The following is a 230686-nucleotide window of genomic DNA, read 5'->3' as shown; positions in this document are numbered from 1 at the left end:
ACATCCGGCAGGAAGTGCATTTCGACTTTAATTACGCCATCGCCCTGGCAGGCTTCGCAACGTCCGCCGCGCACGTTAAAGCTGAAGCGCCCTGGATTGTAGCCACGGGAACGTGCTTCAGGTACACCGGCAAACAGTTCACGTACCGGGGTGAAAATACCAGTGTAAGTGGCCGGGTTTGAGCGCGGCGTGCGGCCGATGGGACTCTGGTCGATATCGATGACTTTATCGAAATGCTCCAGACCCGCGATCTCGCGATAGGGAGCTACCTCCGTGGTGGTCGCCCCGTTCAACTGCCGCTGTGCAATCGGGAACAGCGTGTCGTTGATTAACGTAGACTTACCGGAACCCGAAACGCCGGTGATACAGGTGAACAGGCCAACCGGAATCGTCAGCGTGACATCCTTCAGGTTGTTACCGCGTGCGCCGGTGAGTTTCAGCACTTTCGCCGGGTCGCCTTTCACGCGCTGTTGCGGAATGGCAATTTCGCGTTTGCCGCTCAGGTATTGCCCGGTCAGCGAAGCTTCGTTAGCCATAATGGCATTCACATCACCCTCAGCCACGACCTGGCCACCGTGCACGCCTGCGCCAGGACCAATATCAATTACATGGTCAGCGGCGCGAATCGCATCTTCATCGTGCTCGACCACAATCACGGTGTTGCCGAGGTCGCGCAGGTGAATCAAGGTGCCCAGCAGACGTTCGTTATCGCGCTGATGCAGACCAATTGAGGGCTCATCAAGCACATACATCACGCCCACCAGACCCGCACCGATCTGGCTTGCCAGACGAATACGCTGCGCTTCGCCGCCAGAGAGCGTTTCTGCGGAACGCGACATCGACAGATAATTCAACCCGACGTTAACCAGGAAGCTCAGACGATCGCCGATCTCTTTCAGGATTTTTTCGGCGATCTGCGCGCGCTGTCCGCTCAGTTTCAGATTGCGGAAAAAGTCGGTGGCATGGCCGATGCTCATCTCAGAGATGGTCGGCAGGTTGGTATTCTCAACAAATACATGGCGTGCTTCACGGCGCAGGCGTGTGCCTTCGCAGCTGGTGCAGGAGCGATTGCTGATGAATTTCGCCAGCTCTTCACGCACCGCATTGGATTCCGTCTCTTTATAACGGCGTTCCATGTTGTGCAGCACACCTTCAAACGGATGGCGACGCACCGAAGTGTCACCGCGATCGTTGATGTATTTGAATTCGATATTCTCTTTGCCGGAACCGTACAGAATCACTTCGCGCGCTTTGTCGCTCAGGCTGTTAAACGGCGCTTCGACATCGAAATCCAGATGCTCTGCCAGCGAACGCAACATCTGGAAGTAATAGAAGTTGCGGCGATCCCAACCACGAATCGCACCGCCAGCCAGTGATAGCTCAGGGTTTTGCACCACGCGATCGGGATCGAAATACTGCTGCACGCCCAGACCATCGCAGGTTGGGCAGGCACCAGCAGGGTTGTTGAACGAGAACAGGCGCGGTTCCAGCTCACTCATGCTGTAGCCACAAATCGGGCAGGCAAAGTTGGCGGAGAACAGCAGCTCCTCGGCCTCGCTGTCATCCATATCGGCGACGATGGCGGTACCACCACTCAGCGCCAACGTGGTTTCAAAGGATTCTGCTAAGCGCGTCGCCAGGTCATCGCGCACGCGGAAGCGGTCCACGACGACTTCAATGGTGTGCTTTTTCTGCAGTTCCAGCTTGGGTGGATCTGACAGATCACAGACTTCGCCATCAATACGGGCTCGGATGTAGCCTTGCGCCGCAAGGTTTTCCAGTGTTTTGGTGTGCTCGCCTTTGCGATCTTTCACCACGGGTGCCAGCAGCATCAGACGACGGCCTTCTTCCTGTGCCATCACCTGATCCACCATCTGGCTCACGGTCTGTGCCGCCAGCGGAACATCGTGATCCGGGCAGCGTGGTTCACCCACACGGGCAAATAGCAGACGCAGATAGTCATGGATTTCAGTAATCGTGCCGACCGTCGAGCGCGGGTTATGCGATGTGGATTTCTGCTCAATAGAAATGGCGGGCGAGAGACCTTCAATATGGTCCACGTCCGGTTTCTCCATTAATGAAAGAAACTGGCGCGCATAGGCCGAGAGCGATTCAACATAGCGACGCTGACCTTCGGCATACAACGTATCAAACGCCAGCGAAGACTTACCGGAACCCGACAGACCGGTGACCACAATCAGCTTATCGCGAGGGATGATCAGGTTGATATTCTTCAAATTATGGGTGCGAGCACCGCGGACTTCGATCTTATCCATTCACCTTTCCCGGATTGAACAACACTCGCCATGCCTTGCCAGCACGACCAGCAGAAACGCGTTAGTATGGCACAAAAAATAAACTGAATAAATATCCAGTGCTTTTGCTATTCTGTGTGCCAAATAAAAATTGCGAGCCTGCTCTGAAGTGGGCACCGTCATTGTGACGTGATACAATTTTTGGCTTAGACTTTTAGCATCAACTCATCGGGAGACAGCAACATGGCCAGTCGTGGCGTAAACAAAGTGATTCTTGTCGGGAATCTGGGTCAGGATCCGGAAGTGCGCTACATGCCAAATGGTGGCGCGGTAGCCAACATTACGCTGGCCACGTCGGAAAGCTGGCGCGACAAGCAAACCGGTGAAAACAAAGAGATTACTGAATGGCACCGTGTTGTGCTGTTCGGCAAACTGGCTGAAGTGGCGGGTGAATACCTGCGTAAAGGCTCTCAGGTTTACATCGAAGGCCAGCTGCGTACCCGTAAATGGCAGGATCAAAGCGGCCAGGAAAAATACACCACCGAAGTGGTTGTTAACGTTGGCGGCACCATGCAGATGCTCGGTGGACGTCAGCAGGGCGCGAACGCAGGTGGCGCACCGATGGGCGGCCAGGGCGGCGGCAATAACAACGGCTGGGGCCAGCCACAGCAACCTCAGCAGCAGCCTCAGGGCGGCAACCAGTTCAGCGGCGGCGCACAACAGCGTCCGCAGCAGCAGAGCGCACCGGCGAACAACGAACCGCCAATGGACTTTGACGACGACATTCCGTTCTAAGACCACGCGCACGCATAATTACACGCTAAGGCCTCGTTTTACGGGGCTTTTTTGTATCTGACTCTCAGGTTTCTCAATCAAAAGAAGGGACGCATTTCCCATCAAGGAGTGATAATGAAACAGCAACAGGCAGAAGCATTATTAAAAGTCGCACTGGCAAATGATCATGCCCAGTTTCGTCGTGGGCAGTGGGAAGCGATAGATGCACTAGTGAATAAACAGCAGAAATTATTGGTGGTGCAGCGGACTGGCTGGGGTAAAAGCTCCGTCTATTTCATCAGCGCCAAAATTTTTCGCGATCGCGGTATGGGCCCAACCATTATCGTTTCACCGCTACTGGCGCTGATGCGTAACCAAATTGAGTCTGCCCGTCGATTAGGCATTGTGGCTGAAACCCTCAATTCTTCGAACAGCAGTGACTGGCAGTCGGTGACACAGCGCGTTCTGGATAATCAGGTCGATTGTTTACTCATCTCTCCAGAACGTCTCGCCAATGATCAATTTATCGAAACCGTACTGCAGCCGATTGCCAACCGCATCGCGCTCATGGTGATTGACGAAGCGCACTGTATCTCTGATTGGGGGCACGATTTCCGTCCCGATTATCGCCGTATCGTCAGCATTCTAAGGCAATTACCCGCAAACACGCCGGTGCTTGGCACCACCGCTACTGCCAATAATCGTGTTGTTGCAGATATACAGCAACAGATGGGCGACATTGTGATTCAACGCGGTGAGCTGATCCGTAAGAGTCTGGCGCTACAAACACTCATTCTACCGAATCAGGCGTCACGTCTTGCCTGGCTGGCGCAAGTCATTCCGACTCTTGAGGGAACCGGGATCGTCTACACACTTACCGTTCGTGATGCCGAACAGGTAGCGGCCTGGTTACGCACGCAGCACATTGATGCGCGCGCCTATCATGGCAGCGTTGAGGACGCGGGTTTCGACAGCAGCAATGACTATCGCCAACATCTTGAGAACTTGCTGCTGACTAACCAATTGAAAGTCCTGGTGGCGACCACCGCACTGGGAATGGGATATGACAAACCTGATTTGAGTTTTGTGCTGCACTATCAGGCGCCTGCTTCGATTGTCGCTTACTACCAACAGGTAGGACGCGCGGGTCGTGGCATCGATCATGCGGTTGGCGTGCTGATGTCTGGGGGGGAAGATCGTGATATTCATCAGTTCTTCCGGCAGTCAGCTTTTCCGGCAGAAGCACAGGTGCATGATATTTTGCAGGTGCTGGAGGAGGGCGATGGTTTGTCGATTCGCGATATCGAGCAGCAAACCAATCTGCGTCAGGGGCAAATTGAAAAAGTACTGAAATTACTGAGCGTTGAAAATCCTGCCCCGGTGATTAAAGTAAAAAGCCAGTGGCGGAGAACGCCGGTTTTCTATCAGTTGGATCGCAAACGTATCGTGCATCTTACGCAGCAGCGCGAACAAGAGTGGCAGGAAGTGCAGGCTTATATCTCACAGCGCGGCTGCCTGATGACGTTTCTGCGATTATCGCTGGATGATGCCGACCCGATATCCTGTGGCAAATGTGCATATTGCCTCGGCCGACCCTTGATTGACCCGAAGGTGGATGCAATGTTGGCTCATCAGGCTGCGACTTTTCTACAGCGCGCCGAAACGGTGCTTTCGCCCAAAATTCAGGTGGCTGCTCAGGCATTTGAAGAATACGGTTTTCGCGGCAATTTACCTGCTACCCTGCGTGCGCAGGAAGGTCGGGTGCTTTCGCGCTGGGGAGATGCCGGGTGGGGATCTCGCGTAGTGGCCGAGAAAGCCGCAGGCCATTTCAGCGATGAACTTGTTTCTGCTCTGGCTGAATTGATTGAACAGCGCTGGCAGCCAGTGCCTGCGCCAAAGTGGGTTTGTTGCGTACCGTCGTTGCGCCAACCTCAACTGGTGGCGGATTTTGCCCGCCGATTGGCACTGCGACTCGACTTACCCTTTATAGATGCACTTCAGAAAGTGAAAGATAACCCTCGACAACGTCTGCAGAATAATCGCTTCCATCAATGTCGTAATCTGGATGGCGCGTTTTCCACCTGCGCTAATCTGCCTGCCACGGCTGTGTTACTGGTAGACGATATTGTCGATTCAGGTTGGACAATGGCAGTGGCTGCCGCCCTGCTTCAGCAGGCGGGTAGCGGCATTGTCTACCCACTGGCGCTGGCAACCTCAACGGTGAAAGAGTCATGAATTTATCTCCTGTTGCACAAGCAACTCTTTTATTAACCAGTGACTTCTCGCGCCAGAGCGAGGATGAGGTGAAGCCGCTAAGTAATGCGGAATGGGGACGATTTGCCCTGTGGTTAAAACAGCAATCCGCTTCACCCGCCGATCTGCTCAGCTCTGGTGCTGATGTCATGTTAGCCGCCTGGGTAGAACCCCATATCACACGCGAGCGAATTGAAACGCTACTCAGTCGTGGGCACAGCCTGGCGTTAGCGATTGAACGTTGGCAGCGCGCGGGGCTTTGGGTGCTAACGCGTTCTGATGCTGATTACCCAAGGCTGCTTAAGCAACAATTGCGCACCAACGCGCCAGCGGTCCTGTTCGGCTGTGGTGATATCGCTCTGTTAAATCAACCCGGTCTTGCGGTAGTAGGATCGAGGAATGCCAGCGAGCTGGATTTAGCGTTCAGTCGTCAGGTTGCGGGAAAAGTGGCCTCTGCGGGGGTAAATCTGATTTCAGGTGGCGCGCGAGGCATCGATGAAGCCGCTATGCTGGGCGCATTGCAACACGACGGAACCGTCGTGGGTGTCCTCAGTGATAGTCTGCTGACCGCTGCGACCAGCGCCAAATGGCGAAAGGGGTTAATGGCGGGTAAATTACTGCTGCTTTCGCCGTTCTATCCTGAAGCGGGCTTTACTGTGGGTAATGCAATGGCGCGCAATCGATACGTTTATTGCCTGGCGAGGAGTGCGCTGGTGGTGCACGCGGGTCACAAGGGCGGGACGCTGGTCGGTGCGGAAGAGAATCTGCGCAAAAAGTGGGTGCCGCTGTGGGTTAAGCCTACCGACGATGTACAGGCCAGCAACGCTGAACTGGTTAAACAGGGGGGGCAATGGTGCGCTGCTCACCCCGATGACATTGATGTTGCGCAATGGATGTCGCCTTCCCGTCATCAGCCCCATCAGCAGGAGGATTTATTGAGCCGTGCAGGGTACAAGATGCCCGACATGACCGCTGTGGTTAATGTGGCTCAGGAACCAGAAGGAATCTGGCATCCATCCGATTTTTATCAAATTTTTCAGGCGCAATTGCCGGCACTGGCCGCCTATCCCGTCACGATCGAGGATCTGGGCTCGCGGACGGGCCTGCATCAGATTCAGCTGACTGAATGGTTGCAGCGCGCGGTGCATGAGGGGCTGATTGAACAGCCGACAGGAACAAACTGTTATCAATGGAAGCGGAAAATATAGCTGCTGTGCGTTTTCCATCATGAAGCCGGACAAATCCGTCCGGCTTCATCACTTCTAATGCGGCCGCCACTCCCGCAAAAGCACCTCAGTATCACGCACTAACACCGGGTTGCCCGGCATAATCAAATCCGCCCAGACTTCATTATGCTGATTGATCTGCTGCTGTGCGGAAACGTAAGTCCGATCGGCCGTGGTATGCGCATCGGCGGCAACGGTGATGTGATAGCCCAGGCTGGCACCCACCTTGATGGTAGTATCGACACAGTAATCGGTCGCACAACCGCAAATTACAAAGCTCTCAATGCCATGTTGATCAAGCTGAGCCGCCAGGTCGGTTTGCCAGAAACTGTCACAGGCGGTCTTGTTAACGTAGATCGCGTTGGCTGGCTGATCCAATTCCGGCACGATTTGCCAGCCTTCGCTGTTCACTTCGAGGCCTGGCTCAACGTGCTGGATAAAAATCACCTGATCGGCCGCTGCCGTCAGTTGATTGATGCGCTGACAACGTCCGTCACGATCAAAACGTGGCGAAGCCAGCACGCCGTTTTGCATATCCACTACCACTACCACCCGATTAGCCATCATCGCCTCCTTTATATAGTGGATGACAGTATCGCGATTGTTACGCATGCAGGTAAAGCAAATCTGTTTTGCATTTCAGCTCGCCGCCGCGCATGCTAATTAGCCTGTTTTTAGGAGGTGTGATGTGAAGGTGGTTCCGGAAATCTTTCCTGATAAGTGCGATCAAGCGCAGTTCCAGCATTTTGCTGAACTGCCGGGTATCGAGCTGTATCAGGCGCACATCTCGCGTTACGCCTTTGAGCCGCATACCCATGAAGCCTTCGGTATCGGCACCATTGAATCGGGTGCACAGCGTTTTCGCTACCGCGGCACGCACTATACGGCACCGCAGCATTCACTGGTGATGATGAACCCTGATGAATTGCACACCGGGGAATCGGCCTGTGATGAGGGCTGGCGTTATCGCATGATCTATATTGATCCGCAGGAGATGGAGCGGCTTACTGGCGATCGTCACTGGTGGTTTAGTGAAGCGCTGCGTACAGACGCCCGTCTGGCACAGCCGTTTTCCCAGCGACTGGCGCAGATGTGGCAGGCCACTAGCGCGCTGGAACGCGAGAGTCTGTTGCTCGAACTGCTGGAGCTATTACGCCCGCTGGCTCATCAGGGAAAATCCCGACCCGAAGAGGGCGCCCATCGCTTTGATGCGGTAAAAACCTATCTGCGTGAAAACCTGGCGGAGCCGATTCGTCTTGATGAGCTGGCCGCCCTGGCGTCGTTGTCGCCGTGGCATTTTCTCCGCAGTTTTAAACACCACTTTCATGTCACGCCACATCAGATGCTGATGGCCTTTCGTCTGTTCGATGCCAAGCAACGTTTGGGGATGGGGGAAAGCGCGGCTTCGGTGGCGGCCGCCGTTGGATTGACCGATCAGGCGCACCTCACGCGCACTTTTGCCCATCGCTATGGCATCACACCAGGACGTTATCAGAAGCAAGTTTTCCCCTCACGTTAACCGCAATCTGCTACAAGCCTTTATTATCCGGTTACGCCACACTGCGACGGAAAAGTGATAAAGGAAAAGAGAATGTTTGCAGGAATCGTGTTTGCACTTGCCGCAGGATTGATGTGGGGGCTCATTTTTGTGGGGCCGCTGCTGATACCTGACTATCCGGGTACCTTACAATCGGCCGGACGCTACGTGGCTTTTGGGCTGGTGGTATTACCGCTGGCATGGCTGGATCGCCGCCGTCTGAAACAGCTGGCACGTAAAGATTGGCTGGAAGCGCTGAAATTGTCGCTGGTCGGTAATCTGCTCTATTACGCCTGCCTTGCCAGTGCTATCCAGCGCACCGGTGCGCCGATCTCGACCATGATCATTGGCACCTTGCCGGTGGTCATCACCGTGACGGCCAACCTCTGCTACGGCCATCTTGAAGGGCGACTTTCCTGGCGTAAACTCTTTCCGGCGCTACTGATTATTGCTGCTGGCCTGGGCTGCGTAAATGCTGCGGAGATGCAGATGCAGGGGCCGGATTTTGACTGGTCGCGCTACCTGACAGGGCTATTACTGGCGATTTTAGCGGTCGCCTGCTGGACCTGGTATCCGCTGCGTAATGGCATTTGGCTGCGCGCGCATCCACAGCATAAAGCCGGTAGCTGGGCGACGGCACAAGGGTTGGTGACCTTACCGCTGGCGTTGGTGTTCTATTTATTAGTCTGCGGTCAGCTTTACTGGCAGCAGCCTGAGTTCGCTCTGCCATTTGGCCCGCAGCCCACGCGTTTTCTCCTCATCATGCTGGCGATTGGGCTGATATGTTCATGGTTAGGCACGCTATGCTGGAATGCGGCCAGCCAGCGTGTGCCAACGGTCATCATGGGGCCGCTGATTGTGTTCGAAACGCTCGCTGGTCTGCTGTGGACCTTCCTCTGGCGACAGAGCTGGCCGCCGCTGCTCACTGGGATCGGGATTGGCTGTCTCATCGTCGGCGTGATCTACGCCATGCGTATTAAACCGCAGCCGGAAGTCAGCGCGCTTTGACATGAATTTCTGGCTGCTGAGTAGAAGGGCTCAGCAGCCCTTTCTTCAGTGTTTTTAGGAATTTGCCGCCTCTCTCTTGCGCTCCTCTTCGCCATTTTTATCTTCAGACACCACCGCGATATAACTTTCTCTCGCTTATCCTTGCCTGTTTTTACCCCACTTTGTCATAACCCATGTTGCATTCAGGGGGAACTCAGGTCACTCAAGCGGGTGGAAGCGGGGTGAAAATCCGCGGTTAAGGGTAAAAAAAACGGCGCCGGGAGGGTTAAAAAGGTGTTCTATCTGCATTTTTATTGCGATTTGGCACTGAAAATCACCGCTTTAAGCCACGATTTTCTCAAGATGCTGCTCCGGTGTTGAGAAACATCCGCTGAATCTGCATGAAAAAATGATTAAACACAGCGATGAATTACCGGGCGATATTTCCCATAAGTCGCCATTTTTTACTGTTATTGTTTAGGCGTGATAACGTTTCTAATCAGGAGTAATCCTGGTGCGGCTATCAGTGTATCGCTCTGGCCAGATGGCAATCTGTGATCGTCACCTAAAGTGATAGGTCCAATATAAACAAGAGCCACTGTGTGAGCGATTACATGTCGTTGTTCATGATTGCTTAACAGATTTATCTGTATTCAGTCCTGATCATTAATATCAATTAAGTAATAAAACGAAGCGCCAATCTCACCGTAATGAGATTGGGCTACGTCTAAATGGCTTGAATAGCGAGACTTTTGCTGATGTGAATCAATTTTACCGCAAAAAAGGAAGCAAATCCGCGATGATATTCATCAGGAAAAAATGGTGCGAATTGTTATGTTACGAACGCCGAATTAAATGATCTTCATCTCTTCTGGTAAGAACAAATCTCAGCATTAAGTCAAATAACAACGGTCTTAATGGTGTTAGCGATTATCGGAGCCTGAAGGATAGTGGTAAACACTGCGGCTAATATCCAGCAAGCGGCAGCTGCGACGCGTTCCAATGTCGAAGGTGGTTTGCAGGAAGTTAACAGCTTGCCGCTTCTCATTTGTGGTGAAGAAGTTTTTCAGCACGCTTTGCAGCATCTCTTTGTCGGAACTCAGTGACTGCAGTTCACGGGTAAGGTTTTGTAGTTTATCCTCCAAGTCTTTGATTTTTCTGCCTTCTTCTGAGGAGAGCCCAGAAAACTTTTTCTTCCAGCTGTAGAAGGTGGCCTCGGAAATGCCAAGCTCTTCACAAATCTCCCTGACTTTCACTCCCGTTTCAGAAGCTTTAATGGCATTTGTGATTTGCTCTTCGCTATATCGTGACTTTCTCATAAATGCTCTTACCTTTCTTATCAATTAGTGGATGAGAATTACTGTATTAATATCTGGTACTGCAAAAAGAGTATTAATGCAGTATTAAAGTGCGCGATTAGAATTGCGAGGTTTAAATTAAGTTATTTGGAATAAATATCATCATGGGATAAATCTTATTTTATTCTGAATGCCATTGAACGCCTTCCTGGCTTTGGGTTTTTGATATAGATTCATTTCATCCCAAATGCAGAAAAATACTACAATCATTGGAAATACGGCATAACCTGTTTGTGAAAATCACAGGGTGTGCCAGTAAACCTTTGCTTCGAATTTAGGCTGAAATCGTTTACATCCGCAGAGTTTCGCACCAGGTTTAATCGGAATTTTCCTGAATTCATTCAAAGTATCCTGACGGGAGTCTCATTTTTCGGACCAGTTTGGTTTGAAGTTATTAATTTCAGTCAGGCCCACTGAGCGCTTGTTAATTCATTTCAAGGACGTTGTACCGAAAGGCAGTTGCTGTAAGTAATACTAAGGATCAGTCGATGAAATTGAGCGTAATGTCTAATGCCGCCTGGATGATGTCTGAGAAGATCGTCTCGGTGTTCGGCGTCATATTTGTGACCTCCTACGTGGCTAAGTCATTTGGCCCGACCATCTTCGGTCAGATGGCGTTTTCAACCTCGTTGTTCTCGATGGTGCAGACCGTAGCGATTTTCGGTACCGAAACCATCCTGTTCAAACGCATCAGCAAGAGCGCGCCGAAAGGCCTGCGGTTGATGGCGGTGGCGCGCACCTTGCGGTTGGTCTTATTGCTGCTGACCTCCATCCCGGTGTTGATTTGGGTGTGGTACAACATGCAGGAAAATTTCCTCGCATTTGCCCTGGCCTCGTTTATCTCTTCCGTATTTGTGACGCAGGATACGTTCAGCGTCTACAACAATGCGCGTCTGGCTTCCCGGCTTAACACGGTGGCTAACTCGGTGGGTCTGCTATTGGGCTTTATCCTGAGTTTCACCATTGCCTGGCTGCATCTCAATCCCTTGTGGCTGACGCTGTCGATTGTGCTGGTCACGCTGGTGCCGTACGTCATTAAACGGTCTAACTTTTACCGCGAAAATCAGGACATGGCGCCACCGCAGGAGAAGCGCAATACCTACCTGCGTTATCTGCTGTACGCCGGTTTACCGTTGGCCATTTCCAGCATCTTCATTTCCGTGCAGGTTAAGGCCGCCCAGATGTTTCTGGCGGGTATTGCCTCCGCTCGCGATCTCGGCCTGTTTGCTGCCGCCAATACCATTTCGGCGTCCTGGATATTCATTCCGGTTGCCATCATCACTTCCTGCTTCTCGGAGATCTTCCGGGAGCGCGGAGCAGCCGCCATCAAGCTCACTGCGCGGCTGAACGGCTATGTCATGGGTGTTTCATTGTTGTTGTTAGCGGTGATCGCGCTGTATGGCGAGCAAATCATCATCGCTTTGTATGGTCACGAGTACACACAGTCAGGGAGTCTCATTACGTTACTGTCGTTAGCAACCTGCTTTTCGGCAATGGGGACCGTAGCGTATCGCTACATGGTGAAAGAGGGCGGATTTAACTATCTGCTGAAGAAGATTATCTGCCTGATGGTGATCAGTCTGCCGCTGTCGTGGTGGCTGATCCAGGGCTACGGCATCATGGGTGCCGCCTGGAGCGTCTTCATCTCTGAACTTCTGTCCCTCACCGTAATGAATTACTTCTTCAATAACGGCGTCATTCAGAAGATTCAAGTTTCCTCACTCAACTACAAAACCTACAAATGAGGTCCGATATGCTCAAGTTGAAAGATGAACTCAGAAGAAGTGTCCAGTACTTCATCAAGAAGATGCCCTGGGCTTACCAGGACCGCATCTATTACTTTCATAAATTCCGCAAACTGCCCAATTTGCGTCAACCGAAAGTGTTTAATGAGAAGGTGCTGTACCGGAAATTCGTTTTTGGCGATTACCAAATCTATGGCCGCCTGTCGGATAAGTATTCGGTGCGCGAATACATCGCCGAGAAAGTGGGCAGCGAATACCTGATCCCACTGGTGTATGAGACCAGCGACCCGCACTCGCTGCATACGCTGCCGAGCTGGAAGAACACGGTGATTAAGCCCAATCACGGCTCTAATATGGTGGAAATCCTGCTGGAAGAGCCGGATGCGCTGAAGAAGCAGAAAATTATCAGTGACTGCCATCGCTGGTTGAAGACCGACTTTGCCAATGAAGCGCGTGAGATTCACTATCGCTACATCAAGCCTCGTATCCTGGTGGAGCAGTACATTGGTGATGGCAAAACCGCGCCGATTGATTACAAGTTCCACATGTTCAACAAGCGTGACGGCAGCTTTGAATATGTGCTGCAGGTGATTTACAACCGATGTAACCCGTTACTGTCGATGAATTTTTATGTGAACAACCTCAATGAGGCGTACCACAAAATTCGCGATACCGGGCTGGATGTGAATCCACAAATGGCGCAGTTACAGCACGCATTAGCGCTGAGTAAAACCCTGGCGAGCGATTTTGATTATGTGCGTGTGGACTGGTACATCGATGGTGATCGGATTTACTTTGGCGAGCTGACGTTTACGCCAGGTGCCGGGTTGGTGACCGGGTTGGACCGTGGATTAAACCAGATGATGGGTGATATGTGGATTCAAGACCGCCGCGGTACGCAGATACCGGGTGTGACGGTGCCGGAAGTCGCTATTCCAGCCGTATTGAAGAAAATTTGAGTATCACACAGCAAAATAAAAAACCCCGCTTAGCGGGGTTTTTTATTGGCTGCGATTAAGGCATCGGCCAATCAGCAGGCGTCTGGCTCATCACTTCAACGAAGGCGTTTTTAGAGATTTCCATGAAGTTGTGCAGATTTTCCATGCTCAGGGTAATGCCGAGCAGGCCGGTGACAAACCAGCATGACATGCCTACACCAATACCGCCGCACATCAGTGCCATCACGTGGTGACTGTTCTGACGCAGTTTAATTTTCATGGTGCTGGCAAAGAACATCATGATGGCGCTGAGCAGCTCCCAACGCATGACGATTAAACTGGTGGTTAACGTAGCCATCTGCAAAAACCTCTTCAAATCAGTAATATCCCTGACATTGATTGGACATCACTGGCGGCAAAGAAGGAGGGTCAGGGAGGCCCTTCTGGCCGTCTTACGCGGGGGTAAATCTGTGACTTGGGTCACATTATATCACTCGATTTGAAAGTTTGAACAAAATTTATACCTGGTATGGTAGAAAGATTTTTATCGAAGCGGGGGAGATGGCAGAGTCAAAGCGGGAAGGTGCGCCCGTGAAGGGCGCGCAGAATGTCACTGAACCGGGCAGCACTCGCCGGTTGTGCGCTGGGCAAAGCTGTTCATGTTTTCACTGCAATCGAAACTCAGCAGACGTGGACGCTGAATCATCGCCTGACGGCGCATGGTGTGACGATAGGCGGTCGGCGTCTGGGAAAACTGACGGCGGAACACGCGCGAAAATGTTTGCTGTGAATCGTAACCGTATTGCATCGCGATATCGAACACTGGACGCTGGGTCTGGCGTAACGCTTCAGCGGCCAGAGTCAGGCGGCGCTCACGAATATAGCCACCCAGCGTTTGTTTCGTCACGGTACGGAACATACGCTGCAGGTGCCATTTTGAGTAGCCGGATTTTGCTGCCACTTCATCGATCGACAGGGCCTTATCCAGATTTTCATCGATCCAGTGTGTCAGTGAATGAATGATTTCCTGTTGCATCATAGCCTCATCCTTCTGAAAGGTTTATCGGGTTTGAAATTCGAAGTTTTGATGGGGTGCGAGTATAATTCCTCAAGTTAACTTGAGGTAAAGGCCCTAAATGAAAAAAGAACGCAATTACCCAAAACCGGTGTTAACGCCGGGTGAAGTGGCGAAACGTAGCGGCGTGGCCGTTTCCGCGCTGCACTTTTATGAAACCAAAGGTTTGATTTTCAGTTCGCGCAATGGCGGCAATCAACGGCGTTACAGCCGCGATGTGCTGCGCCGGGTGGCGATTATCAAGATTGCGCAGCGCATCGGCATTCCGCTGGCGACTGTCAGCGACAGTTTGATGCACGTGCCGGCCAACAAGCGTATGTCGACGCAGGAGTGGGATGCGCTGACGCAGCACTGGCGTGAAGAGCTGGATAAGCGTATCGAGACCCTGACGCGCCTGCGCAACGATTTGGATGGGTGTATTGGCTGTGGCTGCTTATCGATGCGTGATTGTCCACTGCGCAATCCCGGTGACCGTCTGGCACAGCAAGGTTCGGGGGCGGTGTTACTCGATCCTGAGAAAGACGAGCACAAAGGTTAATCCGCTATACTTGCCGGGAGACTTTGACCGGCAAGGAAAACCGCATGATTACCGTTCACCATCTGGAAAATTCCCGTTCGCATCGCGTGTTGTGGCTGCTGGAAGAGCTGTCGGTGCCGTATCAAATTAAACGTTATCAGCGCGAGGACACGCTGCTGGCGCCAGAGTCATTAAAGAAAATCCATCCGCTGGGGAAGTCGCCGGTGATTACCGATGGCAATCGCGTGATCGCCGAGTCAGGGGCGATTTTGGAATATCTGCTGCAAAAATATGACAGCGAGCACCTGTTTGCTATCACGGATGAGGATGAGCAGATTCAGGCACGTTACTGGCTGCATTACGCGGAAGGGTCGCTGATGCCGCTGCTGGTAATGAAGCTGGTGTTTGGGCAGCTGGGGAAAAAGCCGGTGCCATGGATTTTACGCCCGGCAGGCATGGCATTGAGCAAAGGGATTCAGAAGGCATGGCTGAATAAGCAACTGAAGCTGCACGGTGGCGTGATTGAGCAGCATCTTAGTCAGCATCGTTATTTCGCCGGTTCGCGGTTTAGCCTCGCCGATGTGCAGATGAGTTTCCCGCTGCTGGCGTTGCAGATGCGGGGATCGTTGCAAGAGATGCCCGCCACCGCGCGCTGGCTGGAAGCGATGCAGCAGCGTGCTGCGTGGCAACGTGCGATTGAGCAGGGCGGGGCAATCACGTTCAATTAATGCACTAAGGTTAGCGCGGATCGCTGTGGGTTGGGTGCCATGCCCAACAAAGGCCCGCCCGATCGCAAAGGAATAACGCATCCATGCAGATCGGCCGCGCCGTCCATGGCGCGGACGCTTTGCTCTTCGGGCGGGCCTTTGCTGGTCCTCAAGTTGATCATCGCTTCAAAGGGCGGCCACTACTTACCTCTTGTGCGGCTGGATAGAGAGAATTATGCGATAAATGGCACAGGCCGCGATTTTCCATCCATTTATCGCGAGTGCGCTTTGCTCTTCGGACGACTCTTGCTGGTCCTCAAGTTGATCATCGCTTAAAAGGGCGGCCACTACTTACCTCTTGTGCGGCTGGATAGAGACCATTATGCGATAAATGGCACAGGCCACGATTTTCCATCCATTCATCGCGCGGACGCTTTGCTGCGCTTCAACTTGGTCATTGCCTCAAGTCGCAGCAATCTCATACGTTTGGTGCCATTGGTGAGGAAAAATTTGGCGATGAATGAAAAATATCGATATTTTCCAGCCAGTTCCACTCTCTTAAATTTCGCCTAAAGCAGTGTAACCACATTGTCAATCCGCATCAGTCTGCGCTTTATCCTGCCTGATAATCGATTAGTAGTTGAAAACCCCATAGCAAACGCCAGATAATCGTTTGCCTTTTTCCGTGTCCCCTTTTACGACCTGGAATACGCGGCTACGTAAACGTTTGCCTCTTTTCTCACTGAGATACCTTCACCAGGATGATGCGCAAACGCGGGCCGTGGGGCTCATTACATCTTAAAAAACGCAGAGGATTTACTATGTCTGGCGATTCACGCCCGGCCAGTGGAAAACTGGACGCCTGGTTCAACATCTCGGCACGCGGCAGCAGCGTGCGTCAGGAAATTTTGGCGGGGCTAACCACCTTTTTAGCCATGGTTTACTCCGTCATTGTCGTACCGGGTATGCTGGGTAAAGCCGGCTTCTCGCCGACTGCCGTGTTTGTAGCGACCTGCCTGGTCGCCAGCTTTGGTTCGATCATCATGGGATTGTGGGCCAACCTGCCCATGGCGATCGGCTGTGCGATTTCCCTGACCGCCTTCACCGCGTTTAGCCTGGTGCTGGGCCAGCACATTAGCGTCCCGGTTGCCCTTGGCGCGGTATTCCTGATGGGCTTGCTGTTCACGTTGATTTCGGTCACCGGGATTCGCGCCTGGATTTTGCGTAACTTGCCGATGGGCGTGGCGCACGGCACGGGAGTCGGTATTGGCCTGTTCCTGCTGCTGATTGCGGCTGATGGCATTGGTCTGGTTGTGAAGAACCCTGCGCCGGGCTTGCCGGTGGCACTCGGCCACTTCACCTCGTTCCCGGTGATTATGGCGCTGATCGGGCTGGCGGCCATCTTTGGTCTGGAAAAACGTCGTGTGCCAGGCGGGATTTTGCTGACCATCGTAGCGATTTCAGTGGTGGGTCTGATCTTTGATCCGGCTGTGACCTATCAGGGGCTGTTCGCTATGCCGAGCCTGAAGGATGCCAACGGCCAATCGGCTATGTTCAGCCTGGATATCATGGGCGCGTTGCAGCCAGTGGTTTTACCAAGCGTTCTGGCGCTGGTGATGACCGCGGTATTTGATGCCACCGGCACCATCCGTGCCGTGGCGGGCCAGGCGAATCTGCTGGATAAAGACGGTCAGATCATTAACGGCGGTCGCGCGTTGACCACCGACTCCGTCAGCAGCCTGTTCGCCGGTTTGGTCGGCGCTTCGCCTGCGGCGGTGTATATCGAATCGGCTGCTGGCACAGCCGCAGGCGGCAAAACCGGACTGACGGCGATTGTCGTCGGTCTGTTGTTCCTGTTGATTCTGTTTATGTCTCCGCTGGCCTATCTGGTTCCGGCCTACGCGACGGCACCAGCGTTGATGTACGTTGGCCTGCTGATGCTGAGCAACGTGGCGAAGATTGACTTCAATGACTTTGTCGATGCGATGTCGGGTTTGGTCACTGCCGTGTTCATCGTCCTGACTTGCAACATCGTAACCGGCATCATGCTCGGCTTTGGCTCGTTGGTGATTGGCCGCATCTTTGCGGGTGAATGGCGCAAGCTGAATGTCGGGACCGTAGTGATTGCGATTGCGCTGGTGACTTTCTACGCCGGTGGCTGGGCTATTTAACTTTTATAACCACTGATTTCCAGATAAGTCTCTTTCTGGTCCACGCCGCACGCAGGGTTGCCCCTTCGTGCGGCGTTTTGTTTTACACTTTCCTTCGCAACAACATCGCTTGAATAAATACGATTCGCCTAAGGAAAGCATGGAAATCTTCTTTACTATTCTCATCATGACGCTGGTGGTGTCACTCTCCGGCGTGGCGGCGCGCATATTGCCGTTCCAAATTCCCCTGCCGTTGGTGCAAATTGCCGCTGGTGCATTGCTGGCCGTGCCGAGCTTTGGCTTGCATGTCGATTTTGACCCCGAACTGTTCCTCGTGCTGTTCATTCCGCCGCTGCTGTTTGCCGATGGCTGGAAAACGCCGATTAACGAATTCCTGCACCACGGACGCGAGATCATGGGCCTGGCGCTGGTGCTGGTGCTGATTACCGTGGTCGGAATTGGTTATTTGATTTACTGGCTGGTGCCGGGTATTCCACTGATCCCTGCCTTCGCGCTGGCTGCGGTGCTGTCACCTACCGATGCCGTGGCGCTCTCCGGCATCGTCGGGGAAGGGCGTATCCCGAAAAAGATCATGTCGATTGTGCAGGGTGAAGCCCTGATGAACGACGCATCTGGCCTGGTTTCATTGAAGTTTGCGGTCGCGGTGGCGATGGGCACCATGGTGTTTACCTGGGGTGGCGCCAGCGTGGAGTTCCTCAAAGTGGCGGTCGGCGGTCTGGTCGCCGGCGTGGCGGTATGCTGGCTGTATGGTCGCTCGTTGCGTCTGCTGAGCCGCTGGAGCGGTGACGATCCGGCGACGCAAACCGTGCTGTTGCTGCTGCTGCCTTTCGCCTCTTATCTGATTGCTGAGCATCTGGGCGTGTCAGGTATCCTCGCGGCAGTTGCGGCGGGTATGACCATCACGCGCTCTGGCATTATCCGTCAGGCACCGCTGGCGATGCGTTTACGTGCGAATAGCGTGTGGCAGATGCTGGAGTTCGTCTTTAACGGCATGGTGTTCCTGATGCTGGGCCTGCAACTGCCGGACATTCTGGAAACTTCCGTCGCGCAGGCCAATGCCGATCCTAACGTTGAGCTGTGGATGTTGTTCACCGATGTTGCGCTGGTGTACGTCGCCTTGATGATTGTGCGCTTTGGCTGGCTATGGATGATGCAACGTGCCAGCCTGCGCTTTCTGAAAAAGAAACCGCTGGAGTTCTCCAACTACTCTTTCCGTGAGTTGCTCATCGCTTCCTTTGCCGGTGTGCGCGGTGCAATTACGCTGGCCGGTGTGCTGTCGATTCCACTGTTCCTCAGCAATGGCGAACCGTTCCCGGCGCGTTATGAACTGGTGTTTATCGCCACCGGCGTGATTCTGTTCTCGCTGTTTGTCGGGGTGATTCTGTTGCCGATACTGCTGCGCGGTATGGAAAGCCATGACAAGTCCGGGCACCGGCGGGAAGTGCAGCATGCGCGTGCGGCGATGGCCAATGTGGCGATCGAGAGCTTGCACAAGATGGAGCAGCGACTGGAGAACGATACCGAAGAGAATATCGATCCTGAGCTGTTAAAAGAGGTGAGCTTACGCGTGATCGGCAATCTGCGCCGTCGCGTGGTGGGTAAAGACGAGGTTGATCAGGCGTTGTTTGCCGAAAACCTGGAGCGTCGCTTCCGCCTGACTGCGCTGCGTGCTGAACGTGCCGAGGTTTACCATCTGCGTGCTACTCAAGAGATTTCGAATGAGACAATGCAGAAACTGCTGCGCGATCTCGATTTGCTGGAAGCGTTGCTGATTGAGAAAGAGGAATAACGCAGGCGGTGTGCTGGCCTGGGCACCTCTGCTGCTGCCGGGCCTTCCTCGCGCCGCTGACGCGGAGCCTTCGTCTTCCACGTCGTGCCGGGCGGACCGTTCGGGTAAGGCCATCCAGGCCAACCCGAACTGCCAGTCGCATCCCTGCGCCAGGCTCCTGGCCCAACGTAAAAGCCTCAGCGCTGCGGATAGCCCTTGCAGCAGCAGAGGCGCCCTGGCCTCTACTATTGTGCCCTTTTCTAGCAATCCGCACTGAAGTGTTAGAACGGCACGCAGACTGCGATATCATCCGTCAGCTTAGCTGACAATCAGTGTTCCTCTACGGGGAATTTTAATGCGCTCCTCATGGCTACACCGACAACTTGGGTGGCTCGTCCGGCCAATGCTCGCGGCAGCAATCTATCCACGCCTGCGCACTGCGTGACAAATAACTTCCTTCACGCCAAATCAACCCCAGGCTCCATTGCAACTCCGATTCCAGCGGCAGCCATAGCAGCGATTGTTTATCCAGCCGCTGGCAAATCGGCTCCGGCAGAATCGCCAGCCCCATTCCCGCTTGTACCATCGCGGCCAGAAAATCCCATTGCGCGCTGCGTACGGCAATATCCGGTGTTAATCCCAGGCGTTGGAACGCTTTCATTAGCTGGCGGTTGAGTGAGAACTCTTCATTCAAAATCAGCAGTGGATGGTTTGCGAGTTCTGCCAGCCCAAGGCTGCTGCGGTTGAGCCACTGTGCGTTGCGTGGCAACAACACACAGAGTGGATGGCGCATCAGTTCCAGCGTTTTAAGCGGCAAATCGGCATCAACAGGCAGCGCAGTGAGGGCGATATCCAGCCCGCCATTCAGCACGGCCTGCTGCACCGTTAAGCCGCCGGATTCGACAATCTTCAATTGCACACCTGGATAGCGGCGGCGAAACGCGGAGATCGAACCGGCGATCTGCATCCCGACCATCGGCGGAATGCCCAGCCGCAGCTCACCGGTTTTCAACTCATTGATATCGCCAATCTGTGCTTCGAGTTGATGAAACTCTTGCAGAATCGCCAGCCCACGCTGATACACCGCCTGACCGCTATCGGTGAGATGCAGTTTGCGTCCCTCACGCAGCAGCAGCGTACAGCCGAGTTCGTCCTCGAGCTGGCGCAGCATTTTGCTGATGGTGGGTTGTGTGACATAGAGTTTCTCAGCAGCACGCGTGAAACTTTGCTGTCTTACCACCTCGGTGAAATAACGCAGGGCGCGGACGTCCATAAATCATTCCTTTTTGGCATAGTTTTAATGATTTTAATTCATTTCTTTCGCAGTTTGGCGCGGATTTATACTAAGCCCAACGTTTAATTCTGGGGAGAAAGAAAAATGGCGCTTGCATTGAGTCCGCGCAGAACGGACATCCTGCAACGTGTTTTTGTGCCATTGCAGTTGGTGCTGTATATCGGCCTGTTTATGGCCAGCGACAAACTGGTGAGCTGGCTGCATCTGCCGCTGCCCGCCAATGTGGTGGGGATGGTGCTGCTGTTGCTGTTAATCATGACGCGCGTGGTGCCACTGCGTTGGGTGAAAGCCGGTGCCAACTGGTTGCTGGCAGAAATGCTGCTGTTCTTTATTCCGGCGGTGGTGGCGGTGGTCAATTATAGCGATTTACTGCGCAGTGAAGGCTGGCGTATCTGTGTGGTGATTGCGGTCAGTACTTTGTTAGTGCTGGCGGCGACCTCGCTGGTGGTCGATCGCCTGTACCGCTTCGAACTGGCGCGTGCGGCGCGTAAGCAGGCACATCATGGCTGATTTCATCATTAGTCTGCTCTGTCTGGCACTGACGTTGCTGGTTTATTACATCAATAAGCGCCTCTATCGTCGCAAACAAACACTGTTGCTGATGCCGCTGGTGATGACGCCGGTGGTACTGGTTGCGCTGCTGTTGCTGACGCACGTTAGTTGGAAGGATTACATTGCCGAGAGCCACTGGCTGATCTGGCTACTGGGCCCGGCAACGCTGGCGTTTGCCGTGCCCGTGTATGAGAACCTGGAGATTATTAAGCGTCACTGGCTGTCGTTGAGTGTCGGCGTGTTAACTGCCACGCTGGTGGCGGTGTGCAGTTCGGTATGGCTGGCACGGCTGCTGATGCTGCCGGAAACCATCCAGCGCAGCCTTGCTGTGCGTTCGATTACCACGCCGTTTGCCCTCGCAGCCGCGCTGCCGATTGGCGGTCAGCCGGATTTGGTGGCGCTGTTTGTGGTGATCACCGGGGTGTTTGGCATGGCGGTGGGCGATGTGCTGTTTCTGCGGATTGCCATCAAGCAGGGCGTGGCAAAAGGCGCGGGGTTTGGTGCTGCGTCGCACGGTGCTGGCACGGCTCGCGCTTATCAATTAGGTCAGCAAGAGGGCGTGGTATCGAGCCTGGTGATGATGCTGTCAGGCGTGGTGACGGTGATTTTAGCACCCCTATTGAGCCACTTGTTGTGGGCGGCCTGATGGTCGCTTTTTGCGCACTGTCATCGATTTTTACGTAAAGGTTTCCAAATAAAGTTGTCTCCTGCTGCCAGGCTGTTACCCTTTGCGCCGACTTATTTGTCCTTCATGGAGTGGAATCATATGTTTAAGCAACTTGTTACTGGAAGCGTATTGGGTCTGGCACTGCTGAGCAGCGGCGCGCAGGCGATTGAGGGCAGTGTTGACGTGGGTGAGCATAGCACCAACCTGAACCTTGGCCTCGGCACCACCTCTCCTGGCCTGTTCCTGAAAGGCAACTGGCTGCGCAGCGATCATGATGGCAGCACCTACGGCCTGGGCGCGGGCTACAACATCGATTTTGGCGACTTCCGCATTGCCCCTACCGCCAAAGCGCTGTTTACCCACCCAGAAGATGGTCGTGATGGCTTCACTGTGGCCGTTGGTGCTGGTGCGCAATATAACTTCAACAGCATGTGGGGCCTGTACGGCGAATACTACTATGCGCCAGAAGCGTTCTCCGATCGTCTGGACAGCTATAAAGAAGCGTCTGGTGGCCTGAGCTTCACGCCGATCTCACTGCTCAACCTGCGTGTGGGTTATCAGTACATCGAGCTGAACAACAAAGGCGACCGCAAAGACAACGTGCTGGTCGATGGCCCATATGTGGGTGCGTCACTGCGTTTCTGATGATGGCATCCGATGCACCTGATGGCGCAGCGGATTCATTATTACGTATAAGGAATGCCGCCCATTTGGGCGGCATTTTTTGTTTAGTGCGCTTTGCCCTGCGAAATCCCTGCGCCAGTTTGTGAACGAATAAACTGACCGCGGAATTTAGCCCGCTCTTCAGCACCCTGTCGCGAGTGATCGGTAATCGAGAACAGCCAGGTACCGATAAACGCCGCCGCCATTGAGAACAGCGCCGGATACTCATACGGATAAACCGGCGTGGCATGCCCCAACACCTGCACCCAGATGGTCGGCCCGAGGATCATCAACACAACCGCCGTAATCAATCCCAGCCAGCCGCCAATCATCGCGCCGCGCGTGGTCAGCTTCGACCAGTACATCGAGAGCAAAATAATCGGGAAGTTACAGCTGGCCGCAATCGAGAACGCCAGACCGACCATAAAGGCGATGTTCTGTTTCTCAAACGCGATACCCAGCACAATCGCCACCACACCCAGAATCAGTACGGTAATTTTCGAGACGCGCAGCTCATCACGTTCGGTCGCCTGACCTTTACGGATCACGCTGGCATACAGGTCATGTGATACCGCAGAAGCACCAGCCAGCGTCAGCCCGGCAACAACGGCCAGGATCGTGGCGAAGGCCACCGCCGAGATAAAGCCAAGGAACAGACTGCCGCCCACTGCATTCGCCAGATGCACCGCCGCCATATTGGTGCCACCAATCAGAGCGCCAGAAGCATCTTTGAAGGCTGGATTTGCGCCGACCAGCAGAATCGCGCCAAAACCAATGATAAAGGTGAGGAAGTAGAAATAGCCCATAAAGCCGGTGGCCCAGAACACGCTCTTACGCGCTTCACGTGCATCCGCCACGGTAAAGAAGCGCATCAGAATATGCGGTAAGCCAGCGGTGCCGAACATCAATCCAAGACCAAGGGACAGTGCCGATATCGGATCTTTCACCAGACCGCCCGGTTGCATGATCGCGGCACCTTTCGGATGGGCCGCCATCGCTTCGGTAAACAGCGTGTTGAAGCTGAAGCCGGTGGCTTTCATGACCATAATCGCCATAAAGCTGGCCCCAAACAGCAGTAGCACGGCTTTGATGATCTGTACCCATGTGGTGGCCAGCATGCCGCCAAACAGCACATACATCACCATCAAAATCCCCACCAGTACCACCGCGATATGATAATCGAGGCCAAACAGTAGCTGGATGAGTTTGCCCGCACCCACCATTTGCGCAATCAAATACAGCGCCACGACGACAAGCGAGCCACAGGCCGACAGGGTACGAATCGGTTTTTGCTGCAGGCGATATGACGCCACATCGGCAAAGGTATAGCGCCCGAGGTTACGTAAGCGCTCCGCAATGAGGAACAGAATCATCGGCCAGCCCACCAGGAAGCCGAGCGAGTAGATCAACCCATCGTAGCCCGAGGTGTAAACCAGCGCCGAGATACCGAGGAACGAGGCCGCAGACATAAAGTCACCCGCCATCGCCAGACCGTTCTGGAAGCCGGTAATATTGCCGCCCGCCGTGTAGTAGTCGCTGCGTGAACGGGTGCGTTTGGAGGCCCAATAGGTGATGCCGAGCGTCGCCGCTACAAACACCACAAACATAATGATGGCTTCGTAGTTGGTGGCCTGTTTTTGCACCGCGCCGGTAATGGCGTCGGCGGCAAACACGCTGGCAGGCACTACCGCTAACAAGGCTGAGAACAGGCGCTTCATGATTTCACCTCGCTCAGGATCTGTTTGGTCAGGCGATCAAACTCGCCGTTAGCGCGCCAGACATAGACGCCAGTGAGCAGAAACGACACCACAATTAGGCCAACGCCGATGGGTATGCCGCGTGTGACATTGGTGCCTTCATGCAGCGGCGTACCGAGCCAGCCAGGGGCAAAGGCAATCAGCAAAATAAAGCCGACGTACAACACCAGCATGATGATACTGAGCATCAGCGCAAAGGCCTGGCGCTTGTGCACCAGTTCCTGAAAACGCGGGTTACTCTCGATTTGTTGCCAGACTGCTTCCTGTTGATTTAGGGCTTCGTTCATCACAGTTTCTCCAGAGGAAAGGCAGGCAGATATCTCACGATTAAATGATTTAAGCTGCTGAATATTCTAGTTATATAGGTTATGCGATGGTGAAAAGCGTACGGCGTAAGGTGGGGATGACGGAGAGTAGCCTGCCGTGAACAGGCTGACACTCTCCGTCGCGTCGATGCCGATTAAGGCATGGTGATGGACTGCTTCTCCTCCAGCAATTTCTCTACCACGCCCGGATCGGCCAGGGTAGAGGTATCGCCGAGATTACTGGTATCGCCCGCCGCGATTTTGCGCAGAATACGACGCATAATCTTGCCGGAGCGGGTTTTTGGCAGCGAGTCGGTCCAGTGCAGCACATCCGGCGTGGCAATCGGGCCGATCTCTTTACGTACCCAGTTGCGCACTTCGGTATACAACTCTGGCGATGGCTCTTCGCCGTGGTTCAGCGTGATATAAGCATAGATCGCCTGGCCTTTAATGCTGTGAGGAATCCCCACAACCGCCGCTTCCGCAATCTTCGGATGCGACACCAGCGCCGATTCAATCTCTGCGGTGCCGAGGCGATGGCCGGAAACGTTCAATACGTCATCAACGCGGCCGGTAATCCAGTAGTAGCCATCTTCATCACGGCGTGCGCCGTCACCGCTGAAATAGCGGTTTTTGAAGGTGGAGAAATAGGTTTGTTCAAAACGTTCATGATCGCCGAACAACGTACGCGCCTGACCTGGCCATGAATCGTTGATCACCAGGTTGCCTTCGGTCGCCCCTTCCAGCGTGTTACCTTCGTTATCCACCAGAGCGGGCTGCACGCCAAAGAACGGCTTGGTGGCCGATCCGGCTTTCAGCTCAATCGCGCCTGGCAGCGGCGTAATCATGAAACCACCAGTTTCGGTCTGCCACCAGGTATCAACAATCGGGCAGCGGCTGTCGCCAATCTTCTTGTAATACCACTCCCAGGCTTCCGGGTTGATTGGCTCGCCGACAGATCCCATGATGCGCAGGCTGCTGCGGCTGGTACCTTCAATGGCCTTGTCGCCTTCGGCCATCAGGGCGCGGATGGCGGTTGGCGCGGTATACAACAGCGTCACCTTATGCTTATCGACCACTTCTGCCATTCGGCTCGGCTTCGGCCAGTTCGGCACGCCTTCAAACATCAGAGTGGTGGCACCGCAGGCCAGTGGGCCGTAAATCAGATAGCTGTGTCCGGTGATCCAGCCCACATCGGCGGTGCACCAGTAGACATCATCCGGATGGTAATCAAACACATATTTGAAGGTGCTGGCGGCATACACCAGATAACCGCCGGTGGTGTGCAGCACGCCTTTCGGTTTGCCGGTGGAACCGGAGGTATAAAGGATAAACAGTGGATGCTCGGCTTCAACCGCGACCGGTTCGTGCTGATCGCTGGCCTTCGCCACCAACTCGTGCCACCAAAGATCGCGGCCTTCGCGCCAGCCGGTGTCTTTACCGGTGCGCTTGAACACCACCACGTTTTTCACGCTGGTGACGCTCGGGTTATTCAGTGCATCATCGACGTTTTTCTTCAGCGGAATGCTGCGTCCGGCGCGCACCCCTTCATCTGCGGTGATCACCAGTTTAGCGTTGGAATCTACTACGCGACCGGCCACCGCTTCCGGTGAGAAACCGCCGAAAATGACGGAGTGCACTGCGCCAATACGCGCACAGGCCAGCATCGCCACGGCCGCTTCCGGCACCATCGGCATATAGATGGCGACGACATCGCCTTTCTTCACGCCGAGGCTCAGCAGCACGTTGGCAAAACGGCACACGTCACCGTGCAGTTCACGGAACGTAATGGTTTTACTTTCGCTGGCGTCATCGCCTTCCCAGATAATCGCCGGGTGATCGCCACGCGTCTGCAAATGACGGTCAAGGCAGTTGGCGGCGAGATTCAGCGCACCGTCTTCATACCAGCGAATCGAAATATTGCCGGGGGCAAAGGAGGTGTTTTTCACCTTGCTGTAAGGCTTGATCCAGTCGAGGATTTTACCTTGCTCACCCCAAAAGGCGTCGGGATCGTCAACCGATTGTTGATACAGCGCCGCATACTGGTCGGCATTAATCAGGGCATTCGCTGCGACGGCAGCGGGTACAGGATGCTTATGTATTTGGCTCATGGCTGACCTCCTTGAAGATGTTAATCATATGTCAATCAAAGGTTAATTGAAGAGCGTGACTGGGCTTTGTTTCTATTTTGTAGTCTGGATCACGACCTTTTGTATGCCTGAAAAGCGCCCGAATTCATACTGTTCATCACCGAAACCAATGAGACCTAATCTGTGGTTTTTCGCGGAATCAGACGTTGTCGCTGGTTAAATAATCAGCAAACGCGCCAGGCGGTTTTTTGCCCGATATTGAATAGCTATGCGGAAAATTATCGAATTAACACTTTTCATAACAGCGAGTTATGACTAAACGTAAATGTCAGCATTTTATGCTACTAACCTGCGCAGGATTTAAGCTAACCCCCCAGGGCTTGCAATTACCGTAGTGAAAATGGTACTTATCTCGGCCCTGTTCAGCAGGTATCTACTCAGGCTACATCATCGCGCAGGCGCAAAATGCTTACGCAGTCGTGTTTGATGCGGTCCACTATAACCCTCTATTTTATCGGGCTTTTGCTCACTTCCCTGTGTGTCATGTCTCCTGCACCTTCGCAGCGGAGCAAAGGGGTTTTTACTGAGGAAAATAACGCGTTATGAAAGGTTTTAAGCTCACCCTTGCCTGGCAAATTTTGATTGCCCTGATTCTCGGCGTTATCGTCGGGACCGTGCTGCATAATCAGCCAGACGATCGTGAATGGTTAATCACTAACATTCTTACCCCTGCAGGCGACATCTTTATTCATCTGATCAAGATGATTGTGGTGCCGATTGTGATTTCATCTCTGATCGTCGGCATTGCTGGCGTCGGAGATGCGAAAAAGCTGGGACGTATTGGTGTCAAAACCATCGTCTATTTTGAAGTGATCACCACCATTGCCATTGTGGTCGGCATCACGCTGGCCAACGTATTCCAGCCCGGTAGTGGCATTGATATGTCGACGCTGGTAACGGTGGACATCTCTAAATACGAAGCCACTACGGAAGCGGTGCAGGGTGCCCCTCACGGTCTGGTGACCACCATTCTGTCGCTGATCCCGCAGAACATTTTCGCTTCGCTGGTGAAGGGCGATATGCTGCCAATCATCTTCTTCTCGGTGCTGTTTGGTATGGGCTTGTCAGCGCTGCCTTCAGAACATCGTGATCCGCTGGTGACCGTGTTCCGTTCCGTGTCTGAAACCATGTTTAAAGTGACGCACATGATCATGCGTTATGCGCCAGTCGGCGTGTTCGCGCTGATTGCGGTCACTATCGCTAACTTTGGTTTTGCCTCGCTTTATCCGCTGGCCAAGCTGGTGCTGCTGGTGTACGTGGCGATTCTGTTCTTTGCCTTCGTGGTGCTGGGAACGGTCGCGCGCATGTGTAAACTGCGTATTACCACGCTGATGCGCATCCTGAAAGATGAGCTGATTCTGGCCTATTCCACCTCCAGTTCAGAAACCGTGCTGCCACGCATTATGCAGAAGATGGAAGCCTACGGTGCACCGAAAGCCATCACCAGCTTCGTGGTGCCGACCGGTTACTCATTCAATCTCGATGGATCAACGCTGTATCAGAGCATCGCGGCGATCTTTATCGCACAGCTCTATGGAATCGATCTGTCGCTGACCGATGAAATCATTCTGGTGTTGACGCTGATGGTGACCTCGAAAGGGATTGCTGGCGTACCGGGCGTGTCCTTCGTGGTGCTGCTGGCAACGCTGGGCAGCGTGGGTATTCCACTGGAAGGCCTGGCGTTTATCGCCGGTGTGGACCGCATCATGGATATGGCGCGTACCGCATTGAACGTGATCGGTAATGCGCTGGCAGTGCTGGTCATTGCTCGCTGGGAAAACCAGTTCGACACCCAACAAGCCGAAGCCTACGAGCTGGAACTGCGCACGCAGAAAGCCAGTTAAGGCACAACGGTCGCTTTAATGGCGACTTCGGAACCTCAGACATCGTTCTGTTTCTTAAACCCGCCATCCGGCGGGTTTTTTTATATCATTTCAAGACGCGTCCTGGATGTTTCACTGCCATAACTGCGCTTTATTTTATACCCACCATAACCACTATTGATTTTGTTTTTGTGGTTATGGTGGGTATATAATTAGCGCTAAGATGACAGGAGGCTTAATTGAGCAGCAGGGAGCTGATCAGGATGTTGTTGGACCGCGGTTGGGTATTAGACCGCGTGAAAGGCAGCCATCATGTGTTTGTGAGAGCAGATAAGGCTTATCACATTTCACTTCCTCATCCTGAAAAAGACCTGGCAACTGGAACATTACGTAAACTAATGAAGTTAATGGACTGAACGTATACGGGGGCTCAGCCCCGATTTGGAAAAATTAGCAATGCCAGTTGCAGCAGGCATTGCAATGAATTCCTGCCTAAATATTCCTTTAGAGAGGACTGAACATGAGATTCCCCGTTTATCTGCATAGGATAGAGGACAATAGTTGGTCAGGTTTTGTGCCGGATGTAGAGGGATGTTTTTTTGCAGGTAAAAGTGTGGACGATGCGCTGCGCGACGCACTTAACGCGATTGATTCACACGTAGAATCTTTAGCGGATGCAGGTAAAACCATCCCTAAGGCGGCAGCCATTGAGACACATATTCACGATGAAGAGTGTCAGGGAGGATACTGGGCATTCGTAGAGATCGATCTGAGTCGCTATGAAGGTAAAGCGATAAAGCTCAATATCACTCTGCCACAAAATCTACTCAGCAAAATTGACAGCTATGTCGAGTCACATCGCGAATATGGGTCGCGCAGCGGTTTTCTGGCGGAGCTAGCGCGCAGAGAATTAGCGAACGCGTAGAGATCACATCTAACAACTACCCGCCATCCGGCGGGTTTTTTTCGTCTGCTTCAGTAAAAAGTACAAAAACTTGACCACCAGACAGGAATTAACAATTCAAAATGGTATATAGTTTTTTGAATAAATTATTCGTTCACAGGAGTGCATGATGCAGATCGATCTCAGCCAGATGATCACCGAAGGCCGTAACCCGGCGAGCCAAAACATTGACGAGCTATCCACCGAAGCGATGCTGCGCGTCATTAATGATGAAGACAAAAAAGTGGCGCTGGCGGTGGAGGCGATTGTGCCGCAGATCGCACAGGTGGTGGATGCGATTACCGCAGCCTTCAGCAAAGGCGGACGCCTCATTTATTGCGGAGCGGGCACGTCGGGCCGTCTCGGTATTCTCGATGCCAGTGAGTGTCCGCCAACTTTCGGCACGCCGCGCTCGCAGGTCGTCGGTTTAATTGCTGGCGGCCACACCGCGATTTTGCAGGCGGTGGAGAACGCGGAAGATAACGTCGAACAGGGTGCACAGGATTTAAAGGACATCGATTTCAACGCTAATGATGTACTGGTGGGGATTGCTGCCAGTGGCCGTACGCCCTATGTATTGGGCGCGTTAGCCTATGCGAAACAGCAGGGTGCTTTCAGCGCGGCATTAACTTGCAATCCCAACAGCCCCATGTCGCAAGCCGCCGATGTGGCGCTCACCCCGGTGGTGGGGCCAGAAGTCGTCACCGGTTCCTCGCGCATGAAAGCGGGTACAGCGCAAAAGCTGGTGCTCAATATGCTGACTACTGGTGCCATGATCCGCAGTGGCAAGGTGTATGGCAACCTGATGGTCGATGTTGAAGCCACCAACCAAAAGCTGGTGCAGCGCCAAATCAATATCGTGAAACAGGCCACTGACTGCGACGAAGCCACCGCGCAGCAGGCGCTGAACGCGTGTCATGGGCACTGCAAAACCGCCATTGTGATGGTACTGGCAGGATTGGATGCCAACGAAGCCAAAGCGCTGCTGAAGCACAACAGCGGCTTTATCCGTAACGCATTGCGTGACGCAGGAGCGCAATAATGGCCGCCATCACCGAAGGACTGCTGCGCGATATCCTGCAAGCGGTAGGAGGTGCGCATAACATCGTGCAGTGCGGTAACTGCATGACGCGCCTGCGCCTCACGCTCGCGGATGCCGCTCTGGTGGATCACGCCAGGTTGAAAACGCTGCCCGGCGTATTGGGGGTGATCGACAGCGATGCGCAACTGCAAATCGTTCTTGGTCCCGGCAAAGCGCAAACTGCCGCAGAGAAAATGCAGGGATTACTGAATAACGATGAAGCGGAAAAGCCGCAGGATCTCAGCACCCTTGCCGCCGCTCAAAAGCAGCAGATGAAAGCGAAGCAAACCAGCGCGCTGCACCGTTTTCTTTCCTGTTTTGCCACCATCTTCACCCCCCTGATCCCCGGTTTTATTGGTGCCGGTTTGCTGCTGGGATTTGCCACGCTGATTGAGCAGATTTTCCACCTCAACCAGCCCGGCGAACATGCGCAGTGGCTGCTGGATACCGTGGCCTACATGAAAGTGTTCGGCAAGGGGCTGTTTACCTTCCTCAGTATCCTGATTGGCTATAACGCGCAGAAAGCCTTTGGTGGCACTGGGGTGAACGGTGCCATTATCGCCTCGCTGTTTGTGCTGGGTTATATGCCAAAAGCCACGGTGGGTTATTACAGCGGAATGTCAGATTTTTTTGGCATGGCGATTGACCCGCGCGGTAATATTATCGGCGTATTATTGGCGGCGATATTCGGTGCGTGGATTGAGAAACAACTGCGTAAAATTATCCCCGATAATCTCGACATGATTTTGACATCGTTACTCACGTTATTAATTACCGGTGCCATTACCTTTATGGTGATTATGCCGATTGGCGGTGAGTTATTTAAAGGCATGTCGTGGTTGTTTATTCATCTCAATAACAACCCCTTTGGCTGCGCTATTTTGGCCGGTCTGTTTTTGATTGCGGTGATGTTCGGGATTCATCAGGGCTTTATCCCGGTCTATTTCGCGTTGATGGAAACTCAGGGATTCAACTCGCTATTCCCGATTCTGGCGATGGCAGGCGCAGGCCAGGTGGGCGCGTCATTGGCGCTGTGGTGCAAGGCCGATAAGCATTCTCTGCTGCGTACGCAAATCAAAGGCGCAATAGTGCCGGGCCTGTTGGGTGTGGGCGAACCTTTGATTTATGGCGTTACGCTGCCGCGCCTGAAGCCATTTATTACTGCCTGTTGTGGCGGTGCGCTGGGTGGATTCTTCATTGGCTTGGTGGCCTGGCTCGGTCTGCCGGTGGGGATGAATACGGTGTTTGGGCCTTCCGGATTGGTTACGTTGCCGCTGATGACCTCTTCACAGGGGATCTTTGCCGGTATGGCAGTCTATCTCGCGGGGTTAATTGTCGCGTGGGTCGGCGGATTTGCCTTCACCTGGTGGGGCGGGACCAAAGGCGTCGATTTAAGCTGACATCGTCGCTGTTCACCGTAGTGGCACAGCGTATTGTGTCGCTGCGGTGGACCGGAAAGTGAGTCTGATATTGCCCGCAGCAGTGGGGAAAAGCCGGTGTCCCCCTCGATATCGCGCGCTCGGAAATGTGATTTTTGTCACTTTTTTGCACTTCACCGTATCGCTTAGCCTGGTGCTAATGTCGCCAATAATGCCGTGCCATTCGTAAGTAAACTGCTAAGGAAAAATAAAGAAATTATTAATAAGATAGCAGGCTAATGATTGTAAACTTCTGGACTCAATTATCTCCCAAAGTATTTCCCGTCTCACAAATATTTCGCCATGATGACAACGGGTTATCCCGAATTACCTTTTGCGTCCGATGGCAGAAAAGTCTATACCTAAAGCCAATTAATCTATAAAAACAGAATTAACTCTTTATTCGCTGCACCAGACTTTCTTCACACAGTGGTTCTCTGAAATGAATTGCACATCGGGGTTGGTATTATTCCTGCCGCTTTATCCCCTCGCGATGAATTTAACGCTGTTGCAATAACAGCGTGGACGCTGCACGCCCACTGGAGGAAGTATGAAGTTCACATTAAATCCGATTGCGTTCGGAATATTAGCCGCGCAAGCGCTGTTTTATCCGGCAATAAGCGCGCAAGCCATTACGTTGGGAAGCTATTCACCGCAGGTGAATGACAACCTTTTTGGCGAGCAGAATATTAACGTCAACGGCAGCAATGAAACGCTGACCGGCAATCCTGATTTTGCCCCGGGAACGGATGGTTCCGTGAGTTCGAGCCTGGGGCAGGTGAACATTACATCGGGTGCGCAGTTTCTGAATCAGACGCGTCTTGATCCCGGTCCGCAGAACTTCGCCATCACCGTACCCGATCCGACCACGGGCGGTAACACCACCTTCCAGGTCTACAACTCCGCCAGCCTGGTGGCACAAACGCCAGTGACTTCCGATACCGCCGTGCCGGACGTGGTCAACGTTAACGGCGATCAATACATCAACACGCGCATCGCGGATGTTTCCAACGGTGGCCTGCTTAATGTGAATATTGGGCAAGCGAATGCCGCCAGTAGCGCCAGCACCAACAGCTGGAGCATGGCAGCGAAGCAAACCACGCTGTTTCAGGTGGGCAGCAACAGCACGCTGAACTGGAACTCCAACAATCGCATCAGCTTCTTCGGCACTGCTGCGACACCGGATGGTGCAGGCGCCACGCAATCCTTTCAGGTGCAGAACCTTGCGACCTACAACGGCAGCGTGAATGTGCAAACGCTGGATGGCGTCACACACACCTTCACCGTCACCAGCGCCAGCGAATTGCAGACTTACAATAACTGGCTGATTGGTCAGTTGCAGACGGACAATCTGGATAAAGCCAACTACCTGACCGAGTTCAACAAAGCGGTTACCGTCACCAATGGCAATATTGTGTACGACGTCAGCGCCACGCCGCCGGATGAAGTCACGCAGCCGATTGGCAACCGCATCGTGGTCAATGCCGATGGCCCAGACGCTCGCGTCAATCTCGCGGCGGGCAACACACTGGAAGTCGTGGGTTCGACAGGCGGGGCGATTAAAGCCTCCAACGGCGCGCAGGCGGTGATTGATGGCAAGCTCGCCAGCCGCGGCACCCTCGCCAATAACGGCACGGCACTGGTGCTCTCTGACCAGAGCAGTGGCAGCACCAGCACCACTGGCGTCATTAATGGCGGGTTCCTCAATCGTCAGGATGGCACCGGCATCGGCTCCACCGGTTATGGTGCCAACGGTGTGCTGGTGCAGAGCGGCAGCGCGTTTAACAACAACGGCATCGTGAATCTCGCTACCATCGGCAGTAACTCGCAGTATGGCGTGGCGGGGATTCGGCTGGAAGATGAGGCGACATCCAGCAACAGCGGCAATATCAACGTTGGCGTAAATGGTTCCAGTGCACGCGGCACCGCCTCTGGTGTGCTGCTGACAGCACCGACCTCCCTCTTCACCAACAATGCCGATGGGCAAATTTATATTGGCCGTGGCCCGCAAAATAGTCTGACCGACAGCGTAGCGGATACCGCGATGAATCAAAGCGGACTCACTAGCGGGATTGCGCTGGTGGCCAACGGCAGAGCGATCAACAACGGCAATATCGTGATTGGCTCAAAGGTGCAGAACGCGGCAGGCATGTCTGCAACGGGGGCCAGCGGCGTCACCATGGTCAATAACGGCACTATTGATGTGAATGGTGCTGCCGCGAGCGTGCCGCGTGAGAACGTGGGGATGTTGGTGACCAACAGCAGCGGCACCATCGATAACAGTGGCACCATCAACCTCAACGGCGTCAACGGTACGGGTGTGAAGGTGGTTGCCACCAATGGCAATACCGCGTCTGCCAGCTCAACGGGGGCCATCAACGTGGCCGGGGGGGCCGATCCGGCCAGCGGCACGCGTAACTTTGGTGTGTGGGTGGAGGGGCAGGGCTCCGGGCAGGCGAGCGCGGACGTCAACGGCCCGGTGAATCTAAGCGGCACGGGCGCGATTGGCGTGCACGCGCGCGGCAATGCCACAGTGGAAGTTGATGCCAACGCGATACCGACGTTCAGTAGCGGCAGCAATCAAATCGCTTTCTTCGCCTATGGCCCCAATGCGCGAATCAACGTGGCGGGCAATAATCCCTTCAATGTTACGACTTCCAATTCGACACTGTTCCGCGTTGAGCAGGGCGCAGATTTTGATGGCACCGATCTGTCGCTCACGGCATCAGGTGCAGGTTCTGTGGCGGTAAACGGCAGCGGCACCGGCGGTACCGAAGTGAACACCCGCAATGCCACGCTGAACGTCAGTGGTGCGGGGGCGACCGGCGTCAACATCGAAGGCGGCGCAACAGGCACCATCGACAATGACACCACTATCAACCTCACCGGCAATAACGCCATTGGCGCGATTGTCGATGGGCAGAAACATACGCTGGCGGGCAGCAACAGCGGGGCGCCGGTGGCCAGCACCACGTTAAGTTCTGCTGCGGCACTCAATTCGTCGCAAAGCGGGTTGATCGGCTATCTGGCACGCAATCGGGCCCAGCTCAATAACACCGGCGACATTGCTTTCAGCGGCGCGAATGCCACCGGCATACGCGTGGAGAGCGGTGCGACTGGCACCAACAGCGGTAACATCAATATTAATGACGGCGGAACCGGTATTGCGCTCAACAGCAGCGGCAGCACGGCCAATACCACGGCTAACAACAGCGGCAATATCAATGTCAACGGCGGCAGTGCCACCAACCGCAGCAGAGGCGTGAGCGCCAGCGGTAGCCGGGCGATTGCTAACCTCAACAGTGGCAGCTTGAATCTTAACGGTACTGGTGCGATAGGCGCGGAAGCGCTCAACGGTGCATTGGTGAATATTGCGGCTGGTTCGGCGCCTAATTTCAACAGCAGCGATCAGATTGCTTATCACGCGGCGGGCAGTGGTTCACGTATCAACTCTGCCGCCAACGCGCTGGACGTGAATACGCTGAATTCCAGCGGATACCGTATTGATGATGGCGCAGGCCTGAGCTTCAGCAACCCAGCGACGCTCACCGCCAGTGCTGCCAACAGCACCGGCGTGATCGTCTCTGGCCGTGGCAGCACGCTGAACACGGCGAATGTCAATCTTACCGCCAGCGGCCAGGGCAGCACCGCGATTCGTACCGAAGGCGGCGGCGCGACCACACTCGATAGCGGCAGCAGCATTAACCTGAGCGGCAATCGTGCCGTCGGTGTGCTGGTCAATAATCTGCGCACCGATCTGAGCAACGCGTTGGATGGCACGTCAGCAGCCACGATCGTTACCAGCAATGCCAATCTCAGTGGCGCAGGCAGTAATGCCATCGGCTTTGATGTCACCAACGGTGCCACGGTAGTCAACAACGGCACGGTAGACCTCACCGGCAGCAACAATATCGGTATCCGCTCGCGCGCGGGCAGCACACTGACCAATAACGGCACGGTCAATGTGGCGAACGGCACCGGGTTGGATGTGTCTGGCAGTGGCAGCACCCTGGCCAAAGGCGGCGTGATCAATGTCGATAATGGTGTGGCAGGCGTGCGCATCAGTGACGGCGCACAGCTGGCATTAACCGGCAGCGATACCGTGATCACCACGCGTGGCAGTGCGCACGGCATCCTGGTCGATGACGGTGCGAGCGCGCTCAGTGCCAGCGATGCCACAGTGAATGTCTTGGGGAGCGGCAACGGCATCGAAAACCGCGCCGAACTCAGCAATGTTAGCTTGAGCAACCTCACGCTTAATGTGGCGAATGGCAACGGTATCCGCACCGCAGTGCCGTTTGATTCTGACTCAACGGTGACCACCAATGTGTCAGGCAGCGGCACCGGCTTGAACATCGCCAATGCGGATGGATCGACTACCCGTGGCGATTTAACGCTGGGCTCGGGCTATCAATTTAATGTCACCGGCGCGGGTGGCACCGGTATTCGCGCCAACACCACCGGCAATGTCACCACCGCCGCAGATGTCACGATCGATAATCCGGCGGGCGGATCGGCACTGATCTCCAGCACGGCGGGCACTATCGTCAACACCGGGACGTTCACCTCCAACAGTCTGACCGCGCCGGTGGTGGATTTGCGCGGCGGCAAAACCCTCTTCGAAAACTTCGGCAACATCATCACCGTCAATCCACAAACCGTGGCGGTGGCAGGCAGCAATGCTAATGATGAAATCCTGCTGACCGAAGGGGAAGTGCGTGGCGATATCAACCCCGGCGGCGGGTCCGATGTGTTCCGCTGGACGGGCGGATCGCTTAACGGCAGCCTGACCATGGGCAATGACAATAACAATAACGCGGAGGTCAGTAAGGTGGATCTCGGCACCACCTATCACCTCACCAGCGGCAGCGGAACCGGAAACACGCTGACGTTTAATCAGATCGATTCTCGTGGTGGCAGCCTGGGCGCTGACGATCTCAATAAAGGGGTAAACCTGGGCAGCGGTTGGAGCACCATTAACTTTGCCGATACCCAATGGACGCTCACGGATAACCTCAAACTGGCGCACAGCACCATTAATATCGATGAAAATTCAACGCTGTATGCGGGCAACAATGTGCATCCGACGTTAGCGGGGGGCACGGCGGATTCACTCACGGTGAACAACGCCGGTATTCTCGACCTGACTAACGGCGCAGGATCGCCGGGCAACACCTTGAATATCAATGGTTCGCTGGCTTCCAGCGGCGGTCAGCTTAATCTGATCACTGACCTTAACGCAGGTGGCGCGCTGAGCAACCAGTTCACCGACCATCTCAATGTCACGGGTAATGCCACCGGCACCACGCTGGTCAACGTCAAACTGACCAACAGCAGCACCGGCGGATTAACGGACTTGAATCGCAATGGCGGCATTGAGGGTAACGAGGGGATTTCACTGGCACAGGTCGCCGGTAACGCTGGTCCTGATAGCTTTGCCCTGAAAGACGGCTATCTCGCTGCGGGGCCGTGGCAATACCGTCTTTACACTTTCGCACCGGGCAGTACCGATCCCAGCCAGCGTTTGGTCAGCGGCAGCGGCAACAATTACTGGGATTACCGGCTGGCGAATTATTACGTGTGTGAAGATGGCGCCAGTTGCCCATCGACCTTTATCACCGATGCATTTGGTTCTGAGCACTCCTACGATACGCGTCCCGCAGTGGTGCCGCAGGTACCATCCTACATTTCCGCACCGGTTGGGCTGGCGTATTACACCTCCGCAATCGTCGACGATTTGCATAAGCGTCTCGGCGAATTGCGTCATGAGCAGACACGGCCGGAAGGTGAGGGCGGCGAGATGTTCCTGCGCTACATCGGCTCCAACCTGAAGTACAAAAGTGATCAGAGCTTCCGTGATTACGGTTACGACTTCGATCTGGATTACAGCGCGGTGCAGGTGGGTGGCAACGTTCTGCGCCTCGACGGTGACAAAGACAGCCTGCGCGGCGGCTTAGCCTACACGCGCGGTAATACGCGAATTCGACCGGATGCCGCCGACGGCTACAGCAGCACCACCTTCGACAGCGACAGTCTGGCCTTTTACGGCACCTGGCAGCGTCAAAACGGGTTCTATCTTGATGGCGTACTGTCGTTCGACTGGCATCGTGGTGAAACCGATATCGCACGGCAAAAGCAAGAGGCGAAGCTAAAAGGTCATGGCTGGACGGCCTCACTGGAGAGTGGTTATCCATTTGATCTCGGCGATGGCTACAAACTGGAGCCGCAGGCGCAGTTGATGTACATGAAGCTGAACATGAACGACTTTACCGATGAAGACGGTAACAAGGTGCGCTACGGCGACTACAACCAGACCATCGGACGTTTAGGCGCAAGGCTTGATCGCACCTGGACGGATGACAGCAACCGCCAGTACACCCCTTACCTGCGTGCCAATTACTACAAAGGTTGGGGCGGCACGGTGGACACCAACGTCTATTCGTTGGAGAACCCTGCATTGAGCGCCACTTTCACCAGCGGCCACTTTGGTCAGATGTGGGAAGTGGGCGCAGGCGGGACCGCCACGTTGCAGAAAGATGTTTCACTGTATGCGGAGGCGGATTATCGCAAAGAGATCAGCGGCAACGGTGCCAAAGGTTGGCGCTACAACGTGGGCGTAAGGTGGCAGTTTTAAGTGATGACATTTCAAGAGTCGCCTTAAATTTCGTCGTCAATGCACTGCGGTATTTGGACAAGTCGCGATAAATAGCGTCAATAAACGGATGCGGTGTTCGGCCTGGTCGCCATCAATTGCGGGATGGGCTTAGGTACACATTGATGTGCACCTTGCTCATCTTGCGCCCCGGCAAAACCTTGATTTCATATACTCTAAATAAAATTTTATCTATCGATTTCTGCCATAAAAAACAGGGATATTATTCACTGTGGCTTTAATTCAGGATAAAAATTAATTCTCATCGCTAAAGACCGCTCCCTGCGCTGCCGAAAAGGTAAAAAAGTGTAATTGATTTTTTCCTTTAGCCTGCATCTTGCAAGGACAACACACATGCGGAACAACCAGCCCATCACACAGCGTGAGTTCATTTTTGATGATGACGCTACGCTGATGTCGACCACCGACCTCAACAGCTATATCACCTATGCCAACGACGCCTTTATTGAGGTCAGCGGTTTCGAGCCGGAGGAGGTCAATGGGCAACCGCATAACATGGTGCGTCACCCGGATATGCCGCCGGAAGCGTTTGCCGACATGTGGGCCACCCTGAAACAGGGCGAACCCTGGACCGCGCTGGTGAAAAATCGTCGTAAGAACGGTGATCACTATTGGGTGCGGGCCAATGCGATTCCGGTGGTGCGCGAAGGAAAGGTGCAGGGCTTCATGTCGGTGCGCACCAAACCTTCCGCCGGAGAGATCCGTCAGACCGAAGCGCTGTACCGTGATTTCCGTGAAGGGCGTGCTAAAGGCCGTCGTTTCCATAAAGGGCTGCTGATCGGCACCGGCTGGCGTCGTCTCGGCTCATTGCTGAAAACCCTGCCGCTGCGCTGGCGCATTCGATCCACCTTGATCGCCGTGCTGCCGTTGTCCGTGATCGGCGTCTGGCTGCTGGGAGTCGCACCGATGGCGCTGGGCGGTTTTGCCGCTGGCATGGCCGGTTTGTTGCTGTTGGCGAGTCTGTGGCTGGAGCAACAGATTTCCCGTCCAATGGAGCGTATCTGCCGCCAGGCATTGAGCGTCGCGACTGGCGCCAGTCATAAGGTGGATCAGTTAGATCGTGTGGATGAAATCGGGATCACGCTGCGTGCGATCGGACAGCTCGGCCTGATGTTCCGCTGGCTGGTGGATGATGTCAGCGGCCAGGCGATCAATGTACTCAGTGCCAGCGGTGCGATAGCGCGCAGCAACGACGAATTGAGCCGTCGCACTGAGCAGGCAGCGGCCAACGTGCAGCAGACCGCCGCCACCATGAATGAAATGACCGCCACGGTGAAAAGCAACACAGATACGGCTAATGAAGTGAACAAACTGTCAGAAAATACCAGCCATGCCGCGCTGAAAGGTGGTGAAGTGATGCAGGAGATGGTGGGGATGATGGCGGAGATCGCCGACAGCTCGAAACGCATCGCCAATATTACCAGCGTGATTGACGGTATCGCTTTCCAGACCAACATTCTGGCGTTAAACGCCGCGGTGGAAGCGGCGCGTGCCGGTGAGCAGGGCAAAGGGTTTGCGGTGGTCGCGGGTGAGGTGCGCAGCCTGGCGCAGCGTAGCGCCAGAGCCGCCAGTGAAATCAAAACGCTGGTGGAAACCAGCGCGGGTCGCGTGCAGTCGGGCAGTCATCACGCTGATGCGGCCGGGCGCACCATGCAGGATATTGTCGACCAGGTGCAAAACGTCACGGCATTGATTGCCCAGATCAGTTCTGCCACGGCGGAACAGTCCATCGCGTTAAGCGAAGTGAGTACTGCAGTGGAAGATCTCGACGATATCACGCACCAGAATGCCGCTCGCGTGGCGGAAAGTGCCGAAGCGTCCGGGCGCATGACGCGTCAGGCGAATCGCCTGGTGGAAGCGATCAGCGTATTCCGTTAAAGGAACTCGCACGCTGCGCGAAACGCGCCAAAGCGTCAGGAGAATCGCGTGCTGGAAGCGACCGGCGTGTTCCGCTAAAGCGTCTCGCGCGCTGCACGTAATGCGCCGGGTGGTGAGCCGACAATGCGTTTAAACGCCCGGCTAAACGCCGCCAGCGAGCCGTAACCGAGGTGGAAGGCAACGCTTTCTACCGCTTCGCCCTCATTGACGATCCGCTCTACCGCCAACCGCATGCGCAGTTCAGTGAGATAGCGCAGCGGCGTCATGCCAGTGGCTGTTTGAAAGCGGGCAGCAAACACCGAGCGTGAACTGCCCGATTCTCTCGCCAGGCGTTCCACCGTCCAGTTTTCGCCCGGCGCACGATGCATGGCCGCCATCGCCTGGCTTAGACGCGGGTCGCGCAGCGCCTGCACTAATCCGCTGCCCTTACCGCAGCCGTTCTCAACCCAACCGCGCACAATCTGCGCTGCCACCACATCTGCCAGACGGGAAAGAATGCCAGCGAAACCGGCTTTGCGGTCGCGGGTTTCGCGCTCCATCGCATCAAGAATCGGCTGGATTTCAGGGTACTGCGCCAGCAAGGTACTCACCAGCATGACATCCGGCATGGTGTGTACCAGCGGCTGCATACCGCCGAGTTCAAACGCCATGCAGGCGCTAAACAGAATCACATCGCTGTCGTCCGGACAGCCTTCGCTGCTGTCGCCAATGTCACAGACGCTGTCACAGATCGGTTTGCTGTTGAAGGTGTCGATCGGTTCACAGATGGCATCCTCGCTGGAGATCAGCGCGTGCGCTTTGCCATGCGGGATCAGCAGCGCATCACCCGCCTGCAACGGATAGATCACGCCAGACGCTGAGCGGATCATTAACGATCCACGGCCAACAAAGTGCAGCTGTGCCTTGCCCGGTGCGTCATCGTATTGCAAACCAAAAGGGGTATGTAAGGCGATACGCTGATATTTCACGCCATACAGGCGCATGCCCATCAGCAGTTCACTGGTCAGATCTTCATAGCGGCTCATACGAATCCAGACGAATTATCAAAAAACAAAGTTTTTGTATCATAGATCGTCTTGCGTCGTCTCACTATGCTTACAACCTGAATTTTTGTGATGGGGATCGCAAATGAGTCTGGATACTGAAGTAGTCGAAACAAGTATAGCGGTGGATAAACCCGCATGGGGCGCGGTGTTTGCCATGGCTTTTGGCGTGTTCGGTCTGATAACTGCCGAATTTCTGCCGGTGAGCTTGCTGACACCGATTGCCGACTCGCTGCAAGTGAGTGAAGGGCAAGCGGGACAAACGGTGACCGTGACCGCGCTGGTGGCGCTGCTCACCAGTCTGGTGATCGGTAACATTACGCGCCGTCTTGATCGTCGCCTCGTGATGCTGGCCTTCACGCTGCTGCTGATTGCCTCGGCGCTGCTGGTGGCATTTGCAGAGAACCTGCCGATGATCCTGCTGGCGCGGGTGCTGCTCGGCATGGCGATTGGTGGCTTCTGGACGCTCTCGACCGCGATTACCATGCGGCTGGTACCGAGCGATCAGGTGCCGAAAGCGCTCTCGATAGTGTTCAGTGGTATTTCACTGGCGACCATTATTGCCGCCCCGTTGGGAAGCTATCTGGGGGGCCTGATTGGCTGGCGTAACATTTTCCTGCTGACCGGTGTATTGGGTGTGCTGGCGCTGTTCTGGCAGTTCTTCACGCTGCCTGCGATGCCGCCAGAGAATAAAGCGCGCAGCGGCGGCGTGCTGGATCTGCTGCGCAACAGCCTGATGCGCTGGGGCATGCTGGCGGTGATCATGATGTTCACCGGACACTTTGCCTTCTTTACCTATCTGCGTCCGTTCCTGGAAAGTAGCGCACAGCTCAACATCAATCAGCTGTCGCTGGTGCTGCTGGCGTTTGGTGTGGCGAATTTCTTCGGTACTTCGCTGGCGGGCTTCCTGGTGACGCGTAGCGTCTCTCTGACGCTGACCGGCATGGCGCTGGTGATGAGCGTGACGGCGGTGGTGCTGGTGAGTTTTGGCAATCTGCCGTGGCTGGTCGGTGCGGGCGTCGCCATGTGGGGCCTGGCGTTTGGTTCGATGCCAACGGGCTGGTCAACCTGGATCTCCCGTGCGGTGCCGGATGATGCCGAATCCGGCGGTGGTTTGCTGGTGGCAACCATTCAGCTGGCCATCACTGCGGGTGCCGCGGCAGGTGGCTGGATGTTTGATCTTAACGGTGCGGGCGGTGTGTTCCTCGCCAGTGGCGTGCTGATGCTGCTGGCGGCGATCACTATTTTCACGCGCGTCAGGCATCACGGTTAAGGCTTGGGCGGTATCAATGCTGCTCAAGCAAAGATGCACTGGACCGGAAGGTCACCCTTAGGGTGACCTTTTTTTATTCTCTCTATCACAGCCATAAATCCTGCCTTTCAATCAAAACATGGATTTTTAACCCTTTGCACAGATGTTAATCCAAACGTGCTTTTATTGTTCAAATTAATAGAATGAGATTGGCAAATCTCTCCGCTTTTTTGTGATCAATTTCACGCCTATTATTTATCTCAACAAGGCGACTACGCCTTAGCTGATAAAACATTCACTGAGGAATTGACCATGAAATCTATCAAAACTTTTGCTGCTGTTGTTGCCCTGACTGTTCTGCCATTCGCTAGCTTTGCGCAAAGCATCACCGCAACGGATACCACCATCGATGGTGCCGAAGCGCAAATCGCTGCTCAGGCGCATAAAGTTGGTGCTTCCTATAAAGTGACTGAAGCCAACTTCAATAACGGCGTGCACATGACTGCCGAACTGACCAAATAAGTTTGCGTTAACGTTCTGTGCTGACAGGGTGCCTTAGGGCGCCCTGGCGGCGTTGGTCACCTGATAAAAACCTGTCGCTTTCCTCTCTAAATGATTACTATTCTCAAAAAAAATCATCCTTCGTCAGCTCGCCTCGGGCTGTCTTTTTAAAATTGGTTGCACTGTCGAGCTTTCACTTCACTGCCATAAGGCGGTGGATTTGCTATGGAGAAGTTATGAAAGCGATTAAAACAACATGGGCGCTGCGTCCATTGCTGCTGGCAACGGCGCTGTTATCTTCCTCTGCGGTGCTGGCTGCGGAGTCTCAACCGCTGAACCAGGTGATTTCCAAAGGGGCCTACGAACTGGCGTTCAGCAACAGCGATAACGCGCTGTTCCTCGCCACGGCGCAAAACGCCAGCGGCAAAGGTGGCACCGTCTATCGTCTCGATCCGCAGGATCTGTCGGTGAAGCAGACCATCAGCACCGAACTGCCCACCTTTGGCGCTGCCATCAATCAGAAAACCAACACGCTGTTCTTTGGTAACACGCGTGACGCGGCGCTGACCTCGGTGGATGCCAGCAGCGGTAAAGTGCTGAACTCGCTGGTGCTGGATGCGCGTCAACGCAGCGAAACTGTCCGTCCACTGCAGCCGCGTGAAGTGGTCGCCGATGCGGCAACTGACCGCGTGTATGTCACTGGTCTCGGTGAGCAGAGCGTGGTGTGGGTGGTGGATGGCAAAACCCTGAAGCTGGTTAGCACCGTCCCAAACACCGGTAAGATGGGCACCGGTTTGGCTATCGATTCTGCGGCGCAGAAATTGTATGTGACCAACGCCGATGGCGAACTGGTGACCATCAACACGCGCCTCAACGCGATTGAAAAACGCCAGAAAATTGATAGTGATAAAGATCACTTCTTCCTGAATATCGCGCTGGATACCCAGGGCCATCGCATCTTCCTGAGCGACTCGAAACAGCCTCAGGTGCTGGTGCTGGATTCCCGCACTCAGCAGGTGATTCACAAGATTGATGTGCCAGAATCTCTGGCGGTACTGTTCAATGCCGATCGCAACGAACTGTACGTCACGCATCGCAAAGCGGGTGAGATCAGTATCATCGACGCGAGCAGCTATAAAGTGAAACGCACGGTGAAAGCACCTGGCCTGCCGAACAGCCTGGCGCTGTCAGCAGACGGTAAAGCGCTGTTTGTCAGCATCAAGCAGCCGGGCACGCGTAAAGAGCCACCAAAAAACCCGGATAGCGTCCTGCGCATCGCGCTGTAAGCAGCAGTTATCTGAAACTCAAGGGCGACATGTGTCGCCCTTTGCATTTCCCGCCTTTCGTTACCCAACTCCCTTCGCTTTTACGCTACCTTTACCTCGACAACACCAATGGAGAGGAAGCAATGAGCCAGTTTTTTATGCATGAGAAAAACGATCTGGTGAACGAAGCCATCGAAGGGGTTTTGCTGAGCACGCCATGGCATAACCTGAGCCGCCTCGATCTCGGTGATGAGATCCGCGTGGTGGTGCGTACGGATTGGGATAAGAGCAAAGTGGCGCTGATCTCCGGCGGCGGATCGGGGCATGAACCGGCGCATGCCGGTTTTGTCGGCAAAGGCATGCTCACGGCGGCGGTGTGCGGAGACATTTTTGCCTCACCGAGCGTCGATGCGGTGCTCAATGCCATCATCAATGTCACCGGCGATGCCGGTTGCCTGTTGATTGTGAAGAATTACACCGGCGATCGATTGAACTTCGGGCTGGCGGCGGAGAAAGCGAAAAACCTCGGCTACAACGTCGAGTTGGTGATGGTGCAGGACGATATTGCGCTACCGGAAAATCCACAGCCACGCGGCATTGCCGGGACGGTGCTGGTGCATAAGATCGCCGGTTTTGCCGCCGAGCAGGGGCAATCGCTGGATAAGGTCAAAGCGCTGGCACAACGCGCGATTGATGCCACCTCATCGATTGGTCTGGCGTTCGCGACCTGCCATATCCCCGGCGAAAAGCGTGATGAACGCGTGGAAGCAGGCCATAGCGAACTGGGCATGGGCATCCACGGTGAGCCGGGCGTGGTGACGCTGGATACCCAAAACAGCCGAAAAATCAGCAGCATTATGACCGATAAACTGGCGCAGTCCTTGCCAGACGGCAAACAGGCGCTGCTGTTGATCAATAACCTGGGCGGCTTCTCCCAACTGGAGCTGGCGGTGTTGACGCGTGAAGTGTTGCAGTCGCCACTGGCGGCGCGGGTTACCCATCTGATCGGCCCGGCAACCCTGGTCAGCGCGTTGGATATGAAAGGGTTCTCACTGTCATTGCTGGCGCTAGAGGAACCGTTCCTGGAGGCACTGAATGCGCCAGTGCAAGTGCTGGGTTGGGTGCCGGTCTATGACTTCGCCCCGATCAGTTTACAGAGTGCTGAAAAGGTTGGCAGCGTGCTGGATTTCGATCCGTCCGAGAATGCTCAGGTAGCTGAGTTGGTGGATCGCTTGACGCAGACGTTGATTGATCTGGAAAGTGAACTCAACGCGCTGGATGCCAAAGTCGGCGACGGTGATACCGGCTCAACCTTTGCGGCAGGTGCGAAGAAGATTCAGCGCGGTCTGCGTGACAAGCAGCTGCCGCTGGATGAGCTGCCAACCCTGATGGCGCTGATCGGTGAACAACTGGCCACGGTGATGGGCGGCTCAAGTGGCGTGCTGATGTCGATTCTGTTCACCAGCGCCGGTCAACAGCTTGAAGAGGGCAGCGCTTTGCCGCAGGCGTTGATGCACGGTCTGGAGCGTATGAAGCATTACGGTGGCGCGCAGCCGGGACATCGTACGTTAGTGGATGCGCTGCAACCGGCGCTGGAGGCGTTAGTGGCGGGTGAGTCACTGGCCGCTGCGGCGAAAGCCGCTCAGCAAGGTGCGGATGCCACGGCAAAAATGCAGAGTGCCAAAGCGGGACGTTCAGCGTATCTGAATCAGCAGAGTCTGGATGGGGTGAAAGATCCGGGTGCTTACGCCGTTGAGAAGGTGTTTGCGGTGCTGGCTGGTTGATTATTGCTGTTCTAATAGCATGCAACTTTATGGATTTTAGGGGGGAGCCTAAAGGCTCCCCCCTACGCATAATGGTAGCGGCGCGACGTATCGCGCGCACATGAAGCGATGTTACTGCTTACGACTACTCATTGTCGTTCCCCTACTCGTTGGTGTGGTGCCCAGCTTACGGGGTTCACTTCATCAATTACGCCGCTAAAACGCAACCTTACTCAGCCGACTCGCGCATCATCTCTTGATGCGGGATATCCGCCAGAATTTGCTCGAAGCTGCGCAGACGTTTGTAGATCGACATCAGTTCTACCAGCGTTGACCACGACGAGATCAGATACTGGAACGACGATCGTACCTGATCAAACACATTGGTTATCTGGTTGAGCAAACCGAGCGTAATGGTCCCGGCCACAATCGACGGGAACAGCAGGAACAGCCCGAACACGTTATCGACCTGTAGATAGAGAATGCGGGTGATGTTGAAATAGAGATAGTGGAAATAGAGACGGAAATAGTTAAAGCGCACGCGGCTAAACAGCTCATTCACCGTCGGCGGTGACGCGCGATCGACGTTGTCTTCGCCATACACCAACTCTTTACGATAGGCAGCTTCAACTCGCTGATTGCGGAACTCCAGCCCCGGTAATTTAATCCCGACGATCGCCAGCAGTCCGGTACCAAACACCGACCACAGCACCGCCGCAATCACCAGCGCATACGGAATGTTGCCTAGCAGCGGGATATCTTTGACGTGGTGTGACAGGGTGATCAGCACCGGCAGGAACGCCACCAGCGTCATAATCGCCTGAATAAAGCTCACGCCCCAATCTTCCAGCGTGCTGGCAAAGCGCATGGTGTCTTCCTGAACACGCTGTGCGGCACCTTCAACATGGCGCAGGCGCTGCCAGTTATGCATGTAATAGTTGTTCATCGCGGTGCGCCAGCGGAACACCCAGTGGCTGATAAAGAATGAGTTCATCACGCCAATCACTACCGCAATCAATGCGATACCTAAAAAGGCGAGAACCTGCTGGTAAAATTCAGCAATCTGCACCGATCCAGCTTTGGTTAAGGCCTTTTGAATCAAATCATAGAATGGACCATACCAGGCATTGACCGCTACGCCGACCTGCACACCAAACCAGGTGACAAAGATGATTAAGGCTGCGCCCCACACTGACCAGCGCTGCCACGGATGGTTATCAATCACCTTCCAGGCAAGGGCGAAAATCGCCGCAACAATCCAGTAATAGGCATAGAACCATAACTGGCTGGCGTGAATAAAACGGCTGGCATTGGTGGGCAGCGGCTGTTGCATCGCCGCATGCAGCGAAGGCCACAGGGCAGGCAAATCATTGGCAAAGCCGAACCAGGCGAAAATCGCAATCAAACTCCAAATCGCGGCCGAGCTGAAAAACAGCGCTGGCCGCGGAAAATAGGACTTAAACATAGGCACTCCGCTGTTGTGTGTACTCTTTTATACCGCGTCAGACAGTGTTTTGTCTGTTGTGGGTTGTATCTGACGATGACAGCATCGGCGCAGTTATGTAAAGCAGCGCTGTGAGTTGTTAAGTATTTTGTGCGCATTTGTTTCTAGAAACTAAATTAATACTGTTTGTAGTGTTACACTATGCGCACTGTTACCGGTAACAGTGACGCTGTATCCCTTAAGCCACAACTAAAAAAACAATACAACGCAACGAGTTAACTTTCATACCGCATTCATGTGGTAATGAGGCAATGTCATGTCAGAACAAAAAAATGGTCACAGTCGCAGGGATTTTCTGCTGAGAACCATCACCCTGGCGCCAGCCATGGCCGTTGGCGGTTCGGCGATGGGCGCGTTGGTGGTACCAATGGCCGCAGGAGCAGCAGAGCAACCCGTCGCACCTCAACAAGCACGCGCTTATCAGCCTACCTGGTTTACGGCGGAAGAGTTCGCCTTTATCACTGCGGCAGTGGCGCGCCTGATCCCCAATGACGAACGCGGCCCTGGCGCACTGGAAGCTGGCGTGCCGGAGTTTATCGATCGTCAAATGAACACGCCTTACGCCACCGGCAGCAACTGGTACATGCAGGGACCGTTCAATCCCGATTTGCCCAAAGAGCTGGGCTATCAGTCTCCGCTGGTGCCGCAGCAAATTTATCGCCTTGGCCTCGCTGATGCGGATGGCTGGAGCAAAAAACAGCATGGCAAAGTGTTTGCCGAGTTAACCGGTGAACAGCAAGACGCACTGCTCACTGCGTTTGAAAGCGGCCAGGCGGAATTTCCGCAGCTGGCAGCTAAGACCTTCTTCTCCTTCCTGCTGCAGAACACCCGCGAGGGTTACTTCAGCGATCCAATCCATGGTGGAAACCAGGGCATGGTGGGCTGGAAGCTGATTGGCTTCCCAGGCGCACGCGCCGACTTTATGGATTGGGTAGAGCGCGGTGAACGTTATCCGTTCCCATCAGTGGATATTCGCGGGGAGAGGGCGTAACCGTGGCAAATGAATTGAAAAAAGTAGATGCGGTGGTCGTGGGTTTCGGCTGGGCTGGCGCGATCATGGCGAAAGAACTGACCGAAGCAGGCCTGACGGTAGTAGCACTGGAGCGCGGTCCGCATCGTGATACCTATCCTGATGGTTCTTACCCGCAGTCGATTGATGAACTGACTTATAACATCCACAAAAAGCTGTTCCAGGATCTGTCAAAAAGCACCGTCACTATCCGTCACGATGCTTCGCAAACGGCGGTGCCTTATCGTCAGCTGGCGGCATTTTTGCCGGGCACCGGCACCGGCGGTGCAGGTCTGCACTGGTCAGGCGTGCATTTCCGTGTCGATCCGGTGGAGCTGAACCTGCGCAGCCACTACGAGCAACGCTACGGTAAAAACTTCATCCCGGAAGGCATGACGATTCAGGATTTTGGCGTCAGCTATGATGAGCTGGAGCCGTTCTTTGATCAGGCTGAAAAAGTATTTGGTACGTCCGGCAGCGCCTGGTCGATCAAAGGCCAGCTGCAGGGCAAAGAGAAAGGCGGTAACCCTTACGCGCCGGATCGTTCCAGTGCTTTCCCACTGCCTGCACAGAAACGCACTTATTCTGCGCAGCTGTTTGCACAGGCCGCTGAATCAGTGGGTTATCACCCTTACGATATGCCGTCGGCAAACACCTCAGGCCCGTACACCAACACCTACGGCGCACAGATGGGGCCGTGTAACTTCTGTGGTTACTGCAGCGGTTATGCCTGCTACATGTACTCCAAAGCGTCGCCAAACGTAAATATCCTGCCTGCACTGCGTCAGGAGCCGAAGTTCGAACTGCGTAACAACTCCTACGTGTTGCGTGTGAATCTGACGGATGACAAGAAGCGTGCCACTGGCGTGACCTATCTGGATGGCCAGGGCCGTGAAGTGGTGCAGCCTGCAGATCTGGTGATTCTGTCGGCGTTCCAGTTCCATAACGTGCATCTGATGTTGCTGTCAGGCATCGGCAAACCGTATAACCCGATCAGCAACGAAGGTGTAGTAGGCCGTAACTTTGCCTATCAGAACATCTCGACCCTGAAAGCGCTGTTCGACAAGAACACCACCACCAACCCGTTTATCGGGGCAGGCGGTGCGGGCGTGGCGGTGGATGATTTTAACGCGGATAACTTCGACCACGGCCCACACGGCTTTGTCGGCGGTTCACCGTTCTGGGTGAACCAGGCGGGTACCAAACCGATCTCTGGTCTGCCAACGCCGAAAGGCACGCCAAACTGGGGCAGCCAGTGGAAAGCTGCTGTCGCCGATACTTACAACCATCACATTTCGATGGATGCGCACGGTGCGCACCAGTCGTATCGCGCTAACTATCTCGATCTCGATCCGAACTACAAAGATGTCTATGGTCAGCCGCTGCTGCGCATGACTTTTGACTGGCAGGATAACGACATCAAGATGGCGCAGTTTATGGTTGGCAAGATGCGCAAAATCACCGAAGCGATGAACCCAAAAATGATCATCGGCGGCGCCAAAGGACCAGGCACGCACTTCGATACCACCGTGTACCAGACCACGCACATGAGCGGCGGTGCGATCATGGGTGAAGATCCGAAAACCAGTGCGGTAAACCGCTATCTGCAGAGCTGGGATGTGCCGAACGTGTTTGTGCCTGGTGCGTCTGCGTTCCCGCAGGGCCTTGGCTACAACCCAACCGGCATGGTGGCGGCGCTGAGCTATTGGTCAGCCAAAGCTATCCGCGAGCAGTATCTGAAAAACCCCGGCCCACTGGTTCAGGCATAAGGAGCACGGCGATGATCAAAAGCATTTTGGCCCTGTTTCTGGGCACGATGACGTTCGCCGCAGTGGCGGACGAAGCAGGTTCGGACGCACTGGTAAAGCGCGGTGAGTATCTGGCGCGCGCCGGTGACTGCGTGGCCTGTCACAGCACTGAGGGCGGTAAGCCGTTTGCCGGTGGCTTACCGATGGCGACGCCAATTGGCACCATTTACTCCACCAATATCACGCCGGACAAAACCACCGGTATTGGTGACTACAGCTATGACGATTTCCAGAAAGCGGTGCGTCATGGCGTGGCGAAAAATGGCGATACGCTCTATCCGGCGATGCCTTATCCGTCCTACGCGGTGGTCAGCGATGACGACATGCAGGCGTTGTATGCCTACTTTATGCATGGCGTACAGCCGGTGTCGCAGGCTAATAAAGACAGCGATATTCCCTGGCCGCTGTCGATGCGCTGGCCGCTCTCCATCTGGCGTGGCATGTTTGCGCCAGACGTGAAAGCCTTCCAGCCAGCCGCGCAGGAAGACCCGGCGTTGGCGCGTGGTCGTTATCTGGTGGAAGGATTGGGTCACTGCGGTGCCTGCCATACGCCACGCAGCATCACCATGCAGGAAAAAGCGCTGACCAATGGTGAAGGCAATGATTACCTGTCAGGCAGCAGCGCACCGATTGACGGCTGGACCGCCAGCAATCTGCGCGGTGACAACCGTGATGGGTTAGGTCGCTGGAGCGAAGATGACCTGAAACAGTTCCTGCGCTATGGCCGCAACGATCACACCGCTGTGTTTGGTGGCATGACCGACGTGGTACAGCACAGCCTGCAGTATTTGAACGACGAAGATATCAGCGCTATTGCTAAGTATCTGAAATCGCTGGGTGCGAAGGATGCCAGCCAGACAGTGTTTACGCAAGACGATGCCGTTGCCAAAGCATTGTGGAAGGGCGATGACAGTCAGCCAGGCGCATCAGTGTATGTCGATAGCTGTGCGGCCTGTCATAAAACCGACGGCAGCGGCTATCAGCGCTTCTACCCGGCGCTGCGTGGCAATCCGGTGGTGATGGCCGAGGATCCCACCTCGCTGATCCATATCGTGCTGGTGGGCGGCACCTTGCCTGGCGTGCAGGGTGCACCGTCAGCCATCACCATGCCGGCGTTCGGCTGGCGTCTGAACGACAACCAGGTCGCTGATGTGGTGAACTTCATCCGCGGCAGCTGGGGTAACGGCGCGAAGTCGACGGTAACGGCGAAGGATGTGGCGAAGCTGCGCAAGGATGAAGCGGTCGAGTCGAAGCAAGGCAGCGCGGATATTAAGGTGCTGGAAGGGCAGTAAGCCAACACTGTGTTTTAAAGCACGATAAATCGCGCCGCTACAGACTGCACTGATAGCGGCGCAATTTATGAAGTGAACCCTTAACCTGGACAGTTATAACATCGCGTGTTCATGCTGGGTTCGGTATTGTATCGGACTAAGTCCACCTAACCCCGTATTCATCCGTTCGTGGTTGTAATAGTGTATCCAGCTTCCTATCGCTTTCTTTCACTCACCGACCTCACTGACTAAATGAAGCATTCATACTTACCGTTGCAATAATTGTGTTCTTCACCCCCCTCAAAAATTACATCCCTACAAGCCTTGTCTCATTTTTCATCCCTCTCATTGCAAGGCCATCGTTAAGCGCACATAATTCCGGTTTATGAAATTGTAAAAATTACTTTTTTTATAAACCAACGGAGGTCAGTGTGTTTGGAGAACGTTTATTGCGCGCGCGCTCCGCTGCGGGCTTATCCATGAAGCAGCTGGCTGAAAAGGCCGGCGTCAGCGCCAATATGATCAAGAAATACGAGCATAACGAAAGCATGCCGGGGTCTGCGGTGCTGGTGAAAATGTCGCGCGCGTTAGGCGTGCGTAACGAATATTTCTTCCGCCCGACGACGGTTGCACTGAAAAATATTGAGTACCGCAAACGCCAGACGCTATCAGCCAAAATGTTGGCGCAGATCCATGCTGATGTGATTGATCAGGCTGAACGGTGGCTTGAACTTGCCAATCTGTGGCCTAACTTCCCTGTTCCTATATTTGCTCAACCTCAGCTGCCTGCTGGGCAAGTTGAGAACTATGAGCAGATTGAAACGATTACCGATCACGTTCGGCTGCAGTGGGGACTGGGTCAACAGCCCATTACCCACTTGATTGATGTGCTGGAAAGCCATGGGATTCTGGTTATCGTCACGGATATCGATCACTCTGACAAGTTTGATGGCTGCCAGGCGATGATTGATGCCATACCTGTCATCGTTATTTCTGCTAAATGGCCCGGAGATCGCCAGCGGTTTACCCTGGCGCATGAACTGGGGCATTTGATTTTACAGGGGCACCTTGCTTCTCATCTTGATGAGGAGAAAGCCTGTCATCGCTTTGCGGGGGCTTTGCTTTTCCCTGCGAGTGCCGTGTTTCAGCACTTTGGTCACCGGCGTGCTCGTCTTGAGGTGCAAGAGCTTTACCTGCAAAAAATGGATTATGGTCTGAGCATGTTGGCCTGCGTTTACCGCGCTGCCGATCTGACCGTGATAACAGAGGGAAAACGCAAAGATCTGATCATGATGTTCTCTGCGCGCAAATGGCGTAAACAGGAGCCTGGTGATCAGGTCGCCTGTGAGAGCACCACGCTCTTTCCACAGTTAATTTTTCGCGCATTAGGCGAAGGGATAATCAGCGAAGGCAAAGCGGCTGAACTAATGGGCATCTCGTTAGTCACCTTCCACCGCGAGCGACAGATGGGGTGGTCTGATGATCATTCTCATCAGTGATGCCAACATTTTAATTGATATGGAAGAGGGCGATTTATTAGATGCGCTCTTCGAATTGCCCTACCAGTTTACCGTGCCAGATTTACTCTATTTTGATGAGCTTGAAACCCACCATGCCGATTTGCTTGATAAAGGATTGGTCATTGGAGAATTAAGCTCAACCACTATGACTTACGCCATAAAACTCATTCAGCGTGTGCGTGGGCCCAGCCGAAATGATTGTTTTGCGCTAGCCCTGGCTAAACAGGAAATCTGCCCGCTATTAACCGGTGACAGAGCGCTTAATCGAGTTGCCAGAGAAGAGGGTATAGAGGTTCGTGGAACGCTTTGGGTTGTGGAAGAAATGATTGAGCCTCAGATCATTACAGTGGATGGCGCACGCCGGGCTTATTGTCAGATGCGAGACAGTGGCAGGCGTTTGCCATGGGATATCGCCTTCGCGCAGTTAGACAAACTTGCGAAATAGTGGGCGGCATATTCCCGCCCACGGCCGATCGATTACTCAAATATTCTCCAAATCCAGCCCACGCGTCTTCGGACCGTAAATCCCCACTGACAGCATGACCATCAGCATGCTCAGCACGATAAAGGCGATCACGCCCTGACTGCCGGCGTACTGCAAAATAAGGCCAATCAAAATACTGCTGAACACCGTCGACAGGCGGCTGAACGAGTAGCAGAAACCCACCGCGCGAGCGCGAATATGTGTAGGGAAAATCTCGGTCTGGTAAGCGTGATAGCTAAAGGTCAGCCACGCGTTGCTGTAGGTGATCAGGAAGCCACAGATGATCATCAGCACCGGATTGGTTGCCAGCGCAAACAGCGTACCGAACACCACCGTCATCAGGGAGGAGAAAACGATCTGCCATTTGTTCTCGAGTTTATCGGCGTAGCGGCTGCAAATCAGTGAGCCCAGCGGATAGGCGAGAGTAATGAAAAAGGCATACAGCAAGCTGTGCGTCACGGTCGCACCTTTACCGGACAGCAACGCAGGCAGCCAGTTACCGAAGCCGAAGAAGCCAATCGCCTGGAAGAAGTTCATCACCACCAGCATCAGCGTACGCTTGCGGTAAGCCGGTGACCAAATCTCGCTGAAGCGACCTTTTTTCGGCAACGCTGCGGAGGCATCGCTGTCAGAGAAATCTTCGCCCGGCGCAATCCCGCAGCGTTTCTCCATTTCACTCAGCACCTTATGCGCTTCCTGATGACGGCCCTGCTGTGCCAGCCAGCGTGCCGATTCCGGCAGGTTTTTACGAATCAGCCAGATTACCAGTGAACAGACGGCGCCAGCGATCACCACCCAGCGCCAGCCTTCAAGGCTCAGGATGGTTTGTGGCACCAGCCACCATGACATCAGCGCCACCGCGGGTACGGACAGGAACTGGATAAAGAAAGAGTAGGCAAAAGCACGGCTGCGGAGATGAGCAGGCACCCATTCAGACAGATAGGTATCGATAGTCACCAGCTCAACGCCGAGGCCGATACCGACCAGGAAGCGGAACAGGATGATCATTTCAGCGCTCTGCTGAAACGCCATCAACAGCGAGAACACGCCGTACCATGCCAGTGCGCACATAAAGGTCAGACGACGACCAAAGCGGTCGGCATAGGGTGCTAACAGGCTGGCACCGACGAACAGGCCGAGGAAAGTGGCAGAAGCAAAGGCAGCCTGGTCAGCAATGCCGAAGACCCCTTCCGAGCCGGTATGAAACACGCCAGCAGCCAGTAGACCAGAACTGATATAGCCGGTTTCAAACAGGTCGTAGAGCTCAAAAAAACCGCCCAGTGCCAGCAGCGTAATAAAACGCCATAAGCCTGCGGATGAGGGCAGCGCATCGATGCGCCCGGCTAAGGTGCGGCGATCCGCTGCGATGTGATCGTTCGCCATCCCTGTCGAAGTGATTGTTGTCATTATTGGATAAACCTCGGTGTTTGCAGAACTCGCACGGTTTTATGGATTTTAAAAATAATTAACCGTTAGCAAGCGAAGGAATAGCAGGATAATCAATTCATCGCGGGTTGCCGAGAGGGGCAACGGTGACATTTTCGCAATCTACGTTGCAGTTCACAGAAGTGTGATCGCCGTCCATGGCGATGCATTTAGTGCAGGCTCGGGTAGACGCCTGGACCAATCGGTAAACCCAGTGCGTACCATGCCAGCAGCAGCACGATCCAGCTTATAAAGAACACCACAGGATACGGGAAGATCAGCACATAATAGGTACCAAGTTGCGCATCTTTTTGGTATCGCTGCAGGAATCCAAGGAACAGTGGCAGGAACGGCGACATTGGCGCCAGTGGCAATACGGCAGAATCAGCGATGCGGAAAATCATCTGGGCAAATGCCGGATGGAAGCCGAGCAGCATAAACATCGGCACGAATACCGGCGCCAGAATCGACCAGATGGCCGAGCCGCTGGCGATAAACATGCACAGAAATGCCGACAGGAACATCAAACCGAGGAACGCGGGCGCGCCACTGATGCCGGCACTTTCCAGCATATCGGTCAGACCGATCGCCATGAATTTGCCCATGTTGCTCCAGTTAAAGAAGGCGACAAACTGTGACAGCGGGAACACCATCACAATAAAGCCTGCCATGCTCTTCATCGGATCCACCAGCAGCTGTGGGATGTCATCAGCCCGACGAATCTGCTTTGTCACCGCGCCGTAAGCAATCGCCACCACAAAGAAGAACAGGATGATGATCGGCACGATGCCCTGAATAAACGGCGAAGGGATGATACCCCCGGTTTTCGGGTTACGCAGCGGTGCATGTTCCGGCACCACCAGCAGCGCCATCAGCGCGATAAATACCAGTGCGGCAATCCCTGCGGCTTTCAGGCCACGGTTCTCCAGTGCGGTCAGCGGCGGCAGGCGATCGTTGTTGCCGCCATTCCATACAGGCAGGCGTGGCTCGACGAATTTATCAGTAAGGATGGCACCGGCAATCGTTAGCACAATCACCGAGCTGGCCATAAAGAACCAGTTATCGATCACACTCACGTGCACGGTATCGCTCACCGCTTTTGCCGCCTCGGTACTGATGCCGGAGAGCAGCACGTCGGTGGTAACGATCAGCAGGTTGGCGGTAAAGCCGGAAGCCACACCCGCGATAGCCGCCAGTAAACCCGCCACCGGATGACGACCCACGGCGAGGAAGATCAGCGCGCCCAGCGGAGGCATCACCACCAGCGCGGCATCGGATGAGATATGGCTGAAGAAGGCGATAAACAGCACCATATAGCTGGCGTAGCGGCGGCTCACGCGTGAGGCCATCTTCACCATCAGCGATTGCAGCAGGCCGACTTTCTCCGCCAGGCCCGCACCAATCACCAGCGCCAGAATCGAGCCCAGTGGAGTAAAGCCGCTGAAGTTTTTGATGATGTTAGGCAGAATCCATTGAATCCCTGCCACGCTCAGCAGATTGTTGACCCGCACCAATTCGCCATTGGTGGGATTTTTCACTGCCAGATCGAAATAGCTGATAATCGCGGTGGCGACCATCAATACCACGATCAAATAGACAAACAGTAAGAACGGGTTGGGGACTTTATTGCCGACCCGCTCAATCCAGCTAAACAGCTTCCCTGGGCTGCGGTTCTCCGTGGTCACTTCCATCGGTATTTCCTCGTCATGTCTGTTGTATTTGCATGCCCGCGTTGGGGCTGTATTTTTTATAGTGTTTTGGCTATTTCTGGGCGCATAAATGCGCCCACTACAACTGCGGTAAACCTCCAATTGCGGCATGCCCCATAACTGCGGCAAACCTCCAATTGCGCCATGCCCCATAACTGCGCCCAAGCCCCGTAGAGTGCGCATTTATGCGCACTGAATCTGAGCACCGCGTTTATTTCAGGATGACAACTTCGATGGCGTCACATCCGCCGGAATTGGGCAGCTATAAGGCTGTTCGCTGCGTACGCGACGGAACTCTTCTGTGCAGCGTGCCAGTGCTTCTTCATCCTGTAACAAGGTCAGCGCGGTGGCTGCCATGACTTTGGCAGCCAGGCACATGCCTTTGTGGCCTAGTGAGGTGCGACCCTGCGCCACTAGTTGCCAGGTGTGCAGCGGCGTACCAAAGGCGAAGCAGGGCGCAAAGCACTGCGCGGTTGGCGTCACCCAGCTCACATCGCCGACATCGGTTGAGCCATACAGCAACTCACGCGTCACGGCGTAGGGTGCCACTTCGTCCATCAAAATTTTGTCGCCCAGCGCTTCGGTCCAGGCGATACCGGCTTCACCGCCGGTGCGCGCTGCGTTCAAACGCGCATTGCGCAGATCGTCCTTCGTTAGCGTGGCACGAATCTCGGCGGCGAACTGCTGCTCCTCCGCGCTGTACTCGGGCAGGCCAAACTGATGCAAGTTGCGCTCCATCACCGCTTCCAGCGCACGATTCGGCACATAGTTGGAGCAGGCTTTGTCGAAGCGTACCGTCATGGTGGTGTCGGTCATCAGGGCCGCGCCTTTGGCGATGTTGATCACCCGCTGATAGATATCCTGTGCCTGATCGAGTTCTGGCGCGCGAATCAGATACAGCACTTCGGCATCGGCCTGCACCACATTGGGGGAGACGCCGCCGGTATTGGTCACGGCGTAGTGCACTCGCGCTTCCTGCACGATGTGCTCGCGTAGGAAGTTGGCACCGGTGTTCATCAGGGTAACGGCATCCAGCGCACTGCGTCCAAGATGGGGAGAGTTAGCAGCGTGCGCGGCCACTCCTTTGAAGTGAAATGCGGCCTGGATATTGGCGAGCGTGCTGAGATTGAACATGCCGCTGAAACCTTCGGGATGCCAGGTCACCGCCGCGTCGACATCATCAAACAGGCCTTCGCGCACCATAAAGGTTTTGCCGGAACCGCCTTCCTCGCCCGGACAGCCGTAAAAGCGCAGAGTGCCGCGTTGGCCGTTTTCGGCCCACCAGGCTTTGATGGCGAAGGCAGCGGCCAGTCCGGCGGTGCCCAGCAGATTATGGCCGCAGCCGTGCCCATTGCCGTTTTCCACCAGCGGTTGCGGTGTGGCACAGCCCGATTGCTGGCTCAAACCCGCCAGCGCATCAAACTCGCCGAGGATAGCAATCACCGGCTTGCCGCTGCCGATGCTGGCGATAAAAGCAGTGTCGATATTGCCGACGCCACGCTCAACACTGAAACCTTCCTGCTCCAGTGCATCGGCCAAAATCGCCGCGGATTGCGTCTCTTCAAAGCGCGTTTCGGGTACATCCCAGATCGCATCGCTGAGGGCAGTAAAGCGCGCCTGGTTTTCGTTGATGTAATGATCGATAAAGTCGTGATGGCTCATCGCTGGCCTCCAAACTGCGCCTGATTCAGCGCTAAGGTGGCGAGCGTTTGCACTGCGGTGGCCATGATCGCTTCGTCAAAATCGAACTTCGCGTTGTGGTGGCCCGCTGCCAGGTCGCAGCCGAAGATCACATACGATGACTGGCCGCCGCGCTGCTGCACGCGCTCCAGCATGTAAGTGGCATCTTCTGAACCGGCGGCCTGCTTTTTGGTGTCAATTACCGAGCTGAAAATCCCCATAGCATCGGCCTGCTGATGGATAAAGTCGACCCACGGCTGACTTGGGGTGCAGCTGCGCGCGCCGCCCATCAGTTTGATGTCGTACTCAACGCCATACATCGCTGCCGCGCCGGAAATCACGCGCAGGGCTTGCTGATAGATGTCGTCATTGACCTGATTGCTGACGCCACGGGTCTCCACTTTCATCAGGGCATAATCGGGTACCACGTTGCGTCCGGATCCCGCCTGCAACACACCCACGTTGACGCGTGCTACACCGCCGCTGTGTTGTGGCAGGTTGTGTAACGCCAGTGTGGCTTGCGCGGCGGCCAGCAAGGCGTTACGACCCTCTTCTGGTTTACCGCCCGCATGGGCACCTATGCCGGTGAAATTGACATCCAGTTTGGTGGTGGCCAGGAAGCTATCGCTGCCGCAAACGATTTCGCCTGCGGGCACGCCTGTGCCGAGATGGATAGCGGTAAACAGATCCACATCATCCACCACGCCCGCAGCGACCATGGCTTTTGCACCGCGCACACCTTCTTCCGCTGGCTGAAAGATAATTTTAATTGTGCCGCTGAGCTGATCTTTCATCTCCATCAACACGCCCGCCAGCGCCAGGCCGATTGTGGTATGGCCGTCGTGGCCGCAGGCGTGCATCATGCCGGAATTGCAGGAGGCAAAACCTTCGCGAGTGGGGATGTGGTCGGCATCGCGGCTTTCGTTCTGGTCCAGCGCATCCATATCGACACGGAAACCCATCACCGGGCCGGGACGACCGGTCTCCAGCGTAGCGACCACGCCGCAGAAACCGCCCGAGAAGTGTGAAATCCACTGTGGCAGGGCGCCTTGCTCCAGTGCACGAGCTTCCTGCTGCGCCAGCACTTCATCAGAAGGCAGTCCCATGCGGGCATCGGCATCGATCACTTCACGGCCCAGCTTAAGCTGATAACCAAGACGATGCAGCTCTTCTGCCACTATCGTTGCGGTACGGAACTCCAGCCAGCCCGATTCGGCAAAATGGTGCAGATCGCGACGCCAGCTTTGCATCTGTGGAATCCGCGCGTTGACGAGGTCGGAGAGGGTTTTCATCGGCATATCCTTTGTGTTGGTTTTTTATGCATTATCCCGAATCTACACAATGGTATTGGTGCGCATAAGATGCGAATATCTTGTCACTGATAAACAACGGTTATCACAAAAATTATGCCTGCCAACCTTAAACTTCATCAGCTGCGCGCCTTTGTCGATGTGGCCCGCCAGGGCAGTATTCGCGCTGCCAGCCGCTTATCGGGACTTTCACAGCCTGCGCTGACCAAAGCGATTCAGGAACTGGAATTGGCACTCGGTGCGCGCTTGTTCGAACGTCGTCAGCAGGGCGTCACGCTGACGGATATCGGTGATAACTTTTTCCGCCACGCCAGTCTGGTGCTGGAAGAGCTACGTGTGGCGCAGGAAGATATTCAGCAGCGATTGGGATTGGCGGGCGGAAGAGTGAATATCGGCGTGGGCGGCAGCATTGCGCGTACCATCATGCCGCAGGTGATCACTCAATTTCATCGTGAATATCCGCTGGTGAAAGTGCGCATTGTTGAGGGGCAACTGGTGTCGATGGTGCATGAATTGCGGCAGGGCGCGCTGGATTTCACCATTAATACCTACGATCAGCATCACCTGGATCAGGAGCTGATCTTTGAAAGACTGATGCAGCGCGACTATCAGGTGGTGATGCGCAAAGGGCATCCGATGGCGCATGCCCGCTCGTTAGCGGAATTGCAGCACTGCGACTGGACCATGCCGACGCCGCAGGGCAGCTATTACCGCTTGCTGCACGATCTGTTTGGCGAACGCGGTATGGCACCAAAGATCGTAGTGACCTGCGAAACCTTTATGGCCTGCACCAGCCTGGTCGCGAAAAGTGACTTTGTCAGCATTATCTCGCGTGATGTCATCGAAGATCCGACGCACGGTGGCCAGCTCATTGCCCTCGATCTTGACGATCCGCTGCCGAAAGCGACTTTCTATTTGATCCAGCGAAAAGACACCGCGCTGACGCCCATGAGTGCGCACATGGCTCAGCTGTTCCGCCGCTATTGTCAACAAAGGTAAGAGTGCGGCCTGGCTCGCAGCTGATTACTTATTGCCCACTACACTTGCACTGGACGTTCCAATTGTGGAGAACTGACCATGCAAATTACACCTTATGTGTTTTACAACGGCCGCTGTGAAGAGGCGATCGCCTTTTATCTCGCGGCCACTGACGGCGAATTGCTGTTCAAAATGACCTTCGGTGACATGCCGGATGAAACCCCTGTTGAGGATGAAGGCTGCCCCTCTGGCGTGACCTTCTCGCCAGAACAAATCATGCATGCCCATTTGCGTATCGGACAAGGTGAATTGATGATGAGCGATGGTGCACAGCAAACAGACTACGCCGGATTTTCCGTGAGCCTATCCACGCCAGATGAAGCGCAGGGAAAACGCTGGTTTGATGCGTTGTCAGCGGGTGGGGAAGTGACGAAAAAGTGGGAACCGACGTTTTGGGCGCACGGTTTTGGCATGTTTACCGATAAATTCGGGGTGCCCTGGATGGTGAATGCTTATAAACCGCAAATTTGACGGCCCGGTTTTTTACAGCCCGTCAGCACAGGTTGCGGCGCAATTTAATGCACTTCTGAAGCGATATTAAGGCTTCAGAAACACGCGAAAATTGCGCCGCTATAGCATCAGCGTATTAGAAGTTGTAACCCACAACCAGGTAGTAACCCCAGCCCGTCGATTTCACTTCAAACGGACCGTTGCCGAAGTCCAGCTCCTGTCCATCTGCCCACTGGCCGCCATTGTGGAAATAACGTGCCACGGTAGAAACGTGCCAGTGATCGTAGTTCAGCGAAAGAATATGGCTGGATGCGATCGAGTTGCTGGTACGGCCAGAAGCATCACCCAGATCGGAACCCCAGTCGAAGTTGGTGAAGCCGATGTAGCTCAGCTTGCCGCCCCACAGATCGGTAATCGGCACAAAGTATTTCACTTTGAAGCGATATCCATCCCAGCTATTTTCGTTTGCTGCTTCGTAGTTCTGCCATTGATATTTAGCATAAACGTTCAGAGACAGGCCGATATCGCTATGGGTATCGATGTCGGTACCCAGACCCATGTACCAGGTGTTCTGACGCTGTGAAGCGTTGCGGCCCATGTCATAGATATAGTTGTTTGCGAAGTACCACTCTTTAAACGGACCAAATGCCAGGCTGGTGCCGGTCAGTTTATCAATTGAGAAACGTGGCTCAATTTCCATGAACAGCGGCGAACCGTGGTCGAAAATGCCGTTAGCGTTGCTGTTACCCACGCCAAAGAAGTTGGTCAAATCCGCATAGCCGTAGAAATCGAACCAGTCTTTTTTAGCAAAGGCTTCGTATTCGAGATACACGTCATTGTTGAACTGCGGTCCGAAGCGGGTGTGCGTACTGCCCACCACGTTAACGCTCTGGTGCCACCAGTCTGAAAGATACTGCGGATCGCTGTCTGCCGCTTGTGCCGCGCCGGTCCAGCTGCTGGCCAGTAAGGCCCCTGCTATCAATGCTTTAAATTTCATTATTTTATTAACCACATGCTAGTGATTGCTGCGGTTGCGCCGCAATCGAGTGAAATCGATCCCAGGGGATGGGCCGTGTGTTGTTTTTATCCGGTCTGAATCGCCGAATTTTCAAATGTGCGTAATGTGCCTGTAACAGAGCGATAGGAAATAGATTTTGATCACGTTTGTCAAAATGTGTTGCATTTTGATTCACTGAATATGTGATTATGATCACATAAATGCTGTGTGGCGAACGGAACCCCGCAACCGTTTACGTTGTCGCGTACGGTGGCAAAGAGGTCAGATGCGGATAAAGGATAGGGCGGCACGATTCATCGTGCGTCTTTGGAATTTAATAGCGGAAAAATATGTGATTCATCGCGTGCCGAGGGAGTTTAATGATGTGGAAAATGACCCAAAGCCCAAAGCCCAAAGCCCAAAGCCCAAAGCCCAAAGCCCAAAGCCCAAAGCCCAAAGCTCAAAGCTCAAAGCTCAAAGCCCAATAGCCGATACCTCCGCCGCTACCACGCTTGATATTCAAGGCGGTAGCGACACGTTGGTCATGGCAAGGTAACGCGTACCTGCAGGCCGGAAATCTGCCCCTGGGCGTTATGGCAGTTAGACAGCGCGACTTGCATCTGATGCTTCTGCGCCACGCTGCGCACAATCGACAGACCTAAACCGCTGCCTTGCGCCTGCACATCTGGCGAACGGGTGAAGCGATCAAAAGCGCGTTCGATAAAGGATTCCGGCATGCCCGGCCCGTTATCAACGATATCCACCACCGTGTGATTACCAACACGATGCAGCAGTACATCCACCAGGCTGCCTTCCGGGGTGTGCAACATCGCGTTGCCGATCAGGTTATCAAACAGGCTACGCAAATCGGAACGGCTGGCGTGCAGGCGATAGTGCGTGGTGCCATTAAAACCGATATCAATACCGCGTTTATCGGCGACGACCATCAACTGCTCAATGCTCTCTTTCAGCAGATCATCGAGCTGGATGGTTTCCACCGTGGCCACCACCGACTGATCTTCCTGGCGTGAGATATTCAGCAACTGAGTTACCAGATGGCGCGTCCGTGTGACGCCCGCTTCCAGCTGATCAAACTGACGGCTGGCTTCACCCGGCTGAATGTGCTGGCGCAGATTTTCCAGCTGTAAGGTGACCGCGGTGACCGGTGTGCGCAGTTCATGGGCGGCATCTTCAAGGAACTGGCGCTGTGATGACCATGCCGCACGCAGTTTATCCAGCAATGAGTTGTAGGCCGCCACCAGCGGCAGCACTTCATCCGGTAAGCCATCCGGCGACACCGCGTGCGGATGCAGTGTCTCTTGTGCGGCAATTTGCCGCGAGGCGACGCGTAAATCCCGCGTGATGGCGCGCACCACCAGCCAGATCACCAGCAGTGACAGCGGCATCATCAGTATCAATGGAATGATGGCGGACAACACGCGTTTCACCATCAGGCTCTTCATATAGCCGATGTTGTGCAGTACCTGAATGTTTCCGATTTCACTGCCCAGTTCGCCGGGGCGGGTATACACGCGCCAGTCACAGTCATCGCCACAGTCGCCGACTTTTAAGTCGGACCAGCCTTTTTTCGCCTGCAGCGGGGCCTGTAAGGCAGGCCATGAGCTGGCACGCAGATGATTGTTGGTGTCCCACAGCTGAACGATATAAGTGCTTTTCAGCTTCTCTTGCTGCATCACCATAGGCATTAACGCGGGCATACGCTGACTGGAAGACCAGGCATCGGCGATCTTGGCGAGCTGATCGTCCTTCATGGTGCCCATCATGTCGCCATAACAGTGGTAGAAATACCAGGTCACGCCGCCGATCATCGCCAGATGCAGCAGCACCAGCGTGGCGAGCAGTTTGTTACGCAGGGATCGCATAAAGGTGAAAGGTTTCATATTGCCGGTACCCGCCAGCCTAAACCGCGCACGTTGCGAATCACTTCGTTATCGAGCTTGCGGCGCATACCGTGGATCAGCACATCAACAGCGTTACTGGTGACTTCTTCACCCCAGCCATAAATGCGGTTCTCTAATTGTTCGCGTGACAGAATCGCGCCCGGTCGCTCCAGCAGGGCGTAGAGCAGGGCATATTCGCGGGCGGTTAGCTGTTCGCGTTGTCCTTTATACAGCACTTCGCGCGTCATCATATCCAGCTGCACATCGCCACTGCCTAACAGGGAATCCGCCGCTCCGTGACGACGTCGGGTGATTGCACGCATGCGCGCCAGTACCTCTTGCAGATCAAAGGGTTTAAGCAAATAGTCATCGGCGCCGCTGTCGAGACCCTGAATACGTTGTTGCACCGTGTCACGCGCAGTCAGCACCAGCACGGGCGTCATGTCGCCTCGCGTGCGTGCGCGCTTCAGCACGTGAATACCGTCTTCACGCGGTAAGCCGAGATCGAGCAGCACGCAGGTGTAGCCGCCGTCGGCCCAGGCATTGGAGGCATAGACGCCATCACGCACCCAGTCCACTGACCAACCTGCCGCTTCTAACGCCTGCTGCAAGTTGGCGCCAATCATTTCATCATCTTCTACCAGCAGCACACGCATAGTGTTCTCCCAAACTGATGGACGCAGTGTAACGCCAGATAATTAGGCCAGAATTACCCTCCGTCATACTTCCCGCTACAGATGTGTGAGCGGTGAGCGCTTATCCCGAGACTGACTTAGGCAAGCTCCCGAGGATTCCTACTCTTACTGCCTTTCTGCCGCTGGAATGATTTAGACGGAGTACGCGTTTTCCCCCTTGCTAATTCTGCGCTAATTTTCTGCTAATTAAGGGATAAATTTAACGCGCTACAGTGACTGCACTGGACATTTTGTCGAAGCAGGAGGTTCCCATGAATCAGCGCGAATTTATCCGTAGTTTGCTGGACTGGATTGAAGACAACTTAGGTCACGATTTGCATCTGGATGAAGTAGCACGCCGCTCGGGATACTCCCGCTGGCATCTGCAGCGTCTATTCCGTCAGCACACCGGTTTTTCTCTGGCAGAGTACATCCGTCAGCGTCGGTTAACTGAGTCAGCGCTCACGCTGATCAACAGCGACGAAGCGATTTTGCAGGTGGCGATGAGCTACGGGTTTGATACGCAGCAGGCGTATACCCGCACCTTTAAGAACTATTTCAGCGTCACGCCGGGTCAATTGCGTCGTCAGCGCCGCGTTGAACAGGAACGTCTGTTGTTCCCGCTGGCGGTGGCCAGTTGATCGATGACGCTGAGATTGATCTGCACAGAAGACGTAGCGGCGCAATTTATTGCGCAGTAAATCGCGAAGGGATTGCGCGATAAATTACGCCGCTCCACCACGTTCGCTGATTAAATTCGGTGCTTATTGCGGCTTTTACTTTTAAGCTGCTGTTCTCCGTTTGTTACCCACCAGAGAACATGGACAACAGCGATAATCTCACCGCCATGATGCTGTTTGCGCGCGTCGTTGAGCGGCAAAGCTTTAGCGAAGCCGCGCGCACCTTAGGCGTCTCTAAATCGCATGTCAGTCGCGAAATCGCGCGGCTGGAAGTACGGCTCGGCATCAAACTGTTGCAGCGCACCACGCGCAAAGTCGCATTGACCGAGTTGGGTCAGGCTTATTATCCGTTTTGTACCCGCATGCTGGAAGAGATGCACCGCGCCGATGCGTTTGTGCAGCAGGTTCATCAACTGCCCGCGGGTAATGTGCGCTTGCAGGCACCGATTACCTTTGGCTGTCAGTGCGTCGTTCCCACTCTGAATGACTTTATCCGCCGCCACATTCATATCAACGTCGATCTCGAATTGACCACCAGCGACGATCCGCAGCCCAGCGCAGATGTGGCGATAGTGATTCGCGCGCGTGCGCCGGAAGTGGCCAATTATCGCGAACTGAGCACCATCGAGTGGGGACTCTATGCCACACCAGATTATCTGGCGGCGCATCCTGCTATCGACCATCCTGAACGCCTGACGCGGCATGATTTGTTACTGTTTCACGGCCCCGCGCACACGGCCGCACTGCCGTTTCGTCGTGAAAAACAGCGGCTGGCGCTGGATGTGCACAGCCGTTTTCGTGCCAACAACAGCATGGCGCTGCTGAATGCGGCGCTGGCGGGCACCGGCATTGCTTATCTGCCCGCGTATATGACGCAGGACGCCCTGCGGCGGGGTGAAATCCAACAGGTACTGCCCGAATGGCAAATGGACCGCTTACACAGTTATTTGTTGCTTAAAGAGCAGCCGCAACCCTCATCACCCGTGACGCTACTGTGTGATGCATTGATCACGGCACTCAGCGGCAACTGATTGTTGTTTACTGGCAACAATACTGCGCTGGTTGGCAAATATCCCTCCCTCCCTGTTTTAAGTCGTGCTCCCCTGTTAGCCTGCTAAAAAAAGCAATAACAGGGAATCACTATGTCGCAATCATCAACCGTGTTAGCGCCTGAGCAGCAACACTGGAAGCGTAATTTGTTTGTCTGCGTGCTGGGTTCGTTCAGCACAATTGTGGCGATGACGTTGCTGCTGCCATTTCTGCCACTTTATGTGCAGCAACTTGGCGTGCAGGAACCTGCAGCGATTGCACGCTGGTCGGGTGCTGCGTATGGTGCCACTTTCCTCAGCGCCGCGTTAACCGCGCCGTTGTGGGGCAAACTGGCGGATCGCTATGGCCGCAAACTGATGTTGATCCGTGCCAGCCTCGGGATGGCGGTTGCCATGTCGCTGATTGGTATGGCGACGGCGCCGTGGCAACTGGTTGCTTTGCGTTTGCTGGCGGGATTGTTGGGGGGCTACGCATCGGGTTCAACCATCATGGTCGCGGCGCAAACGCCAAAAGAGCAGACGGGTTGGGCGCTGGGTGTGTTGTCCTCCGGCATTATGGCGGGCAACGTGGTGGGGCCACTGCTGGGCGGGGTATTGCCACCACTGATAGGGATTCGCCACACTTTCTGGCTGACTGGTGCCGTGATTTTCCTCGCCTTCCTTGCTACGACTTTTTTATTAAAAGAAGCACCGCGTCAGCCGGGTAAAAAAGTGGCGCAAACCCACAATGAGAGCGAAACACCGGTCAATCTGCCGCTGGTGCGACTGATGTGGCTGTCCGGTATGTTGCTTATTTTCGCCAATATGTCGATTGAACCGATTATCACGTTGTATATCGGTCAATTCGTGCAGGGCGATCATGCGATTACCGTGACGGCGGGCGTGGTGATGGCGGCGGCTGCGCTGGGCAGTATTCTCTCGGCTCCGCGTTTAGGACGCCTGGCGGATCGGGTAGGGCATGGGCGTGTGCTGGTTTACGGCCTGGTTGTTTGTGCCCTGTTGTTGATCCCACAGGCATTTATCACCCAAGCCTGGCAACTGGTGCTGCTGCGTTTTCTGATGGGCATGGCGCTGGGTGGTTTGATGCCGTGCGTGACGGCGCTGATTCGCCATAATGTGCCGCAGGGGCAGGTGGGGAAAATGCTGGGTTATTCGACCTCGGCACAATACGTCGGCCAGGTCTCAGGTCCCTTATTTGGCGGGTTTGTCGGCGGTGCTTTCGGTATGCGCCCGGTATTTCTGGCGACCTGTGTGATCATGGCGCTGTGCGCGCTGTTGAATGCGCGAGTGTTAAAAAAGCGCTAGCGGCGCAAGGCTCTGCGTTTTGAACAGCTTATAAAACGTCTTTCTGGATACACTTTAGGCTGGGTTTCGGCTGGAGATGCAGGCCGTAAGACAATAAAAAAGGCGGGCTTTGCAGCCCGCCTTTATCACATCAAACCAGAAACTTATTTAGCATCTGGCAGTGCGTAGGCAATGACGTAATCGCCCAGCTTGGTGCCAAACGAACCGTGACCACCCGCCGCAATGACAACGTACTGCTTGCCATCCACTTCATAGGTCATTGGTGTTGCCTGGCCGCCGGCTGGCAGACGTGCCTGCCACAGCATTTCCCCGGTGTTGGTGTCGAATGCGCGCAGGTAGTTATCCGCCGTCGCACCAATGAAGAACACGTTACCGGCAGTGGTAATTGGGCCGCCCAGCATTGGCATACCCATTTTGAACGGTACCGGAACTGGCGCGCTGTCGCGAACGGTACCGATACGTTTTTTCCACACGGTTTCGTTGGTTTTCAGGTCAACCGCTGAGACATAGCCCCATGCCGGTTGTTTACATGGCAGACCCAACGGAGACAGGAACGGATTCAGTTCCACGCCGTACGGAACACCGTACTGCGGCTGGATACCGGTTTCAGTACCTGAACCGCCTTTGTCATCGGCTGGTGGCTCGATCGGGTTACCCGGACCGCGTGGCACCAGTTTAGAGACAAACGGCAGCGCCATTGGGTTCGCAATCGCGATCTGACGATGTGGATCTACCGCGATACCGCCCCATTCGAACATACCGAGGTTGCCTGGGAACACCAGCGTACCCTGCTCAGACGGCGGGGTGAACGGACCTTCGTAGCGCAGACGCTTGAAGATCACGCGGCACACCAGCTGGTCGAACATGGTCGCGCCCCACATGTCCTTGTCCGTCAGGTTGTTCTTCGGACGGAAGGTCAGTTCGGAGTACGGCTGAGTTGGGGATACGTGATCACCTTTCGCAGCGCCCTGTGGCACTGGGGTTTCCGGTGCGGGGACAACTGGCTTACCAGTACGGCGATCCAGTACAAAGATGTTACCGGTTTTGGCCGGGGCATAAATCACCGGAACAGTGTTGCCATCTTTGTCAGTGATATCGGCCAGCGTCGGTTGTGACGGCAGGTCCATATCCCACAGATCGTGATGCACGGTCTGATACGACCACACCAGCTTACCGGTGGTGGCGTTCAGGGCCAGTACGCTGCTTGCGAAACGTTCCTGGTCAGGCGTGCGGTTACCGCCCCAGATGTCTGGTGTGGTCACGCCCATTGGCAGGAATACGGTATCCAGTTTTGGATCGTAGACCGCCGGTGCCCAGGAGTTCGGCGAGTTCATGGTGAAAGTGTGTTCATCATCTGGAATCGCGTTAGGATCTTTCGCGCCCGGATCGAACACCCACAGCAGTTTACCGGTGTTGACGTCAAAGCCACGAATGGCGCCAGACGGTTCACGGGTTGAGTAGTTATCGGTGACGGCACCCGCGATCACGATAGTGGTATCCGTGATGATCGGTGGTGAAGTCGGCTCATACTGGCCTGGGGTCAGTACGGGCTGTTTGTGCTGCAGATCCAGCTCACCGTTGTTACCAAACGCGGCACAACGTTCACCCGTTTCCGCATCCAGCGCGAACAGGCGACCATCGTTTACCGGCAGGTAAATACGGCGCGAGCACAGCGCAGGTTGGGTATTAGATGCATCGGCAGCAGCAGGCATTTCATGATACGAAACACCACGGCAGGTCACGTGCTGGAAGGTTGGATTCGGTTTGAGGCCCGGATCAAATTTCCACTTCTGCTTACCGGTTTTCGCATCCAGCGCAAACAGAATCTGGTGCGGCGAGCAGAGATACAGGGTGTCGCGGATTTTAATCGGCGTCACTTCGTCGGTGATTTCACCTGGGTCGTTCGGGGTTTTCAGATCGCCCGTCTGGAACTGCCAGGCAACCTGCAACTCTTTCACATTACCGGTGTTGATTTGCTTCAGTGGAGAGAAGCGCGTGCCTTGCTGATCGCGGGCATAAGCAGGCCAGTCAGCATCCTTGATGTTGCTTAGCGGCTGCGCTTGCGGGGCATTATCTGCCGCAGCAGGAATTTCACCGTTCAGCTCTTGTGGATCGTGGAACACTGCCCACGCCAGCACCAGCACGCTGGCAATCAGCGCAACGGCCATCAGACCCAGCGCGCCTTTACCTGCGTGATTCAGACCGCGATATACAAACGGCAGAATCAACCAGATGCCGAAGATCACCAGCACATCGGTACGTGGTGCCAGCGCCCAGAAGTCGAAACCGACTTCCCAAACACCCCACACCAGCGTTGCCAACAGCAACAGTGCATACAGCATGATCGCTGCGCCGCTACGACGCCACAGCAGGATAGCGGTGATCAACATAATCACACCGCCAATAACGTAGTACCAGGAACCACCAATTGCGGCTAGCCATACACCGCCTACCAGCATAAATGCGCCCGTGAGCAGTGCGAACAGCACCGTCAAAAAGCGAATCACGCCAAAAGATGAGGAAGCTTTCCCCATAATATTAACCTCTTTCTTTGCCATAAACTTAAAAGGAAACAACGCATTAGGTTGTTTCCCGACATAGAGTACGAAGTGACTTAAAATGTTCGATCGCAGCGCTTCCGTTACGCCAGATGATCCCTTTGCGTTAAATTTTATCTTAAAAACGTTAACGGGTTTGATTTTTTTAGTGCTTTGCGCTTGTGGAATGGTAGTAGTGCGACATTTTATGAGGAGATTCTAACGTTATGCCCGAAGAGATCGGGACATAACGGCAAAAGTCGGAATTTCGTGTAAGCGTTTACACTTCAAACAGGGTGCTGCTGGTGCGTTGCTCCTGCCAACCTGAAAGTTGCAGGTCTTCATAGACAGACAACGGCAGAGCTAATTGCGGAGTACGTAATATCACCTCTGCTTCTCTTTCGCGGCAGGAGCCGAGCAAAAAGGGAAAGCTGAACTTGAGATAATTATCATTGAAGAAATCATCGTTCAGAACAATTCCTCTAAAGGGAAAAGAGGCAATATTCTTCCAGCACGTTCCTGGCGGAGCCAAATCATAAAGCCAGAATGCGTGATGCTGAGCGGCCTCTCGCAATGCCGCTTCATCCTTAACTAAACTGGCATAATTGATGGCAAGGGACACATTTTCCAATTGCAGGCTGGGATAATTTTCCGGCGACTGTAAAAAGCGCGCAAGACTATTTCCCACTAAAGGGATAATTATTCGCTCGGGCGTATCGGGCAACTGATTGTGCAGTGAAATTATGTTGCTTCCGTTAAGTAATGCTGTGCTTTCCTGTTCACAATGCATAAAGGGGGCTGAATAACACACGCCCATCAGTGCGCCGTCGAGGCGACGGATACGCTCAGTAACATAAGGATTGTATGAACTGTTTTCCATTTATCTCTATGAATAAATTAATTAACTGGAACGTCTTAATTATTATAAGGACGGCAAGGTTGCTGTGATCTTTACGCTTCCAATATAGATCGAATTGTTTGTTAAGGTCACCTTTTTTAGCTGTCTCTGATAGAGAGATATGGCGGTTAAAAGATGTATTTAATATTGAGTTATTGGAATTTCTGGAATGATTCAGATATTTTCAGGTGAAAACAATCAGCCTGCTAATATTCAGAACTCTATGCTTAGTTAAATTTTAGATAAGCAACTGTTTTTAAAGCGCACGGCTAGCCATTGCTTGCCAGCGTCAGATGTCGCACTCTGTGGCCGGAAAATGATAATGAGAGCCGTTCGACGGCTTTTCACCAGGCTGGTGCAATGACGCTGGCCGGATGCTGATTTAGGATGGGATAAAATATGGCTTCATCGTTATCCGCAGCAGAAGACTCTCTGTTGCGGCACAGGTCGTTTGTCGCCTTCTGGTTGGCACGCACCTGTTCATCGTTTGGTTTCCAGATGTTCTCCGTGGCGGTGAGCTGGCAAATCTACGCCCTTACCCACAGCGCGATGGCGTTAGGGATGATTGGCCTGATGCAGTTCCTGCCTTCGGTGTTACTGGCTCTGCCGGCCGGCCATCTCGCCGACCAGTTTGATCGCCGCCGCATTGTGCTGGTCGGGCAATTGATTGAATGGCTAGCCCTGCTTGGCCTGGTGGCACTGACGCTGATGCACTGGGCGGATAAAATTGAAATTTGGGGACTGGTGTTTCTGATCTCTGTTGCTAAAGCGCTGGAGTGGCCGTCGATCACCTCCATGCTCCCTGCGCTGGTTCCTCCACCGATTCTCGCGCGTGCCATGGCGGCGAGTTCGGTGGGCGGTCAGGCTGCGGTGATTGTCGGCCCAACCTTAGGGGGTCTGCTGTATGTGGCTGGCCCCGAGGTGGTGTACGGCGTTTCAGCCCTGTTTTATCTCTTCTCGCTGGTGTTGGTCAGCCGCCTCCGCTATGAACGTCAACCTCAAACGCGTATGCCGATGAATCTTACGACCATGTTTGCGGGCGTGCGTTTTATTCGTGAGCGCAAAGATGTGCTGGGTGTGATCTCTCTCGATCTGTTCGCCGTGCTACTGGGTGGCGCCACCGCGCTGTTGCCGATCTTCGCGCAGGATATTCTGCATACCGGCCCCTGGGGATTAGGCATGCTGCGCGGAGCGCCTTCTGTGGGGGCGCTCATTGTTGGCGTGTGGCTGAGTCGCCACAAGCTGGAAAAGCACGTCGGCATGATTATGTTTGGTTCTGTCGCGGGCTTTGGTGTGGCTACGCTGGTGTTCGCGCTCTCCACGCAATTATGGCTGTCTCTGCTGGCGCTGGCCGCGCTGGGCGGGTTCGATATGGTGAGCATGGTGATTCGCGGCGCGCTGGTGCAGCTGGATACGCCGGATGACATGCGCGGTCGCGTGAATGCGGTCAACGCCATCTTTATTAATACCTCAAATCAGCTTGGTGAGTTTGAGTCAGGCATGCTGGCAGCGTGGATGGGGGCGGTGCCTGCCGCAGCGCTTGGCGGTATTGGCACGCTGGTGGTGGTGGCGGTCTGGATGACGATTTTCCCGCATCTGCGCAAACGGCAGAAGCTGGAGAACGAAAACGCAGGATAAGCGCCAACAAAAACCGGCTCGCGAGCCGGTTAATGATGTCACCACTCTGCAATGCCATGAAAAGCCCCGCGCAAAGGGGGACCTGCGCGGGGAGGTTGACCTTAAACGGTCGCGGTTTTCCCCAGGCTGGCGTCAAATTGTTTCCAGCTGTCTGTCATATCCACCACGGTTTTCGATTTTCGTGCTTCATCGATTTTAATCGCGGTCAGGCCCGCTTCCAGTGCATCCACCACGGAGACTTTCAGTGGCGTTCCCTGTTTAATGTGTTTGACGATCTCTTCAGCCATCAACGCATCGGCACCATAGTGACCGTCATAGGCATTGCCGCTGTAAGTGGTATCGACCTCGCGCTCGCCAGTGCGGGCGTTGTGCACGCGGAAGTAGTTACGCACAAAGTCACCCTCAGCCATGCCATCGGTGCCCATCACGCAGAAACGCCGAAACTCATCCGGCACGTTAAGGTTGGCGTGGAAGGCGAGCGTTGCGCCATTGGCGTATTCGATCAGCGCTGTCTGGTAGTCGACGATGTCGGCATCGCCATCAAACACCGCATCCGTGCTTGACCAGCCGCTGGGTTTAACGTGATACACCTCAGATTGCGGTGTGACAGCCCCGGTGGGTGCATGTTGCGGCGTGAAGTTTTTACGCCCACCAAAGCTGGCGACGCGCACCGGGCGTTCACCGACTAATCCTTGATAGAGATCGATATCGTGGCAGCATTTTTCCAGAATATAAGGACCGGCGTATTTTTCCAGACGTCGCCAGTCTCGCTGGAAGAAGGCCCCGTGGTAAGGCTTGATGTGTTCCGTGGCTTCGATTGAGGTGATCTCGCCCAGGCGATGTTCGTCACGCGCGTTTAAGAGATCGTGATACAGCGGTGAGTAGCGTAAAACTAAGCCGACCAGAATACGCTCATGCCCATATTGCTGCACCAGCTGTGCCATCGCCATGGTCTGTTCTTCATTGATCACCACCGGTTTCTCAGTGAACACGGTGTAACCGGCGGCCAGCCCCTGGCGAATATGCTCAAGGTGCATAAAGTTGGGTGACCCGACCAGCAGCAGATCGAACCCACCGTGCTGGAGTAGCGCATCCACGTTGTCGAACGCCTTCCCGGCATCAATGCCGAAGGTGTGGAGATTCGGCAAGCCAGCGGGAGCCGGATCGACGTAACCCACCACGGAGAACTCTGCGTCAGCTTTGTTGAACTCTTTCACGACATGAGAAAGACGAAAGCCCAGACCAATAATGCCCACTTTCATGTTGTACCCCTGAAGCCCGTTGCTGGTTAGCTGCCCGACCCATCAGGCTGCTGATAATCTGACCGTTAACTTATTACGGCAGAAAAACTAATGTCAATCCATAACGCCGATCTCAAATTGGTGTTTTTTGTTATCTTTATGTTTTAAATGGACATTAATTAACTATACGGAATGCGTATTTATTTGTGATTGCGATTTAAGTTTTTTTCCCCTATCTTTCGCACATCTATAAGCGTCATGCCTTGGTGGCAGGCAGGAGGAAGCGCGTGCAATCACTTTTGCTGGGTATTGATGGCGGTGGTACGCACTGTCGCGGGCGCCTGACGGACCACGCTGGCCGCGTGCTGGCGGAAGCGACGGGCGGGCCCGCCAATGTCTGGTCGCAGTATGATGCCGCCATCAACGCCATTGAATCGGTCATCGACACGCTATTTCAACAAGCGGGGCTTGCTGCTGATGCGCGTGACCGCACCCTGCTGGTGGCAGGTTTAGCGGGTGCCAATGTGGCATCGGTGCATTCCCGGCTGCAAAGCTGGCAGCCTCGTTGTCAGGCGCGTTATCTGTTTACCGATGTCGAAATCGCCTGTGCGGGGGCGCACGATGGTGCACCCGGCGCGGTGTTGATTGTCGGGACGGGCAGTCAGGGCGCAGCCTGGGACGGCGCGCAGTTTACCCTGCTGGGCGGCTGGGGTTTTGCCCTGTCAGATGCCGGTTCAGGCGCCATCCTTGGGCGCCGGGCACGCCGCTTAGCGCTGCTGGCGCACGAAGCTATCGTGCCTGCTTCGGCGCTGACTGAACGCATCATGGCGCTGCATCAACACAGTCCGGAACAGATGTTACTCTGGTCACAGCAGGCAACACCCGCCGAATGGGGCAGTGTGGTGCCTGAGGTCTTTACCGCCGCGCAGCAGGGCGATCCTCATGGTATTGCGCTGGTGCAGCAGGCCGCTGCCGATATCGTGCAGATGGTGCAGCCCTTGCTGGCGCGCAGTCACGGCAAATTGGCCCTGATGGGGGGACTCGCGGTGCCGATTCAGCCCTGGTTACCCGCCGACATTGCCGCGCAGCTTGTCCCGCCGCAGGGTGATGCCTTAAGCGGTGCATTGCGCCTTGCCAGCCAGTTCAGCCAGCAACCGGCTTAGCCTCTTCCAACTTAAAAAAGAGATCCATGAGCGCTCCCAACGTAACTGCACGCATTTTGCGCCTGATTGTCGAAAATGCGCCAATCAGCCAGTCTGATCTTAAAGTTCGTAGCGGCCTGAGCATGTCTACGGTATCGCAGGCCACTAATCGTTTGCTGTCCGGCGGTATTGTGCAGGAGCTGGGGCTGCGTCGTGTCTCAATGGGACGACCGAAAACACTGCTCGGCCTCAATCCGGATCACGCCAGCGTAGTCGGCATTCAACTTAATGCCGAACGCAACCTGATTGTCTTAACCGACCTGAGCGGCAACATCATCGGCGAGCAGCAGATCCCGTCCGGCGCGATGACTCCTAAACAACTGGGTGACGCGCTGGCGAAGTTTTTGCGTGGCGTGGAAGGAAAGAAAGTCGGTGCCATTGGGCTGGCGCTTTCAGGTCTGGTGGATGCCAGCAACGGCGTTTGCGTGTTGTCACGCGCGCTGGGCTGGAACAACTTGCCGATTGCGCGCCTGCTGGAAGAGCGTTTTTCGCTGCCGGTCTTTATCGAAAATGATGCCAATGCGTTAGCCATGGCCGCACTGGTGTTTGGTCAACTGGGCCATGCGCAATCCGCGGTGATTGCCACTTTTGGCAAAGGTATTGGGGCGGGAATTCTGCTGGACCGCCAGCTCTATCGTGGCCGTCATGGTAAAGCCGGAGAGATTGGCGTGTCATTGCTCGGTGATGGTTCTGAGCGATTGCTGGAAGATGTGGCCTCATCACAAGCGATTTTGCAGCGCGTGGCGGTTTCTCTGAAAGAGGCGCTGCCGCAGACATTACGCGATCTGGATAGCCAGCCCACGCCTGAAGTGCTCAGTGCACTGGCGGAAGCCGGACAGCACCTGGGCATGTCGCTGGCGAATCTGTCGGTGGCTTATGATCCTGACGTGGTGTATCTGGCGATGGAGCCGCAGATGGCATCGCGCATCCTGCTCGACCATATCACGCAGAGTTTCCAGACCTACCGGCTGAAGATCACGCCGCAGATGACGCCGCTGCAGTTCCTCACCGAGTCGAATCGTATGTGGGCACAAGGGGCGGCAGGCTTTGCGGTGAATAAGCTGTTAGATTTGCTGGCGGCGCAGGCCGATGAAGAGACGGTGCCTTAAAACGGCAATCTGAGTCGTGGCGCGCACGGAATCGAAACTTACCGTCTGTTCAGAGAGGGCGCTGTAGCAAAACCACGGCGCTTGCTTCGTTGAGGCGCCTAACGCAGGCGCAATCCTTGCTCATCAAACAACATCCCGCGTTCAGCATTGATCTGATAACTGACGCGGTCGCCAATCTCATGCTCTGCCGCGTTGCGTTCCTCAATCACCAATAACTTCTCCTCACCGATATCCAGATAAAGATAGTTGGTGTGCCCCAGCATCTCACTGAATGACAAATCGGCGCTGAAGCTCAGCGTATCGGTTTCCTGCTGCGCCGGAGAGAAATGCTCGGGTCGAATCCCCAGCGTGACTTTTTGTCCTTCATGGCAGGCTGCATCTATCTTCATGGTCAGCGTGTGAATGCCTAAGGCAGGCACGCGCAGTTGCACGGCACCTGGCGCGACCGTGGCAACTTCCGCCTGCAGGAAGTTCATCTTCGGTGAACCGATAAACCCAGCGACAAACAGATTGTCGGGATCGTGATACAGCGCCATCGGTGCACCCACCTGCTCAATTTTGCCCTGACGAAGTACCACGATGCGGTCGGCCAGCGTCATCGCTTCCAGCTGGTCGTGCGTGACATAAATCATGGTGTTGCCCAGAGAGGCATGCAGGCGAGCGATCTCAATGCGCATCTGTAACCGCAGCTCAGCATCCAGATTGGAGAGCGGTTCATCAAACAGGAAAATGCGTGGATGGCGGATAATGGCGCGGCCGATGGCCACACGCTGACGCTGGCCGCCGGAGAGCGCACGTGGCAGGCGATCCAGCAGTTCTGTCAGATGCAGGCGCGCGGCCGTCTGGTTAATCGCTTTCTCGATTTCTGCTTTGGATTTCTTCATCACTTCCAGCGGGTAAGCCAGATTGCCGCGCACCGTCATATTCGGATAGAGCGCATAAGACTGGAATACCATGGCAATGCCGCGCTCGGTGGCGGGCTGGTGCGTCATGTCTGCGCCCTCAATCAGTAGCTTGCCGTCACTGATCTCCTCCAGCCCGGCAATCATGCGTAGCAGCGTCGATTTACCGCAGCCGGAAGGGCCGACAAACACCACAAATTCGCCGCTGTTAATAGTGAGATCGATACCGTGGATCACATTCACATGGTCGTAGGACTTTTTAACGCTTTGCAGGTGCAGGCTGGTCATGGTGAGGCCTCAATCAGAGTAGTTGACCCATGTAAATGGCGTTGCTGCGCATAATCGGCGTGAAACCGAGACGTTGATAAAAGCCGCACACCTTCTCGTTTTGCAGACTCACGCCCAGATAAACACCCGGCACGCCAGCGGCGCGCAGATCCTGCAACAGCTGCTCAATCAGTTTTCTTCCCCAGCCGCCCTGTTGCGCTGGCGGCAGCAGATTGATATGCAGATGCGCGGGCCATTGCGCCACCAGTTGCTCTGCAGCGGCATCCGGCTGAAGGATGGCATCCAGGACTTTACTGTCGAGTGGCGCGCGCGGCGTGTAATCGCGATATTGCTGTTGCAGTGGCGGCCACCACTGCGCATTCAGTTCTGCTTCGAAGGCGCGTGTATCTGCCACCGCCACCGCATAGCCCATCACTTCCCCATTTATTTCAAGTGCATAGGAAAATTCGGGTGCAAAGCGTGCGTAAGGAATGACAAAGCGCAGGCCCGGCAGCGCCGGGTCAGAATAGAGCGCGGTGGCGTCAGTTCCCGCATTGGCCGTTTCTAAGCAGATACGCGACAGGGCTGGAAAATCGCTCTCGCGGGTTCGGCGAATAACACCTTTAGCCGTCATGGTGGAGCCTCTGTGGTCATGAGATGAACAGATTTTACGGTAAATAAAGCTGACTTAGTTTTCAAGGTGTAATAATTGCGCGACCGCACAACACGGAGGTAAATCCTGGTGGTGAGCTATCACGCAAATGTCCGCCTATAGCGGCGCAGAGCCTATGCCGCCTGCGTTCAGCGCTGATTTAACCGTCGCAGCCTGTCGAACATCACATTAACTATAGAATTTTCATATGGTCTGTCAGTAGGTTAATGCTGTCGATTAGCGTGAGTGAATTATGCTGGCAGCAGGTGTGAGTCATCTTCAGGTGTACGCTTTTGCGTCTGACAGACAGGATTCTCTGCTGTGTAGTCCGCTTTTCTTCTCACAATTTGCACTGTATCACAGAGCAAAAATTCCGCAGTGAGGGTGTTTGACTTTCTTTTGTGCATAAAGTAAGTATGAATTAACGTCGTTATTGCTGCTGAATCAACCTGCCAGGACCTGCAGGTGTCGCAATGAAGGGATGCCAGTCATCTGTTGGAGAAACCGAGCATGATGTGTGATTCAACCAAACGTCCGTCCCGTATGAAAAGCTCACTGCGCGTGGTATCGCGTCTGGTTTCAGCCGGGATCTTGCTCGGTGCAACCCTGGCGACGGCGCAAGCGGTGACGCTGAACGAATGGGATATTTATAACTATCCACAGCAGACCGAGGCGGTGGATGAAGCGGTGAAAGCGTTCCAGCAAAAGAATCCGGGCATCACCATTCAGCGCTCGGTGCACTCTTTTGAAGATACTCGTATTCCACTGAAGCTGGCGCTGACCGCCGGTGATGGCCCGCAAATCGCCCAGGTCAATCAGGGCGGTGGCGATATGGGTTCGCTGGTGAAAGACAAACTGCTGTGGCCGCTGGACGACTACGCCAAAACCTATGGCTGGACCACGCGCTTCCCGGACTCGATCCTCAAGCGTAACCGCTGGTCAGATAAGCAGGACTTTGGCAGTGGTCAGCTTTACGGTGTCGCCAGCCTCGGTGAAATGGTGGGGCTGTATTACAACAAGGCTTTGCTGGACAAGGCGGGTGTTGCCGTACCGAAAACCCTGCCTGAACTCGAAGCGGCAATGGAGAAGCTGAAAGCTGCGGGCACGCCACCGATGATGCTCGGCCTGCTGGACGGTAATATGGGCCAACAGCTGCTGAGTACCGTATGGGAAGCACAGATTGAGAGCAAAGATCGCAAAGCCCTCGATGATCTGATTTACGACGTGGGTGGCACCTTCAAAGACGACAAGCTGGTGAAAGCGGCGAGCATGATGAAGAGCTGGAAAGACAAAGGCTACTTCTTCCCCGGCTTTGAAGGCATTGGCCATGATGATGCGGCCACCCTGTTCCAGAATGGGCAGGCCGCGTTCCTGGTGAGCGGCACCTGGTATCTCGGCCAGTTCAAAGACAATAAAGATGTGCACTTTGCAGCGATGCCGATGGGTGAGGGCGTGCAGCATGCCTTGATGGTGGGTGGCACCGATCTGGCGTTCTCGATCACCAACACGGCAAAAACCAAAGAGCAGCAGGATGCGGCGGCTAAATTTATCGACTACATCGTTTCCGACGAGATGGCTAACCGCTGGTTGAAAGTCGGCTTCCTGCCGGCGGGCACCAGCAAGAATGCACAAATCCCAGCGGATAACCCGTTGCTGGCGGAGGCGTATCAGGTATGGGTAACCCTCAACGAGCATGATGGCCTCGGCCATTATCTGGATTGGGCCACGCCGACCATGAATGCTGAGCTGAATCAGAACGTGCAGTTGTTACTGGCAGGACGACAGACGCCGGAGCAGATGGTCACTAATTTCGACAACAACTATCAACGTTACCTGAAAACCCTGAAGCACTGATGACGTCCGGCCCGGCGACGATGCCGGGCCGTGAATTAGCCTGCAAGCGAGTAAGGTTATGCTGAACAAATCTGCCTGGCGCAACGCGCTCTATCTTCTGCCCGCCGTACTGGTCTATGCGGTGTTTCTACTCCTGCCGCTGCTGGCCTCGCTCGGCATCAGTTTCACCGAGTGGGATGGTACTTCCCTGCCGATTTTCACCGGTATCAGTAACTACGTGCGTATGTTCCAGGACCCGGTGTTCTGGGTGGCGCTCGGCAACAATGCGCTGCTGATGTTGTTTTATACCTTGCTGCCGATTGGTGTCGGTTTACTGCTGTGCAGCTTCCTGTATGAAACGCGTAACGGCAAAGAGCGCAGCGTGCTGCGTATTCTGTTTTTCCTGCCGTATATCATGCCGATGGCGGTTTTGGGCGTGGTGTGGCGTTGGTTATATAACCCGGCGTTTGGTCCTATCGATCAGTTCCTGCGCGCCATCGGTTTACCGCAGTTGGCGTTGTCGTGGCTGGGGGATTTCACCTGGGCGTTACCGGCTGTGGGTTTTGTTGCCACCTGGTATTTCTTCGGATTCTGTCTGGTGCTGTTTATGGCCGGTTTGCAGCGCATGGATCCTTCGCTGCTGGAAGCTGCTGATTTGGATGGTTCTTCGCGTCGCCAGAAGTTTATGCGTATTACGCTGCCTTCGCTGCGTCCGGAATTGCGTATTGCGCTGCTGCTGACGGTGATTGCCAGCCTGAAGGCCTTTGACCTGGTGTATGTGATGACGCAAGGCGGGCCGGGCACTTCGACCATGGTGACCAACATCTTTATGTATAAGCAGGGCTTTGATTTGCACTACTTCGGCTACGCGTCAGCGGTGGCCGTGTTCAGTATGTTGATTGTGCTGATGATCAACGCCTGTATTCACTTTGCTATCCGGGAGCGTCACTGATGCGCGGTACGCCTGTTGTTTCTCGCGCGCTCATCTGGATTGTCGCGTTAATGACTATCCTGCCGTTTTTAATGGCGCTGATGACCTCATTCAAAACCCAGATGGAGCTGTTTCAGGGCGTGTTCACACTGCCTGCGTCGCTGAACTTCAAAAACTACGTGACGGCCTGGCAGCAGGGGCACTTCAACGTCTACTTTATGAACTCGGTACTGGTGGTGATTCCGGTGGTGCTCAGCAGTATTTTGTTAGGGATTCTGGCAGGATTTGGTTTTGCCTGGCTGAAAATCCCCGGTAAGAAGCTGATAGCAGCGATGCTGGGCTTAGGCATGGTGCTGCCGAGCGAGGCTTTTATTATTCCGCTTTACCACGAACTGCGTTGGATGGGGCTGACGAATACTTATCTGGCGCTGATCCTGCCGCAAATTGCCTTATCGCTGCCGTTTACCACGCTGATGATTGCCACTGCACTGCAACAGGTGCCGCGCGAGCTGGTGGAAGCCTCGGTGATGGATGGTGCTTCAAGGCGCAAGATATTGTGGGGCATTCTGGTGCCTGCCATTTGGCCCACGCTCTCGACGCTGGCACTGCTGCTGTTTATCTGGACGTGGAATGAATTCCTGATTCCGCTGATTCTGGTCAACAAGGATGAACTGCGCACTTTGCCAATCGGCATGATGTTCTTCCAGAACAAAAACACGATTGATATTCCGGTGCTGATGGCGGGCGCGATGATCGTGATTCTGCCGCTGGTGGCGGTGTTCCTGGTGTTCCAGCGTAAGTTTATCAGTGGTGTGACGGAAGGGGCGGTGAAGTAGGATACGCTTGACGAAAACTTGCAACGTTCAATATTACAGGGCGCAGCCATTGGGCCGCCCGCGTTGTTAGCGGACGTGCCCGTCAAATCGGTTTACAACGCTGCCGCGATTGCCACACCCAACTCTTCTGTTGAAGCGCTGCCGCCGAGGTCGCGCGTCAGGCTATTGCCGGCAGCCAGCGTGCGTTCAATCGCGTCCAGCACGGCGGCACCCGCTTCAGCGTAACCGAGGTGCTCCAGCATCATCGCACCACACCAGATCTGTCCAATCGGGTTTGCTACGCCTTTGCCCGCGATATCCGGCGCTGAGCCGTGTACCGGTTCAAACAGGCTGGGGAATTTCCCTTCCGGGTTGATGTTGGCGGAAGGCGCAATACCGATGGTGCCGGTACAGGCCGGGCCGAGATCTGACAGGATGTCGCCAAACAGGTTGCTGGCCACCACCACATCAAACCAGTCCGGGTGCAGCACGAAGTTCGCCGTCAAAATATCGATATGATACTTATCGACTTTCACTTCCGGGTAACTCGGCGCCATGGCTTCGACGCGGCTGTCCCAATATGGCATGGTGATAGCAATGCCGTTGGATTTGGTGGCAGAAGTCAGGTGTTTTTTCGGACGCTTCTGCGCTAACTCATAGGCAAACTTCAGGATGCGATCGACGCCCGTACGCGTCATCACCGTCTCCTGAATCACCACCTCGCGGTCGGTTCCAGGGAACATGGTACCGCCCACCGACGAGTACTCGCCCTCGGTATTTTCACGCACCACGTAGAAATCGATATCGCCGGGCTGACGATTGGCCAGCGGCGCTTTGACGCCCGGCATCAGGCGAACCGGACGCAGGTTGACGTACTGATCAAATTCGCGGCGGAACTGCAGCAGCGATCCCCACAGCGACACGTGATCCGGTACCACATCTGGCCAGCCCACCGCGCCAAAATAGATGGCATCAAACTGGCTCAGAGTGGCGAACCAGTCATCCGGCAACATCTTGCCATGCTGCTGCCAGTACTCGGCGCTGGCAAAGTCAAACCATTGCCATTCCAGAGAAATATTGAATTTCTTTGCCGCTGCATCCATCACGCGGATGCCTTCTGGCATCACTTCTTTGCCAATGCCATCGCCAGGGATGACGGCGATTTTGTAGGTTTTGCCGCTCATAGGGTTCTCGCAGGTTGCTGTTGATGTTCTGAACGCAGTATAACCATGCATCACCGGGAAATAATTAGCCTGAGCGGCAAGCCAATGTTGAATAAAAGTAGAGAATCGCGTACCTCCACCGACGATCTGGCCTTCTTTGTGCGCGTCGCAGCGCTGGAGAGTTTAACCGCTGCGGCGCGTGAACTCGGGCTATCTCTGCCCGCCGTCAGCAAACGCCTCAGCCACCTTGAACAGCGTCTGGGGGTGCAACTGCTGAAACGCACCACACGGCGACTGGAGCTCACCGCTGAAGGAAAACGCTATCTGGAAGGGGCTCGCCCGTTGCTGGATCAACTGGCAGAGCTGGAGGAGTCGGTGAGCAGCCAGGCGGCGGTGTTGCGTGGCAGCCTGAACATTAACGCCTCATTTGGATTTGGTCGCCGCCATGTTGCCCCCTGCGTGTCCCGTTTTGCTGCGCTGCATCCTGAAGTCTCGTTGTCATTACAACTCAGCAGCCAGCCATTGAATTTCATCGATTCGCACATCGACATTGATATCCGCATTGGCGAACCGCCCGATGCACGGCTCATCGCGCGTAAGTTACGCACTAATCCGCGCGTGCTATGCTGCGCCCCAATTTATGCGGAGCGTCACGGCCTGCCTGACAGTATTGCGGCGCTGTCGCAGCACAACTGTATTCTGCTACGGCAGTACGAGAGTGATTTCGCACTCTGGCGATTGAGTCATGGCCAGCAGCAGGTGACGCAAAAGGTGCAGGGGAGTTTGATCACCAACGATGGCGAAGTGGCGATGCAGTTAGCGATGGATGGGCACGGCATTTTGTTGCGTTCCTGGTGGGATGCCCAGCACATGATTGAACGCGGCGATCTGCTGCATGTGTTGCCAGCATGGAGCAGCGTGGACGGGGATATTTTTGCCGTGTGGCGGCCGCAGCGTCAGTTACCCGCCCGCATTAGCGCCTTTGTCGATTTTTTGCAGTCCGCCTTGTAACTATTAAGTAATATTTGATTATTTATAATCATCATTGACTGTTTGTGAGCATGATCAAACAAATCATTTGCTGTTTAGCCTATAAATTGCCCTGCTTGTGCGTGAATTCATTCTAATGTGAGTGAAATAAATCAATGAGCATAAACAGGGGTGCCTTTGTGCATAGACACTAAAATAACAAAACAGGCAACCTCATTAACGGCATGCGTGAAGCCCAGCGCAGGCCACGACCCTACGTTATCAATGAGGCTAAAATGAAACAGTTTTCTGCAGAAGGGATGATGATTATTGTCGGGATCGTCATCGCGTATATTCTGTTTACCACCTGGCTGACCTGGCGTCTGCGCAGCAAAAACAGCGGCGACTTTATGGCGGGATCCAACGTGATGCCGGCTTTTGTCGTGGGTGTGATGTTAATGTCTGAGTACATCGGCGCGAAATCGACCATTGGTACCGCCCAGGCGGCGTTTGAAGGTGGGTTTGCCGCATCCTGGTCGGTGATTGGTGCCGCGATTGGCTTCCCGCTGTTCGGATTCCTGCTGGTTAAGCGTATTTACAACACCGGAAAAATCACCATTTCGGGTGCGATTGCTGAGCGTTACGGCAACTCAACCAAGAACATCATTTCCCTCATCATGATCTATGCGCTGCTGCTGGTGAATGTGGGGAACTATGTGAGCGGCGCAGCGGCGATCTCGACCGTGTTGAATCTCGATCTCACCACGGCGGCCGTGATCACCGCAATCGTCAGTACCTTCTACTTTATGTTCGGTGGCATGAAGGGTATTGCCTGGGTAACGCTGCTGCACAGCGGACTGAAATATATCGGTATCTTGATCATTCTCGGCGTCGCACTGCATATGACCGGCGGCGTTAGCCCGATGATCAAAGAGATGCCGCATTTCTACTGGACGTGGGACGGTAACATTGGGGCCAGCACCATATTTGCCTGGATGATTGGCACCATCGGTTCGATTTTCTGCACCCAGTTTGTGATTCAGGCCATCGCTTCCACCAAAAGTGCCGCATCCGCCAAGCGCGCTACCTGGGTTGCCTTCTTCTTCTGCATGCCGATTGCGATTGCCATTGCGTTAATTGGCGTGGCGGCGAAGTACCTGCATCCGGATATCAAAAGCCTGTATGCACTGCCGGTGTTCCTGCAGGATATGAGCCCATGGCTGGCCGGGATTGTGACCACCTCGCTGGTGGCCTCCATCTTCGTCAGTGTCAGCACTGTGGCGCTGGCGATTGCCTCGCTGGTGGTCAAAGATTTCTATGTGCCGTATCGCAACCCAACGCCAGAACGTGAATTCCGTATGACGCGCTGGCTGTCGCTGCTGATTGGTTTCCTGCCGTTAATCCTGGTGCTGTTCGTCCCCGAAGTGCTGAAGCTCTCCTTCTTCACCCGCGCGATTCGTCTGTCGATCTCGGTGGTGGCGATTATTGCCTTCTACCTGCCGTTCTATAAAAGTACGCGCGGGGCGAATGCCGGTCTGATTGGGGCCTGCGTGGTCACCACCGTCTGGTATCTACTCGGCGATCCGTTCGGCATCAACAATATGTATGTGGCGTTGATTACGCCTGCAGTGATCATGGTGATTGATCGCCTGATCCCTTCGGCACAAACGCACGACAAAAAAGCACCAAAATCTTCAATGCAAAACAGTGGAGCCTGATATGACCGATTCAACGATTACCGTCGAACGTAACGGTAACCTTCATCCGCACGCGCAGGATGCGCAGCAGCTCACGGCGATGCTGCCTTCGGTCTGTCCGCAGAATCACGCCGCTAATTTGCTGCCGCTGCCCAACGGCGACCTGCTGTGTGTCTGGTTTGGCGGCACGCAGGAAGGGATTGCCGATATCTCTGTGTGGTGCTCACGCCTGGAACAAGGCAGCAGCCAGTGGAGCGAAGCGCAAAAACTCTCGGATGATTCGACGCGCTCGGAGCAGAACCCGGTGCTGTTCCTCGATCCTGACCAGGTATTGTGGCTGTTATGGACAGCGCAGAAGTCAGGTAATCAGGACACGGCCATTGTGCGCTATCGCCAGTCGCGCGATTTCGGCCGCAACTGGAGCGCCATCGACACGCTGCTTGATCAGCCCGGCACCTTTATTCGCCAGCCAATTACCGTGTTACCGAATGGCAACTGGCTGTTGCCGGTGTTCTATTGCCGCACTCAGCCGGGCGTAAAATGGGTCGGTAATGACGACATTAGCGCGGTAAAAATCTCCAGTGATAAAGGCAAAAGCTGGCGTGATGTGGCGGTGCCGGATAGCCTCGGCTGTGTGCACATGAACATTACTTTATTGCAGGATGGCAGCTTACTGGCGCTGTATCGCAGCCGTTGGGCGGACTTTATCTATCAAAGTCGTTCGACGGATGGCGGTGAAAGCTGGAGTGCGCCAGCGGCAACTGAACTGCCCAATAACAACTCCTCTATTCAGGTGACCACACTGAATAACGGCCATCTGGCGCTGGTGTTCAACGCCATGAGTGCCAAAGATGCCAGCGAGCGTCGCCTGTCGCTGTATGACGAAATCGAAGATGAGGATGACGATGTGGCGGTGGCGGCCGAGCCGGTGGTGCACACCGGACGCACCGCGTTCTGGGGGGCACCGCGTGCACCGATGACGCTGGCCATCTCCCCGGATGGCGGCCAAAGCTGGCCGTGGCAGCGTCATCTCGACGAAGGCGACGGCTACTGCATGACCAACAATTCGCAGCAGAAGCTCAACCGTGAGTTCTCGTATCCCAGCATCAAGCAGAGTGAGGACGGCGCACTGCATATCGCCTACACCTATTTCCGTCAGGCGATTAAGTACGTCCGCGTTAACGAAGCGTGGGCGAGGGGAGAGCAATGAGCCGACACGCGCTGGTGACGGGGGTTAGCTCCGGGATTGGTGCGGCGATTGCCGATCATCTGCTGGCGCAGGGCTGGCAGGTGACGGGATTTAGCCGCACGCTGGTAAAGAAAGATCACCCCGCCTTTACCTCGGTGAGTGTGGATCTGTTTGATGCCCGATTGCTGAAGCAGGCGCTGGCTGTTTTACCCAAGGTGGATGCGCTGGTGCATGCCGCAGGCATGATGGCGGCTGCGCCACTCGGCGATCTTGATGAGGAGCAGAGTGCGCGCCTGTGGTATCTGCATGTGCAGGTGGCGCAGATCATGGCGAACGCGCTGCAGCCGCAGATGACGCAGGGCGACCGCATTTTGCTGATCGGCAGTCGCACTTCACGCGGTGCCGCTCATCGCAGCCAGTATGTCAGCACCAAAGCGGCGATGGTCGGTATGGCGCGAAGCTGGGCGGCTGAATTAGCGCCGCAGGGAATTACTGTGAATGTGATCGCGCCCGGTGCCACCGAGACGCCCATGCTGCTGCAACCCGGCCGTGCCAGTTCCCCCCCGAAGCTGCCCCCTATCGGACGCTACATCAAGCCCGAGGAAGTGGCGGCGCTGGCGGGGTTTGTGCTGTCACCCGCTGCAGATGCAATAACCGGGCAGGAATTGGTGATCTGCGGTGGAGCGTCGTTGTAGATAGCGGTTTTGTGCTGTTACCCGCAGCTGATGCGATTACCGGGCAAGAGTGAGTGATTTGCGATAGAGCGTCGTTGTAGCGAGCAGGCAATATGCTGCCCCCTCATCCGTCTTCCCTGAATCCCGCCCAGGATTCAGGGAGTAATGGCACGAAAGCGGGTGGGTTAAGGGAAGCACATGCACCGTTTTAACCTATTTCCCTCGCAATGCCGTGACATCCACCTGCCAGATATTCAGTTTGTTATACAGCGCGGTCCGTGAAATCCCCAGCTGCTGTGCTGACTGACGCAGGTTGCCTCTCTGCTCACTCACCACCTGCAATACATGCTGCCGTTCATTTTCCTGCAATGATGTTAAAACACTGGATTGTGGTGGCCAGACGCGCTGCGTCATCTCTTCCGGCAAATCCGGTTTGCCAATCTCCAGCCCTTCACACAAATTCACCATGCGTTCAACCAGGTTCTCCAGTTCACGTACGTTGCCCGGCCAGTGCCACGCCTGTAAGCAGTGCATGGCTTCAGACGACACCTGCGGTGCGATGCGTTTCAATCGGGTACAGAGCGCCTGAATAAACGTATTCACCAGACCTGGAATATCTTCCTGGCGTTCACGTAGCGGCGGAATGGCTAATGAAATCACGTTAAGACGGTAATACAGGTCGCGGCGAAAGGCGCCTTTCTCTACGGCATCCAGCAGATTACAGTGCGTGGCGGCAATGATGCGCACATTGACCTTAAGCGGATGCGCGGCGCCGATACGCACCACTTCACTCTCTTGTAATACGCGCAGCAGGCTGGTTTGCGCTTCCAGCGGCATTTCGCCAATTTCATCCAAAAACAGCGTGCCGCCATCCGCCAGCTCGAATTTTCCCGCGGAGCCGCCGCGCCGGGAACCGGTGAATGCGCCATCGACATAGCCAAACAGCTCACTTTGCACCAGGTCACGCGGCAGTGCGCCGCAGTTGAGAGCGATAAAGGGCTCCTGATGCCGTGGGCTGGCGTTATGGATCGCCTGCGCGAACAGCTCCTTGCCGGTGCCGCTTTCACCGCTTAACAGCACGGTGCTATCGGTGCGGCTGCTGGCGCGTGCCTTCTGAATGGCCTGCTGCACGCGCGGAGCGTGGCCGCGAATCATCTCAAAGGTATAACTGGCGCTGACGCCCATTACCTGCCGCGTAATCGCCCGGATGCGCTGGTTCTCGCGCAGTGACAGCACACGTCCACCATCGGGTGCCGGCATCAATGAAATCAGGCAGGAGAGGGGCTGCACGCCATCCGGGATAAACTGCAACTCACGGTCATTACAGAATGGCATGGTCAGCAGCGATCCTCCCTGGGGTTGCAGTAACACATCAATCGGCCCGGCTTGAGGATCGAGACCACTAAAGATCTGCCGCGCATAGCGGTTTAACGTTTTGATCCGTCCGTGGCGATCGCAGACGATCACGCCCTCATTCAGGGTTTCCAGGATCGACTGTTGTTCCGCCAGCAAACTGCGCAACATTAATTGTTGTCCCACCGCTTCCGCAGCGGCCTGCACCGTGCCCAGCGTGTGCGCATTGAAGTTATCCGGTGTGGCGGTGAGTGTAAGCACGCCGAGTAGTTGGCCGCTGGCATCCCGAATCGGCGCGGCGGCGCACTGGTAGTGGCGCTTACGCAGATCGATTTTCCAGTTTTCCCCGCTCAACACATACACCAGCCGTTGCTCAATCAGGCAACGAGCTGTGCAGTTGGTGCCGAGCACCTCTTCGCTCAGGATGCTACCGATCGGCGTCAAATCAGCGCCGCAAAAATGCAGCGTGACGCCTTGCGCGTCGGTGAGGTTGATATGGCCATCCGGGTTATAGGCCAGCAGGTTTTCCATCACGTTACGCGCCACCACAATCAGCTCAGCATTGTGCGCAAGGATGGCCGCCAGCTCATCCGCCGGTGGCGAAGTGTAGACGAAGGTGTGGGGATCGATGGCACGCTGCTGCGAACGTTGCCATGACTGCAAAATACTGCGGCGCATCCAGCCCGGTTGTTCACCCCTGACAAAGCTGTGCCAGCCCTGCCAGAGCAGGGTATCCCACTCGCCCGCTTCAGACCCTTCCGGCAGGCTGAAGATGGGATCGCTTTCATCTTTAAACGGTAGACGTTCGCTGGTGCGCATCAGCGGCTCCTGACTAATCTGGAATGTCCATTTTATTAACATGTGAAGTTGACATGTAAAGTTTATGTGCAATCTAAGGCGCAAGGCTGTGTAGTGCCTCACACAATTCCCCGTTTGTCAGTTGGCATCTGAATTGCAATGAAATGCCTATCTCCTCTGTCCCGAACGGACATATCCAAAACAGTAAGGAATGATTTATGACATTTCATCTTCAACCGGTTCGTGTGGGTCTGATTGGCGCAGGACGAATGGGCAGCTTCCACGCCGAAAATCTGGCGTATCGCGTACCCGGTGCCACGTTGGCGGCAGTCGCCGATCCGCAGCCCGGTGCTGCAGAAAAACTTGCCAGCAAGCTGGGTGTGGCGAAAGCCTATAGCGATTTGCACGCACTGTTGCGGGATCCGGAAATTGATGCGATTGCGATTGCGGCACCCGCTCGCACCCATGCCGAGTGGGTGATTGCCGCAGCGAATGCCGGTAAGCACGTATTTTGTGAGAAGCCAATGGCGGTCACGCTGGAGGAAGCTGACCGGGCGATTGCGGCCGCCAAAAGCGCGGGAGTGGTGTTGCAGGTGGGCTTCAATCGCCGTTTCGATGCGGGTTTTGCCGCGGCGATAGCGGCAGTGAAGGCAGGCGAGAACGGCATTACGCAGTTAAGTCGTTCTGTGACACGCGATCCGGCGCTGCACGATCCGTCACGCATCCCGCAGTGGACCATTTATCTCGAAACGCTGATCCACGATTTCGACACCCTGCTGCACTTCAATCATGGGGCGAAGCCGGTGGAAGTGTATGCCATCGCCGATGCGCTGGTGCGTCCGGACTTCAAAGATAAAGGTTTGCTGGATACCTCGGTGGTGACGATTCGTTTTGATAACGGAGCGATTGCCATCGCAGAGGCCAACTTCCAGGCGGTGTACGGCTACGACGTGCGCGGCGAGGTGTTTGGCAGTAAAGGGATGCTGCAGGCGGGCCACATCACGTCTTCCAACTGCGTGCGCTACAGCGCGAGTGGTATCAGCATGGAAACTTCGCGTATGGATTCCGATCTGCTGCGCGAAGCCTATGTGGCGGAGATGATCGAGTTTGCCCGCTGCATCCGCACCGGCGAAACACCGCGCGCCACCGGCGAAGATGCACGCAATGCGCTGGAAATTGCGCTGGCCTGCATTGAATCGGTCACCCTCAACCTGCCTGTCAAAGTGGGAGCCCGCTAATGGCTGCTTATCAACTCTCGGTTTGTGCCGAAATGGTGTTCCTCGATCTGCCTTTCGTTGAGCGTGTGAAACGCATTCACGCGCTGGGGTTTGGGATCGAAATCTGGGGATGGGCCAATAAAGACATTGATGCGCTGGTCGCGACAGGTGCGCGATTCACCTCCATGACCGGTTATCTCACCGGCAATCTTACCGACGACGACGAGATCCAACAGCTGCTGCAGAGTGCCGAAGCCTCGCTGGCGGTGGCTGAACGGCTTAACTGCCCAGGGCTAAATCTGCACGGCACTGGGCTGGACGACAAAGGCTTGCCGGTCAAGCCCGTGGAAGTGGTCACTGGTGCGATGTGGCTGAAAGCCGTCGATACGCTGCGTAAAGTGGCGCAACTTGGCGAGCGCGCCGGGCGGGTGTTCACCCTCGAAAACCTCAATCTACCGGTCGATCATCCTGGAACCCCATTCGCGCTGGCCGCCGATACCCTGGCGCTGGTGGAAGCGGTCAACAGCCCGGCGCTGAAGATGAATCTCGACCTTTACCATGCGCAAATTGGCGAGGGCAATTTGATTGAGCTGATTCGTCGTAGCGGTTCTGCCATTGGCGAAGTTCAGGTGGCAGATGTACCGGGTCGCCAGCAGCCGGGAACGGGTGAAATCAACTATCGCGCGATCGCGCGTGCGCTGCAGGAAGTGGGTTACAGCGGCACGGTGGCGATGGAGGGCTGGGCCAGTGGTGACAGTACGGCCGCGCTTGAGCAGTTCCGCGATCACTTCACGATCTAAGCGTTTTACCGCCGGGTATTTGCCTGTTGCCCGGCGTCATAACAATAAAACCTCAACCTACAGGAATCACCTCATGAACATCCGAAACATCGTGCTTTGTCTGTGCTCGCTGCTGCTGAGTTTAAGCGTCAGTGCGAAAACCTTCACCGTCGGCGTTGCGCTGGCTAACTTTGACCTTAACTTTGTCTCGATTCTGCGTACGCAGATGCAGGCAGAGTTAAAAGCCAATCAGCTTGACGGCCAGTTCGTGGATGCCAAAGGGGATGTGGCACTGCAAGTGCAGCAGGTTGATGATTTCATCAACCAGGGCGTGGATGCCATCATTCTCAATCCGGTGGATACGCAGGGTGTGTTGCCGATGATCACCGCTGCGAAGAACGCCAATATCCCGCTGATTTTCGTCAACCGTAAGCCAGAAGTGAAACTGCCGGGTGACATGGCCTATGTCGGTTCTGACTCCGCATTAGGCGGTGAGATGCAGATGGAAGCGTTAGCGAAGAAAATGAATTACAAAGGCAATGTGGCGATTCTGATGGGCGCCCTGTCCAATGAAGAGGCGCGCGAGCGCACCCGTGCGGTCGAAGCGGTGATCGCCAAATACAAAGACATGAAGGTGATTGAGAAGCAGACCGCCAAGTGGCAGCGCAACGAGGCGGTGGATGTGGTGTCGAGCTGGCTGCTGAATCAGCGCCCGATCGATGCGATTGCCGCCAATAATGATGAAATGGCGATTGGTGCCATCATGGCGCTCAGCCAGGCGAAAAATGAAAAGATTCTGGTGGCGGGAATTGATGGCACGCCTGATGGCCAGCAGTTTGTTAAAAACGGCAAGATGGCGCTGACCATTTTCCAGGACGCCAAAGGTCAGGCAACCGGCGCGGTGCAGGTCACAAAGGCACTACTGGATAAACAGAAAGTGCAGGCGTACAACTGGGTGCCGTATCAGACCATTACGCCTGAGAACTACGCGCAGTTTGCTGCGAAGTAAGTCGACGTCAGCGACAGGCGCACTCTGTGGCGCCTGTTCTGCGTGGACAACGCATCACTGTCACATGAACCTGCTCACATCCTTTCCTTTCAATTATTAACGGTCCTAAACTTTCCCATTAACGCGCCGATAATTTCACCACTCAGTCTGATCGTTTGGCCCTTCATTGTTGGGCATCTTAATCAACCTCTGGTGTGGAAAATTGCCATGATCGCAACGCTCTTGTCAGGCCCGGACGCCGCGCCGGTGGAGATGGTTTCACTGCGACGTATTGCACAGCGCGCAGACAGCCTTGCGGTGATCCTTAACTGGGGATTGTGGCCGATTGCGCTCGGCGTAGGATGGATGAATGACGGCTTAACCGTGGCGCTGATGGCCGGTCTGGCGTTGGCACTGCTGTCGACCTTCTTTGGCACCGTCCTGCGCGGAACGCTGACTTCAAGGCTGGTGCTCTCGGCCTTGCTGATCGGCTGGGCAGGTTTACTGATTCAACTCGGCGACGGTGAAACCGAATATCACTTCTCGGTATTTGTATTGATGTCGGTGCTACTGGCGTGGCGCGATATTCGCCCACTGATCATGGGGGCAGCAGCAGCGGCCACGCATCACATCCTGTTTAATTATCTGCAGGAAAACGACCTGTTCGGCGTGGTGGTGTTCCATCATCCGGGCTGGGACATGGTGGTGTTTCATGCACTGTTTGTTGTGGCGCAGACCGCCATCTTGCTGGTGATTGCGCGTCAGATGGCCGCCGATGCACGTTCCGCGAGTGAAGTCGCGGAGCTAGCCTCACGGATCAATCAGCAGGCCGGGTATCTGACGCTGAATGCGGATAGCCAGCAGAGTGAAAGCCCGTTCGCCCGCACCTTCAGTACCACGTTGGGCACCATGCATGGCACGCTTCATCAGGTGAGTCTCGGCGTGAGCGCCTTGTTGACGGAGTCTGAAAGTATATTGCAACGCAACGCTGAACTGTCGACCCGCACCGATGAACAGGCGCAGGCACTGGAAGTCGCGGCCAGTGCGATGACGGAAATCAGCATTGCTGCCAGCTTAACGCGTGACAAAGCACAGAGTGCAAGCGAACTCGCGCGGGATGCACGTGCGGTGGCCACGCACGGAGAGGAGAATATCCAGTCGGCGATGAGCTCAATGGCGAAAATCAGCGAAGAGTCACAGCGGGTGAAAGTGATTTTAGCATTGATCGACGGCATCGCTTTCCAGACCAATATTCTTTCTCTGAATGCTTCAGTAGAAGCGGCGCGCGCCGGCAGTCAGGGGCGTGGTTTTGCCGTGGTGGCAAGCGAAGTGCGCAATCTGGCGATGCGCAGCGAGAATGCTGCCCGCGAAATTCGCCAACTGATGGATGCCAGCAGCCTGAGCACCGAACATGGCACCGTGCAGATTGAACATGCTGCACAGACCATGCGTGATATTCACAGCAGCATCAGCGGATTGTCACAACTGGTTACCGAGCTGTCTGAGATGAGTGAGCAGCAGAATTTGAGCATCGAGCAGATTCAGCAGAGCATTAATAGCATCGATCACAGCGTGCATCACAACGTTCAGCACGTGGCGGAAACCTTGCAGGTGGCGCATCAGCAGCAACAGCAGGCTAACCGATTACAGCAGGCAATTGCGTTATTCAAACTGGATTGAAAATCGGCGAGAGGCAACGTGCAGATCACGACCACTCTGGCTGATAGGGCGCACCGAGGTGCGCCCCTTTTAGCCGGTCAGGCAACACCCTTAACCAGCAACACGCGATAGTTCGCGCCTTTAACCCGGTGGGCTTTTGCTTCCTGATACGCCGGGCTGTAATACCAGGCTTTTGCTGCATCAATATCCGCAAATTCCAGCACCACTAAGCCTTCCGCCTCACGGCCTTCCAGCACTTCAAGATCGCCATAAAACGCCAGCGGCGTGATCTGATGATCGCCGCGTGCCTCACCGGCTTTCTGCGCGTAGGTCGCCAGTTCGTCTTTATCCAGCGTTTCGTCTTTAATCATCACCACATAAGCGGCCATTACTGCTCTCCTCGCGCCTGACGCTTGTCTTCGGTGTTGGTATCGAAATCAGAAGCATCGTGGCGCTCCAGCAGTTGATCCTGCGGTTCAGCACCAAAGGCTTTATTCACTTTGCGGCCACGGATCACCGCTGGACGCTCAGCGATCTCTTTAGCCCAGCGCACCACGTTTTTGTACGACTGCACATCAAGGAACTCGCCGCCGCCATAGATGTTGTTCAGCACCAGATTGCCGTACCACGGCCAGGTCGCGATATCGGCGATGGTGTACTCCTCACCGGCGAGAAAGCGGTTGTTGGCGAGCTGGCGATCCAGCACATCCAGCTGACGCTTGGCTTCCAGCGTGAAGCGGTTGACGGCGTACTCGATTTTTTCTGGCGCGTAGAAGTAGAAATGACCGTAGCCGCCGCCAAGATAAGGCGCAGAACCCTGCAGCCAGAACAGCCAGTTCAGGGTCTCGGTACGGCCTGCGATATCCGCCGGGATGAAGTGACCAAATTTCTCGGCCAGATACAGCAGGATGTTGCCTGATTCGAACACGCGCAGCGGTGGCGTCACTGAGTGGTCACTCAGTGCCGGAATCTTGGAGTTCGGGTTAACGTCAACGAAACCGCTGGAGAACTGATCGCCATCACCGATGCGAATCAGCCAGGCATCGTATTCGGCTTCTTTAGCCCCGACGGCCAGCAGCTCTTCCAGCAGGATGGTGACCTTCTGGCCGTTTGGCGTACCCAGTGAATAGAGTTGCAGCGGATGTTTGCCCACCGGCAGGGTCTTCTCATGCGTCGGCCCGGCGAACGGACGGTTAGTTTTCGCGCCGTTACCTTTGGCTTCCGGGTCCCAGGTCCAGACTTTCGCGGGCTGATACTGATTTTCCGACATAGTGATTTCGCCTTGTTGTGATTGCGTTTTTTGCTGCTACTGAGTGTAGCAGCGACAGATGAAGGCGATTTAACCGCGCTGGCGGTGAGATGCAAAGTGTGATTATGAGAAGTTCTCTTGCGTAAACAGCATAAAGTCCACTTTGCCGGACTGGTAGGTGTCAGGCTGTTCACCCTCTTCGAGATGTTTTAGCAACAAGGTCAACGCCAGCTGAGCATGGCGCAGGGTGTTTTGATCGAGTGTCAGCGTCAGCACGCGCTTCTCGAAAAGCTGGCGGGTGGTGGCATACAGCTCGTGAGTGACGTACATCACTTTGCCGCCGAGCCGATGGCGCGCCAGCGCTTCGTGGATCTGCGTGTTGCCGAGGCCGGTGTTGTAGAGTCCGACGATGTTTTGCGATCCGGCCAGGGTTTTCTCCAGCAGACGGCTGATGCGATCGCGTTCATCCTGCCCGGCAAGAATTTCCCGCAGACGCAGCTGCGGAAAACGCTCCGCCAGCACGGCTTGAAAACCTTCAATGCGCTGACGATGTGCTGAGTAATCGGCGCGGCCACTCACCAGCACCACATCGCCCGGTGCATTGATCATGCTGCCGAGCATCAATCCAGCGGTGCGTCCGGCTTTATATTGATCGATACCGACATGACACAGGCGTGCCGCATTGGGCAGATCCGTCACCATAGTGATCACCGGTACGCCGCGCGCCTGACACGCCGCTAAGGCATCATAAATCAGCGGATTTTCGTGGGCGAAAACAATGAGTGCATCCATCTTTTTACTGCTGGCAGCAATGTGCGCGGCCAGCTTCTCGGGGGCGTTTTCCGGGATAAGCGTGCGATGCAGGCGCAGGCGACGATAGCCCAGCTCATCAGCCAGTCGGGCAAAGTCCTGTGCCAGTTGCTGAAAGAAGAACGAACCGTTGCCGCTAAGCAGGACTTCAATCTGCCAGCTATGGCGATGCTCCTCTGGCAAAATACGCTTCAAACCCGCATCCCGCGCCGCCTGCAGGATTTTTTTAGTCATCGCCGGGGACACACCACCGCGATCGTTTAATACCCGATCAACCGTGGCCACGCCCACGCCTACTTGCTTCGCCAACTCCGCCAGCGTCAGTGCTTTCATCTGAGGTAATTCCATCAAAAACCGCGTTCAGCTAGCCTGCCAGAAAGCGCTATTTTGACAACATCGGCAATTCCGAAGTGTGAACAAAAGGAGCGTTAAAATGCGGACCCCGCAACGTTTTGCCTTGATTGGCAGTGGATTTATCGGCCAGGTGCACGCCGCAAACCTGGCGGCGCATCCTGGCGTGGAGTTGGCGCTGGTGTGTGACATTGATGCGGCACGTGCCGAAGCGGTGGCACAGCGCTATGGTGCAAAAGCGGCCAGCGTGCAGCAAGCGTTAAACAGTGATGCCATCGACGCGGTGCTGATCGCCAGCGCCACACCAACCCATGCTGAACTGCTGGAGCAGGCGGTGCTGGCGGGCAAAGCGGTGTATTGCGAGAAACCGATTGATTTGTCGTTGCAGCGTGCGCGTGAGGTGGTGGAGAAGATCTCTCCGGTGCAGGTTCCTGTTACCGTTGGCTTTAACCGCCGTTTTGATCTGAGCCATCAGCAACTTAAATCACAGCTCAAACAGGGGCTGATTGGCCGCACTGAACTGATTCAGATGGTGTGCCGCGCGTCAGAATTGCCACCGATCAGTTATCTGCAAGCTTCCGGCGGTCAGATGCGCGATCAGGCGATCCACTTTTTCGATCTGTTGCGCTGGCTGACAGAAGATGAAGTCAGCACCGTTGGCGCACTCGGTGCCGCACTGGCGATGCCGGAGATCCGTGATTTTGATGTCGATACTTCGGTGCTGATCATGCGCATGCAGCAGGGCGCGCTGGCGCAATTGGATAACACGCGCCGCACGGCTTACGGCTACGACGAACGCATCAGCGTGATGGGCAGTGAAGGGATGCTGGCTTCAGAGAGCCAGTCAGCGCGCGGCGCCACGCTGTATCAGGGGAAAGGGATCACTCAGCCCGGCTTGTATCCCGACTGGTTTAGCCGGGTCAAAGAGACGTACTACACCCATCTGGATGCATTTGTGCGCCATATCGGCGGAGAAAAGATCGAAGGGCTGCCGGGATTGATCGACGGTCTGCGCGCGCAGGCGATTGCCGAGGCGGCACAGTTATCGCTGACGCGGGGTGAATTTACCGAAGTGGAGAGAGTGGCAATCTAATGCCGCTATCCCAACGCACTCCCGCAGGCGGGAGTGCTTGTCGGTGGATTGAATCTTCCATTCAGCTCATGTGTTGAGCGCTGGCACGATTTATCCCCCCTCTCGCGATGAGAGAGGGGGAAGGAGCCGTGGGCCGGGTCTATTTCAGCAGTTCACGCTCAATCAATTCACGCGTTTCCACTGCCTGATACTTCATCTTTTCCGGATAGCCAAACAGCGCCGCCGAGATAATTGACTCACCTCCGACTTTGTAGGTGCGGTTGGCGAAATCCATCTCACGCAGCGCTTCAAACAGCGCATCGAAATTCACTTCACCTTCACCCACGGCAACGTGCTGATGAATGGTCGCATCGACACCTGGTGGGTTAACGATATAGCGGCAGTGCTTGGTGTGGTTCATGGTATCGGCAATCAACATATGCGACAAATCGTCGCCCGCGTAATGCAGCATGTTTTTCACATCGCCCACGCCTTTGTCGTAGTAGAAGGTGTGAGGCGCGCTATAGATGTATTTGACGTTGTCGCTGCGGAACGATTTCACGATATCCGCCGTTTCGTTACTTTGTTCGCAGAAATCCCAGGGATGTGCCTGAATTTCGACGCGGATGCCTTCACGTTCGATAATCGGTAATAACTCATCCATTGAGCGATAGAACATCTCTTCACAGATTTCCGGCTCGTTAGGATTGCCTGAGAGTTCGGTATTGATCACCTGTACCCCCATCTCAACAGCGATTTCAATCATGCGTTTCCAGTTCTTTACCGCCGCCTGGCGACGCAACTCGTCCGGGCCAGACCAGCGATAAACCGTGATAAACGAAGAGATTTCTACGCCGGTCGCATTCAGCGCATTTTTGTACTCACGCATGATTTCCCGGCTGGCCTTCGGGTGTTTATAGAACGGATTGATCTGTGGATGGGGCGATTGTTCGATGTACTTGTAGCCCCATTCCGCCACCTGATGCACCATGCGCGTGATGCCCATATCTCTGATGACATCCACATCAAAAGCGATTTTCATATTGTTCTCCTGATCGTTAAGCGGTGCGCTCTTCATTAAACACCACACCGATCTGCTTTCTGACTTCATCCATGGCTTGTAGCGTGGCCAGTGAGGTGGCCAGCGGACGGACAGGCGAGTCAGACAGCCCCTGATGAATACACCAGGCGGTATGTTCGATTTCATGACAGAGCTGAATATAGCGGTTGTTTGGTTCTTCCCAGCGCAGCGTATGGCGGCCATCGCTGGAGGTAAGACGGAAATTGCCAGGCGCGTAGAACTGGCCGTCGAGATAGAGCGTGGCATCACGGCCGGCGATCACGGCGGTGCCCGGTGTGTTGCTGAACAGCGTGGTGTTGAGCACCGAGTGCATGCCGTTGCCGTGAGTGAGCAGCATCGACGTTTGCCCATTCACGCCGCCTGGTGCCGGCTGGCCTTTCGCCACAATGTTGCCTGGTGCACCGCCGACCAACACGCTGAAGCCGATCAAATAGCTGCCAAGATCCAGCATCGGACCACCCGCCAGATCAAGATTGAAAATGCGGTGATCCTGCGTGAAGTATTCGCCATGATCGGCGATGAGAGTATGAACCTCACCTAATGCGCCATCGGCCAGCAATTGACGGATCACATCATACTTCGGCGCAAAATCGCACCACATCGCCTCTACGCACAAAAGTTGTTGTTTGTGCGCTTCCTGCTGTAACTGCAACGCCTGCTGTGCATTAAGCGCTAACGGTTTTTCAATCAACACATGCTTGCCCGCTTGCAGCGTGCGCAACCCGTCGGGAAAGTGATGATTGTGCGGTGTGGCGATATACACCACATCAATGTCCTGGCGGCTGAGCAGTGCGTCGAGGCCTTCAACGGCGTGCGGGATATCCCATTTGCTGGCAAAGGCTTGCGCTTTCTCCAGGCTGCGTGACGACACGGCTACCAGCTGCTGCTGAGTGTGATGACGCAGCGCGTTAGCAAAGTGGTCGGCGATCCAGCCGGGTCCAACAATGCCCCAGCGCAGCGCGGGAATCTGGTTTGCAGGGTGACGGCGAGGTGCAGGTAGGGTCTGAGGGAACATATCATCTCCGTTATTATTGAGTCGTTCATGTGCCGGGAGCCGATAAGGCAGATCGCTTTCACTATAGAAAGGCGCGACCGCCGCCTCTATTCATTTGCTGATGCAAATCCATCACTCCTCACCTCAGTCATCGAACAGAAAAATATCAAACATTTATTCCGCCAGGTAATTTAATGAAATGGATCATTTCATTTTTGCGAGGGCGATCAAATTACTGAGAGATTCTCTATCAGGCCTTGCGATTTGATGACGATTTCTTCCGCAATGGTTTCGCATTTCCATTCTGATTCGGGCATTATTTTTGATAACTAACTATCAAACTGGAATGTGTTGATGAGCAAAATCACCATGAACGCTATCGCGGATGCGGCTGGCGTCGGTGTCGCCACGGTGGATCGGGTATTGAATCGCCGGGCACCGGTGCGTGCGGCCACCGAGCAGAAAGTATTGGAAGCCGCCAACCGACTGGGTTATCGCATGGCGCCGGTTGCCCCGTTCAATGCTGAGGCGCATTCCGCGCGCGTGGCGCTACGCATGGGGTTTGTGCTGCTATCAAAATCTTATTCGTTCTATCACTCGCTGACGGATGCCCTGCGGCAACAGACACAGCCGTTGCATCCCGCAGGCAGTGAACCACGGTTTTACTGGCATGATATTGATGACGTTGCGGCTGTGGTGGCCTCGCTGCATAAGCTGGCGCAAGAGGTGGACGTGATTGGCTTAGTCGCGCTGGATCACCCACTGATCCGCCACGCCATCGAACAGATCTCACGCCAGGGCGTGCGGGTTTATGCGCTGTTCTCCAACTTCTCGCCCTGTGGACATGCGGGCTATTTCGGGCTGGATAATCAGAAGGCCGGACGCACTGCTGGCTGGGTGGCCTCGCATCTGCTGCATCAGCCGGGATCGGTGGGCGTGCTGGTGGGCGACCATCGTTTTACCTGTCAGGAGAGCTGCGAAATCAGCTTCCGCTCCTATCTGCGCGAGCAGGACAGCACCCGACGTGTATTAGAGCCGCTGAAAACCCATGAGTCGATTGATGGCGGCTATCACGCGACACGTCAGTTGCTGGAAGAGCATGCCGATCTCGCCTTAATCTACGCGCCCTGCGGCGGTATTGAAGGCGTGATTCATGCCTTACGTCAGCAGCCGCAGCGCAAGGTGGCGTTAATTTGCCACGGTCCGGTGAAAGAGGGCGAGCTGGCACTGATTGACGGCACGATCACCGTGATGATTCGCCATGAAATTGAGGAGATGGTGCGGCAATTTGTCCGCACGACTCAACAAACTGTCGAATCAGGTGAGCATTTCTCTCAGGTCACGCTGCCGTTTGAGATCATCACGCGTGAGAATCTTTAGCCTCTAAGCACCGAAATCTGGCGACGCGATGAGAAGCGTCAGCCTGATTCGCTCTCAGGCTGGCTGACCGGCAATGCGTCGGCAACACTTAAGTGGTGGGCCTGAAAGTGGCGCCAGTTATGGTTTTGATAGATTATCTATCATTTTCATGATGAAAAATAACATGATCGCTATCAAAAAATGAATGTTTCATGATTGCTGCGTGTGAAATATTTATTTGATACTTGCGCTATCCAACACCGCAAGGAACGATCATGACGATTCACATAGCTAATGCGCCCTGCAGCTGGGGTGTCGACGATCCTAAAAACCCTTTCCTGCCACCCTGGCAGAAAGTCCTGTCGGAAGCAGCTCAGGCGGACTACAAAAGTATTGAGCTGGGTCCATGGACTTATCTTCCAACCAACGCGACCGAATTGCGCCACCAGCTGGAAGCACATCAGCTTTCGCTAGTGGCGGGCACGATCTTTGACGATCTGGTCAGTGAGGCAAACTTCCCGGCGATGGTAGAACTGACACATAACATCTGTCGCAACCTGTCGCAGGTCCCTACCGCAGAGAAAACCCACGCGGACAATTTTCCCGCGCCTTACCTGGTGATCATTGATTTCGGTAATCCTGAGCGTGCCAGATTTGCCGGGCAGTCTGACAAAGCGCCGCGACTCTCTGGCGAAGAGTGGCAGCGCATGATGCAGCACATCACCACGCTGAGCCAGATTGCTCGCGATGAATATGGCGTGCGTGCGGTGATCCACCCGCATGCGGGCGGCTGCATTGAGTTTGCCGACGAACTGGCGCAGTTAGTGCAGGACATTCCGCACGAGGTGGCCGGTTTGTGCCTCGACACCGGGCATCTCTATTACTCCGGTATGGATCCGATCCCCTATCTGAGCCGCTACTGGGATCGCATCGATTATCTGCACTTCAAAGATGTGAATGACGCGGTCTGGCGCGATGTGATTGCGCGTGGCGTGGACTTCTTTGCTGCCTGTGCCGAAGGGGTAATGTGCCCGATTGGCAAAGGCGCGATTGATTATCCGGCGGTGCGGGCGTTCCTCGCTGAGCGCAATTATCAGGGCTGGATCACCATCGAGCAGGAGCGCGATCCGCGCAACGCCGACACCAGCCTGCGCGACGTTACCGCCAGCCTTCACTACCTGCAATCGGTCGGATTCTGAGGAGAACATCATGATTAACGGCATTAAAGCTCTGGATCGTTCACTGCGCTGGGGCATGGTGGGTGGCGGCGGTACCAGCCAGATTGGCTATATCCATCGTTCTGCGGCACTGCGTGATGGCAATTTCGTGTTGCAGGCGGGCGCATTTGATCTTAACGCTGAACGAGGCCGTGCGTTTGGCGTATCGCTGGGCGTCGATGCGGATCGCTGCTATCCGGATTACGAAACGATGTTTGCGGCGGAAGCTGCGCGTGCAGACGGCATCGAAGCCGTTTCCATCGCCACACCGAACAATACCCACTTCACCATCTGTCGTGCGGCGCTGAATGCCGGTCTGCATGTGGTGTGTGAGAAGCCACTGTGCTTCACCACCGAAGAAGCGGACGAGCTGGAAAAACTCTGTGTCGAGAAGAAGAAGATCATCGGCGTGACTTACGGTTATGCCGGCCATCAGCTGATCCATCAGGCGCGCGAGATGATCGCGGAGGGGTTGCTTGGCGAGATTCGCATTATCAATATGCAGTTCGCGCACGGCTTCCATAACGAAGCGGTGGAGTTGCAGAATGAAAGCACCAAGTGGCGCGTCGATCCACGCTTTGTCGGTCCCAGCTATGTACTGGGCGATCTGGCGACTCATCCATTGTTTATCGCGGAAACCATGGTGCCGAAACTGCAGGTGAAACGTCTGCTGTGCAGCCGCCAGAGTTTCGTGAAAACCCGTGCGCCGCTGGAAGATAATGCTTTTGTGATGATGGAGTACGACAACGGCGCCGTCGGCACCATGTGGGCCTCGGCAGTAAACTGCGGCTCGATGCACGGCCAAAAAGTACGGGTGATTGGTGAGAAGGCCAGTCTGGAGTGGTGGGACGAGCAGCCGAACCAGTTGCGTTATGAAGTGCAGGGCGAGCCGGTGCAGATTCTGGAACGCGGTATGGGCTATCTGCATAAAAGTGCGCTGGCCGATGACCGTATTGGCGGTGGTCACCCGGAAGGGCTGTTTGAAGCCTGGTCAAATCTCTATCGTCGTTTTGCGCTGGCGATGGATGCCACCGATCGCGGTGATGAGGCATTTCTCGCCGACTTCTGGTATCCCGATGTGCATGCCGGATTGATGGGCGTGCGTTGGGTCGAGCAGTGCGTGAAGTCAGCGGATGCCGGTGCGGTGTGGGTGGATTGCTAACCTGAAACGACCTCGATGCTGACGGCGGCGCATGACATTGCGCCGCCTTGGGTATCCTGCCCTATGATATCAATGCGAGCGTAAATCGCTCAGGAAGCGCTGGGCGCGCGGGTGCTGTGGTTGGGTGAAGAACTTCTCTGGCGTCGATTTCTCCAGAATTTGCCCCTGATCCATAAACCAGATGGTGTCCGCCACTTCACGCGCGAAATTCATCTCGTGCGTCACGCACATCATCGTCATCCCTTCCTGCGCCAGGCTGCGCATCACCGATAATACTTCACCGACCATTTCAGGATCGAGTGCCGAGGTCGGTTCATCAAACAGCATTACCGGCGGCTTCATTGCCAGCGCACGGGCAATCGCCACGCGCTGCTGCTGGCCGCCAGACAATTGCGCCGGATAGGCGTCCGCTTTGTGTGATAAGCCAACGCGCTCCAGCAACTCACCCGCTTGTTTACGCGCTTCGGCACGCTTCACGCCCAATACTTTCATCGGTGACATCATGATGTTCTCTGCCACCGAGACGTGGGGGAACAGGTTGAAGCTCTGAAACACGAACCCAATGCGAGTACGTAGATGGTTGAGGCGTGTACTGCTGCCATGAATGTCGGTGCCATCAAACACGATCTGACCATTATCAATGGGTTCCAGACGATTAACGGTGCGGATCAAAGTGGATTTTCCCGATCCAGACGGACCGCACACCACCACCACTTCGCCGGTATTGATTTCGGCACTCAGGTCGGTCAGTGCCTGATACGCGCCGTACCATTTGTTGACCTGGTTAAACATGATCATCGGGCTCATCGTGGTTCCTTATTGCGAAGAGGTTTTAGTCAGCATCACCGCAGGCGCAACGCTGGGATTAGCCTGCGGCGGTTGGCGACGTTTCTGCGCAATATGCGCTTCAAGTTTGTTAGCGAGCCAGGTGAGGCTGAAGCAGATGATGTAGTAACTCAGCGCCACAATAGCGAACACCTGGAACGGTTTGGTCAGCAGTTGATTGCTGACCTGATTAGCGGCAAAGGTCAGCTCCGGCACGTTAATCACGTAGCCCAGCGTGGAGTCTTTGATGATGGAAACCAACTGGCTCACCAGGCTCGGCAAGGTGTTGAACAGCGCCTGCGGCAGAATCACTAAACGCAGGGTTTTCAGGTGGCTCATTCCCAGCGCACGTGACGCTTCATACTGGCCGTGCGGCAGCGCCTGAATGCCGCCACGCACGATCTCAGCGATGTAGGCGCTCTCATAAATCACCAGCGTACACAGCATGGTGGCGAAGCCGCTGATGTTGTGGCCAATCAGCAACGGGACGCAGAAGTAGGTCCAGAACACCACCATCATCAGCGGAATGCCGCGCAGCAGATACACCCAACAGGTGGCGGGCCAGCTCAGCCAGCGCCACGGCGACAAACGTGCCAGGCCAAGCAACACGCCGATGGGGAAGGCCAGCAATACTGCCAGCACGGAGATCAAAAGCGTACAGAGTACGCCGCCCAGCGGACCGTTAGGGTACTGGCCCATTAACAGCAGCATGCCGTTGTCATGCAAAATGGTGAAGATCTCTAACATCGCCATTACCTCGCGTAAACGCGCTGGAAGCGGCGGGCCAGCAGCGCGCCCAAGCCCATCAGCAGCAGGGAGAAGAACAGGTAACCCACGGTTGCCACTAAGTAGGATTCGAAGGTACGGAAAGTTTGGTTCTCGATATCACGCGTCACATAGGTGAGGTCTGCCACGCCAATCACCATCGCCAGACTGGTGTTTTTGAACAGCAGCACGGTGTGATTGACTACAGATGGCAGCGCATTACGCACACCCTGCGGCAATATCACCGAGCGCATGGCGCGGACATAGCTCATGCCAAGCGCGCGGGCGGCCTCATTTTGTCCGTCCGGAATGGCGCGCAGGCCGCTGCGGATATCTTCAGAGAAGTAGGCGGCCTGACACAGCCCGAGCGCGATAAGAGAAAATAAAAACTCGGCGTTGTAGTCAACGATCATCATCTGCAGCGATTCCGGGAGCAGTGTGGGGATCGCGAAGTACCACATCATCAACTGAATCAGCGTTGGCACATTGCGGTGATAGGAGACGTACGCCTTGACCAGCCCAACGGCAAGTCGATTCTCCGTCAGGCGGACCACCACCAATAGCAGGGCGAGAACCATCGCCAGCAGCCAGGCACCCAACGCCAGTTCAAGGGTGACCACCGTTCCGTCAACGATCATCTGGCCGTAATGGCCGGTTATCACACTGCTGAAATCAAGTGCCATACAGTTACCTCATCGTACGGTTTTACGCGGTGCGGTCGCCCGGTCGCATAGTGGAAAGACCGCCCGGCACCTGCAGCGTCGGGGTTATTTCGATGTTGCCGATGTTGACGGCGACGGGCGCAGACAGCGCAAAGGCCACGCAGTCGGCAATATCTTTGGCCTGCGGCAGTTCGAAGCCATCGATAAAGCGGCGGCGTGCGTCCTCGTGATCGCCTGAAACGTTGCCAAAGATGTCGGTGGCCACACGACCTGGGCAGATTTCGGTGATGCGCACACGTTTGCCATAGCAGTCCACGCGCAGCTGGCGTGACAGGGCATGTACCCCGGCTTTGGTGGCGTGATACACCGAGTTGCCGTTGAAGTTGTAGATGGCGGCAATCGAGGTGATGTTGAATACGTGGCCACGGTCACGCGCCATCATGCCCGGTACCAGCAAGCGGCACAGGTGCAGCACAGCACGCAGGTTGACATCCACTTGTGTCTCCACCACGTTTTCGTCTGCCTCGAGAATCGAACCAGGATGAGAGAGACCTGCATTGTTGACCAGGATATCGATCTCCAGATCTTTGCACAGCGCAGTCAGCGCATTAACGTCACTGACATCCACGGCATGCGGGATGCAGCCGGTGCGATCGGCCAGCGCGGCCAGCTGTTCCTTGCGACGCGCCACCGCGTGCACGGTGATCCCTTCTTTGCACAGGCGCTCAACAATCGCTTCGCCCATGCCAGCTGATGCGCCCGTCACCAGCGCGGTTTTGTAATCTGAAAATGGCATTTGTGTTTCCTCGTCTCGCCAGGGGTGTCTCCGGCGTAATGGGTCTTTTTTGACTTTATGCAGTTATGCCGCAAGGGCATAAGACATAAAAACTGTGAGGCGATAAGAGCCCCTTATAACCGGATCGATAATTAATTATCCGATTGAAGAATAAGGATTTCTTCATCGTATTCAACCACAGAACGTGTTTCAGGAGATAATGGCTGCACCCGCCCTTTGCAGGGGCTGAACACCGGCACGTACAGTGGGCCAACCTGCACCATCGCCAGCAGATCCTGAGCTTCAACTTGCTGCCCCGGCTGGACAAAATCTTGCTGGCTGTGTGGATGGCGACGCAGCAACGTGCCGGGTAGCGGCGCGCCAATGCGATGCGTCACGGGCGGACACGCCTCCGTAGGGATCATCGTGGGGGATGTGAAAGAGGGCGGGGCAAACGTCAGACGCACCGACCACTGTTTGCCCTCTAACACCAGACTATTGAGGCCGGATCGTTGCATCTTGCGCGCCAGCGCACGCAGCGTCGGCAGCGGTATCGCAGTTTTTTCCATGGGGTTCCCGTCAAAGCGAAACACGCCCGCCGCAGCGGGCAACAGACCGAATCAATCTAGCGCGTTCGTCAGACGGGCAGTAAGAGGGTTTCGCTTTGCGGTGATAAGCGGGTCTTATCCCACGAGGGTCAGTGGATGGTTCTCCACGTTGCGGCGCGACATCAGCGACAGCAGAATCGATTTCACTGCTTCAGCAGGCTGGGACAGCGGCAGATGATCTGACATGCAGAACGACAGTGAGGCCTGCACATCCGGCTCGATGATCTTCGCCATCCAGGTATCGCCATTTTTCAGCATCGCGCGTGCGGCAGATTCCGGCATGATGGTGGTGCCCAGGCCGGCACTCAGTGCCGCATTCAGGGTGGTTTGCGACTCAATTTCGCACTTCACACGGTACTGCAGATTGTTCTGCACGAAGGCGTCATCCAGCACTTTGCGCATGATGTTGTAGATACGTGGCAGGAACAGATCATATTGCGCGACCTGCGACAGTGGGATCTCTTTCACTGGTTTCGCCAGGCTGAACGGACAAACGAAGCACAAATCCTCTTTCATCAGCGGCATAAAGCGCAGGCCATGGATGGTGCGATGATCGTAAATCACCGCCATGTCCATACGTCCGTTCATGATCAGCTCGCTCAGGGTGGTGCCGAAATTTTCGTTAAAATAGAGCACGATGCCAGGATGCTGTTGCTGCACTTCCATCATCAGCGGCAGCGCCAGGTTTTGCGCCGCTGTGCCCGGTGCCAGCCCGACAGAGACGCTGCCGCTTAGCGCTGCACCAACCAGATCAATCGCACTTTGCGCCTGTTCGCACTGGCGCAAAATAGACTGGGCATGGGAATAGAGTGTTTTCCCGGCTTCGGTGGGCGTGACGCCGCGTTTGGTGCGAATCAACAGTTGTTGATTCACTTCACCTTCCAGCGTGGCCAGCTGTTGGCTTAACGCAGGTTGGGCAATATGCAGGATATCGGCAGCTTGCGTCAGGCTACCGACGTCAACAATTTTAACAAAGTACTTCAGGCGACGAAGATTCATGGACACTTCCCTCAAACAGAACGCATATCCTCCTCAAGCAAAGTTGATGCCAGGATAAGCTTTCGTTATTGAACTCAGACAGGAGGGTACGGCTACCGGGCCTCCTGAGGCTGGTGCTGAGCTAGTGAGCCGCCGGCATGGCGGGTGTTGAAAAATGCAGCACTGCACCGAATGAGTGCAGTTGACCCATCAGCATTGCCAATGACGGGCAAGGAAAATCGTGGGTTCGAGATGTGACTCGGGAAAGAAAGTAACACTTTATTAACATCCCGTCAGGCGTGCGGGCGTGACCTGTCGCGCAATTCTGAGTCAATCTGCTGCCTTTATGGCAGAAGTGTGCAGTCGGTCCAGTCATCGCTTTGTGTTATATCACCACAACAAAGCACTATTATCCGTGGCTTCGGCCCTAATCCTATGCTCAGGGAAAACTGACACCCCCGAACCCAGGATTGACCATGCCCGAGATAGCCGATCGATTAAAGAATGTGACCGTTTCCGCCTCCGTTGCCATGACCCAAAAAGCGCGCGATCTCGCGGCGCAGGGCGTTGATGTGGTAGCACTTTCTACCGGCGAACCGGATTTCCCCACGCCGGAACATGCGATTGAAGCCGCCTACGCTGCTGCACGTGCGGGCGATACGCGCTATCCACCGACCGACGGTACGCCTGCGCTGCGCAAAGCCATCCAGCTGAAATTCAAGCGGGACAACCAGCTGGAGTATGACGTGAGCCAGATTCTCACGGCGGGTGGCGCGAAGCAGATCATCTTTAACGCCATCATGGCGACCATCAATCCGGGCGACGAAGTGGTGATCCCCACACCGTCATGGATCAGCTATGCCGATATCGTGAAATTTGCTGGTGGTGTTCCTGTACCGCTGCCATGTGCGCAGGAGAACGGCTTTAAACCCCTGCCAGCGGATCTGGATGCGGCGATCACTGACAAAACCAAATGGCTGCTGCTGAACTATCCGAGCAACCCAACCGGTTCAGTGGCCAGCAAAGCCGAGCTACTGGCGCTGGGTGATGTGCTGTTGCGTCATCCGCAGGTGTGGATTATGACGGATGATATCTATGAGCATCTGATCTACGACGATGTGCGTTTTTATACCCTCGCGCAGGTTGAGCCACGCTTGTATGACCGCGTGCTGACGGTGAACGGTGTGTCGAAAGCTTATTCGATGACCGGCTGGCGTTTGGGCTTCTGCGGCGGTCCTGCACCGCTGATTAAAGCCATGAGCAACGTGAACACCCAGAACAGCGGCGGCGTCTGTACCCTGACGCAGGCGGCGGCGGTAGCGGTGCTGGAAGGCCCACAGGATCTGTTGCAGGAGCGTGCACGCATTTACCGTGAACGCCGTGATTACGTGCTGGAGCGTCTGACCTCGATTGATGGCCTGCGCTGTCATAAGCCAGAAGGCGCGTTTTATCTGTTTGTGAATATTGAAGGATTGATCGGCAAGACCAGTGCGGGTGGTCGCTTCATCAGCAACGATGCCGATTTTGTGCTGGCGCTGATTGAAGAGCAGCACGTCGTCACCGTACAGGGTGCGGCTTATGGTATGAGCCCGTACTTCCGCTTGTCCTACGCCACCAGCATGGAACGCTTAGAGACCGGCTGCGATCGCATCGCGGCGTTCTGCGCTGGCTGTCGATAAGCGGAAAACGAAAAAATGGCTGCCAATGGGCAGCCATTTTTATTTGGGCGATGAAAAAACGTTACTGAGCAAGCACTTCTGCCGCCGGTGCCACCTGATGGCCGCTGGCTTCGATTTCACTGCGTACGATGCTGGCGAGGGCCAATGAACCCGGCGTATCGCTGTGCACCAGGATCGAACGCGCGCGGACAGCTATCACTTCCCCTTCGAAGGTGGTGACAGTGCCATGCTGCAGGAACTGCCGCACGCGGGCACGCAGCGCCGTTTCCTCTTTGATCACCGAGCCGGCAATGCCGCGCGGCACTAAGCGCCCTTGAGCATCGTAGGCGCGGTCGGCGAGAAACAGCGTCAGGGTTTTCAAGCCCGCTGCCTGTGCCGCTCGCTCAATGATGGTATCGGGTTGTGCGAACACAATCAGATGCGCATTGATACGGGCGACGAGCGTCATCACCTGCTGCGCTAATGCCTCGTCGCGATTGACGATATTGCCCATTGCAGCGTGGAAGCTAAAGTGCGACACCTTCGTGCCTTCTGCCTGAGCAATCGCTGACAGCGCGCCAAGTTGATAAGCCACCTGCTGGCAGATCTCTTCGGCACTGAACGGCAGTTCGCGACGACCAAAGCCCTGACGATCGGGCAAGCCTGGATGTGCACCAATGCCGACACCGTTCTCTTTGGCCAGTCGCACCATTCGGGTCATGATCGCCGGATCGCCCGCGTGGAATCCACAGGCGATATTGGCTGAGGAGACCACTTTCATCAGCGCGGCGTCATCGCACAGTTGATAAACGCCGAAGCCTTCGCCCATATCGGAGTTCACATCAATCTTCATGGTTTGGGTTCCTTCGGAAAATTATGCGGTTAACGCTTTACGCAGCGGTGGGCAGCTCACACGTAAGCGGCTCAGCCAGCCTGCGACCTGTTGCTCGATGGCGATGGCCTCACGCGTATCGCTCCGGATCAGCTGGATCGATTGGCCGGGTAATACCTGTCCTAAACGCCACAGATCCTGCTCGATCACCCCGGCGATCTTGGGATAACCGCCCGCAGTGTTGGCATCGCTGAGCTGAATGATCGGCTCGCCGCCGGGCGGCACCTGCACAATGCCAGGTATGAGCCCGTAAGAACGCATCTCAATGGTTTGTGACGGGAAAATCGGATCGCCCGCCAGTCGATATCCGGTGCGATTGCTTTGATTGGAGACCTGCCATGATTGCTGCCAGAAGCGACCGGCATCGGCAGCAAACAAGGGATATTCGCCGGATGGAATGGCGCGCAACTGAATCTCACCTGCGCTGTTACGCGGGAAATGTGCACGCAGGGCGCTGTCGGGCGGCTCAATGCCGATACCGCTGGTGGGCAATGGGGAAGCCTGTGTTTCACCCAGCGCCAGGCGGTCGCCACGCTGCAGTGGGCGGCCTTCCAAACCACCAAAGCCGCCGCGCAGTGCCGTGCTGCGCGATCCCAGCACCATTGGCACATCAATGCCGCCTGCTATACAGAGATACCCGCGTGCGCCACTGCGCGGGTAACGCATTTCCAGCACCTGTCCGGCACGCACGCCGCAGCCCCACCAGGGCAGCAACGGCACACCGTCTAAAGTGGCGCGGCAATCCGCACCTGTTACCGCAATGCTGCTGTCCTGCAAAAAACGCACACGGAATGGGAACAGCTGAACTTCAATGGCGGCGGCATTTTCTTCATTGCCGAGCAGCAGATTTCCGGCGCGCAGTGCCAGCGGGTCCATTACGCCGCTGACCGAGACACCCATATGGCGGAAGTTGAAACGCCCCAGATCCTGAACGGTGTTCAGGGCGCCGCTCTGTTCAATTTCGATCACAGTTCAATCCTCTGCGGCAGAAAACGGATACGATCGCCCGGTGCCATCAGCGCGGGGGACTCAGCCAGAGGATCAAACACTTCCAGCTCGGCAAAACCGATGGCGTTCCAGCCGTTGGGGCCAGTCAGTGCAGAGACACCCGCCTGGGCGCCGCCAATGGTAACGGTACCTTTCAACATGCTGAGCGATGGGACTTTTTTGCGTGGCGTGGCTAATTGCGGATCGAGCCCATGCAAGTAACCAAAGCCCGGCGCGCTGCCGAGAGCAAACACGGTGTATTCGCTCTGATGGTGACGGCGCACCACTTCGCGTGCGCTGAATCCGGTGTGACGGCAAACCGCATCCAGATCGGTGGCGTGCTCGCCGCCGTAATAGACCGGGATTTCAATCAGTTTGCCCTGCGGACTGATCGCCTGCGCTTGATCCCAGGCGGCATGCAGCGAGGCACGTATGGCCGCTTCGTCCTGGGGGATGTGTCGGAACAGCACCAGCAGATTGGTGACGCCGGGAATCAAGGCTTCAACCGCCTCATCCGCCTGCAGCAAACGTGCCAGTGACCAGATGCGGCGTTGAGCGGAGAGATCGAATCCGCCCGGTGCTTCCACCAGCCACGCGCGGGCACCGATGGTGGAGAGCGTAATCGAAGAGGAACAAGCCAGCGCAGATGCGCTGGCGGGCTGGATATCCGGTTGCGACATCACGGGCATGATTATTCCAGTGCTTCAAATTTCAGGCTGGAGAGCGGCTGCACGCGCTCTTCGCGCACCATTTTGTATTCGGTATTTGGTCCGATCCAGGTGTTCCAGATTTTGTCGATGGTGCCATCGTCGTCCATCGCTTTCAGGCCGCTGTTAACGCTGGCCAGCAGGGCAGGCTCATCCTTTTTCATGCCGACACCAATCGGTTCCAGCGCCATCGGCTCTTTCACCATCGCCAGATTGATGCCGTCTTTTTTCGCCTGGGCGATGGTTTTCATCCCGGTCATGGTGTTAGTGACAAAGCCCACCGATTTGTTCTGCTCCAGTGCCAGGAAGGCGGAGGCAGAATCCTGGAAGGTGACGGCTTTACCGCCTTTGATGTGGATCGATTGCTCGGACGTGGTGCCCTTGGTGGCGCTGATACGTTTGCCTTTGAAATAGTCCAGTGGCTTATCTGCCAGCGGCGCTTTCACCAGCAGCATCTCTTTCGCCACGTAGTAAGGATCGCTGAACTGGATCTGATTGCCACGCGTTTTGGTGTAGGCCAGGTTAGCAATCAATACATCGGCACGGCCGGTGGCGATCACCGCGATACGCGCTTCAACAGAGGTCGGCACCAGAGTCAGTTTGACGTTCATCTGCCTGGCCAGAGCGTTACACAGGTCGATATCCATGCCAGCCAGCTGACGCGTTTGCGGATCTGGCGAAGAGAAGGGCGGTACGTCGGAGTAAACGGCGCATTTCAGTTCACCGCTCGATTTAATGTTCGCCATCATATCTGCCTGCGCCGCCGAAACAGCCAGCAACGGCAGCATTGCCAAGCCAAGGGTGGTCAGTTTTTTCATGGTCATGTGCATTCCCTCAAGGGTGGATACTGCTTAGGAGCGCAAAATCTCGCTTTTCTGGACTATATCGGCTTTGTTTTGCGGCGAAAAAGAGGGAAAGCGTGTTATGCAATAGGGAAATGATATGACCGATGGCGATAAGTTATTTCTATTCAGGCAGAGCGAAAAAGTGTTATCCAGCGCACATTTTTCTCCCTAGTGTAAGCCGCGTTGTCCTCTCGGCGACCCCGCCGATTGCACGTGGTAGAGAGAGAAGAGTGAGAGCATGAATCCCCGATTAGGCGTGTTATTAAAGATATTCGCCGCACTCAGCGCCACGCTGATGCTGGCCTGTGTTAAAGGTCTGAACGGTGCTATCCCCACCGGCGAAGTGATTTTTTTCCGCAGCTTTATCGCGCTATTTCCACTGTTAATCTGGCTGAAAATGCAGGGTAACGTGCTGGAGAATCTCAAAACGCGTAATCTGTTTGGCCATTTCATTCGTGGTTTCTCTGGCACCGGCGGCATGTATTTTAACTATCTGGCGCTGGTGTATATCTCGCTGGCTGATGCCACCGCATTGAGTTACGCCGCACCGCTTTTCACGGTGATCATGGCGGCGATGCTGTTGAAGGAGCGGGTGCGCGTGTCGCGTTGGGTGGCCGTGGTGGTCGGATTGTCGGGCATTCTGATTATGCTCTCCTCCAGTCTTGCGGCTAGCGGCGGCGTGCTGGCAGGCGGTGCCAGTAGCGCCACGGCCAGCCTTGGTGTTGCTTTTGCATTGATTGCTGCACTCTGTACGGCCACCTCGAATGTGCAGATTCGTTTTTTGAATGGCATCGAAAAACCGGGCGCGATCGTGTTCTATTTTTCTCTGATGACGACGTTGATTGGCCTGGCAACGGCATTTTTCGGCTGGGTAAAGCCCACCGGCTTGCAGTGGCTGCTGTTGGTGGGCTGTGGTCTATTTGGCGGTCTGGCCCAAATTCTGGTGACCCTCAGCCTGCGCTATGCTGATGCCTCGCTGCTGGCACCGTTTGATTACACTACGCTGGTGTGGTCGATGCTGATTGGCTATCTGTTCCTCAATAGCCTGCCAGGCACGACAACCCTCTTTGGCGCATCGATTGTGGCACTGGCTGGGATCTTTGCGGTATGGCGGGAAAATCGTCAGCGCAAATTGGCGATAGTGAGTAGTACGCCGTGATGCGGTGCTATAGCGGGTTGTTTAGCTGCGCGCTCAGCGAAAGACAGGCCACCATGGATGATGACCTTTGCAATTCTTCGCTGTCATGCTGGCACGTTACCGATAGACATCATCGATAATTTCCACCTGCTTGTTTTGCAGTGCTTCCGCCAGCCAACCGCGTTCCAGAGAACCGGTTTTCGCCAGTTCAAAGTTATGTTCATCGACGATCAAGTAAGCTTGTGCCGCTTCGAGAATGCGCGCGGCATCCTGGCGCGGAATGACGATCACCCCATCGGCATCGCCCAAAACGATATCACCCGGTGAAACGTGAATTTTACCGCAGGCAATCGGCACGTTGATTTCGCCTGGACCATCTTTGAAAGGGCCGCCAGGCGTGTGTCCGGCGGCATAAATCGGAAAATCCATGCGGGATAAACCCTCAATATCGCGTACCGGACCATCCAGAACGATGCCTGCCATGCCGCGCTGTCTGGCGTAAGTGGCCATCACTTCACCCATCAATGATTGGCTGCGGTCACCCTCATTCGACAGGATAATTACATCGTTCGGCCCGGCCATATCCAGCGCTTTATGCAACATCAGGTTATCGCCAGAGCGTGCCTTCACGGTAACTGCCAGGCCGCACATGATGGGGGCTTTAGGCGCAGTTTTCAGGCTGATCTCTGCGGATAGTGCAGGCAAGCGACTCATGCAGTCGGCGACTACCGCAGCGGGTAAACGGCGGAACGCTTCCAGTAAGGGTTCGGCATCGGATGGGCGGCGTAAATAAATACGATTTCCTGCGGTCATTTTATTTCTCCTGTCAGGGTTATTAACTTGTAATCGATAAATGATGACCAGCGAATCTCGCCGGTTAATAAACTGAGTTTTATTTTCAGATGATCAGGGAATGGATAATCCACTGAATTCAGGAGAGTGTAAGGGATTAGCGGTGTGTTACGAATACGGTGTTACAGCGAATAAAATCAGGATCACGAAATAATATTCCCACCCTATTTAAATCGCTGATTAATAATTTTATTGGATATTGTTATGGCTAAATACTTTTAAAGTATGGCTGAGCGTATTGCATATTATTTATTTAGCCCGCCGAAGAAGATATTCGGCGGGGAAGTGAATCAGGGTTTCAAATCACCGTACCAATAAGATGCCGTCACGCCACCATCCATCAGAAAATCACTGCCGCTGATATAGCCGCCTTCAGGCCCCATGATGAGGGCGGCCAGCGCGGCAACTTCGTCGGCGGTTCCGCCTCGGCCGACCGGTGATTTTGCCAGCATATTGCGATAGCCCGCACCGCGTGGGCCATTCAGTTCATCATTTGCCAGGGGCGTAAAGATGATGCCAGGGCTGATGCTGTTGACGCGCGCGCCACGCTGGCCCCATTTCGCCGCTTCGGCCATCACACGCAGAGCGTTGCCGCGTTTGGCATATTGATAGGCCAGCAAAGGATCGCTGAATGCGGTGTTCTGCAAAAATGGCAGGCTGAGCAAATCCTCTGTTGGCGTGATGGCTAACGCTTCGTTTTGTTCTACCGTGAGCGCAGGCAGTCGGTGCCCGGATTGCGAAGCAATCACGATTCCGCAACCGCCTGACGCGATGTGCGGACCGAACTCTTCCAGCACCACGGCCGTACCGTAGAGATCGACCTGCAAAATGGTGGCGGGACTAGCCTGAGAAGGCGAGACACCCGCAGAATGAATCACACCTTTGATGGCGCCCAGTGCAGTGGCCTGCTGCACCAGATGTTGAATCGATTGACGCGAACTGACATCGACCTGGCTGGTTTCTACTGGAAAGCCTGCATCACGTAAGCTTTGTGCGGCGGCTGCGCAGTTTTCCGTGTTGAGGTCTGCCAGCAGCACCGTTTTACCCTGGCTCACGCGACGCGCGATAGCTTGTCCAATCGCACCTGCCCCGATAACCACCATAATCTCTTTCATTGTGTCTCCCGCCTTGAGTAATGAGTGATGCGGCAAGCATAGCGGGGAAGGCCTCTGATGACTGTAGGGGCAATTGGCATGAGCTTATGAATGCTGCTCATGGGTTATCAATCCCGGTACAATGCTGTTTAATCATTAAGCTGAAACAGCCGATGACTCAGAGTGACAAACGCAGGTTATTGCTGACCTCGGCAATCAATGAATTGGGCACTTCCTGATCACGAGCGAGAAGAGGCCACTGCGCCACAGCTTCGACTGTTTCATCAATGACCCGATCCAGATTGCGTTTGTTGAAGAGTGGGCTTATTTTTTCTAATGCGTAGAAGTCATTGCGGGTGAAATCATCGCGTTTACCATTCAATGTCATCCAATGGCTGTTAACCCACTTACTACCGGGTTTATAGCTGTAGGCCAGATCGTAAGCTGGAGCCAATTGCCATTTGTTGTCCTTCAGCATGAAAGCAAAGTTCTTGGCATGATCGTCATGGTTGCGTGCCACAATATTAAAGACCATCCTTTTTATTAGCTGTTCTGCATCAAGCGCGGGAAGCTTGAGCTGTCGCGCTACGCTGAACAGCTCTGCATAAGAAAATGAGCCGGGCTTTTTATAATCGACATGGGCCAGTCCATTCAGAGTCTGTACATGGATTTTGTGATTTCCAATACGGTCAAAGCGCTGAGTTATGAAATGGCGCCGATGACCTTCCGACAATAATTGCGAATGCATCATCTCGATACCACAGGCTGTTGCCATTTGATAATAAACGTACTCCATGGCCCCAAATCCCAATGGATCACCAAAGGTTTCCTGACTGCGATTATGTTCACTCACGCCATCAAATTTCATCAAGTAGTGTGTGTAATCATCCGGGACCATGGCCTGACCAGACCGCACTTGGGTGAAATCTTTATTAAATGCGAGAACAGCTTTAGGCCTTGCTCCACCCGCACTCATGCCCACTGATAACAGCGAAAGCATGGCTTCACGATCCTCCTCTCCGTCTCGATGAAGCGTTGCTGAGAAGGCTCCTCGGGCATCAAGGATTTCCTGTGCGATAACGATAAGGGAGGCTATTTCAATCGGGTTTGAGGCATTGAGACTGCGAAGTTTTGTCGCTGGGGTGTACTCCAACGCACCCATACCGCGCTTGCCCGTGTATTGCAGCCGTTGCAATGGTGTAATGTCGCCAGGTTGTTTACCCTGGCCCGCTACCCAGGCATTGAGCACTGCGTTACCAAAATCATCTGGTAATGAGTCGGCAATCAAACCGGGTAGTCCTTTAAAGGTCGTAAACGCAAGCTCAGGGAAACTGTAGATTTGTGTTGCCAGCGGCATTTTGAGAGGAGAAAGTTCTATTCCTTGTTTGATAAAGTTGGGTGCATATTCAAATGCCCCCGATCCTTTTTCTAAATCGAAACTAACTGCGCCCACCTCTTGTTGTGCATAGGTAACATTGATAACTTCCATTACCATTCTGACGTTCCCTCCCTGAGCGGTTTATCTTTACGTTGCCCTGAAGCTCTACGCCTTTGTTTACCCTGCAACTTTGCAAGTTGAATCGGGGATATTTCCTGACGTGGCAGAAACAGCTCCAGCTTTTCTGTGAGCTCCAACGCTATCATGATGGCGATAAAGACATCGAACTGCGCTTTTCCTTTTTCAGCATTGAGCACAGACTTTCGTGCAATACCTGCGCGCTCAGCAACCTCCGTTTGCGTTAAGTCACGATTAAGACGGGCCTGCTTGAGTCTCTGGCCGATGTCCTCTGCCAGAGCGGATGCGGAAGGAGTAGTCATATCTTTAAAGTCCCAATGAAGACACTTTATCGTCTGTTAAGCTTTTAATGTCCTAATTATAGAACTCTATCGGATTATTGTCATGATAAGCGGATGCTTTATAAAGTCCCTTATATTGCACTTTATGTGACTGTAAGGAGATTTAAGTCCATAAAATGGGACATAATCAAGTCGAGAGGGGGATTTGAAAATTGGATCCGGTTTAGAAATGACAAACGCAGAAAAGCAAAAACCCAGCCATAAGCTGGGTTTTCAGAATGTTGGTGCCCGGACGCGGAATCGAACCACGGACACGGGGATTTTCAATCCCCTGCTCTACCGACTGAGCTATCCGGGCAACGGGGCGCATTAAACCTTAATGGCTTTCAGCCGTCAACGGCTTTCGTCAAAAAAGCGTAGCAATCGTGACTGATTGCTTGCTTTTCAGGCAGGTCGTGCAAAATCTCAACGTGCGCATCGGCGATCGTATTGGCCGTGAAGAGGCTCGCAGTATCTCCACCTGAACTGGCGATAAGGTTGACTGCAAGATTGTATGTTGTCGCGGGTTAAACGGACGACTCTGCCGCAGCCTTTTGTTCAGGTTAATGCCCCATTCTGCCGGCACAGCGCAATGCTTAGCACATCTTCCGCCAGACGACGCGCGGTGGCGACATCCTGCACGTTGCGTTTCACCAACAGTTTGCTCAGACAACCTTCAAGAATCAGCTCCATTTGATCGGCCACCATGGTTGGGTTATCCAGTGCTAAATCCACCAGAATCTCATGAGTGAACTGCCATGAGCTGCGTTTCTGCTGCTCGGCAAGCTGATGCACAGGTTGGTCAGGCTGCGGATAGAAGCTGCAGGCGGCGATAAACAGGCAGCCAGGAAAACGTCCTTTGCTCACGTGTTCGGATAACACGTCATAGCGCGCCAGCAGTTTTTGTTGGGCCGTGAGATGTTCATTAAGCTGTATCTGGCGGCGCCAGCTGTCAATCTGCTGACCGTGATAGCGCAGCGCGTCATACAGCAGGGCATCGCGATCGGGCCAATATCGTTCAAGATGTTCGGGTGCTAATCCGGTTTCCCCCGCCAGTTGCTGCAGGGAAGTGGTGGCGGCAAGGCCGCTTTGCTCAAGCACATTCAGCGCATGCTCAAGAATCTGTTCACGTTGCAAATGACTCTCCTCTGGAGTGCGGGCCCGCTCGCGCACGAACGGGCAGTGTCCTGCAACCAGTGTCGTTTAACGCGACAGATTGTGCAAATGCGTGCGGAAGTCGGCAGCGTTAAGGAAACCGGTGACGCGTGAGTCAGGGATTTCTTTGCCTTGCGCATCAAAGAACAGAATGGTGGGCAAGCCTAATACCTGTAAATGCTGCAACAGGGCGTTATCCTGTGCATTATTTGCGGTGACGTTAGCTTGCAGCAATTGCAGCTGGCTTAAGTCGGCACGCACGGCTTCATCGCTGAAGGTATATTTCTCAAACTCTTTGCAGGCCACACACCAGTCAGCGTAGAGATCGACCATGGTGATGCGGCCTTGTGCCTGCTGCAATGCGTTATCAAGCTGCTCGCTGCTGGCCACCGTTTTGAACGGCAGATGTGCGACAGATTGCGCAGTGGCGCTGCTGCCAAAGGCCCAATCCTGCAACGGACGCGCGACCACCAGTGCTGCCGCCAGCATCACAATTTGCAGAATGCGCCATTTGCCATTAGCGCGCAGGCTGAGGCTAAACGCCCAGGCAAAGAAGGCCACGCCGAGCAGGCTCCACAGACGCAGGCCCCAGATATCGCCGATGACCCGCTCCAGTAAGAATACCGGCAGCGCCAGAATCACAAAGCCGAAACCTTCTTTGACGCTTTGCATCCACGGCCCGCTTTTGGGCAGCAGTTTATTACCAAACATCGTGACTGCGATCAGCGGCAGGCCCATGCCGAAGGCATACAGCCACAGCGTGCCCGCACCGGCCCACAGATTACCGCTTTGCGCGATATACAGCAGAATGGCACTCAGCGGCGCGGTGGTGCAGGGCGAGCAGATCAATCCCGCCAGTGCGCCCATCATAAATACGCCCGGCAATGAACCGCCTTGCTGACGGTTGCTCCACAGCGTCAGGCGTGTTTGCAGACGGGAAGGCAGTTGCAGTGAGAACAGGCCAAACATCGACAACGCCAGCACCATGAACAGCACTGACAGGCCAATTAATACGTATGGATGCTGCAGCGCAGCCTGGAAACGCAACCCTGCAGCGGCCACCACCATGCCGAGCACGGTATAGGTCAACGCCATCCCTTGCACATAGACCATCGCCAGCGCGAACAGGCGTCCAGCAGAGTAGCGACGCTGGCCACCGAGGATGATACTGGAGATCAGCGGATACATCGGCAATACGCACGGCGTGAAGGCGACGCCGATGCCAATCAGCAGCGCCCACAGCGGTGAAAACGGCAGTGGCGTACGCTGTTGCGCAGGCTGCGCGTTCACGGCGGGTGCATCGTGATTGGCGGCAACCGGGGTGAGCGGCACTGAGCGGGTTTCGGGCGGGTAGCAGAAACCGGCGGCCGCACAGCCCTGATAGGTCACCGTGAGCGTGGCACCGGACTCAGCCTGATGCAGAGTGATCGGCAGCTGTAAATCCTGCGGATAGATTTCGCTTTTGCCGAAGAACTCATCCTCATGCGGCTGTCCTGACGGCAGAGCCAGCGGTGCCATCTGTGCTTTCTGCGGCGTCACATGAATCTGCTGACGATAAAGGTAATAGCCGTCCTTCACCTTCCAGCTCAGTGTGAGTTGGTTGCCCTGCTGGCTGAAATCGAAGCCAAAGGCCTGATCCACCGGCACAAAGCGGCTGTTATTGTTAGGTGAGAAGATATTGGCCTGTGCTGAAAAGCAAAACAGCAATGCGAGGCAAAGGCCCATCAGGCGAGAAAGTCGTGCAGCCATGAGGATGTAATCAGCTCCGGTGGCGAATGAGCCGCGATGATAGCACGGCCGCCTCGCCACGAGGTTTTCAGGATGTAACGGCGCTACAGAATCAGGCTCCCAAACAGGAAGCCAAACGCCACGGAGAAGGCAATCGCCAACACGCCGGGAATGATAAAGGAGTGATTAAACACAAACTTGCCGATTCGGGTCGAACCGGTGTCATCCATTTCTACTGCTGCCAATAAGGTGGGATAGGTCGGCAACACGAACAGTGCCGAAACCGCGGCAAAGGAAGCGACTGCGGCCAGCGGGGAAACGCCGAGCATCAGTGCCGCAGGCATCAACGCCTTGGTGGTCGCTGCCTGTGAATAGAGCAGGGTAGCAGCGAAGAACAATATCAACGCCAGCATCCACGGGTAGCTCTGCAACATATCGCCAGCTGCAGTCTGGATGTCCGCCAGGTGGGCTTTGACAAAGGTATCGCCCAGCCATGCGACGCCCATCACGCAGATGCAGGCACTCATGCCGGATTTGAAAGTACTGGCGCTAAGGATTTCGCCAGTATCGACTTTGCAGGTTAGGCAAATCAGTGTGGCAACGGTGAGCATAAACACCACAATCGCTTCGTTACGAGGCAGCACTGGGTTGCTGATCAGCCCAACGCTGTCGCTGATGGCCGTGGCGTAGAGCACCACTGCTGCGATGCCGATCAGGAACAGCAGCACGGCACGCTTGGCTCCGGGTTTTATCTCATAAACGCGCTCGCCTCGCAGGGTGACTTCGCCTTTGGCGAGTCGCGCCTGGTAAACCTCATCATCCTTTAACTCTTTACCGAGAAAGCTGGTAATCACGGCGGCACAGAATATCGCGGCCATCGTGGCTGGAATCGATACGCCCAGCAGCGCCAGGTAGCTGACGCCGCGTGGTTCAAGAATTGAGGCGAAGAACACCACCGCCGCAGAAAGCGGTGAAGCGGTAATGGCGATTTGTGAGGCGACCACCGCAATCGACAATGGGCGTGAAGGGCGTACACCTTGCTCTTTAGCCACTTCGGCGATGACGGGGAGCGTCGAGAACGCAGTGTGTCCGGTACCCGCCAGCAGCGTCATGACATAGGTGACGAGTGGCGCGAGGAAGGTGACGTAACGTGGATGGCGGCGCAGCAGGCGTTCCGCCAGGCCGACCATGTAATCGAGCCCGCCCGCAATCTGCATGGCGGCTATCGCGGCGATCACCGCCATGATAATTTCGATCACATCAAAAGGAATCGCACCCGGTTTCATGCCGCAGAACAGCGTTAGCACCAGCACACCTAAACCGCCAGCAAATCCAATCCCAATGCCGCCTAAACGCGCACCAAGCCAGATTGCAAGCAGGACAATCAGTAATTCCACTACCACCATTCGTTCCGCTCCTGAGTCGGGGGGAGATCCTGACTCTTAAAGTTGTAGCCGCCAATAAGAAAAAAGCACGCCGTAGTGTATACAAGCGTGCTTTTTTGCGACTTGATCCGGAACGGATTACTGTTCGTTTTCGTCAGTGTAGCGTTTGGCTTTGTAGGTCGGATGCATCAGGTTCTGAATCGAGAATATGTCATCCAGTTCCGCTTCGGTTAGCAACCCGCGCTCCAGCACCACTTCACGCACGCTCTTACCGGTTTCCGCACAAATCTTGCCGACGATATCGCCATTATGGTGGCCGATATACGGGTTGAGATAAGTGACGATACCGATGGAGTTGAACACGTAAGCTTCACATACGGCTTTGTTAGCCGTGATGCCGTTGACGCATTTTTCCAGCAGGTTGAAGCAGGCGTTGGTCAGAATGCTGATCGATTCGAACAGCGCCTGGCCAATCACCGGTTCCATCACGTTCAGCTGCAGCTGACCCGCTTCGGACGCCATGGTCACGGTAATGTCGTTGCCGATAACCTTGAAGCACACCTGGTTCACCACTTCTGGCACTACCGGGTTCACTTTGGCTGGCATGATTGACGAACCGGCCTGCAGTTCTGGCAGGTTGATTTCGTTCAGACCTGCACGTGGCCCGGAAGAGAGCAGGCGCAGGTCGTTACAGATCTTCGACAGTTTCACCGCCAGACGTTTCAGCGCGGAGTGCACCATCACGTAAGCACCGCAGTCGGACGTCGCTTCAATCAGGTCTTCTGCAGGTACCACTGGCAGATTACTGACTTCCGCCAGACGCTGAACCGCCAGTTGCTGGTAACCATCCGGCGTGTTGAGGCGAGTCCCGATTGCTGTGGCGCCCAGGTTTACTTCCAGCAGCAGTTCAGCCGTGCGCAGAATGCTGCGGGTTTCTTCATTCAGCAGCACGTTAAACGCGTGGAACTCCTGGCCCAGCGTCATCGGTACCGCATCCTGAAGCTGGGTACGACCCATCTTGAGGATATTTTCGAACTCGACCGCTTTACGCTGGAAGCCTTCGCTCAGTTGGCTAATGCCATCCAGCAATTTCAGGATGGAGGCGTAAACCGCGATACGGAAACCGGTAGGATAAGCGTCGTTGGTGGACTGACACTTGTTCACGTGATCGTTCGGGTTAAGGTACTGGTATTCACCTTTCTGGTGGCCCATCAGCTCCAGGCCGATGTTCGCCAGCACTTCATTGGTGTTCATGTTGACCGAGGTACCCGCGCCGCCCTGGTAGACGTCAACCGGGAACTGATCCATGCATTTACCGTTATTCAGCACTTCATCACAGGCCTGAATAATGGTGTTTGCGATGTTGCGAGGGATTGTTTGCAGCTCTTTGTTGGCGAGCGCGGCTGCTTTTTTTACCATCACCATACCGCGGACAAACTCCGGTATGTCACTGATTTTGTTGTTACTAATGTAGAAGTTTTCAATCGCACGCAGAGTATGAACACCGTAGTAAGCGTCTGCCGGGACTTCGCGCATGCCTAACAGGTCTTCTTCGATACGAATGTTGTTCGCCATGATTACCTTCTTATTATTTCTGCGGTGTCACTGCCGGGCGACCGGGATGGTCGGGCGACAATCACTGTGCAGGTGAAGCAATTATATTGTCGTGGAATACCAGTGCCGACATATTATCCATCTTCGGGCTGGCGGGCACGATCATATTCTGTTGTTACAGAATTGTTTGTGCACAGATCACTTTACGGGCATTTACTGGCCCAGCGGTAATAACGATATGTGATGTAGTTCGCAATTTTAAGTCAGTGGGAAAAATTTGGCAGGATCGGTTGAAATCACGGGTTGAGATGCCCATCTCTATCAATACGGTCAGACAGACCATCCCTTTCTGCTGCCTGGCAAGAAGCGAGGCAGCCCTACTCACAGGAGATATCGGTGCGCTGGATACCGTTCGTGATTTTTTTTGTTCTGGCCTGGATTGAGATCTCAATTTTCATTCAGGTTGCACATGCCCTCGGCGTGCTGCTCACCATGCTACTGGTGATCTTCACCTCGTGCATCGGTGTGTCGCTGGTGAAGAACCAGGGTATGAAGAACTTCCGTCTGATGCAGGAGAAGCTGGCGCGCAATGAAAGCCCAGCGGCGGAGATGACCAAAAGCGTTTCACTGATCATTTCGGGCTTCTTACTGCTGTTACCGGGCTTCTTTACTGACTTCCTCGGTTTGTTGCTGCTGCTGCCTCCGGTGCAGAAGCATCTGACGCTGAAATTAATGCCGCATCTGCGTGTGTGGCGTGGACCCGGCGCAGGGCCGGACAGTGGCTATACCATGGATGGTGAATACGAGCGTAAAGATCAGGATCAAATCGGGCACGATAAAGATCGTTAAGAAGAGAAGGGCGGCGAGAGTCGCCCTTTTTGCTGTCTTTTTCGTCAATGGTTACAAAAACGAAAATTTTTTATTTTTTGCCCCTTGAAAGCCCTTTTTAGTGACCCTATCTCTCTCTCCACGAGGCCGGAAGCCATGCAGTCCGGTTCAACCCAAAAAACTGAATGATTGGACTTCTCAAAGGAGAGCTACCAAATGAAAATTCGTCCGTTGCACGATCGCGTTATCGTCAAGCGTAAAGAAGTTGAAGCTAAATCTGCTGGCGGTATCGTTCTGACCGGCTCTGCAGCTGGCAAATCAACCCGTGGTGAAGTTCTGGCTGTGGGTAATGGCCGCATCCTGGAAAACGGTGATGTTAAGCCGCTGGACGTGAAAGTTGGCGATCTGGTTATCTTCAGCGAAGGCTACGGTGCCAAAACTGAGAAGATCGATAACGAAGAAGTTCTGATCATCTCTGAAAGCGACATCCTGGCGATTGTCGAAGCGTAATTACGCGTAATTCACTGAACGAAACGAATTTAAGGGATATTTGAAATGGCAGCTAAAGACGTAAAATTCGGTAATGACGCGCGCGTAAAAATGCTGCGTGGCGTGAACGTACTGGCAGATGCAGTAAAAGTTACCCTGGGCCCGAAAGGCCGTAACGTGGTTCTGGATAAATCTTTTGGTGCACCGACCATCACCAAAGATGGTGTTTCTGTTGCGCGTGAAATCGAGCTGGAAGACAAGTTCGAAAACATGGGTGCACAGATGGTGAAAGAAGTGGCCTCTAAAGCGAACGACGCTGCGGGCGACGGCACCACCACTGCAACCGTTCTGGCTCAGTCTATCGTGAACGAAGGCCTGAAAGCTGTTGCTGCTGGCATGAACCCAATGGACCTGAAGCGCGGTATCGATAAAGCCGTTGCTGCAGCCGTTGAAGAGCTGAAAGCGCTGTCTGTTCCTTGCCAGGATACTAAAGCCATTGCTCAGGTTGGTACCATCTCTGCTAACTCTGATGAGTCAGTAGGTACCCTGATTGCTAAAGCGATGGATAAAGTTGGCAAAGAAGGCGTTATCACCGTTGAAGAAGGCACCGGCCTGCAAGACGAGCTGGACGTGGTTGAAGGTATGCAGTTCGACCGTGGCTACCTGTCTCCTTACTTCATCAACAAGCCAGAAACCGGCGCAATCGAACTGGATGCACCGTTTATCCTGCTGGCTGACAAGAAGATCTCTAACATCCGTGAACTGCTGCCAGTACTGGAAGCGGTTGCGAAAGCCGGTAAACCACTGCTGATCATCGCTGAAGATGTTGAAGGCGAAGCACTGGCAACACTGGTGGTTAACACCATGCGCGGTATCGTGAAAGTGGCTGCGGTTAAAGCACCTGGCTTCGGCGACCGTCGTAAAGCAATGCTGCAGGATATCGCAATCCTGACCGGCGGTACCGTAATCTCTGAAGAGATCGGTATGGAGCTGGAAAAAGCGACTCTGGAAGATCTGGGTCAGGCTAAGCGTGTTGTGATCAACAAAGATACTTCTACCATCATCGATGGTGTGGGCGACCAGGGCGCAATTCAGGGCCGTGTTACTCAGATCCGTCAGCAGATCGAAGAAGCAACTTCTGATTACGACAAAGAAAAACTGCAGGAGCGCGTAGCGAAACTGGCAGGCGGCGTAGCCGTTCTGAAAGTGGGCGCAGCCACTGAAGTTGAAATGAAAGAGAAGAAAGCACGCGTTGAAGATGCCCTGCACGCTACCCGTGCTGCGGTAGAAGAAGGCGTGGTTGCTGGTGGTGGTGTTGCACTGGTTCGCGTTGCAGCGAAAATCGCTGCTTCTGGCCTGAAAGGCCAGAACGAAGATCAGAACGTGGGTATCAAAGTTGCGCTGCGCGCAATGGAAGCTCCACTGCGTCAGATCGTTTCTAACGCCGGTGAAGAGCCATCTGTTGTTGCTAACAACGTGAAAGCGGGCGACGGCAACTACGGCTACAACGCACAGACTGAAGAATACGGCAACATGATCGACTTCGGTATCCTGGACCCAACCAAAGTAACCCGTTCTGCTCTGCAGTACGCGTCTTCTGTTGCGGGTCTGATGATCACCACCGAAGCGATGGTCACTGACCTGCCAAAAGGCGATGCTCCTGATTTAGGTGGCGCTGGCGGCATGGGTGGCATGGGCGGAATGGGCGGCATGATGTAATTTGCCCCTGACTGCTTAAGTCATGTGAAAAACCCTCGATCGGAAACGGTCGGGGGTTTTTCTTTTGGTGGCGAACAAGGTATAAGTATGAGCGCAATACTTCGGCTTTGCGGGTTTAGGGCAATGAATGTTCAGAAAAAAAGTGCGCTTTTCTGCTACGCTGCCGCCCGACACTGATGATAATAAATGGGGATTACAATGCGGATTAACCTCTTGCTCGGACTGGCGGTAGGGACTTTACTGTTAGCGGGCTGCAGCAGCTCCAATCAACTAAGTTCCGGCGGACAGCGTGTCACTTTCGTTGACCAACAGCCTGGAAGCCAATGTCAGCTGCTGGGCAATGTCACCGGCTCACAGAGCAACTGGTTGAGCGGATCAGGCGGTGAAGGCAGTTCTTTGCGTGGCGCAGCCAATGACCTGCGTAACCGCGCGGCAGAGATGGGTGGCAACGTGATTTACGGTGCAACCAGCCCAACGCAGAACCTGCTCTCAGCTTTCGCACCGCTTGACAGCAAAATGTCTGGTCAGGTGTATAAGTGCCCGTAATGGCATGAAAGAGATGTAAAAAAAGCCGCTGATGCGGCTTTTTTTGTGGGCGCAATGTCTCGCGCGGCGGTTATTCCTGACGTAGCTGTAAATCCAGCGGTGTTTTGCTCGGCTCACCACCAATCTCGCGCGCCAACTTCGGCACCATATAACCCGATACCATGGTTAACAACTGGCGCACTAGCGCACGGGCTTCATCATCCGACACAAAGAAATGCGCCGCGCCCTGTACTTTATCCAGCACGTGCAGGTAATAGGGCAGAATGCCAGCATCAAACAACGCGTTGCTCAGGTTAGCCAGCGCTTGTGCATCATCATTGATACCGCGCAGCAGCACGCTTTGATTAAGTAAAGTGACGCCCGCACGTTTTAGCATCTGCATGCCGTAGTGCAGCTCATCGTCAATCTCTTGCGCGTGGTTGATATGGCTCACCATCAGCACTTGCAGGCGCGTTTCGGCCAGAATCTGGCATAACCCTTCGGTAATACGTGCGGGGATCACCACCGGGAGGCGGCTATGAATGCGCAGACGCTTCAGGTGCGGGATTTTCTCCAGCGCGCCGACCAGCCACGCCAGCTCATGGTCTTTGGCCATCAACGGATCGCCACCCGAGAAGATAATCTCATCCAGCTCTGGATGCTCAGCGATGTAATCAATCGCCGCCTGCCAGTTGCGCTTATTGCCCTGATTATCCTGATAGGGGAAATGGCGGCGGAAGCAGTAGCGGCAGTTAACCGCACAGCCACCTTTCACCAGCAACAACGCACGGTTGCGATACTTATGCAATAAACCGGGCACCACGCTACTTTGCTCATCCAGCGGGTCAGTGCTGTAACCTGGCGCATCAACAAACTCCTGACGGCTGGTCACCACCTGCAGCAAAAGGGGGTCGTTTGCATCGCCTGGCGTCATGCGCTGAATAAAGGCACGCGGCACGCGCAGCGCAAAAAGCTTGCGCGCATCGTTGCCTGCGGCCAAATCCGCATGTTGTTCGAGAGATAAAAGTCGCAGTAATTCAGTAGGATCGGTGACAACATCAGCAAGTTGCTGCAACCAATCTTCTCTGATGGGGGGATTTAGGGTTACAATGTTTGCCATTTTTTTGGCTATTACCAGTTCAATATTTACAGAGGGCCTTTATGGCGACTTATCTTAGCAACGATTTCCGTCCCGGTCTTAAAATCATGTTCGAAGGCGAGCCATATGCCATCGAAGCCAGTGAGTTCGTTAAACCGGGTAAAGGCCAGGCATTTGCACGCGTTAAAATGCGTCGTCTGCTGACCGGTTCTCGCGTTGAGAAGACCTTCAAATCTACCGACTCTGCCGAAGGCGCAGACGTTCGTGATATGACGCTGCAGTACTCTTACAACGACGGCGACTTCTATTACTTCATGCACCCAGAGTCTTTCGAGCAGTATCAGATCGAATCTAAAGTGCTGGACGACGTGACCAAATGGTTGCAGGACAATGCGGATTGTATCGTTACCCTGTGGAACGATAAAGCGATCGCTGTTCAGCCACCGAACTTCATCGAAGCAGAAGTCATCGAAACAGATCCAGGTCTGAAAGGTGATACTGCCGGTACCGGCGGCAAGCCAGCGACCCTGTCTACTGGCGCAGTGATCAAAGTTCCACTGTTCGTGCAGATTGGCGAAGTGGTTAAAGTTGACACCCGCTCTGGCGAATACGTTTCGCGCGTAAAATAATTGCCAAATCAGGCGCATCACTCGATGCGCCTTTTTCCTTTATGAGTTCAGAATAATGAAAAAGATGGCGAAATTGGCTGTTTTTGCGTTGCTGGTCTCTTCTGCTTTAAGTGCCTGCAACACTTTCCACGGCTTTGGTGAAGACGTCTCCCATTTGGGCGGTGCCATTTCACGCGCAGCTGATAAATAAATTGCGAGGGTGCCGCCTTTTCTCAGCGGCTTAGCCAGCAAGGTCGTGTATAAGGTCTATGCTTGAATGGCTGTACTTTTACTGCAACCAACAAGGATATGGCTATGTTAAAGAAAAGTATTGTCGCGATTCTTTCTGTTCTGGTGCTTTCCTCTGTGTTGACCGCCTGCAACACCACCCGTGGTGTTGGCGAGGACGTTCAGGCCGGTGGCAAAGCGATTCAGCGCAGCGCACAGTGATCCAAACCGGTGCGAAACCCGATTTCGTACCGGATTTCCTGATTCCCTCTTTCTTTGTCTGAAAAAGCACCGCTAACGCCTTCGATCCCGTCACGCCGTTGTTTGCCGTAGCCAATACGGGTAGACTTCTCCCCCTTATCTGTATAAGGAGTCACCAACATGAGCGAAACGGCAAGCTGGCAGCCGAGCGCACCCATTGCCAATTTGTTGAAACGCGCCGCTATTTTGGCGGAGATTCGTCGTTTCTTTGCCGATCGCGGCGTGCTGGAGGTCGATACCCCGGCAATGAGCCAGGCGACCATCACGGATATCCATCTGGTCCCGTTCCAGACGCGCTTTGTGGGTCCAGGCGCAGCGGAAGGGCGCGATCTGTGGCTGATGACCAGCCCGGAATATCATATGAAGCGCCTGCTGGCGGCGGGCAGTGGCCCGATCTATCAGATGGGGCGTTGCTTCCGTAATGAGGAGGCAGGTCGTCATCATAATCCAGAGTTCACCATGCTGGAGTGGTATCGTCCTCACTACGATATGTATCGCCTGATGAATGAAGTCGATGATCTGATACAGCAGGTGCTGGAGTGCGATAGCGCCGAATCTTTATCGTATCAGCAGGCGTTTATTCGCCATCTGGAACTTGATCCTTTGTCAGCGGATAAAACGCAGCTGCGTGAAGCCGCGACGAAGTTGGGTGAGGGTGAACTGGCGAATCGTGAAGAAGACCGCGATACCTTGTTGCAGCTGCTGTTTATGCTGGGTGTTGAACCGAAGATTGGTAACGACAAACCGTGCTTCGTGTATCACTTCCCGGCCAGTCAGGCGGCATTGGCCGAAATCAGCACTGAGGATCATCGCGTCGCGGAGCGTTTCGAGGTGTATTACAAAGGCGTGGAGCTGGCTAACGGCTTCCGCGAGTTAACCGATAGCCGCGAACAGCGTCAGCGCTTTGAGCAGGATAATCGTCGCCGTGCAGCGCGTGGCTTACCGCAGCATCCGATTGATACCAACCTGCTGGATGCGCTGGCACATGGCATGCCTGCTTGTTCAGGTGTGGCGTTGGGTGTGGATCGTTTGATTATGCTGGCGTTGAAAGCCAATGCATTAAGCGACGTGATTGCCTTCCCGGTGGATCGTAGCTAATTATTCTTGCTCGGGATAGGGTGATTCAGACAACAGCGGCGCATATTGCGCCGCTGTTCATTTCATCGTTACTGCTGTGTCGTGGGAGCGGCAGGTGCCTCTGGAAACTCCTGAATAGTGACCGGCAGCATCATCTTCTGTTCGTTACGCAGAACCTGCACCTGAATCACCGATCCTGGACGAATCTCGGCGACCTGATCCATGGTTTCCTGCGCCGACAGCGCCGGTTTGCCGTTCACCTGTAAAAGCACATCATTGGCTTGAATCCCTGCCTGATCGGCTGGCCCGCCTGGCGTAACCTCACTGACGATAATACCCTGTGCACGATCCAGACTGCTGCCCTGACCGTGTAGCGGCGGCAGCTCACGGCCGGTAATGCCGATATAACCACGAATGACCCGACCGTCACGAATCAACTTATCCATGATCTTGGTTGCCAACGCGGTTGGAATCGCAAAGCCAATCCCTTCCGGCGTTTCGCCATCATTGCTTTTATCGAATGTCAGGGTGTTAATGCCCATCAGTTCGCCGAGCGAGTTAATCAGCGCACCGCCTGAGTTGCCCTGATTGATGGATGCATCGGTCTGCAGGAAATTTTGACGACCCGATGAGCTTAAGCCAACGCGCCCGGTGGCACTGATAATGCCTTGAGTGACGGTCTGCCCGAGGTTGTAGGGGTTACCAATCGCCATCACCACATCGCCGATATGTGCGATACGGTTCGCGTTGATCGGAATCACCGGCAGGTTAGTGGCGCTGATCTTCAGCACCGCTAAATCGGTCATCGCATCTGAACCCACTAAAGTGGCTTCAAAGAAGCGGCCATCCTGCAACGCCACGATGATCTGGTCGGCGTTATTAATCACATGCTTGTTCGTGAGAATGTAGCCTTTCACGTTCATGATCACGCCAGAACCCAGCGTGGTAATACCGCGATTGTTGTTGCCATGGGCACTGCGGTTGTAGACGTTGACCACCGCAGGCACAGCGCGGCGCACCCCCTGATTGAAACTCACGGGGGATTCATCATCACTGTTGTCATGATCAAAGGTGACGTTGCTGCTCATACGCAGCGCAGGAATCGCAACCAGCAGCAAACCCGCTACGATCAGGCCCATCACCACAGAACGCAAAAGTTTAAGAAACATGGTGTTATTTCAGGAAAGCTGGGATCGCTGGGCAGAATAACATGAGAAAGGCGGACAAACACCTGCTTGTCCGCCTGTTGCGAGGATTATCGCATAAGTAAGTAAATGCTCTCGTCGCCGCGCACCACGTTCAGTGCCAGGATCGCGGGTTTACTTTCCAGCGCTTTACGCATTTCAGCCAGCGAGGTCACGCGATCGCGGTTCACACCGACAATCACATCATCTTTCTGCAAACCTGCCTGCTCCGCTGGCGTGCCTTTTTCGATGGCATCCACTTTCACGCCTTTATCACCGGCTTTAGAGGCACCATCGCTCAAGGTGGCACCTTGTAACGCCGGAGACATCAGCTGGGCGCTGGCGGTGGTTTGCGCGCTCTGTTCCAGCGTCACGGTCACGGTCACCGGTTTGCCTTCACGCAGCAGACCAATTTTCACCTGCTGACCCGGTGGGGTGGTGCCCACTTTTACGCGCAGCTCGGCAAAGCTGGTGATCGCTTTGTCATTGATGGAGGTGATGATGTCGCCCGCTTTAATGCCCGCTTTCTGCGCCGCTGAATTAGGCAGCACTTCAGAAACAAAGGCACCGCGCTGCGCGTCAACGTTAAAGGCTTTGGCGATGTCAGGCGTCATTTCGGTGCCTTTAATGCCCAACTGACCACGCTTCACTTCACCAGACTGAATCAGCTGCTGCGCGAGGTTCATCGCCATATTGCTTGGGATAGCGAAGCCGATACCGATGTTGCCGCCACTGGAGGCCAGAATCGCGGTGTTGATACCAATCAGCTCGCCATTCAGGTTCACCAGCGCACCGCCAGAGTTACCCCGGTTGATCGCTGCATCGGTCTGGATGAAGTTTTCCAGGCCTTCAAGGTTCAACCCGCTGCGGCCCAACGCCGAAATAATGCCGGAGGTGGCCGTTTGGCCAAGACCGAAGGGGTTACCGATAGCCACGGCAAAATCGCCCACTTTCAGTGAGTCGGAGTCGGCGATTTTCACCTGCGTCAGATTTTTAGCGCCTTCAACCTGGATCAGCGCGATATCGGTTTGCTCATCATGGCCAATCAGCTTGGCATCATATTCATTGCCATCGCTGAGCTGGACGCTGATTTTATCGGCACCGTTTACCACGTGATTGTTGGTGAGAATGTAACCTTTAGCCGCATCAATGATGACACCTGAACCAAGGCCCTCAAACGGTTGCGGCTGGGATTGTCCCGGTGCCTGGCCAAAGAAGCGCTTCAACGGTTCAGGAATATCCTGTGCCTGCTGGCCGCTGTCGGTGCCTTCGACATGCACGCTAACGACCGCGGGCAGAACTTTTTCCAGCATGGGTGCCAGACTCGGCAGTGCTTGTCCCTGCACCTGTGCGGGCAGCGTCGCCATCGCGCCAGGCGTTGCCGCCAGACTCATCCCAATACTCAAGGCTAATGCGCTTAACAGTCGTGCTTGTTTTTTCATTGCTACAACGCTCTCGCTGCGAAAGAAGAAAGGGGATAGAAAGTGTGACAGTAGTTTGGCGTAAGTGTTCGGAAAACAAAAAGGGCACAGCTAAGCTGTGCCCCAAAAGGATTATTTACGCGGAGTACGGTCGCTACCACGCAGCAAACCCGATGCGCCATCAGAGTAATCACGCGGCATTTGCACCGGTGCCTGATCGTTGTCCGCTTCGGCTTCCGTTAACTGATAAGCAAACGGATTTTTTTCGCCCGGCAGATTTGGCAGCAGGTCATTCGAACCCTTCGCCATATGCTGATACAGCTGGCGGTAGTCATGTGCCATGTTGTCCAGCAATTCTGCGCTGCGCGCAAAGTGGTTGGTGAGCTCTTCGCGATAATCTGCCAGCTCAGCCTTCGATTTTTCCAGCTCGTACTGCATGCTTCGCTGCTCACGCAGCTTCTTGTTGCCAAAACGCATGACGACTGCGCCGACAATAATGCCAATCACTAAACCAATCAGCCCGTATTCCCAGGTCATAATGACTCCCGTGTAATTTCCGTTGCTTCGTAGGGCATTGCTTCTGTTTCCACTTCAATAGCAGCCACTATAACCAATAATCTTATGGAAGTGGAACTATCGGGCTGCATCGCTTACTGTAGAGCGGCCTAATTTTCGCCAACCGACCCGTGAATCGGACTTTTTCAGGGATTCTGAGAGAACCATGCAAACCTCATCTCCGCTTGCCCGCTATGAGCAGGCGCTGTCACAGGGCGAGTTCCGCCCGGATGATGTACAACGTGAAGCCATTACCCGTTTAGATGCTATCCAGCAAGGATTGATTGCCCGCAAGCCCTCGCAGGAACCTGCGGCGAAAGGGCTGTTTGGCCGCCTGTCAAAGCTGATGGGTAAAGAGAAAAGCAGCAGCGAAGCCCCGGTGCGCGGGCTGTATATGTGGGGCGGCGTGGGTCGCGGTAAAACCTGGGTAATGGATTTGTTTTTTCAGTCTATTCCTGGCGACCGCAAACTTCGTCTGCATTTTCACCGCTTTATGCTGCGCGTCCATGAAGAACTGACGCAGTTACAAGGCCATAGCGATCCGCTGCTGATCGTGGCCGACCGCTTTAAAGCGGAGACCGATATTCTCTGCTTCGACGAATTCTTCGTTTCAGACATTACGGATGCGATGCTGTTGGGTACGCTGATGCAAGCGCTGTTTGATCGCGGCATTGCGCTGGTGGCGACTTCCAATATTCCGCCTGATGATCTCTATCGCAATGGCCTGCAGCGCCCGCGTTTTCTGCCCGCCATCGAGCAGATCAAACGTCATTGTGATGTGATGAACGTCGATGCGGGTATCGACTACCGCTTGCGTACCCTCACGTCAGCCCATCTGTGGAATTTCCCGCTCAATGAGGACACGCATGCCGAAATGGAGCGCATGTTCCGCGCACTTTCAGGTAAGCCGCGTGAAGATGCCCCTGTGCTGGACATTAACCATCGTGAGATGCCAACGCTGGGCGTTAACGAAGGCGTGCTGGCGATCGATTTCCTCACGCTGTGCGGCACCGGGCGTAGCCAGCATGACTACATCGAGCTATCACGCCGCTTCCACAGCGTATTGCTGTATGATGTGCCGGTGATGATTTACAAGACGGAAGATCAGGCACGTCGCTTCCTGGCGCTGGTCGATGAATTCTACGAGCGCCACGTGAAACTGGTGGTGGCGGCCGAAACGTCATTGTTTGAAATTTATCAGGGCACGCGCCTGAAGTTTGAGTATCAACGCTGCTTGTCGCGTTTGCAGGAGATGCAAAGCGAAGAGTATTTGCGTCTGCCGCATCTGCCCTGATGACGTGGGCAAAAATCGCAGGATTTCGATGCAAAAAGGTTCGATCTTTGAGTTCGACTTCTCTATAATCTTGCGACCCCACGTTACAGCATCGGTTTTCTTTCCCAAGAACTCGATGTGATCCGGTAACTCACTTGAAGGGGTGGCTTGCTGGGCAAAATGGTCGTGTGAGCCTCAATCGTTTACTTAGCGTTTGGGATTTCACCAACGTGTAACTTTTTATTTGGGTAAGCTTTTCAATGAAAACTTTTACAGCTAAACCAGAAACCGTACAGCGTGACTGGTATGTTGTTGACGCAACGGGCAAAACCTTGGGTCGCCTGGCGACTGAACTGGCGCGCCGTCTGCGTGGTAAGCACAAAGCGGAATACACTCCGCACGTTGATACCGGTGATTACATCATCGTTCTGAACGCTGAGAAAGTTGCTGTAACCGGCAACAAGCGTACTGACAAGATTTACTATCACCACACTGGCCACATCGGTGGTATCAAGCAAGCGACCTTTGCAGAGATGATCGAGCGCCGTCCTGAGCGTGTGATTGAAATCGCGGTTAAAGGCATGCTGCCGAAAGGCCCACTGGGTCGTGCTATGTACCGTAAACTGAAAGTTTACGCAGGCAACGAGCACACTCACGCGGCGCAGCAACCGCAAGTTCTTGACATTTAATCGGGATTATAGGCAATGGCTGAAACTCAAAACTACGGCACTGGTCGCCGCAAAAGCTCTGCCGCTCGCGTCTTCATCAAGCCGGGTAGCGGTAACATCGTAATTAACCAGCGCTCACTGGAGCAATACTTCGGTCGCGAGACTGCACGCATGGTCGTGCGTCAGCCGCTGGAGCTGGTTGATATGGTTGGTAAATTTGACCTGTACATCACTGTTAAAGGTGGTGGTATTTCTGGTCAGGCTGGTGCGATCCGTCACGGTATCACACGCGCTCTGATGGAATACGACGAGTCTCTGCGTCCTGAACTGCGTAAAGCGGGCTTCGTTACCCGTGACGCACGTGAAGTTGAACGTAAGAAAGTCGGCCTGCGTAAAGCACGTCGTCGTCCGCAGTTCTCTAAGCGTTAATTGTTGCTGCTTCGGCAGACACAATTTGCTCAAAAAACCCGCTTCGGCGGGTTTTTTATTGCCGCCATTCACGATTTTTCACGCTAAAAACGCGAGCTTTACCCGCATTTTGCCCGCAAATCATTATCCCTGCCCCACAAGCTGCTTAAAATCTGGTAAACTCACTGACACTTTGCGCCCGCAAGCCGGAGCGTTGTGCGCGTTATTTCTGTCGGGACGACGGAAAAGCGCCACTGACGTTGGCTGTGTGCGAATCTGATGAGCAGGTGAGTCGCCGCGTGGTTGGCTATTCGCAGTATCTTTTTGTGAACAAACTTGGAGGTTTTCATGGCTGTCGCTGCCAACAAACGTTCGGTAATGACGCTGTTTTCTGGTCCGACTGACATTTTTAGCCATCAAGTACGTATTGTACTGGCTGAAAAGGGCGTCAGCGTGGAGATCGAGCAGGTTGAAACGGATAACCTGCCGCAGGATCTGATTGACCTCAACCCGTATCGCACTGTACCAACGCTGGTCGACCGTGAACTGACGTTGTATGAATCACGCATCATCATGGAATACCTGGATGAGCGTTTCCCGCATCCACCGCTGATGCCTGTTTATCCGGTTGCCCGTGGTGAAAGCCGCCTGATGATGCACCGCATCGAGCAGGACTGGTACACGCTGATGCGTGCTATCGAAACCGGTAACAATGCTGAAGCCGATGCTGCACGCAAACAACTGCGTGAAGAGCTGCTGGCGATTGCCCCGCTGTTCTCTCGCACGCCGTTCTTCATGAGCGAAGAGTTCAGCCTGGTTGATTGCTACCTGGCACCGCTGCTGTGGCGCCTGCCGCAAATGGGCGTTGAACTGGTTGGTGCCGGTTCTAAAGAGCTGAAAGGCTACATGACGCGCGTATTTGAACGTGACTCTTTCCTCGCTTCATTAACGGAAGCGGAACGTGAAATGCGCCTGCAAGCCCGGGGCTAATGTATGGAAATGTCGCAACTAACGGCTCGTCGTCCGTATCTGCTGCGTGCGTTTTATGACTGGCTGCTCGACAACCAGTTAACGCCGCATCTGGTGGTCGACATCAATCTGCCTGGTGTGCAGGTGCCGCTGGAGTATGCGCGTGATGGCCAGATCGTTCTGAACATTGCGCCGCGCGCTGTCGGTAACCTCGACCTCGCCAATGACGAAGTGCGTTTCAATGCGCGCTTCGGCGGCGTGCCGCGCCAGGTTTCTGTGCCAATGGCCGCTGTGCTGGCCATCTACGCACGTGAAAACGGTGCAGGTACCATGTTCGAACCGGAACCGGCTTACGAGCTGGAAACCAACGAACAGGAAGGCCAGGAAGAGACGATGATGTCAGTGATTGATGGCGATCGTCCCGACGATGCGGCTGATAACGATCACTCACCGGATGATGAACCGCCACCGCGTGGTGGGCGCCCTTCATTACGCGTGGTGAAGTAAATCGCATGAAATAAAAAACGGGCCAATTGGCCCGTTTTTTTATGGATGCACTTCTCAATAACGGCGCGATTGATCGCGCATCTGAACCGCTGTTACATGGCGCGATTCAGCGTGCTGCGACAGCAGAGGTTAAAAAGGAAGCTCATCAGCTTCCTTTTTATGGGTCTTAGTAGACGTCACGCAGATAGCGTTTATCTTTCTTCAACTGGTCAATATAAGCCGCTGCACGTTCGCTGGAGAGGCCACCAAACTGGCGCACCACTTCATACAGCGCTGCATCCACGTCTTTCGCCATGCGCGAAGCATCGCCACAAACATAGAAGTACGCGCCATCCTGCAGCCAGGCATACAGCTCAGCGCCTTTTTCCAGCATACGGTTCTGCACGTAGATCTTCTCTTCCTGATCGCGTGAAAACGCCAGGTCGAGATGTGTTAACAGACCGCTTTGCTGCCAGCCGTTAAGCTCATCTTCATAGATGTAGTCGTGTTCCTGATGCTGATCGCCGAAGAATAACCAGTTCTTGCCGTCGGCGCCGGTTGACTGACGTTCCTGCAGGAAGGCACGGAATGGTGCAATACCGGTGCCAGGGCCAACCATGATCAGCGGAGCATTGCCGTTAGCCGGCACGCGGAACGCTTTGTTTGGCGAAATAAAGATCGCTGGCTTCTCGCCACGGCGCACGCGCTCGGCCAGATAGGTAGAGCAGACGCCTTTACGCTCACGGCCACCGCTGTGATAGCGCACGGAAGCAATCGTCAGGTGCACCTGATTCGGATGGGTTTTGGAGCTGGAAGAGATGGAGTACGCACGGTGTTGCAACGGACGCAGCATCGCCACGAACTCTGGCACAGACAGGGTGCGCTTCAGCTCAAGCTGCAGCAGGTCCAGCGTGTCTTTGCCCCACAGCCAGTTAGCCAGGGTGTCTTTATCGTCGTGCTGTAATACGTGCAGCAGTTCCTGGTTGGCAGTGTGCTGACCCACCCACTCAATCAGCTTGCGCGATGGTTCGGAGATCTCGAACTGGTAGGTCAGCAGGTCGCCGAGGTTACGATCAAAGCCTGGCACCGGGGTTTCATAGTCCGCTTTCAGCTCGCTCAGCAACAGGCTAACCAGCTCAGCATCGTTCACTGGGATGACGCCCAACGCGTCACCGGCTTCATATTTCAGGCCACTGTCAGTGAGATCGAATTCAAAGTGGCGAATATCTTTCGCCGATGATTCGCCAGACAGACGCTTGTTCGTCGCCAGCGCTGCAGCATAAGGGTTTTGCTTGTTGCTACCTGGAATCACCGGCGCTTCTGGCGCGCTCTCTAACACCGTGCCGCTGCTGCCGGCACTGGCGGCAAACTGTGGCATTGCGTCGCCAATCCATGCGCTGGAAGGCTCCTCGAAGTCGATATCGCAATCGATACGGTCAAAGACGCGCTTAGCACCCAGCTGTTCCAGACGCATATCGAAGAATTTACCGGCCTGACAGAAGCCATCGTAGCCGGTATCGCCGATCGCCAGGATAGCAAAGTGCATCTGCTCCAGACGCGGCGCGGTGCTGGCTGAGAGTGCTTGCCAGAACAGCTGGGCATTGTCCGGCATCTCGCCTTCACCGTAGGTGGAGGTGACAATCAGCACATGACGCATGGTGGCGAACACGTCCAGGTCTACTTCGCCCAATGCCTGAACCACCGGCACCAGACCTTTGGCACGCGCGGCTTTAGCGGCAGTTTGCGCCAGCGCTTCTGCGTTGCCGGTCTGTGAACCGAACAGAATGTGCAACTGCGTGTTGGTGGCGCCACCGGCCGCAGGTGCCGTCTGCTTATCTTCTAATACCAACAGACGCGAATGGAGACCGGCGAGAAAACCCGCCAGCCAGTATTTCTGTTCGCCGTTAAACGGCGCATCTTCAGGAATGTAAGGAATCTTCATGGATATCTGTACTCAAACCCGTCTCGTGATGTTCAGTCAATATACACACATTCATTGGTGCTGCTATCAGGAAAGTTTCCCGACAGCAGCGGCGATTTCTGGCAGCGCGGCGCGTGCAAACAGCTCTTCGAAATCAGGCAGATGGCCAAGCACCTCACGGTTGCGGGCATCCTGATAAATGATCCAGCCATAGGTCGCCAGGCTGTCCATGGAGCGAATGTTGCGTTGCGTTAATGCTGCTTTGTAATCGGACATACGTTTTGCTGCAATCAGGCTAGCCAGTTCGTCATCGCTGTAGCTTTCAATCGCTGAGCGTGCATGGCGTTGCAGTTTGCTCACCAGCGCGAAGTCTTCCGTCATCAGCAAATTGCGTACCGCTTTCTCAACCGCAGGGTCTTCAACGGCAGTACCTTTTGGCAGTTTGCCAAGCGCCAGTTGCTGCGCGAAGCTCAATACGGTGTAGTTGTTGAGCAGCACGAACATTTCCGCTGTATCCGTCGCACCGTAAGCCGGTACGGCGCCATCCGCAATGGTTTTGCCGGTGCGCCATGCTGCCTTGAATTTGGCAACCTGATGCGCAGCCAGTGAGGTTGACAGCTCTTCCAGCAAATCCTTACGTGATTTCGCTTTCAGGATCTCGCCACCGTCTTGGTACAGCAGCAGCGAGCGCGGCATTACGTAGACAAAGTGGTGGCACTCGGTTTCCCAATTCTCCAGCAGCCAGGCTGCGCGCGGCGAGTGGGTGGCTTCCAGGTGCCAGTTCAGCATGGTCAGCACTGCTTGCTTGTGAACCTGCGCCAATTCATCTTCGTCAGCGATTGAACCGAACAGCACGGAATCACCCGCTGCGTGTCCTGCCAGTGCACCGTACGGGTCATACTGGTAAGCGAAACCACCGCTCATGCCGTTGCCGAAACCTTTACCAAAGGTGCCGAGGTTGAGAATCGCACCGTTAGTCATGTATTCGCAGCAGAAATCACCGACGCCTTCGACTACCGCAGTAGCGCCAGAGTTACGAACCGCGAAACGGTCGCCCGCCTGGCCTTGTACGAACAAACGGCCACCGGTCGCACCAAACAGCGCGAAGTTACCGATCAGCACGTTGCCGTCGCTGTCTTGTGCGCCGCCGCCCGGTGACATCACCACCAGTTCGCCACCGCATTGACCTTTGCCCACGCCATCGTTACAGGTGCCGTAGTGCTTCATCTGCATACCATCGTTGCAGAAGGCACCGAATGACTGACCGGCAGAACCGCTGGTGTGGATATTCACAGTGCGCGGTGCCAGGTAATGACGGCCGCGATCGTCTTTGAACACCGCTGGCAGTGCAGCACGTTGTTCAGCTGACAGTTCGTGGTTGAGCATGCGCTCGATGTCGATGGCCAACTGGCCGCCCACGCTCTTGTTACGGTTGTTCAGGGTAATGCCTGCGCCGAGTGCGATATCGCGGCTCGCCTGGTCGATCAGCTGCGTTTTCAGCTCTTCAACCCAGCCATCATCCAGCTCAAAATCTTTTTCCAGATAGACCGGCTTCGCGATTTTCTGCTCTGGCACCACGGTCAACATCGCACGCAGATCCAGCTTGCCGACTTCCAGTGGGTGATCCATCAGGTGCAGCAGGTCAGAGCGGCCACGGGCTTCGCGCAGTGAACGCAGGCCAAGGCGTGCGAGGAATTCACGCACTTCTTGCGCCACGTTAACGAAGTACTGCGCCAGCTGGCGCGGATCGCCATCAAAGGCTTCGGCGTTAGTGGTTAAACCGGCCGGGCATTTAACGTTACAGTTTTTCGCCATCACGCATTTCAGCATCATCAGCGCGGTGGTGCCGAACTCGAAGCTGTCGCCGCCGAGCAGGGCAGATTTGATCACATCACTACCAGTTTGTTGTGCACCGGAGCAGCGCAGCTGCACCTTGTCACGCAGGCCATTAGCACACAGCGCCTGATGTACTTCGGCGATGCCAATCTCGGCAACACGACCAGTGTATTTCAAGCTGGTGACGGAAGCCGCACCAGTACCACCGGTGTTACCTGCCACGTTAATCACGTCGGCACCGGCTTTCGCCACGCCAACCGCGATGGTGCCGATGCCTTCTGAAGACACCAGTTTCACGATGACGCGGACACGTGCGGCTTTACAGTCGTGGATCAGCTGTGCCAAATCCTCGATAGAGTAGGTATCGTGGTGCGGTGGAGGTGAAACCAACTCAACACCTGGTGTACCGCCACGTGCTGCGGCGATCTCCACGGTCACTTTCGGTGCAGGCAGCTGTCCGCCTTCACCTGGCTTCGCGCCTTGACCAATTTTGATCTCCAGCTCTTCCAGCATCGGGTCGGCCAGATAAGCCGCCCATACGCCGAAACGACCGGATGCCAACTGCTTGATGCGTGAAGCGCGGATGGTGCCGTGACGCGAATAGTGCTCGCCACCTTCACCACAGTTACTCATGCCGCCGACCATGTTAGTGCCGTGCGCCACGGCTTCGTGCGCAGGCGCAACCAGCGCTCCGTGGCTCATCGCACCGGAGGCGAAAGTGCGGGTAATTTCGTGTGCCGGCTGGATCTCTTCCAGTGGCAGCGAAGGCAACGCGGTAAAGATCAGTGACAGGTAATCTGCCGCTTTACCGTAAGCGGTGATGTGCAATACACCATCGGCCACGCTGCTGCTTTCGATCTCGTCGCTAAAGCGGGTTTTCAGTGCACGTGCCAGCGCTTCCAGACGTTCATCTTCTGGCTTCAGGCCCGCGATGGAATCAATCAGGCGCAGCTCGAACTGGTTCAGGCTGCCTTCCACGGCTTCACACTTCAATCCACGGGTGGCAAAACCGTTGTTGACCAGTGAGTAACGGCCGAGTTTGCGACCAAACTCCGCTTCGCTGTCAACGTGGGTCAAATCACACGGCAGCGCGAGGATGTCACGCAGCGCCGCTGGGCGACGTTTACGCTCGGCGTGCATCAGGCTGGAGAATTGACGGTAATCCGGCGTGATCGCCAGTGAGTCAATGATCTCGTTCGGGATGCGTTCGAAGCTGCTGTCTTTGAATGCGTCAGCTTTAATGCTGAAGGCATTGTCCAGTTTGGCCAGCGTCATCAGACGGATGAAGTTGTCCTCTTCGCGTGCTTTGTCCGCGAAGCGAATCGGCTGTTCCGTCATATCAATAAAGGTACGCACGGCGATGGTGCCGTAAGAGTGACCTGCACCTTCCGCACGCTCTTTGAACAGACCCAGCAGTGGCACTTCGGCCTCGCCCTGAATTTTCAGTGCGCTCTGGTGCCAGTCAACCGCCATCTGGGCGATAGCCGGGAAGCCCGCGCCACCGACCGGTGTTTTAATATTCGGGAAGTACTTCTTCAGAACCGGATCGTCGGTATTCAGGAAGTTAGGTTCAAAGAATTCACCACAGCTGTAGCTCTCAACGGTACAGAGACCCACTTTACCCATGGTCTTCATCAAGGCTTTTTCGGCTGCTTTGGCATAGCGTTTGAAGGCTTTGTTACCTTCTTCACCTTCGCCATATTTCTCTTCCGCGCGCATCTGTACGCCCAGCGGGTAAACCGCAGACGCACCAAAGCCCAAGGTTGCAGCGATGTGGTGTGAAGAGATGCTCTGGCCGCTTTCTACCACCAGAGAAACATCCAGACGCAGACCTTCCTGCACCAAACGCTGGTTGATGGCAGAGACCATCAACAGCATAGGAATCGCCGCGTGAGTTGTAGAGATGTGGCGGTCGGTGATCACCGCAATGCCGCCCTGCTGGCGTGCGAAATCCACGACCTGCTGTGCCAGATTATCAATGGCGTTTTCCAGCGCTTTGGCGTTGGCGGCGCGGCTGACGATATCTTTGCCGATGACCGGCTCATACAACATCTCGAAACGCGCATAAGGTGCGACGGTTTGCTCGCGCAGACGCAGCATATCGAGGTGTGTCAGGATCGGCGTGGGCACGATAACCTGCTGACCTTTACTGCGGCCCAAGTGGGGCTTCGCACCCAGTGCCACGCGCAACGTCATGCCGTCCGCTTCACGGATGGAATCCAGCGGCGGGTTGGTGACCTGAGCAAAGCGTTGTGAGAAGTAGTGCGCCATGCCGCCTTCGTGGTCGGACAGGCCATTGATGGCGTTGCCGTAACCCATCGCCGAGATCTTCTCAGCGCCGGTTTGCAGCATCGGGTCCATCATGAATTTGAAGCTTTCCTGGTTGTAGTAGTACGCCACAAAACGCTGATAGGTTTTGAGGTCACCACGATAGCGCAGCGGTGAACCCAGCTGCTCTGCCTGAATCTCCGGCAGATCGTGCAAGTCCACGCGAGCCGCGCTCAGCAGTGAAAGGTAATCTTTCTCTGCTGCCAGTTTTTCCAGCGCTTCCACCGTGGTGTAAGAGCGTTTTTCTTTGTGATCGTAATAGAGCATGCCGCCCGCTTCGATACGGCCACGACGCAGTACGCTTTCCGGTGGGAAGGCAATCTGACCCGCTTCGGACATCGCACCGATGTACTCGGCGGTTTCGACAGAACGCAATGGGCGCAGGCCCAGGCGGTCAAGGCGTGCCCCGATCACTTCGCCATTACCGAAGATCAACGCTGCCGGGCCATCGTTCTTCTCTTCATACAGAGAGAAGTACTCCAGCATCGCGCGCACTTCATTTGACAGTGAGGTGTCGTTTTCCCACGCTGGCGGCATCATTGAGACGACGGCGTTGATCAGGTCGAGGTTATCTTCCATCAAACGGCTATGAATGCTTTGGTCCAGACGCGAACTGTCGGACTGGCCTTTCGGACGCACGATTTTCTTACCGCGCGCCAGCATCAATGCCGCTTCTGCGATGCGGTTTTTACGGTCGGTGTTCAGCTCACCATTGTGAGCCATCAGGCGGAACGGCTGTGCCATGGTGGTGTGTGGATCGGTGTTGGTGGAGAAGCGGGTATGGAAGAACAGCCCGCGCACCTGATGGTCAACATCGGTCAAATCTTTGAAGTACGGAATCACTTCATTTGAGTTCAGGCGTGCTTTGAATACCTGAGTACGGGAAGAGAGCGACAGCGGATAGAGACCGCCGAATTCGCTTTCTGTAAAGGCACGCGCTTCGATATCCAGCAGCGCACGATAGATGTGACGCTCGAATTCGATCTGTTCAGTGACTTCCTGTGGCGCCGCAAAAATCCACTGCACAATCGGCAGCTGGAATGGCAGGGCGGCTGGACGTGTCACGCTGCCGTCCAGTGGCATATCGCGTTTCATCAGCACAGGGAAGTTATGGGCGGCCAGAGTTTCTTCGACCAGACGCTCTGCGTTAGCACGCAGCTCGGCATCTTTTGGCACAAAGAAGTTACCCACGCCAAAGCGGCCGGCTTCCAGTGGCTGGCCTGTCACTTTGCGGAAGAAGTTCAGAGAAAGGTCGACGTTGACACCTGCGCCATCGCCCACGCCCTCAGCAGACATACCGCCACGGTGCGGTACTGTGCACAGTGCGCTGTGCGCCATCTGCAGGATCTCATGGGTCTGCTCGCCGTCCTTACGGGTAATAAACCCAACACCACAGCTATCACTACCGGCTGAGGGATCATACAAACCATAGGGATGAGGTTTTTGAGTGGACATTGAGGGTCTCCTTAAACTGCTTTTGACATTACCTGCATTATTTCAAGCACAGAGCACTGCTGCGTGCTGTATCAAATTCGTTTTCGCCGCTTAAACGCGGACGTCGCAATACCGAGCAAAGGCTCTCAAGAGAGTATGGTCTCGTCCTTGATGAGCTGCTCTTACTTCCGGTCTCTTACGGGAGATAACTTGCATCCAGAGGGAGTTTCTTGCTGCATAGATATGCCGAGACACAGTCCCGACTGGAAAGCATCCAGCGGAATTCCAACTTATCGGGAAAGCGAACTCAGGTCAAATAGCCAGCTTTGTTGCGGGTAATCGGCTGTTTTGCCAATTAACTTTATGATTATGAACAATTTATTACGTAAATAACTGTCAATCTGACGATTCTGATTCCCCTATGAAGTGTGAGCCGTCTCACTGTGAGGTACGCCTCAGATATCTAAACAATGCTGAATAACTGCATTCAATCAGCATAAAATTCTGTTGGGGCGGTTTCACGCACAGCATGTATCTGTTTTTCTTATGGCGTCATATTTGAATCAAAATAGGGCTGTCATTAGTAAAATTAATCAGGCTGATTGTGAGTAAAATGGCGCTAAAGTTGAATGAATATGCAATAACAAGGCCCAGCCATCAGATGAAATGGCTGCCGGAGGGAGGAATAGCACGGGATGTTACAAAAGGGTCGCAAAAGCGCGGCCCTCCAGATTATTCAGTTGGCAGATTTAGTCAAGCGCTTTACGCATAACGACGCGAACATCGGCGAAAAGGCGCTGCGATGCACCATAATGAGGCAAAATCAGCAGGCAATGACACGCTGAGTCGGCGCAGTGCCGCGATAATTACGCTATCATGAGCCAGATTTCGTTCAGGGAGCTCGTGATGAAACAGATTCGTCTTTTAGCGCAGTACTACGTTGATTTGATGGTCAAGCTGGGGCTGGTGCGTTTCTCGCTGCTATTAGCCTCAGCACTGGTGGTGCTGGCGATGGTGGTGCAAATGGCTGTCACCATGGTACTGCGTGGCCATGTTGAGAGTATCGATGTGGTGCGTTCGGTGTTCTTCGGCCTGTTGATCACGCCCTGGGCCGTCTATTTTCTCTCGGTGGTGGTTGATCAGTTGGAAGAGTCTCGCCAGCGCCTGACGAAGCTGGTCGATAAGCTGGAAGAGATGCGCACGCGCGATCTTGAACTCAATCAGCAAATGAAAGAGACCATCGCTCAGCTGAATCAGGAAATTAACGATCGTATCAAAGCGGAGCAGGCCCGCGAGCAGGTGATGGATAAACTGCGCGAAGAGATGGCGCGCCGTGAACAGGCGCAAATCGAGCTGGAACAGCAATCCTCTTTCCTACGCTCCTTCCTCGATGCCTCACCGGATTTGGTGTTCTATCGCAACATCGACAAGCAGTTCTCGGGCTGTAACCGCGCGATGGAGCTGCTAACGGGCATGAGCGAGAAGCAACTGATTGGCCTGACGCCGCGCGACATTTATGATGAAGATGCCGCCTCCAAGGTGCTGGAGACGGATGAAAAGGTATTCCGCCATAACGTCTCCCTGACGTACGAACAGTGGCTGCAATATCCTGATGGGCGCAAAGCCTGCTTCGAAATCCGCAAAGTGCCGTATTACGATCGCGTTGGTAAACGCAGTGGCCTGATGGGCTTTGGTCGCGATATTACTGAGCGTAAGCGTTATCAGGACGCGCTGGAGAATGCCAGCCGTGAGAAGACCACCTTTATTTCAACCATCAGCCATGAACTGCGTACGCCACTGAATGGCATTGTCGGCTTGAGCCGCATTCTGCTGGACACCGATCTCAATCAGGAACAACTGAAGTACCTGAAAACCATCCATGTCTCGGCCATCACGCTTGGCAACATCTTTAATGACGTGATTGAAGTGGACAAAATCGAGCGCCGCAAAGTGCAGCTGGATAATCAGCCGCTCGATTTCACCGGCTTCCTTGCCGATCTGGAAAACCTCTCCGGTTTACTGGCGCAGCCGAAAGGACTGAAGTTCGTGATGGCACCGGAGCTACCGCTGCCGCACATCATCTCTGCTGACGGCACGCGCCTGCGTCAAATTTTGTGGAACCTGATCGGTAACGCGGTGAAATTCACCCAGCAGGGTGAAATTGTGGTGCGCGTCGCCTATCACCAGGACGAAACGCTGCGCTTTGAAGTGCAGGATTCTGGCATGGGAATTCCGCAGGAAGAGCAGGACAAGATCTTCGCCATGTATTACCAGGTAAAAGATCAGCACGGCGGAAAACCCGCCACCGGTACCGGCATTGGTTTGGCGGTTTCTCGTCGTCTGGCACAGGCGATGGGCGGCGATATTAGCGTGAGTAGTGCGCCGGGGCAGGGCTCATGCTTTGTGGTCGAGATAAATGCACCTCGTGTGGCCGATGAGGTGGAAGACGAAGATCTCGACGACAGCATGCCACTGCCGGCGCTGCACGTATTACTGGTTGAAGATATTGAACTGAACGTCATTGTGGCGCGCTCAGTACTGGAGAAACTGGGATGCAGTGTGGAAGTGGCGATGACCGGCACTGAAGCGCTGGCGATGTTTGATCCGCAGGAATTTGATCTGGTGTTGCTGGATATTCAGCTGCCGGATATGACCGGGCTGGATGTGTCGCGCGCCATTCACCAACGCCATGCTGGCGTGGCGCTGCCGCCGCTGGTGGCACTGACCGCCAACGTGTTGAAGGATAAAAAAGAGTATCTCGACGCCGGTATGGATGATGTGCTGAGTAAACCGCTGGCGGTGCCGGCCTTAACGGCGATGATTAAAAAGTTCTGGGATTACCAGGGCGAACCGGAAGAAGAGATTCAGGCCTCCTCAGACGTACACTCGCGCATGCTGCTCGATGTGGAGATGCTGGAACAGTATATCGAATTGGTCGGCCCAGGATTGATTACACAAAGCCTGACGATGTTTGAACAGATGATGCCGGGGTATCTCGACGTGCTGGATTCCAACATGATGGCGCGCGATCAAAAAGGGATTGCGGAAGAAGGGCATAAAATCAAGGGTGCTGCGGGCTCAGTAGGACTGTTGCATCTGCAGAAACTGGCGAAACAGATACAGTCACCGGAACTGCCAGCATGGTGGGACAACGTGCAGGAGTGGATCGACGAATTAAAACATGAGTGGCTGCATGACGTTAACGTATTACGCGAGTGGGTAGCTGAAAGGGAAAAATCTTCGGACGCCAGAAAAAAATGACCCCAGTCGAAACTGGGGTGCGCGAATACTGCGCCAACACCAGGGAAATGGGTACTGCTGCTATCGTTAGAAGTCGAATGGATCAGCAACAGTATGGTATTGGTTAACGCTTCGAAATCACCTTAACAAATTCGCCAACGCTTGTGACAAGATTCATTAAATTGTGTGAAGTTGAGCAGCGATTAAATACAGAAAACATTAATTTGCTGACACAGTCAAGCAAGGAATTAATTTCTTTGCCGTATTGCACTATTTTTGACCAATTGTTCTGCTTTTTGCCTGAATTTCCTTCAGCCGGAAGCAGGAAAAGCCTGACAGCTGCGCCGAAATTCCTAATCAGCCGAAAAATCAGAGTTAAGTGAGCTTAACATGCTGATATTAGGTAACAAATAAGGTGGTTTTGGTGGGTTATCCAAAACGTTTTGGAAACCCTCTGCAGAAAGTTCCAGTTTAAGGTTTTGCGGTGAAATGTAAACCAAACGGAAGGCTAAATCCTTTACCAGCGTCAGGGCTAATCATGGTGATGTTGACGCGATTTAAGCCACGTTTATTGAAACGGCTGCGCGCATCAGTGCGCTTATTCCAACGCTTTGAAAGTTTATTGTTAAGTATTGTGAAAGTTTAAACGTGATCTTTATCACTTTGTATGAAGTATCCGATTGTAAGGGTTTTGCTGGGTTTTTCACCATGGAACCGATTCCCTCATGATGGAAGTGCTTGATGTGATTGGCTCTAATAGAGGAACGATGATGACGCAGGTAATAACTTCATCTCTAACTTTCACGCGATAAGCGGTAAAGTTTTGCCCAGGATTACAGGTAATCAACATTGTGACCGGGGTGATTGATTAATGCAGGGAACAGGTAAGAGAAAATTGCATGAGTAAGAGTAAAGGGAAAATTGGGCAACGCCTTAAAGTGCTGATTGCTAAAGTGCTGCTGGCGTGGTTGGGAATTTGGCTGGCCGGCATCGTGATCTTTGCCTTTTTACCAGTGCCGTTTTCTGCGGTGATGGTGGAGCGTCAACTGGGCGCCTGGTTCAGTGGCCGGTTCGGCTATGTGGCGCACTCCGATTGGGTCAGCATGGATGAGATTTCTCCGTGGATGGCGCTGGCCGTGATCGCTTCTGAAGATCAAAAATTTCCGGAGCACTGGGGCTTTGATGTTGATGCGATACAAAAAGTGCTGGATAACGATGGCTCAGAACAGATGCGTGGTGCCTCAACGCTGTCGCAGCAGACCGCAAAAAACCTGTTCTTATGGGATGGCCGCAGCTGGGTGCGAAAAGGGTTCGAAGCCGGTTTAACCGTTGGACTCGAAACGGTGTGGACCAAACGCCGCATTCTGACGGTATATTTGAACATTGCGGAGTTTGGCAACGGCGTGTTTGGTGTGGAAGAGGCTTCACAGCGCTACTTCCACAAACCAGCCAGTCGTCTGACGATTTCTGAAGCTGCGCTGCTGGCGGCGGTACTACCAAACCCGATTCGCTTCCGCGCTGATGCACCTTCCGGGTATATACGAATGCGCCAGCAGTGGATAATGCGCCAAATGCGTCAGTTAGGTGGGGAAGGTTTCCTCGCTCGCTACAAATTGCATTAACGACAATTAGTCTTCGTCAAACCCGGCTTCAAACAGCTCAATCACCGCAGCCAGCGCCTCTACTTCCTGCGGGCCGCTGGCTTCAATCTCGATATGGCCGCCTTTCGCGGAGTCGAGCATCAACAGCGCAATCACGCTGCTGGCTTCGGCTTCCGTACCGGCTTCGTTGCGCAGTAGTACCTCTGCGTCAAAACTCTGCACCAACTCGAACAGTTTCATTGCCGGGCGCGCATGCATGCCCAGTTTATTGCGAATCTCAACGACTTGCTTCACGGTCATGATTTACGTTTTTCCAGAGTGCGATGACGAGACTGCACATTTTTGCCGCGTGAACGGAAGTAATCTGCCAGCTGTTCGGCGATGTAAACCGAACGGTGTTTACCACCGGTACAGCCAATCGCGACCGTCAGATAGCTGCGGTTGTTGGTTTCCAGCATCGGCAACCACAGCTCCAGATAGCTGCGCGTCTGGTAAATGAAGTTATGCACTTCAGTGTGGCGGTCGAGGAAAGCCGCAACCGGACGATCAAGCCCGGTCATCGGACGCAGCTTGGGATCCCAGTGCGGGTTTGGCAGGAAACGCACATCGAAGACGTAATCGGCATCAATTGGGATGCCGTGTTTGAAACCGAAGGACTCAAACACCATGGTCAGCTCACGCTCACGTTTGCCTGACAGGCGCGTACGCAGCATTTCAGCCAACTCATGGACCGACATTTCGGAAGTATCGATGATCAGGTCTGCCCGCGAACGCAAAGGCTCAAGCAGGTCACTCTCTTCATCAATCGCGCTTTCCAGTGACAGGTTTTTACTGGAGAGCGGATGGATGCGGCGAGTATCACTGTAACGCCGTATCAGCGTGTTGCGATCGGCGTCCAGGAACAGTAACTGTGGTGAAAACGAATCCGGCAGATTGTTGAGCGCTGTTTCAAACACCTCCGGCGATTCAGGCATGTTGCGCACATCAATGCTGACGGCCGCCGAAATATTGCGCTCTGTTAAGGTGTTCGCTAATTCCGGTAGCAGCACCACGGGCAGATTATCGACACAGTAAAATCCCATGTCTTCCAGGGCACGCAGTGCGACCGATTTTCCTGAGCCTGACCGACCGCTAACGATCATCAGCACCATCACATTTCTCCCGTTTTAAACCGACGAATAGGCCGGTAAATGTGTCTGTCGCTTAAGAGTGTTCTTCCTGAGCTTCTGTGATAATGGCATAGAGTTCTTCATCACTCTGTGCCGCACGCAAACGGCGGCAGACGGTTTTGTCCGCCAGACGTTTAGCGACCAGCGACAGCGTATGCAAATGGGTTTTGCACTGGTCTGCAGGCACCAGCAGAGCAAACAGCAGGTCAACCGGCTGATTGTCCACGGCGTCAAAGGCGATCGGTTGGTCGAGGCTGATAAACACGCCAACGGCGCGCAGCGTATCCTCCTCCAGCTTACCATGCGGAATGGCGATACCGTTGCCAATGCCCGTACTGCCCATACGTTCGCGGGTCAGAATGGCTTCAAATAGTGTCTGGTGCGGCAGATTGAGCTGCTTTGCTGCCAACTCGCTGATAATTTCCAGCGCGCGTTTTTTACTCTGGCAGTGTACGCCGCTACGGGTACAGTCCAGTGAGAGGACCGAGCTCAATTCCAGTGTCAGATCGTTGTTCATCATCGTTTCACTTGCGAGTTCACATAGCCGCAAGGTTAACGCCATTCATAGCACAATGGCGAGTCTCCCGTTGGCGCTTGCGCAGATGACAAAACGGGGCGGTTAACCCGCCCCATTTGCGCTCTGAGTGCCGAATCGGTCAGCACTCTGCAAGCATGAAGGTTAGTGTTTTTTCAGTTTGTCTTTGTGTTTGGTCAGCTGACGGGAAAGCTTGTCGATTAACCCGTCGATGGCCGCATACATGTCTTCCGCTTCCCCTGTGGCGTGCAGCTCTCCGCCGTTGACGTGCAGTGTTGCTTCCGCAATCTGCGTCACCTTCTCCACTTTCAGAACAATATAAACCTGATTGATACGATCAAAGTAGTGTTCCAGTTTGGCAAATTTGCTATTTACAAATTCGCGCAGCGGTTCAGTGATTTCAACATTCAGTCCGGTCAGGTTTAGCTGCATAGGTCTTCCTTCTTCGTTCGGTCAAACCAACTGCTTGCGCTGGTTTGATGGCGGTATAGATAAAGACTCGCGATATTTAGCAACCGTACGTCGCGCCACCATGATGCCCTGATCGGATAACATGGAGGTGAGTTTGCTGTCGCTCAAGGGTTTTGCGGGGTTTTCCGCGGAGATCAATTTCTTCACCAGTGCACGGATCGCCGTGGAAGAGGCTTCGCCACCGCCTTCGGTATTCACATGGCTGGAGAAAAAATATTTTAATTCAAAGATGCCACGCGGGCTGTGCAAGTACTTTTGCGTGGTCACACGGGAAATGGTGGATTCATGCATATCCACGGCCTGGGCGATATCAGCCAGCACCATCGGCCGCATGTATTCCTCGCCCTGTTCAAAGAACGCCTGCTGCTGCTCGACAATACAACGCGTCACTTTGAGCAGTGTGTCGTTGCGGCTTTCGAGGCTTTTAATCAGCCATTTGGCTTCCTGCAAATTACTGCGAATGAATTGGCTGTCGCTGTCGTTACGCGCGGAGCCGCCCATCGCGGCGTAATGTTGATTGATCTTCAGGCGCGGCAAACTGTCTGAATTCAGTTCAACGGTCCAGCGCTTACTGGTTTTACGCACCAGTACATCAGGAATCACATACTCGGGTTCGCTGGTGTTGATCGATTGGCCGGGACGGGGATCGAGTGACTGAATCAGCAGCATCGCGTCTTTCAGCACCTCTTCCTTGAGGCGTGTGACACGCATCAGGCTGCGAAAATCGTGGTTGGCTAGCAGATCCAGATGTTCACTGACGATCAACCGCGCTTCTGCCAGCATTGGCGCATCGGCCGCGTATTGTGAAAGTTGCACCAGCAAGCAGTCACGTAGATCACGAGCACCGACACCGACAGGATCAAAGCGCTGAACACGCTTCAGCACCGCTTCAACCTCTTCCAGCGTCAGCTCTTCATCACCAATGCTGTCGCAGATGTCCTGGACGGAAACGGTGAGATAGCCCGTGTCATCAATGGCGTCGACAATTGAAGTGGCAATCGCGCGGTCGGTATCCGTAAACGGCGTGAGCTCCACTTGCCACATCAGGTAGTCCTGCAGTGACTGGGTGGTTTCGCCTTGATAAACCGGCAACTCATCATCCTGGTAATCGGTACCCGTGCCAGAAGGCGTGCCTGCGGTGTAGATTTCATCCCAGGTGGCGTCGAGTGGAAGCTCCTCGGGCATCTCTTTCTGTTCGAGGGCTTCACGTGTGTCTAACGAGTCGCTCTCCTGATGCTCACGTGAATCGACTTCTTCATGCAGATCGGTTTGCTCAAGCAGCGGATTGCTTTCCAGCGCCAGTTGCAGTTCCTGCTGGAGTTCAAGCGTAGAGAGTTGCAGCAGACGAATGGCCTGCTGCAACTGTGGGGTCATCGCCAGCTGTTGGCTGAGCCTGAGTTGCAAACCTTGCTTCATAATTCTGCTTGAATTTCCTAAGCAAATGTCGTGAATAACGACACCTTATCAGAGTCTGAACTCTTCGCCCAAATAAACCCGTTTAACCTGCTCATCTGCAAGAATTTCATCCGGCGTACCATGCGCGATCAGATGTCCCTGGCTCACGATGTAAGCACGTTCGCACACCGCAAGCGTTTCACGCACGTTGTGATCGGTGATCAACACGCCAAGACCGCTGTCGCGTAGGTGTTCGATGATTTTTTTGATATCGATGACTGAGATCGGGTCAACACCGGCAAAAGGTTCATCCAGCAGGATAAATTTGGGGTTGGCTGCCAGAGCGCGAGCGATTTCAACACGGCGCCGTTCACCACCGGAAAGCGCCTGGCCCATGCTGTCACGCAGATGCTCAATGTGGAACTCTTCCATCAACTCATTGGCACGATCCTGACGCTGCTCTTCCGTTAAATCATCGCGGATTTGCAACACTGCCATCAAATTGTCGAACACGCTTAGACGGCGGAAGATTGACGCTTCCTGCGGCAGATAGCCAATACCACGGCGCGCTCGCGCATGCAGCGGCAGAATACTGATATCTTCGTCATCGATCACGATGCGGCCTGCATCACGCGGCACAATCCCGACAACCATATAGAATGTAGTGGTCTTGCCGGCACCGTTTGGACCTAGCAGGCCGACAATCTCGCCAGATTTTACCTGCAGGCTGACATCTTCCACCACGCGGCGGCCTTTATAGGCTTTCGCCAGGTTTTCAGCGACTAATGTGGCCATAGCGATCAGTTACTCTTTTTAGGGCTCGTGGACGAGCCGTTTTTGTCCTGCAACTGCGACGGCACCAGTACGGTGGTGACGCGTTTGCTTTCGCCCTGGCTAAACGCCTGCATTTTCTGCTCTTTCACCAGGTAAGTGATGCGATCGCCTTTGATGTTGCTGTCCAGCTGCTGAATGAAGGCATTGCCCGTCAGTTCAACGAAATCGTTCGCCAGCTCATAATGCAGTTTTGAGGCGTGGCCCTGCACGGGTTTGCCGTTATCCTGCATCTGATAGAAGGTGGCGGGAGCGCCGTAGGCATCCACGATAGTTTTTTTACTGTCGCCACCTGGACGTGTGACCACCACCTTGTCAGCGGTGATTTTGATTGAACCCTGGGTCACGATGACATTGCCGGTAAAGGTCGCCACGTTGCCTTGCAGATCCAGCGCCTGATTCACCGAATCAATATTAACAGGCTTGTCAGAATCGCCCGTCAGGGCCAGCGCGGGCAGGCTGGTCGCCAGTAAGGCGCTCACCAACAACAACTTAAGGCTGTTTTTGTTCATTTTGGATTTCATAGGAAGTTTTGACCTTTTCAAGCAGCTGGGCATTCTTGGTTCGTAAATTGCCGCGCATCTTCATGCCAGTGGAATTAAAACTGCGGCCAAATAGGGTGACTTGATCGTCAGATGTCACATCCTGGGTGACCAGATTAACCTGAGCCGTATCGGTAATAATGCGCTCAAGTTGAGAATCCTGGGTCAGGGTATTCACTTCGACGTGACCATATAGATACAGCATACGATCTTTGGTCAGCTTTGCCTTATCGGCACGTATTGTCCAGGTGGGCACTTTATTTTCATCATACGTGGTTGCAACCGGATTATCGAACCAGCTCACCTCATCTGCCGCAAAGTAAGTCACTTTATCCGAGATCAGTTTGTACGCCAGCGCGCCCGTGGGGTTGTACACCACAGAATGGGACTTCTCGCTGGTATAGGTTGGCTCCTGGCTATTGGTCGCCACCGGCGCTTCGCTATCGTCCTGGTTGGTGAGATTCCAGCCGATCAGCACCAGGGCGATCAAGGCCAAAATCAGCGTTATCCAACGCCTGCTCTTACTCATACTGATTGCCCTTTGGCATCCTCAAATTTATTCTGCGCCATCAAAATCAGATCGCAGAGTTCACGTACCGCACCACGGCCACCGGCAATGCGGGTGACGTAGTGTGCACGAGGTAATAACACGGGGTGGGCATCGGCGACAGCCACACTCAAACCGGCCTCCGCCATCACTGGCCAGTCGATCAAATCATCGCCGATGTAAGCCACTTGCTCAGCAGATAATGACAGTTTATCCAGGAGTTCACGCCACGCCAAAAGCTTATCTGATTGTCCCTGATAAAGATGCGTAATGCCGAGCGTCTGGCAACGATCTTCCAGCAGCTTCGCTTTGCGGCCAGTAATAATAGCCACTTCGATATCAGAGGTCAGCAGGCAGCGAATACCATAGCCATCACGGACGTTAAAGGCCTTCAATTCTTCGCCGTTGTTGCCCATGTAAATCACGCCGTCAGACATCACACCGTCGACATCGCAAATCAGCAGGCGAATCCGCGCCGCCCGAGCCATTACATCGGCACTCACCGGGCCATAGCAGGTATCGATCATCGTGGTTTCAACACTCATTCTTTGTTCCTGTTCAAACTACGCCAGCGCGCAGCATGTCATGCATATGTACCACACCGAGCAAACGATCGTCATCGGCGACCAACACCGCAGTGATGTTTTTGTTTTGCATCAGATTCAGTGCGTCGACAGCCAGCATATTCGGACGCACGCGAATCCCGCCGCGCGTCATCACATCCTGAATGCTGGCTGACTGGAAATCGATCCCCATATCGAAGATGCGGCGTAAGTCGCCATCAGTGAAAATGCCTTCGATTTTCATCAGGTCGTCAACAATCACCGTCAGGCCGAGGTTTTTGCGCGTAATTTCCAGCAGCGCATCCCGCAGCGACGCATCGCGGCTGACGTGTGGGATCTCGTCACCACTGTGCATAATATCGCTCACGTGTAGCAGCAGTTTGCGGCCCAGTGCGCCACCGGGATGCGACAGCGCAAAGTCTTCCTGCGTAAAGCCGCGTGCTTCCAGCAGGGCAACCGCTAGCGCATCGCCCATCACCAGCGTGGCGGTAGTACTGGAGGTCGGTGCCAGACCGAGCGGGCACGCTTCCTGCGGAACCTTCACGCATAAATGCACGTCAGCGGCACGCCCCATGGCACTCTCCGGACGACTGGTGAGGCAAATCAACGGCACTTTCTGTCGCTTGAGGACCGGGATGAGGGCCAGAATTTCGTTCGATTCGCCACTATTAGAGATAGCGATCACCACGTCGTTAGCTGTCACCATACCGAGGTCACCATGGCTGGCTTCACCAGGATGAACAAAGAACGAAGACGTGCCGGTGCTGGCGAAAGTCGCTGCCATTTTTGCACCAATATGACCGGATTTGCCCATGCCCATCACCACCACTTTTCCACGGCAGGCAATGATCATTTCGCAGGCGCGGCTAAAGTCGGCATTAATATACTGATCGAGCTGCTCCAGCCCTTCGCGTTCGATGCGCAGTACCGCTTTACCTGCCTGTTGGTAATCAAAAACCGGTTGCTGATGTGACATGGTCAGTCCGTCCTTAATAACTTGTGATGAGCGCAGGGCTGAGCCACAGCCACAGAACCCACGCAATAAATCCCGATAACAAAAGAGAGCCCGCTACGCGGCCAATCCGGCGTTTGCGTAACAGGCAGAGTAGGGCGAACAGCACGCTGACACCTAACATCACCCAGTAATCTCGTGCGAAAGCGTGTGCATCAACGCTGCCGGGGTGCACCAGCGCGGGCAGGCCCAGCACAATGGCCAGATTAAAGATATTAGCGCCAATCAGGTTACCGATAGCGATATCGTCTTCACCTTTCAATGCACCCGCCAGTACGGTTGCCAGTTCAGGCAGGCTGGTGCCCACGGCAATCAACGTCAGACCCATGACCAGCTCGCTGACACCAAAATAGTCGGCAAAAACGGTGGCATTATCGATCACCATCCGCGTCGACATCGGCAGAATAATCAGCGCCACCGCCAGCCACAGAAAGGCCACGGTATTGCCAGCTTCATCGCGCGGCAGTTCAGCCAATTGTTCGCGCGTTAACGTGTCGTTGTTATCCCGCTCTGCGCGGCGGGCGATGCGAATGGCGATCAGCAGATAACCTAACGCAATCAGCAGCAGCGCGATGCCATCAAGTCGACTAAGGTGATTATCAAACAACATAATGCCACTCAGCAGTGAGACCAGCAGCATCAGGGGGAGTTCGCGCCGAATCAGATTGGAGTGCACTGTCAATGGGTGCAACAGTGCGGCACCGCCGAGGATCAGCAGAATATTGGTAATGTTTGAGCCCAGCGCCGTCCCTACAGCTAAATCCATTTGCCCATGCTGCGCTGCAGAAAAAGAAACGATCAGTTCGGGTAACGATGTGCCAATGCTTACCACTGTCATGCCGATGATCAGCGGAGGAATGCCGAAGGATCGACACAGGATCGCGGCACTGAAAACCAGACGGTCAGCACCGTAAGCCAGTAAAATCAATCCAATAAACAGCAGGGCAGTGGCTACGAACATGAAAAATCCTTGATGGATAGGTGTGTCGGCAAACCTTGTCCGACAGGTAAATACATTGCGCGCGCGGAAACAGGCGCTGATTTTGACTGTCTGAGAGGCAAAAGTAAATTTTAAGGCCGTTTTCGCCACACCTGACGGGTAAGTTTCTGTAAAACTATCGTGCATTGTGGTCTACCAGGCTACCATCCACGACTTTGATTACGCCCGATCCGCATAAAGAGGTAACGATGATCCAGCAAAAAACGAATCTGGTTGAGGTTCGTGGCGTCAGCTTCACTCGCGGAGACCGCGTCATCTTTGATGACATTTCGCTTACCGTGCCAGCGGGTAAAGTGACCGCTATTATGGGGCCATCCGGGATTGGAAAAACCACGCTGCTGCGCCTGATTGGTGGTCAGTTGCAACCGGATAAAGGGGAAATCTGGTTCCGTGACCAGAATATCCCGACGCTTTCTCGCACTAAATTGTATGAAGTGCGAAAAAAAATGAGCATGTTGTTCCAGTCGGGTGCACTTTTTACCGATCTTAACGTCTTTGATAACGTTGCCTGGCCGTTGCGTGAGCACACACAATTACCGCCGGAATTGCTGCACAGCACGGTGATGATGAAGCTGGAAGCAGTCGGCCTGCGCGGTGCGGCCAAACTGATGCCGGCCGAGCTCTCTGGTGGCATGGCGCGCCGTGCCGCACTGGCGCGCGCGATTGCGCTGGAGCCGGACCTGATCATGTTCGATGAGCCCTTTGTCGGCCAGGATCCGATTACCATGGGCGTGCTGGTGAAATTGATTGATGAATTGAACCACTCGTTAGGTGTGACCTGCATTGTGGTTTCACACGATGTGCCAGAGGTCTTGAGCATTGCTGACCATGCCTATATTGTTGCCGGTCAAAAGATTATTGCCCAGGGCAGCGCGCCGGAGTTGCGGGAAAATGCCGATCCGCGCGTGCGCCAGTTTATTGAGGGTCATGCGGACGGTCCAGTGCCATTCCGCTTCGCTGCCGGGGATTACCTCAGCGATCTGACTCGTGCAGGGAGAACGTAAACTGATGTTGCTAAAGGCGCTGGCGTCACTTGGACGTCAGGGAATTAATACTTGCGCGGCGTTTGGCCGTGCAGGCTTGATGCTGTTTCATGCGCTGGTGGGTAAACCCGCTTTCCGCCGCCACGCGCCACTGCTGGTAAAACAGCTGTACAGCGTGGGTGTGTTGTCGCTGCTGATTATCGTGGTCTCGGGTTTATTCATTGGTATGGTGCTGGGCCTGCAGGGTTATCTGGTGCTGACGACCTACAGCGCTGAAACCAGTCTCGGCATGCTGGTGGCCTTATCGCTGCTACGTGAACTGGGCCCCGTGGTCACGGCATTGCTGTTTGCAGGACGTGCGGGTTCAGCCCTGACGGCAGAGATTGGTTTGATGAAAGCCACCGAACAGCTCTCCAGTATGGAAATGATGGCCGTTGATCCGCTGCGTCGCGTGGTTTCGCCGCGCTTCTGGGCAGGGTTTATCAGCATGCCGCTGCTAGCCTTGATCTTTACGGCAGTCGGTATTGCCGGTGGGGCGTTGGTGGGCGTGGGCTGGAAAGGCATCGATCCTGGCTTCTTCTGGTCAGCGATGCAAAATGCCGTGGATTTCCGCACCGATGTCATCAACTGCATCATTAAAAGCGCAGTCTTTGCCGTGACGGTAACCTGGATTGCGCTGTTCAATGGCTATGATGCCATCCCGACCTCGGAAGGGATTAGTCGGGCGACAACGCGTACCGTAGTGCATGCTTCACTGGCGGTACTCGGTTTGGACTTTGTGCTGACAGCACTGATGTTTGGGAATTGATGCAATGCAAAGCAAGAAAAACGAAATCTGGGTTGGCGTCTTCATGCTGGCAGCACTGTTGGCACTGTTATTCCTCAGCCTGCGCGTGGCCGATCTCAAGTCACTTGGCACCGAACCGACATGGAAGCTGTATGCCACTTTCGATAATATTGGCGGCCTAAAAGTCAGCTCACCGGTGAAAATTGGTGGTGTGGTGATTGGTCGTGTCACGGATATTTCGCTGGATGATAAAACGCTGTCGCCGCGTGTCACCATGGACATCAGCGATCAATATGCCGACAAAATCCCGGACACCAGCTCGCTGGCTATTCGAACGCAAGGTCTGCTGGGTGAACAGTTCCTCGCACTGAATTTAGGCTTTGACGATCCAGAACTGGGTTCGGCAATGCTGAAAGATGGCGGCACGTTGCGTGACACCAAATCCGCGATGGTGCTGGAAGATTTGATCGGCCAGTTCCTCTACAAGAGCGGCGATAACAAAAACGATAATCAAAAGCAGGGCACCGAGAGTGCGCCTGCTCCGGCAGCACCTGCTACAACGGAATAGAGAGGTAAAACACGATGTTTAAACGTTTCCTGATGATTGCCATGCTGGCGATTGTGCCGCTGGCGGCCAATGCAGCGGATCAGAGCGATCCTTATAAACTGATGAATGAAGCGGCGGCGAAGACCTTCACCCGCTTGAAAAACGAGCAACCTAAAATCAAGCAGGATCCTAACTATCTGCGTGAGGTGGTGCGTCAGGAGTTGCTGCCGTATGTACAGATCAAGTACGCGGGTGCGCTGGTGCTGGGCCGCTATTATCGTGAAGCAACGCCCGCGCAACGCGACGCTTACTTTGCCGCATTTGGCGATTACCTGGCGCAGGCTTATGGTCAGGCGCTGGCGCTGTACCATGGCCAAACCTACCAGATTCAGCAACCGCAGCCGATTGGCGATGCGAATATCGTGGCGATTCGCGTGACTATTTTGGATCCGAACGGCCGTCCGCCTGTGCGTCTTGATTTCCAGTGGCGCAAGAACAGCCAGACCGGCAACTGGCAGGCCTATGATATGGTGGCTGAAGGCATCAGTATGATCACCACCAAACAAAATGAGTGGAGTGATTTGCTGCGTACCAAGGGCATTGATGGTCTGACCGCGCAGTTGAAAACCTACGCAGCACAGCCTATCACTCTGGATAAACAGTAAGCATGAGCGAACCGTTACGCTGGCAGCGCAATGCCAGCACGCTATCTTTAAGCGGCATGTTGGATCGCGATACCCTGCTGTCATTGTGGCATGACCGTGAAACCGCCATGGTGGATGTCGCGACCATTGATGTCGCGGCGCTGGAGCGCGTGGATTCAGCGGGGCTGGCTTTGTTAGTCCATCTTCGCGAAATCGCGCGAGCACAAGGTAGCACGCCAGTTTTCACCGGTATCAACGACAAACTCCAGTCATTAATTGCGCTGTATAACCTACAGCAGATTATTGTTTCTGCGGAAAAAATCGCCTGATTACGTGGTTATCGCCAAAAGCCCCTGATTTATTCAGGGGCTTTTGCGTATTTAAGAGTCATGCGCTTTCCTCTAAGATATCCGCCTTATTATTATTAAGTGAAGCAAAGAGCGATGGAAAATAGTGAAGTTCAAGCCGTGCTGATGCAGGCGCTGCCATTAGATGAAGTACATGTTCTCAGCAACGACGGCAGTCATTTTCAGGTGATCGCGGTGGGTGAGATGTTCGGTGAACTGAGCCGTGTGAAGAAACAGCAGGCTGTTTATGCGCCGCTGATGGAATACATTGCGGATAACCGTATTCATGCGGTGTCCATTAAAACTTATACCCCAACCGAGTGGGCGCGTGACCGTAAACTCAACGGTTTCTAAGCGTCTCGCCGGTTGATTTGTTGATAGATAATTGAGAGCCGTTAATGGACAAATTTCGTGTGCAAGGCCCCACCCGTTTAAGTGGTGAAGTGACCATTTCCGGGGCGAAGAATGCTGCGCTGCCAATTCTGTTTGCTGCGCTGCTGGCAGAAGAGCCGGTTGAAATTCAGAACGTGCCGAAGTTGCGTGATATCGATACCACCATGAAGCTGCTGAATTTGCTGGGGGCGCGCGTTGAGCGTAATGGTTCGGTTCACGTTGATGCTCGCGAAGTTAATGTCTTCAGCGCGCCGTATGATCTGGTGAAAACCATGCGTGCCTCGATTTGGGCACTGGGTCCGCTGGTGGCGCGTTTTGGTCAGGGTCAGGTTTCATTGCCAGGTGGCTGTGCTATTGGTGCACGTCCGGTTGATCTACACATCACTGGCCTTGAGCAGCTGGGTGCGGAAATTAAACTGGAAGAAGGTTACGTCAAAGCTTCCGTTAATGGCCGCCTGAAAGGCGCGCATATCGTCATGGACAAAGTCAGCGTTGGCGCGACTGTGACCATCATGAGTGCAGCAACGCTTGCCACTGGCACGACCATTATTGAAAACGCCGCTCGTGAGCCGGAAATTGTCGATACGGCAAACTTCCTCAACACGCTGGGCGCAAAAATCAGCGGTGCAGGCACAGATAAAATCACCATCGAGGGCGTAGAACGTCTGGGTGGTGGTGTGTATCGCGTTCTGCCGGATCGTATCGAAACCGGTACCTTCCTGGTCGCTGCTGCGATTTCCCGCGGTAAAGTGGTGTGCCATAAAGCCCAGCCCGATACGCTGGATGCTGTACTCGCAAAACTGCGTGATGCGGGTGCCGAGATTGAAACCGGTGAAGACTGGATCAGCCTCGATATGCACGGTAAGCGCCCTAAGGCGGTTAACGTCCGTACTGCACCACACCCAGGTTTCCCAACCGACATGCAGGCACAGTTCACCTTGCTGAACATGGTGGCGGAAGGCACTGGCGTGATCACCGAAACCATCTTCGAAAACCGTTTCATGCACATCCCTGAGCTGATTCGTATGGGCGGTCACGCGGAAATCGAAAGCAACACTGCGATTTGCCACGGTGTGGAGGCGCTGTCGGGTGCACAAGTGATGGCAACCGACCTGCGAGCTTCTGCGAGCCTGGTACTGGCCGGTTGCATCGCGGAAGGCACTACCATTGTGGACCGTATTTATCATATCGACCGTGGCTATGAGCACATCGAAGATAAACTGAAGGCCATGGGTGCCAATATCGAGCGCGTCAGCGGCGAATAACACAGATCTCGCACGCGAAGAAAACCAGTCACGGCAGCGTGGCTGGTTTTTTTATGCCAAAGATCTCAGATCTCCTGACGATCCCTGGGGGATCGAATACGTTTTTTGCGATCCAGCAAGCGCGATGTAATAGGATCATAATAGCGAGTTGGCCAGATCTCGGCGGGATGAACACCGATCGCTTCAGCGATCAACCACTCTCCTTTGGGCCAGGGGCGGGAAAGTGCGTTGGAGAGTGTGGACGAGTTCAGCCCCGAATTGCGTGACAATTCTGCCATTGATGTGCCTTTTTTACGCAGTGCTGCAATCACATCTGCGGGATGCCAATCCTGTTTCCTTGCTTTCATAACGTCCTGCTCCTTGTCCATGTTATTGCGTTGTCTCTGCCGCAGCGAGCGTATCCAATGCAGAGATATTAGGAAAAAACAAAAACCTTATAGCAAATAATTTCCATAAGCTTCCAGTAATTGTTTTGGCCTCGCATTAAACTGAGCTCTCTTTCGCAAAAGCGCTGCAAGGAATGTAATGGGCAGTCAGGTGAAGGGCTGGGAAGTATAGCAGGGGGAGAAAACGGGTGAGGCAGGAAAGAAAACGGGGCTAGGCTGCCCCGTAATGACAATCAGAAATCACGCTGCACTGACATGTGGGCCAATGCTTCGAGTGCGCTACGCCACGGTGTTTCTGGCAGGGCCTGCAGGGCAGCAATGGCTTTATCCGCCTCTTCTTCAGCGCGTTTGCGCGTCCATTCCAGCGAGCCAGTTTGTTGCATGGCATCCAGCACCGGTTCCAGCAGATGGCGACCGTTACCTTCTTCGATTGCTTTGCGGATCATCTGAGCTTGCTCTGGCGTGCCGTTGTGCATGGCATGCAGCAACGGCAGCGTCGGCTTGCCTTCACTCAGGTCATCACCGGTATTTTTACCCAGGGTTTCGCCATCCGCACTGTAATCCAGCAAATCGTCAATTAACTGGAAAGCGGTACCCAGATAGCGACCATAATCCTGCAGCGCTTTTTCCTGCGCCGGCGTGGCTTCAGCCAGAATCGCGGAGGCTTGAGAAGCCGCTTCAAACAGGCGCGCGGTCTTACTGTAGATAACGCGCATGTAGCTCTCTTCAGTGATATCGGGATCGTTGCAGTTCATCAGCTGCAGCACTTCACCTTCCGCAATCACGTTTACTGCTTCGGACATCAGCGCGAGGATCTTTAAGGATCCCATGCTGGTCATCATCTGAAACGCGCGGGTGTAGATGAAATCCCCCACTAGCACACTGGCAGCATTACCGAACGCGGCATTGGCAGTGGCTTTGCCACGGCGCATATCGGATTCATCCACCACATCATCGTGCAGCAGAGTCGCTGTGTGGATAAATTCGATCAGCGCCGCATTAGTGACATGCAGCGATCCCTGATAGTTCAGCGCACGTGCCGAGAGCACCGCGATCATAGGCCGGATACGTTTGCCTCCGCCGCTGATGATGTAATAACCCAACTGATTAATCAGTGAGACATCTGAATTCAGCTGGTCGAGGATGGTCTGGTTGACGGCCGCCATGTCCTGCGCGGTTAATTCATTAATCTGTTCTAAGTTCATTCGTCTGTTCAGCTTTGACTCGTATTTTGCATGGTAAGCGCTTTTACCCAGCGTGAGTTCAGGTAATCTGTTACTGATTGTACTTGAAAAATCGGGCTGAGAAACGTTTGCATTCGTCCTGCGCTTTTTTTCTGCAAGAGAGTGCAAAGTGCACTTGTCTTCTGCTGGAGATTTGCGTAGAATTCGCGCCCTATTGTGAATATTTATCGCGCCGCCTGATGAATAGAAAGGCATGCGCAGAAGCGGAGTTTTATATGTACGCGGTTTTCCAAAGTGGTGGTAAACAACACCGAGTAAGCGAAGGTCAGACCGTTCGCTTGGAAAAGCTGGACATCGCAACCGGCGAAACCATTGAGTTCGACCAGGTTCTGATGATTGCAAATGGCGAAGACGTGCAAATCGGCGCGCCACTGGTATCAGGCGGTGTGATCAAGGCAGAAGTTGTTGCTCACGGTCGTGGCGAGAAAGTTAAGATTGTTAAGTTTCGTCGTCGTAAACACTACCGTAAGCAAGCTGGTCACCGTCAGTGGTTCACTGATGTGAAAATCACTGTGATCGGCGCGTAAGAGGAGATCTGACAAATGGCACATAAAAAGGCTGGTGGCTCGACTCGTAACGGTCGCGACTCCAATGCAAAACGTCTGGGTGTTAAGCGTTTCGGTGGTGAATCTGTTCTGGCAGGTAGCATCATCGTTCGTCAGCGTGGCACCAAATTCCACGCAGGTACCAATGTAGGTTGTGGTCGTGACCACACCCTGTTTGCTACCGCAGACGGTAAAGTACAATTCGAAGTTAAAGGTCCTAACAACCGTAAGTACATCAGCATCGTTGCTGAGTAAGGTTGTTGTGACGCAGACGGTTAACGTCTGAACACACGAATTGAAGGCCCCGCAGCTTTGCGGGGCTTTTTACATTCTGCCGCAGGTTGCGGGATTCCCTCTGACCAAAACGCGCAGTTTGCTGTACAATTTATGTACTCCTGGCTTTGCCAGTCTTGTATTATCCGCCGCCGGTCAGCGCAGAAGACCCTGGCGGACCCGTTTGCTGTGCTTTAGTCGCCGCGAACGATAGCGTGACGGAGAAATAAAATGAAGTTTGTAGATGAAGCGACGATCCTTGCGGTCGCAGGCGATGGCGGTAATGGTTGCGTAAGCTTCCGCCGCGAAAAATACATTCCACGCGGTGGCCCGGACGGCGGCGACGGCGGTGACGGCGGTGATGTTTACCTGCTGGCGGATGAAAACCTGAATACCCTGATCGATTATCGCTTCGAGAAATCTTTCCGCGCCGAACGTGGTCAAAATGGCCAGAGCCGTGATTGCACCGGTAAACGCGGCAAAGACATCATTATCAAGGTGCCTGTCGGTACCCGCGTAATTGACCAGGGGACTGGCGAAACGCTGGGTGACATGACGCGCCACGAGCAGAAGCTGATGGTCGCAAAAGGCGGCTGGCACGGCTTGGGCAATACGCGTTTTAAATCCTCCGTTAACCGTTCCCCACGTCAGAAGACCATGGGTACGCCGGGCGAGAAACGCGACCTGCAACTGGAGCTGATGCTGCTGGCTGATGTCGGTATGCTTGGCCTGCCAAATGCCGGTAAATCGACCTTTATTCGTTCCGTGTCTGCGGCTAAACCAAAAGTGGCGGATTATCCGTTTACCACTTTGGTGCCAAGCCTTGGCGTGGTGCGCATGGACAACGAAAAGAGCTTCGTCGTCGCGGATATCCCGGGCCTGATTGAAGGCGCAGCGGATGGTGCCGGTCTGGGCATTCGCTTCCTGAAGCACCTTGAGCGTTGCCGTGTACTGTTGCACCTGATTGACCTTGCGCCGATCGATGAATCCGATCCGGTCGAGAACGCCCGCATCATCTTGGGTGAACTGGAAAAATACAGCGAGAAGCTGTTCCAGAAGCCACGCTGGTTGGTGTTTAACAAATGTGACCTGCTGGACCGTGAAGAAGCGGAAAGCCGCGCTAAAGCGGTTGTGGAAGCGTTGGGCTGGGAAGACAAATACTATCTGATTTCTGCTGCCAGCCATGATGGCGTGAAAGATCTTTGCTGGGACGTGATGACCTTCATCATCGAGAACCCGAAAGAAGCGGAAGAAGAAGCGAAAGAGCCGGAGAAAGTGGCCTTTATGTGGGATGACTATCACCGCGAAGCCATGGAAACCGCTCAGGAAGTGGAAGAAGATGACGATTGGGATGACGACTGGGATGAAGAGGACGACGAAGGCGTCGAAATCATTTACCAGCGTTAATCGCCAAAGAGAAAGCGGCCAATTGGCCGCTTTTTTTATGGCTGCTGAGTACCCATTTTCATCTCCCGATGAAAGGGCATTGTGTTCAGCAATCCGGCGCGATTTTTCTTACCCCCAGGAATAAGGGGGCCGTCGCGGAAAATTACCCCAGCACCGCCACCGTCAATCGCGATGTGCAGCACAGTTGATCGCGTCCATTGCGAATCTCTATTTCCCAACTCTGGTTGCGTGCGCCAAGGTGCAAAGGACGGCAGATACCGCGGACTTCACCGCTGCTCACTGCGCGATGGTGGCTGGCACTCACCTCTATCCCGACCACACTTTTGCCCTCTTCCACACTCAGATAACCGGCAATCGATCCCATCGATTCCGCCAGCACCACTGACGCACCGCCGTGCAGCAGGCCAAACGGCTGCTGCGTGCGGGTGTCCACTGGCATAGTGGCCTCAAGGTAATCGTCGCCAATCACCGTGAACACGATGCCGATGTGCGACACCAGTGAGTTATTACCCAGGGTATTTAAGGTTGCCAGATCAACCGATCGTTTCCAGATTGCCATATCAGGATCCCAGCGTTGCGCCACCGTCGACCACAATATCCTGCAGTACCACGTGGCTGGCAAGATCCGAGGCGAGGAACAGGACGTTGTTCACGATCTCTTGCGGTTTCGCGATCTTACGCAGTGGGATCCCCAGCTTATACTGATCCGGGAAGCCGTTGATCATCTCCTGCTCTGCTTCCGGCGTGTGCCACAGGCTACGTTGCATGTCGGTATCGGTTGAACCCGGTGAAACGATGTTGCAGCGCACGCCAAACGGTGCCATTTCCAGACCGACGGTCAGGCACAGGCTACGCAGTGCCGCTTTGGAAGCGCCATAAGCGGACATCCCCAGGCGTGGCGCATGCGCGGCGTTGGAGGCGATGGTGACAATCGCTCCTGCGCGCTGCTGGCGGAACACCGGCAGCGTCTGCTGGAACATATTGAAGGCGCCGCCAGCGTTCACCGCCAGACACGCCTGCCAGTCTTCGAATGCGAGTGCTTCGGTGCTGCCGACGCGCAGGATCCCGGCGCCGTTGACCAGCACATCCAGACGAGGCTGCTCAGCCAGCAGGCGCTGACAAACTTCTTTCACCTCCGCCGCATTCGCCACATCCAAAACCTGCGTGGCAAACGGGTAGTCGGGCTGATCAAAACGCAGATCGAAGCCGATCACCTGTGCGCCGGCCTGATGGAATGCCAGCGCCGTGTGGTAACCAATGCCTTTGCCCGCACCGGTTACCCAGACGAATTTTCCGTTAAAGTCGAAAGAGGCACTCATTTGGCAGGCGTCCGTGATAGCAGAGCCCACCAGCCATCAATGCTAGGATTTTTCGCCAGGCTAACGAAATCGATATCGTTGTGCACCTGGCGCCAGCGCGCTGCCAGCGCCATCACGCGCACGGAATCCAGACCGTAGTCGATCAGATTCTCATCATCTTCCGGCACATCGTCGTCTTCCAGCAGCGGCAGAATCAGCGCACGCAGATCATCTTTGCTTAGCGGCAGCGGCATGAGATCGGCGGTCATCACCACTTTGCCACTACGGCCAGCAGTGTAAGTCAGCGCCATCATGTGCTCTTCGCGGCTAAAATCGGCCAGCGCATCTGCCACCATAAACGGCTGGATATTACGCATAAAGGCGTCAGTGGCGGTGGTCAGACAGCCAATATGGGCATAAACGCCGGTGATGATCAGCTGGTCGCGGCCCATCTCTTGCAGGATCGACTCCAGCGGCGAACGCACAAAGGCGCTGTAACGCCATTTAGTTAACACCTGATCGTCCTGATCTGGCGCCAGTGCATCCACGATCTTCTGTTGATCCGGATGCTTATTCAGGCCCGGTCCCCACATGTCGTTGAGCAATGCGCGATCGGCATCGCTCTGCTCATTAGGCTGCGCAGTGTAAAACACCGGAATACCCTGCGCTTTGCAGTAGGCACGCAGGCGCGCAATGTTTTCGACGACCTGGTCGATCAGCGGGCTGTTCTCGCCCCAGAAATTCAGGAAATAAGCCTGCATATCATGGATGAGCAGCGCAGCGCGCTGTGGCTCTACGCTCCATTTCACTTTATTGGTCGGCAGTTCAGTGGCGGCAGGCAGCGCGTAAGAATTGAGTTTTGGAATAGCCATTATTATCTCCGGAACAGGTCAGGCTTGCGCTTGTTGGTCAGCAAGCTGTTGGCGTAAACGTTTTTTATCCACCTTGCCAACCGGGGTCAGCGGCAGGGCATCTACGCAGGTAATACGATCGGGTAATTTAAACTCGGCGACACCGAGATCGCGCAGATGGCGACGCAGTGCTACCGCTTTGATCGGCTGGCTGGCAACGATAAAGGCGCAGCTCTTTTCGCCCATCAGTTCATCATTCATCGACACGAGCGCAGCGTGGATCACGTCCGGATGACGCTGCAGCAGATTCTCGATCTCTTCTGCGGCGATCTTCTCGCCACCCCGGTTGATCTGATCTTTCTCTCGGCCCTGCACGGTGATGTAACCCTGAGGATTGATCTCAATCAGATCGCCAGAACAGTAAAAACCATTAGCATCGAAGCTGGCCGCGTTGTGCTCCGGGCTTTTATAGTAACCACGGAAGGTGTACGGACCGCGTGTCATCAGGCGGCCTACCGTGCCGTGCGGCAGCGGATTACCCTGTTCGTCGGCCACCCACACTTCGTCATCTTCAGAAATCGGTCGGCCCTGTGTGGTCAGCACGATTTTCTCGTCATCGCCAAAGCGGGTGTAGTTCACCAGACCTTCGGCCATGCCAAACACCTGCTGTAATTGGCAGCCAATTTCGCTCTGGATGCGTGCCGCCAGCGTTTCGCCCAACTTTGCGCCACCCACCTGAATACGCTGCAGCGAAGCCAGTTGCTTATTGCTGCCCCATTCCTGAATCGCCTGCAGCCACAGGCTCACTGCGGGCGGCACCAGGCCGGTATCGGTGACCTGGTGCTTCTCAATCAGCGGGAAGCAGAGCGTGGCGCTTGGGTCAGCGGCAAGAATCACCTGGCCCCCGGCATAAAACACACCGAGTGAACCCGGTGAGCTCATGGCGAAGTTATGCGGCGCGGGCAGGGCGATCAGATAGCGCGTGTCAGCCGTGACTTCGCAGATCTCATCACTGGCGCGAATACTGTAATAGTAATCATTGTGCGTGCGTGGGATCAGCTTCGGCGTACCGGTGCTGCCACCGGAGAGCTGGAAAAACGCCACTTCATCGGCAGCAGTTGGCGTTGGCTGGTAATCGCCTGCCGCTTCCGCCATCAGGGCTTCGAGGGTGTTTTCTTTATCACCGTCATTGCACAGAATCACCTGCTGCAGAGAGGGCTGTGCCGCACAGAGCGCACCAATAAAGGTGTCGTCGGCAAACAGTGCGTGACGGCGATCGGCAATTAACAGCTTAGGCTCAATCTGCGTGGCGTAGGCAGTCAGCTCCGTGCGCTGATGGCTATACAGCGCGAAGACGGATGCCACGCCAAGTTTAAACAGCGCAAAGACCGTGACGTAAAACTCCGCCACGTTGCCGAGCTGCACTAACGCAGTATCACCCTGTTGCAGGCCACGGCGCTGCAGGGCCGCCGCGAGGTTATCGGTGAGTTGATTCAGCTCGCGATAGCTGATTTGACGATCGCCGTCGATGACCGCGATGGCATCATTCTCTTGATGGCGCGCCAGGATATCGGTCATTGGCACATCGAGCCAATAGCCTTTTTCGCGATAGCGCGCAGCCAAATCTTCAGGCCAGCGGGTATAGGGAATACTCATGCTCTTTCCTTTATTGCAGTCCAAAAGCGCGCAACATGGTATCCAGCTTCACGCCGGTTTCGCGCCATTCTGATTCAGGTTGGGAATCGGCAACGATGCCTGCGCCCGCAAACAGTCGCACGCGTGCACCGTGCACGGTGCCACAACGAATCGTCACCACCCATTCACCGTTTCCTTCACTGTCACACCATCCCACAATGCCGCCAAACAGCTGACGATCAAAAGGCTCCAACTGCTGAATCAGCTGCTGAGCACGCTGGTGTGGGAAACCGCTTAATGCGGGGGTCGGATGAAGCAGGCAGGCCAGCGACAAGGCGTTCTCACGATCATCCTGCACCTCACCATCGATTTGGGTCGCGAGGTGCCACAAGGTTGCCGTGGTGATCAACGACGGTACCGTCGGCACCGACAGCAGGCGACTGCGCGGTTGCAGCGTATCGCGCATCGCATCCGTGACCAGCTGGTGTTCATGACGATCTTTGCTGGAGTCCATCAGCGTATTGCCCGCTGCCTGATCCTGCTGGCTATTGTGGTGATCACGACGTGCTGAGCCCGCCAGCGGGCACGAGCTAAAATCGCGGCCCTGCTTACGCAGCATCAGTTCCGGGCTGGCCCCCACCAGTGCACCGCCTTGTGGCAGCGGCAGATGGAAGTGATAGCTATTCGGATTCTGTGCAATCACGCGTTGCATCAGCGCCGCGGTATCCACTGGCTGCTCGGTAACAATATCCATCAGGCGCGACAGCACCACTTTATCGAGGTCACCACGTTGCGTTGCTGTCACCGCATCGGCCACCATTTGGGTAAAGACATCGTGATCCGGCACCGCCACGCGACGGCGTACCTGCGGCAGTTCACTGGCAGCCGCAGGCAGCGCATTCTGTAGGTCGGCACGATGAAAAGTTTGATACGTCTCAGGGATAAACAGGGCCGCAGGCTGACTCACGTCAAACGGAATCGCACCCACCAGGATCGGATTCTCAATGCCTTGTTGTTTTGCCGCCGCAAAATGTTGATGCAGCTGAAGTTGAAAATCACCCTGCAATGATGCAGCGTCTGCCACAGAGGTGGTTATCGTGGTATAGCAGCCTTGAGTCGCGAGGCTGCGCCACGGCGAGGTAAAGAGGAACCCACGGCATAACGCAGAAAAATCCTCTAATAAGGCATTTTCAAACATGGATGATTCCACCATAATTTTCACCTATAAATGATAAGATTATTAAGAATGATTATCATTTTTATTATGGGCCTGTAACCTACGTCGATTGGACAAAAGAGTCAATCCATTCGCGGGATTTCCCGCATGATTAGGCGTAATCGGAAGGTGACGTCGAGCCGTGCAATAAGCTAAAAGGTGGACCAAAACTTATGAATAAATGCGGTTTATTGGGCCTGACAGCCCTGTTGTTTATTTTCCAGACTTTCACAGGGCTCGCACAGGCAGAACAGGGATGGCCGCGCACGGTGCAAGGGGCAAAGGGTTCGATTACCTTAAACAAAGCTCCGCAGCGCATTGTTTCAACCAGCGTCACCTTAACCGGATCGCTGCTGGCGATTGATGCGCCGGTGGTGGCGTCCGGTGCGACCGCACCGAACAGTCGTCTGGCCGACGATCAGGGTTTTTTCCGTCAATGGGGTGAGGTGGCAAAACAGCGCCATGTAAAACGTCTCTATATTGGCGAGCCGAGCGCCGAAGCGGTCGCCGCAGAAGCACCCGATCTGATTCTGGTGAGCGCCACAGGTAATGACTCTGCGATCAAACTTGCCAGCCAGCTTTCCGCCATCGCGCCAACGCTGGTGGTCAATTACGATGACAAAAGCTGGCAGGATGTGGTGACGCTGCTCGGGCAGGCAACCGGCCATGAAGCGCAAGCGGCACAGCGAGTGAAAGCTTTTGACGATCGTGAAGCAGCGTTGAAAAAAACCATCACCTTACCGCCGCAACCCGTGTCTGCCATGGTGTGGAACGGCGATGGGCGTGCCGTCAACGTGTGGACCACTGAGTCAGCGCAGGGCAAACTGCTGGAGCAGCTTGGTTTTACCCTTGCCGTCCCGCCAGCCAGTGTGCAGCAAGGTCACAGCATGGGTCAGCGTAAAGACATTATTCAGCTGTCAGGTGAGAATGTGGGTAGCGGCTTGACGGGTAAAACCTTCCTGCTGTTTGCGGCGGATGATAAAACCACGCAGTCAGTGATCGGCAATCCGTTCCTCGCGCAAAACGCGGCGGTTAAGGATAAGCAGGTGTTCCCGCTTGGCGTCGATTCGTTCCGTCTGGATTACTATAGCGCCAGCAATCTGCTGGCGCGTCTGGAGAAACTGTTCGTTAAGTCATGATGCCTGTTCCGCCAGCTCAGGAGCTGGCGGAGCATAACGACGTAAGCGTCCCATAACACACCACATCACAATGCCAAGCAGCGCTGCCGCAAAGCCAAACGCGGCGGCAGCCTGTGGCGGCAATAGCCATGAACCCATAGCACCTATCATCGCCGCACCCATCGCATCCCCGGTGACATTTTGCGCGGTCCACAAGCCGTTGATGCGGCCCAGCAAATGGTCAGGCGTCAGCAGTTGAATCATCGCGTACTGCACCAGACTGTTGATGGCACTGAAATAGCCAAACGCCACCAGGCACAGCAGCGCCAGCGGCAGATTGGGCATCAGGCTGAATAATCCCAGCGCGAAAAAGGCGGCCACCGCACTGCCCAGCACCAGCTGTCCCGGTCGGGCGGCATGCTTCAATTTACCGCTGGTGAACGCGCCGATAGCGGCACCCAGCGGCACGGCTGCGTAAAGCATGCCAAACTGGTTAGCACTCACTGACCAATGTGGCGCCAGGGCGGGATAGAGCACGCGAATCGCGCTGGCCAGTGTGACCAACGCACCAATCAATGCCACCATACCGACAATCGGACTGGCAAACAGGAACTGCACCCCGGCGGCCAGCGACTTCAGCGGATGTTCTCGCGGCTGAGGTGGCGGCGGGAGTTGAGTTAATTTCAGCAGCGTCAGTACGGTAATCAGTGTGCCAAACGCGGTTAAGCCGTAGTTCCACACCACGCCGCCGTGTGCAATGACCAGTCCGGCAATGGCCGGCGAGAGGATAGAGCCAAAACGCACCGTCAGCATGGTGATGGCGCCGGCCTGCATAATGTTTTCGCGCCCCACCAGCGCCGGTGTGGCCGCCAGCAGCGCCGTGACGCCAATCGCGCCAAAGAAGCCATCCCAGAATCCCAGCAGATACACCGCAATCAGTGAAGGTTGCGGCAGTGCAGCGTTGATAGCCAGCGCGATAAAGCCCAAGCCGCAGGTGGATCGGGCAAACAAAATCAGTTTCTTACGCTCGTAGCGATCGGCTAACACGCCGCCGGTCAGCAGACCAATAAACATACCAGATGCGGCGAGGGTGACGGCCAATCCCACCAAAAGCGGGGAGTGCGTCATCTGCTGGATCTGCACCGGCACCGCCACGGCGAGCATACCGAGCGCGACAATCGAGATGAAACGGGCAATAAATACTGCGCGAAATGCCGCATGGGTTTTCAGCAGGGAGAGATCGATAAAGTGGGAAGATTTGTTCATTTGTTCGCCTTTTTGCACCAATTTTCCTCATCGTCCGCGAGGCGAGTCATGGTAACATAGGCAAACGCGAGTAATAACGATAACCATTATCAAATTGCGTTGCGCATGCGACGACGTTGAACAGTGAAGGTTTAGAACGATGCGCCAGATCCGTGCATTAGCAGGCTCAGGGATTCTGCTCTTGCTCCTCATCGCACTCAGCTTGATGCTGGGGGCAAAATCGATACCCATTTCCGATGTATATCATTCATTTACCTCAGGCTGTAACAGCGCTGAGTGCGTGATTGTGCGTGATGCACGCTTGCCTCGCACACTGGCCGGATTGCTGGCCGGTGTAGCCCTTGGGTTAGCAGGCGCACTGATGCAAAGCCTGACGCGCAATCCGCTGGCCGATCCGGGCATTCTCGGTGTCAATGCGGGTGCCGGATTTGCGGTGGTGATCGGCATTGCGCTGTTTGGCGCCGATTCGCCGCTTGATTGGCTCGGCTTCGCGTTTGCTGGTGCGCTGTTGGCGTCATTGCTGGTGGCGATGACGGGAGCGATTGGCGGTGGGCGAGTCAATCCGGTGCGCCTGACGTTAGCGGGCGTGGCATTGGGCGCAGTGCTGGATGGCCTGACGTCTGGCCTGTCGCTGCTGAATCCCGATATTTATGACCATTTGCGTTTCTGGCACAGCGGATCGTTGGATATCCGCAATTTCACCGTACTGCGCACCCTGTTCCCGGCCGTTGTCATTGGCAGCGGGGTGGCGATTTATCTATCGCAGGCGTTGAACAGTTTAAGCATGGGCGGCGATATGGCGACCGCGCTGGGCACGCGGGTGGCGCGTACACAATTGCTGGGATTGCTGGCAATTGCGTTGCTGTGCGGTGCGGCGACGGCTGCGGTGGGACCGATCGCTTTCATCGGACTGATGACGCCCCATTTTGCACGCTGGATGGTCGGCAACGATCACCGCTGGATGCTGCCCGCCACCGCGATCATTACCCCGATTCTGCTGCTGGCAGCGGATATTCTGGGACGACTGCTGGTGGCGGGTGAACTGCGCGTCTCCATTGTCACGGCGATGTTGGGGGCTCCGGTACTGATTGTGCTGGTGCGCCGTAAACTCGGGCGAGGTGCGCTATGACGCGTCGGGTTGGATTACATACCACGTGGCTGATGCTCGGATGCGCACTGCTGGCGTATCTGGCGATGACGCGAGGTGCATTGCCGATTGGTGCAGAGCAGTTCTGGCAGGTGTTGGCTGGACAGGGGGCCAGCAACGTCAAACTTATCGTTTTAGAGTGGCGGTTGCCGCGTGTGCTGATGGCACTACTGATTGGCGCGGCACTTGGCGTCAGCGGCGCGATTTTCCAGTCACTGCTGCGCAACCCGCTCGGCAGCCCGGATATTCTCGGTTTCAATACCGGTGCCTACAGCGGCGTGCTGGTGGCGCTGGTGCTGTTCAATCAGGGCATCGCCGCCATGACCGGTGCAGCATTGATTGGCGGTATCAGCACGGCGGCATTGGTGTATCTGTTTGCCTGGCGCAACGGGGTAGAAACCTTCCGCCTGATTATTGTCGGTATCAGCGTGCGCGCGTTGCTGATGGCGCTGAATGCCTGGCTGATTATCAGTGCCTCGCTGGAGTCCGCGCTCAGTGCTGGATTGTGGAGTGCAGGTTCACTTAACGGCATCACCTGGGCGAAAACGCCACCGGTAGTGGGCGTATTGTTGCTGTCGCTGTTGCTGATGGCCTTGCTGACCCGGCGCATGCGTTTGCTGGAAATGGGTGATGATACCGCCAGCGCGCTCGGCGTGCCGGTGGAGCGCAGTCGGCTGCTGCTGATGCTGATTGGTGTGGTGTTGACTGCGGCATCCACCGCATTGGTGGGGCCGATCTCCTTTGTCGCGTTGCTGGCACCGCAGATCGCGCGTCGACTCGGCGGCGGCGAGAAAGGTGCGTTGTTGCTGGCGGCACTGTGTGGGGCTCTGCTGCTGATTGCAGCCGATTTTGCCGCACAGCATCTGTTCCTGCCTTATCAATTACCGGTTGGCGTGATTACCGTCAGCCTCGGTGGACTTTATCTGATTGCGTTACTGGTGCGGGAGGCGCGACGCCAATGATCGATATCCCTTCACGGCTGTATGGCGAAGGCCTGACGCTTGGCTACGACAAGAAAGTGGTGGCAGAAAATCTGTCGGTGGCGATCCCGGAAGGTGAGTTGACGGTGATTATCGGCCCCAACGCCTGCGGTAAATCCACTTTGCTGCGTACCCTGAGCCGTCTTAATGCACCGCTGAAAGGCGAAGTGTATCTGGATGGTGAAGCGATAGCGCGCTACCCGACTAAAGAGGTCGCACGTCGACTTGGGTTGCTGCCGCAGAGTTCCAACGCACCGGCGGGCATCAGCGTGACTGAACTGGTGGCGCGCGGGCGTTATCCCCATCAGCCGCTGTTTGGTCGCTGGCGTAGCGAGGATGAAGAGGCGGTGCAAACGGCGATGCGGGCAACCGGCGTGGCCGATCTGGCGCAGCAGCCAGTGGATACCTTGTCCGGTGGGCAGCGTCAGCGTGTATGGATTGCCATGGTACTGGCGCAGCAAACGCCGCTGTTACTGCTGGATGAGCCAACCACCTGGCTGGATATCACCCATCAGATTGAACTGCTGGAATTGATGCAGGAGTTGAATCAGCAACATGGCCGCACGTTAGTGGTGGTGCTGCACGATCTCAATCACGCCTGCCGTTATGCCACCCATTTGATCGCCATGCGTCACGGCAAGATTTTGGCCGAAGGCAAGCCCGCAGAGATCGTGACGCCTGCGTTGATAGAACAGGTGTACGGTTTACGCTGCGTGATTGTGGAAGATCCGGTGGCGCACACGCCAATGATCGTGCCGCTGGGGCGGGGAAATTAAGCGACCTGGCTGCAGCAAAGCAGGTTATAGCGGGGATCTGAACGCTATAACATGCACCCTGGAGCAGCGTGTCGAGACGCCTGAGCGAAGAGCCCTGTAAATGGCAGGCAAGCTGATCGCAGTGAGGCTTAATGTCAGCGCCCTGTTCAGGACAGATAATTTTATTGCCAGGAGGTCCCTCGACCTCCCGGCAATCGGCCTGGGTTAGCCTAATATCCGCTGCAGCAACGGGCCAATCTGCTTAAACATCTGCGGAGAGATAATCTCCACGTGTGCACAATCCATTGACCATACTTCTAACTCACCCACATACGGTGCCCAGGCGCGACGTGCATCCTGACCAGGCTGCTGCGTCTGCTCGGCGAGAAACAGCGTGGCGCGACCGTGGAAGCGGGCGCTGCGCGCGGTGGCTAACAGGCGCACCGAACTGGCGTAGTTAGCTTCAATGGTGTCAAACATCGCGCGCATCTCTTCGCCCGCCTGATGACGCTGCGCCGCGATAAACTGCTCGCGCTCGCGATTCACCTCTTCCAGTACCGCCGGATCCAGCACATTCTCGCCACGCTTCTCATCCCAGTTTTGCGTTTCCGGTGGCCAGGTATCGAGCAGGCCGAGGAAGGCCACCTCTTCACCTGCTGCTTCCAGTCGTGCCGCAATACCTTGCGCCAGCGTGCCGCCGAGCGAATAACCGAGGAAGAAGTATGGTCCGTGCGGCTGCACGTCACGTAAGGTTTGCAGATGCGCGTCACACACCTCGTCGAGGTGCGCGCTTTGATTCAGCGGGCTGGCGATATCCGGCGACTGAATGCCCACCAGCGACCAGCGCTGATCGAGATAACGCTGCAGAATGCTGAACTGCCAGGCAAAACCCGACGCCGGATGGAAACAGAACAGCGTGGGTCCGTTGCTCTGACGCAGCGGCAGCACGGCTTCAAAACCTGCCTGCTGATGCGATTGGGTATCGCTCAGCAACCGGGCGAGTTTTTCCACCGTCGAAGCCACCATAATTTGCCCCACCGAAACCGGCTGTTGCAGTTCGCGGCGCAGCTGGGCAGCTAAGCGCATCGCCAGCAGCGAGTGGCCACCGAGGGCGAAGAAATCATCCTGGGCGCTGATGGTGTCGCGCGCCAGCAGCTGGCAGAAAGCCTGCGCCAATTGTGTTTCCAAACCTGGAGAAGGGGCGCGACCCACGCTGTCAGCTGCGTTTTGTGGCAGCGGCAGGGCTTTACGATCCAGCTTGCCGTTGCTGCTCAGCGGGAAGGTATCCAGTTGTACAATTGCCACCGGCACCATGTGTGCGGGCAGGCGCTGCGCCAGTGCATCACGCAGCGCGTCGCCATCGACAGTGTGCTCCGCAATCACATACCCCACCAGCTGACGCGCATCACCGCCTTGTGCAGCGGCACCGCCGAGTACCACCGCGTGCGTGACCGCCTGCTCAATGCCAGGCTGTGCGCTCATCACATGATCGATTTCGTTGAGTTCGATACGCTGGCCTCGGATCTTCAACTGATCGTCGCTGCGTCCGAGGTATTCCACCGCGCCGTTATCCAGCCAGCGCGCCACGTCACCGGTCAGGTACATGCGTTCGCCAGCGGCAAATGGATCGGCGATAAAGCGGCTGGCGGTCAGATCCGGGCGGCCAAGATAGCCATGTGCCAGCTGTACGCCTGTTAAGTAAAGATCGCCTGCCACACCGGGCGGCACCGGCTGCATGCGTGCATCAAGAATGCGAAGTCCGGTATTCCACACCGGGAAACCAATCGGCACGCTGGCACCTTCAACGGCTGCCAAAGCTTCGCCAAACGCCGGATACCAGCTAACATCCACCGCCGCTTCGGTCGGACCGTACAGATTGTGAAGCGGCACCTGCGTCAGTTTTTCCCATTCACGCGACAGATCGGTCGGCAGCGCTTCACCGCTACAGAAGACGTTGCGTAGGCTGCCACAACAGGCAACTGCTGGCTCACTGTCCAGCGCCGCGACAAAGGCGGCCAGCATCGAAGGAACGAAGTGCGTGGTGGTGACTTTGTGACGCGCAAACAGCTGCTGAAGCGCCTCCGGATCGCGGTGCGCCTCCGGCGGTGCCATGACCAGTTGCGCGCCTACCAGCAGCGGCCAGAAGAATTCCCATACGGATACATCGAAACTGCTCGGGGTTTTCTGCAATACCACGTCGTCGGCGTGCAGCGGATAGCGATCCTGCATCCACAACAGGCGGTTGACGATCGCTTCATGACCGACCAATACGCCTTTCGGACGCCCGGTAGACCCTGAAGTGTAGATGATGTAGGCGCCATCCTGCGGTGTCGGCGCGCTGGCAGGTTGTGACGCGTCTGGCGCAGGATAAAGCGCATCAAAGTGCAGCTGTTTAACAGAATCGATGGCGCTGAAACGGGCACTGAGTTCTGCTGAGGTGATGAGCGTTTTGGGGGCGGCATCTTCCAGCATCAGCTGTAATCGTTCGTCGGGGTAGCCGGTATCCAGCGGCAGGTATGCCGCGCCAAGTGACACAATCGCCTGCAATGCCAGCGAGAGCTGCACCGAACGTGGCAACGCCACCGCCACAATATCGCCGCGCTGTACGCCCGCAGCGCTGAGATCGGCGGCCAGGGCATATAGCTGCTGCTGCATCTCACGATAGTTCAGTTGATGTGTGGCATCGGCCAGCGCCGGGGCATCAGGCGTACGTGCGGCCTGTTGCGCCAGCAGTGAAGCCAGCGTTTCTGCCGGAACGGGATGCGCAGTCTGGTTGATAGCGGCAATTTGTACGTGCTCTTCTGCGGTTAGCAGATCCAGTTCACCCAACGCACGATGCGGTTGCTCCGCCAACTGATCCAGCAGCAAAGCAAAACGGCTGGCGTGGCGAATCAGCGTCGATTCGCTATAGCGCTCCGCATTCGCCAGCAGTTCCAGCGTCAGTTCACCCTGTTCGCTGATGTAGATAGCGATTTCCAGGTCGCGCACTGGACCGGATGCCAGCTGATGGGTTAGGCCTTCAACGCCCGCGAAATCGAGTTGATAATCAAACATCTTCAGGTTGATTACCGGGCCGTACAGCGGATCGCCATCGCCCAGACGACCGAGATCGCGCTGCACCTGTTCCGCATCATAACGCTGGTGGCGGCGCATTTTCTTCACTTCACCTGCCAGCTGGGCAGCCAGCACACTCAGCGGCTGGGTGGGATCGTAATGCACGGCCATCGGCAGCACGTTGATCACCGGACCGGTGGCGCACAGCGCGGCGGATCCGATGCGGCGCATAAAGATGAATCCAGCGGCAAAATCATTTTGTCCACTGAGTCGCGCCAGCCACAACGCCACCAGCGCAAAAGCCAGGTCAGCCGCGCTGGATTGTGGATGCTGATTAACCAGCGTCTGAAAGGTGTTGCGATCAAGCGTTACGCTGTGGCGCAGCAGATCGGTGGTCGCGCTTTGTCCAGCCAGCGGTAAAGGTGATAGTGAAGCCGGTGAAGGCAGGGCAGCCCCTTTTTCGCGCCAGAATTCACGATCGCGGGTGAAAGAAGAGGATGCCTGGTAGCGCTGGTACTCCTCCACCACTTCGCTAAACGGGATAAAGGGCGTCGGCTCGGCATCCTGTTGCTCGACGGCTGCGGTGTAGAGATTGGCAATACGACGAGTGATGGCGGTAAAACTGAAGCCATCCACCACTAAATGGTGATAACGCTGATACCAGAACCAGTGCTGATCGCCAATGCGATACAGCGTGTGATGCCATAACGGGGCACCGCTCAGTACGCGTAAATCACCGTTCATGTCTTCACGCATCAACGCGCGAGCTTTGGTGGCCGCATCGGTTTCAGCACGCAAATCAACGATTTTTGGCGCACTAAACGCCTGTGGTTGTCGCCACTGCAGCGCTTCGCCCTCCACTTCGGCAAACGCCATATTCAGGGTGTCGGCTTCCTGCATGCCAGCCACGACGGCCTGCGCCAACAGGTCGCTGTTAATCGCGCCGCGTAATTCGACAAAGTGTGCCACGGCATAGGCATTGTGGTGTTGGGTCAGCTGGTCGGCAATCCAGATGCCGGGCTGGGCTGCCACTAATGGCAAAGTATGTTGGTCAGTCATGATTTTGTTCATCAGAGATTCAGACATCTGTGCTCCGGTTTGCGTCCTGCGTGATGAAGTTAAGTCGGATTGCGCCACAGGGCTTGCAGACCGTCGAGCAGACCACCGCGCCAGCATAGCGCGTCATGGCCGCCCTCCACCGGCAGGTAATTCACCTGGTAACCGGCAGCGGTAAGTTTTTGTTCTAATTGTTGATTGGCTTGCAGAATCAGGCCTTCACGTTTACCTGCTTCCAGCCAGAAACGCAGCGGCTGTTCGGGTGCCAGGCCGCTATCCAGCGCCTGTAGTAGCCATCCGTAAGGATTGCCGCGTTCGGGCCACCAAAAAGATCCTGAAAGACTCAGCGCATTGCCAAACGTCTGCGGGAAATGCAGTGCAGCGAAAACGGAAGCCAGCCCACCAAAACTCTGCCCGGCCACCAGCGTGCTGTCCGCCTGTTGGCGATGAGGTGCCCATTGCGCCACCTGTGGCAGTAATTCCTGCTGCACGGCTTGCCAGAACTGCGGATTACAGGGCAGTTCGCGGCTGCGGTGTTCACGGTCGATGATATCGATAAACAAATAGACCGCAGGAGGGAGTTTTCCGGCATCAGTAAGTTGCTGCAATGGCCCGGCAATCGGCATTTGATTTGCCCAGAACTGGCCATCCAGCAGAATGGCCAGTGGGCGTTGTTCCGCATCGAACTCGCCAGTGGCATAAATCCACACTTTGCGACTGTTGCCTAACAGCGCGCTATCCCACTGATACTGCTGCAAAGAAATAGCAGGTGCGTTGCCCTCATCGACAGATTTCCAGACCCGCTGGTCAGGAGCCTGCGGGAGATGCAGCGGCGAGACGCCCATGCCGCGCCCACCGGCCCAGCCACGTAATGGATTCAGGGGATCGGCCTTCGCCGTGGGGAATTTGTCACGCCACCAGTTACGTAACGCGTACATGTCGGCTTCACCGCTAAAGTCGGTTGCCTGTTCATCGTGCATCAGGCAGTAACTGCCGCGCCAGGTGGAGGGCAGCGCGGTTTGCCAGTACCACACGTCGGTGCCCGTTACCCGCACCAATGACTGCGGTGGACGCTTCTGATGATGATCGGTCACGCCCGTAATGTTGATCCACACGCGCTGAGTTGCTGAGGTTTTTTCGCTGCCTTGTGGATCGCGCCAGAAGAAAGTTACCAGACAGGTGCCATCCTGCTGAGGGGCAATGCGCGGAATACCTTGAGTGTGTTGCTCCTGCCACCAGGCTTCACTACCGATTACATCATTTCGCCAGGTCATAGGGGCTGCCAGTCACTGTGTAGGGAAAGATTTACATAAGATTAATAATTAATACTATTGATAACTATTTGCATTTGCAATAGGGTGTTTCCGCTCAAAAGAGCACGCTCGTTCCGCCTGACTCTTTCCTTCCTGGAAGGTTACGCAACGGATGGCACTGCCAGGTCTGGAACTGGGCGCGATAAGGACAGGGATATTCTCACCGGCTCGCCAGTTAAGAATCCAACGGCATTTTTACTGGCCATCCAGGAATGAAAAACAATGACGCGCTACTCACGATTATCATTAGCTATTTTGATTGAACTGGGGCTGAGCGCCTCACTGCTCTCCGGCAGCGCCTGGGCAGCAGACACTTCCAGCAAGACGACCAGCAGCCCATCCACCACTGACGCCGAATCGATGAATGGCGGCACGTTAATGGTGACCGCACAGCAGCAAAACCTGCAGGCACCCGGCGTTTCCACCATCACCGCAGATGAAATTAAAAAGCATCCACCGGCGCGTGATGTGTCAGAAATTATTCGTACCATGCCAGGCGTTAACCTGACCGGTAACTCCACCAGCGGCCAGCGCGGTAACAATCGCCAGATCGATATTCGCGGCATGGGCCCGGAAAACACCCTGATTATGGTCGATGGCATGCCAGTCACCAGCCGCAACTCGGTGCGTTTGGGCTGGCGCGGTGAGCGTGATACGCGCGGTGACACCAACTGGGTGCCGCCAGAGATGATCGACCATATCGACGTCATTCGTGGTCCGGCTGCGGTACGTTACGGCAATGGCGCGGCGGGCGGGGTGGTGAATATTATCACCAAAAAGTACACCGACCAGCAGTGGCACGGCTCCTGGAACACCTACTTCAATGCACCGGAGCACAAAGCAGAAGGCGCAACCAAACGCACCAACTTCAGCCTTGAAGGGCCGCTGGGTGACGACTTCAACTTCCGGTTGTACGGGGGGGTAGCCAAAACCCAGGCCGATGCGTATGACATCAATGAAGACCATGCCGCAGCACGTACCGGTACTTATGCGGGCAGCTATCCTTCAGGCCGTGAAGGCTCGGTCAATAAAGATATCAATGCGTTACTGAGCTGGGCGTTTGCTCCGATGCAGACTCTGGAGTTGCAAGCGGGCTATAGCCGTCAAGGAAACCTCTACGCAGGCGATACGCAGAACACCAATACCAGCGCGCTGGTGAAAAGCCTGTATGGCGATGAAACTAACCGCCTGTATCGCCAGAACATCTCGTTGAAATGGACCGGTGCCTGGGATAACGGTGTCAGCACCAATACCTACGCGCGTTATGAGAAAACCCGTAACACCCGTATTAATGAAGGTCTGGCGGGCGGAACGGAAGGTATCTTCTCTAACGATGGTTTCAACACCATTCAGTTAGACGATATTTTGCTGCACAGCGAAGTTAGCATTCCGTTTGAGTGGGGAGTTAATCAGACCGCAACGCTGGGAACGGAATGGAACCAGCAGCGTATGAAAGATCCCTCTTCAACCACTCAGGATGCTTCTTCTGATCCTATACCCGGCATCGCCGATACAGGCCGCAGCCCGTATTCGCAGGCGGAAATCTTCTCGCTGTTCGCTGAAGACAATATGGAGCTGACCGACAGCACCATGCTGACGCCAAGCCTGCGTTTCGATCATCACTCGATTGTGGGTAACAACTGGAGTCCGTCTCTGAACCTGTCGCAAGGTTTGGGTGATGACTTCACATTGAAGATGGGCGCGGGCCTGGCTTATAAAGCGCCAAGCCTGTACCAGACCAATCCGAACTATCTGTTATACAGTAAAGGTCAGGGCTGTGCTGCCAGTACCGCTGCCTGTTATCTGCAGGGTAACCCGGACCTGAAAGCTGAAAACAGTTTCAACAAAGAGATTGGACTGGAGTGGAAACACGAAGGCTATCAGGCGGGTCTGACCTGGTTCCGTAACGATTACCGCAACAAGATTGAAGCGGGTTACGCAGCCGTCGGTAAAGCCTCAAACGGCACCACGGATATCTACAAGTGGGAAAACGTACCGAAAGCAGTGGTGGAAGGGCTGGAAGGTACGGTTAACGTGCCGTTCTCTGATAGCGTGATGTGGAACAACAACTTCACTTATATGCTGCAGAGTAAGAACAAGGAAACCGGCGATCGTTTGTCAATCATCCCGGAATACACCCTGAACTCAACGCTGAGCTGGCAGGCAACGCAGGATCTGTCGCTGCAAACCACCCTGACCTGGTACGGCACGCAAACACCGAAAAAGTATGACTACAAAGGTCAGCCGGTGACGGGAAGCGCGGCTGATAAAGTCAGTCCTTACTCTATCATTGGCCTGAGCGGGACTTATGATGTGAATAAGTACGCCAGCGTCACCCTGGGTATCGACAACCTGTTTGATAAGCGTCACTTCCGCGAAGGTAATGCGCAAACCACCGGGAACGCGACAACTGGCGCCTACCTCTACGGTGCGGGGGCGAATACTTATAACGAGTCAGGCCGTACTTACTACATGAGCCTCAACACTCACTTCTAAAGCAGCTGATGCGGTAAATAGCAGCGGGCAATCAGCCCGTTGCTATCTTTGCGGTTAACCAGCTCCAGCCTGCCACGGTGCATCTGCACGATGCGCAGTACGATGTTCAGACCCAACCCGCTGCCACCGTAACGCTGATCGCGACGACGGAAGGCTTGCGTCAGTTCTTCTGCCGCATCGGCCTCAATGCCTGGTCCCTGATCCCACACTTCGATGATCACCTGCTGTTTATCCTGCTGCATTTTCACACTGACTTCACTGCCTTCCGGGCTGTAACGTGAGGCGTTTTCCAGCAGATTACGCAGCATCAGGCGCAGTAATACGGCTTCACCTTGCTGTGGGATATCTTTGCCGTGCGGCCAGTGCAGTGTTTGCTGTCGCTGTGCATAAAGTTCGGCCATTTCCGGCTGCAGCGGCTGCATGATGTCTTTTTGCCACTGCAACTGCTGATAGTGACCGCCTGCCAGCGCCTGGCCGGCTCGCGACAGCATCAGCAGTTGCTCCACGGTGTGCATCAACTGGTCGATACGTTCAATCAGCATCTCACTTTGCGGCACGTTCTGCTGGTGGAGAAGTTCAAGATGCAGACGTAAACCGGCCAAAGGGGTACGCAATTCATGCGCGGCATCGGCGGTGAAGAGGCGTTCCTGTTGTAGCGTGTGGTCGAGCCGCGAAAATAGCTGATTAATGGAGGTGGTCACGGCAACGATTTCATCCATTTCTGAATAAACCGGCAGCGGGGTGAGATTATCGGCGGAGCGATGGGCGAGGCTATCCTGCAGGGATCGTAATGGACGAATGATCCAGTTAATCGCCCAGAATGACAGCAGTAGCGTCAGAGCGATCATCACCAGTGAAGGCAACAGCAGTGAAGCGATGGCTTCACGGATCTCATTCTCGACGCGGTCGTTGCGCGCCTGAGCAGACAGCGTTTCGTTGACCAGGAAACTGATCTGTTCGCGACTCTCATGCCATAACCAGATGGCGCTCATCACCTGGCAGGTGAGGAGAATCAGCGCCAGCATAATCAGTAACCGCTGACGCATGCTGTTCATTCGCGCACTTCCAGGCGGTAGCCCACGCCACGCACGGTTTTGATACGATCTTTTCCGAGCTTACGGCGCAGATTGTGAATGTGAACTTCCAGCGTATTGGATCCAGGATCGTCATTCCAGCTGTAGAGATCCTGCTGCAGCGTTTCGCGATGGACGTTCTGGCCGACGCGCATTAACAAGCGCGTCAGCAGTGCGAACTCTTTTGGGGTGATTTCCAGCGGACGCTCTTCTAGCAATACCTGCTGCGAACTGAGATTGAGGGTGAGATCACCCTGTTGCAGCAAATTGTCGCTGTGACCCTGAAAACGGCGAATCAGTGCACGCACGCGCGCCTGCAGCTCCACCAGCGCGAAGGGTTTGACCAGATAATCGTCGGCACCGGCATCCAGGCCATCCACGCGATCCTCCAGTGCATCACGCGCCGTCAGGATCAACACCGGCACGTTGATGCCATCGCGCCGCCACTGACGCAGCAGCGTGGCACCATCGCGATCCGGTAAACCCAGATCCAGAACGATCAGGCTGTACTGCCCACTGCGTAAGAAAGCATTACTCTCTGCAGCAGTACTCGCGCAGTCAACCGCATATCCTTGTGCGCTAAGGGCCTGAGCAAGGCCCGATTGCAACAGCGCGTCATCTTCAACGATCAGCAATTTCATTAGTTGTTTTTGTTGATATCCGAGTAGAGGCGGCTTTCGAAGCGTACCAGAGGAATGCGCCGCGTTTTCTGATCTTCAGGCGGCACCGCATAACCAGAAAGATACTGCACAAAGGCGACACGTGCACCGCTGGAAGTGGTAATAAATCCGGCCAGATTATAGACGCCCTGCAGCGAACCGGTTTTTGCCGACACTTTGCCATCCAGTCCGGCTTCATGCAGGCCACCACGATATTGCAACGTGCCATCGTATCCTGCCAGCGGCAGCATGGAGATGTAGTTCAGCGTTGAGTCATTTTTCGCGATGTATTGCAGTACTTGCATCATGGTATCTGGCGCAATCAAATCGTGACGCGACAAGCCTGAACCATCGACCTGAATGCTGTTGCCGAGATCGACGCCCGCTTTTTCACGCAGTATGCGGCGTACCGCATCGGAACCGGCGCGGAACGTGCCTGGTACGTTGAAATAGTGATGGCCGATGGTACGGAACACCGTATCCGCAATCATGTTGTCCGATTTCTTCAGCATGGTGTGCAGCAGGTTGTGCAGCGGCGCGGATTGCGTTGAGGCCAACACGGTGCCCGGCGGGGTAACCTGCGTCTGGCGCACTAAATGACCGCTGTAATCGATATCCGCGGCACGCAGTTCGGCCTTGAGGATTTCGCCCGCCCAGGCGGCACCATCCTGCACAGCAAACGCCAGCGGCAAAGGTTCGGCGCGTTGGCGCATGCAGCCAGTCAGCGTGTAGCGGTTTAGTTCGCCTGGCACCACATCCAACTCGCAGTACTGCCCATCTCCACTGTTACGACCAATAGTGCGCACTTGGCTAAACATATGCGCTGGATAATACGAGGCGATACGCACAAAGGCGTTTTCGCCTGGCGTGTTAGCGCTGTAAAGCGAAACGGAGAAACAGTTTTTATCGACAATTGCGGCACCCGGCGGGGCGCTGAAGCACTGCGTCATATCGTTCCACGGCCAACCTGGCGCAGCGTCGTGGCTGGCAAACACGGACGTATCGATCACCAGATTGCCTTTGATATGCGTAATGCCCTGCTTTTTCAGGGCCGCCACCATATTGCGCAGATCCTGACGGCTCAGCGTCGGATCGCCACCAAAACGCGCCACTAAATCGCCATTGAGCGTGCCATCGTTGATCGCACCCTTGGTTTCCATTGTGGTCTGAAAACGGAAGTCCGGACCGAGTTCCAGCAGGGCCGCCAGCGCGGTAATCACCTTCATGGTACTGGCCGGCAATGCCATCTGTTTGCCGTGATAGTCGATTATCGGGGTTGATGCGCCCACTTTTTGTACCATCAGCGCCAGGTTTGCGCCGTCTGGCAAATACTGCATGTATTCTTCAACGGGGGCTGCTTGTGCCTGCAGCATAAACGCACAGGTTAATCCGGTAACAAGTCGTGAAAATCGCATAATCTCGCGGTAACTGACGGGTGAAGGCGTCAATACTACGTCCCGAGGCGGTGCAAAGTAAACGATGACCCACAGGGAACTCTGGGGTAAAATACGTATCAAAATGCAAAACCGAACCTGACCCGGAAAGCTTTCCGGGTCAGGCTTCTTTTGCTTGTGAAAAGAGGTAACGCGCCGCAGAAGCTGTTTTCTGCTGTCACCGGTCAGGATGACGCCGTTAACCAGGATAGATGACGAGGAGCCAAAATGAATCAGATTCCGATGACGTTGAAAGGCGCTGAGAGCCTGCGTGAAGAGCTGAACGAACTGAAAACCGTGAAGCGTCCGCGCATCATCGCCTCTATTGCCGAAGCCCGTGAGCACGGCGATCTCAAAGAAAATGCCGAATACCACGCTGCCCGTGAAGAGCAGGGTTTTTGCGAAGGCCGTATTCAGGAGATTGAAGCCAAACTCTCCAACGCTCAGGTGATTGATATCACGACGATGCCGAAAACCGGCCGCGTGATTTTTGGTGCCACCGTGACCATTTTAAATGTGGATACGGACGAAGAATTCACTTACCGCATCGTGGGTGATGATGAAGCTGACTTCAAACAAAACCTGATTTCAGTGAACTCGCCGATGGCGCGTGGTTTGATTGGTAAAGAAGCAGACGACGTTGCGATTGTGAAGACACCGGGCGGCGATGTGGAATATGAAGTGTTAAAGGTGGAATACCTTTAAGATATTGCTACGCTTTGAAATGTGTAGCCGCATATTGTAAAGAAAGGAAAAAGGCCGCATAGCGGCCTTTTATCCCATGCAGGAGCATGGCACTTTCTCTGCCCGTCATGGCAGCCTTTACGGCTTAATTAACGTGGCAGAGTAATTTTGCGCTCTTTTGCAGGGCGATACAGCACCAGCGTGTTGCCGATGACCTGTACGTTACAAGCTTTTGTTTCACGTACGATAGCGTCAACGATCAGCTGCTTGGTTTCACGATCTTCAGAGGCAATTTTCACCTTGATCAATTCGTGATGCTCGAGCGCCAGTTCGATTTCGGCGAGCACGCCTTCGGTCAAGCCATTACCGCCCAGCATAACAACGGGCTTGAGTGGATGGGCTAGGCCTTTCAGGTGCTGTTTTTGTTTGGTACTCAGATTCATCGTATTTTTTACTTACTCAGGGATTGAAAACGGTTCATTCTACCGCCATCTCGGGTATATCGCCAAATCAACGCGACTCATTGCGTACTGATTTATCGCTACGATGAAGATTTAATTGGAAAAATTATGACGGGTAAAAAGCGTTCGGCCAGTTCCAGTCGCTGGCTACAGGAACACTTTAGCGATAAATATGTGTTGCAGGCACAGAAAAAGGGGTTGCGTTCGCGCGCCTGGTTTAAACTGGACGAAATTCAGCAGGGTGACAAGCTTTTCAAACCCGGCATGACAGTGGTAGATCTGGGTGCTGCACCCGGTGGTTGGTCGCAATATGCGGTACAACAGATTGGATCCAACGGTCGTATTATTGCCTGTGACTTGCTCCCCATGGACCCGATTGTCGGTGTCGATTTTTTACAGGGCGACTTTCGTGAAGAGGCAGTGCTGAACGCATTGCTGGAGCGAGTAGGTGACCAAAAGGTGCAAGTTGTCATGTCTGACATGGCGCCGAACATGAGTGGTACACCTGCGGTTGATATTCCACGATCGATGTATTTGGTAGAGTTGGCGCTGGAAATGTGTCGGGATATCCTGGCGCCTGGCGGCAGTTTTGTAGTGAAAGTGTTTCAGGGAGATGGCTTCGAGGAATACCTGCGGGAAATTCGCTCCCTATTTACGAAAGTGAAAATTCGTAAGCCAGACGCTTCTCGTTTACGTTCGCGTGAAGTGTATATTGTGGCGACAGGGCGCAAACTATAGCCCTCGGTACCGGAATCAAAGCAAGGCGAACTGCGTTTACTCTGATGTGTAATTCTGAGTTTCAGTGGAAAGCAGTAAAATCATCAGCGCCGCGATTCCAGGTCTGAAGGATATATAGTACCCTACGCTGTCTGTTAACACCGTTGTAATATGAGGTTAATCCCTTGAGTGACATGGCGAAAAACCTGATTCTCTGGTTAGTCATCGCGGTCGTGCTGATGTCTGTCTTCCAGAGCTTTGGGCCCAGCGAGTCGAATGGCCGTAGGGTTGATTATTCAACCTTCCTGTCGGAAGTGAACCAGGATCAGGTCCGCGAGGCACGTATTAACGGGCGTGAGATTAACGTTGTCAAAAAAGACAGTAATAAATATACGACTTACATTCCTGTCAACGATCCTAAGTTGCTTGATAACCTCTTGACCAAAAACGTCAAAGTGATTGGCGAACCACCAGAAGAGCCAAGCCTGCTGGCTTCCATCTTCATCTCCTGGTTCCCAATGCTGCTATTGATTGGCGTTTGGATCTTCTTTATGCGGCAGATGCAGGGCGGCGGTGGCAAAGGCGCAATGTCCTTTGGCAAGAGTAAAGCCCGCATGCTGACCGAAGACCAGATCAAGACCACGTTTGCAGATGTCGCAGGTTGCGATGAAGCGAAAGAAGAAGTGGGTGAACTGGTTGAATATCTGCGCGAGCCAAGCCGCTTCCAGAAACTGGGTGGTAAGATCCCGAAAGGTGTCCTGATGGTCGGCCCTCCGGGTACTGGTAAAACCTTGCTGGCTAAAGCGATTGCTGGCGAAGCAAAAGTACCGTTCTTCACTATCTCCGGTTCTGACTTTGTTGAAATGTTCGTGGGTGTCGGTGCATCTCGTGTGCGTGACATGTTCGAGCAGGCGAAGAAAGCCGCACCGTGCATCATCTTTATCGATGAAATCGATGCCGTAGGCCGTCAACGTGGCGCTGGTTTAGGCGGTGGTCATGATGAGCGTGAGCAGACGCTGAACCAGATGCTGGTGGAGATGGATGGCTTCGAAGGTAATGAAGGCATCATTGTTATCGCCGCAACTAACCGTCCAGACGTACTTGACCCCGCGCTGCTGCGCCCAGGTCGTTTTGACCGCCAGGTTGTGGTCGGTCTGCCAGATGTTCGCGGTCGTGAACAGATTCTGAAAGTGCATATGCGTCGTGTGCCGCTGGCCACTGACATCGATGCAGCGATCATCGCACGTGGTACGCCGGGCTTCTCGGGTGCTGACCTCGCTAACCTTGTCAACGAAGCGGCACTGTTTGCTGCACGTGGCAACAAGCGTGTGGTCTCGATGGTTGAGTTCGAGAAAGCGAAAGACAAAATCATGATGGGTGCAGAACGTCGCTCCATGGTGATGACGGAAGCGCAGAAAGAATCCACCGCTTACCACGAAGCGGGCCATGCGATTATTGGTCGTCTGGTACCGGAACACGATCCGGTGCATAAAGTGACAATTATCCCGCGTGGACGTGCGCTGGGTGTGACCTTCTTCTTGCCAGAAGGTGACGCGATTAGCGCCAGCCGCCAGAAACTTGAAAGCCAGATCTCAACGCTGTATGGCGGTCGTCTGGCGGAAGAGATCATCTACGGCGCAGAACACGTTTCTACCGGTGCATCTAACGACATTAAAGTCGCCACTAACCTGGCGCGAAACATGGTGACGCAGTGGGGCTTCAACGAGAAGTTAGGTCCGTTGCTGTATGCTGAAGAAGAAGGCGAAGTGTTCCTCGGCCGCTCTGTGGCTAAGGCGAAACACATGTCAGATGAAACAGCACGCATCATCGACCAGGAAGTTAAACACCTGATCGACAGCAACTACCAGCGTGCTCGTGTTCTGCTGGGTGAGAATATGGACATCCTTCACGCGATGAAAGACGCGCTGATGAAGTATGAAACCATTGATGCGCCACAGATTGATGACTTGATGGCTCGCCGTGAAGTTCGCCCACCAGCAGGTTGGGATGATTCAGGCAGCAGCAGTTCATCGGACAACAATGGGACGCCAAAGGCGCCACGTCCGGTTGATGAACCGCGTACGCCAAATCCTGGCAACACCATGTCAGAACAGCTCGACAAATAAGAGGCCACAAACCTCAGCAAAAACCCCGGCCGGTCCGGGGTTTTTTACATTCAGTGATACCGTGATTCCCAAGGAGATTCCCGCCATGAAGTTGTTCGCCCGTGATTCCCATCTCGATCTGTCGTTTCCCCATGTGATGGGTATTTTGAATGTCACGCCGGACTCCTTCTCTGATGGCGGAACACACAACACATTGGTGGATGCGCTGACCCATACCAATGAGATGGTGAATGCGGGCGCAACCATCATCGATGTCGGCGGGGAATCTACGCGGCCAGGTGCCGATGAAGTCAGCGTAGATGAAGAGTTAGCGCGCGTGATTCCGGTGGTTGAAGCCATCGCCCAGCGTTTTGAGGTATGGATTTCGGTTGATACTTCAAAGCCAGAGGTGATCCGTGAATCGGCGCGAGTGGGTGCTCACATCATTAATGATATTCGCTCACTGTCAGAACCGGGTGCGTTGGCAGCAGCAGCAGAAACCGGTCTGCCGGTGTGCCTGATGCATATGCAGGGCGAACCTCGTACCATGCAGCAAGCACCTGAATACCAGAATATCGTGGGTGAAGTGGACGCTTACTTCCATGCACAGATTGCACGCTGCGAAGCGGCAGGCATTAAAAAAGAGAATCTGTTGCTCGACCCTGGCTTCGGTTTCGGTAAGAATCTCAACCACAATTATCAACTGCTGGCAGAACTCAACCATTTCCACCATTTAGGCTTACCGCTGCTGGTCGGAATGTCGCGTAAATCGATGATTGGCCAGTTGTTAAATGTCGGTCCGACGCAGCGTCTGACCGGCAGCCTGAGCTGTGCGGTGATTGCCGCTATGCAGGGCGCACAAATTATTCGCGTGCATGATGTTAAAGAGACTGTCGAAGCGATGCGTATTGTCGAAGCGACACGGAGAGCAAAAGGATAAAGCATGAGTAATCGTAAATATTTCGGTACAGATGGTATTCGTGGCAAGGTCGGTGAAGCACCGATTACCCCTGATTTTGTCCTGAAGCTGGGTTTTGCTGCGGGTAAGGTCCTGGCGCGTTCGGGTTCGCGTAAGGTATTAATTGGTAAAGATACACGCATTTCTGGCTATATGCTGGAATCGGCACTGGAAGCCGGCCTGGCTGCAGCCGGTTTGTCGGCGGCCTTTACGGGACCCATGCCAACCCCCGCGATTGCCTATCTGACGCGGACCTTCCGCGCAGAAGCCGGCATCGTGATCTCTGCATCGCATAATCCTTTCGACGATAACGGCATCAAATTCTTCTCTGCGGAAGGCACTAAATTACCGGATGAAGTGGAAGAGGCCATTGAGCTTGAGTTAGAGAAGCCGCTAACCTGTGTCGAGTCCGCTGAGCTGGGGCGTGCCAGCCGTATTGTTGACGCTGCCGGCCGCTATATTGAGTTCTGTAAAGGCACATTCCCGAGCGAGTTAAGCCTCAACGGTCTGAAAATTGTGGTGGATTGCGCTAATGGTGCGACCTATCACATCGCGCCTAACGTGCTGCGTGAATTGGGCGCTAAGGTGATTGCGATTGGCGTTCAGCCCGATGGCATGAACATCAACAAAGAGTGCGGCGCAACCGATCTCCGCATGCTGCAGCAGCGCGTGCTGGAAGAGAAGGCCGATTTGGGCCTTGCTTACGATGGCGATGGCGACCGCATCATGATGGTTGATCATCTGGGCATGAAGGTCGATGGTGACCAGATTCTCTACATCATTGCACGTGAAGCCTTGCGTCAGGGACAACTGCGCGGCGGCGTGGTGGGTACGTTGATGAGTAATATGGGGCTGGAACTGGCGTTGAAACAGTTGGGCATTCCCTTCACGCGTGCCAAAGTGGGTGACCGCTACGTGCTGGAAAAAATGCAGGAGAAGGGCTGGCGCATGGGGGCTGAAAACTCCGGGCATGTCATTCTGTTGGATAAAATCAGCACTGGCGACGGTATCGTGGCAAGTTTGCAAGTACTCACTGCTATTGTGCGTAATCACATGAGTCTGCATGATTTGTGCAGTGGCATGAAAATGCTGCCGCAGATTCTGGTGAATGTGCGCTTCAGCGGCAGTCATGATCCTCTTGAATCCGAGAGCGTGAAGGCTGTCAGCGCTGAAGTGGAGAAAACGCTAGCAGGGCGCGGTCGTGTACTGTTGCGTAAATCGGGCACTGAGCCGCTGATTCGCGTGATGGTCGAGGGTGAAGATGAAGCGTTAGTCACCGAGCTGGCGCATAAAATTGCTGATGCGGTGAAAGCGGTCTAAGCGTGTTAACAGGCGGCGAGATTTCGACTTTCCGCCTGTTAAATCACCATCCTGGCGTTTTTTTCCGCAATCAATAAAGTTCGTGAAAATTGCGCTTGCAGAGGTATGTCCCATTGGTTAGTATTCACACCCGCTTCTGATGGGTGATGACGATACTCCCCGTCAATATTGGTGAAGCTTTAACTGTGCGGATAACGCGCAAGGAAACAGGTTGATTATGTACGAAGCTCTGTTAGTTGTTTTCCTTATTGTTGCGATTGGCCTTGTAGGTCTGATCATGCTTCAGCAAGGCAAAGGCGCTGATATGGGAGCCTCATTCGGTGCAGGCGCCTCTGGTACACTGTTCGGTTCAAACGGGTCTGGTAACTTCATGACACGTATGACTGCAGTACTGGCGACCCTGTTCTTCATTATCAGCTTGATCCTGGGCAATCTGAACACGAACAAGTCTTCTAAAGGAAGCGAGTGGGAAAACCTCACTGCGCCAGCTCAGTCTGAACAGCAGACTCAGCCAGCTAAACCGGCAACCCCGGGCAATGATATCCCGCAGTAACATCGTCAATGCTTTAGCGGCAACATAACGTCGCAGTCAGTGCAGTACCGAGGTGGTGAAATTGGTAGACACGCTACCTTGAGGTGGTAGTGCTCGAAAGGGCTTACGGGTTCAAGTCCCGTCCTCGGTACCAAATCTCAGTAAAACTTGCTTTTTTAGCAAGGTCGGCGTATTATTCGCCACGTTTTCGGACGCGGGGTGGAGCAGCCTGGTAGCTCGTCGGGCTCATAACCCGAAGGTCGTCGGTTCAAATCCGGCCCCCGCAACCACTTTCCCTTAGAGTTCTTTTTCAAATATACTGTATGCATCGACGGACGCATCCTCAGTGTTTTTTGAAAAAAATTCTTTTGGATTGTGTGCCGAAGCCGCTATGCGGCGTACAGGGTCCAGTCATAAAAAGCCCCGAATTTTCGGGGTTTTTTGTTATCAGGAATCGCAATACTGGGCTATAGGCCCTTTTTTTATGTCTTGGGGGTGGGCTTGTCCACATTAGAGCAAAAATTGACTGATTTGATCACCGCTCCAGTAGAAGCGCTTGGCTACGAATTGGTCGGTATCGAATTCGTTCGCGGTCGCACATCGACTTTGCGCATCTATATTGATAGTGAGAATGGTATCAATGTTGATGATTGTGCCGATGTTAGCCACCAGGTCAGCGCGGTAATGGATGTGGAAGATCCCATTACGGTGGCTTACAACCTTGAAGTCTCCTCGCCAGGTCTCGAGCGTCCTCTTTTCACTGCTGAACACTATGCACGTTTCGCCGGTGATGAGGTGAGCCTGACACTGCGCATGGCCGTACAGAACCGCCGTAAATGGCAGGGGATCATCAAATCCGTGGAAGGTGAGATGATCACGGTAACCGTTGAGGGTAACGATGAGGTGTTCGCGCTGAGTAATATTCAGAAAGCGAACCTGGTCCCCCACTTTTAAAAGTCCGGATTGAGGCTAACCAGGATGAACAAAGAGATCTTAGCTGTAGTAGAAGCCGTTTCTAACGAAAAAGCCCTGCCACGTGAGAAAATCTTCGAAGCGCTTGAGAGCGCTTTGGCCACTGCGACTAAAAAGAAGTATGAGCAAGAGATCGAAGTGCGCGTCAGCATTGACCGTCGCAGCGGTGATTTCGATACTTTCCGTCGCTGGCAGATTGTGGAAGAAGTGACACAGCCGACTCGTGAAATTACGCTGGATGCGGCCCGCTTTGAAGATGAAGCGTTCAATCTGGGCGAATACGTTGAAGACCAGATTGAATCTGTCACCTTCGACCGTATCACCACCCAAACCGCCAAGCAGGTTATCGTACAGAAAGTACGTGAAGCTGAGCGCGCGATGGTAGTTGATCAGTTCCGTCAACACGAAGGTGAAATCATCACCGGCGTGGTGAAGAAAGTAAACCGCGACAGTATCTCACTCGATCTGGGCAGCAATGCTGAAGCTGTGATCGGACGTGAAGATATGCTGCCACGTGAAAACTTCCGTCCAGGCGACCGTATTCGCGGCGTGTTATATGCCGTTCGCCCGGAAGCGCGTGGTGCACAGCTGTTTGTCACTCGTTCTAAACCAGAAATGCTGATCGAACTGTTCCGCATTGAGGTGCCAGAAATCGGTGAAGAAGTTATCGAGATCAAAGCGGCTGCGCGCGATCCAGGTTCACGCGCTAAAATCGCGGTGAAAACCAACGATAAACGTATTGATCCGGTAGGCGCTTGTGTGGGTATGCGCGGTGCGCGCGTCCAGGCTGTATCAAGCGAGCTGGGTGGCGAGCGTATCGATATCGTGCTGTGGGACGATAACCCGGCGCAGTTCGTGATTAACGCCATGGCGCCAGCCGATGTGGCGTCAATCGTGGTGGATGAAGACAATCACACCATGGATATCGCTGTTGAAGCCGGTAATCTGGCTCAGGCGATCGGCCGTAACGGCCAAAACGTGCGTCTGGCTTCCCAACTGAGCGGTTGGGAACTGAACGTGATGACCGTCGATGATCTGCAGGCTAAGCATCAGGCTGAAGCCCACGCAGCGATCGATATGTTCACCAAACATCTCGACATCGACGAAGAGTTCGCCACCGTACTGGTGGAAGAGGGCTTCTCTTCGCTGGAAGAATTGGCTTACGTGCCAATCAACGAGTTGCTGGAAATCGACGGCCTCGACGAAGAGACCATTGAAGCCCTGCGTGAACGAGCAAAAAATGCGTTGACCACCCTGGCATTAGCGAAAGAAGAGAGCCTTGGTAATCAGGAGCCCGCTGAGGATCTTCTGAATCTTGAGGGCCTGGATCGTGCGCTGGCGTATCGCCTGGCGTCTAAAGGCGTTTGCACGCTGGAAGATCTCGCTGAGCAAGGTGTTGACGATCTGACAGATATTGAAGGGCTGGATGATGAGAAGGCCGGTGCGCTGATTATGGCTGCACGTAATATCTGCTGGTTCGGCGATGACGCGTAATAACAGGAAGGAACAGCATGACAGATGTAACCGTAAAATCGCTGGCCGCCGAAATTCAGACTCCGGTCGATCGCCTGGTACAGCAATTTGCTGACGCAGGGATCCGCAAGTCTGAAAACGATGCGGTGTCCCAGCAAGAGAAAGAAACCTTACTGTCCCATTTGAATCGTGAGCACGGTCAGACCGGTTCAAGTAAACTGACATTACAGCGCAAAACGCGCAGCACCTTGAATATTCCCGTCACCGGGGGTAAAAGTAAGTCGGTGCAAATCGAAGTCCGCAAAAAACGCACATACGTGAAAGGTGATGCTGAGTCTGAGCAAGCTCAGGCAGAAGCTGAAGCCGAGGCGCAGCGTGAAGCGGAAGAGCAGGCGCGTCGCGAGGCGGAAGAACAAGCCCGTCGCGAAGCTGAACAAAAAGCGCAACGTGAAGCCGAAGATAAAGCCAAGCGCGAAGCCGCTGAAAAGGCCAAGCGTGAAGCAGCGGAAAATGAGAAAGTGACTAATCAACCTACCGATGAAGTAACCAAGGCTGCGCAGTCTGATAAGGCGCGTCGTGAAGCCGAAGCGGCTGATCTGAAACGCAAAGCGGAAGAAGAAGCACGCCGTAAGCTGGAAGAAGACGCTCGCCGTGTGGCAGAAGAAGCCCGCCGCCTGGCTGAAGAGAAATCAGCTGAATGGGAAAAACCAGAGGAAGAAGACAAAGGCGACTACCATGTCACCACTTCCACTCATGCCCGTCAGGCTGAAGACGAAAACGACCGCGAAGTTGAAGGCGGACGTGGACGTGCGCGTACCACCAAAGCAGCGCGCCCAGCCAAAAAAGGCAACAAGCATTCTGAAGCGAAAACTGATCGCGAAGAAGCGCGTGCGCAGTTCCGTGGTGGTAAAGGTGGTAAAAACCGTAAGCCAAGCGCACTGCAGCAGGGCTTCAACAAACCCGTTCAGGCTGTTAACCGTGATGTGATCATCGGCGAAACCATTACTGTTGCCGAACTGGCAAACAAAATGGCGGTGAAAGGCTCACTGGTTATCAAAGCGATGATGAAAATGGGCGCAATGGCGACCATTAACCAAGTCATCGACCAGGAAACAGCCCAGTTGGTTGCGGAAGAAATGGGTCACAAAGTGATCCTGCGCCGCGAGAACGAACTGGAAGAAGCGGTGATGGACGATCGTGATACCGATGCAGCGCAGGAGTCACGCGCTCCGGTGGTCACTATCATGGGTCACGTTGACCATGGTAAAACCTCGCTGCTGGACTATATCCGCTCAACCAAAGTCGCCTCAGGCGAGGCTGGCGGTATTACACAGCATATCGGTGCTTACCACGTTGAAACTGACAACGGTATGGTAACCTTCCTGGATACCCCGGGCCACGCCGCGTTTACCGCGATGCGTGCACGTGGTGCGCAGGCAACGGATATCGTTATTCTGGTGGTTGCTGCCGATGACGGCGTGATGCCACAGACTATCGAAGCCATCCAGCACGCCAAAGCGGCCAAAGTGCCGGTTGTGGTTGCGGTGAACAAGATTGATAAGCCAGAAGCAGACCCGGATCGCGTGAAGAATGAACTGACCCAGTACGGAATCATTCCGGAAGAGTGGGGCGGTGAAAACATGTTCGTTAACGTCTCTGCGAAAGCGGGTACCGGTATTGATGACCTGCTGAATGCGATTCTGCTGCAGGCTGAAGTACTGGAACTGACCGCCATTCGTGAAGGTATGGCGAGCGGCGTGGTTATCGAATCCTTCCTCGACAAAGGTCGTGGCCCGGTTGCGACCGTGCTGGTGCGTGAAGGTACGCTGAACAAAGGCGATATCGTACTGTGCGGCTTCGAATACGGCCGTGTCCGTGCGATGCGTGACGAACTGGGTCGTGAAGTGCTGGAAGCGGGTCCATCCATTCCAGTGGAAATCCTCGGTCTGTCTGGTGTGCCAGCAGCGGGTGATGAAGCGACTGTTGTGCGTGATGAGAAGAAAGCACGTGAAGTTGCACTGTATCGTCAGGGCAAATTCCGCGAAGTGAAACTGGCGCGTCAGCAGAAGTCGAAGTTGGAGAACATGTTCGCCAACATGACCGAAGGCGAAGTGTCCGAGCTGAACATCGTGCTGAAGTCCGACGTACAGGGTTCGGTGGAAGCGATCTCCGACTCGCTGCTGAAACTCTCCACCGACGAAGTGAAGGTGAAGATTATCGGTTCGGGCGTGGGTGGTATCACCGAAACCGACGCGACCCTGGCAGCGGCTTCCAACGCCATCATCCTCGGCTTTAACGTCCGTGCTGACGCTTCTGCGCGTCGCGTGATTGACGCTGAAAACGTGGACCTGCGCTACTACTCCGTTATCTATAATCTGATTGACGAAGTAAAAGCAGCCATGAGCGGCATGCTGGCACCGGAATTCAAACAGCAGATCATTGGTCTGGCCGAAGTGCGTGACGTGTTCAAGTCACCGAAATTTGGCGCCATTGCTGGCTGTATGGTCACCGAAGGCAACATCAAACGTCACAACCCGATTCGCGTACTGCGCGACAACGTGGTGATTTACGAAGGCGAGCTGGAATCTCTGCGTCGCTTTAAAGACGATGTCAACGAAGTGCGTAACGGCATGGAGTGTGGTATCGGCGTGAAGAACTACAACGACGTTCGCGTTGGTGACATGATCGAAGTCTTTGAAGTGATTGAAATTAAACGCACCATCGATTGATCATCACTTGATGTGTTGCAATTTGGGAGGCCTCTGGCCTCCCGAATTATTTGGGAGAAAGAAAAAATGGCAAAAGAATTTGGCCGCCCACAGCGCGTATCTCAGGAACTGCAGAAAGAAATCGCAATTATCCTGCAACGTGAAATTAAAGACCCGCGCCTCGGCATGATGGTAACGGTATCCGGCGTAGAAGTGTCACGCGACCTGGCGTATGCCAAAGTCTTCGTGACCTTTTTGAATGATCAGGATGAAGATGCGGTAAAAAATGGCCTGAAAGCGCTGAAAGAAGCCTCAGGTTATATCCGTATTCTGGTGGGGAAAGCGATGCGTCTGCGTATCGTACCTGAACTGACCTTCTTCTATGACAACTCGCTGATCGAAGGGATGCGCATGTCTAACCTGGTCAGCAACGTGATCAAAAGTGACGTTGAGCGTCGTGGCGAAAGCCCGGCGGAAGATGACAAGGAGGGCTAATGAGTCGTCCTCGTCGTCGCGGTCGCGACGTCCACGGTGTGTTTTTGCTGGATAAGCATCAGGGCGCATCCTCGAACGATGTGCTGCAGAAAGTGAAGCGTCTGTTTCACGCGAACAAAGCGGGTCACACGGGTGCGCTTGATCCCCTGGCAACAGGCATGCTGCCGATCTGCCTCGGTGAAGCGACGAAGTTTTCGCAGTTCCTGCTCGATTCCGATAAACGCTATCGCGTTATTGCCCGCCTCGGCGAGCGTACGGATACCTCAGACGCTGATGGCAATATCGTCGAGACGCGCCCGGTGACCTTCAATCAAGCCCAGCTTGATGCGGCGCTGGAGAGCTTCCGTGGTGACACCTTACAAGTACCCACCATGTTCTCTGCGTTGAAGTACCAGGGCCGCAAGCTGTATGAATACGCGCGTGAAGGCATTACCGTACCGCGTGATGCACGTCCGATCACCGTGTTTGAACTGCAGTTTATTCGCTGGGAAGGGGATGAGCTGGAGCTGGAAATTCACGTTTCCAAGGGCACTTATATTCGCACCATCATCGATGACCTCGGCGAGAAGCTCGGCTGCGGCGCACATGTGATTATGTTGCGTCGTTTGCAGGTGGCGAAGTATCCGATTGATCGCATGATCACCTTTGAGCAGTTGCAGGCGATGGCGGCTGAAGCCAACGCAGCAGAAACGCCAGACTACCGTGCACTGGATGCACTGCTGCTGCCAATGGATAGCCCTGCGGAGGAGTTCCCCATCGTCAATTTGCTGCCCTCTGTCGCCGCTTATTTCAAGCAGGGGATGCCGGTGCAGGTGGCGAATGCGCCTGAACAGGGATTGGTGCGTGTTACCGAAGGTGAAGAACATAAATTTATCGGCATGGCAGAAATCGCTGAGGATGGGCGCGTGGCGCCGCGTCGTCTGGTGGTCGAGTTTCCCGCCTAATCAACACATTCACGTTTGAGCTAACGGCGCATTTGCGTTGCAATCAGGCGAAGAGTAGAATAGCGCGGCTTTTAAAGCGGGCTGCTGAATTAGAGATCGGCACCCAACCATTCATTTATTATTTCGGAGTTTATTATGTCTCTAAGCGTAGAAGCTAAAGCAGAGATCGTTGCTAAATTCGGTCGTGGTGCTAACGACAGCGGTTCAACTGAAGTTCAGGTTGCTCTGCTGACTGCTCAGATTAACCACCTGCAGGGTCACTTCTCTGAGCACAAAAAAGACCATCACAGCCGTCGCGGTCTGCTGCGCATGGTATCTCAGCGTCGTAAGCTGCTGGACTACCTGAAGCGTAAAGACGTTGCACGTTACACCAGCCTGATCGAAACCCTGGGTCTGCGTCGCTAAGTCTGAAGAATCTGATCAACGATGTAGCACATGCACTATGCAGAAAAGCGCATCTGACGATCAGATTTGTGCGAGTTTCGCGAAAAGGGGGCCTTTATGGCCCCTTTTTTCGAGCAATCCGCAGCATTCCGTACCAAACTCATGTATTGTTGCTGAGAGTGATCTTTGCTTGCAGCGTTTCGCGCGGCTAATGAGAGGCTTTACCGCATGAGCGGTTGAAGATTGTCATTAGTCGCGAGGATGCAACTAAAGATCGGTAAACCCCGGCGAGCCAAAGAGCGCTCTGCCCCTCGAATTTAAGGACTTAAATTTTGCTGAACCCGATCGTACGCAAATTCCAATATGGTCAGCATACCGTCACGCTGGAAACCGGCATGATGGCGCGCCAGGCCACTGCAGCAGTTATGGCGAGCATGGACGACACCGCGGTATTCGTGACTGTTGTTGGCCAGAAAAAAACCAAACCAGGTCAGGATTTCTTCCCGCTGACGGTTAACTATCAGGAGCGTACTTACGCTGCTGGTCGTATCCCGGGTAGCTTCTTCCGTCGTGAAGGCCGTCCAAGCGAAGGCGAAACCCTGATTTCTCGTCTGATTGACCGTCCAGTGCGTCCACTGTTCCCGGAAGGTTTCATCAACGAAGTGCAGGTTATTGCGACCGTTGTGTCTGTTAACCCACAGGTTAACCCGGACATTGTTGCGATGATCGGCGCATCTGCCGCGCTGGCGCTGTCAGGCCTGCCATTCAACGGCCCAATCGGTGCAGCACGTGTGGGTTATATCAATGACCAGTACGTTCTGAACCCAACCGCTGATGAAATCAAAACTTCACGTCTGGACCTGGTGGTTGCAGGTACTCAGAACGCGGTTCTGATGGTTGAATCTGAAGCAGAAGTACTGACCGAAGACCAGATGCTGGGCGCGGTGGTGTTCGGCCACGATCAGCAGCAGGTTGTTATCGAAAACATCAACGCACTGGTTGCTGAAGCAGGCAAACCACGTTGGGACTGGCAGCCAGAGCCAGCGAACGATGCACTGATTGCACGTGTTGCTTCACTGGCAGAAGCCGGTATCGCTGATGCTTACCGCATCACTGATAAGCAAGAGCGTTACACTCAGGTTGGCGCAGTTAAAGACGCGACTATCGCTGCCCTTCAGGCTGAAGACGAAACGCTGGATGCTGGCGAAATCGCTGACATCGTTCACGATCTCGAGAAGAGCGTCGTGCGTAGCCGTATCATCCGTGGTGAGCCACGTATCGATGGCCGCGAAAAAGATATGATCCGTGGTCTGGATGTACGTACTGGCGTGCTGCCACGTACTCACGGTTCTTCACTGTTCACCCGTGGTGAAACGCAGGCACTGGTTACCGCAACACTGGGTACCGCCCGTGATGCGCAGAACCTGGATGAGCTGATGGGCGAGCGTACTGACAGCTTCCTGTTCCACTACAACTTCCCTCCGTACTCTGTGGGCGAAACCGGTATGGTTGGCTCACCGAAGCGTCGTGAAATTGGTCACGGCCGTCTGGCGAAGCGTGGCGTGCTGGCAGTGATGCCGAAGCAGGAAGAGTTCCCGTACACCGTACGTGTGGTGTCAGAAATCACTGAATCTAACGGTTCTTCTTCAATGGCTTCCGTGTGTGGTGCTTCTCTGGCACTGATGGACGCAGGCGTACCGATCAAAGCAGCCGTAGCCGGTATCGCGATGGGTCTGGTCAAAGAAGACGAGAACTTCGTGGTTCTGTCTGACATCCTGGGCGATGAAGATCACCTTGGCGATATGGACTTCAAAGTAGCGGGCAGCCGCGACGGTATCACTGCGTTGCAGATGGATATCAAAATTGAAGGTATCACCCGTGAGATCATGCAGGTTGCACTGAATCAGGCTAAGGGCGCGCGTCTGCACATCCTGAGCGTGATGGAGCAGGCCATCAGCACCCCACGTCAGGAAATCTCTGAGTTCGCACCGCGCATTTACACCATCAAGATCAATTCAGACAAGATCAAAGATGTTATCGGTAAAGGCGGTTCTGTTATCCGTGCGCTGACCGAAGAAACCGGCACCACCATCGAAATTGAAGATGATGGTACTGTGAAGATTGCAGCAACCGACGGCAACAAAGCGAAAGAAGCGATTCGTCGTATTGAAGAGATCACCGCTGAAATCGAAGTGGGTCGTATCTACTCTGGTAAAGTGACGCGTATCGTTGATTTCGGTGCCTTTGTGGCAATCGGCGGCGGTAAAGAAGGTCTGGTCCATATCTCTCAGATCGCTGATAAGCGTGTTGAGAAAGTGACCGACTATCTGCAGATGGGTCAGGAAGTTCCAGTGAAAGTGATGGAAGTGGACCGTCAGGGCCGCGTACGCCTGAGCATCAAAGAAGCGACAGAGCAGAAACCAGCGGAAGAAACCCCTGCTGCAACGAATGCATCTGACGCCGAGTAAGCGTTTACTGATTGGCTTCTCCCTGCTCTGCGGGGAGAAGTGTTTGGATCATCGCGAGGGCGGGAATCCTTGTGCACAGCAGGCGGATGACAGGATGGTTATCCCAATGTTTGTATTCGGGAGTGGGAAATGAAGCCTTTTTTGCGCTGGTGTTTTGTTGCGACAGCTATCACGCTGGCAGGATGCAGCAACTCCAATTGGCGTAAGAACGAAGTTCTGGCAGTACCTTTGCAGCCCACACTGCAGCAAGAGGTGATCCTGGCGCGAATGGAACAAATTCTTGCCAGTCGTGCCCTGACCGATGATGAACGCGCACAGCTATTATATGAGCGCGGAGTGTTGTATGATAGTTTGGGTCTGAGGGCATTAGCGCGGAACGATTTCTCGCAAGCGCTGTCTATAAGACCGGATATGCCTGAGGTGTTTAACTACCTCGGTATATATTTAACGCAGGCAGGCAATTTTGATGCTGCCTATGAAGCGTTTGATTCTGTACTTGAGCTTGATCCAACTTACAACTATGCGCATTTAAACCGTGGTATCGCCCTCTATTACGGCGGTCGATACAAGTTAGCGCAAGATGATCTGCTGGCGTTTTATCAAGACGATCCTAACGATCCTTTCCGCAGCCTTTGGCTCTATCTCGTTGAAAGCGATATGGACGCCGACAAGGCCAAAGTCACGCTGAGACAGCGACATGACAAAGCGGTCCGGGACCAATGGGGATGGAATATTGTCGAGTTCTACCTTGGCGACATCAGTGAAAAAACGCTGATGGAACGTCTCAAGGCGGACGCAACGGATAACACCTCGCTCGCTGAACATCTCAGTGAAACCAACTTCTATTTAGGTAAGTACTACCTAAGTCTGGGGGAGAAGGACGACGCGAAAGCGTTGTTCAAACTGGCGGTCGCTAACAATGTTAACAACTTTGTTGAGCACCGATACGCATTGTTGGAACTGGCGCAACTCGGCCAGACACAAGACGATTTATCAGAATCTGACCAGCAATAGCTGACGAACTTTTATTGCCTGAATACTTGTAAAGTCATCATCTTCGAGGTGAGGGCTTTTCTGTTCGTCAAAACTTCTAATTTGAGCCGGTTCACACTTTTTGATGAAAATGACTGAAAATTTTCACGACGAGTTATGTAGACTGGCCGCCGCAATCTAAGAGGCACGTGTACTACATGACTGATATTCAAACCACTTTTTCTGACCTTGGCCTGAACGCTGACATCCTCGAATCACTGAATGGTATGGGCTACGAAAAGCCATCCCCAATCCAGGCTGAGTGTATTCCTCACCTGCTGGCGGGCCGTGATGTGCTGGGTATGGCGCAGACCGGGAGTGGTAAAACAGCGGCATTCTCCCTGCCGTTACTGAACAACATTGATCCAACTGTCCGCGCACCACAGATTCTGGTGCTGGCTCCAACCCGTGAACTGGCTGTTCAGGTTGCTGAAGCCATGACGGAATTCTCTAAACACATGCGTGGCGTGAACGTGGTTGCCCTGTACGGCGGCCAGCGTTATGACGTTCAGCTGCGCGCACTGCGCCAGGGACCACAGGTTGTCGTAGGTACGCCTGGTCGTCTGCTGGATCACCTGAAACGCGGCACGTTAGATCTGTCTAACCTGCGCGGCCTGGTGCTGGACGAAGCTGATGAAATGCTGCGTATGGGCTTCATCGAAGACGTTGAAACCATCATGGCGCAGATCCCAGACGGTCATCAGACCGCGCTGTTCTCAGCGACCATGCCAGAAGCGATTCGTCGTATCACCAAACGCTTCATGAAAGATCCACAGGAAGTGCGCATTCAGTCAAGCCTGACCACGCGTCCTGACATTTCTCAGTCTTACTGGACCGCTTACGGCCGTAAAACTGACGCGCTGGTGCGTTTCCTGGAAGCGGAAGACTTCGATGCTGCCATCATCTTCGTGCGTACCAAAAACGCCACGCTGGAAGTGGCTGAAGCGCTGGAGCGCAGCGGCTATAACAGCGCAGCACTGAACGGTGACATGAACCAGGCTCTGCGTGAGCAGACACTGGAGCGCCTGAAAGATGGTCGTCTGGACATCCTGATCGCAACCGACGTTGCAGCACGTGGTCTGGACGTTGAGCGTATCAGCCTGGTTGTTAACTATGACATCCCAATGGATGCTGAGTCTTACGTTCACCGTATCGGCCGTACTGGTCGTGCAGGTCGTGCGGGCCGTGCGCTGCTGTTCGTTGAGAACCGCGAGCGTCGTCTGCTGCGTAACATCGAACGCACCATGAAGCTGACTATTCCAGAAGTTGAACTGCCAAACGCAGAGCTGCTGAGCGAGCGCCGTCTGGCTAAATTCGCCGCCAAAGTACAGCTGCAGCTGGAAAGCAGCGATCTGGATATGTACCGTGCACTGCTGAGCAAAATGCAGCCGGGCGAAGATCTGGATCTCGAAACACTGGCCGCAGCACTGCTGAAAATGGCACAGGGCGAGCGTCCACTGATTCTGCCACCAGAAGCACCACGCCCACCACGTCGTGAGTTCCGCGACCGTGATGATCGTCGTGATTCTCGTGACTCACGTGGTCCACGCGAAAGCCGTGGCGATCGCGGTGACCGTGATGGCGCTCCACGTCGTGAACGTCGTGACGTTGGCGAAATGCAGCTGTACCGCATTGAAGTGGGCCGTGATGATGGTGTTGAAGTTCGTCATATCGTGGGCGCGATCGCTAACGAAGGTGACATCAGCAGCCGTTACATCGGTAACATCAAGCTGTTTGGTACCCACTCAACTATCGAGCTGCCAAAAGGTATGCCGGGCGAAGTTCTGCAACACTTCACTCGCACGCGCATTCTGAACAAGCCGATGAACATGCAGTTGATGGGTGATGCTCCTGCGTTCGAGCGTAGCGAACGTCGTCCAGGCGGTCGTGATGGTGAGCGTCGTGGTAATGGCGCACCGCGTCGCTTCTCTGAGCGTCGTGAAGGTGGTCGTGACTCAGGCCGTGAAGGCGGACGCTTCAGCCGTGAAGGCGGTCGTGGCCCACGTCCAGAAGGTGCTTCTACACCACGTCGTCGTGACGCTTAAGCGATAAACGCTTAAAAATAAAAAGGGACGCCACGGCGTCCCTTTTTTTATGTTCGTAAATCAAACGTTACACGCCGCCGGCAATCAACACCCGCTCTCCACTGACGTAGGCTGACTCTTCTGATGCCAGAAACAGGGCAACCTGCGCCACATCTTCCGGCAGACCAAATCGTCCTAACGGCGTAGCAGCGATCAGTTTCGCTTTGACATCCGGATTCATCTTCTTCGCGGCCAGCAAGCCTTCAGTCAGGATAATGCCCGGTGCCAGCGCATTGACGCGAATATTCCGTGGGCCCAGCTCACGCGCCAGGCCCTGGGTTAAGGTATCAATCGCCCCTTTGGTCGCTGCCCATAACACCGAGCCGGGTGTGCTGCGTTGGCTGTTAAGGGCGCTCAGGTTAATGATGGTGCCCCCGCGAGCCGGGAAATGTTTCGCCGCCTGCTGGCAGACCAGTAACGTGCCCAATACATTTACATTGAGCTGCTGCTGCATTTCACTGAGGCTGAGTTCGGCGAAATCGCCGTGATGGAAAATACCGGCATTGTTGACCACGATATCCGGTGCGCCAAACTGCTCGATGCTGCGCGCGAATAAACGCTGCACATCGGCCTCGCGGGAGATATCTGCTTGTACTGCAATGGCATCGCTGCCCAGCTCGCAGATGTCCGTGACCACATCTGCCGCACCCGCTTCATCCTGGCGGTAATTAACAATGACGCGAGCGCCGGCCGCCGCGAAAGTCATAGCAATGGCGGCGCCAATGCCTTTCGAGGCGCCCGTCACCAGCGCGATTTTGCCTTCAAGTGCTTTCATTGTGTTTCTCCACCTGAGAATTCGGGGAAGGGTAAGCATGCGCTGTCCCTACAATTTTGCGGTAGCGCAATCCTGCAAGCTTTTTGCACAATCCTGCAAATGTGCTGTGCAGGGACTAGGCGTAACGCAAGCGAAAGGCGAGAATGCGGGGACAGTGATCACTCATCACGGAGTGCGCAACGCATGATTCATCAGGAACAGTGGCAGCAGTTGGTGGCGATGATCGCTCGCCATACCCCCGAAGATGGCCGCCACTTCAGCCCCATCGATTTTCTCTCTTTTGGCCGAAGCTCCAAACCCACGAGCTTGTCGCACATTGCCACCTGGGCCAGTTTTGCACTGGTGGCGCAAGGGCAAAAAGCATTGCGCATGGGTGAAGACGTGATGCATTACGGACCGGGCGATCTGCTGTTAGTGACGCTGGATATGCCTGTGCAATCCTGCGTGGTGCAGGCTACGGAGGAAAAACCGAATCTGGGCGTCGGAATCACCATCAACGAAACGCGCCTGATGCACTACCTCGAACATTTCCCGCTGCAGCAGATTGGCGCAACGGTAACCAATGAACGTGGGATTACGGTACACAAAGTGGCGCCGCCACTGGTCGATGCCGTGATCCGCCTGATTGAGTTGCTGGATCAGCCCCAGGATATTCCGGCGTTGGCACCGTTAATTGAACAGGAAATTTTCTATCGACTCCTCACCGGTCCGGAAGGGCCGCGCATTCTCAACATGGCGTTGACGGAACGGCCGGGCAACAAAGTGGCGCGCGCGGCACGCTGGCTACGCGAAAACTTTCATCAGCCGCTTAAGATGGATCAGCTGGCCAGCAGCGTGGGCATGAGTATTTCATCGCTGCACCATCACTTCAAATCGGTCACAGCTATGACGCCGATGCAGTATCAAAAGCAGCTGCGTCTTAACGAAGCGCGGCGTCTGATGCTGATTGATAAGTTAGATGCGGGAACCGCAGGGTATCGCGTGGGGTACCAGAGTGCTTCACAGTTTAGCCGCGAATACAGCCGCTTTTACGGGCAATCGCCAGCGCGGGATGTGCGCATGGTCGCAGTGGGGCCAGAAGGCCTGTCCCCACCTCAGTAAGCTTTACAGTGAACGAGCGGCTTCCATGGTCAGCGCGAACGAGCGCAGGCGGGCTTGCGGATCGAAAATCTGGCCATTAACCATGATTTCATCGGCCTGCGTTTCACGTATCAGTGCAGCCAGTCCCTGACGCACTTTATCGCTGTCACCGACAATCGACATGCTCAACGCCTGCTGTACACCGTACTGCTCTGATGGCGACCACAGGTTGTCCATGTTCTCGACCGGTGCAGGCAGCGGGCCGGGTTTGCCACGGCGCAGATTAATAAATTGCTGCTGCATCGAGGTAAACAGGAAGCGCGCATCGCGCTCGCTATCCGCCGCGACCACGTTGACGCACACCATGGCATACGGTTTGGCCAGACGCGCTGAAGGCTTGAATTTCTCACGATAGAGATGCAGTGCCTGGAATAACAGATCCGGTGCAAAGTGGGAAGCAAAGGCGAACGGCAGGCCGAGCTGCGCGGCCAGCTGTGCGCTGTAGAGGCTGGAACCCAACAGCCAGACAGGAATTTTCAAGCCTAAACCCGGCACTGGCTGCACTGGCGGATGTTCACCCTCTTCGGCATCAAACCAACGAATCAGTTCTGCCACATCTTCCGGGAAGCTATCCGCCTGGGCGCTGGAGAGATGGCGGCGCAGCGCGAGCATGGTGCGCTGGTCAGAACCCGGTGCACGGCCCAGCCCTAAATCAATACGGCCAGGGTATAACGATTCGAGCGTACCAAACTGTTCAGCGATCACCAGCGGTGCGTGGTTGGGCAGCATAATACCGCCAGATCCGAGGCGCAGAGTTTCGGTATTCGCGGCCAGATAGCCAATCAACACGGAGGTTGCCGCACTGGCGATACCGGTCATGTTGTGGTGCTCAGCAAGCCAGTAACGATGGAAACCAAGGGCTTCAGATTGACGCGCCAGCGCCAGCGAATTGTGGAAAGCTTCGCGCGCAGCAGAACCTTGCGGGATAGGTGCAAGATCCAGTACGGACAGGCGAACTGTTTTTTTCTCAGACATGGGCACTCCAGATAAGGATGGCGCAGGTGTTATCAGACCTGCGCCAGTCAGTATTACGCATCATTACCCATATTAAAACTGCTATTAACAGCAGGAATATAGCCGGAATGTGCCTTTAGCGTCCGCCTTCAAGCGCCATACCGGCCAAACGACGCCAGTAACCATTGCAGTCACTGCCGCGCGCCATCATCAGCGGCGCTTCGCCGGCTTCGTTCGCGCGGAAGCGATCGACCTCTGCCAGCGTAGTTTCATCCTGCGGCGAGAGGCGCACGATGTCGATCCAGTTATGCATACCGGCCAAATCGTTACCGAGGTTATAGCAGTAGCCGCTCATGGTCTGGATACCATTCAACACAAACACCTGCTGGCCCTCCTGCGACAGCACACGGCGGCCGGTAGGATAGTTAATACAGCAAGTCTGGCAGTCATCTTTGGCGCGATTTTCGGAACGGGCGGTAAAGCAGCGTGCTGACAGCGCCAGTGGCAGATGGCCATAGCCGATCACTTCCACTTCAAACTTGTCGCGCAGGCCTGCGGCATTGCACTGCTGCAATAGCTGAATCAGCCAGTCGCGCGACATCTCAACCGGCAAACACCAGCGCGTCATACCTTCTTTCAGCAGCAGCTGCAGTGTTTGTGCGTTGTAGACGTTAAGCGTCGGCCCGGCGACAAACGGCAGCTTACGCTCGGCTGCCATGTTAACGGTGCCGATGTCGTTGGCTTCCAGCAAAAATTCCCCGTTCTCCACATAACGCCGCAGCTCTTTGACTTCCGAAGGTGACTGCAACAGCGCCAGCGTGCTGAGCACCACTTGTTTGCCGTGTTGTGCCAGATGACGGCCTAATTCCATCCATTGCTGGAATGGGGTCGCACGTCGTTTACTGCATACCGCTTCGCCGAGGTAGATGATGTCAGCAGAGCTGTCGGCTGCCTGCTGATAAAAGTGTTCCAGCGTCTCCGTTGGCCAGTACCACAGCACCGGCCCGATGGCATATTTCATAGCGTCTCCTCACTGCCAGCTGCGGTGATAGGCACCGAGCGTGGTCTGGCTACCTTCAGAAAGTTCGCCCAGCGCGCGCATCCAGGGTTCCTGCACCGCGAATTGCTCGGGTGAGGCCATGCAGCGATCAATCGCCTGGCGCCACACTTTTGCTACTTGCGCCACATAAGCCGGACTGCGTTGGCGGCCTTCAATTTTTACCGAAGCAATATTGGCGCGTAGCAACTCCGGCAACAGCGATAAGGTGTTCAGGCTGGTGGGTTCTTCCAGCACGTGATAGCGCTGGTCATCCACTTCATAGCGCCCTTTACACAGAGTGGGATAACCGGCGCTCTCATCGGCGCTGTAACGATCAATCAGCACTTCATTCAGGCGTGATTCCATTCCCTGCGGCGTCTGCTGCCAGCGCACGAATTTTGCCGGCGAGCAGGCACCCGCACTGTTGGGTGATTCTCCCGTCAGCCAGGAGGAGAGATAGCAACGGCCTTCCGCCATAATGCACAGGCTGCCAAAGGCAAACACTTCCAGCGGCACCGGTGTCTCACGCGCCAGCTGTTTCACCTGATGCATCGACAGTACGCGCGGCAACACCACGCGGCTGAGATCGAAATGGCGATGGTAAAAGTGGATGGCCTGTAAATTTGTGGCCGAAGCTTGCACGGAAAGATGGCGTTCCACCTGCGGATAACGCTGCGCGGCATACTCCAGCGTGGCGATATCGGCGAGAATCAAGGCATCTGCGCCGTTCTGCGCCGCCACATCAATGGCCGTTTGCCAGCGATTCATCCCATCAGGATGGGCAAAGGTATTGATGGCCACGTGCAGCTTGCGGCGGTGCTGGTGCAGGAAGCGTGCCGCTTCTGCCAGCTTCTTGTCAGTAAAATTAAGGCCAGCAAAGTGGCGGGCATTGGTGTCATCTTTCAAACCGACATACACTGCATCGGCGCCATGCTCCACCGCCGATTTCAGCGCAGGTAAATTCCCCGCTGGACACAGCAGTTCCATACATTTCCTCCCCCCGAATTCCGAAGCGTTAAAGTGTAGGGAAGGCGACAGGCGTGAATGTTGATTTAAGGCAGTGAAAGCGTCACTCAGCATGCAGAGTGAAGGTTATTTAATCAATTGTTCAGCGATTTCCTTGATCTCAGTGGAGGCGAGGGCGCCTGGATGTGGCAATATAGGTAAAATTTTCTGAAGGGATTGTTGATGATGTTTTCGCGCTTACGCGGCCTGATGGTGAAAAAAGGCCCAGAATTCCTTGCCTTACCTGTTTCACTCACCCCATTCCCTGTAAAAAAAGTGGTTTTGCAACAACTCTTAAACTGGCAATTTCGTCATGCTTTGTCTGAAGGTGAGTTAGACTTTCTGGAAGGGCGCTTTCTGGGGATTGAGATTGCAGATGTGAATCTGTGCTGGATCACCACCTTGCAGAATGGACGCCTGACCGTTTCACGCGACGCCGAGGCAGATGTCTGGTTCCGCGGTGAAGCCAACGACTTGTTGCTGGTGGCAGCACGCAAAGCAGACCCCGATATGTTGTTCTTTCAACGCCGTCTGGTGATTGAGGGCGACACGGAGCTGGGTTTGGAGGTGAAGAATTTGATGGATGCCATTGAACTGGAGGCCATGCCCACGCCTTTGCGCACGGGGTTGCAGCAGCTGGCTGCCTTTGTTGAGGCAGGAATGAAACAGGACGCGGAGGCCGCTGAGGCGCGCGCGGGGATCTCATGTTAATTCGTACTGAAATTGGTGTAGATGCGGCGGGCATCGACACGTTATTGAAGCGCAGTTTTGCGACCTCCGCCGAGGCTGAACTGGTGCAGCAGCTACGTGAAGATGGTCTGTTAACGCTGGGTGTGGTGGCCACGGACGATGAAGGGCAGGTGTTGGGTTATGCCGCCTTTAGCCCGGTGACCTTGCAAGGTGAAGACCGCAACTGGGTGGCGCTGGCGCCGCTGGCGGTAGATGAATCCGTTCGTAAGCGGGGCATTGCCAAACAGCTGGTGTATGAAGGGCTCGATTCCCTGAACGAGTTCAGCTACAGCGCGGTGGTGGTCTTGGGCGATCCCGAATTCTACAACCCATTGGGCTTCGAACCGGCGGCCCGTCATGGCTTGCACTGTCGCTGGCTGGGCAGTGAAGCGGCGTTTCAGGTATACAAGTTAGCGGATGATGCGTTTACGGGCGCAGAAGGGCTGATCGCATTCGCTGAACCTTTTAATCGTTTCGATTAAACCATGCGTTCAGGCATGCAGGCTGCTGTGCAACCAGCAGCAGCTTTTGCGTGCGGCTGAGCTGCTTCACCTGATATTCCAGGCGCGAAGCGGCCGCGCGATCGCCGGCATCACAGTTAAACACCAGCGTCAGCGGACCCTTGCCACGCAATGCGCGTGCACCTTTTCCGCTCTGATGTTGCTGCAGGCGACGATGCACATCGGTGGTAATGCCGGTGTAAATCATCCCGGCGGCGGTTTGCAGCATGTAAAGCTGCCAGCCCTGTTGCATATATGACTTTTCCTGTTCGATGGCTGTTGGGCAGTGTAGCGCGCTTAGGTTAACCTCGCTATGTGCCGCATGGAGTTGCATTGTGTCTGACCATTCTCATCTTATTCGCTATCTCAAAAAACAGCGTGCCCTGTCATTGTGCGCCAGTCATGGCGACGATCTGTGGTGTGCAAACTGCTTTTACGTCTTCGATGAAACGCGTATGGCATTTTGGTTGATGACCGAACCCGATACGCGACACGGCACCCTAATGCAAGCCCATCCGCGCGTGGCGGGCACGGTTAACGGCCAGCCGAAAACCGTGTTGCTAATCAAAGGCGTGCAATACAGTGGCCGAATTCAGCGGCTAAATGGCGAGCGTGAAGCCCAGGCGCGCCACGCTTACCAGAACCGTTTTCCGATTGCCCGCAAGGTTCAGGCACCATTATGGGAAATCACGCTGGATGAAGTGAAGATGACCGACAACGCGCTGGGTTTCGGCAAAAAAATTGTCTGGCAGCGAGACAAAACCGGCGAAAGTTAAATGTCCGCGCTCGATCAAACTTACGCTAACTTTGCGTAGCAGATTCCAATAACCTGAATAACACTATGGATTAACCGCCTCACTCTCCGGTGCGGCATTCGTTATTCTGTAGAATACGGAACCTGCTATGACCCAACTTGCAACATCTGCCCCGGCGACGCGCTTCGCATGGTGGAAACCTTTGCTGTTCCTCGCCGTTGTCGTCATTGGCCTGTGGTACGTCAAATGGCAGCCCTACTACGGCAAAGCCTTCACGGCTGCTGAAACCCACTCGATCGGCAAATCCATTCTGGCGAATGCCGCGGACTCACCGTGGCGCGCGGCGCTGGATTACGCGATGGTTTACTTCCTCGCCGTCTGGAAAGCCGCAGTGTTAGGTGTGATGCTGGGATCGCTGGTACAAGTGCTTATTCCGCGCAACTGGCTGCTTCGCTTAATGGGCAACTCGCGGTTTGGATCGACGCTGATCGGCACCGGTCTGGGTTTGCCGGGCATGATGTGCACCTGTTGTGCCGCGCCAGTGGCGGCGGGGTTGCGTCAGTCGCAGGTATCCAGCGGGGCGGCGATGGCCTTCTGGCTGGCGAACCCGCTGCTGAATCCGGCCACGCTGATCTTTATGGGCTTTGTGCTGGGCTGGCACTTCGCGGCGATTCGGCTGGTGGCGGGCTTAATCATGGTGCTGGGGATTGCGTCGCTGGTACAGCGCAGCGTGCCGGAACAAACCATTGCCGCGCCCATGGTGATGGCTGCCGGCAGCGAGCAGCCGTTTCTGACTCGCTGGCTGCGCGTCATGTGGCGACTGTTCTGGAACACCATTCCGCTGTATATCTTTGCCGTGCTGTTGCTGGGTGCGGCACGCGTCTGGCTGTTTCCGCATGCCGATGGCGCAGTGGGCAACACGCTGTTTTGGGTGATGCTGATGGCGATAGCGGGCTGTTTGTTTGTCATCCCGACAGCCGCAGAAATTCCCATTGTACAGACCATGATGATGGCGGGCATGGGGCTCGCGCCTGCGTTAGCGCTGCTGGTGACCTTACCCGCCGTGAGTGTGCCGTCCTTACTGATGCTGCACCGTGCCTTCCCGGTGCGCGCCTTGTGGATCGCCCTGGCTGGCGTGGCGCTGAGCGGCATGCTCCTCGGCACACTCGCCCTGTGGCTGACGTAAATACCAGATCTTCTGATTGCGGCTGCCGCGCCACAGCAGCCGCGCATCTTTCTCCGCTTCCACAAACCGCCCGTCGATCAACACATCAATTTCATCCACCACTTCACGCTGTGCCGCGCTCAGTTCCGCCATCTCATAGCCGGTCCACAGCCAGATATCTTTATCCGGGCATTCGCGGCGCACGCGTTTCACCAGACGGCGGATGTGCGGTACGTTGTGCGGATGCAGGGGATCGCCGCCGCTCAGCGACAGCCCCTGACGTGGAATGCGCTGATCTTTAAGATCGGCAATCAGCTGCTCTTCCTTCTCTAACGTAAAAGGCACGCCGGAATCCAGCCGCCAGGTACTCTGGTTATAACAGCCGCGACACTGATGCTCGCAGCCCGCGACAAACAGCGTACAGCGTGTACCCGGCCCGTTGACGATATCGACGGCGTAATAGCGGTGAATACGCATCATCCCAGCGGCCCGGTATCCAGATGCTTAACGCGACGCTGCACCTCTTCCTGCTTACCGGCATTGAACGGCCGCGCATCAGGGCTGCCCAGATAGCCACAAACACGGCGCGTGACGGAAACCCGCGCCGGATCGTGGTTACCACAGCACGGACAAGTGAAGCCTTTGCTGGTGCAACTGAATTCACCCGTAAAGCCGCATTCGTAGCACTCATCGATTGGCGTATTGGTGCCGTAATAGGGCACGCGGTGATAGCTGTAATCCCACACATCCTCCAGCGCCTTGAGGTTGTGCTGAATATTGGGGTATTCGCCATAACAGATGAAGCCGCCATTGGCGATGGCAGGATAGGGCGCTTCAAAATCGATCTTGTCGTAGGGATTCACTTTCTTCTCGACGTCGAGATGGAAGCTGTTGGTGTAATAGCCTTTATCGGTCACGCCCGGCACCACACCAAATTCAGCAGCATCCAGACGGCAGAAGCGATCGCACAGGTTTTCGCTCGGCGTGCTGTACAGACTAAAACCGTAGCCTGTCTCGTCTTTCCACGCATCTACGGCTTCGCGCAGACGCTGTACAATCGCCACGCCTTTTTCCCGCAGGTGCTGTGCATCATACGGATGGACTTCATTGCCGCTCAGCGCGTTCAGCGTTTCATGCAGGCCGATGTAGCCGAGCGAGATCGAAGCACGGCCGTTGCGGAAAATCGCGCCGACTTCGTCATCAGCATTCAAACGTACGCCACACGCGCCCTCCATGTAGAGAATCGGCGCGACGCGTGCTTTGGTTTTCTCCAGCCGGGCGATGCGTGTCATTAAAGCGCGCTTAGCCAGTTCTAGTCGCTCATCCAGCAGCAGCCAGAAATGGGCTTCATTGCCTTTGGCTTCCAGCGCGATGCGCGGCAGGTTCAGGCTAATGACCCCAATATTATTTCGCCCTTCGTGGATCTGCTTACCGTTTTCCTCATACACCCCGAGGAAGCTGCGGCAGCCCATCGGGGTTTTGAACGAGCCGGTGACTTCCACCACTTTGTCGTAATTGAGAATGTCGGGATACATACGTTTGCTGGCACACTCCAGCGCCAGCTGTTTGATGTCGTAGTTAAAATCGCCGGGGCGGCGATTCACACCTTCGCGGATGGCGAACACCAGCTTAGGGAACACCGCGGTTTTGTGGTTTTTACCCAGCCCCGCGATGCGGTTGCGCAGAATCGACTGCTGGATCAGGCGCGCGGCCCAATCGGTGCCGAGTCCAAAGCCAAAGGTGACAAACGGCGTCTGTCCGTTGGCGGTATGCAGTGTGTTGACCTCATATTCCAGGGACTGGAATGCGTCAAAGCACTCTTTCTCGGTGCGCACGCGCGCATAGGCTTCCGCATCCGGAATCTGCCACTGTTGTGCCACGGCGCGATGTTTCTCCAGACTAAGCGTCACAAACGGCGCCAGCACTTCATCAATGCGGTTGATGGTGGTACCACCGTAAATATGGCTGGCGACCTGCGCAATGATTTGTGCTGTCACCGCCGTCGCGGTGGCAATGGATTTTGGCGGCTCGATTTCAGCATTGCCCATCTTGAAGCCGTTGTTCAACATGCCCTGAAGATCGATCAACATGCAGTTAAACATCGGGAAAAATGGCGAATAGTCGAGGTCGTGGTAATGAATCTCGCCGCGCTCATGCGCCAGCACCACATCACGCGGCAGCAGTTGCTGCTGGGCATAATGTTTGGCAACAATGCCCGCCAGTAAATCGCGCTGCGTGGGGATCACTTTACTGTCTTTGTTAGCATTCTCATTGAGCAGCGCGGCGTTGGTTTGTTCCACAAGGCCGCGAATGGCGTGGTGCAGTTTGCCACGTTGTTCACGGGCTAAATCACGGTCATGGCGATACTCGATATAGGCGCGCGCCAGCTGCGGCCAGCGTCCGGCCATCAGCGTCTCTTCCACCGCGCACTGAATGTCACGGATATCGACCTCAATGCGATCGGACAATCGCTGGCTCACTTGCTCTGCGACCTGTGTACACCAATTCGCATCATCAATTTGAGCAGCCTGCGCCGCCGCCTGAACCGCTAGCGCAATACGCTGCGCTTCAAACGGCACTTTACAGCCGTCTCGCTTAATCACCACCGCCGCCATTTTCTCTCCGTGAAACTATATGTAGATATTTGTGCAGAGTGTAATCGCAATATGTGGTGTTTTGGCTGAAATTAATTGCGTTGTTTTTGACCTGTCGCAAAGAAGACATAACGAAGATTGAAAGCCGCACAATGGTAAAGCGGACTAAACTTCAAAAGTTTTAAGCAGACCAAACTTCGACCTTTTACAACTTGATTTGCGATGCGAAGCAGGTTTAATGATTTTTTTGCCTATTTTTGGCCCGTCATTTAATTACAAGGATGCCTTACATGCCTCTGCAAAGAACGCTGCTCGCCTGTTGTTTATCCCTGACTTTTTCCGCTGTTGCCGCCCCCGCCTCTGATCTGCCTTTAATGCCCTGGCCGCAAAAAGTGGTACAGCCCGCCAGCGGTGGCGAGCTCACGCTGACGCCGCAATTCACGCTGAATATTACGGGTGATCATCTGGAGGGGGCTGAAGCGCGCTGGCGAGCACGTATTTCACGTCAAACTGGTTGGCCGCTGCTGCCCACCAGCGCAACGGGCGATCAGGCGACGATCCAGGTGCAAATCGCTCAGGCGGTGGATCCCTTGCCACAGCCGGACAGCGATGAGAGCTATCATCTTGAGGTCAACAGCGGCGGCGTGACGCTAAAAGCCAACACGCGTTTCGGTGCGATGCGCGGCATGGAGACCCTGCTGCAGTTGATTGAGAATAATGAGACGGGAACGCAGATCCCCTATGTCACCATTGACGATAAACCACGATTCCCGTGGCGCGGGGTGCTAATCGACTCGGCACGCCACTTCCTGCCGATTGAAACCGTGAAACGGCAAATCGACGGTATCGCCGCTGCGCGTATGAACGTATTCCATTGGCATCTGACCGATGACCAGGGCTGGCGATTTGCTTCCAGCCACTATCCGCAGTTGCAGGAGAAGGCCAGCGACGGCCTTTACTACACGCAGCAGCAAATGCGCGATGTGGTGCGTTATGCCACACAGCGCGGTGTGCGCGTGGTGCCGGAAATTGATGTGCCGGGGCACGCCTCGGCGATCGCGGTGGCGATGCCAGAACTGCTCAGCGCGCCGGGCCCGTACAAGATGGAACGCGGCTGGGGTGTGTTTAAACCGTTGCTTGATCCCAGCAACGAAGCCGTCTTCACCTTTATCGATACGCTGATGGGTGAAGTCACCGCGATCTTCCCGGATCCCTATATCCATATCGGCGGAGATGAAGTGGATCCAACACAGTGGAATGACTCGCCGAAAATACAGCAGTTTATGCGCGACCATGGTCTGAAAGATACGCACGCATTACAGGCGTGGTTCAATCAGCGGGTGGAGAAGATCCTGGAAGCGCATCAACGTCGTATGATTGGCTGGGATGAGGTTTACCATCCGGATCTGCCGAACAGCATTTTGATCCAGTCCTGGCAGGGGCAGGATGCGTTAGGTGAGGTGGCGAAGCACGATTTCCGTGGCATTCTCTCAACCGGTTTCTATCTCGATCAACCGCAAACCGCAGCCTACCACTACCGCAACGAGCCCTGGCCGCAGGGACTCCAGGGGCAGGATCAGATTCAAGCCGGAGAGCAAGCGCAGAGCTGGCAGTTCACCATGCCGCGTTTGAAGGGTAGCCCGGTCAAAGGCAGTTTCACTCTGGTGGAAGCGAAAAACGGCTGGCGTGGCTTTATTGATTTCAGCGGCAAAGCGCGTCGTATGGTGAGTGATATTCGCTGGCTGTCACCCACGCAACTGACCTTTAGCGTTGATACCTGGATGGGGCCGTTCCAGCCAATGGTCACTCTGACGCAGGACAAACTGACCGGCTACATGCTGGTGGGCAATGTGCGCTATCCCACCGAGGGCAATAAGCTGGCGCAGGTGCCAACCGGCATTCAACCCTCCGTCCCTACGCCACAACAGATGCAAAACAATCTGATTGGTGGCGAGGCTGCGCTGTGGGCGGAAAACGTCAACAGTCGGGTCATTGATACGCGTCTATGGCCGCGTGCCTTTGTGGTGGCTGAGCGCCTGTGGTCGGCGAAGGATGTCACCGACAGCGACAACATGTATCAGCGTTTAAACGCGGTGGACCGCTGGGGCACGGTATCGGTGGGATTACAACAGCATCAGCAGGCGGACGTGCAGATGATGCGATTGGCCAACACCAGCGATATCACGCCGCTGCGCGTGCTGGCGGAGGTGCTGGAACCGGCACAGTATTACACGCGTCAGCACCTGAAGTTCCAGGCCGGGCATTACGATTACTTTGAGCCGCTCAACCGTCTGGCGGATGTGCTGCCTGCTGAGAGCGAAGCGGTGCGCTTACTGGACAAACAGGTGGATGCTCTGATGGCAAATCGCGAGGATCGCGGCGCGGCCAACGCCATTCGCCAGCAATTTCAGCGTTGGCAAAACAACAGTGATGCTGTGATGCCGTTGATTTTGAGCAATTACCAATTGAAACCGTTGCAGCAGCAGGTTCAGCAGGTGGCGGAACTGAGCCGCATGGGCATTGATTTGGTCAATGCGATGCAGCGTAATCAGGCGTACGGTGCCAGCGAAGTGGCCGGGATGCATGCCAAACTGGATGCTGCGGCACAGGTGCAGGATGAAACTGTGCTGGCATTGGTCAGGCCGCTAGAGAAGTTACTGAGGTCGTCTAAATAAACGGATGCGCGATGCATCGCGCCGCTACGGGGGGATGGCACACCATAGAATTATGCCTCTACGAGGGGATGGCACACTATGGAATCAGGCCGCTACGGGAGTGAAGAGCAAGCCATGAAATGATGCCGCTAACGTGATGTTCTAACACACTCATTGCGCCGCCACAGTTGAGCAAAAGTTTGTAGCGGCGCAATGTATTGCGTATTGCGTATTGCGTATTGCGTATTGCGTATTGCGCATTGCCTTTACTTAACGACGAACGGCAATTGCCTCAATCTCGATCTTCACATCTTTCGGCAGACGCGCGACTTCCACACAAGAACGTGCCGGGAAGCTGGCGTTGTGCTCGGTGAAGAAGGCTTCGTAAGTGGCATTGACGGTAGCGAAGTCGTTGAGATCTTTCACAAACACGGTGGTTTTCACAATGTCGCCCACTTTCAGGCCAGCGGCTTCCACAATCGCCTTCACATTTTCCAGTGACTGACGCGCCTGCGCAGACACATCATCCGCGACGGCACCGGTCGCCGGATCAACAGGGATCTGGCCTGAAGTGATAATCATGCTGCCGAGATCCACGCCCTGCACATAAGGGCCAATTGCTGCGGGTGCTTTTTCTGTGCTGATTTCGCGAGACATTGCTTCTCCTTAGAAGTGCGCAGCCGACCCTTGTCAGCCGCGTATTGGTTCGCCCCATTATAGGGACGATAGGCACGATTACCAGTGACCGAGCACCACGTGGCGCGCGAACTCTTTCTCGCAATATTTGCACTTCAGGTGCACATCATCGTCGCGCTTTTTCACCGCAAAGCTGCTGCATACCGGCTCACTGCGGCTAATGCAGTTGCTGTTCGGACAGGTGAGCACACGCTCGACACGATCCGGCAAGGTTGGGGCGATTTTCGCCACCACTTCGTATTCATCAATGCGGTTAACGGTGGCGTGAGGCGCATACACCGCCAGCTGATTGATCTGATCGTCGGTCAGGAAAGTATTCTCGATCTTAATCAAATCCTTGCGGCCCATCTCACCCGAAGGCAAATTCAGGCCGATGGTGATGCGCTGGTCGGTCTCGGTCAGGCGAAACAGCGACAGCAATTTAAAACCGACCTGCGCAGGAATATGGTCGATTACCGTGCCACGCTTGATGGCTTCAACCTGCAATTTATTATCGTGAGTCATCGGTTTCTCCTTACAGTGCCAGTTCGCTATTCAATACCAGTGCCAGCAGAGCCTGGCGGGCGAAGATGCCATTGCCCGCCTGCTGGAAATACCAGGCGTGCGGCGTGCTATCGACGTCAGTGGTGATCTCATCAATACGCGGCAGCGGATGCAGCACTTTCATGTTATCGCGTGCACCGGCTAAATCGGCCGCGCGCAGGATGAATTGTGCTTTAACGTTGGCATACTCAGACGGATCGAGACGCTCTTTCTGCACACGGGTCATGTAGAGGATGTCGAGTTCTGGCATCACTTCTTCGATGGTGTCATGACGCGTCCAGACAATGTTCTGCTCATCCAGCATGTCGGTGATGTAGGCCGGCATCGCCAGCGCATCCGGCGCGATAAAGTAGAAACGGTTGCCGGTGAATTTCGCCAGCGCCTGCGTTAGCGAGTGCACGGTGCGGCCATATTTCAGGTCACCGACCATCGCCACGTTGAGATTATCCAGGCGGCTTTGGGTTTCACGGATGGTGAAGAGATCGAGCAGGGTTTGCGTCGGGTGCTGGTTGGCACCGTCACCGGCATTGAGAATCGGAATGCCGCTGGAGAATTCGGTCGCCAGACGCGCGGCGCCTTCCTGTGGGTGACGCATCACAATCGCATCGACATAAGTGCTGATCACCGAAATGGTGTCGGCCAGCGTTTCGCCTTTCTTACCCAGCGAGGTGTTGCTGCCGTCGGCGAAGCCCACCACCGAAGCGCCGAGGCGATGCATGGCGGTTTCAAACGACAAACGGGTACGTGTTGAAGCTTCAAAGAAGCAGCTGGCAATCACGTTATGCTTCAGCAGTTCCGGCTGGGGATGAGCCTTTAGCTGAGCAGCGGTGTGTAACACCAGCTCCAGCTCTTCGCGGTTGAGATCGTTAATGGAAATAATGTGCTTGCGATATAGCGGGTTGGCCATAGCGTTCTCCTCTGCGCTGCCGGATTGCGGACAAAAAAAAGCCCCTGCTTAAGGGGCTTTTTTACGATCAATGGTTGACGGAAAGAAACAGCTGCATCGCCTGTGGTCAGGCGGGGTAGAGCGGCAAATTGTGCGCTGCGCTGTTGCATGTTTCCTCCGGCAAATTGTGGCGCATTATACGCATTCACTGATTTGCATCAAGCAGAAATCGCCGCAAGGTAAACGTTTGCTTTACTTGTTACCCAGCGTGGCGACCATCACCGCTTTAATGGTATGCATGCGGTTTTCGGCCTGATCGAAAACGATGCTGTGCGCCGATTCAAACACCTCATTACTCACTTCCATGCCGTCTTTCAGACCATACTGTTCAGCCATCTGACGGCCCAGCGTGGTTTGATCATCATGGAAGGCGGGCAGGCAGTGCAGGAATTTCACCTGTGGATTGCCGGTCAGCGCCAGCATGGCGCTGTTGACCTGATAGGGACGCAGCAGGGCGATACGCTCTTCCCATACTGATTTCGCTTCACCCATCGACACCCACACATCAGTGTAGATGAAATCCGCACCTTGCACGCCTTCGCCAATGTCTTCGGTCAGGGTGATTTTGCCACCGGTTTTCTGTGCGGCAACGCGACACTGTTCAACCAACTGCTCTTCCGGCCAGCAACCCTTCGGTGCCACCAGGCGCAGGTCCAGACCCACCAGTGCCGCCGCTTCCAGCATGCTGTTGCCCATGTTGTTGCGTGCGTCACCCACATACACCAACGTCATGTCGCTTAATGGTTTACCCGGCAGATGTTCTTGCATGGTGAGCAAATCTGCCAGCAACTGCGTCGGGTGGAATTCCGTGGTCAGGCCGTTCCACACCGGCACACCGGCAAATTCCGCCAGCGTTTCCACCAGTTCCTGACCGAAGCCACGATACTGAATGCCGTCATACATGCGGCCAAGGACGCGCGCAGTGTCTTTCATCGACTCTTTATGACCGATTTGGCTGCCGCTTGGGCCGAGATAGGTGACGTTAGCGCCCTGATCGTATGCGGCAACTTCGAAAGAGCATCGGGTACGGGTCGAGTCTTTTTCGAAGATGAGCGCGATATTCTTGCCTTTCAGGTACTGCGTTTCCTGGGCATTTTTCTTAGCGTGTTTTAATTCACCTGCCAGACTTAGCAGGTCGGCGATTTCAGCGGGGGTGAAATCCAGCAATCTCAGGAAGTGTCTCGAATACAGCTGACTCATACAGCGCTCCAGATGGGGACCAATAATGAATTAAAATTCAATTTAACCGTATGAATATGCATTTTCAACCCCGGCGTTAAGAAACTTTCTGTTTTGTGTAGTGGCGCGCGAGGCAGTGTGGGAAAATAATTGCATTCACGTCGAACATTTTGAGGACACGCACATGGCATATGAAGCATTGCTGGAAGAACAGCGCGAAGAAACCCGCCTGATCATTGAAGAGTTGTTAGAAGACGGCAGCGATCCGGATGCGCTTTACACTATCGAGCATCACCTCTCATGTAATAACTTCGACTCACTGGAGAAAGTGGCGGTTGAGGCTTTCAAGCTGGGCTTTGAAGTCAGCGAGCCAGAAGAGCTGGAGCTGGAAGAGGGCGGCACCGTAATGTGCGTGGACATCCTGAGCGAAGGCGCATTAAAGCCAGAGCTGATTGATGCGCAGGTTGAGCAACTGGTGAATCTGGCCGGCAAATTCAACGTCGATTACGACGGTTGGGGCACTTACTTTGAAGACCCAGACGCTGAAGATGAAGACGACGATGGCGACTTCATCGACGACGAAGAAGACGACGGTGTGCGTCACTAAGTTTTGATGGGCGGCGCTCGTCGCCCAACTCTCATTCCCCGCCAGAATAAAGACGCCGATGAATTACGCTCCACTGTTAGAACCCATCTATGAATTCCTGCACTGCCGCACGCCACAAGCGTGGATTGATGAGGCACGCAAGCCAGAAAACCTGACGCTGTTGCTGACCGACCACATGGTGTGCGAGCTGAAAGCGGCGCAAACCGCGGTGTTTATTATTCGTCGATATGTGGCCGATAAGCCGAGTGGCGATGCCATTCTGGCGTGGCTTAAACCCTATGAAGATTTCATCTATCGCGATGAGCCGGACAGCAACTTTATCAATGCGCACAAGAATCTGACCAAGAGCATCATCGTGCGTAATGAACTGCCGTGGGCGGATGACTTAGTCGAGATGATGATTCTGCTGATCAAAGAAGAGCTGCATCACTTCTATCAGGTGTGGGAAATTATGCAGTCGCGGGGTTTGCCGTACCGGAAAATCACTGCCAGCCGTTATGCCAAAGGATTGATTCGCGAAATCAGCACCTTTGAACCGGATGCGCTGGTGGATAAGTTGATTTGCGGAGCCTACATTGAAGCGCGATCCTGCGAACGTTTCGCCAGCCTGGCGCCGTATCTGGATGATCAACTGCAGAAGTTCTATATCTCACTGCTGCGTTCTGAAGCGCGCCACTATCAGGACTACCTGAAGCTGGCGGAACAAATTTCAGCGAAGGATATTGCCCCGCGCGTGCAGGCCTTTGGTAAAGCTGAGGCGCGCTTAATCAGCGAGCCAGATGGTGAACTGCGTTTTCATAGCGGTGTGCCCGCATTTTAAAGCGAGTGCGCAGCCATGCGCACTCATCACAACACCTTCAGCATCCGCACTTCACAATCGCCGTGTCCGGTACAGCCCATGGCGCTGTCAATCAACTCAAACCCCAATGACTCATACAGCTTAATCGCGCGGGTGAGGGTACCGGTGGTTTCCAGGTAGCAGCGGCGGAAGCCCTGCTGACGCGCATACTCCATCGCCCGCAAAGCCAGCGCACGCGCCAGCCCTAAACCGCGTACTTGAGGCAGGAAGTACATCTTCTGCAGTTCACAGATATCCGGCGCGCTACACGCCAGCGGTGCCACGCCACCGCCGCCCACGACGAGACCTTCATGCTCGACAATCCAGTAAGCGCTGTTGGCTTCGCTGTACAGCTCGAACAAGCGATCCAGATTTGGATCGGACACGGTGTAGCCTTTATCTGCGGTCAGGCCAAACTCTGCGGACACATCACGGATCACTTGGGCAATCAGCGGATTATCGGCCGCAACAATCGGGCGCACCTGTAAATTCAGTGGCGTAGCGGTGGTCATCATTTTCTTCCGGTGTAAAAAAGCCGGGCAGTGCCCGGCCTGGATTAAGCAGTTGGACTGATGCGCTTACAATGCCGCAATCACGCCCTGCTGTTCAATCAGTTTTGCTTTTGATTGTTCCAGCTCAACAATGCGCTCGCGCTCTTTGGCCACGACCGCTTCCGGTGCGCGCGCCACAAAGCCTTCGTTCGCCAGTTTGACCTGGATTTTCTCAATCTCGACATCCAGCTTGGTCAGTTCTTTCGCCAGACGCTCCAGCTCGGCTTCTTTGTTGACCAGATCCGCCATCGGGATCAGTAACTCAGCGCCTTCGACGATCTTGGTGACTGAGACCGGACCTTTCTCGCCCGCAGGCAGGATGGTCAGGCTTTCCAGACGCGCCAGGCGCGACAGGAAGCTACGGTTCTCATCAACACGACGCTGCGCGGTTGGCGAGCAGTCACGCAGCAGCACATCCAGCGGTTTACCCGGTGCGATGTTCATCTCAGCACGGATGTTACGCACGGCCACGATCGCCTGCTTGATCCACTCGATATCCGCTTTGGCTTCGGCATCTTCTTTCGCCGCGTCAAACTGCGGGAACGGTTGCAGCATGATGGTATCGTGATCAATGTTCTTCAGACCTTTCACACGCTGCCAGATGGTTTCGGTAATGTAAGGAATGATCGGATGCGCCAGGCGCAGCACTGCTTCCAGCACGGTGACCAGCGTATTACGCGTGCCGCGCAGTTCCGCTTCGCTGCCGTTGCTCATTACCGGCTTGGTCAGCTCCAGATACCAGTCACAGAACTGGTTCCAGGTGAAGTCGTACAGGATGTTGGCAGCGATATCAAAGCGATAGCTGTCCAGCGCTTCACGATAGGCTTTCACGGTGCTGTTGAACTCGGTCAGAATCCAGCGATCCGCCAGTGACAGCTTCAGTTCGCCGCCGTTCTGGCCGCAATCGTGCTCTTCGGTGTTCATCAGTACGAAGCGGCTGGCGTTCCACAGCTTGTTACAGAAGTTGCGATAACCTTCGAGACGCTTCATATCCCAGTTGATGTCACGGCCAGTTGAGGCCAGCGCAGCAAGGGTGAAGCGCAGGGCATCGGTGCCGGAAGCCACAATGCCGTCCGGGAACTGCTTCTCGGTACGCTTGCGGATCTTCTCAGCCAGCTGTGGCTGCATCATGTTGCCGGTGCGTTTCTCCAGCAGATCTTCCAGCGAAATGCCGTCGATCATATCCAGTGGATCGATGACGTTGCCTTTCGACTTGGACATCTTCTGGCCTTCTTCATCACGGATCAAACCGGTCATATACACGGTTTTGAACGGCACCTGTGGCTTGCCGTCTTCATCTTTGATGAAGTGCATGGTCAGCATGATCATGCGCGCAATCCAGAAGAAGATGATGTCGAAGCCACTCACCAGCACGCTGGTTGGGTGGAAGGTACGCAGCGCTTCGGTATTCTCTGGCCAGCCAAGGGTCGAGAAGGTCCACAGACCTGATGAGAACCAGGTATCCAGCACGTCGTCGTCCTGGCGCAGTACCACAACGTCAGCCAGGTTATTTTCCTGACGCACTTCGGCTTCAGTACGGCCGACATAGACGTTGCCGTCGTTGTCGTACCAGGCCGGGATGCGATGTCCCCACCACAGCTGACGCGAGATGCACCAATCCTGAATGTCACGCATCCAGGAGAAGTACATGTTTTCGTACTGCTTAGGCACGAACTGGATGTCACCGTTTTCGACGGCTTCCACCGCAACTTTCGCCAGCGGGGCGGTGCGCACATACCATTGGTCGGTCAGCATTGGCTCGATAACCACACCGCCACGGTCGCCGTAAGGCACGGTCAGATCGTGTGGTTTGATTTCGTCCAGCAGGCCGAGTTCATCAACCGCAGCCACCATGGCTTTACGCGCAGCGAAACGCTCCATTTTCTGGAACTGCGCTGGGATCTCATCGGCGCATTCGTCGCTGACTTCACCGTTGGTGTCGAACACTTCCGCACGCTCGCGGATATCGCCATCAAAGGTCAGGATGTTGATCATTGGCAGCTTGTGACGACGACCCACTTCGTAGTCGTTGAAGTCATGCGCTGGGGTGATCTTCACGCAGCCGGTGCCTTTTTCCATATCGGCGTGATCATCACCCACGATAGGAATACGACGGTTCACCAGCGGCAGGATCAGCTCTTTGCCGATCAGATCTTTGTAACGTGGATCTTCCGGATTCACCGCCACGCCGGTATCGCCCAGCAGGGTTTCCGGACGAGTGGTGGCGACCACCAGGTAATCTTTGCCTTCTGCGGTTTTCACGCCATCGGCCAGCGGGTAGCGGATATGCCACATGGAGCCTTTGCTCTCACGGTTTTCCACTTCCAGATCGGAGATAGCAGTACGCAGTTTTGGATCCCAGTTCACCAGGCGTTTGCCACGGTAAATCAGATTCTCTTTATACAGGCGCACGAAGACTTCACGCACCGCATTGGACAGGCCTTCATCCATGGTGAAGCGCTCGCGCTCCCAATCCACGGAGTTGCCAAGGCGACGCATCTGACGGGTAATCGTGCCGCCGGACTCTGCTTTCCACTGCCAGATTTTATCGATGAAAGCATCACGGCCGTAATCCTGGCGAGTTTTGCCCTCTTCAGCGGCGATCTTGCGCTCAACCACCATCTGCGTCGCGATACCGGCATGGTCAGTACCTGCCTGCCACAGGGTGTTTTTACCCTGCATGCGCTGGTAGCGAATCATGGTATCCATGATGGTCTGCTGGAAAGCGTGACCCATATGCAAGCTGCCGGTGACGTTCGGCGGCGGGATCATGATGCAAAAGCTTTCCTGGCTGGTGTCGCCATTCGGTTTGAAGTAGCCCTGCTGTTCCCAGTGCTCGTAGAGCGGCTGCTCGATATCTTGCGGGTTATATGTCTTTTCCATTTCTACACTGTCGTTTGCGGCGGAGGTGGCGTCGCCGTATTCAATTGGAAACCAACGCTGCGATACGTTTTGTAGCGATCGCGCGCCAGTTGTTTTAGGGATTCTTCGTAAGGAACAAAGTCTATCACTTCATGGAAACCAGTAGCAAAATCTGCGAACTGTGGCAGCAGGCTGATCAGCAGGTCACGCGGTGAACTGCCGCGTCGCTGCGGCCAGGCCAGCTCAACCGGGGCGCCGTAGCGTGGGCCTTCACCCGCCAGATTGTGCGGCACAAAGGCGTTGGCGGGACGCTGCCAGAGTGCTTCATCCAGACGATTCGCCTGCTCTTCATTCTCGCAGGCAATCAGAATACGTTTGCCGTCACGCCAGCGTGTTTCGGCCAGATCGCACACCAGTGCTTCGATGGCGCTCAGGCCGTCACTGGCGCTTTCTGACTCCATCACATAGAAAGTGGCGTTTTTCATGGCAAACTTATTTCCATTAATGACAGTGGGGCGCATTTTGCGCCCCATGAGTTCATACGTCTATACACTTCATACTTCAAGGTGCAGATGCGTTGGCTGCTCTCGCTCACCCGAATCACTGACTTGATTAAGCTCATCGGGACTATGAACCTCCCGAAGGAGGTTCACCCTGCGGGCCAGCGTAAGCGCTGTTCAAATCGACAAGTCGATTTGTCGCTCATTTGCCGCCTTCTTACGCCTCGAATTATTTGCGTATATTTTTTCGCGGCTTTAGTCGTCGCCGTTCAGACCCGCGCGGTTCAACAGGAACTGCGACAGCAGCGGAACCGGGCGGCCGGTGGCGCCTTTGGCCTTGCCAGAACGCCATGCGGTACCCGCGATGTCCAGGTGCGCCCAGTTAAACTTACGCGCAAAACGCGCCAGGAAACAGGCCGCCGTGATGGCACCGCCGGGACGACCGCCAATGTTTGCCATATCGGCAAAATTGGATTCCAGCTGCTCCTGATACTCATCGGCCATCGGCAGACGCCACGCG

The 230686-nt window shown here is 54.8% G+C and carries 204 protein-coding genes, 3 tRNA genes and 1 pseudogene (2 of these 208 only partly in view); 112 read left to right on the top strand and 96 right to left on the bottom strand.

The window, feature by feature from the left end:
* Positions 1 to 2276, bottom strand: partial view of an excinuclease ABC subunit UvrA gene (gene uvrA, locus ACCW76_RS05950; RefSeq protein ID WP_436338017.1) — the 5' portion only. The gene continues 556 nt to the left of window position 1, outside the view; only the first 2276 of its 2832 coding nucleotides appear in the window; the start codon lies at positions 2274 to 2276; the stop codon falls past the left edge of the window.
* 222 nt (positions 2277 to 2498) lie between these two features.
* On the opposite strand from uvrA, the gene ssb1 reads away from it, so the two are divergent.
* From ssb1 to ACCW76_RS05935, 3 genes are all read left to right on the top strand, one after another.
* Entirely contained in the window at positions 2499 to 3050 is a 552-nt protein-coding gene (ssb1, locus tag ACCW76_RS05945) for a single-stranded DNA-binding protein SSB1 (protein ID WP_034826920.1), read from the top strand.
* 114 nt (positions 3051 to 3164) lie between these two features.
* Positions 3165 to 5264, top strand: coding sequence for a RecQ family ATP-dependent DNA helicase (locus ACCW76_RS05940; RefSeq protein WP_436338016.1), 2100 nt, complete (start codon positions 3165 to 3167; stop codon positions 5262 to 5264).
* Entirely contained in the window at positions 5261 to 6490 is a 1230-nt protein-coding gene (locus ACCW76_RS05935; RefSeq protein ID WP_436338015.1) for a DNA-processing protein DprA, read from the top strand. The genes ACCW76_RS05940 and ACCW76_RS05935 overlap by 4 nt, the downstream gene beginning before the upstream one ends.
* A gap of 54 nt (positions 6491 to 6544) precedes the next feature.
* On the opposite strand, the gene ACCW76_RS05930 is transcribed toward ACCW76_RS05935, so the two are convergent.
* Positions 6545 to 7072: an isochorismatase family protein gene (locus ACCW76_RS05930; RefSeq protein ID WP_045815796.1), complete on the bottom strand. Its 528-nt coding sequence runs from the start codon at positions 7070 to 7072 to the stop codon at positions 6545 to 6547.
* Between the two features lie 124 nt (positions 7073 to 7196).
* Here ACCW76_RS05930 and ACCW76_RS05925 point away from each other — a divergent pair, with 124 nt between their 5' ends.
* Both ACCW76_RS05925 and ACCW76_RS05920 read left to right on the top strand, forming a co-directional pair.
* A complete protein-coding gene (locus ACCW76_RS05925) occupies positions 7197 to 8027 on the top strand; it encodes an AraC family transcriptional regulator (RefSeq protein WP_200680749.1) in 831 nt (276 codons plus the stop codon).
* Between the two features lie 72 nt (positions 8028 to 8099).
* Positions 8100 to 9053 (top strand): DMT family transporter, encoded by a 954-nt coding sequence (locus ACCW76_RS05920; protein WP_038643617.1) that lies wholly within the window; start codon positions 8100 to 8102, stop codon positions 9051 to 9053.
* Positions 9054 to 9955: 902 nt separating this feature from the next.
* On the opposite strand, the gene ACCW76_RS05915 is transcribed toward ACCW76_RS05920, so the two are convergent.
* The gene (locus ACCW76_RS05915; RefSeq protein ID WP_034826907.1) at positions 9956 to 10351 is read right to left on the bottom strand and encodes a transposase; all 396 of its coding nucleotides are present in this window, start codon (positions 10349 to 10351) and stop codon (positions 9956 to 9958) included.
* Positions 10352 to 10878: 527 nt separating this feature from the next.
* On the opposite strand from ACCW76_RS05915, the gene ACCW76_RS05910 reads away from it, so the two are divergent.
* Positions 10879 to 12135: an oligosaccharide flippase family protein gene (locus ACCW76_RS05910; RefSeq protein ID WP_160868423.1), complete on the top strand. Its 1257-nt coding sequence runs from the start codon at positions 10879 to 10881 to the stop codon at positions 12133 to 12135.
* Positions 12136 to 12143: 8 nt separating this feature from the next.
* The gene (locus ACCW76_RS05905) at positions 12144 to 13094 is read left to right on the top strand and encodes an ATP-grasp fold amidoligase family protein (RefSeq protein ID WP_034826903.1); all 951 of its coding nucleotides are present in this window, start codon (positions 12144 to 12146) and stop codon (positions 13092 to 13094) included.
* A 55-nt stretch (positions 13095 to 13149) separates the two neighbouring features.
* Here ACCW76_RS05905 and ACCW76_RS05900 read toward each other — a convergent pair whose 3' ends face one another.
* Positions 13150 to 13431 carry a YjcB family protein gene (locus ACCW76_RS05900; RefSeq protein WP_034826901.1) on the bottom strand — a complete coding sequence of 94 codons (282 nt, stop codon included), beginning with the start codon at positions 13429 to 13431 and terminating at the stop codon, positions 13150 to 13152.
* A 252-nt stretch (positions 13432 to 13683) separates the two neighbouring features.
* Positions 13684 to 14112: a superoxide response transcriptional regulator SoxS gene (gene soxS / locus ACCW76_RS05895; RefSeq protein WP_034826899.1), complete on the bottom strand. Its 429-nt coding sequence runs from the start codon at positions 14110 to 14112 to the stop codon at positions 13684 to 13686.
* A 97-nt stretch (positions 14113 to 14209) separates the two neighbouring features.
* Between soxS and soxR the strand changes: the two genes are divergently transcribed.
* The 4 genes from soxR to ACCW76_RS05875 all read left to right on the top strand — a co-directional run bounded on the left by soxR (position 14210) and on the right by ACCW76_RS05875 (position 19332).
* Positions 14210 to 14686 (top strand): redox-sensitive transcriptional activator SoxR, encoded by a 477-nt coding sequence (gene soxR / locus ACCW76_RS05890; protein ID WP_436338014.1) that lies wholly within the window; start codon positions 14210 to 14212, stop codon positions 14684 to 14686.
* Positions 14687 to 14730: 44 nt separating this feature from the next.
* Entirely contained in the window at positions 14731 to 15393 is a 663-nt protein-coding gene (locus ACCW76_RS05885) for a glutathione S-transferase family protein (RefSeq protein WP_436338013.1), read from the top strand.
* A gap of 800 nt (positions 15394 to 16193) precedes the next feature.
* A complete protein-coding gene (locus ACCW76_RS05880) occupies positions 16194 to 17543 on the top strand; it encodes an NCS2 family permease (RefSeq protein WP_436338012.1) in 1350 nt (449 codons plus the stop codon).
* Positions 17544 to 17682: 139 nt separating this feature from the next.
* Entirely contained in the window at positions 17683 to 19332 is a 1650-nt protein-coding gene (locus ACCW76_RS05875; RefSeq protein ID WP_038643606.1) for a Na+/H+ antiporter, read from the top strand.
* Positions 19333 to 19681: 349 nt separating this feature from the next.
* Here ACCW76_RS05875 and ACCW76_RS05870 read toward each other — a convergent pair whose 3' ends face one another.
* Positions 19682 to 20584, bottom strand: coding sequence for a LysR family transcriptional regulator (locus tag ACCW76_RS05870; protein WP_436338011.1), 903 nt, complete (start codon positions 20582 to 20584; stop codon positions 19682 to 19684).
* Between the two features lie 105 nt (positions 20585 to 20689).
* On the opposite strand from ACCW76_RS05870, the gene ACCW76_RS05865 reads away from it, so the two are divergent.
* The 3 genes from ACCW76_RS05865 (at position 20690) to ACCW76_RS05855 (ending at position 22469) form a co-directional block, all read left to right on the top strand.
* On the top strand, positions 20690 to 21115 hold the full coding sequence (locus tag ACCW76_RS05865; protein WP_034826883.1) for a CidA/LrgA family protein: 426 nt from the start codon (positions 20690 to 20692) through the stop codon (positions 21113 to 21115).
* Positions 21108 to 21803 carry an LrgB family protein gene (locus tag ACCW76_RS05860; RefSeq protein ID WP_436338010.1) on the top strand — a complete coding sequence of 232 codons (696 nt, stop codon included), beginning with the start codon at positions 21108 to 21110 and terminating at the stop codon, positions 21801 to 21803. Before ACCW76_RS05865 ends, ACCW76_RS05860 begins: the two co-directional genes overlap by 8 nt.
* A 120-nt stretch (positions 21804 to 21923) precedes the next feature.
* The gene (locus ACCW76_RS05855; RefSeq protein ID WP_034826879.1) at positions 21924 to 22469 is read left to right on the top strand and encodes a YfaZ family outer membrane protein; all 546 of its coding nucleotides are present in this window, start codon (positions 21924 to 21926) and stop codon (positions 22467 to 22469) included.
* A gap of 83 nt (positions 22470 to 22552) precedes the next feature.
* Here ACCW76_RS05855 and ACCW76_RS05850 read toward each other — a convergent pair whose 3' ends face one another.
* From ACCW76_RS05850 to acs, 3 genes are all read right to left on the bottom strand, one after another.
* Positions 22553 to 24205: a cation acetate symporter gene (locus ACCW76_RS05850; RefSeq protein ID WP_436338009.1), complete on the bottom strand. Its 1653-nt coding sequence runs from the start codon at positions 24203 to 24205 to the stop codon at positions 22553 to 22555.
* Positions 24202 to 24531 (bottom strand): DUF485 domain-containing protein, encoded by a 330-nt coding sequence (locus ACCW76_RS05845; protein ID WP_436338008.1) that lies wholly within the window; start codon positions 24529 to 24531, stop codon positions 24202 to 24204. Before ACCW76_RS05845 ends, ACCW76_RS05850 begins: the two co-directional genes overlap by 4 nt.
* A gap of 173 nt (positions 24532 to 24704) precedes the next feature.
* Positions 24705 to 26660, bottom strand: a complete 1956-nt coding sequence (gene acs, locus ACCW76_RS05840) for an acetate--CoA ligase (protein ID WP_436338007.1) — start codon at positions 26658 to 26660, stop codon at positions 24705 to 24707.
* A gap of 581 nt (positions 26661 to 27241) precedes the next feature.
* Here acs and gltP point away from each other — a divergent pair.
* From gltP to ACCW76_RS05805, 7 genes are all read left to right on the top strand, one after another.
* Positions 27242 to 28543: a glutamate/aspartate:proton symporter GltP gene (gene gltP, locus ACCW76_RS05835; protein WP_045815806.1), complete on the top strand. Its 1302-nt coding sequence runs from the start codon at positions 27242 to 27244 to the stop codon at positions 28541 to 28543.
* A gap of 218 nt (positions 28544 to 28761) precedes the next feature.
* On the top strand, positions 28762 to 28938 hold the full coding sequence (locus tag ACCW76_RS05830) for a type II toxin-antitoxin system HicA family toxin (RefSeq protein ID WP_072050587.1): 177 nt from the start codon (positions 28762 to 28764) through the stop codon (positions 28936 to 28938).
* Positions 28939 to 29042: 104 nt separating this feature from the next.
* Entirely contained in the window at positions 29043 to 29447 is a 405-nt protein-coding gene (locus ACCW76_RS05825) for a type II toxin-antitoxin system HicB family antitoxin (RefSeq protein ID WP_436338006.1), read from the top strand.
* Positions 29448 to 29595: 148 nt separating this feature from the next.
* Positions 29596 to 30507, top strand: coding sequence for an N-acetylmuramic acid 6-phosphate etherase (gene murQ, locus ACCW76_RS05820; protein WP_436338050.1), 912 nt, complete (start codon positions 29596 to 29598; stop codon positions 30505 to 30507).
* Complete coding sequence (murP, locus tag ACCW76_RS05815; RefSeq protein ID WP_436338005.1) at positions 30507 to 31946, top strand: PTS N-acetylmuramic acid transporter subunit IIBC; 1440 nt, start codon at positions 30507 to 30509, stop codon at positions 31944 to 31946. The genes murQ and murP overlap by 1 nt, the downstream gene beginning before the upstream one ends.
* A gap of 568 nt (positions 31947 to 32514) precedes the next feature.
* Complete coding sequence (locus ACCW76_RS05810) at positions 32515 to 38598, top strand: autotransporter outer membrane beta-barrel domain-containing protein (RefSeq protein WP_436338004.1); 6084 nt, start codon at positions 32515 to 32517, stop codon at positions 38596 to 38598.
* 372 nt (positions 38599 to 38970) lie between these two features.
* Positions 38971 to 40515: a methyl-accepting chemotaxis protein gene (locus tag ACCW76_RS05805; RefSeq protein WP_436338003.1), complete on the top strand. Its 1545-nt coding sequence runs from the start codon at positions 38971 to 38973 to the stop codon at positions 40513 to 40515.
* 74 nt (positions 40516 to 40589) lie between these two features.
* On the opposite strand, the gene ACCW76_RS05800 is transcribed toward ACCW76_RS05805, so the two are convergent.
* A complete protein-coding gene (locus tag ACCW76_RS05800) occupies positions 40590 to 41540 on the bottom strand; it encodes an AraC family transcriptional regulator (protein ID WP_038643594.1) in 951 nt (316 codons plus the stop codon).
* Positions 41541 to 41643: 103 nt separating this feature from the next.
* Here ACCW76_RS05800 and ACCW76_RS05795 point away from each other — a divergent pair, with 103 nt between their 5' ends.
* The 4 genes from ACCW76_RS05795 (at position 41644) to ACCW76_RS05780 (ending at position 46360) form a co-directional block, all read left to right on the top strand.
* Entirely contained in the window at positions 41644 to 42831 is a 1188-nt protein-coding gene (locus ACCW76_RS05795; RefSeq protein WP_436338002.1) for an MFS transporter, read from the top strand.
* Positions 42832 to 43122: 291 nt separating this feature from the next.
* On the top strand, positions 43123 to 43332 hold the full coding sequence (locus ACCW76_RS05790; protein WP_200680765.1) for a DUF1471 domain-containing protein: 210 nt from the start codon (positions 43123 to 43125) through the stop codon (positions 43330 to 43332).
* Between the two features lie 215 nt (positions 43333 to 43547).
* Positions 43548 to 44597: a YncE family protein gene (locus ACCW76_RS05785; RefSeq protein ID WP_436338001.1), complete on the top strand. Its 1050-nt coding sequence runs from the start codon at positions 43548 to 43550 to the stop codon at positions 44595 to 44597.
* 122 nt (positions 44598 to 44719) lie between these two features.
* Positions 44720 to 46360 (top strand): dihydroxyacetone kinase subunit DhaK, encoded by a 1641-nt coding sequence (locus ACCW76_RS05780; protein WP_436338000.1) that lies wholly within the window; start codon positions 44720 to 44722, stop codon positions 46358 to 46360.
* A 208-nt stretch (positions 46361 to 46568) separates the two neighbouring features.
* Here ACCW76_RS05780 and sbmA read toward each other — a convergent pair whose 3' ends face one another.
* Positions 46569 to 47804, bottom strand: coding sequence for a peptide antibiotic transporter SbmA (sbmA, locus tag ACCW76_RS05775; RefSeq protein ID WP_436337999.1), 1236 nt, complete (start codon positions 47802 to 47804; stop codon positions 46569 to 46571).
* Positions 47805 to 48099: 295 nt separating this feature from the next.
* Here sbmA and ACCW76_RS05770 point away from each other — a divergent pair, with 295 nt between their 5' ends.
* From ACCW76_RS05770 to ACCW76_RS05760, 3 genes are read left to right on the top strand one after another with little or no spacing between them, the layout of a single operon-like run.
* Positions 48100 to 48834: a gluconate 2-dehydrogenase subunit 3 family protein gene (locus ACCW76_RS05770; RefSeq protein ID WP_038643585.1), complete on the top strand. Its 735-nt coding sequence runs from the start codon at positions 48100 to 48102 to the stop codon at positions 48832 to 48834.
* Between the two features lie 2 nt (positions 48835 to 48836).
* Positions 48837 to 50621 (top strand): GMC family oxidoreductase, encoded by a 1785-nt coding sequence (locus ACCW76_RS05765; RefSeq protein WP_436337998.1) that lies wholly within the window; start codon positions 48837 to 48839, stop codon positions 50619 to 50621.
* Between the two features lie 11 nt (positions 50622 to 50632).
* Positions 50633 to 51952 (top strand): c-type cytochrome, encoded by a 1320-nt coding sequence (locus ACCW76_RS05760; RefSeq protein ID WP_436337997.1) that lies wholly within the window; start codon positions 50633 to 50635, stop codon positions 51950 to 51952.
* Positions 51953 to 52045: 93 nt separating this feature from the next.
* Here the strand turns inward: ACCW76_RS05760 and ACCW76_RS05755 are convergent, their stop codons facing one another.
* On the bottom strand, positions 52046 to 52150 hold the full coding sequence (locus ACCW76_RS05755; RefSeq protein WP_436338049.1) for an IS3 family transposase: 105 nt from the start codon (positions 52148 to 52150) through the stop codon (positions 52046 to 52048).
* 212 nt (positions 52151 to 52362) lie between these two features.
* Here ACCW76_RS05755 and ACCW76_RS05750 point away from each other — a divergent pair, with 212 nt between their 5' ends.
* Together ACCW76_RS05750 and ACCW76_RS05745 are read left to right on the top strand one after the other, a co-directional pair.
* Positions 52363 to 53430 carry a helix-turn-helix domain-containing protein gene (locus ACCW76_RS05750; RefSeq protein WP_436337996.1) on the top strand — a complete coding sequence of 356 codons (1068 nt, stop codon included), beginning with the start codon at positions 52363 to 52365 and terminating at the stop codon, positions 53428 to 53430.
* A complete protein-coding gene (locus tag ACCW76_RS05745; RefSeq protein WP_436337995.1) occupies positions 53411 to 53896 on the top strand; it encodes a PIN domain-containing protein in 486 nt (161 codons plus the stop codon). The genes ACCW76_RS05750 and ACCW76_RS05745 overlap by 20 nt, the downstream gene beginning before the upstream one ends.
* A gap of 36 nt (positions 53897 to 53932) precedes the next feature.
* Here ACCW76_RS05745 and ACCW76_RS05740 read toward each other — a convergent pair whose 3' ends face one another.
* From ACCW76_RS05740 to ACCW76_RS05725, 4 genes are all read right to left on the bottom strand, one after another.
* Positions 53933 to 55342: an MFS transporter gene (locus tag ACCW76_RS05740; protein WP_045832354.1), complete on the bottom strand. Its 1410-nt coding sequence runs from the start codon at positions 55340 to 55342 to the stop codon at positions 53933 to 53935.
* Between the two features lie 188 nt (positions 55343 to 55530).
* A complete protein-coding gene (gene abgT, locus ACCW76_RS05735; RefSeq protein ID WP_436337994.1) occupies positions 55531 to 57051 on the bottom strand; it encodes a p-aminobenzoyl-glutamate transporter in 1521 nt (506 codons plus the stop codon).
* Positions 57052 to 57285: 234 nt separating this feature from the next.
* Positions 57286 to 58731: a M20 family metallopeptidase gene (locus tag ACCW76_RS05730; RefSeq protein WP_436337993.1), complete on the bottom strand. Its 1446-nt coding sequence runs from the start codon at positions 58729 to 58731 to the stop codon at positions 57286 to 57288.
* A complete protein-coding gene (locus ACCW76_RS05725) occupies positions 58728 to 60041 on the bottom strand; it encodes an amidohydrolase (protein ID WP_436337992.1) in 1314 nt (437 codons plus the stop codon). The genes ACCW76_RS05730 and ACCW76_RS05725 overlap by 4 nt, the downstream gene beginning before the upstream one ends.
* A 114-nt stretch (positions 60042 to 60155) precedes the next feature.
* Between ACCW76_RS05725 and ACCW76_RS05720 the strand changes: the two genes are divergently transcribed.
* A complete protein-coding gene (locus ACCW76_RS05720; protein WP_436337991.1) occupies positions 60156 to 61058 on the top strand; it encodes a LysR family transcriptional regulator in 903 nt (300 codons plus the stop codon).
* A gap of 78 nt (positions 61059 to 61136) precedes the next feature.
* On the top strand, positions 61137 to 61568 hold the full coding sequence (gene yjdN, locus ACCW76_RS05715; protein ID WP_045832351.1) for a VOC family metalloprotein YjdN: 432 nt from the start codon (positions 61137 to 61139) through the stop codon (positions 61566 to 61568).
* Between the two features lie 115 nt (positions 61569 to 61683).
* Here the strand turns inward: yjdN and ACCW76_RS05710 are convergent, their stop codons facing one another.
* Positions 61684 to 62544: a nucleoside-specific channel-forming protein Tsx gene (locus ACCW76_RS05710; protein ID WP_436337990.1), complete on the bottom strand. Its 861-nt coding sequence runs from the start codon at positions 62542 to 62544 to the stop codon at positions 61684 to 61686.
* 286 nt (positions 62545 to 62830) lie between these two features.
* Here ACCW76_RS05710 and ACCW76_RS05705 point away from each other — a divergent pair, with 286 nt between their 5' ends.
* Positions 62831 to 63100 carry a hypothetical protein gene (locus ACCW76_RS05705; protein ID WP_436337989.1) on the top strand — a complete coding sequence of 90 codons (270 nt, stop codon included), beginning with the start codon at positions 62831 to 62833 and terminating at the stop codon, positions 63098 to 63100.
* On the opposite strand, the gene ACCW76_RS05700 is transcribed toward ACCW76_RS05705, so the two are convergent.
* Positions 63087 to 64445: a sensor histidine kinase gene (locus ACCW76_RS05700; protein ID WP_436337988.1), complete on the bottom strand. Its 1359-nt coding sequence runs from the start codon at positions 64443 to 64445 to the stop codon at positions 63087 to 63089. The two genes, ACCW76_RS05705 and ACCW76_RS05700, sit on opposite strands and share 14 nt — an antisense overlap.
* Complete coding sequence (locus tag ACCW76_RS05695) at positions 64442 to 65101, bottom strand: response regulator (protein ID WP_045815982.1); 660 nt, start codon at positions 65099 to 65101, stop codon at positions 64442 to 64444. The genes ACCW76_RS05700 and ACCW76_RS05695 overlap by 4 nt, the downstream gene beginning before the upstream one ends.
* 290 nt (positions 65102 to 65391) lie before the next feature.
* Between ACCW76_RS05695 and ACCW76_RS05690 the strand changes: the two genes are divergently transcribed.
* The 3 genes from ACCW76_RS05690 to ACCW76_RS05680 all read left to right on the top strand — a co-directional run bounded on the left by ACCW76_RS05690 (position 65392) and on the right by ACCW76_RS05680 (position 68153).
* A complete protein-coding gene (locus ACCW76_RS05690) occupies positions 65392 to 65760 on the top strand; it encodes a helix-turn-helix domain-containing protein (RefSeq protein ID WP_034826803.1) in 369 nt (122 codons plus the stop codon).
* Between the two features lie 179 nt (positions 65761 to 65939).
* Complete coding sequence (locus tag ACCW76_RS05685; protein WP_038643570.1) at positions 65940 to 66830, top strand: LysR family transcriptional regulator; 891 nt, start codon at positions 65940 to 65942, stop codon at positions 66828 to 66830.
* Positions 66831 to 66941: 111 nt separating this feature from the next.
* Positions 66942 to 68153: an MFS transporter gene (locus ACCW76_RS05680; RefSeq protein WP_436337987.1), complete on the top strand. Its 1212-nt coding sequence runs from the start codon at positions 66942 to 66944 to the stop codon at positions 68151 to 68153.
* A gap of 143 nt (positions 68154 to 68296) precedes the next feature.
* On the opposite strand, the gene ACCW76_RS05675 is transcribed toward ACCW76_RS05680, so the two are convergent.
* Positions 68297 to 70687, bottom strand: coding sequence for a glucose/quinate/shikimate family membrane-bound PQQ-dependent dehydrogenase (locus ACCW76_RS05675; protein ID WP_038649714.1), 2391 nt, complete (start codon positions 70685 to 70687; stop codon positions 68297 to 68299).
* Positions 70688 to 70970: 283 nt separating this feature from the next.
* Positions 70971 to 71570, bottom strand: a complete 600-nt coding sequence (locus ACCW76_RS05670; RefSeq protein WP_436337986.1) for a hypothetical protein — start codon at positions 71568 to 71570, stop codon at positions 70971 to 70973.
* Between the two features lie 417 nt (positions 71571 to 71987).
* On the opposite strand from ACCW76_RS05670, the gene ACCW76_RS05665 reads away from it, so the two are divergent.
* Complete coding sequence (locus ACCW76_RS05665) at positions 71988 to 73226, top strand: MFS transporter (protein ID WP_436337985.1); 1239 nt, start codon at positions 71988 to 71990, stop codon at positions 73224 to 73226.
* A 101-nt stretch (positions 73227 to 73327) separates the two neighbouring features.
* Here ACCW76_RS05665 and ACCW76_RS05660 read toward each other — a convergent pair whose 3' ends face one another.
* Positions 73328 to 74488, bottom strand: coding sequence for a Gfo/Idh/MocA family protein (locus tag ACCW76_RS05660; RefSeq protein WP_045815986.1), 1161 nt, complete (start codon positions 74486 to 74488; stop codon positions 73328 to 73330).
* Positions 74489 to 74754: 266 nt separating this feature from the next.
* Between ACCW76_RS05660 and ACCW76_RS05655 the strand changes: the two genes are divergently transcribed.
* On the top strand, positions 74755 to 75630 hold the full coding sequence (locus ACCW76_RS05655; RefSeq protein WP_436337984.1) for a BadF/BadG/BcrA/BcrD ATPase family protein: 876 nt from the start codon (positions 74755 to 74757) through the stop codon (positions 75628 to 75630).
* 26 nt (positions 75631 to 75656) lie between these two features.
* On the top strand, positions 75657 to 76778 hold the full coding sequence (locus ACCW76_RS05650) for an ROK family transcriptional regulator (protein ID WP_436337983.1): 1122 nt from the start codon (positions 75657 to 75659) through the stop codon (positions 76776 to 76778).
* 98 nt (positions 76779 to 76876) lie between these two features.
* On the opposite strand, the gene ACCW76_RS05645 is transcribed toward ACCW76_RS05650, so the two are convergent.
* Positions 76877 to 77968 carry an ABC transporter ATP-binding protein gene (locus ACCW76_RS05645; RefSeq protein WP_436337982.1) on the bottom strand — a complete coding sequence of 364 codons (1092 nt, stop codon included), beginning with the start codon at positions 77966 to 77968 and terminating at the stop codon, positions 76877 to 76879.
* A gap of 13 nt (positions 77969 to 77981) precedes the next feature.
* Positions 77982 to 78581: a GNAT family N-acetyltransferase gene (locus ACCW76_RS05640; RefSeq protein WP_200680776.1), complete on the bottom strand. Its 600-nt coding sequence runs from the start codon at positions 78579 to 78581 to the stop codon at positions 77982 to 77984.
* Positions 78582 to 79109: 528 nt separating this feature from the next.
* Here ACCW76_RS05640 and ACCW76_RS05635 point away from each other — a divergent pair.
* The 3 genes from ACCW76_RS05635 to ACCW76_RS05625 are packed head-to-tail and all read left to right on the top strand — an operon-like array spanning position 79110 to position 82199.
* The gene (locus tag ACCW76_RS05635; RefSeq protein ID WP_156150551.1) at positions 79110 to 80453 is read left to right on the top strand and encodes an extracellular solute-binding protein; all 1344 of its coding nucleotides are present in this window, start codon (positions 79110 to 79112) and stop codon (positions 80451 to 80453) included.
* 58 nt (positions 80454 to 80511) lie between these two features.
* The gene (locus ACCW76_RS05630) at positions 80512 to 81384 is read left to right on the top strand and encodes a carbohydrate ABC transporter permease (protein ID WP_038643559.1); all 873 of its coding nucleotides are present in this window, start codon (positions 80512 to 80514) and stop codon (positions 81382 to 81384) included.
* Complete coding sequence (locus tag ACCW76_RS05625; protein WP_045815990.1) at positions 81384 to 82199, top strand: carbohydrate ABC transporter permease; 816 nt, start codon at positions 81384 to 81386, stop codon at positions 82197 to 82199. Before ACCW76_RS05630 ends, ACCW76_RS05625 begins: the two co-directional genes overlap by 1 nt.
* Positions 82200 to 82291: 92 nt before the next feature.
* On the opposite strand, the gene ACCW76_RS05620 is transcribed toward ACCW76_RS05625, so the two are convergent.
* Positions 82292 to 83362 (bottom strand): tartrate dehydrogenase, encoded by a 1071-nt coding sequence (locus ACCW76_RS05620; RefSeq protein WP_038643556.1) that lies wholly within the window; start codon positions 83360 to 83362, stop codon positions 82292 to 82294.
* An 84-nt stretch (positions 83363 to 83446) separates the two neighbouring features.
* Between ACCW76_RS05620 and ACCW76_RS05615 the strand changes: the two genes are divergently transcribed.
* The 4 genes from ACCW76_RS05615 (at position 83447) to ACCW76_RS05600 (ending at position 87891) form a co-directional block, all read left to right on the top strand.
* Positions 83447 to 84352 (top strand): LysR family transcriptional regulator, encoded by a 906-nt coding sequence (locus tag ACCW76_RS05615; RefSeq protein ID WP_045815993.1) that lies wholly within the window; start codon positions 83447 to 83449, stop codon positions 84350 to 84352.
* A 254-nt stretch (positions 84353 to 84606) separates the two neighbouring features.
* Positions 84607 to 86028 carry a sodium:solute symporter family protein gene (locus ACCW76_RS05610; protein ID WP_045815994.1) on the top strand — a complete coding sequence of 474 codons (1422 nt, stop codon included), beginning with the start codon at positions 84607 to 84609 and terminating at the stop codon, positions 86026 to 86028.
* Position 86029: 1 nt separating this feature from the next.
* Positions 86030 to 87217, top strand: coding sequence for a sialidase family protein (locus ACCW76_RS05605; RefSeq protein ID WP_436337981.1), 1188 nt, complete (start codon positions 86030 to 86032; stop codon positions 87215 to 87217).
* The gene (locus tag ACCW76_RS05600; RefSeq protein WP_038643550.1) at positions 87214 to 87891 is read left to right on the top strand and encodes an SDR family NAD(P)-dependent oxidoreductase; all 678 of its coding nucleotides are present in this window, start codon (positions 87214 to 87216) and stop codon (positions 87889 to 87891) included. The genes ACCW76_RS05605 and ACCW76_RS05600 overlap by 4 nt, the downstream gene beginning before the upstream one ends.
* Before the next feature lie 192 nt (positions 87892 to 88083).
* Here ACCW76_RS05600 and ACCW76_RS05595 read toward each other — a convergent pair whose 3' ends face one another.
* Complete coding sequence (locus ACCW76_RS05595; RefSeq protein WP_436337980.1) at positions 88084 to 90042, bottom strand: sigma-54-dependent Fis family transcriptional regulator; 1959 nt, start codon at positions 90040 to 90042, stop codon at positions 88084 to 88086.
* Between the two features lie 197 nt (positions 90043 to 90239).
* Between ACCW76_RS05595 and ACCW76_RS05590 the strand changes: the two genes are divergently transcribed.
* The 4 genes from ACCW76_RS05590 (at position 90240) to ACCW76_RS05575 (ending at position 94685) form a co-directional block, all read left to right on the top strand.
* Positions 90240 to 91259 carry a Gfo/Idh/MocA family oxidoreductase gene (locus ACCW76_RS05590; RefSeq protein ID WP_045831878.1) on the top strand — a complete coding sequence of 340 codons (1020 nt, stop codon included), beginning with the start codon at positions 90240 to 90242 and terminating at the stop codon, positions 91257 to 91259.
* Entirely contained in the window at positions 91259 to 92038 is a 780-nt protein-coding gene (locus ACCW76_RS05585) for a TIM barrel protein (protein ID WP_436337979.1), read from the top strand. Before ACCW76_RS05590 ends, ACCW76_RS05585 begins: the two co-directional genes overlap by 1 nt.
* A 73-nt stretch (positions 92039 to 92111) precedes the next feature.
* The gene (locus ACCW76_RS05580; RefSeq protein WP_436337978.1) at positions 92112 to 93026 is read left to right on the top strand and encodes a substrate-binding domain-containing protein; all 915 of its coding nucleotides are present in this window, start codon (positions 92112 to 92114) and stop codon (positions 93024 to 93026) included.
* A 207-nt stretch (positions 93027 to 93233) separates the two neighbouring features.
* Positions 93234 to 94685, top strand: a complete 1452-nt coding sequence (locus tag ACCW76_RS05575) for a methyl-accepting chemotaxis protein (RefSeq protein WP_436337977.1) — start codon at positions 93234 to 93236, stop codon at positions 94683 to 94685.
* Between the two features lie 77 nt (positions 94686 to 94762).
* Here the strand turns inward: ACCW76_RS05575 and ACCW76_RS05570 are convergent, their stop codons facing one another.
* From ACCW76_RS05570 to ACCW76_RS05560, 3 genes are all read right to left on the bottom strand, one after another.
* Entirely contained in the window at positions 94763 to 95053 is a 291-nt protein-coding gene (locus ACCW76_RS05570) for a DUF1330 domain-containing protein (protein ID WP_436337976.1), read from the bottom strand.
* Entirely contained in the window at positions 95053 to 95934 is an 882-nt protein-coding gene (yghU, locus tag ACCW76_RS05565; protein ID WP_038643540.1) for a glutathione-dependent disulfide-bond oxidoreductase, read from the bottom strand. Before yghU ends, ACCW76_RS05570 begins: the two co-directional genes overlap by 1 nt.
* A 102-nt stretch (positions 95935 to 96036) precedes the next feature.
* On the bottom strand, positions 96037 to 97056 hold the full coding sequence (locus ACCW76_RS05560; RefSeq protein ID WP_045816001.1) for a LacI family DNA-binding transcriptional regulator: 1020 nt from the start codon (positions 97054 to 97056) through the stop codon (positions 96037 to 96039).
* Positions 97057 to 97156: 100 nt separating this feature from the next.
* Between ACCW76_RS05560 and ACCW76_RS05555 the strand changes: the two genes are divergently transcribed.
* Entirely contained in the window at positions 97157 to 98167 is a 1011-nt protein-coding gene (locus ACCW76_RS05555; protein ID WP_436337975.1) for a Gfo/Idh/MocA family oxidoreductase, read from the top strand.
* Positions 98168 to 98306: 139 nt separating this feature from the next.
* Here the strand turns inward: ACCW76_RS05555 and ACCW76_RS05550 are convergent, their stop codons facing one another.
* Together ACCW76_RS05550 and ACCW76_RS05545 are read right to left on the bottom strand one after the other, a co-directional pair.
* On the bottom strand, positions 98307 to 99188 hold the full coding sequence (locus ACCW76_RS05550) for a sugar phosphate isomerase/epimerase family protein (protein ID WP_038643533.1): 882 nt from the start codon (positions 99186 to 99188) through the stop codon (positions 98307 to 98309).
* A gap of 16 nt (positions 99189 to 99204) precedes the next feature.
* Positions 99205 to 100242 carry a Gfo/Idh/MocA family protein gene (locus tag ACCW76_RS05545; protein WP_436337974.1) on the bottom strand — a complete coding sequence of 346 codons (1038 nt, stop codon included), beginning with the start codon at positions 100240 to 100242 and terminating at the stop codon, positions 99205 to 99207.
* Positions 100243 to 100575: 333 nt separating this feature from the next.
* On the opposite strand from ACCW76_RS05545, the gene ACCW76_RS05540 reads away from it, so the two are divergent.
* The 3 genes from ACCW76_RS05540 (at position 100576) to ACCW76_RS05530 (ending at position 103959) form a co-directional block, all read left to right on the top strand.
* Entirely contained in the window at positions 100576 to 101601 is a 1026-nt protein-coding gene (locus tag ACCW76_RS05540; protein ID WP_436337973.1) for a LacI family DNA-binding transcriptional regulator, read from the top strand.
* 254 nt (positions 101602 to 101855) lie between these two features.
* Complete coding sequence (locus ACCW76_RS05535) at positions 101856 to 102779, top strand: TIM barrel protein (protein WP_436337972.1); 924 nt, start codon at positions 101856 to 101858, stop codon at positions 102777 to 102779.
* A gap of 10 nt (positions 102780 to 102789) precedes the next feature.
* On the top strand, positions 102790 to 103959 hold the full coding sequence (locus tag ACCW76_RS05530) for a Gfo/Idh/MocA family protein (RefSeq protein ID WP_038643527.1): 1170 nt from the start codon (positions 102790 to 102792) through the stop codon (positions 103957 to 103959).
* 69 nt (positions 103960 to 104028) lie between these two features.
* Here ACCW76_RS05530 and ACCW76_RS05525 read toward each other — a convergent pair whose 3' ends face one another.
* The 6 genes from ACCW76_RS05525 to nac form a co-directional block, all read right to left on the bottom strand.
* On the bottom strand, positions 104029 to 104766 hold the full coding sequence (locus tag ACCW76_RS05525; RefSeq protein WP_045816006.1) for an amino acid ABC transporter ATP-binding protein: 738 nt from the start codon (positions 104764 to 104766) through the stop codon (positions 104029 to 104031).
* A 9-nt stretch (positions 104767 to 104775) separates the two neighbouring features.
* Positions 104776 to 105531, bottom strand: coding sequence for an amino acid ABC transporter permease (locus ACCW76_RS05520; protein WP_038643525.1), 756 nt, complete (start codon positions 105529 to 105531; stop codon positions 104776 to 104778).
* A 5-nt stretch (positions 105532 to 105536) separates the two neighbouring features.
* Positions 105537 to 106232 carry an amino acid ABC transporter permease gene (locus tag ACCW76_RS05515; RefSeq protein ID WP_038643523.1) on the bottom strand — a complete coding sequence of 232 codons (696 nt, stop codon included), beginning with the start codon at positions 106230 to 106232 and terminating at the stop codon, positions 105537 to 105539.
* A 22-nt stretch (positions 106233 to 106254) separates the two neighbouring features.
* A complete protein-coding gene (locus ACCW76_RS05510; RefSeq protein ID WP_038643522.1) occupies positions 106255 to 107007 on the bottom strand; it encodes an SDR family oxidoreductase in 753 nt (250 codons plus the stop codon).
* A gap of 131 nt (positions 107008 to 107138) precedes the next feature.
* Positions 107139 to 107555 (bottom strand): acetyl-CoA carboxylase biotin carboxyl carrier protein, encoded by a 417-nt coding sequence (locus tag ACCW76_RS05505; protein WP_436337971.1) that lies wholly within the window; start codon positions 107553 to 107555, stop codon positions 107139 to 107141.
* A gap of 114 nt (positions 107556 to 107669) precedes the next feature.
* Entirely contained in the window at positions 107670 to 108593 is a 924-nt protein-coding gene (gene nac / locus ACCW76_RS05500; protein WP_034826712.1) for a nitrogen assimilation transcriptional regulator NAC, read from the bottom strand.
* A 455-nt stretch (positions 108594 to 109048) separates the two neighbouring features.
* Between nac and ACCW76_RS05495 the strand changes: the two genes are divergently transcribed.
* The gene (locus tag ACCW76_RS05495; protein ID WP_436337970.1) at positions 109049 to 110251 is read left to right on the top strand and encodes a pyridoxal phosphate-dependent aminotransferase; all 1203 of its coding nucleotides are present in this window, start codon (positions 109049 to 109051) and stop codon (positions 110249 to 110251) included.
* Between the two features lie 61 nt (positions 110252 to 110312).
* Here ACCW76_RS05495 and ACCW76_RS05490 read toward each other — a convergent pair whose 3' ends face one another.
* From ACCW76_RS05490 to ACCW76_RS05475, 4 genes are read right to left on the bottom strand one after another with little or no spacing between them, the layout of a single operon-like run.
* A complete protein-coding gene (locus ACCW76_RS05490; RefSeq protein ID WP_436337969.1) occupies positions 110313 to 111083 on the bottom strand; it encodes a 5-oxoprolinase subunit PxpA in 771 nt (256 codons plus the stop codon).
* 21 nt (positions 111084 to 111104) lie between these two features.
* On the bottom strand, positions 111105 to 112091 hold the full coding sequence (locus ACCW76_RS05485) for a biotin-dependent carboxyltransferase family protein (protein ID WP_436337968.1): 987 nt from the start codon (positions 112089 to 112091) through the stop codon (positions 111105 to 111107).
* On the bottom strand, positions 112088 to 112789 hold the full coding sequence (pxpB, locus tag ACCW76_RS05480; protein WP_369800300.1) for a 5-oxoprolinase subunit PxpB: 702 nt from the start codon (positions 112787 to 112789) through the stop codon (positions 112088 to 112090). Before pxpB ends, ACCW76_RS05485 begins: the two co-directional genes overlap by 4 nt.
* Before the next feature lie 11 nt (positions 112790 to 112800).
* Positions 112801 to 113640: a transporter substrate-binding domain-containing protein gene (locus ACCW76_RS05475; RefSeq protein ID WP_436337967.1), complete on the bottom strand. Its 840-nt coding sequence runs from the start codon at positions 113638 to 113640 to the stop codon at positions 112801 to 112803.
* Between the two features lie 259 nt (positions 113641 to 113899).
* Between ACCW76_RS05475 and ACCW76_RS05470 the strand changes: the two genes are divergently transcribed.
* Positions 113900 to 114820 (top strand): DMT family transporter, encoded by a 921-nt coding sequence (locus ACCW76_RS05470; RefSeq protein ID WP_200538041.1) that lies wholly within the window; start codon positions 113900 to 113902, stop codon positions 114818 to 114820.
* 96 nt (positions 114821 to 114916) lie between these two features.
* Here the strand turns inward: ACCW76_RS05470 and ACCW76_RS05465 are convergent, their stop codons facing one another.
* From ACCW76_RS05465 to aspA, 9 genes are all read right to left on the bottom strand, one after another.
* Positions 114917 to 115612, bottom strand: a complete 696-nt coding sequence (locus ACCW76_RS05465) for an RraA family protein (protein WP_038643513.1) — start codon at positions 115610 to 115612, stop codon at positions 114917 to 114919.
* A gap of 329 nt (positions 115613 to 115941) precedes the next feature.
* Positions 115942 to 116766 (bottom strand): SDR family oxidoreductase, encoded by an 825-nt coding sequence (locus tag ACCW76_RS05460; RefSeq protein WP_436337966.1) that lies wholly within the window; start codon positions 116764 to 116766, stop codon positions 115942 to 115944.
* A gap of 157 nt (positions 116767 to 116923) precedes the next feature.
* On the bottom strand, positions 116924 to 118240 hold the full coding sequence (locus ACCW76_RS05455) for a type II toxin-antitoxin system HipA family toxin (RefSeq protein ID WP_436337965.1): 1317 nt from the start codon (positions 118238 to 118240) through the stop codon (positions 116924 to 116926).
* Positions 118234 to 118563: a helix-turn-helix transcriptional regulator gene (locus ACCW76_RS05450; RefSeq protein WP_038643509.1), complete on the bottom strand. Its 330-nt coding sequence runs from the start codon at positions 118561 to 118563 to the stop codon at positions 118234 to 118236. Before ACCW76_RS05450 ends, ACCW76_RS05455 begins: the two co-directional genes overlap by 7 nt.
* A gap of 261 nt (positions 118564 to 118824) precedes the next feature.
* Positions 118825 to 118900 (bottom strand) — tRNA-Phe (locus tag ACCW76_RS05445).
* A 239-nt stretch (positions 118901 to 119139) separates the two neighbouring features.
* Positions 119140 to 119718 carry a division control transcriptional repressor DicD gene (dicD, locus tag ACCW76_RS05440; RefSeq protein WP_038649555.1) on the bottom strand — a complete coding sequence of 193 codons (579 nt, stop codon included), beginning with the start codon at positions 119716 to 119718 and terminating at the stop codon, positions 119140 to 119142.
* A gap of 66 nt (positions 119719 to 119784) precedes the next feature.
* Positions 119785 to 121485 (bottom strand): protein-disulfide reductase DsbD, encoded by a 1701-nt coding sequence (locus ACCW76_RS05435; protein WP_436337964.1) that lies wholly within the window; start codon positions 121483 to 121485, stop codon positions 119785 to 119787.
* Positions 121486 to 121568: 83 nt separating this feature from the next.
* On the bottom strand, positions 121569 to 122870 hold the full coding sequence (locus tag ACCW76_RS05430; protein ID WP_038649549.1) for an anaerobic C4-dicarboxylate transporter: 1302 nt from the start codon (positions 122868 to 122870) through the stop codon (positions 121569 to 121571).
* Positions 122871 to 122987: 117 nt separating this feature from the next.
* Positions 122988 to 124424 carry an aspartate ammonia-lyase gene (gene aspA, locus ACCW76_RS05425; protein WP_007886584.1) on the bottom strand — a complete coding sequence of 479 codons (1437 nt, stop codon included), beginning with the start codon at positions 124422 to 124424 and terminating at the stop codon, positions 122988 to 122990.
* A 375-nt stretch (positions 124425 to 124799) separates the two neighbouring features.
* Between aspA and ACCW76_RS05420 the strand changes: the two genes are divergently transcribed.
* From ACCW76_RS05420 to ACCW76_RS05405, 4 genes are all read left to right on the top strand, one after another.
* On the top strand, positions 124800 to 125252 hold the full coding sequence (locus ACCW76_RS05420; RefSeq protein WP_097119018.1) for an FxsA family protein: 453 nt from the start codon (positions 124800 to 124802) through the stop codon (positions 125250 to 125252).
* Positions 125253 to 125447: 195 nt separating this feature from the next.
* A complete protein-coding gene (locus tag ACCW76_RS05415) occupies positions 125448 to 125741 on the top strand; it encodes a co-chaperone GroES (protein ID WP_021507766.1) in 294 nt (97 codons plus the stop codon).
* 45 nt (positions 125742 to 125786) lie between these two features.
* Positions 125787 to 127439: a chaperonin GroEL gene (groL, locus tag ACCW76_RS05410; protein WP_436337963.1), complete on the top strand. Its 1653-nt coding sequence runs from the start codon at positions 125787 to 125789 to the stop codon at positions 127437 to 127439.
* Positions 127440 to 127637: 198 nt separating this feature from the next.
* Positions 127638 to 127985 carry a DUF4156 domain-containing protein gene (locus tag ACCW76_RS05405; protein WP_034826674.1) on the top strand — a complete coding sequence of 116 codons (348 nt, stop codon included), beginning with the start codon at positions 127638 to 127640 and terminating at the stop codon, positions 127983 to 127985.
* 70 nt (positions 127986 to 128055) lie between these two features.
* Here the strand turns inward: ACCW76_RS05405 and epmB are convergent, their stop codons facing one another.
* Positions 128056 to 129084 carry an EF-P beta-lysylation protein EpmB gene (gene epmB / locus ACCW76_RS05400; RefSeq protein ID WP_436337962.1) on the bottom strand — a complete coding sequence of 343 codons (1029 nt, stop codon included), beginning with the start codon at positions 129082 to 129084 and terminating at the stop codon, positions 128056 to 128058.
* A gap of 41 nt (positions 129085 to 129125) precedes the next feature.
* On the opposite strand from epmB, the gene efp reads away from it, so the two are divergent.
* From efp to epmA, 4 genes are all read left to right on the top strand, one after another.
* Positions 129126 to 129692 (top strand): elongation factor P, encoded by a 567-nt coding sequence (efp, locus tag ACCW76_RS05395; protein ID WP_034826669.1) that lies wholly within the window; start codon positions 129126 to 129128, stop codon positions 129690 to 129692.
* A gap of 55 nt (positions 129693 to 129747) precedes the next feature.
* Entirely contained in the window at positions 129748 to 129882 is a 135-nt protein-coding gene (locus ACCW76_RS05390) for an entericidin A/B family lipoprotein (RefSeq protein WP_034826667.1), read from the top strand.
* A 104-nt stretch (positions 129883 to 129986) separates the two neighbouring features.
* Positions 129987 to 130121, top strand: a complete 135-nt coding sequence (locus ACCW76_RS05385; protein WP_038649531.1) for an entericidin A/B family lipoprotein — start codon at positions 129987 to 129989, stop codon at positions 130119 to 130121.
* Between the two features lie 159 nt (positions 130122 to 130280).
* Positions 130281 to 131258, top strand: a complete 978-nt coding sequence (epmA, locus tag ACCW76_RS05380) for an elongation factor P--(R)-beta-lysine ligase (RefSeq protein ID WP_436337961.1) — start codon at positions 130281 to 130283, stop codon at positions 131256 to 131258.
* A 68-nt stretch (positions 131259 to 131326) separates the two neighbouring features.
* Here epmA and degS read toward each other — a convergent pair whose 3' ends face one another.
* From degS to zapG, 3 genes are all read right to left on the bottom strand, one after another.
* Entirely contained in the window at positions 131327 to 132406 is a 1080-nt protein-coding gene (gene degS / locus ACCW76_RS05375) for an outer membrane-stress sensor serine endopeptidase DegS (protein WP_038649525.1), read from the bottom strand.
* Between the two features lie 86 nt (positions 132407 to 132492).
* Positions 132493 to 133863 carry a serine endoprotease DegQ gene (gene degQ / locus ACCW76_RS05370; RefSeq protein WP_058961870.1) on the bottom strand — a complete coding sequence of 457 codons (1371 nt, stop codon included), beginning with the start codon at positions 133861 to 133863 and terminating at the stop codon, positions 132493 to 132495.
* 111 nt (positions 133864 to 133974) lie between these two features.
* Positions 133975 to 134379 carry a Z-ring associated protein ZapG gene (gene zapG, locus ACCW76_RS05365; protein ID WP_034826655.1) on the bottom strand — a complete coding sequence of 135 codons (405 nt, stop codon included), beginning with the start codon at positions 134377 to 134379 and terminating at the stop codon, positions 133975 to 133977.
* Positions 134380 to 134563: 184 nt separating this feature from the next.
* Here zapG and zapE point away from each other — a divergent pair, with 184 nt between their 5' ends.
* From zapE to sspB, 5 genes are all read left to right on the top strand, one after another.
* Positions 134564 to 135691, top strand: coding sequence for a cell division protein ZapE (gene zapE / locus ACCW76_RS05360; protein WP_038649520.1), 1128 nt, complete (start codon positions 134564 to 134566; stop codon positions 135689 to 135691).
* A gap of 239 nt (positions 135692 to 135930) precedes the next feature.
* Complete coding sequence (gene rplM / locus ACCW76_RS05355; RefSeq protein WP_034826650.1) at positions 135931 to 136359, top strand: 50S ribosomal protein L13; 429 nt, start codon at positions 135931 to 135933, stop codon at positions 136357 to 136359.
* A gap of 15 nt (positions 136360 to 136374) precedes the next feature.
* Positions 136375 to 136767, top strand: a complete 393-nt coding sequence (gene rpsI, locus ACCW76_RS05350; protein WP_034826648.1) for a 30S ribosomal protein S9 — start codon at positions 136375 to 136377, stop codon at positions 136765 to 136767.
* 327 nt (positions 136768 to 137094) lie between these two features.
* The gene (sspA, locus tag ACCW76_RS05345; RefSeq protein ID WP_034826645.1) at positions 137095 to 137736 is read left to right on the top strand and encodes a stringent starvation protein SspA; all 642 of its coding nucleotides are present in this window, start codon (positions 137095 to 137097) and stop codon (positions 137734 to 137736) included.
* Positions 137737 to 137739: 3 nt separating this feature from the next.
* Entirely contained in the window at positions 137740 to 138222 is a 483-nt protein-coding gene (sspB, locus tag ACCW76_RS05340) for a ClpXP protease specificity-enhancing factor (RefSeq protein WP_034826642.1), read from the top strand.
* A 166-nt stretch (positions 138223 to 138388) separates the two neighbouring features.
* Here the strand turns inward: sspB and ACCW76_RS05335 are convergent, their stop codons facing one another.
* Positions 138389 to 140143 (bottom strand): sulfite reductase subunit alpha, encoded by a 1755-nt coding sequence (locus tag ACCW76_RS05335; RefSeq protein ID WP_436337960.1) that lies wholly within the window; start codon positions 140141 to 140143, stop codon positions 138389 to 138391.
* A gap of 66 nt (positions 140144 to 140209) precedes the next feature.
* Positions 140210 to 145741 (bottom strand): glutamate synthase-related protein, encoded by a 5532-nt coding sequence (locus ACCW76_RS05330; protein ID WP_436337959.1) that lies wholly within the window; start codon positions 145739 to 145741, stop codon positions 140210 to 140212.
* A gap of 885 nt (positions 145742 to 146626) precedes the next feature.
* Here ACCW76_RS05330 and arcB point away from each other — a divergent pair.
* Both arcB and mtgA read left to right on the top strand, forming a co-directional pair.
* Complete coding sequence (gene arcB, locus ACCW76_RS05325; RefSeq protein ID WP_436337958.1) at positions 146627 to 148981, top strand: aerobic respiration two-component sensor histidine kinase ArcB; 2355 nt, start codon at positions 146627 to 146629, stop codon at positions 148979 to 148981.
* A gap of 878 nt (positions 148982 to 149859) precedes the next feature.
* Positions 149860 to 150582 carry a monofunctional biosynthetic peptidoglycan transglycosylase gene (mtgA, locus tag ACCW76_RS05320; protein ID WP_436337957.1) on the top strand — a complete coding sequence of 241 codons (723 nt, stop codon included), beginning with the start codon at positions 149860 to 149862 and terminating at the stop codon, positions 150580 to 150582.
* Between the two features lie 6 nt (positions 150583 to 150588).
* Here mtgA and npr read toward each other — a convergent pair whose 3' ends face one another.
* From npr to ACCW76_RS05265, 11 genes are all read right to left on the bottom strand, one after another.
* A complete protein-coding gene (gene npr, locus ACCW76_RS05315) occupies positions 150589 to 150861 on the bottom strand; it encodes a PTS phosphocarrier protein NPr (RefSeq protein ID WP_034826632.1) in 273 nt (90 codons plus the stop codon).
* Positions 150858 to 151712, bottom strand: a complete 855-nt coding sequence (rapZ, locus tag ACCW76_RS05310) for an RNase adapter RapZ (protein ID WP_038649498.1) — start codon at positions 151710 to 151712, stop codon at positions 150858 to 150860. The genes npr and rapZ overlap by 4 nt, the downstream gene beginning before the upstream one ends.
* Before the next feature lie 52 nt (positions 151713 to 151764).
* Positions 151765 to 152247, bottom strand: coding sequence for a PTS IIA-like nitrogen regulatory protein PtsN (gene ptsN / locus ACCW76_RS05305; protein ID WP_176505766.1), 483 nt, complete (start codon positions 152245 to 152247; stop codon positions 151765 to 151767).
* A gap of 162 nt (positions 152248 to 152409) precedes the next feature.
* On the bottom strand, positions 152410 to 152697 hold the full coding sequence (hpf, locus tag ACCW76_RS05300) for a ribosome hibernation promoting factor (RefSeq protein ID WP_034826627.1): 288 nt from the start codon (positions 152695 to 152697) through the stop codon (positions 152410 to 152412).
* 21 nt (positions 152698 to 152718) lie between these two features.
* A complete protein-coding gene (rpoN, locus tag ACCW76_RS05295; protein ID WP_034826625.1) occupies positions 152719 to 154152 on the bottom strand; it encodes an RNA polymerase factor sigma-54 in 1434 nt (477 codons plus the stop codon).
* A 48-nt stretch (positions 154153 to 154200) separates the two neighbouring features.
* Entirely contained in the window at positions 154201 to 154926 is a 726-nt protein-coding gene (gene lptB, locus ACCW76_RS05290; RefSeq protein WP_034826621.1) for an LPS export ABC transporter ATP-binding protein, read from the bottom strand.
* 5 nt (positions 154927 to 154931) lie between these two features.
* A complete protein-coding gene (lptA, locus tag ACCW76_RS05285; RefSeq protein WP_034826619.1) occupies positions 154932 to 155486 on the bottom strand; it encodes a lipopolysaccharide ABC transporter substrate-binding protein LptA in 555 nt (184 codons plus the stop codon).
* Entirely contained in the window at positions 155455 to 156033 is a 579-nt protein-coding gene (gene lptC / locus ACCW76_RS05280) for an LPS export ABC transporter periplasmic protein LptC (RefSeq protein WP_034826617.1), read from the bottom strand. The genes lptA and lptC overlap by 32 nt, the downstream gene beginning before the upstream one ends.
* Positions 156030 to 156596, bottom strand: coding sequence for a 3-deoxy-manno-octulosonate-8-phosphatase KdsC (gene kdsC, locus ACCW76_RS05275; protein WP_034826614.1), 567 nt, complete (start codon positions 156594 to 156596; stop codon positions 156030 to 156032). The genes lptC and kdsC overlap by 4 nt, the downstream gene beginning before the upstream one ends.
* 13 nt (positions 156597 to 156609) lie before the next feature.
* The gene (gene kdsD / locus ACCW76_RS05270; protein ID WP_034826612.1) at positions 156610 to 157590 is read right to left on the bottom strand and encodes an arabinose-5-phosphate isomerase KdsD; all 981 of its coding nucleotides are present in this window, start codon (positions 157588 to 157590) and stop codon (positions 156610 to 156612) included.
* 13 nt (positions 157591 to 157603) lie between these two features.
* Positions 157604 to 158587, bottom strand: a complete 984-nt coding sequence (locus ACCW76_RS05265; protein ID WP_034826610.1) for a calcium/sodium antiporter — start codon at positions 158585 to 158587, stop codon at positions 157604 to 157606.
* Positions 158588 to 158814: 227 nt separating this feature from the next.
* Here ACCW76_RS05265 and mlaF point away from each other — a divergent pair, with 227 nt between their 5' ends.
* From mlaF to murA, 7 genes are all read left to right on the top strand, one after another.
* Positions 158815 to 159630: a phospholipid ABC transporter ATP-binding protein MlaF gene (gene mlaF / locus ACCW76_RS05260; protein WP_436337955.1), complete on the top strand. Its 816-nt coding sequence runs from the start codon at positions 158815 to 158817 to the stop codon at positions 159628 to 159630.
* A 4-nt stretch (positions 159631 to 159634) separates the two neighbouring features.
* Complete coding sequence (gene mlaE, locus ACCW76_RS05255) at positions 159635 to 160417, top strand: lipid asymmetry maintenance ABC transporter permease subunit MlaE (RefSeq protein WP_034826606.1); 783 nt, start codon at positions 159635 to 159637, stop codon at positions 160415 to 160417.
* Between the two features lie 4 nt (positions 160418 to 160421).
* Positions 160422 to 160964 carry an outer membrane lipid asymmetry maintenance protein MlaD gene (mlaD, locus tag ACCW76_RS05250; RefSeq protein ID WP_034826604.1) on the top strand — a complete coding sequence of 181 codons (543 nt, stop codon included), beginning with the start codon at positions 160422 to 160424 and terminating at the stop codon, positions 160962 to 160964.
* A 14-nt stretch (positions 160965 to 160978) separates the two neighbouring features.
* A complete protein-coding gene (mlaC, locus tag ACCW76_RS05245; RefSeq protein ID WP_034826602.1) occupies positions 160979 to 161608 on the top strand; it encodes a phospholipid-binding protein MlaC in 630 nt (209 codons plus the stop codon).
* Between the two features lie 2 nt (positions 161609 to 161610).
* Positions 161611 to 161916 (top strand): lipid asymmetry maintenance protein MlaB, encoded by a 306-nt coding sequence (gene mlaB / locus ACCW76_RS05240; RefSeq protein WP_038649484.1) that lies wholly within the window; start codon positions 161611 to 161613, stop codon positions 161914 to 161916.
* A 114-nt stretch (positions 161917 to 162030) separates the two neighbouring features.
* Positions 162031 to 162288, top strand: a complete 258-nt coding sequence (gene ibaG / locus ACCW76_RS05235; protein WP_034826599.1) for a BolA family iron metabolism protein IbaG — start codon at positions 162031 to 162033, stop codon at positions 162286 to 162288.
* A 44-nt stretch (positions 162289 to 162332) separates the two neighbouring features.
* Positions 162333 to 163592, top strand: a complete 1260-nt coding sequence (murA, locus tag ACCW76_RS05230) for a UDP-N-acetylglucosamine 1-carboxyvinyltransferase (protein WP_034826598.1) — start codon at positions 162333 to 162335, stop codon at positions 163590 to 163592.
* Positions 163593 to 163657: 65 nt separating this feature from the next.
* Here murA and ACCW76_RS05225 read toward each other — a convergent pair whose 3' ends face one another.
* Positions 163658 to 163939: a helix-turn-helix domain-containing protein gene (locus ACCW76_RS05225; RefSeq protein ID WP_038649475.1), complete on the bottom strand. Its 282-nt coding sequence runs from the start codon at positions 163937 to 163939 to the stop codon at positions 163658 to 163660.
* A 272-nt stretch (positions 163940 to 164211) separates the two neighbouring features.
* On the bottom strand, positions 164212 to 165183 hold the full coding sequence (gene ispB / locus ACCW76_RS05220; protein ID WP_038649473.1) for an octaprenyl diphosphate synthase: 972 nt from the start codon (positions 165181 to 165183) through the stop codon (positions 164212 to 164214).
* Positions 165184 to 165437: 254 nt separating this feature from the next.
* Here ispB and rplU point away from each other — a divergent pair, with 254 nt between their 5' ends.
* The 3 genes from rplU (at position 165438) to cgtA (ending at position 167447) form a co-directional block, all read left to right on the top strand.
* Positions 165438 to 165749, top strand: a complete 312-nt coding sequence (gene rplU / locus ACCW76_RS05215) for a 50S ribosomal protein L21 (RefSeq protein WP_034826596.1) — start codon at positions 165438 to 165440, stop codon at positions 165747 to 165749.
* A 15-nt stretch (positions 165750 to 165764) separates the two neighbouring features.
* Entirely contained in the window at positions 165765 to 166022 is a 258-nt protein-coding gene (gene rpmA, locus ACCW76_RS05210; protein WP_003851093.1) for a 50S ribosomal protein L27, read from the top strand.
* A gap of 249 nt (positions 166023 to 166271) precedes the next feature.
* Positions 166272 to 167447 (top strand): Obg family GTPase CgtA, encoded by a 1176-nt coding sequence (gene cgtA / locus ACCW76_RS05205; RefSeq protein WP_034826592.1) that lies wholly within the window; start codon positions 166272 to 166274, stop codon positions 167445 to 167447.
* A gap of 142 nt (positions 167448 to 167589) precedes the next feature.
* Here the strand turns inward: cgtA and ACCW76_RS05200 are convergent, their stop codons facing one another.
* From ACCW76_RS05200 to ACCW76_RS05180, 5 genes are read right to left on the bottom strand one after another with little or no spacing between them, the layout of a single operon-like run.
* Positions 167590 to 168006 carry a hotdog fold thioesterase gene (locus ACCW76_RS05200; RefSeq protein ID WP_436337954.1) on the bottom strand — a complete coding sequence of 139 codons (417 nt, stop codon included), beginning with the start codon at positions 168004 to 168006 and terminating at the stop codon, positions 167590 to 167592.
* A gap of 1 nt (position 168007) precedes the next feature.
* Entirely contained in the window at positions 168008 to 168766 is a 759-nt protein-coding gene (gene dhbA / locus ACCW76_RS05195; RefSeq protein WP_436337953.1) for a 2,3-dihydro-2,3-dihydroxybenzoate dehydrogenase, read from the bottom strand.
* Positions 168763 to 169617 carry an isochorismatase family protein gene (locus tag ACCW76_RS05190; protein ID WP_038649458.1) on the bottom strand — a complete coding sequence of 285 codons (855 nt, stop codon included), beginning with the start codon at positions 169615 to 169617 and terminating at the stop codon, positions 168763 to 168765. Before ACCW76_RS05190 ends, dhbA begins: the two co-directional genes overlap by 4 nt.
* Positions 169618 to 169635: 18 nt before the next feature.
* Positions 169636 to 171252, bottom strand: a complete 1617-nt coding sequence (locus ACCW76_RS05185; RefSeq protein ID WP_045815879.1) for a (2,3-dihydroxybenzoyl)adenylate synthase — start codon at positions 171250 to 171252, stop codon at positions 169636 to 169638.
* A 10-nt stretch (positions 171253 to 171262) separates the two neighbouring features.
* Positions 171263 to 172444 carry an isochorismate synthase gene (locus ACCW76_RS05180; RefSeq protein WP_436337952.1) on the bottom strand — a complete coding sequence of 394 codons (1182 nt, stop codon included), beginning with the start codon at positions 172442 to 172444 and terminating at the stop codon, positions 171263 to 171265.
* Between the two features lie 176 nt (positions 172445 to 172620).
* On the opposite strand from ACCW76_RS05180, the gene fepB reads away from it, so the two are divergent.
* Entirely contained in the window at positions 172621 to 173586 is a 966-nt protein-coding gene (gene fepB, locus ACCW76_RS05175; protein ID WP_045815881.1) for a Fe2+-enterobactin ABC transporter substrate-binding protein, read from the top strand.
* On the opposite strand, the gene entS is transcribed toward fepB, so the two are convergent.
* Positions 173581 to 174831, bottom strand: a complete 1251-nt coding sequence (gene entS / locus ACCW76_RS05170; RefSeq protein ID WP_436337951.1) for an enterobactin transporter EntS — start codon at positions 174829 to 174831, stop codon at positions 173581 to 173583. The genes fepB and entS overlap by 6 nt on opposite strands.
* 139 nt (positions 174832 to 174970) lie before the next feature.
* Between entS and fepD the strand changes: the two genes are divergently transcribed.
* The 3 genes from fepD to ACCW76_RS05155 are packed head-to-tail and all read left to right on the top strand — an operon-like array spanning position 174971 to position 177734.
* Positions 174971 to 175960 carry a Fe(3+)-siderophore ABC transporter permease gene (fepD, locus tag ACCW76_RS05165; protein WP_038649448.1) on the top strand — a complete coding sequence of 330 codons (990 nt, stop codon included), beginning with the start codon at positions 174971 to 174973 and terminating at the stop codon, positions 175958 to 175960.
* Entirely contained in the window at positions 175957 to 176940 is a 984-nt protein-coding gene (fepG, locus tag ACCW76_RS05160; RefSeq protein WP_200537362.1) for an iron-enterobactin ABC transporter permease, read from the top strand. The genes fepD and fepG overlap by 4 nt, the downstream gene beginning before the upstream one ends.
* Positions 176937 to 177734, top strand: a complete 798-nt coding sequence (locus tag ACCW76_RS05155; RefSeq protein WP_038649442.1) for an ATP-binding cassette domain-containing protein — start codon at positions 176937 to 176939, stop codon at positions 177732 to 177734. The genes fepG and ACCW76_RS05155 overlap by 4 nt, the downstream gene beginning before the upstream one ends.
* A gap of 204 nt (positions 177735 to 177938) precedes the next feature.
* On the opposite strand, the gene ACCW76_RS05150 is transcribed toward ACCW76_RS05155, so the two are convergent.
* Together ACCW76_RS05150 and fes are read right to left on the bottom strand one after the other, a co-directional pair.
* Positions 177939 to 181853 (bottom strand): enterobactin synthase subunit F, encoded by a 3915-nt coding sequence (locus tag ACCW76_RS05150; RefSeq protein WP_436337950.1) that lies wholly within the window; start codon positions 181851 to 181853, stop codon positions 177939 to 177941.
* 32 nt (positions 181854 to 181885) lie between these two features.
* Positions 181886 to 183097: an enterochelin esterase gene (fes, locus tag ACCW76_RS05145; protein WP_436337949.1), complete on the bottom strand. Its 1212-nt coding sequence runs from the start codon at positions 183095 to 183097 to the stop codon at positions 181886 to 181888.
* Between the two features lie 261 nt (positions 183098 to 183358).
* Here fes and ACCW76_RS05140 point away from each other — a divergent pair, with 261 nt between their 5' ends.
* Positions 183359 to 185632, top strand: coding sequence for a TonB-dependent siderophore receptor (locus ACCW76_RS05140; RefSeq protein ID WP_436337948.1), 2274 nt, complete (start codon positions 183359 to 183361; stop codon positions 185630 to 185632).
* Here ACCW76_RS05140 and pmrB read toward each other — a convergent pair.
* Genes pmrB through dacB form a run of 3 tightly spaced genes read right to left on the bottom strand, consistent with a single transcriptional unit; the run spans position 185629 to position 188779 of the window.
* A complete protein-coding gene (pmrB, locus tag ACCW76_RS05135; RefSeq protein ID WP_045815888.1) occupies positions 185629 to 186687 on the bottom strand; it encodes a two-component system sensor histidine kinase PmrB in 1059 nt (352 codons plus the stop codon). The genes ACCW76_RS05140 and pmrB overlap by 4 nt on opposite strands.
* The gene (pmrA, locus tag ACCW76_RS05130) at positions 186684 to 187346 is read right to left on the bottom strand and encodes a two-component system response regulator PmrA (RefSeq protein ID WP_034826547.1); all 663 of its coding nucleotides are present in this window, start codon (positions 187344 to 187346) and stop codon (positions 186684 to 186686) included. The genes pmrB and pmrA overlap by 4 nt, the downstream gene beginning before the upstream one ends.
* A complete protein-coding gene (gene dacB / locus ACCW76_RS05125) occupies positions 187346 to 188779 on the bottom strand; it encodes a serine-type D-Ala-D-Ala carboxypeptidase (RefSeq protein ID WP_436337947.1) in 1434 nt (477 codons plus the stop codon). Before dacB ends, pmrA begins: the two co-directional genes overlap by 1 nt.
* A 246-nt stretch (positions 188780 to 189025) precedes the next feature.
* Between dacB and greA the strand changes: the two genes are divergently transcribed.
* Positions 189026 to 189502, top strand: a complete 477-nt coding sequence (gene greA, locus ACCW76_RS05120) for a transcription elongation factor GreA (RefSeq protein ID WP_034826545.1) — start codon at positions 189026 to 189028, stop codon at positions 189500 to 189502.
* Positions 189503 to 189630: 128 nt separating this feature from the next.
* Here the strand turns inward: greA and yhbY are convergent, their stop codons facing one another.
* On the bottom strand, positions 189631 to 189924 hold the full coding sequence (gene yhbY, locus ACCW76_RS05115) for a ribosome assembly RNA-binding protein YhbY (RefSeq protein ID WP_034826542.1): 294 nt from the start codon (positions 189922 to 189924) through the stop codon (positions 189631 to 189633).
* A 126-nt stretch (positions 189925 to 190050) separates the two neighbouring features.
* Between yhbY and rlmE the strand changes: the two genes are divergently transcribed.
* The 17 genes from rlmE (at position 190051) to ACCW76_RS05030 (ending at position 208095) form a co-directional block, all read left to right on the top strand.
* Positions 190051 to 190680 (top strand): 23S rRNA (uridine(2552)-2'-O)-methyltransferase RlmE, encoded by a 630-nt coding sequence (rlmE, locus tag ACCW76_RS05110; protein ID WP_034826540.1) that lies wholly within the window; start codon positions 190051 to 190053, stop codon positions 190678 to 190680.
* Between the two features lie 173 nt (positions 190681 to 190853).
* On the top strand, positions 190854 to 192785 hold the full coding sequence (gene ftsH, locus ACCW76_RS05105) for an ATP-dependent zinc metalloprotease FtsH (protein WP_034826538.1): 1932 nt from the start codon (positions 190854 to 190856) through the stop codon (positions 192783 to 192785).
* A gap of 85 nt (positions 192786 to 192870) precedes the next feature.
* A complete protein-coding gene (gene folP, locus ACCW76_RS05100; RefSeq protein ID WP_436337946.1) occupies positions 192871 to 193704 on the top strand; it encodes a dihydropteroate synthase in 834 nt (277 codons plus the stop codon).
* A gap of 3 nt (positions 193705 to 193707) precedes the next feature.
* The gene (gene glmM / locus ACCW76_RS05095; protein ID WP_034826534.1) at positions 193708 to 195042 is read left to right on the top strand and encodes a phosphoglucosamine mutase; all 1335 of its coding nucleotides are present in this window, start codon (positions 193708 to 193710) and stop codon (positions 195040 to 195042) included.
* 217 nt (positions 195043 to 195259) lie between these two features.
* The gene (secG, locus tag ACCW76_RS05090; protein ID WP_034826531.1) at positions 195260 to 195595 is read left to right on the top strand and encodes a preprotein translocase subunit SecG; all 336 of its coding nucleotides are present in this window, start codon (positions 195260 to 195262) and stop codon (positions 195593 to 195595) included.
* Between the two features lie 46 nt (positions 195596 to 195641).
* Positions 195642 to 195728: transfer RNA gene (locus ACCW76_RS05085), tRNA-Leu, on the top strand.
* Positions 195729 to 195787: 59 nt separating this feature from the next.
* Positions 195788 to 195864: transfer RNA gene (locus ACCW76_RS05080), tRNA-Met, on the top strand.
* Positions 195865 to 196075: 211 nt separating this feature from the next.
* Positions 196076 to 196528, top strand: coding sequence for a ribosome maturation factor RimP (rimP, locus tag ACCW76_RS05075; protein ID WP_034826528.1), 453 nt, complete (start codon positions 196076 to 196078; stop codon positions 196526 to 196528).
* Positions 196529 to 196552: 24 nt separating this feature from the next.
* A complete protein-coding gene (gene nusA, locus ACCW76_RS05070; RefSeq protein ID WP_034826526.1) occupies positions 196553 to 198040 on the top strand; it encodes a transcription termination factor NusA in 1488 nt (495 codons plus the stop codon).
* Between the two features lie 17 nt (positions 198041 to 198057).
* Positions 198058 to 200748, top strand: a complete 2691-nt coding sequence (gene infB, locus ACCW76_RS05065; protein WP_034826524.1) for a translation initiation factor IF-2 — start codon at positions 198058 to 198060, stop codon at positions 200746 to 200748.
* Between the two features lie 66 nt (positions 200749 to 200814).
* Complete coding sequence (rbfA, locus tag ACCW76_RS05060) at positions 200815 to 201222, top strand: 30S ribosome-binding factor RbfA (RefSeq protein WP_436337945.1); 408 nt, start codon at positions 200815 to 200817, stop codon at positions 201220 to 201222.
* Positions 201222 to 202166: a tRNA pseudouridine(55) synthase TruB gene (truB, locus tag ACCW76_RS05055; protein ID WP_436337944.1), complete on the top strand. Its 945-nt coding sequence runs from the start codon at positions 201222 to 201224 to the stop codon at positions 202164 to 202166. Before rbfA ends, truB begins: the two co-directional genes overlap by 1 nt.
* Positions 202167 to 202301: 135 nt before the next feature.
* Positions 202302 to 202571 carry a 30S ribosomal protein S15 gene (gene rpsO, locus ACCW76_RS05050; RefSeq protein ID WP_034826514.1) on the top strand — a complete coding sequence of 90 codons (270 nt, stop codon included), beginning with the start codon at positions 202302 to 202304 and terminating at the stop codon, positions 202569 to 202571.
* Between the two features lie 311 nt (positions 202572 to 202882).
* Complete coding sequence (pnp, locus tag ACCW76_RS05045) at positions 202883 to 205018, top strand: polyribonucleotide nucleotidyltransferase (RefSeq protein WP_436337942.1); 2136 nt, start codon at positions 202883 to 202885, stop codon at positions 205016 to 205018.
* Positions 205019 to 205147: 129 nt separating this feature from the next.
* A complete protein-coding gene (nlpI, locus tag ACCW76_RS05040; protein WP_008104288.1) occupies positions 205148 to 206032 on the top strand; it encodes a lipoprotein NlpI in 885 nt (294 codons plus the stop codon).
* A gap of 103 nt (positions 206033 to 206135) precedes the next feature.
* Positions 206136 to 206192, top strand: a complete 57-nt coding sequence (yrbN, locus tag ACCW76_RS05035) for a protein YrbN (RefSeq protein ID WP_100229640.1) — start codon at positions 206136 to 206138, stop codon at positions 206190 to 206192.
* Between the two features lie 16 nt (positions 206193 to 206208).
* The gene (locus ACCW76_RS05030; protein ID WP_436337941.1) at positions 206209 to 208095 is read left to right on the top strand and encodes a DEAD/DEAH family ATP-dependent RNA helicase; all 1887 of its coding nucleotides are present in this window, start codon (positions 206209 to 206211) and stop codon (positions 208093 to 208095) included.
* 67 nt (positions 208096 to 208162) lie between these two features.
* Here the strand turns inward: ACCW76_RS05030 and ACCW76_RS05025 are convergent, their stop codons facing one another.
* Entirely contained in the window at positions 208163 to 208909 is a 747-nt protein-coding gene (locus ACCW76_RS05025; protein ID WP_038649403.1) for an SDR family NAD(P)-dependent oxidoreductase, read from the bottom strand.
* A 183-nt stretch (positions 208910 to 209092) separates the two neighbouring features.
* On the opposite strand from ACCW76_RS05025, the gene ACCW76_RS05020 reads away from it, so the two are divergent.
* Positions 209093 to 210010, top strand: coding sequence for an AraC family transcriptional regulator (locus ACCW76_RS05020; protein ID WP_167139467.1), 918 nt, complete (start codon positions 209093 to 209095; stop codon positions 210008 to 210010).
* A gap of 3 nt (positions 210011 to 210013) precedes the next feature.
* Here ACCW76_RS05020 and ACCW76_RS05015 read toward each other — a convergent pair whose 3' ends face one another.
* The 3 genes from ACCW76_RS05015 to ubiU all read right to left on the bottom strand — a co-directional run bounded on the left by ACCW76_RS05015 (position 210014) and on the right by ubiU (position 213029).
* Positions 210014 to 211024 (bottom strand): luciferase-like monooxygenase, encoded by a 1011-nt coding sequence (locus tag ACCW76_RS05015; RefSeq protein ID WP_436337939.1) that lies wholly within the window; start codon positions 211022 to 211024, stop codon positions 210014 to 210016.
* A gap of 115 nt (positions 211025 to 211139) precedes the next feature.
* The gene (locus ACCW76_RS05010; RefSeq protein WP_045833002.1) at positions 211140 to 212024 is read right to left on the bottom strand and encodes a U32 family peptidase; all 885 of its coding nucleotides are present in this window, start codon (positions 212022 to 212024) and stop codon (positions 211140 to 211142) included.
* Between the two features lie 9 nt (positions 212025 to 212033).
* On the bottom strand, positions 212034 to 213029 hold the full coding sequence (gene ubiU, locus ACCW76_RS05005; protein WP_038649392.1) for a ubiquinone anaerobic biosynthesis protein UbiU: 996 nt from the start codon (positions 213027 to 213029) through the stop codon (positions 212034 to 212036).
* Positions 213030 to 213233: 204 nt separating this feature from the next.
* Between ubiU and ubiT the strand changes: the two genes are divergently transcribed.
* The gene (gene ubiT / locus ACCW76_RS05000) at positions 213234 to 213758 is read left to right on the top strand and encodes a ubiquinone anaerobic biosynthesis accessory factor UbiT (protein WP_436338048.1); all 525 of its coding nucleotides are present in this window, start codon (positions 213234 to 213236) and stop codon (positions 213756 to 213758) included.
* Complete coding sequence (locus ACCW76_RS04995; RefSeq protein ID WP_436337938.1) at positions 213752 to 214258, top strand: GNAT family N-acetyltransferase; 507 nt, start codon at positions 213752 to 213754, stop codon at positions 214256 to 214258. The genes ubiT and ACCW76_RS04995 overlap by 7 nt, the downstream gene beginning before the upstream one ends.
* Here ACCW76_RS04995 and ACCW76_RS04990 read toward each other — a convergent pair.
* A complete protein-coding gene (locus tag ACCW76_RS04990) occupies positions 214242 to 214529 on the bottom strand; it encodes a GIY-YIG nuclease family protein (protein WP_038649386.1) in 288 nt (95 codons plus the stop codon). The genes ACCW76_RS04995 and ACCW76_RS04990 overlap by 17 nt on opposite strands.
* 82 nt (positions 214530 to 214611) lie before the next feature.
* Here ACCW76_RS04990 and ACCW76_RS04985 point away from each other — a divergent pair, with 82 nt between their 5' ends.
* Positions 214612 to 215052: a YhbP family protein gene (locus tag ACCW76_RS04985; protein ID WP_436337936.1), complete on the top strand. Its 441-nt coding sequence runs from the start codon at positions 214612 to 214614 to the stop codon at positions 215050 to 215052.
* 127 nt (positions 215053 to 215179) lie between these two features.
* Positions 215180 to 216217: a permease gene (locus ACCW76_RS04980; RefSeq protein WP_436337935.1), complete on the top strand. Its 1038-nt coding sequence runs from the start codon at positions 215180 to 215182 to the stop codon at positions 216215 to 216217.
* On the opposite strand, the pseudogene nrdG reads toward ACCW76_RS04980, so the two are convergent.
* Both nrdG and nrdD read right to left on the bottom strand, forming a co-directional pair.
* Positions 216212 to 216676, bottom strand: a pseudogene (nrdG, locus tag ACCW76_RS04975) (anaerobic ribonucleoside-triphosphate reductase-activating protein); the annotation flags it as partial. The gene ACCW76_RS04980 and the pseudogene nrdG overlap by 6 nt on opposite strands.
* The gene (gene nrdD / locus ACCW76_RS04970; RefSeq protein WP_436337934.1) at positions 216673 to 218811 is read right to left on the bottom strand and encodes an anaerobic ribonucleoside-triphosphate reductase; all 2139 of its coding nucleotides are present in this window, start codon (positions 218809 to 218811) and stop codon (positions 216673 to 216675) included. The pseudogene nrdG and the gene nrdD, both read right to left, overlap by 4 nt.
* A gap of 269 nt (positions 218812 to 219080) precedes the next feature.
* Here nrdD and ACCW76_RS04965 point away from each other — a divergent pair, with 269 nt between their 5' ends.
* Positions 219081 to 221465, top strand: a complete 2385-nt coding sequence (locus tag ACCW76_RS04965) for a beta-N-acetylhexosaminidase (RefSeq protein ID WP_436337933.1) — start codon at positions 219081 to 219083, stop codon at positions 221463 to 221465.
* Between the two features lie 249 nt (positions 221466 to 221714).
* Here ACCW76_RS04965 and ridA read toward each other — a convergent pair whose 3' ends face one another.
* The 4 genes from ridA to argF all read right to left on the bottom strand — a co-directional run bounded on the left by ridA (position 221715) and on the right by argF (position 224829).
* The gene (gene ridA, locus ACCW76_RS04960) at positions 221715 to 222101 is read right to left on the bottom strand and encodes a 2-iminobutanoate/2-iminopropanoate deaminase (RefSeq protein WP_034826478.1); all 387 of its coding nucleotides are present in this window, start codon (positions 222099 to 222101) and stop codon (positions 221715 to 221717) included.
* A 78-nt stretch (positions 222102 to 222179) separates the two neighbouring features.
* The gene (pyrI, locus tag ACCW76_RS04955) at positions 222180 to 222644 is read right to left on the bottom strand and encodes an aspartate carbamoyltransferase regulatory subunit (RefSeq protein WP_436337932.1); all 465 of its coding nucleotides are present in this window, start codon (positions 222642 to 222644) and stop codon (positions 222180 to 222182) included.
* Between the two features lie 10 nt (positions 222645 to 222654).
* The gene (pyrB, locus tag ACCW76_RS04950) at positions 222655 to 223590 is read right to left on the bottom strand and encodes an aspartate carbamoyltransferase (protein ID WP_034826472.1); all 936 of its coding nucleotides are present in this window, start codon (positions 223588 to 223590) and stop codon (positions 222655 to 222657) included.
* 231 nt (positions 223591 to 223821) lie between these two features.
* Positions 223822 to 224829, bottom strand: a complete 1008-nt coding sequence (gene argF, locus ACCW76_RS04945; protein ID WP_045815901.1) for an ornithine carbamoyltransferase — start codon at positions 224827 to 224829, stop codon at positions 223822 to 223824.
* 163 nt (positions 224830 to 224992) lie between these two features.
* On the opposite strand from argF, the gene rraB reads away from it, so the two are divergent.
* Positions 224993 to 225415, top strand: coding sequence for a ribonuclease E inhibitor RraB (rraB, locus tag ACCW76_RS04940; protein ID WP_034826466.1), 423 nt, complete (start codon positions 224993 to 224995; stop codon positions 225413 to 225415).
* Between the two features lie 58 nt (positions 225416 to 225473).
* Complete coding sequence (gene miaE, locus ACCW76_RS04935; protein ID WP_436337931.1) at positions 225474 to 226235, top strand: tRNA isopentenyl-2-thiomethyl-A-37 hydroxylase MiaE; 762 nt, start codon at positions 225474 to 225476, stop codon at positions 226233 to 226235.
* Positions 226236 to 226261: 26 nt separating this feature from the next.
* On the opposite strand, the gene ACCW76_RS04930 is transcribed toward miaE, so the two are convergent.
* The 4 genes from ACCW76_RS04930 to pepA all read right to left on the bottom strand — a co-directional run.
* Positions 226262 to 226768: a GNAT family N-acetyltransferase gene (locus ACCW76_RS04930; protein ID WP_369801881.1), complete on the bottom strand. Its 507-nt coding sequence runs from the start codon at positions 226766 to 226768 to the stop codon at positions 226262 to 226264.
* A gap of 63 nt (positions 226769 to 226831) precedes the next feature.
* A complete protein-coding gene (locus ACCW76_RS04925) occupies positions 226832 to 229687 on the bottom strand; it encodes a valine--tRNA ligase (protein ID WP_283216428.1) in 2856 nt (951 codons plus the stop codon).
* A gap of 2 nt (positions 229688 to 229689) precedes the next feature.
* A complete protein-coding gene (locus ACCW76_RS04920) occupies positions 229690 to 230151 on the bottom strand; it encodes a DNA polymerase III subunit chi (protein ID WP_034826457.1) in 462 nt (153 codons plus the stop codon).
* 270 nt (positions 230152 to 230421) lie between these two features.
* Positions 230422 to 230686, bottom strand: the end of a protein-coding gene (pepA, locus tag ACCW76_RS04915; protein WP_034826455.1) for a leucyl aminopeptidase. 1247 nt of this gene lie beyond the right edge of the window; the window shows 265 of its 1512 coding nt (coding positions 1248-1512); the start codon falls outside the window, past its right edge — the gene reads right to left on this strand; the stop codon is at positions 230422 to 230424.

Source organism: Pantoea sp. C8B4 (assembly GCF_051336905.1).
Classification (GTDB): domain Bacteria; phylum Pseudomonadota; class Gammaproteobacteria; order Enterobacterales; family Enterobacteriaceae; genus Pantoea; species Pantoea rwandensis_B.
The sequence above is the reverse complement of the archived record's forward strand: the minus strand, read 5'-3'. Positions and strand labels throughout refer to the sequence as shown.

Bases quoted from the DNA above. Each gene is read 5' to 3' on its own strand.
- ssb1 (WP_034826920.1), top strand. From the start codon at position 2,499: ATGGCCAGTCGTGGCGTAAACAAAGTGATTCTTGTCGGGAATCTGGGT.
- ACCW76_RS05940 (WP_436338016.1), top strand. From the start codon at position 3,165: ATGAAACAGCAACAGGCAGAAGCATTATTAAAAGTCGCACTGGCAAAT.
- ACCW76_RS05935 (WP_436338015.1), top strand. From the start codon at position 5,261: ATGAATTTATCTCCTGTTGCACAAGCAACTCTTTTATTAACCAGTGAC.
- ACCW76_RS05930 (WP_045815796.1), bottom strand. From the start codon at position 7,072: ATGGCTAATCGGGTGGTAGTGGTAGTGGATATGCAAAACGGCGTGCTG.
- ACCW76_RS05920 (WP_038643617.1), top strand. From the start codon at position 8,100: ATGTTTGCAGGAATCGTGTTTGCACTTGCCGCAGGATTGATGTGGGGG.
- ACCW76_RS05915 (WP_034826907.1), bottom strand. From the start codon at position 10,351: ATGAGAAAGTCACGATATAGCGAAGAGCAAATCACAAATGCCATTAAA.
- ACCW76_RS05910 (WP_160868423.1), top strand. From the start codon at position 10,879: ATGAAATTGAGCGTAATGTCTAATGCCGCCTGGATGATGTCTGAGAAG.
- ACCW76_RS05905 (WP_034826903.1), top strand. From the start codon at position 12,144: ATGCTCAAGTTGAAAGATGAACTCAGAAGAAGTGTCCAGTACTTCATC.
- ACCW76_RS05900 (WP_034826901.1), bottom strand. From the start codon at position 13,431: ATGGCTACGTTAACCACCAGTTTAATCGTCATGCGTTGGGAGCTGCTC.
- soxS (WP_034826899.1), bottom strand. From the start codon at position 14,112: ATGATGCAACAGGAAATCATTCATTCACTGACACACTGGATCGATGAA.
- soxR (WP_436338014.1), top strand. From the start codon at position 14,210: ATGAAAAAAGAACGCAATTACCCAAAACCGGTGTTAACGCCGGGTGAA.
- ACCW76_RS05885 (WP_436338013.1), top strand. From the start codon at position 14,731: ATGATTACCGTTCACCATCTGGAAAATTCCCGTTCGCATCGCGTGTTG.
- ACCW76_RS05880 (WP_436338012.1), top strand. From the start codon at position 16,194: ATGTCTGGCGATTCACGCCCGGCCAGTGGAAAACTGGACGCCTGGTTC.
- ACCW76_RS05875 (WP_038643606.1), top strand. From the start codon at position 17,683: ATGGAAATCTTCTTTACTATTCTCATCATGACGCTGGTGGTGTCACTC.
- ACCW76_RS05870 (WP_436338011.1), bottom strand. From the start codon at position 20,584: ATGGACGTCCGCGCCCTGCGTTATTTCACCGAGGTGGTAAGACAGCAA.
- ACCW76_RS05865 (WP_034826883.1), top strand. From the start codon at position 20,690: ATGGCGCTTGCATTGAGTCCGCGCAGAACGGACATCCTGCAACGTGTT.
- ACCW76_RS05860 (WP_436338010.1), top strand. From the start codon at position 21,108: ATGGCTGATTTCATCATTAGTCTGCTCTGTCTGGCACTGACGTTGCTG.
- ACCW76_RS05855 (WP_034826879.1), top strand. From the start codon at position 21,924: ATGTTTAAGCAACTTGTTACTGGAAGCGTATTGGGTCTGGCACTGCTG.
- ACCW76_RS05850 (WP_436338009.1), bottom strand. From the start codon at position 24,205: ATGAAGCGCCTGTTCTCAGCCTTGTTAGCGGTAGTGCCTGCCAGCGTG.
- ACCW76_RS05845 (WP_436338008.1), bottom strand. From the start codon at position 24,531: ATGAACGAAGCCCTAAATCAACAGGAAGCAGTCTGGCAACAAATCGAG.
- acs (WP_436338007.1), bottom strand. From the start codon at position 26,660: ATGAGCCAAATACATAAGCATCCTGTACCCGCTGCCGTCGCAGCGAAT.
- gltP (WP_045815806.1), top strand. From the start codon at position 27,242: ATGAAAGGTTTTAAGCTCACCCTTGCCTGGCAAATTTTGATTGCCCTG.
- ACCW76_RS05825 (WP_436338006.1), top strand. From the start codon at position 29,043: ATGAGATTCCCCGTTTATCTGCATAGGATAGAGGACAATAGTTGGTCA.
- murQ (WP_436338050.1), top strand. From the start codon at position 29,596: ATGCAGATCGATCTCAGCCAGATGATCACCGAAGGCCGTAACCCGGCG.
- murP (WP_436338005.1), top strand. From the start codon at position 30,507: ATGGCCGCCATCACCGAAGGACTGCTGCGCGATATCCTGCAAGCGGTA.
- ACCW76_RS05810 (WP_436338004.1), top strand. From the start codon at position 32,515: ATGAAGTTCACATTAAATCCGATTGCGTTCGGAATATTAGCCGCGCAA.
- ACCW76_RS05805 (WP_436338003.1), top strand. From the start codon at position 38,971: ATGCGGAACAACCAGCCCATCACACAGCGTGAGTTCATTTTTGATGAT.
- ACCW76_RS05800 (WP_038643594.1), bottom strand. From the start codon at position 41,540: ATGAGCCGCTATGAAGATCTGACCAGTGAACTGCTGATGGGCATGCGC.
- ACCW76_RS05795 (WP_436338002.1), top strand. From the start codon at position 41,644: ATGAGTCTGGATACTGAAGTAGTCGAAACAAGTATAGCGGTGGATAAA.
- ACCW76_RS05790 (WP_200680765.1), top strand. From the start codon at position 43,123: ATGAAATCTATCAAAACTTTTGCTGCTGTTGTTGCCCTGACTGTTCTG.
- ACCW76_RS05785 (WP_436338001.1), top strand. From the start codon at position 43,548: ATGAAAGCGATTAAAACAACATGGGCGCTGCGTCCATTGCTGCTGGCA.
- ACCW76_RS05780 (WP_436338000.1), top strand. From the start codon at position 44,720: ATGAGCCAGTTTTTTATGCATGAGAAAAACGATCTGGTGAACGAAGCC.
- sbmA (WP_436337999.1), bottom strand. From the start codon at position 47,804: ATGTTTAAGTCCTATTTTCCGCGGCCAGCGCTGTTTTTCAGCTCGGCC.
- ACCW76_RS05770 (WP_038643585.1), top strand. From the start codon at position 48,100: ATGTCAGAACAAAAAAATGGTCACAGTCGCAGGGATTTTCTGCTGAGA.
- ACCW76_RS05760 (WP_436337997.1), top strand. From the start codon at position 50,633: ATGATCAAAAGCATTTTGGCCCTGTTTCTGGGCACGATGACGTTCGCC.
- ACCW76_RS05745 (WP_436337995.1), top strand. From the start codon at position 53,411: ATGATCATTCTCATCAGTGATGCCAACATTTTAATTGATATGGAAGAG.
- ACCW76_RS05740 (WP_045832354.1), bottom strand. From the start codon at position 55,342: ATGACAACAATCACTTCGACAGGGATGGCGAACGATCACATCGCAGCG.
- abgT (WP_436337994.1), bottom strand. From the start codon at position 57,051: ATGGAAGTGACCACGGAGAACCGCAGCCCAGGGAAGCTGTTTAGCTGG.
- ACCW76_RS05730 (WP_436337993.1), bottom strand. From the start codon at position 58,731: ATGAGCCATCACGACTTTATCGATCATTACATCAACGAAAACCAGGCG.
- ACCW76_RS05725 (WP_436337992.1), bottom strand. From the start codon at position 60,041: ATGAAAACCCTCTCCGACCTCGTCAACGCGCGGATTCCACAGATGCAA.
- ACCW76_RS05720 (WP_436337991.1), top strand. From the start codon at position 60,156: ATGCCTGCCAACCTTAAACTTCATCAGCTGCGCGCCTTTGTCGATGTG.
- yjdN (WP_045832351.1), top strand. From the start codon at position 61,137: ATGCAAATTACACCTTATGTGTTTTACAACGGCCGCTGTGAAGAGGCG.
- ACCW76_RS05710 (WP_436337990.1), bottom strand. From the start codon at position 62,544: ATGAAATTTAAAGCATTGATAGCAGGGGCCTTACTGGCCAGCAGCTGG.
- ACCW76_RS05705 (WP_436337989.1), top strand. From the start codon at position 62,831: ATGCGGATAAAGGATAGGGCGGCACGATTCATCGTGCGTCTTTGGAAT.
- ACCW76_RS05700 (WP_436337988.1), bottom strand. From the start codon at position 64,445: ATGAAACCTTTCACCTTTATGCGATCCCTGCGTAACAAACTGCTCGCC.
- ACCW76_RS05695 (WP_045815982.1), bottom strand. From the start codon at position 65,101: ATGCGTGTGCTGCTGGTAGAAGATGATGAAATGATTGGCGCCAACTTG.
- ACCW76_RS05690 (WP_034826803.1), top strand. From the start codon at position 65,392: ATGAATCAGCGCGAATTTATCCGTAGTTTGCTGGACTGGATTGAAGAC.
- ACCW76_RS05685 (WP_038643570.1), top strand. From the start codon at position 65,940: ATGGACAACAGCGATAATCTCACCGCCATGATGCTGTTTGCGCGCGTC.
- ACCW76_RS05680 (WP_436337987.1), top strand. From the start codon at position 66,942: ATGTCGCAATCATCAACCGTGTTAGCGCCTGAGCAGCAACACTGGAAG.
- ACCW76_RS05675 (WP_038649714.1), bottom strand. From the start codon at position 70,687: ATGGGGAAAGCTTCCTCATCTTTTGGCGTGATTCGCTTTTTGACGGTG.
- ACCW76_RS05670 (WP_436337986.1), bottom strand. From the start codon at position 71,570: ATGGAAAACAGTTCATACAATCCTTATGTTACTGAGCGTATCCGTCGC.
- ACCW76_RS05665 (WP_436337985.1), top strand. From the start codon at position 71,988: ATGGCTTCATCGTTATCCGCAGCAGAAGACTCTCTGTTGCGGCACAGG.
- ACCW76_RS05660 (WP_045815986.1), bottom strand. From the start codon at position 74,488: ATGAAAGTGGGCATTATTGGTCTGGGCTTTCGTCTTTCTCATGTCGTG.
- ACCW76_RS05650 (WP_436337983.1), top strand. From the start codon at position 75,657: ATGAGCGCTCCCAACGTAACTGCACGCATTTTGCGCCTGATTGTCGAA.
- ACCW76_RS05645 (WP_436337982.1), bottom strand. From the start codon at position 77,968: ATGACCAGCCTGCACCTGCAAAGCGTTAAAAAGTCCTACGACCATGTG.
- ACCW76_RS05640 (WP_200680776.1), bottom strand. From the start codon at position 78,581: ATGACGGCTAAAGGTGTTATTCGCCGAACCCGCGAGAGCGATTTTCCA.
- ACCW76_RS05635 (WP_156150551.1), top strand. From the start codon at position 79,110: ATGATGTGTGATTCAACCAAACGTCCGTCCCGTATGAAAAGCTCACTG.
- ACCW76_RS05630 (WP_038643559.1), top strand. From the start codon at position 80,512: ATGCTGAACAAATCTGCCTGGCGCAACGCGCTCTATCTTCTGCCCGCC.
- ACCW76_RS05625 (WP_045815990.1), top strand. From the start codon at position 81,384: ATGCGCGGTACGCCTGTTGTTTCTCGCGCGCTCATCTGGATTGTCGCG.
- ACCW76_RS05620 (WP_038643556.1), bottom strand. From the start codon at position 83,362: ATGAGCGGCAAAACCTACAAAATCGCCGTCATCCCTGGCGATGGCATT.
- ACCW76_RS05615 (WP_045815993.1), top strand. From the start codon at position 83,447: ATGTTGAATAAAAGTAGAGAATCGCGTACCTCCACCGACGATCTGGCC.
- ACCW76_RS05610 (WP_045815994.1), top strand. From the start codon at position 84,607: ATGAAACAGTTTTCTGCAGAAGGGATGATGATTATTGTCGGGATCGTC.
- ACCW76_RS05605 (WP_436337981.1), top strand. From the start codon at position 86,030: ATGACCGATTCAACGATTACCGTCGAACGTAACGGTAACCTTCATCCG.
- ACCW76_RS05600 (WP_038643550.1), top strand. From the start codon at position 87,214: ATGAGCCGACACGCGCTGGTGACGGGGGTTAGCTCCGGGATTGGTGCG.
- ACCW76_RS05595 (WP_436337980.1), bottom strand. From the start codon at position 90,042: ATGCGCACCAGCGAACGTCTACCGTTTAAAGATGAAAGCGATCCCATC.
- ACCW76_RS05590 (WP_045831878.1), top strand. From the start codon at position 90,240: ATGACATTTCATCTTCAACCGGTTCGTGTGGGTCTGATTGGCGCAGGA.
- ACCW76_RS05585 (WP_436337979.1), top strand. From the start codon at position 91,259: ATGGCTGCTTATCAACTCTCGGTTTGTGCCGAAATGGTGTTCCTCGAT.
- ACCW76_RS05580 (WP_436337978.1), top strand. From the start codon at position 92,112: ATGAACATCCGAAACATCGTGCTTTGTCTGTGCTCGCTGCTGCTGAGT.
- ACCW76_RS05575 (WP_436337977.1), top strand. From the start codon at position 93,234: ATGATCGCAACGCTCTTGTCAGGCCCGGACGCCGCGCCGGTGGAGATG.
- ACCW76_RS05570 (WP_436337976.1), bottom strand. From the start codon at position 95,053: ATGGCCGCTTATGTGGTGATGATTAAAGACGAAACGCTGGATAAAGAC.
- yghU (WP_038643540.1), bottom strand. From the start codon at position 95,934: ATGTCGGAAAATCAGTATCAGCCCGCGAAAGTCTGGACCTGGGACCCG.
- ACCW76_RS05560 (WP_045816001.1), bottom strand. From the start codon at position 97,056: ATGAAAGCACTGACGCTGGCGGAGTTGGCGAAGCAAGTAGGCGTGGGC.
- ACCW76_RS05555 (WP_436337975.1), top strand. From the start codon at position 97,157: ATGCGGACCCCGCAACGTTTTGCCTTGATTGGCAGTGGATTTATCGGC.
- ACCW76_RS05550 (WP_038643533.1), bottom strand. From the start codon at position 99,188: ATGAAAATCGCTTTTGATGTGGATGTCATCAGAGATATGGGCATCACG.
- ACCW76_RS05545 (WP_436337974.1), bottom strand. From the start codon at position 100,242: ATGTTCCCTCAGACCCTACCTGCACCTCGCCGTCACCCTGCAAACCAG.
- ACCW76_RS05540 (WP_436337973.1), top strand. From the start codon at position 100,576: ATGAGCAAAATCACCATGAACGCTATCGCGGATGCGGCTGGCGTCGGT.
- ACCW76_RS05535 (WP_436337972.1), top strand. From the start codon at position 101,856: ATGACGATTCACATAGCTAATGCGCCCTGCAGCTGGGGTGTCGACGAT.
- ACCW76_RS05530 (WP_038643527.1), top strand. From the start codon at position 102,790: ATGATTAACGGCATTAAAGCTCTGGATCGTTCACTGCGCTGGGGCATG.
- ACCW76_RS05525 (WP_045816006.1), bottom strand. From the start codon at position 104,766: ATGAGCCCGATGATCATGTTTAACCAGGTCAACAAATGGTACGGCGCG.
- ACCW76_RS05520 (WP_038643525.1), bottom strand. From the start codon at position 105,531: ATGTTAGAGATCTTCACCATTTTGCATGACAACGGCATGCTGCTGTTA.
- ACCW76_RS05515 (WP_038643523.1), bottom strand. From the start codon at position 106,232: ATGGCACTTGATTTCAGCAGTGTGATAACCGGCCATTACGGCCAGATG.
- ACCW76_RS05510 (WP_038643522.1), bottom strand. From the start codon at position 107,007: ATGCCATTTTCAGATTACAAAACCGCGCTGGTGACGGGCGCATCAGCT.
- ACCW76_RS05505 (WP_436337971.1), bottom strand. From the start codon at position 107,555: ATGGAAAAAACTGCGATACCGCTGCCGACGCTGCGTGCGCTGGCGCGC.
- nac (WP_034826712.1), bottom strand. From the start codon at position 108,593: ATGAATCTTCGTCGCCTGAAGTACTTTGTTAAAATTGTTGACGTCGGT.
- ACCW76_RS05495 (WP_436337970.1), top strand. From the start codon at position 109,049: ATGCCCGAGATAGCCGATCGATTAAAGAATGTGACCGTTTCCGCCTCC.
- ACCW76_RS05490 (WP_436337969.1), bottom strand. From the start codon at position 111,083: ATGAAGATTGATGTGAACTCCGATATGGGCGAAGGCTTCGGCGTTTAT.
- pxpB (WP_369800300.1), bottom strand. From the start codon at position 112,789: ATGTCGCAACCGGATATCCAGCCCGCCAGCGCATCTGCGCTGGCTTGT.
- ACCW76_RS05475 (WP_436337967.1), bottom strand. From the start codon at position 113,640: ATGACCATGAAAAAACTGACCACCCTTGGCTTGGCAATGCTGCCGTTG.
- ACCW76_RS05470 (WP_200538041.1), top strand. From the start codon at position 113,900: ATGAATCCCCGATTAGGCGTGTTATTAAAGATATTCGCCGCACTCAGC.
- ACCW76_RS05465 (WP_038643513.1), bottom strand. From the start codon at position 115,612: ATGACCGCAGGAAATCGTATTTATTTACGCCGCCCATCCGATGCCGAA.
- ACCW76_RS05460 (WP_436337966.1), bottom strand. From the start codon at position 116,766: ATGAAAGAGATTATGGTGGTTATCGGGGCAGGTGCGATTGGACAAGCT.
- ACCW76_RS05455 (WP_436337965.1), bottom strand. From the start codon at position 118,240: ATGGTAATGGAAGTTATCAATGTTACCTATGCACAACAAGAGGTGGGC.
- ACCW76_RS05450 (WP_038643509.1), bottom strand. From the start codon at position 118,563: ATGACTACTCCTTCCGCATCCGCTCTGGCAGAGGACATCGGCCAGAGA.
- ACCW76_RS05435 (WP_436337964.1), bottom strand. From the start codon at position 121,485: ATGGCTGCACGACTTTCTCGCCTGATGGGCCTTTGCCTCGCATTGCTG.
- ACCW76_RS05430 (WP_038649549.1), bottom strand. From the start codon at position 122,870: ATGGTGGTAGTGGAATTACTGATTGTCCTGCTTGCAATCTGGCTTGGT.
- aspA (WP_007886584.1), bottom strand. From the start codon at position 124,424: ATGGCGAACAACATTCGTATCGAAGAAGACCTGTTAGGCATGCGCGAA.
- ACCW76_RS05415 (WP_021507766.1), top strand. From the start codon at position 125,448: ATGAAAATTCGTCCGTTGCACGATCGCGTTATCGTCAAGCGTAAAGAA.
- groL (WP_436337963.1), top strand. From the start codon at position 125,787: ATGGCAGCTAAAGACGTAAAATTCGGTAATGACGCGCGCGTAAAAATG.
- ACCW76_RS05405 (WP_034826674.1), top strand. From the start codon at position 127,638: ATGCGGATTAACCTCTTGCTCGGACTGGCGGTAGGGACTTTACTGTTA.
- epmB (WP_436337962.1), bottom strand. From the start codon at position 129,084: ATGGCAAACATTGTAACCCTAAATCCCCCCATCAGAGAAGATTGGTTG.
- efp (WP_034826669.1), top strand. From the start codon at position 129,126: ATGGCGACTTATCTTAGCAACGATTTCCGTCCCGGTCTTAAAATCATG.
- ACCW76_RS05390 (WP_034826667.1), top strand. From the start codon at position 129,748: ATGAAAAAGATGGCGAAATTGGCTGTTTTTGCGTTGCTGGTCTCTTCT.
- ACCW76_RS05385 (WP_038649531.1), top strand. From the start codon at position 129,987: ATGTTAAAGAAAAGTATTGTCGCGATTCTTTCTGTTCTGGTGCTTTCC.
- epmA (WP_436337961.1), top strand. From the start codon at position 130,281: ATGAGCGAAACGGCAAGCTGGCAGCCGAGCGCACCCATTGCCAATTTG.
- degS (WP_038649525.1), bottom strand. From the start codon at position 132,406: ATGTTTCTTAAACTTTTGCGTTCTGTGGTGATGGGCCTGATCGTAGCG.
- degQ (WP_058961870.1), bottom strand. From the start codon at position 133,863: ATGAAAAAACAAGCACGACTGTTAAGCGCATTAGCCTTGAGTATTGGG.
- zapG (WP_034826655.1), bottom strand. From the start codon at position 134,379: ATGACCTGGGAATACGGGCTGATTGGTTTAGTGATTGGCATTATTGTC.
- zapE (WP_038649520.1), top strand. From the start codon at position 134,564: ATGCAAACCTCATCTCCGCTTGCCCGCTATGAGCAGGCGCTGTCACAG.
- rplM (WP_034826650.1), top strand. From the start codon at position 135,931: ATGAAAACTTTTACAGCTAAACCAGAAACCGTACAGCGTGACTGGTAT.
- rpsI (WP_034826648.1), top strand. From the start codon at position 136,375: ATGGCTGAAACTCAAAACTACGGCACTGGTCGCCGCAAAAGCTCTGCC.
- sspA (WP_034826645.1), top strand. From the start codon at position 137,095: ATGGCTGTCGCTGCCAACAAACGTTCGGTAATGACGCTGTTTTCTGGT.
- sspB (WP_034826642.1), top strand. From the start codon at position 137,740: ATGGAAATGTCGCAACTAACGGCTCGTCGTCCGTATCTGCTGCGTGCG.
- ACCW76_RS05335 (WP_436337960.1), bottom strand. From the start codon at position 140,143: ATGAAGATTCCTTACATTCCTGAAGATGCGCCGTTTAACGGCGAACAG.
- ACCW76_RS05330 (WP_436337959.1), bottom strand. From the start codon at position 145,741: ATGTCCACTCAAAAACCTCATCCCTATGGTTTGTATGATCCCTCAGCC.
- arcB (WP_436337958.1), top strand. From the start codon at position 146,627: ATGAAACAGATTCGTCTTTTAGCGCAGTACTACGTTGATTTGATGGTC.
- mtgA (WP_436337957.1), top strand. From the start codon at position 149,860: ATGAGTAAGAGTAAAGGGAAAATTGGGCAACGCCTTAAAGTGCTGATT.
- npr (WP_034826632.1), bottom strand. From the start codon at position 150,861: ATGACCGTGAAGCAAGTCGTTGAGATTCGCAATAAACTGGGCATGCAT.
- rapZ (WP_038649498.1), bottom strand. From the start codon at position 151,712: ATGGTGCTGATGATCGTTAGCGGTCGGTCAGGCTCAGGAAAATCGGTC.
- ptsN (WP_176505766.1), bottom strand. From the start codon at position 152,247: ATGAACAACGATCTGACACTGGAATTGAGCTCGGTCCTCTCACTGGAC.
- hpf (WP_034826627.1), bottom strand. From the start codon at position 152,697: ATGCAGCTAAACCTGACCGGACTGAATGTTGAAATCACTGAACCGCTG.
- rpoN (WP_034826625.1), bottom strand. From the start codon at position 154,152: ATGAAGCAAGGTTTGCAACTCAGGCTCAGCCAACAGCTGGCGATGACC.
- lptB (WP_034826621.1), bottom strand. From the start codon at position 154,926: ATGGCCACATTAGTCGCTGAAAACCTGGCGAAAGCCTATAAAGGCCGC.
- lptA (WP_034826619.1), bottom strand. From the start codon at position 155,486: ATGAAATCCAAAATGAACAAAAACAGCCTTAAGTTGTTGTTGGTGAGC.
- lptC (WP_034826617.1), bottom strand. From the start codon at position 156,033: ATGAGTAAGAGCAGGCGTTGGATAACGCTGATTTTGGCCTTGATCGCC.
- kdsC (WP_034826614.1), bottom strand. From the start codon at position 156,596: ATGAGTGTTGAAACCACGATGATCGATACCTGCTATGGCCCGGTGAGT.
- kdsD (WP_034826612.1), bottom strand. From the start codon at position 157,590: ATGTCACATCAGCAACCGGTTTTTGATTACCAACAGGCAGGTAAAGCG.
- ACCW76_RS05265 (WP_034826610.1), bottom strand. From the start codon at position 158,587: ATGTTCGTAGCCACTGCCCTGCTGTTTATTGGATTGATTTTACTGGCT.
- mlaF (WP_436337955.1), top strand. From the start codon at position 158,815: ATGATCCAGCAAAAAACGAATCTGGTTGAGGTTCGTGGCGTCAGCTTC.
- mlaE (WP_034826606.1), top strand. From the start codon at position 159,635: ATGTTGCTAAAGGCGCTGGCGTCACTTGGACGTCAGGGAATTAATACT.
- mlaD (WP_034826604.1), top strand. From the start codon at position 160,422: ATGCAAAGCAAGAAAAACGAAATCTGGGTTGGCGTCTTCATGCTGGCA.
- mlaC (WP_034826602.1), top strand. From the start codon at position 160,979: ATGTTTAAACGTTTCCTGATGATTGCCATGCTGGCGATTGTGCCGCTG.
- mlaB (WP_038649484.1), top strand. From the start codon at position 161,611: ATGAGCGAACCGTTACGCTGGCAGCGCAATGCCAGCACGCTATCTTTA.
- ibaG (WP_034826599.1), top strand. From the start codon at position 162,031: ATGGAAAATAGTGAAGTTCAAGCCGTGCTGATGCAGGCGCTGCCATTA.
- murA (WP_034826598.1), top strand. From the start codon at position 162,333: ATGGACAAATTTCGTGTGCAAGGCCCCACCCGTTTAAGTGGTGAAGTG.
- ACCW76_RS05225 (WP_038649475.1), bottom strand. From the start codon at position 163,939: ATGAAAGCAAGGAAACAGGATTGGCATCCCGCAGATGTGATTGCAGCA.
- ispB (WP_038649473.1), bottom strand. From the start codon at position 165,183: ATGAACTTAGAACAGATTAATGAATTAACCGCGCAGGACATGGCGGCC.
- rplU (WP_034826596.1), top strand. From the start codon at position 165,438: ATGTACGCGGTTTTCCAAAGTGGTGGTAAACAACACCGAGTAAGCGAA.
- rpmA (WP_003851093.1), top strand. From the start codon at position 165,765: ATGGCACATAAAAAGGCTGGTGGCTCGACTCGTAACGGTCGCGACTCC.
- cgtA (WP_034826592.1), top strand. From the start codon at position 166,272: ATGAAGTTTGTAGATGAAGCGACGATCCTTGCGGTCGCAGGCGATGGC.
- ACCW76_RS05200 (WP_436337954.1), bottom strand. From the start codon at position 168,006: ATGGCAATCTGGAAACGATCGGTTGATCTGGCAACCTTAAATACCCTG.
- dhbA (WP_436337953.1), bottom strand. From the start codon at position 168,766: ATGAGTGCCTCTTTCGACTTTAACGGAAAATTCGTCTGGGTAACCGGT.
- ACCW76_RS05190 (WP_038649458.1), bottom strand. From the start codon at position 169,617: ATGGCTATTCCAAAACTCAATTCTTACGCGCTGCCTGCCGCCACTGAA.
- ACCW76_RS05185 (WP_045815879.1), bottom strand. From the start codon at position 171,252: ATGAGTATTCCCTATACCCGCTGGCCTGAAGATTTGGCTGCGCGCTAT.
- ACCW76_RS05180 (WP_436337952.1), bottom strand. From the start codon at position 172,444: ATGGTGGAATCATCCATGTTTGAAAATGCCTTATTAGAGGATTTTTCT.
- fepB (WP_045815881.1), top strand. From the start codon at position 172,621: ATGAATAAATGCGGTTTATTGGGCCTGACAGCCCTGTTGTTTATTTTC.
- entS (WP_436337951.1), bottom strand. From the start codon at position 174,831: ATGAACAAATCTTCCCACTTTATCGATCTCTCCCTGCTGAAAACCCAT.
- fepD (WP_038649448.1), top strand. From the start codon at position 174,971: ATGCGCCAGATCCGTGCATTAGCAGGCTCAGGGATTCTGCTCTTGCTC.
- fepG (WP_200537362.1), top strand. From the start codon at position 175,957: ATGACGCGTCGGGTTGGATTACATACCACGTGGCTGATGCTCGGATGC.
- ACCW76_RS05155 (WP_038649442.1), top strand. From the start codon at position 176,937: ATGATCGATATCCCTTCACGGCTGTATGGCGAAGGCCTGACGCTTGGC.
- ACCW76_RS05150 (WP_436337950.1), bottom strand. From the start codon at position 181,853: ATGTCTGAATCTCTGATGAACAAAATCATGACTGACCAACATACTTTG.
- fes (WP_436337949.1), bottom strand. From the start codon at position 183,097: ATGACCTGGCGAAATGATGTAATCGGTAGTGAAGCCTGGTGGCAGGAG.
- ACCW76_RS05140 (WP_436337948.1), top strand. From the start codon at position 183,359: ATGACGCGCTACTCACGATTATCATTAGCTATTTTGATTGAACTGGGG.
- pmrB (WP_045815888.1), bottom strand. From the start codon at position 186,687: ATGAACAGCATGCGTCAGCGGTTACTGATTATGCTGGCGCTGATTCTC.
- pmrA (WP_034826547.1), bottom strand. From the start codon at position 187,346: ATGAAATTGCTGATCGTTGAAGATGACGCGCTGTTGCAATCGGGCCTT.
- dacB (WP_436337947.1), bottom strand. From the start codon at position 188,779: ATGCGATTTTCACGACTTGTTACCGGATTAACCTGTGCGTTTATGCTG.
- greA (WP_034826545.1), top strand. From the start codon at position 189,026: ATGAATCAGATTCCGATGACGTTGAAAGGCGCTGAGAGCCTGCGTGAA.
- yhbY (WP_034826542.1), bottom strand. From the start codon at position 189,924: ATGAATCTGAGTACCAAACAAAAACAGCACCTGAAAGGCCTAGCCCAT.
- rlmE (WP_034826540.1), top strand. From the start codon at position 190,051: ATGACGGGTAAAAAGCGTTCGGCCAGTTCCAGTCGCTGGCTACAGGAA.
- ftsH (WP_034826538.1), top strand. From the start codon at position 190,854: ATGGCGAAAAACCTGATTCTCTGGTTAGTCATCGCGGTCGTGCTGATG.
- folP (WP_436337946.1), top strand. From the start codon at position 192,871: ATGAAGTTGTTCGCCCGTGATTCCCATCTCGATCTGTCGTTTCCCCAT.
- glmM (WP_034826534.1), top strand. From the start codon at position 193,708: ATGAGTAATCGTAAATATTTCGGTACAGATGGTATTCGTGGCAAGGTC.
- secG (WP_034826531.1), top strand. From the start codon at position 195,260: ATGTACGAAGCTCTGTTAGTTGTTTTCCTTATTGTTGCGATTGGCCTT.
- nusA (WP_034826526.1), top strand. From the start codon at position 196,553: ATGAACAAAGAGATCTTAGCTGTAGTAGAAGCCGTTTCTAACGAAAAA.
- infB (WP_034826524.1), top strand. From the start codon at position 198,058: ATGACAGATGTAACCGTAAAATCGCTGGCCGCCGAAATTCAGACTCCG.
- rbfA (WP_436337945.1), top strand. From the start codon at position 200,815: ATGGCAAAAGAATTTGGCCGCCCACAGCGCGTATCTCAGGAACTGCAG.
- truB (WP_436337944.1), top strand. From the start codon at position 201,222: ATGAGTCGTCCTCGTCGTCGCGGTCGCGACGTCCACGGTGTGTTTTTG.
- rpsO (WP_034826514.1), top strand. From the start codon at position 202,302: ATGTCTCTAAGCGTAGAAGCTAAAGCAGAGATCGTTGCTAAATTCGGT.
- nlpI (WP_008104288.1), top strand. From the start codon at position 205,148: ATGAAGCCTTTTTTGCGCTGGTGTTTTGTTGCGACAGCTATCACGCTG.
- ACCW76_RS05030 (WP_436337941.1), top strand. From the start codon at position 206,209: ATGACTGATATTCAAACCACTTTTTCTGACCTTGGCCTGAACGCTGAC.
- ACCW76_RS05025 (WP_038649403.1), bottom strand. From the start codon at position 208,909: ATGAAAGCACTTGAAGGCAAAATCGCGCTGGTGACGGGCGCCTCGAAA.
- ACCW76_RS05020 (WP_167139467.1), top strand. From the start codon at position 209,093: ATGATTCATCAGGAACAGTGGCAGCAGTTGGTGGCGATGATCGCTCGC.
- ACCW76_RS05015 (WP_436337939.1), bottom strand. From the start codon at position 211,024: ATGTCTGAGAAAAAAACAGTTCGCCTGTCCGTACTGGATCTTGCACCT.
- ACCW76_RS05010 (WP_045833002.1), bottom strand. From the start codon at position 212,024: ATGAAATATGCCATCGGGCCGGTGCTGTGGTACTGGCCAACGGAGACG.
- ubiU (WP_038649392.1), bottom strand. From the start codon at position 213,029: ATGGAACTGCTGTGTCCAGCGGGGAATTTACCTGCGCTGAAATCGGCG.
- ubiT (WP_436338048.1), top strand. From the start codon at position 213,234: ATGTTTTCGCGCTTACGCGGCCTGATGGTGAAAAAAGGCCCAGAATTC.
- ACCW76_RS04995 (WP_436337938.1), top strand. From the start codon at position 213,752: ATGTTAATTCGTACTGAAATTGGTGTAGATGCGGCGGGCATCGACACG.
- ACCW76_RS04990 (WP_038649386.1), bottom strand. From the start codon at position 214,529: ATGCAACAGGGCTGGCAGCTTTACATGCTGCAAACCGCCGCCGGGATG.
- ACCW76_RS04980 (WP_436337935.1), top strand. From the start codon at position 215,180: ATGACCCAACTTGCAACATCTGCCCCGGCGACGCGCTTCGCATGGTGG.
- nrdD (WP_436337934.1), bottom strand. From the start codon at position 218,811: ATGGCGGCGGTGGTGATTAAGCGAGACGGCTGTAAAGTGCCGTTTGAA.
- ACCW76_RS04965 (WP_436337933.1), top strand. From the start codon at position 219,081: ATGCCTCTGCAAAGAACGCTGCTCGCCTGTTGTTTATCCCTGACTTTT.
- ridA (WP_034826478.1), bottom strand. From the start codon at position 222,101: ATGTCTCGCGAAATCAGCACAGAAAAAGCACCCGCAGCAATTGGCCCT.
- pyrI (WP_436337932.1), bottom strand. From the start codon at position 222,644: ATGACTCACGATAATAAATTGCAGGTTGAAGCCATCAAGCGTGGCACG.
- pyrB (WP_034826472.1), bottom strand. From the start codon at position 223,590: ATGGCCAACCCGCTATATCGCAAGCACATTATTTCCATTAACGATCTC.
- argF (WP_045815901.1), bottom strand. From the start codon at position 224,829: ATGAGTCAGCTGTATTCGAGACACTTCCTGAGATTGCTGGATTTCACC.
- rraB (WP_034826466.1), top strand. From the start codon at position 224,993: ATGGCATATGAAGCATTGCTGGAAGAACAGCGCGAAGAAACCCGCCTG.
- miaE (WP_436337931.1), top strand. From the start codon at position 225,474: ATGAATTACGCTCCACTGTTAGAACCCATCTATGAATTCCTGCACTGC.
- ACCW76_RS04930 (WP_369801881.1), bottom strand. From the start codon at position 226,768: ATGATGACCACCGCTACGCCACTGAATTTACAGGTGCGCCCGATTGTT.
- ACCW76_RS04925 (WP_283216428.1), bottom strand. From the start codon at position 229,687: ATGGAAAAGACATATAACCCGCAAGATATCGAGCAGCCGCTCTACGAG.
- ACCW76_RS04920 (WP_034826457.1), bottom strand. From the start codon at position 230,151: ATGAAAAACGCCACTTTCTATGTGATGGAGTCAGAAAGCGCCAGTGAC.